Origin of the sequence: Gilliamella sp. ESL0443, from assembly GCF_019469165.1 — a bacterium.
In the GTDB taxonomy this organism is placed as follows: domain Bacteria; phylum Pseudomonadota; class Gammaproteobacteria; order Enterobacterales; family Orbaceae; genus Gilliamella; species Gilliamella apicola_E.
The window spans coordinates 346,029-576,714 of sequence record NZ_CP048263.1; the positions used below are offsets into that span (position 1 = coordinate 346,029).

The 230,686-nt window shown below is 36.0% G+C and carries 210 protein-coding genes, 1 tRNA gene, 1 other RNA gene, 2 pseudogenes and 1 riboswitch (1 of these 215 running past the window's edge); of the genes and pseudogenes, 100 read left to right on the forward strand and 114 right to left on the reverse strand.

From position 1 onward, the window contains the following. From GYM76_RS01605 to GYM76_RS01625, 5 genes are all read left to right on the forward strand, one after another. Nucleotides 1-767 carry the 3' portion of an MFS transporter gene (locus GYM76_RS01605; protein ID WP_220225666.1) on the forward strand. Its footprint begins 748 nt before the window's first position, so 767 of the gene's 1,515 nt are visible here — the last part of the coding sequence; its start codon lies beyond the left edge, outside the window; its stop codon occupies nt 765-767. 99 nt (nt 768-866) lie between these two features. Next, nucleotides 867-2,189 carry a glycoside hydrolase family 28 protein gene (locus tag GYM76_RS01610; RefSeq protein WP_220225667.1) on the forward strand — a complete coding sequence of 441 codons (1,323 nt, stop codon included), beginning with the start codon at nt 867-869 and terminating at the stop codon, nt 2,187-2,189. A 323-nt stretch (nt 2,190-2,512) separates the two neighbouring features. Continuing rightward, nucleotides 2,513-3,757, forward strand: a complete 1,245-nt coding sequence (locus GYM76_RS01615) for an oligosaccharide MFS transporter (protein ID WP_065563662.1) — start codon at nt 2,513-2,515, stop codon at nt 3,755-3,757. Nucleotides 3,758-3,815: 58 nt separating this feature from the next. Then, nucleotides 3,816-4,934 (forward strand): glycoside hydrolase family 172 protein, encoded by a 1,119-nt coding sequence (locus GYM76_RS01620; RefSeq protein ID WP_065563661.1) that lies wholly within the window; start codon nt 3,816-3,818, stop codon nt 4,932-4,934. Between the two features lie 14 nt (nt 4,935-4,948). Beyond that, the gene (locus GYM76_RS01625) at nt 4,949-5,947 is read left to right on the forward strand and encodes a LacI family DNA-binding transcriptional regulator (RefSeq protein WP_220225668.1); all 999 of its coding nucleotides are present in this window, start codon (nt 4,949-4,951) and stop codon (nt 5,945-5,947) included. Nucleotides 5,948-5,961: 14 nt separating this feature from the next. Here GYM76_RS01625 and smpB read toward each other — a convergent pair whose 3' ends face one another. Next, on the reverse strand, nt 5,962-6,444 hold the full coding sequence (gene smpB, locus GYM76_RS01630; protein ID WP_220225669.1) for an SsrA-binding protein SmpB: 483 nt from the start codon (nt 6,442-6,444) through the stop codon (nt 5,962-5,964). 68 nt (nt 6,445-6,512) lie between these two features. Here smpB and GYM76_RS01635 point away from each other — a divergent pair, with 68 nt between their 5' ends. From GYM76_RS01635 to GYM76_RS01655, 5 genes are read left to right on the forward strand one after another with little or no spacing between them, the layout of a single operon-like run. Further along, entirely contained in the window at nt 6,513-6,941 is a 429-nt protein-coding gene (locus GYM76_RS01635; protein ID WP_065563658.1) for a type II toxin-antitoxin system RatA family toxin, read from the forward strand. A gap of 1 nt (nt 6,942) precedes the next feature. Continuing rightward, nucleotides 6,943-7,215: an RnfH family protein gene (locus tag GYM76_RS01640; RefSeq protein ID WP_065563657.1), complete on the forward strand. Its 273-nt coding sequence runs from the start codon at nt 6,943-6,945 to the stop codon at nt 7,213-7,215. Between the two features lie 27 nt (nt 7,216-7,242). Next, nucleotides 7,243-7,677 carry a zinc uptake transcriptional repressor Zur gene (gene zur, locus GYM76_RS01645; RefSeq protein ID WP_065734711.1) on the forward strand — a complete coding sequence of 145 codons (435 nt, stop codon included), beginning with the start codon at nt 7,243-7,245 and terminating at the stop codon, nt 7,675-7,677. Beyond that, nucleotides 7,665-8,021: an EamA family transporter gene (locus tag GYM76_RS01650; RefSeq protein WP_220225670.1), complete on the forward strand. Its 357-nt coding sequence runs from the start codon at nt 7,665-7,667 to the stop codon at nt 8,019-8,021. The genes zur and GYM76_RS01650 overlap by 13 nt, the downstream gene beginning before the upstream one ends. Beyond that, nucleotides 8,021-8,410 (forward strand): multidrug efflux SMR transporter, encoded by a 390-nt coding sequence (locus tag GYM76_RS01655; RefSeq protein WP_220225671.1) that lies wholly within the window; start codon nt 8,021-8,023, stop codon nt 8,408-8,410. The genes GYM76_RS01650 and GYM76_RS01655 overlap by 1 nt, the downstream gene beginning before the upstream one ends. 79 nt (nt 8,411-8,489) lie before the next feature. On the opposite strand, the gene GYM76_RS01660 is transcribed toward GYM76_RS01655, so the two are convergent. The 6 genes from GYM76_RS01660 to GYM76_RS01685 all read right to left on the reverse strand — a co-directional run bounded on the left by GYM76_RS01660 (nt 8,490) and on the right by GYM76_RS01685 (nt 14,603). Then, nucleotides 8,490-8,714 (reverse strand): DUF4177 domain-containing protein, encoded by a 225-nt coding sequence (locus GYM76_RS01660; RefSeq protein ID WP_065563653.1) that lies wholly within the window; start codon nt 8,712-8,714, stop codon nt 8,490-8,492. A gap of 41 nt (nt 8,715-8,755) precedes the next feature. Next, nucleotides 8,756-9,160 carry an 8-oxo-dGTP diphosphatase MutT gene (mutT, locus tag GYM76_RS01665; protein WP_065563652.1) on the reverse strand — a complete coding sequence of 135 codons (405 nt, stop codon included), beginning with the start codon at nt 9,158-9,160 and terminating at the stop codon, nt 8,756-8,758. Nucleotides 9,161-9,272: 112 nt separating this feature from the next. Then, nucleotides 9,273-11,996: a preprotein translocase subunit SecA gene (secA, locus tag GYM76_RS01670; RefSeq protein WP_220225673.1), complete on the reverse strand. Its 2,724-nt coding sequence runs from the start codon at nt 11,994-11,996 to the stop codon at nt 9,273-9,275. Between the two features lie 85 nt (nt 11,997-12,081). After that, nucleotides 12,082-12,426 carry a hypothetical protein gene (locus GYM76_RS01675; RefSeq protein WP_065563650.1) on the reverse strand — a complete coding sequence of 115 codons (345 nt, stop codon included), beginning with the start codon at nt 12,424-12,426 and terminating at the stop codon, nt 12,082-12,084. 132 nt (nt 12,427-12,558) lie between these two features. Then, a complete protein-coding gene (locus tag GYM76_RS01680; protein ID WP_220225674.1) occupies nt 12,559-14,115 on the reverse strand; it encodes a multicopper oxidase family protein in 1,557 nt (518 codons plus the stop codon). Nucleotides 14,116-14,234: 119 nt separating this feature from the next. Next, nucleotides 14,235-14,603 carry a hypothetical protein gene (locus GYM76_RS01685; RefSeq protein ID WP_220225675.1) on the reverse strand — a complete coding sequence of 123 codons (369 nt, stop codon included), beginning with the start codon at nt 14,601-14,603 and terminating at the stop codon, nt 14,235-14,237. Nucleotides 14,604-14,841: 238 nt separating this feature from the next. Here GYM76_RS01685 and GYM76_RS01690 point away from each other — a divergent pair, with 238 nt between their 5' ends. Together GYM76_RS01690 and folA are read left to right on the forward strand one after the other, a co-directional pair. Beyond that, on the forward strand, nt 14,842-15,906 hold the full coding sequence (locus tag GYM76_RS01690; protein WP_220225676.1) for an MJ1255/VC2487 family glycosyltransferase: 1,065 nt from the start codon (nt 14,842-14,844) through the stop codon (nt 15,904-15,906). A gap of 10 nt (nt 15,907-15,916) precedes the next feature. Further along, on the forward strand, nt 15,917-16,429 hold the full coding sequence (folA, locus tag GYM76_RS01695; RefSeq protein WP_220225677.1) for a type 3 dihydrofolate reductase: 513 nt from the start codon (nt 15,917-15,919) through the stop codon (nt 16,427-16,429). A gap of 40 nt (nt 16,430-16,469) precedes the next feature. Here folA and relA read toward each other — a convergent pair whose 3' ends face one another. The 11 genes from relA to trmB form a co-directional block, all read right to left on the reverse strand. Continuing rightward, a complete protein-coding gene (gene relA / locus GYM76_RS01700; RefSeq protein ID WP_065563647.1) occupies nt 16,470-18,728 on the reverse strand; it encodes a GTP diphosphokinase in 2,259 nt (752 codons plus the stop codon). Between the two features lie 5 nt (nt 18,729-18,733). Further along, nucleotides 18,734-20,059, reverse strand: coding sequence for a 23S rRNA (uracil(1939)-C(5))-methyltransferase RlmD (gene rlmD / locus GYM76_RS01705; protein WP_220225678.1), 1,326 nt, complete (start codon nt 20,057-20,059; stop codon nt 18,734-18,736). A gap of 15 nt (nt 20,060-20,074) precedes the next feature. Beyond that, complete coding sequence (gene coaD, locus GYM76_RS01710; RefSeq protein ID WP_065734703.1) at nt 20,075-20,563, reverse strand: pantetheine-phosphate adenylyltransferase; 489 nt, start codon at nt 20,561-20,563, stop codon at nt 20,075-20,077. A gap of 214 nt (nt 20,564-20,777) precedes the next feature. Beyond that, nucleotides 20,778-21,773: a galactose-1-epimerase gene (gene galM / locus GYM76_RS01715; RefSeq protein WP_220225679.1), complete on the reverse strand. Its 996-nt coding sequence runs from the start codon at nt 21,771-21,773 to the stop codon at nt 20,778-20,780. Beyond that, on the reverse strand, nt 21,764-22,921 hold the full coding sequence (galK, locus tag GYM76_RS01720) for a galactokinase (protein WP_220225680.1): 1,158 nt from the start codon (nt 22,919-22,921) through the stop codon (nt 21,764-21,766). Before galK ends, galM begins: the two co-directional genes overlap by 10 nt. Further along, the gene (galT, locus tag GYM76_RS01725) at nt 22,922-23,971 is read right to left on the reverse strand and encodes a galactose-1-phosphate uridylyltransferase (protein WP_220225681.1); all 1,050 of its coding nucleotides are present in this window, start codon (nt 23,969-23,971) and stop codon (nt 22,922-22,924) included. Nucleotides 23,972-24,021: 50 nt separating this feature from the next. Further along, on the reverse strand, nt 24,022-25,038 hold the full coding sequence (gene galE, locus GYM76_RS01730) for a UDP-glucose 4-epimerase GalE (protein ID WP_065563641.1): 1,017 nt from the start codon (nt 25,036-25,038) through the stop codon (nt 24,022-24,024). A gap of 36 nt (nt 25,039-25,074) precedes the next feature. After that, a complete protein-coding gene (locus tag GYM76_RS01735; RefSeq protein ID WP_255561366.1) occupies nt 25,075-26,349 on the reverse strand; it encodes an MFS transporter in 1,275 nt (424 codons plus the stop codon). 433 nt (nt 26,350-26,782) lie between these two features. Then, complete coding sequence (locus GYM76_RS01740; RefSeq protein WP_065734699.1) at nt 26,783-27,943, reverse strand: histidine-type phosphatase; 1,161 nt, start codon at nt 27,941-27,943, stop codon at nt 26,783-26,785. Then, complete coding sequence (gene nfsA, locus GYM76_RS01745) at nt 27,940-28,665, reverse strand: oxygen-insensitive NADPH nitroreductase (RefSeq protein ID WP_220225682.1); 726 nt, start codon at nt 28,663-28,665, stop codon at nt 27,940-27,942. Before nfsA ends, GYM76_RS01740 begins: the two co-directional genes overlap by 4 nt. An 18-nt stretch (nt 28,666-28,683) precedes the next feature. Beyond that, nucleotides 28,684-29,385 carry a tRNA (guanosine(46)-N7)-methyltransferase TrmB gene (trmB, locus tag GYM76_RS01750; protein ID WP_220225683.1) on the reverse strand — a complete coding sequence of 234 codons (702 nt, stop codon included), beginning with the start codon at nt 29,383-29,385 and terminating at the stop codon, nt 28,684-28,686. A 260-nt stretch (nt 29,386-29,645) separates the two neighbouring features. Here trmB and GYM76_RS01755 point away from each other — a divergent pair, with 260 nt between their 5' ends. Both GYM76_RS01755 and pth read left to right on the forward strand, forming a co-directional pair. Then, a complete protein-coding gene (locus GYM76_RS01755) occupies nt 29,646-30,593 on the forward strand; it encodes a ribose-phosphate pyrophosphokinase (RefSeq protein ID WP_086319756.1) in 948 nt (315 codons plus the stop codon). Nucleotides 30,594-30,665: 72 nt separating this feature from the next. After that, nucleotides 30,666-31,250, forward strand: a complete 585-nt coding sequence (pth, locus tag GYM76_RS01760) for an aminoacyl-tRNA hydrolase (protein WP_065563637.1) — start codon at nt 30,666-30,668, stop codon at nt 31,248-31,250. Nucleotides 31,251-31,342: 92 nt separating this feature from the next. On the opposite strand, the gene GYM76_RS01765 is transcribed toward pth, so the two are convergent. The 3 genes from GYM76_RS01765 to GYM76_RS01775 form a co-directional block, all read right to left on the reverse strand. Further along, nucleotides 31,343-31,792: a DUF3597 domain-containing protein gene (locus GYM76_RS01765; protein ID WP_220225684.1), complete on the reverse strand. Its 450-nt coding sequence runs from the start codon at nt 31,790-31,792 to the stop codon at nt 31,343-31,345. Nucleotides 31,793-32,375: 583 nt separating this feature from the next. Beyond that, nucleotides 32,376-33,557 (reverse strand): mannonate dehydratase, encoded by a 1,182-nt coding sequence (uxuA, locus tag GYM76_RS01770; protein WP_220225685.1) that lies wholly within the window; start codon nt 33,555-33,557, stop codon nt 32,376-32,378. Nucleotides 33,558-33,632: 75 nt separating this feature from the next. Continuing rightward, the gene (locus GYM76_RS01775) at nt 33,633-34,394 is read right to left on the reverse strand and encodes an FCD domain-containing protein (RefSeq protein WP_220225686.1); all 762 of its coding nucleotides are present in this window, start codon (nt 34,392-34,394) and stop codon (nt 33,633-33,635) included. A gap of 278 nt (nt 34,395-34,672) precedes the next feature. Between GYM76_RS01775 and GYM76_RS01780 the strand changes: the two genes are divergently transcribed. The 8 genes from GYM76_RS01780 to rpmE all read left to right on the forward strand — a co-directional run bounded on the left by GYM76_RS01780 (nt 34,673) and on the right by rpmE (nt 43,021). Continuing rightward, nucleotides 34,673-36,142, forward strand: coding sequence for a mannitol dehydrogenase family protein (locus GYM76_RS01780; RefSeq protein ID WP_220225687.1), 1,470 nt, complete (start codon nt 34,673-34,675; stop codon nt 36,140-36,142). A 16-nt stretch (nt 36,143-36,158) separates the two neighbouring features. After that, on the forward strand, nt 36,159-37,565 hold the full coding sequence (uxaC, locus tag GYM76_RS01785; protein ID WP_220225688.1) for a glucuronate isomerase: 1,407 nt from the start codon (nt 36,159-36,161) through the stop codon (nt 37,563-37,565). A gap of 35 nt (nt 37,566-37,600) precedes the next feature. Next, nucleotides 37,601-38,866 (forward strand): MFS transporter, encoded by a 1,266-nt coding sequence (locus GYM76_RS01790; protein ID WP_065563631.1) that lies wholly within the window; start codon nt 37,601-37,603, stop codon nt 38,864-38,866. 265 nt (nt 38,867-39,131) lie between these two features. Beyond that, on the forward strand, nt 39,132-39,593 hold the full coding sequence (locus GYM76_RS01795; RefSeq protein WP_065734691.1) for a DUF721 domain-containing protein: 462 nt from the start codon (nt 39,132-39,134) through the stop codon (nt 39,591-39,593). Nucleotides 39,594-39,641: 48 nt separating this feature from the next. Then, nucleotides 39,642-40,049, forward strand: coding sequence for a YhcB family protein (locus GYM76_RS01800; RefSeq protein ID WP_220225689.1), 408 nt, complete (start codon nt 39,642-39,644; stop codon nt 40,047-40,049). Nucleotides 40,050-40,127: 78 nt separating this feature from the next. Further along, nucleotides 40,128-41,501, forward strand: a complete 1,374-nt coding sequence (locus tag GYM76_RS01805; protein WP_065563750.1) for a Do family serine endopeptidase — start codon at nt 40,128-40,130, stop codon at nt 41,499-41,501. A 110-nt stretch (nt 41,502-41,611) separates the two neighbouring features. Next, on the forward strand, nt 41,612-42,664 hold the full coding sequence (degS, locus tag GYM76_RS01810) for an outer membrane-stress sensor serine endopeptidase DegS (RefSeq protein WP_065563628.1): 1,053 nt from the start codon (nt 41,612-41,614) through the stop codon (nt 42,662-42,664). A gap of 141 nt (nt 42,665-42,805) precedes the next feature. Continuing rightward, nucleotides 42,806-43,021 carry a 50S ribosomal protein L31 gene (rpmE, locus tag GYM76_RS01815; protein WP_065563627.1) on the forward strand — a complete coding sequence of 72 codons (216 nt, stop codon included), beginning with the start codon at nt 42,806-42,808 and terminating at the stop codon, nt 43,019-43,021. Between the two features lie 73 nt (nt 43,022-43,094). Here the strand turns inward: rpmE and metJ are convergent, their stop codons facing one another. Beyond that, nucleotides 43,095-43,412, reverse strand: coding sequence for a met regulon transcriptional regulator MetJ (gene metJ, locus GYM76_RS01820; RefSeq protein ID WP_065563626.1), 318 nt, complete (start codon nt 43,410-43,412; stop codon nt 43,095-43,097). 171 nt (nt 43,413-43,583) lie between these two features. On the opposite strand from metJ, the gene metB reads away from it, so the two are divergent. Continuing rightward, nucleotides 43,584-44,768, forward strand: a complete 1,185-nt coding sequence (metB, locus tag GYM76_RS01825) for a cystathionine gamma-synthase (protein WP_220225690.1) — start codon at nt 43,584-43,586, stop codon at nt 44,766-44,768. A 342-nt stretch (nt 44,769-45,110) separates the two neighbouring features. Here metB and GYM76_RS01830 read toward each other — a convergent pair whose 3' ends face one another. Beyond that, nucleotides 45,111-46,514, reverse strand: coding sequence for a glycoside hydrolase family 1 protein (locus GYM76_RS01830; RefSeq protein WP_220225691.1), 1,404 nt, complete (start codon nt 46,512-46,514; stop codon nt 45,111-45,113). Nucleotides 46,515-46,524: 10 nt separating this feature from the next. Continuing rightward, nucleotides 46,525-48,369 carry a beta-glucoside-specific PTS transporter subunit IIABC gene (locus GYM76_RS01835; protein WP_220225692.1) on the reverse strand — a complete coding sequence of 615 codons (1,845 nt, stop codon included), beginning with the start codon at nt 48,367-48,369 and terminating at the stop codon, nt 46,525-46,527. Nucleotides 48,370-48,625: 256 nt separating this feature from the next. Here GYM76_RS01835 and GYM76_RS01840 point away from each other — a divergent pair, with 256 nt between their 5' ends. Continuing rightward, nucleotides 48,626-49,789 (forward strand): MFS transporter, encoded by a 1,164-nt coding sequence (locus GYM76_RS01840; protein WP_220225693.1) that lies wholly within the window; start codon nt 48,626-48,628, stop codon nt 49,787-49,789. Nucleotides 49,790-49,847: 58 nt separating this feature from the next. On the opposite strand, the gene GYM76_RS11060 is transcribed toward GYM76_RS01840, so the two are convergent. From GYM76_RS11060 to GYM76_RS01915, 15 genes are all read right to left on the reverse strand, one after another. Beyond that, nucleotides 49,848-52,733: a DNA translocase FtsK 4TM domain-containing protein gene (locus GYM76_RS11060; protein ID WP_065563621.1), complete on the reverse strand. Its 2,886-nt coding sequence runs from the start codon at nt 52,731-52,733 to the stop codon at nt 49,848-49,850. 105 nt (nt 52,734-52,838) lie between these two features. After that, on the reverse strand, nt 52,839-53,360 hold the full coding sequence (locus GYM76_RS01850; RefSeq protein WP_220225694.1) for a gamma carbonic anhydrase family protein: 522 nt from the start codon (nt 53,358-53,360) through the stop codon (nt 52,839-52,841). Between the two features lie 2 nt (nt 53,361-53,362). After that, on the reverse strand, nt 53,363-54,604 hold the full coding sequence (locus GYM76_RS01855) for a Bcr/CflA family multidrug efflux MFS transporter (RefSeq protein ID WP_220225695.1): 1,242 nt from the start codon (nt 54,602-54,604) through the stop codon (nt 53,363-53,365). A gap of 82 nt (nt 54,605-54,686) precedes the next feature. Then, entirely contained in the window at nt 54,687-55,376 is a 690-nt protein-coding gene (gene rsuA / locus GYM76_RS01860) for a 16S rRNA pseudouridine(516) synthase RsuA (RefSeq protein ID WP_220225696.1), read from the reverse strand. Between the two features lie 15 nt (nt 55,377-55,391). Then, nucleotides 55,392-56,123 carry a class I SAM-dependent methyltransferase gene (locus GYM76_RS01865; RefSeq protein ID WP_220225697.1) on the reverse strand — a complete coding sequence of 244 codons (732 nt, stop codon included), beginning with the start codon at nt 56,121-56,123 and terminating at the stop codon, nt 55,392-55,394. Then, entirely contained in the window at nt 56,110-58,137 is a 2,028-nt protein-coding gene (gene prlC, locus GYM76_RS01870; protein WP_220225698.1) for an oligopeptidase A, read from the reverse strand. Before prlC ends, GYM76_RS01865 begins: the two co-directional genes overlap by 14 nt. Nucleotides 58,138-58,226: 89 nt before the next feature. Further along, entirely contained in the window at nt 58,227-58,484 is a 258-nt protein-coding gene (locus GYM76_RS01875; protein WP_220225699.1) for a BolA family protein, read from the reverse strand. Nucleotides 58,485-58,561: 77 nt separating this feature from the next. After that, nucleotides 58,562-58,834 carry an STAS domain-containing protein gene (locus GYM76_RS01880; RefSeq protein WP_220225700.1) on the reverse strand — a complete coding sequence of 91 codons (273 nt, stop codon included), beginning with the start codon at nt 58,832-58,834 and terminating at the stop codon, nt 58,562-58,564. Between the two features lie 6 nt (nt 58,835-58,840). Further along, complete coding sequence (gene mlaC, locus GYM76_RS01885) at nt 58,841-59,482, reverse strand: phospholipid-binding protein MlaC (protein WP_065563614.1); 642 nt, start codon at nt 59,480-59,482, stop codon at nt 58,841-58,843. A 2-nt stretch (nt 59,483-59,484) separates the two neighbouring features. Further along, nucleotides 59,485-60,057 carry an outer membrane lipid asymmetry maintenance protein MlaD gene (mlaD, locus tag GYM76_RS01890; protein WP_065563613.1) on the reverse strand — a complete coding sequence of 191 codons (573 nt, stop codon included), beginning with the start codon at nt 60,055-60,057 and terminating at the stop codon, nt 59,485-59,487. An 11-nt stretch (nt 60,058-60,068) separates the two neighbouring features. Further along, nucleotides 60,069-60,848 carry a lipid asymmetry maintenance ABC transporter permease subunit MlaE gene (gene mlaE, locus GYM76_RS01895; RefSeq protein WP_220225701.1) on the reverse strand — a complete coding sequence of 260 codons (780 nt, stop codon included), beginning with the start codon at nt 60,846-60,848 and terminating at the stop codon, nt 60,069-60,071. Continuing rightward, nucleotides 60,848-61,666 (reverse strand): phospholipid ABC transporter ATP-binding protein MlaF, encoded by an 819-nt coding sequence (gene mlaF, locus GYM76_RS01900; protein ID WP_081299570.1) that lies wholly within the window; start codon nt 61,664-61,666, stop codon nt 60,848-60,850. Before mlaF ends, mlaE begins: the two co-directional genes overlap by 1 nt. Nucleotides 61,667-61,930: 264 nt before the next feature. Then, on the reverse strand, nt 61,931-62,530 hold the full coding sequence (locus GYM76_RS01905; protein ID WP_370632596.1) for a methionine ABC transporter permease: 600 nt from the start codon (nt 62,528-62,530) through the stop codon (nt 61,931-61,933). A gap of 98 nt (nt 62,531-62,628) precedes the next feature. Then, nucleotides 62,629-63,672, reverse strand: coding sequence for a methionine ABC transporter ATP-binding protein (locus GYM76_RS01910; RefSeq protein ID WP_220225703.1), 1,044 nt, complete (start codon nt 63,670-63,672; stop codon nt 62,629-62,631). Between the two features lie 13 nt (nt 63,673-63,685). Continuing rightward, nucleotides 63,686-64,822 (reverse strand): amidohydrolase, encoded by a 1,137-nt coding sequence (locus GYM76_RS01915; protein ID WP_220225704.1) that lies wholly within the window; start codon nt 64,820-64,822, stop codon nt 63,686-63,688. Nucleotides 64,823-65,004: 182 nt separating this feature from the next. Between GYM76_RS01915 and GYM76_RS01920 the strand changes: the two genes are divergently transcribed. Further along, on the forward strand, nt 65,005-65,853 hold the full coding sequence (locus GYM76_RS01920; RefSeq protein WP_220225705.1) for a MetQ/NlpA family ABC transporter substrate-binding protein: 849 nt from the start codon (nt 65,005-65,007) through the stop codon (nt 65,851-65,853). A 31-nt stretch (nt 65,854-65,884) separates the two neighbouring features. On the opposite strand, the gene GYM76_RS01925 is transcribed toward GYM76_RS01920, so the two are convergent. Further along, on the reverse strand, nt 65,885-66,217 hold the full coding sequence (locus tag GYM76_RS01925) for a rhodanese-like domain-containing protein (protein WP_220225706.1): 333 nt from the start codon (nt 66,215-66,217) through the stop codon (nt 65,885-65,887). A 113-nt stretch (nt 66,218-66,330) separates the two neighbouring features. Next, the gene (gene pepN / locus GYM76_RS01930) at nt 66,331-68,958 is read right to left on the reverse strand and encodes an aminopeptidase N (RefSeq protein WP_220225707.1); all 2,628 of its coding nucleotides are present in this window, start codon (nt 68,956-68,958) and stop codon (nt 66,331-66,333) included. Between the two features lie 273 nt (nt 68,959-69,231). Between pepN and pncB the strand changes: the two genes are divergently transcribed. The 6 genes from pncB (at nt 69,232) to mdtH (ending at nt 76,727) form a co-directional block, all read left to right on the forward strand. Continuing rightward, nucleotides 69,232-70,419, forward strand: coding sequence for a nicotinate phosphoribosyltransferase (gene pncB / locus GYM76_RS01935; RefSeq protein ID WP_220225708.1), 1,188 nt, complete (start codon nt 69,232-69,234; stop codon nt 70,417-70,419). Between the two features lie 161 nt (nt 70,420-70,580). Next, nucleotides 70,581-71,984 (forward strand): asparagine--tRNA ligase, encoded by a 1,404-nt coding sequence (gene asnS, locus GYM76_RS01940; RefSeq protein WP_220225709.1) that lies wholly within the window; start codon nt 70,581-70,583, stop codon nt 71,982-71,984. 306 nt (nt 71,985-72,290) lie between these two features. After that, the gene (locus GYM76_RS01945) at nt 72,291-73,469 is read left to right on the forward strand and encodes a porin (protein ID WP_220225710.1); all 1,179 of its coding nucleotides are present in this window, start codon (nt 72,291-72,293) and stop codon (nt 73,467-73,469) included. Between the two features lie 309 nt (nt 73,470-73,778). Beyond that, entirely contained in the window at nt 73,779-74,924 is a 1,146-nt protein-coding gene (locus tag GYM76_RS01950) for a porin (RefSeq protein WP_220225711.1), read from the forward strand. Nucleotides 74,925-75,056: 132 nt separating this feature from the next. Then, on the forward strand, nt 75,057-75,515 hold the full coding sequence (locus GYM76_RS01955) for a methylglyoxal synthase (protein WP_065734666.1): 459 nt from the start codon (nt 75,057-75,059) through the stop codon (nt 75,513-75,515). Next, on the forward strand, nt 75,516-76,727 hold the full coding sequence (gene mdtH / locus GYM76_RS01960) for a multidrug efflux MFS transporter MdtH (protein ID WP_220225712.1): 1,212 nt from the start codon (nt 75,516-75,518) through the stop codon (nt 76,725-76,727). On the opposite strand, the gene GYM76_RS01965 is transcribed toward mdtH, so the two are convergent. Both GYM76_RS01965 and lpcA read right to left on the reverse strand, forming a co-directional pair. Next, nucleotides 76,705-77,484, reverse strand: a complete 780-nt coding sequence (locus GYM76_RS01965; RefSeq protein ID WP_065563601.1) for a class II glutamine amidotransferase — start codon at nt 77,482-77,484, stop codon at nt 76,705-76,707. The two genes, mdtH and GYM76_RS01965, sit on opposite strands and share 23 nt — an antisense overlap. A gap of 1 nt (nt 77,485) precedes the next feature. Then, nucleotides 77,486-78,061: a D-sedoheptulose 7-phosphate isomerase gene (lpcA, locus tag GYM76_RS01970; RefSeq protein ID WP_220225713.1), complete on the reverse strand. Its 576-nt coding sequence runs from the start codon at nt 78,059-78,061 to the stop codon at nt 77,486-77,488. Nucleotides 78,062-78,421: 360 nt separating this feature from the next. Here lpcA and ribE point away from each other — a divergent pair, with 360 nt between their 5' ends. From ribE to gorA, 11 genes and pseudogenes are all read left to right on the forward strand, one after another. After that, nucleotides 78,422-78,892 carry a 6,7-dimethyl-8-ribityllumazine synthase gene (gene ribE, locus GYM76_RS01975; RefSeq protein WP_370632583.1) on the forward strand — a complete coding sequence of 157 codons (471 nt, stop codon included), beginning with the start codon at nt 78,422-78,424 and terminating at the stop codon, nt 78,890-78,892. 4 nt (nt 78,893-78,896) lie between these two features. Then, entirely contained in the window at nt 78,897-79,316 is a 420-nt protein-coding gene (nusB, locus tag GYM76_RS01980) for a transcription antitermination factor NusB (RefSeq protein ID WP_218058472.1), read from the forward strand. Between the two features lie 21 nt (nt 79,317-79,337). Further along, a complete protein-coding gene (locus GYM76_RS01985; RefSeq protein WP_220225714.1) occupies nt 79,338-80,375 on the forward strand; it encodes a TrmH family RNA methyltransferase in 1,038 nt (345 codons plus the stop codon). Nucleotides 80,376-80,519: 144 nt separating this feature from the next. After that, nucleotides 80,520-81,455 carry a multifunctional transcriptional regulator/nicotinamide-nucleotide adenylyltransferase/ribosylnicotinamide kinase NadR gene (gene nadR / locus GYM76_RS01990; RefSeq protein ID WP_220225715.1) on the forward strand — a complete coding sequence of 312 codons (936 nt, stop codon included), beginning with the start codon at nt 80,520-80,522 and terminating at the stop codon, nt 81,453-81,455. Nucleotides 81,456-81,517: 62 nt separating this feature from the next. Continuing rightward, nucleotides 81,518-82,288, forward strand: coding sequence for a bifunctional demethylmenaquinone methyltransferase/2-methoxy-6-polyprenyl-1,4-benzoquinol methylase UbiE (gene ubiE / locus GYM76_RS01995; protein ID WP_065563595.1), 771 nt, complete (start codon nt 81,518-81,520; stop codon nt 82,286-82,288). Between the two features lie 15 nt (nt 82,289-82,303). After that, the gene (ubiB, locus tag GYM76_RS02000; RefSeq protein WP_081299568.1) at nt 82,304-83,845 is read left to right on the forward strand and encodes a ubiquinone biosynthesis regulatory protein kinase UbiB; all 1,542 of its coding nucleotides are present in this window, start codon (nt 82,304-82,306) and stop codon (nt 83,843-83,845) included. 72 nt (nt 83,846-83,917) lie between these two features. Further along, nucleotides 83,918-84,130 (forward strand): twin-arginine translocase TatA/TatE family subunit, encoded by a 213-nt coding sequence (tatA, locus tag GYM76_RS02005; protein WP_065563594.1) that lies wholly within the window; start codon nt 83,918-83,920, stop codon nt 84,128-84,130. Between the two features lie 3 nt (nt 84,131-84,133). Next, nucleotides 84,134-84,457, forward strand: a pseudogene (gene tatB / locus GYM76_RS02010) (Sec-independent protein translocase protein TatB); the annotation flags it as partial. Between the two features lie 14 nt (nt 84,458-84,471). Beyond that, complete coding sequence (gene tatC, locus GYM76_RS02015; protein WP_065563592.1) at nt 84,472-85,233, forward strand: twin-arginine translocase subunit TatC; 762 nt, start codon at nt 84,472-84,474, stop codon at nt 85,231-85,233. 44 nt (nt 85,234-85,277) lie between these two features. Then, nucleotides 85,278-86,702: a bifunctional D-glycero-beta-D-manno-heptose-7-phosphate kinase/D-glycero-beta-D-manno-heptose 1-phosphate adenylyltransferase HldE gene (gene hldE, locus GYM76_RS02020; protein WP_220225716.1), complete on the forward strand. Its 1,425-nt coding sequence runs from the start codon at nt 85,278-85,280 to the stop codon at nt 86,700-86,702. Between the two features lie 192 nt (nt 86,703-86,894). Continuing rightward, complete coding sequence (gene gorA / locus GYM76_RS02025; RefSeq protein WP_220225717.1) at nt 86,895-88,247, forward strand: glutathione-disulfide reductase; 1,353 nt, start codon at nt 86,895-86,897, stop codon at nt 88,245-88,247. 73 nt (nt 88,248-88,320) lie between these two features. Here the strand turns inward: gorA and GYM76_RS02030 are convergent, their stop codons facing one another. After that, nucleotides 88,321-89,670 carry an MFS transporter gene (locus GYM76_RS02030; protein ID WP_065734657.1) on the reverse strand — a complete coding sequence of 450 codons (1,350 nt, stop codon included), beginning with the start codon at nt 89,668-89,670 and terminating at the stop codon, nt 88,321-88,323. Between the two features lie 243 nt (nt 89,671-89,913). Here GYM76_RS02030 and GYM76_RS02035 point away from each other — a divergent pair, with 243 nt between their 5' ends. The 3 genes from GYM76_RS02035 (at nt 89,914) to mnmE (ending at nt 92,535) form a co-directional block, all read left to right on the forward strand. Beyond that, complete coding sequence (locus GYM76_RS02035) at nt 89,914-90,465, forward strand: DNA-3-methyladenine glycosylase I (RefSeq protein WP_255561367.1); 552 nt, start codon at nt 89,914-89,916, stop codon at nt 90,463-90,465. A gap of 10 nt (nt 90,466-90,475) precedes the next feature. Beyond that, nucleotides 90,476-91,078, forward strand: a complete 603-nt coding sequence (locus tag GYM76_RS02040) for a YdcF family protein (protein ID WP_081303381.1) — start codon at nt 90,476-90,478, stop codon at nt 91,076-91,078. Nucleotides 91,079-91,173: 95 nt separating this feature from the next. Continuing rightward, nucleotides 91,174-92,535 (forward strand): tRNA uridine-5-carboxymethylaminomethyl(34) synthesis GTPase MnmE, encoded by a 1,362-nt coding sequence (gene mnmE, locus GYM76_RS02045; protein WP_220225718.1) that lies wholly within the window; start codon nt 91,174-91,176, stop codon nt 92,533-92,535. Between the two features lie 89 nt (nt 92,536-92,624). Here mnmE and GYM76_RS02050 read toward each other — a convergent pair whose 3' ends face one another. After that, a complete protein-coding gene (locus GYM76_RS02050) occupies nt 92,625-94,049 on the reverse strand; it encodes an MFS transporter (RefSeq protein ID WP_255561368.1) in 1,425 nt (474 codons plus the stop codon). A gap of 15 nt (nt 94,050-94,064) precedes the next feature. Beyond that, a complete protein-coding gene (locus GYM76_RS02055; RefSeq protein WP_220225719.1) occupies nt 94,065-95,237 on the reverse strand; it encodes a M20 aminoacylase family protein in 1,173 nt (390 codons plus the stop codon). A 430-nt stretch (nt 95,238-95,667) separates the two neighbouring features. Here GYM76_RS02055 and GYM76_RS02060 point away from each other — a divergent pair, with 430 nt between their 5' ends. Continuing rightward, nucleotides 95,668-95,874 (forward strand): heavy-metal-associated domain-containing protein, encoded by a 207-nt coding sequence (locus tag GYM76_RS02060; protein WP_065563584.1) that lies wholly within the window; start codon nt 95,668-95,670, stop codon nt 95,872-95,874. A gap of 196 nt (nt 95,875-96,070) precedes the next feature. Here the strand turns inward: GYM76_RS02060 and thiD are convergent, their stop codons facing one another. The 13 genes from thiD to GYM76_RS02125 form a co-directional block, all read right to left on the reverse strand. Further along, the gene (gene thiD / locus GYM76_RS02065) at nt 96,071-96,883 is read right to left on the reverse strand and encodes a bifunctional hydroxymethylpyrimidine kinase/phosphomethylpyrimidine kinase (RefSeq protein WP_220225720.1); all 813 of its coding nucleotides are present in this window, start codon (nt 96,881-96,883) and stop codon (nt 96,071-96,073) included. Nucleotides 96,884-96,894: 11 nt separating this feature from the next. Further along, nucleotides 96,895-97,536 carry a thiamine phosphate synthase gene (thiE, locus tag GYM76_RS02070; protein WP_220225721.1) on the reverse strand — a complete coding sequence of 214 codons (642 nt, stop codon included), beginning with the start codon at nt 97,534-97,536 and terminating at the stop codon, nt 96,895-96,897. Next, nucleotides 97,536-98,321 carry a hydroxyethylthiazole kinase gene (gene thiM, locus GYM76_RS02075; RefSeq protein WP_220225722.1) on the reverse strand — a complete coding sequence of 262 codons (786 nt, stop codon included), beginning with the start codon at nt 98,319-98,321 and terminating at the stop codon, nt 97,536-97,538. The genes thiE and thiM overlap by 1 nt, the downstream gene beginning before the upstream one ends. A 51-nt stretch (nt 98,322-98,372) precedes the next feature. Further along, nucleotides 98,373-98,474, reverse strand: a riboswitch (TPP riboswitch). 54 nt (nt 98,475-98,528) lie between these two features. Beyond that, nucleotides 98,529-99,890 carry a Trk system potassium transporter TrkA gene (trkA, locus tag GYM76_RS02080; RefSeq protein WP_065563580.1) on the reverse strand — a complete coding sequence of 454 codons (1,362 nt, stop codon included), beginning with the start codon at nt 99,888-99,890 and terminating at the stop codon, nt 98,529-98,531. 114 nt (nt 99,891-100,004) lie between these two features. Then, on the reverse strand, nt 100,005-101,000 hold the full coding sequence (gene trpS, locus GYM76_RS02085) for a tryptophan--tRNA ligase (protein WP_220225723.1): 996 nt from the start codon (nt 100,998-101,000) through the stop codon (nt 100,005-100,007). A 23-nt stretch (nt 101,001-101,023) separates the two neighbouring features. Beyond that, on the reverse strand, nt 101,024-101,719 hold the full coding sequence (locus GYM76_RS02090; RefSeq protein ID WP_065563578.1) for a phosphoglycolate phosphatase: 696 nt from the start codon (nt 101,717-101,719) through the stop codon (nt 101,024-101,026). Beyond that, a complete protein-coding gene (rpe, locus tag GYM76_RS02095; protein WP_065734647.1) occupies nt 101,712-102,389 on the reverse strand; it encodes a ribulose-phosphate 3-epimerase in 678 nt (225 codons plus the stop codon). The genes GYM76_RS02090 and rpe overlap by 8 nt, the downstream gene beginning before the upstream one ends. 39 nt (nt 102,390-102,428) lie before the next feature. After that, a complete protein-coding gene (locus GYM76_RS02100) occupies nt 102,429-103,247 on the reverse strand; it encodes a Dam family site-specific DNA-(adenine-N6)-methyltransferase (RefSeq protein ID WP_065563576.1) in 819 nt (272 codons plus the stop codon). 9 nt (nt 103,248-103,256) lie between these two features. After that, nucleotides 103,257-104,066, reverse strand: a complete 810-nt coding sequence (locus tag GYM76_RS02105) for an SPOR domain-containing protein (protein ID WP_065563575.1) — start codon at nt 104,064-104,066, stop codon at nt 103,257-103,259. 60 nt (nt 104,067-104,126) lie between these two features. Beyond that, nucleotides 104,127-104,648: a shikimate kinase AroK gene (aroK, locus tag GYM76_RS02110; RefSeq protein WP_065563574.1), complete on the reverse strand. Its 522-nt coding sequence runs from the start codon at nt 104,646-104,648 to the stop codon at nt 104,127-104,129. Between the two features lie 188 nt (nt 104,649-104,836). Then, entirely contained in the window at nt 104,837-105,799 is a 963-nt protein-coding gene (gutQ, locus tag GYM76_RS02115) for an arabinose-5-phosphate isomerase GutQ (protein WP_065563573.1), read from the reverse strand. 170 nt (nt 105,800-105,969) lie between these two features. Beyond that, nucleotides 105,970-106,593: a LysE family transporter gene (locus GYM76_RS02120; protein ID WP_220225724.1), complete on the reverse strand. Its 624-nt coding sequence runs from the start codon at nt 106,591-106,593 to the stop codon at nt 105,970-105,972. After that, nucleotides 106,590-108,032 (reverse strand): LTA synthase family protein, encoded by a 1,443-nt coding sequence (locus tag GYM76_RS02125; RefSeq protein ID WP_220225725.1) that lies wholly within the window; start codon nt 108,030-108,032, stop codon nt 106,590-106,592. The genes GYM76_RS02120 and GYM76_RS02125 overlap by 4 nt, the downstream gene beginning before the upstream one ends. Nucleotides 108,033-108,255: 223 nt before the next feature. Here GYM76_RS02125 and GYM76_RS02130 point away from each other — a divergent pair, with 223 nt between their 5' ends. The 10 genes from GYM76_RS02130 (at nt 108,256) to GYM76_RS02175 (ending at nt 117,628) form a co-directional block, all read left to right on the forward strand. Beyond that, nucleotides 108,256-108,882: a nitroreductase family protein gene (locus GYM76_RS02130; RefSeq protein ID WP_220225726.1), complete on the forward strand. Its 627-nt coding sequence runs from the start codon at nt 108,256-108,258 to the stop codon at nt 108,880-108,882. An 11-nt stretch (nt 108,883-108,893) separates the two neighbouring features. Next, nucleotides 108,894-110,081: an FTR1 family protein gene (locus tag GYM76_RS02135; protein WP_220225727.1), complete on the forward strand. Its 1,188-nt coding sequence runs from the start codon at nt 108,894-108,896 to the stop codon at nt 110,079-110,081. 132 nt (nt 110,082-110,213) lie between these two features. After that, nucleotides 110,214-110,777 carry an iron transporter gene (locus GYM76_RS02140; protein WP_065563568.1) on the forward strand — a complete coding sequence of 188 codons (564 nt, stop codon included), beginning with the start codon at nt 110,214-110,216 and terminating at the stop codon, nt 110,775-110,777. Nucleotides 110,778-110,874: 97 nt separating this feature from the next. Continuing rightward, nucleotides 110,875-112,089: a Fe-S-containing protein gene (locus tag GYM76_RS02145; protein ID WP_065563567.1), complete on the forward strand. Its 1,215-nt coding sequence runs from the start codon at nt 110,875-110,877 to the stop codon at nt 112,087-112,089. A gap of 21 nt (nt 112,090-112,110) precedes the next feature. Continuing rightward, nucleotides 112,111-113,379 (forward strand): ABC transporter permease, encoded by a 1,269-nt coding sequence (locus tag GYM76_RS02150; protein WP_220225728.1) that lies wholly within the window; start codon nt 112,111-112,113, stop codon nt 113,377-113,379. Nucleotides 113,380-113,392: 13 nt separating this feature from the next. Next, a complete protein-coding gene (locus GYM76_RS02155) occupies nt 113,393-114,535 on the forward strand; it encodes an FtsX-like permease family protein (RefSeq protein ID WP_220225729.1) in 1,143 nt (380 codons plus the stop codon). A gap of 11 nt (nt 114,536-114,546) precedes the next feature. Then, on the forward strand, nt 114,547-115,206 hold the full coding sequence (locus tag GYM76_RS02160) for an ABC transporter ATP-binding protein (protein ID WP_065563564.1): 660 nt from the start codon (nt 114,547-114,549) through the stop codon (nt 115,204-115,206). Between the two features lie 20 nt (nt 115,207-115,226). Further along, nucleotides 115,227-115,694, forward strand: a complete 468-nt coding sequence (locus GYM76_RS02165) for a DUF4418 family protein (RefSeq protein WP_220225730.1) — start codon at nt 115,227-115,229, stop codon at nt 115,692-115,694. A gap of 63 nt (nt 115,695-115,757) precedes the next feature. Further along, complete coding sequence (locus GYM76_RS02170) at nt 115,758-116,963, forward strand: ABC transporter permease (protein ID WP_220225731.1); 1,206 nt, start codon at nt 115,758-115,760, stop codon at nt 116,961-116,963. Further along, nucleotides 116,963-117,628: an ABC transporter ATP-binding protein gene (locus tag GYM76_RS02175; RefSeq protein ID WP_220225732.1), complete on the forward strand. Its 666-nt coding sequence runs from the start codon at nt 116,963-116,965 to the stop codon at nt 117,626-117,628. Before GYM76_RS02170 ends, GYM76_RS02175 begins: the two co-directional genes overlap by 1 nt. Before the next feature lie 24 nt (nt 117,629-117,652). Here GYM76_RS02175 and GYM76_RS02180 read toward each other — a convergent pair whose 3' ends face one another. Then, nucleotides 117,653-118,234, reverse strand: a complete 582-nt coding sequence (locus GYM76_RS02180) for a nucleoside triphosphate pyrophosphatase (protein WP_220225733.1) — start codon at nt 118,232-118,234, stop codon at nt 117,653-117,655. Then, nucleotides 118,231-118,641: a GNAT family N-acetyltransferase gene (locus tag GYM76_RS02185; RefSeq protein ID WP_065563559.1), complete on the reverse strand. Its 411-nt coding sequence runs from the start codon at nt 118,639-118,641 to the stop codon at nt 118,231-118,233. Before GYM76_RS02185 ends, GYM76_RS02180 begins: the two co-directional genes overlap by 4 nt. 138 nt (nt 118,642-118,779) lie before the next feature. Here GYM76_RS02185 and GYM76_RS02190 point away from each other — a divergent pair, with 138 nt between their 5' ends. After that, nucleotides 118,780-119,208: a universal stress protein gene (locus tag GYM76_RS02190; protein ID WP_065563558.1), complete on the forward strand. Its 429-nt coding sequence runs from the start codon at nt 118,780-118,782 to the stop codon at nt 119,206-119,208. A 329-nt stretch (nt 119,209-119,537) separates the two neighbouring features. Here GYM76_RS02190 and rlmKL read toward each other — a convergent pair whose 3' ends face one another. The 5 genes from rlmKL to GYM76_RS02215 form a co-directional block, all read right to left on the reverse strand. Beyond that, nucleotides 119,538-121,658 (reverse strand): bifunctional 23S rRNA (guanine(2069)-N(7))-methyltransferase RlmK/23S rRNA (guanine(2445)-N(2))-methyltransferase RlmL, encoded by a 2,121-nt coding sequence (rlmKL, locus tag GYM76_RS02195; protein ID WP_220225734.1) that lies wholly within the window; start codon nt 121,656-121,658, stop codon nt 119,538-119,540. A 212-nt stretch (nt 121,659-121,870) separates the two neighbouring features. After that, nucleotides 121,871-122,413 (reverse strand): MltR family transcriptional regulator, encoded by a 543-nt coding sequence (locus GYM76_RS02200; protein ID WP_220225735.1) that lies wholly within the window; start codon nt 122,411-122,413, stop codon nt 121,871-121,873. 6 nt (nt 122,414-122,419) lie between these two features. Then, nucleotides 122,420-123,580, reverse strand: a complete 1,161-nt coding sequence (locus GYM76_RS02205; RefSeq protein WP_220225736.1) for a mannitol-1-phosphate 5-dehydrogenase — start codon at nt 123,578-123,580, stop codon at nt 122,420-122,422. Between the two features lie 70 nt (nt 123,581-123,650). Continuing rightward, on the reverse strand, nt 123,651-125,534 hold the full coding sequence (locus GYM76_RS02210) for a PTS mannitol transporter subunit IICBA (RefSeq protein WP_220225737.1): 1,884 nt from the start codon (nt 125,532-125,534) through the stop codon (nt 123,651-123,653). A gap of 308 nt (nt 125,535-125,842) precedes the next feature. Next, the gene (locus GYM76_RS02215) at nt 125,843-126,373 is read right to left on the reverse strand and encodes a hypothetical protein (RefSeq protein ID WP_065734633.1); all 531 of its coding nucleotides are present in this window, start codon (nt 126,371-126,373) and stop codon (nt 125,843-125,845) included. A gap of 470 nt (nt 126,374-126,843) precedes the next feature. On the opposite strand from GYM76_RS02215, the gene GYM76_RS02220 reads away from it, so the two are divergent. Then, entirely contained in the window at nt 126,844-127,161 is a 318-nt protein-coding gene (locus tag GYM76_RS02220; RefSeq protein ID WP_065563552.1) for a hypothetical protein, read from the forward strand. A gap of 138 nt (nt 127,162-127,299) precedes the next feature. Here GYM76_RS02220 and glmS read toward each other — a convergent pair whose 3' ends face one another. Beyond that, nucleotides 127,300-129,132 (reverse strand): glutamine--fructose-6-phosphate transaminase (isomerizing), encoded by a 1,833-nt coding sequence (gene glmS / locus GYM76_RS02225; RefSeq protein ID WP_220225738.1) that lies wholly within the window; start codon nt 129,130-129,132, stop codon nt 127,300-127,302. A gap of 3 nt (nt 129,133-129,135) precedes the next feature. Then, a complete protein-coding gene (gene glmU / locus GYM76_RS02230; protein WP_370632598.1) occupies nt 129,136-130,512 on the reverse strand; it encodes a bifunctional UDP-N-acetylglucosamine diphosphorylase/glucosamine-1-phosphate N-acetyltransferase GlmU in 1,377 nt (458 codons plus the stop codon). Nucleotides 130,513-130,665: 153 nt separating this feature from the next. On the opposite strand from glmU, the gene hemG reads away from it, so the two are divergent. Both hemG and typA read left to right on the forward strand, forming a co-directional pair. Next, nucleotides 130,666-131,202, forward strand: coding sequence for a menaquinone-dependent protoporphyrinogen IX dehydrogenase (hemG, locus tag GYM76_RS02235; protein ID WP_370632600.1), 537 nt, complete (start codon nt 130,666-130,668; stop codon nt 131,200-131,202). A gap of 154 nt (nt 131,203-131,356) precedes the next feature. After that, nucleotides 131,357-133,180, forward strand: coding sequence for a ribosome-dependent GTPase TypA (gene typA / locus GYM76_RS02240; RefSeq protein WP_065563548.1), 1,824 nt, complete (start codon nt 131,357-131,359; stop codon nt 133,178-133,180). Between the two features lie 39 nt (nt 133,181-133,219). Here typA and GYM76_RS02245 read toward each other — a convergent pair whose 3' ends face one another. Both GYM76_RS02245 and GYM76_RS02250 read right to left on the reverse strand, forming a co-directional pair. Further along, nucleotides 133,220-133,606, reverse strand: a complete 387-nt coding sequence (locus GYM76_RS02245) for an RnfABCDGE type electron transport complex subunit B (RefSeq protein ID WP_220225741.1) — start codon at nt 133,604-133,606, stop codon at nt 133,220-133,222. 13 nt (nt 133,607-133,619) lie between these two features. Next, a complete protein-coding gene (locus GYM76_RS02250) occupies nt 133,620-135,320 on the reverse strand; it encodes a formate--tetrahydrofolate ligase (RefSeq protein WP_220225742.1) in 1,701 nt (566 codons plus the stop codon). A 151-nt stretch (nt 135,321-135,471) separates the two neighbouring features. On the opposite strand from GYM76_RS02250, the gene sohB reads away from it, so the two are divergent. The 13 genes from sohB (at nt 135,472) to GYM76_RS02315 (ending at nt 151,076) form a co-directional block, all read left to right on the forward strand. Next, nucleotides 135,472-136,515, forward strand: a complete 1,044-nt coding sequence (sohB, locus tag GYM76_RS02255; protein WP_220225743.1) for a protease SohB — start codon at nt 135,472-135,474, stop codon at nt 136,513-136,515. 589 nt (nt 136,516-137,104) lie between these two features. Next, nucleotides 137,105-138,439 carry a hypothetical protein gene (locus GYM76_RS02260; protein ID WP_220225744.1) on the forward strand — a complete coding sequence of 445 codons (1,335 nt, stop codon included), beginning with the start codon at nt 137,105-137,107 and terminating at the stop codon, nt 138,437-138,439. Nucleotides 138,440-139,272: 833 nt separating this feature from the next. After that, on the forward strand, nt 139,273-140,622 hold the full coding sequence (locus GYM76_RS02265; protein ID WP_220225745.1) for a hypothetical protein: 1,350 nt from the start codon (nt 139,273-139,275) through the stop codon (nt 140,620-140,622). A gap of 352 nt (nt 140,623-140,974) precedes the next feature. Beyond that, on the forward strand, nt 140,975-143,377 hold the full coding sequence (gene rnr, locus GYM76_RS02270; RefSeq protein WP_220225746.1) for a ribonuclease R: 2,403 nt from the start codon (nt 140,975-140,977) through the stop codon (nt 143,375-143,377). Next, nucleotides 143,378-144,124 carry a 23S rRNA (guanosine(2251)-2'-O)-methyltransferase RlmB gene (rlmB, locus tag GYM76_RS02275; protein ID WP_065733738.1) on the forward strand — a complete coding sequence of 249 codons (747 nt, stop codon included), beginning with the start codon at nt 143,378-143,380 and terminating at the stop codon, nt 144,122-144,124. Between the two features lie 13 nt (nt 144,125-144,137). Beyond that, complete coding sequence (locus GYM76_RS02280; protein WP_220225747.1) at nt 144,138-144,755, forward strand: hypothetical protein; 618 nt, start codon at nt 144,138-144,140, stop codon at nt 144,753-144,755. 192 nt (nt 144,756-144,947) lie between these two features. Then, the gene (locus GYM76_RS02285) at nt 144,948-147,020 is read left to right on the forward strand and encodes a PTS sugar transporter subunit IIA (RefSeq protein ID WP_220225748.1); all 2,073 of its coding nucleotides are present in this window, start codon (nt 144,948-144,950) and stop codon (nt 147,018-147,020) included. Nucleotides 147,021-147,062: 42 nt separating this feature from the next. Continuing rightward, the gene (locus tag GYM76_RS02290; protein ID WP_065563343.1) at nt 147,063-147,365 is read left to right on the forward strand and encodes a PTS sugar transporter subunit IIB; all 303 of its coding nucleotides are present in this window, start codon (nt 147,063-147,065) and stop codon (nt 147,363-147,365) included. A 21-nt stretch (nt 147,366-147,386) separates the two neighbouring features. Then, nucleotides 147,387-148,676, forward strand: a complete 1,290-nt coding sequence (locus GYM76_RS02295; protein WP_065563344.1) for a PTS sugar transporter subunit IIC — start codon at nt 147,387-147,389, stop codon at nt 148,674-148,676. A gap of 14 nt (nt 148,677-148,690) precedes the next feature. Further along, a complete protein-coding gene (locus tag GYM76_RS02300) occupies nt 148,691-149,098 on the forward strand; it encodes a hypothetical protein (RefSeq protein WP_065563345.1) in 408 nt (135 codons plus the stop codon). An 11-nt stretch (nt 149,099-149,109) separates the two neighbouring features. After that, nucleotides 149,110-149,967, forward strand: coding sequence for a class II fructose-bisphosphate aldolase (locus tag GYM76_RS02305; RefSeq protein WP_065563346.1), 858 nt, complete (start codon nt 149,110-149,112; stop codon nt 149,965-149,967). Between the two features lie 16 nt (nt 149,968-149,983). After that, nucleotides 149,984-150,592, forward strand: a complete 609-nt coding sequence (locus GYM76_RS02310) for an AAA family ATPase (protein WP_065563347.1) — start codon at nt 149,984-149,986, stop codon at nt 150,590-150,592. Between the two features lie 238 nt (nt 150,593-150,830). Continuing rightward, the gene (locus tag GYM76_RS02315; RefSeq protein ID WP_220225749.1) at nt 150,831-151,076 is read left to right on the forward strand and encodes a hypothetical protein; all 246 of its coding nucleotides are present in this window, start codon (nt 150,831-150,833) and stop codon (nt 151,074-151,076) included. 239 nt (nt 151,077-151,315) lie between these two features. On the opposite strand, the gene GYM76_RS02320 is transcribed toward GYM76_RS02315, so the two are convergent. The 14 genes from GYM76_RS02320 to GYM76_RS02385 all read right to left on the reverse strand — a co-directional run bounded on the left by GYM76_RS02320 (nt 151,316) and on the right by GYM76_RS02385 (nt 166,711). Further along, on the reverse strand, nt 151,316-152,776 hold the full coding sequence (locus GYM76_RS02320) for a catalase (RefSeq protein WP_220225750.1): 1,461 nt from the start codon (nt 152,774-152,776) through the stop codon (nt 151,316-151,318). Nucleotides 152,777-153,003: 227 nt separating this feature from the next. After that, complete coding sequence (locus tag GYM76_RS02325) at nt 153,004-153,543, reverse strand: 5-formyltetrahydrofolate cyclo-ligase (protein WP_220225751.1); 540 nt, start codon at nt 153,541-153,543, stop codon at nt 153,004-153,006. 28 nt (nt 153,544-153,571) lie between these two features. After that, nucleotides 153,572-153,754, reverse strand: a non-coding RNA gene (ssrS, locus tag GYM76_RS02330) — 6S RNA. 65 nt (nt 153,755-153,819) lie between these two features. Then, nucleotides 153,820-154,104, reverse strand: a complete 285-nt coding sequence (gene zapA, locus GYM76_RS02335; protein WP_065563351.1) for a cell division protein ZapA — start codon at nt 154,102-154,104, stop codon at nt 153,820-153,822. 7 nt (nt 154,105-154,111) lie between these two features. Next, the gene (gene dxs, locus GYM76_RS02340; protein WP_370632601.1) at nt 154,112-155,974 is read right to left on the reverse strand and encodes a 1-deoxy-D-xylulose-5-phosphate synthase; all 1,863 of its coding nucleotides are present in this window, start codon (nt 155,972-155,974) and stop codon (nt 154,112-154,114) included. Between the two features lie 15 nt (nt 155,975-155,989). Continuing rightward, nucleotides 155,990-156,859, reverse strand: a complete 870-nt coding sequence (gene ispA, locus GYM76_RS02345) for a (2E,6E)-farnesyl diphosphate synthase (RefSeq protein WP_220225753.1) — start codon at nt 156,857-156,859, stop codon at nt 155,990-155,992. Continuing rightward, a complete protein-coding gene (gene xseB, locus GYM76_RS02350; protein ID WP_065563353.1) occupies nt 156,852-157,091 on the reverse strand; it encodes an exodeoxyribonuclease VII small subunit in 240 nt (79 codons plus the stop codon). The genes ispA and xseB overlap by 8 nt, the downstream gene beginning before the upstream one ends. A gap of 76 nt (nt 157,092-157,167) precedes the next feature. Next, nucleotides 157,168-158,517, reverse strand: coding sequence for a DNA recombination protein RmuC (gene rmuC, locus GYM76_RS02355; protein ID WP_220225754.1), 1,350 nt, complete (start codon nt 158,515-158,517; stop codon nt 157,168-157,170). A 2-nt stretch (nt 158,518-158,519) separates the two neighbouring features. Next, entirely contained in the window at nt 158,520-159,494 is a 975-nt protein-coding gene (gene epmA / locus GYM76_RS02360; RefSeq protein WP_065563355.1) for an elongation factor P--(R)-beta-lysine ligase, read from the reverse strand. Between the two features lie 63 nt (nt 159,495-159,557). After that, a complete protein-coding gene (gene mdoH, locus GYM76_RS02365) occupies nt 159,558-161,912 on the reverse strand; it encodes a glucans biosynthesis glucosyltransferase MdoH (protein ID WP_220225755.1) in 2,355 nt (784 codons plus the stop codon). A 21-nt stretch (nt 161,913-161,933) separates the two neighbouring features. Continuing rightward, nucleotides 161,934-163,493, reverse strand: coding sequence for a glucan biosynthesis protein G (locus GYM76_RS02370; RefSeq protein WP_065563357.1), 1,560 nt, complete (start codon nt 163,491-163,493; stop codon nt 161,934-161,936). 19 nt (nt 163,494-163,512) lie between these two features. Next, on the reverse strand, nt 163,513-164,169 hold the full coding sequence (locus tag GYM76_RS02375) for a hypothetical protein (protein WP_220225756.1): 657 nt from the start codon (nt 164,167-164,169) through the stop codon (nt 163,513-163,515). Nucleotides 164,170-164,335: 166 nt separating this feature from the next. After that, nucleotides 164,336-164,575, reverse strand: coding sequence for a YecH family metal-binding protein (locus GYM76_RS02380; RefSeq protein WP_065563359.1), 240 nt, complete (start codon nt 164,573-164,575; stop codon nt 164,336-164,338). A gap of 192 nt (nt 164,576-164,767) precedes the next feature. Beyond that, on the reverse strand, nt 164,768-166,711 hold the full coding sequence (locus tag GYM76_RS02385; RefSeq protein ID WP_220225757.1) for an exoribonuclease II: 1,944 nt from the start codon (nt 166,709-166,711) through the stop codon (nt 164,768-164,770). 123 nt (nt 166,712-166,834) lie between these two features. On the opposite strand from GYM76_RS02385, the gene GYM76_RS02390 reads away from it, so the two are divergent. Further along, nucleotides 166,835-167,572 carry an alpha/beta fold hydrolase gene (locus GYM76_RS02390; protein ID WP_220225758.1) on the forward strand — a complete coding sequence of 246 codons (738 nt, stop codon included), beginning with the start codon at nt 166,835-166,837 and terminating at the stop codon, nt 167,570-167,572. Here GYM76_RS02390 and GYM76_RS02395 read toward each other — a convergent pair. Then, entirely contained in the window at nt 167,569-168,270 is a 702-nt protein-coding gene (locus GYM76_RS02395) for an HAD family phosphatase (protein WP_220225759.1), read from the reverse strand. The genes GYM76_RS02390 and GYM76_RS02395 overlap by 4 nt on opposite strands. Nucleotides 168,271-168,473: 203 nt before the next feature. Between GYM76_RS02395 and GYM76_RS02400 the strand changes: the two genes are divergently transcribed. Next, nucleotides 168,474-169,361 (forward strand): LysR family transcriptional regulator, encoded by an 888-nt coding sequence (locus GYM76_RS02400; RefSeq protein WP_220225760.1) that lies wholly within the window; start codon nt 168,474-168,476, stop codon nt 169,359-169,361. Here GYM76_RS02400 and GYM76_RS02405 read toward each other — a convergent pair. From GYM76_RS02405 to GYM76_RS02420, 4 genes are read right to left on the reverse strand one after another with little or no spacing between them, the layout of a single operon-like run. Beyond that, complete coding sequence (locus GYM76_RS02405; protein ID WP_220225761.1) at nt 169,333-169,671, reverse strand: prepilin-type N-terminal cleavage/methylation domain-containing protein; 339 nt, start codon at nt 169,669-169,671, stop codon at nt 169,333-169,335. The genes GYM76_RS02400 and GYM76_RS02405 overlap by 29 nt on opposite strands. Then, nucleotides 169,664-170,104: a DUF2509 family protein gene (locus GYM76_RS02410; protein WP_220225762.1), complete on the reverse strand. Its 441-nt coding sequence runs from the start codon at nt 170,102-170,104 to the stop codon at nt 169,664-169,666. The genes GYM76_RS02405 and GYM76_RS02410 overlap by 8 nt, the downstream gene beginning before the upstream one ends. Continuing rightward, complete coding sequence (locus tag GYM76_RS02415) at nt 170,088-170,651, reverse strand: prepilin peptidase-dependent protein (RefSeq protein WP_220225763.1); 564 nt, start codon at nt 170,649-170,651, stop codon at nt 170,088-170,090. Before GYM76_RS02415 ends, GYM76_RS02410 begins: the two co-directional genes overlap by 17 nt. Then, entirely contained in the window at nt 170,645-171,121 is a 477-nt protein-coding gene (locus GYM76_RS02420; protein ID WP_220225764.1) for a prepilin-type N-terminal cleavage/methylation domain-containing protein, read from the reverse strand. Before GYM76_RS02420 ends, GYM76_RS02415 begins: the two co-directional genes overlap by 7 nt. 218 nt (nt 171,122-171,339) lie before the next feature. Here GYM76_RS02420 and dapD point away from each other — a divergent pair, with 218 nt between their 5' ends. The 3 genes from dapD (at nt 171,340) to bglX (ending at nt 175,277) form a co-directional block, all read left to right on the forward strand. Further along, a complete protein-coding gene (dapD, locus tag GYM76_RS02425; protein WP_065563367.1) occupies nt 171,340-172,164 on the forward strand; it encodes a 2,3,4,5-tetrahydropyridine-2,6-dicarboxylate N-succinyltransferase in 825 nt (274 codons plus the stop codon). Between the two features lie 93 nt (nt 172,165-172,257). Further along, a complete protein-coding gene (locus tag GYM76_RS02430) occupies nt 172,258-172,749 on the forward strand; it encodes a YajQ family cyclic di-GMP-binding protein (RefSeq protein WP_220225765.1) in 492 nt (163 codons plus the stop codon). Nucleotides 172,750-173,015: 266 nt separating this feature from the next. Next, on the forward strand, nt 173,016-175,277 hold the full coding sequence (bglX, locus tag GYM76_RS02435) for a beta-glucosidase BglX (protein WP_220225766.1): 2,262 nt from the start codon (nt 173,016-173,018) through the stop codon (nt 175,275-175,277). A 157-nt stretch (nt 175,278-175,434) separates the two neighbouring features. Here bglX and GYM76_RS02440 read toward each other — a convergent pair whose 3' ends face one another. Both GYM76_RS02440 and GYM76_RS02445 read right to left on the reverse strand, forming a co-directional pair. Next, on the reverse strand, nt 175,435-175,899 hold the full coding sequence (locus GYM76_RS02440; protein ID WP_065563370.1) for an NfeD family protein: 465 nt from the start codon (nt 175,897-175,899) through the stop codon (nt 175,435-175,437). Nucleotides 175,900-175,972: 73 nt separating this feature from the next. Beyond that, nucleotides 175,973-176,881, reverse strand: coding sequence for an SPFH domain-containing protein (locus tag GYM76_RS02445; protein WP_065563371.1), 909 nt, complete (start codon nt 176,879-176,881; stop codon nt 175,973-175,975). Between the two features lie 565 nt (nt 176,882-177,446). Between GYM76_RS02445 and GYM76_RS02450 the strand changes: the two genes are divergently transcribed. From GYM76_RS02450 to truB, 11 genes are all read left to right on the forward strand, one after another. Continuing rightward, complete coding sequence (locus GYM76_RS02450; protein WP_220225767.1) at nt 177,447-179,009, forward strand: anthranilate synthase component 1; 1,563 nt, start codon at nt 177,447-177,449, stop codon at nt 179,007-179,009. Then, nucleotides 179,009-180,640: a bifunctional anthranilate synthase glutamate amidotransferase component TrpG/anthranilate phosphoribosyltransferase TrpD gene (trpD, locus tag GYM76_RS02455; protein ID WP_065563373.1), complete on the forward strand. Its 1,632-nt coding sequence runs from the start codon at nt 179,009-179,011 to the stop codon at nt 180,638-180,640. The genes GYM76_RS02450 and trpD overlap by 1 nt, the downstream gene beginning before the upstream one ends. Before the next feature lie 15 nt (nt 180,641-180,655). Beyond that, nucleotides 180,656-182,038, forward strand: a complete 1,383-nt coding sequence (gene trpCF, locus GYM76_RS02460; protein ID WP_220225768.1) for a bifunctional indole-3-glycerol-phosphate synthase TrpC/phosphoribosylanthranilate isomerase TrpF — start codon at nt 180,656-180,658, stop codon at nt 182,036-182,038. Between the two features lie 23 nt (nt 182,039-182,061). Further along, a complete protein-coding gene (gene trpB / locus GYM76_RS02465; protein WP_065563375.1) occupies nt 182,062-183,255 on the forward strand; it encodes a tryptophan synthase subunit beta in 1,194 nt (397 codons plus the stop codon). After that, entirely contained in the window at nt 183,252-184,058 is an 807-nt protein-coding gene (gene trpA / locus GYM76_RS02470; protein ID WP_220225769.1) for a tryptophan synthase subunit alpha, read from the forward strand. The genes trpB and trpA overlap by 4 nt, the downstream gene beginning before the upstream one ends. A 218-nt stretch (nt 184,059-184,276) precedes the next feature. Continuing rightward, nucleotides 184,277-184,353: transfer RNA gene (locus tag GYM76_RS02475), tRNA-Met, on the forward strand. Between the two features lie 185 nt (nt 184,354-184,538). Beyond that, nucleotides 184,539-185,000 (forward strand): ribosome maturation factor RimP, encoded by a 462-nt coding sequence (gene rimP, locus GYM76_RS02480; protein ID WP_065563377.1) that lies wholly within the window; start codon nt 184,539-184,541, stop codon nt 184,998-185,000. Between the two features lie 16 nt (nt 185,001-185,016). Then, the gene (gene nusA / locus GYM76_RS02485) at nt 185,017-186,492 is read left to right on the forward strand and encodes a transcription termination factor NusA (protein ID WP_065563378.1); all 1,476 of its coding nucleotides are present in this window, start codon (nt 185,017-185,019) and stop codon (nt 186,490-186,492) included. Between the two features lie 17 nt (nt 186,493-186,509). After that, nucleotides 186,510-189,158 (forward strand): translation initiation factor IF-2, encoded by a 2,649-nt coding sequence (gene infB / locus GYM76_RS02490; protein ID WP_220225770.1) that lies wholly within the window; start codon nt 186,510-186,512, stop codon nt 189,156-189,158. A gap of 64 nt (nt 189,159-189,222) precedes the next feature. Beyond that, entirely contained in the window at nt 189,223-189,600 is a 378-nt protein-coding gene (gene rbfA, locus GYM76_RS02495) for a 30S ribosome-binding factor RbfA (protein ID WP_065559531.1), read from the forward strand. Nucleotides 189,601-189,664: 64 nt separating this feature from the next. Beyond that, the gene (truB, locus tag GYM76_RS02500; RefSeq protein WP_220225771.1) at nt 189,665-190,555 is read left to right on the forward strand and encodes a tRNA pseudouridine(55) synthase TruB; all 891 of its coding nucleotides are present in this window, start codon (nt 189,665-189,667) and stop codon (nt 190,553-190,555) included. A 25-nt stretch (nt 190,556-190,580) separates the two neighbouring features. On the opposite strand, the gene GYM76_RS02505 is transcribed toward truB, so the two are convergent. Then, nucleotides 190,581-191,627 (reverse strand): LacI family DNA-binding transcriptional regulator, encoded by a 1,047-nt coding sequence (locus tag GYM76_RS02505; protein ID WP_081299551.1) that lies wholly within the window; start codon nt 191,625-191,627, stop codon nt 190,581-190,583. A 174-nt stretch (nt 191,628-191,801) separates the two neighbouring features. Here GYM76_RS02505 and GYM76_RS02510 point away from each other — a divergent pair, with 174 nt between their 5' ends. The 3 genes from GYM76_RS02510 to dnaB are packed head-to-tail and all read left to right on the forward strand — an operon-like array spanning nt 191,802 to nt 195,048. Then, entirely contained in the window at nt 191,802-192,809 is a 1,008-nt protein-coding gene (locus tag GYM76_RS02510; RefSeq protein WP_220225772.1) for an aspartate-semialdehyde dehydrogenase, read from the forward strand. Then, nucleotides 192,796-193,587 carry a tRNA pseudouridine(38-40) synthase TruA gene (gene truA / locus GYM76_RS02515; RefSeq protein ID WP_065733761.1) on the forward strand — a complete coding sequence of 264 codons (792 nt, stop codon included), beginning with the start codon at nt 192,796-192,798 and terminating at the stop codon, nt 193,585-193,587. Before GYM76_RS02510 ends, truA begins: the two co-directional genes overlap by 14 nt. A gap of 33 nt (nt 193,588-193,620) precedes the next feature. Continuing rightward, nucleotides 193,621-195,048 carry a replicative DNA helicase gene (gene dnaB, locus GYM76_RS02520; protein WP_267362479.1) on the forward strand — a complete coding sequence of 476 codons (1,428 nt, stop codon included), beginning with the start codon at nt 193,621-193,623 and terminating at the stop codon, nt 195,046-195,048. Between the two features lie 35 nt (nt 195,049-195,083). On the opposite strand, the gene GYM76_RS02525 is transcribed toward dnaB, so the two are convergent. From GYM76_RS02525 to GYM76_RS02540, 4 genes are read right to left on the reverse strand one after another with little or no spacing between them, the layout of a single operon-like run. After that, entirely contained in the window at nt 195,084-195,914 is an 831-nt protein-coding gene (locus GYM76_RS02525; RefSeq protein ID WP_220225773.1) for a metal ABC transporter permease, read from the reverse strand. Then, nucleotides 195,911-196,765, reverse strand: coding sequence for a metal ABC transporter permease (locus GYM76_RS02530; protein ID WP_220225774.1), 855 nt, complete (start codon nt 196,763-196,765; stop codon nt 195,911-195,913). The genes GYM76_RS02525 and GYM76_RS02530 overlap by 4 nt, the downstream gene beginning before the upstream one ends. Beyond that, nucleotides 196,766-197,662, reverse strand: a complete 897-nt coding sequence (locus GYM76_RS02535; RefSeq protein WP_081303320.1) for a manganese/iron ABC transporter ATP-binding protein — start codon at nt 197,660-197,662, stop codon at nt 196,766-196,768. Continuing rightward, nucleotides 197,662-198,582 (reverse strand): metal ABC transporter substrate-binding protein, encoded by a 921-nt coding sequence (locus GYM76_RS02540; protein ID WP_220225775.1) that lies wholly within the window; start codon nt 198,580-198,582, stop codon nt 197,662-197,664. Before GYM76_RS02540 ends, GYM76_RS02535 begins: the two co-directional genes overlap by 1 nt. A 331-nt stretch (nt 198,583-198,913) precedes the next feature. Here GYM76_RS02540 and GYM76_RS02545 point away from each other — a divergent pair, with 331 nt between their 5' ends. After that, nucleotides 198,914-199,834: an L-lactate dehydrogenase gene (locus GYM76_RS02545; RefSeq protein ID WP_220225776.1), complete on the forward strand. Its 921-nt coding sequence runs from the start codon at nt 198,914-198,916 to the stop codon at nt 199,832-199,834. Nucleotides 199,835-199,904: 70 nt separating this feature from the next. Here the strand turns inward: GYM76_RS02545 and GYM76_RS11065 are convergent. From GYM76_RS11065 to GYM76_RS02555, 3 genes and pseudogenes are all read right to left on the reverse strand, one after another. After that, nucleotides 199,905-200,072: pseudogene (locus GYM76_RS11065) on the reverse strand (hypothetical protein); the annotation flags it as partial. Nucleotides 200,073-200,083: 11 nt separating this feature from the next. Continuing rightward, entirely contained in the window at nt 200,084-200,944 is an 861-nt protein-coding gene (locus tag GYM76_RS02550; protein ID WP_220225777.1) for a hypothetical protein, read from the reverse strand. Nucleotides 200,945-201,343: 399 nt separating this feature from the next. Then, the gene (locus tag GYM76_RS02555; protein ID WP_065563390.1) at nt 201,344-203,707 is read right to left on the reverse strand and encodes a membrane-bound PQQ-dependent dehydrogenase, glucose/quinate/shikimate family; all 2,364 of its coding nucleotides are present in this window, start codon (nt 203,705-203,707) and stop codon (nt 201,344-201,346) included. 946 nt (nt 203,708-204,653) lie between these two features. Between GYM76_RS02555 and GYM76_RS02560 the strand changes: the two genes are divergently transcribed. Continuing rightward, nucleotides 204,654-206,069 (forward strand): hypothetical protein, encoded by a 1,416-nt coding sequence (locus GYM76_RS02560; protein WP_220225778.1) that lies wholly within the window; start codon nt 204,654-204,656, stop codon nt 206,067-206,069. A gap of 299 nt (nt 206,070-206,368) precedes the next feature. Here GYM76_RS02560 and ilvA read toward each other — a convergent pair whose 3' ends face one another. The 5 genes from ilvA to ilvG form a co-directional block, all read right to left on the reverse strand. Then, complete coding sequence (ilvA, locus tag GYM76_RS02565) at nt 206,369-207,901, reverse strand: threonine ammonia-lyase, biosynthetic (protein WP_255561373.1); 1,533 nt, start codon at nt 207,899-207,901, stop codon at nt 206,369-206,371. 1 nt (nt 207,902) lies between these two features. After that, the gene (ilvD, locus tag GYM76_RS02570; protein WP_220225780.1) at nt 207,903-209,753 is read right to left on the reverse strand and encodes a dihydroxy-acid dehydratase; all 1,851 of its coding nucleotides are present in this window, start codon (nt 209,751-209,753) and stop codon (nt 207,903-207,905) included. Between the two features lie 122 nt (nt 209,754-209,875). Further along, nucleotides 209,876-210,805: a branched-chain amino acid transaminase gene (locus GYM76_RS02575; RefSeq protein WP_065733775.1), complete on the reverse strand. Its 930-nt coding sequence runs from the start codon at nt 210,803-210,805 to the stop codon at nt 209,876-209,878. Nucleotides 210,806-210,946: 141 nt separating this feature from the next. After that, a complete protein-coding gene (gene ilvM / locus GYM76_RS02580) occupies nt 210,947-211,177 on the reverse strand; it encodes an acetolactate synthase 2 small subunit (protein ID WP_065563395.1) in 231 nt (76 codons plus the stop codon). A gap of 3 nt (nt 211,178-211,180) precedes the next feature. After that, nucleotides 211,181-212,857: an acetolactate synthase 2 catalytic subunit gene (gene ilvG / locus GYM76_RS02585; protein ID WP_220225781.1), complete on the reverse strand. Its 1,677-nt coding sequence runs from the start codon at nt 212,855-212,857 to the stop codon at nt 211,181-211,183. 452 nt (nt 212,858-213,309) lie between these two features. Here ilvG and GYM76_RS02590 point away from each other — a divergent pair, with 452 nt between their 5' ends. The 3 genes from GYM76_RS02590 to GYM76_RS02600 all read left to right on the forward strand — a co-directional run bounded on the left by GYM76_RS02590 (nt 213,310) and on the right by GYM76_RS02600 (nt 215,460). After that, nucleotides 213,310-213,753: a hypothetical protein gene (locus GYM76_RS02590; protein ID WP_220225782.1), complete on the forward strand. Its 444-nt coding sequence runs from the start codon at nt 213,310-213,312 to the stop codon at nt 213,751-213,753. A 28-nt stretch (nt 213,754-213,781) separates the two neighbouring features. Continuing rightward, complete coding sequence (locus tag GYM76_RS02595; protein ID WP_220225783.1) at nt 213,782-214,288, forward strand: hypothetical protein; 507 nt, start codon at nt 213,782-213,784, stop codon at nt 214,286-214,288. A gap of 296 nt (nt 214,289-214,584) precedes the next feature. Next, complete coding sequence (locus tag GYM76_RS02600; RefSeq protein ID WP_220225784.1) at nt 214,585-215,460, forward strand: SDR family oxidoreductase; 876 nt, start codon at nt 214,585-214,587, stop codon at nt 215,458-215,460. A 54-nt stretch (nt 215,461-215,514) separates the two neighbouring features. Here GYM76_RS02600 and GYM76_RS02605 read toward each other — a convergent pair whose 3' ends face one another. From GYM76_RS02605 to GYM76_RS02630, 6 genes are all read right to left on the reverse strand, one after another. Next, a complete protein-coding gene (locus tag GYM76_RS02605) occupies nt 215,515-216,750 on the reverse strand; it encodes an MFS transporter (protein ID WP_065563400.1) in 1,236 nt (411 codons plus the stop codon). A gap of 265 nt (nt 216,751-217,015) precedes the next feature. Beyond that, complete coding sequence (locus tag GYM76_RS02610; protein WP_220225785.1) at nt 217,016-218,128, reverse strand: cupin domain-containing protein; 1,113 nt, start codon at nt 218,126-218,128, stop codon at nt 217,016-217,018. Further along, the gene (locus tag GYM76_RS02615; RefSeq protein ID WP_065733782.1) at nt 218,121-218,903 is read right to left on the reverse strand and encodes a YchF/TatD family DNA exonuclease; all 783 of its coding nucleotides are present in this window, start codon (nt 218,901-218,903) and stop codon (nt 218,121-218,123) included. The genes GYM76_RS02610 and GYM76_RS02615 overlap by 8 nt, the downstream gene beginning before the upstream one ends. A gap of 12 nt (nt 218,904-218,915) precedes the next feature. Beyond that, nucleotides 218,916-220,094: a lipopolysaccharide assembly protein LapB gene (gene lapB / locus GYM76_RS02620; protein ID WP_220225786.1), complete on the reverse strand. Its 1,179-nt coding sequence runs from the start codon at nt 220,092-220,094 to the stop codon at nt 218,916-218,918. A 6-nt stretch (nt 220,095-220,100) separates the two neighbouring features. Further along, nucleotides 220,101-220,397, reverse strand: a complete 297-nt coding sequence (locus tag GYM76_RS02625) for a LapA family protein (protein WP_065563404.1) — start codon at nt 220,395-220,397, stop codon at nt 220,101-220,103. A 74-nt stretch (nt 220,398-220,471) separates the two neighbouring features. Then, the gene (locus GYM76_RS02630) at nt 220,472-221,185 is read right to left on the reverse strand and encodes a phosphatase PAP2 family protein (RefSeq protein WP_065563405.1); all 714 of its coding nucleotides are present in this window, start codon (nt 221,183-221,185) and stop codon (nt 220,472-220,474) included. A gap of 102 nt (nt 221,186-221,287) precedes the next feature. On the opposite strand from GYM76_RS02630, the gene ribA reads away from it, so the two are divergent. Beyond that, the gene (gene ribA, locus GYM76_RS02635; protein ID WP_220225787.1) at nt 221,288-221,887 is read left to right on the forward strand and encodes a GTP cyclohydrolase II; all 600 of its coding nucleotides are present in this window, start codon (nt 221,288-221,290) and stop codon (nt 221,885-221,887) included. Between the two features lie 74 nt (nt 221,888-221,961). Here ribA and GYM76_RS02640 read toward each other — a convergent pair whose 3' ends face one another. The 4 genes from GYM76_RS02640 to zipA form a co-directional block, all read right to left on the reverse strand. Beyond that, nucleotides 221,962-222,150 carry a 2-hydroxymuconate tautomerase gene (locus tag GYM76_RS02640; protein WP_091347325.1) on the reverse strand — a complete coding sequence of 63 codons (189 nt, stop codon included), beginning with the start codon at nt 222,148-222,150 and terminating at the stop codon, nt 221,962-221,964. 9 nt (nt 222,151-222,159) lie between these two features. Continuing rightward, a complete protein-coding gene (gene luxS, locus GYM76_RS02645) occupies nt 222,160-222,675 on the reverse strand; it encodes an S-ribosylhomocysteine lyase (RefSeq protein WP_065563407.1) in 516 nt (171 codons plus the stop codon). 67 nt (nt 222,676-222,742) lie between these two features. Next, nucleotides 222,743-224,809 carry an NAD-dependent DNA ligase LigA gene (gene ligA / locus GYM76_RS02650; protein ID WP_220225788.1) on the reverse strand — a complete coding sequence of 689 codons (2,067 nt, stop codon included), beginning with the start codon at nt 224,807-224,809 and terminating at the stop codon, nt 222,743-222,745. 168 nt (nt 224,810-224,977) lie between these two features. Beyond that, nucleotides 224,978-225,874 carry a cell division protein ZipA gene (gene zipA / locus GYM76_RS02655; RefSeq protein WP_220225789.1) on the reverse strand — a complete coding sequence of 299 codons (897 nt, stop codon included), beginning with the start codon at nt 225,872-225,874 and terminating at the stop codon, nt 224,978-224,980. A gap of 379 nt (nt 225,875-226,253) precedes the next feature. Between zipA and GYM76_RS02660 the strand changes: the two genes are divergently transcribed. Beyond that, on the forward strand, nt 226,254-227,444 hold the full coding sequence (locus GYM76_RS02660) for an efflux RND transporter periplasmic adaptor subunit (RefSeq protein WP_220225790.1): 1,191 nt from the start codon (nt 226,254-226,256) through the stop codon (nt 227,442-227,444). A gap of 13 nt (nt 227,445-227,457) precedes the next feature. Continuing rightward, the gene (locus GYM76_RS02665; protein WP_220225791.1) at nt 227,458-230,670 is read left to right on the forward strand and encodes an efflux RND transporter permease subunit; all 3,213 of its coding nucleotides are present in this window, start codon (nt 227,458-227,460) and stop codon (nt 230,668-230,670) included. Nucleotides 230,671-230,686 lie beyond the last annotated feature (16 nt).

Here is a 230,686-nt window from a genome sequence, read left to right on the forward strand (position 1 = left end):
TCGGATTTGGTGCTGAGTGGTTATTTACTGCGGTATTTACCTATTTCATCGTATTTAGTTTAGGTGAACCTCGTTCTTTTGTTGCTTCAATGAATTCATTAAGTAGTATTTGTCAGCTGGTTTCAACCGCATTTTTTATGATGTATTGTGCTAAGAAAGGCTTCAAAAAACCATTTATTATCGCATTACTCATTGTTATTTCATCGATGATTGGTTATGTCGGTATTTATTACTTTAATCTGCCTCATATCACTTGGATTGTAGTGGGTATTACAATTTGGTTTGGTTTGGGTACTGGTGGTGTTTACTATATTCCTTGGAGTGTATATGTATTCTTAGCTGATGTAGATGAGGTTGTAACTAATCGACGTCGTGAAGGGGTATATGCAGGAGCAATGACCATGGCAGGTAAACTAGTTCGTGCTTCAATTGTCTTTGTGCTTGGTATGATATTAAGTGCTTATGGCTTTGAATCGAAGTCACATGTACAGCCACAAAGTGCGATTGATGCTATTAATGGTATTATTTTATACGGCGTAGTAGGAATGGCATTAATTGGGGCATTCTTTGCTTGGAGAATGAAGCTCGATCACTCTACTCATTCCATCATTATCAATGAAGTTGCTCGTATTCGACAAGGTGGCAAAATGGAAGATGTTACGCCTGAAACACGAAAAGTGGTTGAAGAATTATCTGGCATCGCTTACGAAAAATGTTTCGGTAATAATAACATTGGATTTAAGCAAAAAGAGACCACAACTAATTAAAGCAAAATATTTATCAGGATCAGTATGCTGATCCTATAACCTAAAGCTGCAGACATTAGAGTAAATTAAAATGTTTGTAAAAATATAAAGGATAAACTCATGACGACTATATCTGTAAAAGATTTTGGCGCTATTGGTGACGGAAAATCAATAAATACTCAAGCTTTTGAAAAAGCAATTCAACATATTGATCAATTAGGTGGTGGAACGCTAATTGTTCCTGTTGGTACCTATTTTACTGGGGCAATTAAACTTTGTAGCAACATAACGTTTGTTATTGAGCAAGGAGCGACTTTATTATTTTCTGATGATGCTAAAGATTATCCTGTTGTTAATTCTCGTTGGGAAGGCGTTAAACAGGATGTGTATATGCCTTGTATATATGGCCAACATATTGAAAATGTGGTTATAACTGGAAATGGTAAAATTGATGGTAATGGTCAAAAATGGTGGCATACATTCCGTCATGATCGAAGCAATCTTCAGTATCCAAGACCTTACTTAATTGGTTTTGATTATTGTGAACGAGTTACAATTGAAAAAGTTTTTCTAACTCAATCTCCTAGCTGGACTGTTCATCCGATGGAATCAAATAATGTCGTTGTCGATAATATTTCAATTCTTAATCCAGCTGATTCACCGAATACCGATGGTATTAACCCTGAATCTTGTCGTAATGTAAGAATTTCAAATTGTTATATTGATGTTGGCGATGATTGTATTGCAATAAAAGCAGGCACTGAAGAAACAGCCGAAAAAAGTCCATGTGAGAATATTTTAATTACTAATTGTAATATGATTCATGGTCATGGTGCAGTTGTACTTGGTAGTGAGATGAGTGGTTGCATCCGTAATGTAACTATTACAAATTGTGTATTCCAAAAAACCGATCGAGGTGTAAGATTCAAAACTCGTCGAGGTCGAGGAGGAACTATTTCTGATATCACATTTAGTAATATTGTAATGGATGAAGTTTTATCGGCATTTGTTATGAACTACTATTATTATTGTGGTCCAAAAGGAAATGATCCAATTGTTTGGAATAAAGATGCTCTACCCGTTAATGAGTTTACACCAGCATGCCACAATATTAGCTTTTCAAACATTATTGCTAAAAATGTTCGTGCTTATGCTGGCTTTTTATATGGTATTCCAGAATCTCCTATTTCTAATATCTCTTTTGATAATATCCGTGTTTCAATGCAACAAAATGCTCAAGCAGGCGAGGTTGATATGTTTAAAGATGTCAAACCGGAGGCTGGTAAAGGGTTCTTTATTGAGAATGCACAAAGTGTTTTATTTAATAATGTCATTATTGATAATATTGTGACTGATCCACTATGTGTAAAAAATAGTCAAGACGTACATATTAATCAGTCTTTTGTTAAGCAAGACGGTAAGTTAATAAGCTTGAAAAGTTAAATATGATATTTAAAATAACCGTTGCCGTATTGGTAACGGTTATTTTTTAAATTTTTATTAGCTTTACCATTATATCTTGCTATTAATATTCTTGAATGTAAAAATTTTTTGTTTTAATTAAGTATGATTTCTTCATTCAATTTTTTATCTTCAATCTTTTAATACTGTTTATTCTTATTATTTGCATTCCTGACAATTTTCTTTTCTCTTTCTCGAAAACAAAATAATTTTGATGTAGATCACATTTATCTAATAAAGCCGTTAAAGCTAAATTTTTAGCTATTCATACTCAAAACAGTGCTTAACTCTTTATAGGATAAATTATGACAAGTGCATTTTATAAAAAACCAACTTATTGGTTTGCTTCGTTTTATAGCATTATGTATTACGCGGCGGGTAGTTTTGTTTTTTCTTTTTATGCAATATGGCTTAGTAAAGAGATTGGTTTAACAGCAAAACAGACTGGTATTATCTATTCTTTTAACTATTTTATTTCGTTAATTATCATGATTATTTATGGTGTTTATCAAGATAAATTAGTCTTAAAAAAACATCTAATTTGGTTTCAAAGTGTCATCATAACATGTGCTGCACCTGCATTAATCTATGTTTACGAGCCACTTTTAAGACATAATTTTTATGTTGGTGTTATCTTTGGCAGTTTCTTCTTAGGTTTTGGTTGGGTTGCCGGTATGGGCTTGATCGATTCTTACTGTGAAAAAATCAGCCGTGCTTTCGATTTTGAATTTGGACAATGCCGGACTTGGGGTTGTATTGCTTACGCAGTGGGTACCTTTATCGCTGGTATTTTAATTAGTATCAATCCTCATCTTAACTTTTGGGCTGCTTCAGTGGTCGGTATCTGTTTTATGATACTCAATTTGAATTTCAAACCAGATTTAAGTAAATCATCGGCAGCAGTATTTCAGAAGAAAGATAAACTAAGTTTTAATGAAATTGTTTCAGTCTTTGGACTGAAAAAGTTTTGGATATTTGTTGTTTATGTACTTGGTACTTATAGCTTGTACAACATTTATGACCAACAATTATTCCCTGTCTTTTTTACTCAGCAGTTTACCGATGTAAATGATGGTTATCGCTTATATGGTATTTTGAATTCATTTCAAGTCTTTTTAGAAGCAGCTGTTATGTTTTGTGTGCCATTTGTGGTTAACAAAGTTGGTGCAAAAAATGCATTAATCTTTGCTGCATTTATCTCTGCAACTCGAATATTTTTAACAGGTCATGTTGAAAGTATTGCAATTATTTCCGTAATCAAACTTATGCACTGTTTAGAGATCTCAACTATTTTAGTCTCAGTGTTTAAATATATTGATAACAATTTCAATGCACGCTTGTCAGCTACAGTGTTTTTGATCGGTTATCAAGTAGCCGGTTCAGTAGGCGTAATATTATTTTCTACCTTTGTCGGTAATTTTTATGACACTGAAGGTGCTGCTACTACGTTTAATTATTTAGGCTTAGTTGTTTTAGGCTTCATGATATTTGCTATGGCCTTCTTAAGTCGTGATAGAAAGTCAGACAAAATTGAAAATGAAAGTAATTAAGCAAACGAAATTTATATTTTAATTAATAATATTTGTTAAAACTTATTAAGGACGCAAAATGAATATATTTGATTCAGTAACACAGTTTCACTTCGAACAAACAAGAACTATTTCACCTGAAAATTTGACTGGTGAAAAGGGTAAATCGTGTATGAAAGCTAGTGCTTTAGGTCCATGTAGGAAAGGACAAGGTTTTATATCCATTCCTGCTGGTGAAAAAGTGACTATTGCTGAAATTACTGGCCCAGGGGAAATTCGTCATATGTGGTTTACTTTAACTGATAAAACACATCGTGGAAGCTTTGTATTACGTGATGTTGTGATTCGAATTTATTGGGATGATGAAACTGTTCCTTCAGTGGAAAGTCCTATTGGTGACTTTTTCTGTAATGGTTTTGGTGCGAGATGTGATATTAATTCTATGCCAATAGTGGTTAATCCAACAGGTGGTTTTAATAGTTATTTTAGAATGCCATTTAATAAAAAAGCTAGAGTTGAAATTCACAATGAACATGAAGCTGATTTGCAACATTTCTTCTTTGCTATTAATTATGCGTTGATGCCAAAACCATTTGAAAATCCACTTTACTTTCATGCTCAATGGCGTCGTCAACGTGTGACTAATCATGCACAAGATTATGTCATATTAGATAATGTTCAAGGTTATGGTTATTATGTAGGTACTTACTTAGCTCTTACGGCTTTAGAGCGTTATTGGTGGGGAGAAGGGGAGTTTAAATTCTATCTTGATGATGATAGCGATTATCCAACACAACATTCAACTGGTTCAGAAGATTACTTTGGTGGAGCTTGGGCATTCCATAACCGTGATAGCCAAGGTCGTCCAAAAGCGAAATGTTTCCAAACAATGTTTATGGGATATCCATATCAAACAAACCGTGATGCAACTCGTGACTTTTTCCAAACTGGAGATTCTAATCCAGTACATGGTTTTGGTGATGATGGTTTGCCTTCACATGGTTTATATCGTTGGCATCTTCCAGATCCAATTGCATTTCACAAAAATATCAAATTAGCGTTTCAACAAATCGGTAATGATGATATAAGACTATATGAACGTTGTGATGATATTGCGAGTGTTGCTTATTGGTATCAAAGTCCATCGGTGAACCACAATCCAGTGTTCCCGAATAAACAACAACGTACTCCACGTTAGTATTAAGGTGATCTATGGCGAGTAATAAACTAAAAATTAATGATATTGCTCGTTTGGCTGGCGTGTCGGCAACGACCGTCAGTCATATATTTAACAAACGAGATAAAAAATATCGTATTTCTCCACAAACTCGGCAAAGAGTCTTATCGATCGCGGAGAAATATAGCGATCAACCCCATATTCGTCAATATTTGGTGAAGGCTAATAGCACCAATACGATTGGTGTTATTGTCCCCGATATGTCAAATTCATTTTTTTCTATGTTTTTGCATCATCTTGAATCATCTTTTCGGCAAAAAAATATCCAATTATTAATTACTTGTAGTCACTATAATAAAGAGGTTGAAATCAAAGTAGCTCAAAACTTAGTAGAGCGAAAAGTTGATGCGATGATTGTTGTAACCTCATTAGACAGTGATAAATTGTATGTAGATATTAATCAAAATACACCAGTACTACTTTTTGACCGTTATCTCAAAGATACCGTGTTACCCTTTATTACAAGTGAATCATTACAGTCTGTAAGTGATTTAATTAAGCCTTATGCAAAGAATTTAGACGAATTTTATTTTATTGGTTGTGATATTCAGTTAACTTCGATATGTGCAAGACTTGAGGGTTTTAGGCGTGGCTTAGAAAGTGTGGGATTAACTGTAAAACCAGAATGGATTGTGAGTGATGATTATTCTCCTAATAAAGGTTTTGAATTACTTAAAGGTGTTCATGAAAGGTTAGGCCGAATGCCAAAAGCTATTTTTACACCATCAGGTAATTTATTGGAAGAGGTCTTAGGTTATTTGGTTACAGCTAGAATTGATCCAGAGCAGGTGTATTTGTGTTCTTATGATTACAATAACTATCTTGGCTATACGTATTATCCGATAGATGCTATTGTGCAAGATATCGAAAATATGGCGCTAACTTGTGTAGATGTGGTTGATGATTTGCTAAATTTTAAAGAATTAAAACATCTAGAATTTTTTATTGAGCCACAAATTATACGCCATCGTTAATTTAAACGTTATGATCAGCGATTCGCATTTTTCATTATACGTGCTTTGTCAACTTGCCATTGGCGTTCTTTAATATCAGTACGTTTGTCGTATTCTTTTTTACCTTTTGCAAGGCCAATTTTTACTTTTGCCCATGCATTTTTCCAATACAATGAAAGTGCAACAACAGTGTAACCTTGACGATTTATTTGTCCAAAAAGCGAGTTTAATTCTCGTTCATTTAGCAGTAATTTTCGAGTGCGTATAGGGTCACACACTACATGGGTTGAAGCAACACTCAATGGAGTTATAGTTGCACCAAATAGCCATGCTTCGCCATTTTTAAGTAACACATAACTGTCACTGATATTCGCTTTGCCAGCTCGCAGTGATTTAACTTCCCAACCTTGTAGGGATAAACCTGCTTCAATTTCCTCTTCAATAAAGTACTCATGACGCGCACGTTTATTTAATGCAATGGTAGCCGAACCGGGCTTATGTGATTTTTTCTTAGTCATAATGTGCGTTATTATAGAGTTACATGATACTATATGCCACTAATTTTAACTTTTAATTTTTTATTATTATGGCACATGTTTTTCACGAAGTGATCGAGCCTTATTCAATCCAACAAATGTTTGCGTTGGTAAATGATATAGCTAGATACCCTGAGTTTGTTCCTGATTGTATCGCAACTGGGATTATTAGCAAACAAGATAACCTTTTAACTGCATTTATTGAGGTTGAAAAATTGGGATTTAAAAAATCTTTTACCACCATAAATCAGATTAACGAGCCTAATTCAATTGATATGGCATTGATAGATGGTCCATTTAAACATTTAAAGGGGCGATGGGAATTTACTGAAATTGATGAGCAAAAAAGTAAAATCAGCTTAAATTTAAACTTTGAGTTTAATAATAAATTAATGAGTGCTGTTTTTACGCCAATATTTAAGGAGGTGATGACCAACATGGTTAATGCATTTTCTCAAAGAGCAAGGCAGATATATTAATATGATAAATATTCAAGTTGTCTATGCGCTACCTAATCAACCTACGATTATTGATTGCGCAGTTGATGAGCAAACTAATGTCTTGCAAGCCATTACAAAATCCAATATCTTATCAATATGTAAAATTCGATTAGATGAACATCTTGTTGGAATTTATGGAAAACGTTGTGAACTGAATGAACAAGTAAAAGACGGCGATCGTATAGAAATATATCGAGCTTTAATCAATGACCCAAAAGAAATTAGAAGAAAAAAAGCGGCATTGAAAAAGTAACAAATAAAGTGAAGGGAACTTAACTGAATGCATAATATGCTGATTGAGAAAATTGAAACTTTATGCAAAAAACGTGGCATTAAGCTGACAACTCAGCGTAAAACCGTTTTAGATATCATGCTTAAAGCGAATAAAGCTATGAGCGCATATGATCTTTTAGATCTCTTAAAAGTTAGTGAGCCACAAGCAAAACCGCCAACGATTTATCGAGCTCTTGAGTTTCTACTTGAGCAAGGTTTTATTCATAAAGTTGAGTCAACCAATTGCTATATCATTTGCCCTCATTTTCAGGATCCTCAGCATATATCAATCTTATTTATTTGTGATAATTGTCAGCAAATTATCGAAAAACATTCTGAGAATATCGAGTCGCAACTTAAACAACTTGCTAGCCAAAGTCAATTCTTAATAAAGCATAGTGTGCTTGAAATTCATGGAATTTGTCACTCATGTCAACCTTAATCTTTTTTTTATGGTTAATTAATATTGCTTGTGACACGGTAGGGCAGATTGCATTCAAATATGCTGCTATTACTTCTAATGATGAGAAGGGTTTAAATTATTGGCAGAAATTATTTAGTAACATGTGGTTATGGTTAGGTTTTGGAGCTTACTTCATCGGTTTTGTATTTTGGTTGGCTTTTTTGAGTGAAGTTTCTTTGTCTAAAAGCATACTATTAGGCTCTTTTAATATTATTACAGTAATGATTGCTGGGCGTGTTTTATTTAAAGAACATTTAACGCCATTTCGTTTAATTGGTATTTTTTTTATAACTCTTGGCGTAGTACTAGTAGGATTAACTTAATGAAAAAGTTCTATATTATTGGTTTTATTTTACTACTTTTTTTTGATACTTTTGGGCAAACCAGCTTTAAACTTACTGCTATTTCAGCGTTGCCATTTGAACCAGATATTGCTTGGTTGTTAAGAGTTTTTAGTCATGGTTGGGCATATTTAGTTATGATTGGGTATGCAGGTGCATTTATAACATGGATGGTATTATTGCAAAAAGCACCAGTTGGTCCAGCTTTTGCTGCTTCTCACCTACAAGTGGTAACAGTAATGATAGTGTCGGTCATTGCTTTTAACGAACAAATTACCATTTCACGATTATTAGGTGCTTTGTCTATTATAGTTGGGATTATCTTTCTTGCGTTGGCTGAACAAAGAATACACAATAACTCTTCGAGTTAAATTATTTTAATGATTTTATAAAATCATTAAATAGCTATTTACGAAGTAATTATTAATTCTAAAATAGAAAACGTGGTTTTTATTTCACCTGTCCTCTATCTCGCTCCATCACAATTAGATAGGCTTCACGTTGCCAGAATAAAAATAAGCGACGGATATCTTTTTGCATTGTAATTACGCGCCAGCCTTCTTGGGCAATATTATTTAAAAAAGCGGAAAATTTGTCAGCATTTGAATTAGCTGTACCGAAAACTAATGAAGACAAAGCCCCTTCTTGATAAATGACAACTTTATATTCTTTCATTGTTTTTATAGAGTCTAATTAAAATTAAATAAGGAAATAACTTAGATCTGTTTGTCTAGGTTCTTAAGCATTTCGATAATCGGTCTGTTAGCATCTGGAAATTCATCTGCATTTAGATCTTCCTGATCTATCCAACGGCTTGGTTGTCCTTCTTTTGCAAAAGGAACACCATCCCACTCTTCTACTAAGTAAGCATGAATAGTGATATCACGATCATCATAACTATGTTCAAAAGTTTTTAAAAATTGTGATTGATGAATATGAATATCAACTTCTTCTGCTATTTCACGCTCTAAAGTTTGATAAGGTGTTTCGCCGGCTTCGATTTTTCCCCCAGGAAATTCCCAAAAACCAGCAAGATGAGAGTCTTCACCGCGTTGGGTGATAAAGATTTGGCAATCTTGCGAACGAATGATACCTACAGCAATTTCAGTATGTTTTCTCATGATCCAATTTGTATGTGATTAAAGTTTGGGAAAGCAACTGCTTTCCCATTTGTTTTTTACCTTAATTGGTTATTTAAACATCAATAATTATTTATCATACTAAATTTTTGATTTAATTAACAGCACCATGACAATGTTTATATTTTTTGCCTGATCCACAAGGACAAGGATCGTTACGGCCAACTTTTGCCTGAGCACGAACAACAGGTTGTTGTGAGTTTGCTGATTGTTCATCATTGCCCATGCCACCGATTGATTCATGATTAGCTTGCTGCTTAGCCATTAATTTTTCGACTTCAGCTTGGCGTTGGCGTTCAGCTTCTTCAACTTCCTCTTGTGAACGAATTTGTACTCGGCTTAATATACCAATTACATCATATTTTAATGCATCTAGCATATTTGCAAACATGTTGAAAGATTCACGTTTATATTCTTGCTTAGGATCTTTCTGTGCATAGCCTCGTAAGTGAATACCTTGGCGTAAGTAATCCATTGCTGCTAAATGTTCTTTCCACAATGTATCAAGTGTTTGCAACATAACACTTTTTTCAAACTGTCTGAAGGCTTCAGAACCCGCAATATTTTCTTTCTCAAGATATTTATTTTGTGCAAGTTGTATAATACGTTCACGTAAGGTTTCTTCATGAAGATTTTGTTCTTCATCAAGCCATTTTGCAATTGGTAAATCTAAATCAAAGTCACTTTTTAATGCTGCTTCAAGTCCAGGAATATCCCACATTTCTTCAATAGATTGTGGTGGAATATATTGATCAATAACAGTGGTAAATACATCTCCATGTATAGAATCAATAGTTTCTTTGATATCTGCGTTATCTAATAAATCATTACGTTGGCTATATATAGCTTTACGTTGATCATTTGCAACATCATCATATTCAAGTAATTGTTTACGAATATCGAAATTGCGGCTTTCAACTTTTTTCTGAGCATTAGCAATAGCCTTAGTGATCCATGGGTGTTCGATTGCTTCACCTTCTTTCATACCCAATTTACGCATCATGTTACCAACACGCTCTGATGCAAAAATGCGCATAAGTGGATCTTCTAATGATAAGTAAAAACGTGAAACACCTGGATCACCTTGACGGCCAGCACGTCCACGTAATTGGTTATCAATACGACGAGATTCATGACGTTCAGTACCTAAAATATAAAGCCCACCAAGTTGAATGACTTCTTCATGTTTAACTTGCCATGCTTGTTTAGCTTTCTGGATATCGTCATCAGTTGGATTTTCTAATTTCGAAACTTCACTTTGCCAATTACCACCAAGCATAATATCGGTACCACGACCTGCCATATTTGTTGCAATAGTTACAGCGCCTTTACTACCTGCATCAGCAATAATTTCAGCTTCTTGAGCATGGAATTTAGCATTAAGTACATTATGTTTAATCCCTGCTTTTTTAAATGCATGAGAGACAAGTTCGGATTTCTCAATTGAAGCAGTACCTACTAAGACTGGCTGCCCTCGTTTGACACAATCTTGCACATCAGCAACGATAGCATTAATTTTCTCTTTTTCTGTCATATAGACAAGATCAGGTAAATCTTTCCTAACCATTGGGCGGTTGGTTGGAATAACAATGGTATCTAAGCCATAGATTTGATTAAATTCGAAGGCTTCAGTATCAGCTGTACCGGTCATACCAGCTAATTTTTCGTATAAACGGAAATAATTCTGGAAGGTAATAGAAGCTAACGTTTGATTTTCATTTTGAATTTTTACGTGTTCTTTAGCTTCTACTGCTTGATGTAAACCATCCGACCAACGGCGACCATCCATTGTACGGCCTGTATGTTCATCGACGATAATGATTTCATTATCTCTAACAATATAATCTACGTCACGGTGGAATAAATGATGAGCTCGAAGAGCTGCATTTACATGGTGCATCAACACAATATTACTTGGTGCATAAAGTGATTCATCACCTTTCATAATCCCTTGTTTTATTAATAGTTCTTCAACTTTAATTAAACCTCGTTCAGTAAGATTTACTTGGCGTGATTTTTCATCAATTGAGAAGTCTCCATCTCCTTGAAATTGCTCTGAATCTTCTTTTTCTTGTTTAATAAGATGAGGGATGATTTTATCAATACTGATATATTTATCTGAACTATCTTCAGCCTGACCTGAGATGATTAATGGAGTCCTTGCTTCATCTATTAAAATTGAGTCAACCTCATCGACTAAAGCATAGTGTAACGGTCGTTGAACACGTGATTCTTTGTTAAACACCATATTATCGCGTAGATAATCAAATCCATATTCATTATTCGTACCATAAGTGATATCAGCATTATAAGCATCACGTTTTATTTCTGGAGGCATGTTAGGTAAATTGATACCGACTGTTAAGCCCAAAAATTCAAATAGAGGGCGGTTATTTTCTGCATCACGCTGAGCTAAATAATCATTAACAGTTACAACATGTACACCTTTACCGGTTAATGCATTTAAATAGGCAGGTAATGTAGCTGTTAATGTTTTACCTTCACCGGTACGCATCTCGGCAATACAGCGTTCATTAAGCACCATCCCCCCAATAAGTTGGACATCAAAATGGCGCATACCAAATACACGCTTACTTGCTTCACGAACTACTGCAAAAGCTTCTTCTAATATGTCATCTAACTTAGTGCCATTTGCAATCTTCTGCTTAAATTCATTGGTTTTTGCTTTAAGTTCATCATCGGTTAGCACTTCCATAGATGGTTCAAGAGCATTAATATTTTCAACACGTTTACGCATAGATCTTAAAACGCGTTCATTACGGCTACCGAATACTTTTGTTAATAATTTTAATAACATAACTGTTCTCTTATTCTTTTTTTATAATGGGATCAATAAGGAATAAACCTTATTTAATAAATTAATTTAATGATATAAAAACACGTTAAGCGGTAGCTTGAGGACCAGCTCTTATTCCATTATATGGTGATAATCGAATAACGGTATTTGGAGTAACTTCATCATAATTGAGTGAGATAATTTGCTTATCGTAATGCTCTTCTTTTAACAAAGATGAAGTTTGAGATTTTGTTCTTATTGGTGCTTGGTGATCTTGTACTATTGCTGTTATAGCAATAATACCAACCTGTGTGGAAGATGATTGAACTGGTAATGCATTTTCTTCATATAAACCGAACCCAGCAGCGATTACACCTAATAATAAGTGCGATAGGGCTGTTTTGATGATGAGGCGTTTACTAATTTGTTGCCAGTAGTTAATCAAGGTCATAACTATAATATCTTAGCATTTTTTGCCAAAATGAAAAACTATTATTATTTATTAGTAAATGTATTAAATTTTATTTTGTTATTTATTAAAAAATACCCACGATCTTTTTTTGAAAGTGGGTAATTTATTTCATTATTCTTTAACCATTAATTGCCCCATCATACCCAGCGTTTCATGCTCTACAATATGACAGTGATACATACGTAGTCCCGGCATATTTTGTTGAATTTTAATAACAAGCGTTTCGTGCGGGCGTAAGTTAGTGGTATCTTTCAAAGCAACAAACTCGGGTGTAGTTTTAGTGCCATTTAATTCACGAGATTGCACAATAAATTGCGCTCCATGTATATGGAAATTGTGATCCATATGTGAGTTATTAACAATTGTCCACTCTTCAACATCGTGAAGTTTACTTTCCAAGTCGATACGTGACATATCATGCCGTTTGCCATTAATTAAAAATAGCATACCACCTCGAGGCTCACTTTTATCCATTACTTCAGTATATTCAAGTGATTTTTTGGCGACGGCTTTGCCTAAAATGGGTACTTGTTTTAGATGCGTTGGTAGAACTGTACTGGCCGTTTGAGTTAACTGGAGCTGTGAAAGAATGATGTTTGGTTCCGGCGGTACATTTCCCATTTTGCCACGATCGTAGCCGATGTTTTGCAGATAAAGACTGGCGGTTTTTTTCGGAACGATAACCACTTCAGCCCGTTCTGCCGGAGTAAGTAATAACGGTTTATTGAGTTGATGCGGCTCGGTAATGAAACCGCCGTCGGTAGCAACTAAAAAGACATCACAATCCGGTATTGATAGATTTAAATATCGGCCTGAACACGCATTCCAGATTCTGACTCGTGTTGCACCTTCTACTTTTATATTGGGTTGGTAAGCGCCATTGATCAACACAAATTGTCCTTCCCGACCATTCATCCAGTCGGTCATGGAATTTTCGGCGATTTCGCCGTTTTCAGTTAATTTTAAGTCAGAAAAGAACCAATGTTGCTCCGGTAGCGAAGCAAGTGGATCATTTTTACTGCGCACAATAAAGGTACCGGCTAAACCACGAAATACTTGCTCTGCAACGGTATTATGTCCATGTGGGTGATACCAATAGGTTCCGGCAGTGCCTTCCGGTATGGTAAATTCATAAACTCTGCTGCCACCTGCCGGAATAGCATCTTGCGGGTTGCCGTCTTGATCTGAAGGAATCAGCAAACCATGCCAATGAACGGTTGTTGGCTGTGAGAGATCATTTTTAACGGTTATTTTAACATGATCGCCTTCAAATACTTCGATTTTCGGACCAGGAATCATGCCATTATATGCCCAAAATTCGGTGGTAATTTCCGGTGTTAAGGCTATTTTAACCGGTTTTAAATGTAGCGTTGCTTCAAATACGCCAGCTTGGGTGCTGGTATTTTTTAAATTAGTTAACTCGGGTAAGTTTTTACCGTGTGGTAGCGCTGTAGTCGATAACAGTTTTTGTGGCATGTTGTTATTCATTTTCATATTCATATTCATATTCATATGATCGTGCATGTTGTCCCCCTTATCACAATTATCAGATTTAACATCACAAACCATGTCAGACATTGGTGAATTATCCAATTTGGCTATGGCTTTAGTTGCAATTAAACCACCGACAGCAGCGGTAATATTCATTATAAAATTTCGGCGTTTCATAGTATTCCTATAATTATTTATTACGTTAAACAATAACCTGCATACAACCGTCAAGACTATAAAAAGTGAGATTGTGTTATTGATTTCCAGTACTTATTACTAATATTTAACTGCGTAAATTAGATAAATTTTGGTGGCTTTAACTCAGGAATAAATTCTTTATATTCAGGAATAAATTTAGTAAGTAGATATTGTTCACTATGAATCGGATAATCAAAATTAACAATATAATTAGTTATAATTGTACTGCAAGTGGCACAATGATTAACCGATTTACCAATAAAAGATTTTGTTGATTTAGAAGTCGGCAAATCTGTATTTGCATAATTAAGATTTGCGTTCACCTGAGATGATATTAAATTTGGTGAATGATGATCTGAACAAGGTTTAGATATAATTAGAGAAAAATGCCCAATAGAAGAAAAAAGCAAAAATATTGCCAATATAATTAAAATATAAAATTGCTTCTTGTTAACGATTTGCGACATTATTCATCACACAATTAATCTCCTCGAATCCATTTTACTAAAAATAGCAGCAAATTTATACAGTTTTAACTCTTGATATAAAAATTTGATTTTAATACCAAGGAATTAAAGCTGTTCAAACGTTTAATGATAAATATCACTTACTCATTTATTTGTTATAATCATAAAATAAATAAGCCAAATATAAATGGTTCTGGTATCATATTTGCATAAAAATAATATTCTGATTAAAAACGATATGAAAATTCTTTACGGAGTTCAAGGAACAGGAAATGGCCACATCAGTCGTAGTAGAACTTTAGCGAAAGCTCTAAAAAAGGCTGGTGCTGATGTTGATTACATTTTCAGTGGTCGTGATCCTAAAGATTATTTTGATATGCAGGCCTTTGGCAATTATCGAACATTTAGCGGTCTATCTTTTGCAACACATAATGGAAAAATTAATTATCGAAAAACTATCCAAAAAATTCGCGCCTTTAGGTTAATTAAAGATGTTCGTGATCTCGATTTATCAAAATATGATTGCATTATTAGTGATTTTGAGCCAGTAAGTGCATGGGCTGCACATTATCAAAATCGAGAATGTTTAGGGATTAGTAACCAATCTGTCTGCCATTACCTTAAGCCAAAAGAATACGGCATGATAGCCAATGTTATTATGAAATATTATGCACCTGTTACAAAACCAATTGGCTTACATTGGTTTCACTTTGGCCATAAACTAATTCCACCAATGATTGATTCATTTGAAACTGTACCAACTGAAGATGGTAAAATTGTTGTGTATTTACCTTTTGAAGATTTAAATGAAATTGCAGAATTAGTTACTCAATTTCCACAATATCAATTTTGTTGTTTCCATCCCGATGTAAAACAAGTTACAGAGCGTAAGAATTTATTATTACAACCGTTAAGCCGAGATAATTTTACGCAAGCTTTGCTTAGTTGTTCTGGGATTATTTCAAATACTGGATTTGCATTAATATCTGAAGCGTTATCTTTAGGGAAGAAGATTCTAACTAAGCCAGTAGCAGGTCAATTTGAACAAGTTTATAATGCTCAATGTTTGCAATCTTTGGATATGGCAACTGTGATGGAAAATCTAAATAGCATGAAGCTTAAATATTGGGTTAGCTTGCCTTCTCCCAAACCAGTTGTTTATCCAGATGTGGCGACCGAGTTAGCTAATTGGATTGTTTCAGGTCAAAAAGAATCATTACTATCTTTAAGTCAAAGACTTTGGCAGCAGACTATATTCCCTGACAATGTGAATGAGCGTATAAAATCCTTAGGGTATGTGTAAAGGAACTAATATGATATTAAGTATTATTGTTGCCATGGCGGATAATCAAGTTATTGGATTAAATAATCAAATGCCGTGGCATATGCCAGCAGATTTAGCATGGTTTAAAAAAAACACATTAAATAAGCCAGTTATTATGGGGCGAAAAACGTTTGAGTCTATTGGTAGACCATTGCCTAATCGCCATAACATTGTAATTAGTCGTCAAGCTGATAACAAAGCTTCAATAAACTCTGATGTTAGCTGGGTTCAATCGGTTGATGAAGCAATATCGTTGCTCAATGAACAGTCGGTTGAAGAGGCATTTTTTATAGGTGGGGGTAATATATATAGTCAGGTATTACCTTTAGTTAATCGTCTTTACTTAACTCATATTGATGCTCAATTACAAGGTGATACTTATTTTCCGGATTATTCTCAAATAGCATGGCGACAAATTCACTCAGAACAACATAAAGCTGATGAAAAAAATCAATATGATTATCAATTTGAGATTCTAGAAAAAACGAATCAATCAAAATAAATGAGTTGCCACCTAGAATTAGTGGCAACTTAATCAATAGCTACCCTTGAAACCGTTTTGCCTCAATTACATCTGGAAGCTGTTTAATTTTGTTTAATACTCTTTCTAGTGAATCTTGATCAAAAATTTGCATATCCATATCAATAGTCGCAATTTGTTGTTTCATTTCAATTCGGCTTGAGACACCTAAAACATTTACTTTCTCGTTAGCCAATATAGTGGTGATATCTCGCAATAAACCACTCCTGTCGTTAGCTATGATTCTAACAACCATTGTATAACTTGAATTGTGATTGCCACTCCATATAGCGCTAGTAATGCGCTCTGGAGCATGATTTTTTAACTCTTGCAATTGTTCACAGTCAGCTCGATGAATAGAAATACCTCGTCCTTGTGTTACAAAGCCAACAATCGGATCGCCAGGAATAGGTCGACAGCAATTAGCAATGGTGTAAAGTAAATTGTCGACACCTTCAATAATAATTTCACCACCTTTTATAGCGGTCGATTTTCCTGTATTTTTAGCTTGAGATGTTGATTTTTGGGTAATTTGTTTTAGAACAGCTTCATCTTCTTCTTCAGCTGTCGGTTTATTAAATTGGGCATTAATGAAGTTAACTAGTTGATTAATCCTAACATCACCACTACCTATCCCAGCAAGTACCTCATCAAAAGAGTGGGCATTGTATTTACTAATAAGAATTTTTTCGACACTTTTTAAGCTAATATTTAATGGCTCTAGCTCGTTTTCTAAAATTTGTTGTCCGGCAGCAATATTTTTATCTCTATCTTGCTTTTTGAACCAAGCTTGTATTTTTGCTCGAGCGCGACTGCTATTAACAAACCCCGTATTAGGATTTAACCAGTCACGACTTGGATTTGGTTGTTTCTGAGTAATAATTTCAACTTGATCACCAGTTTTCAAAATATAAGTGAACGGAACTATACGACCACCCACTTTGGCGCCAATACAACGATGTCCAACATCACTATGAATATGATATGCAAAATCTAAAGGGGTTGAACCAGTTGGTAAATCGACTACATCACCTTTAGGCGTAAATACATAAACCCTGTCATCAAAAATTTGGCTACGGACGGTTTCTTGAATTTCGCCACTTTCGGACATTTCTTGTTGCCATGTTAATAACTTACGCAACCAAGAAATTCGTTGATCGTAAGCCGTCATCTTATCCGTACTGCCTTCTTTATATTTCCAGTGTGCAGCTACACCTAATTCAGCATCATTGTGCATTTGTTCAGTACGGATTTGAATTTCAATAGTTTTATCTTGTGGACCATAAACAACCGTATGGATCGATTGATAACCATTGGGTTTGGGGTTAGCCACATAGTCATCAAATTCTTTAGCTATATGTTTATAATGGCTATGCACAATCCCTAATGCATTGTAGCAATCTTCAATTCGGTCACAAATTATACGCACAGCTCGAATATCATATAATTCTTCAAATTGTAGATGTTTGCGTTCCATTTTTCGCCATATACTATAGATATGTTTTGGACGACCGTAAACTTCAGCACGAATATGATCTTTATTCATCATATCCTGTAAATTCTTAACAAATTGATTAATGTATGATTCACGATCCAATCGTTTTTCATGTAACTTATGAGCAATGAAGCGATATTGATCTGGATGTAAATAACGGAAACAAAAATCTTCAAGTTCCCATTTTAATTGCCCAATTCCTAATCGATTGGCTAGAGGAGCATAGATATTAAAGCACTCTTTAGCTGCAAGGACTTGATCTTCTTTTGGGGCATTCATTAGATTACGTAAATAAGTAATACGCTCTGCTAATTTTATTACTACACTACGGAAATCATTTACCATAGCCAATAACATACGACGAATACTGTCAATTTGCTCAGTAGTTGCATGTCCATTACGGATGGCTCGTAGTTGCCTGATATCCTTCATTTTGATAACACTGGAAAGGATGTGAATAATGTCGCGATCGAAATTTTCAGGCAGATCTTCACGGCGGATAATTTTAGTATCAAGGAATGGCAGTAAAAGGGCTGTACATAAACTGTTAATGTCCATGTTCAAGGTTGATAAAATCTCAACCATTTCAATTGCATTTTGGAAGCAGTAGGTTTGTTCAGGCGCACCAGCACTGTGTTCAAAACAAAAATCCCAGATATCCTTAAACTTTTGATAGGATTCAAAATTGGTTAATAAAAGTTCATGTTTAGCCCATTGTTCAACATCAAACTGTGTTAGAGTATAATGCTCGTCATTTTGTTGATGGGCGCCTCTAATTGATACCATAATTATTACCCTGATCTGGTTAACATCAACATTGATTCAATATGCTTAGTTTGTGGAAACATATCCAAAATAGCAATCTTTGCAATATTGTATCCTTCCTCAATAAAAAGTTTACAGTCCCTAGCTAATGTAGCAGGATTACATGAAATATAAACTATTTTTGATGGTGATAATTTAACAATTTCTGCTGTAGCATTATAAGCGCCTGCTCTTGCAGGATCTAATAATACTTTGTCAAATACTGTTTGATTCCATATCGAAAATTGTTGTTTATCTTCTAAATTACAGGTAAAAAATTGGGTTTTAGCCTGAATTTTATCTTGATTTAAGTTGGCATTAAGCTTAGCTTTTTCGACTAATTCCTCTACGCCTTCAACACCGGTAATAGATTGGCAATATTTTGCTATAGGTAATGAAAAGTTGCCCATGCCGCAAAATAGGTCAAGTATTTTGTCATTTGATGATATATCTAACCATTCAAGTGCTTTATTTACCATCTTTTGATTAATCTGGTTATTTACCTGAATAAAATCGAGTGGGCTAAAGGTTAGTTTTAATTGATCGATAAGGTAGTAATGTTCTTTATTGCCAAAAACATGAACCAGATTATCACCATGTAAATAGAGTGATATGTTATGAATTTCAGCAAACTGTTTTAATAAATGACTATCTTGCTCAGTCAATAGCTCAGTATGCCTTAACACTATAATTATTCCACTATCAACTGCAATTAATTCAATATGGCCAAGTGCTTTTTTCTGTTTGATTTGTCTTAAGCAAGATTGTAATGGAATGAGTAAATCATCTAGCTGTTCAACTAATACTGGGCAGTGGTCAATATTTATAATTTTGTTCGATTCGGATTGTCTGAAACCAATAAGTAATTCACCTTTGAAGAAATTAATTGATAACCGAGCACGTCTACGATAATGATAGGGTTGATCAGCAATGATATTAGGTGTGTTATCTTCCAACAAAGCCCCAGTTTCTTTTTGTATTAGCTTAATTAGTGCTTCATATTTTGCTTGTTGTTGTAGATCTGGCGAAATATGTTGTAATTCACAGCCACCGCATTGGGTAAAATACTTACATTGTGGTTTAACCCGATATTGACTGTAATTATGGTACTTTATTACTTTGGCTTTAGCGTAATTTTTTTTATCTTCGGTTAATTGAATATCGACGGTCTCGTCCGGCAAGGCTGATTTAATAAAGATTGTTTTACCTTTATGATTTGCTACCCCTTGTCCAAAGGCATCTAATTTTGTAACTGTAACTGTCAGTTTTTGAGAGGCTAGTTTTTTTTTCGGAGGAGTATAAAAATTGACCATATTAATAAATCGATATTATGTTAATCGTTTCAATAACTCTGTTTTAACATGCAAGGGTACTAAATTGGATATATCACCACCATGGTAAGCAACGTCTTTAACGATGGTAGATGAAATAAATCCCATTGCAATTGAAGGCATTAAAAAGATGGTGTCTAAATCTGGTTTTAATGCTCGATTCATTTCTGCAAGTTGTCTTTCATATTCAAAATCATGAGTTGTTCTCACACCTCTAACAATAACTGTTGCTCCGTGTTTCTGGGCAAAGTCAGCCATAAGATTATCAAAGCCAATCACTTCAACATTCAGTAAATGTTCCACTGGTGTTGAGGCTAAGTTAACTCTTTCTTCTAAAGTAAATAGCGTTTTTTTATTAGGGCTTTCCGCTATTGCGACAATCAAACGAGGAAAAAGTTGGGATGCACGGGTAATCAGATCAATGTGACCATTAGTAATTGGATCGAATGTTCCCGGAAAAATAGCCGTGAGATTTTTACTTTTCATTTATCTTATCCATTAGCGAATAGGAGAATATGATACCTAATTTTGACTTGGATTGTTAGTTTAACCGTACAAAATCTTCGTTTTTTATGTTCAAAAACCCCGTTCCTCAACTTTTTTTATTATCATAAATCTATTTGAGGTATGGTTAAACTTGTAGAATTTTTATTATTGATGAAGTTATTTATTTTTCATCAATAATAAAAAGAGAAATTTATCAGCTTATAAAAAACTGATAGGTAATTTGGTGATGGTAAGTTTGTCCCGGTTCTAAGAAGCAGCTTGGTTGTGGCCATGTCAAATGATGAGGGCTATCGGGTAAAAACTGTGCTTCTAATGCTACTCCTGCAAAATTAGCATATTTACCATTGTGACGATTTGGTGTGTTGGCTAAAAAGTTACCAGTATAGACTTGTAGGGCAGGATAAGACGTTGTTACGTCCATTGTTACTTTTTTGTCTGACGATACAAGTTGAGCTGCAACTGGTTTTGATTTATCTAATAAGTAAGCGTGGTCATAACCGCCTGTGATTTTTCGTGCTGGGCTAGTTAGCAAATTATCGGATAGAACTCGTGACTGTCTTAAATCCATATCGTCTTGAGTAACATCAAGCAAATCATTGCATGGAATACCATTGGCATCGACAGGTAAATAATAGTTAGCATTTACTTTTAAACTGTGTGCAAGTATATCACTAGTTTCACCATCTAAATTAAAATAGGCATGGTTAGTTAAGTTAACTGGCGTACATTTGGTTGTGCTCGCATTATATTCGACGATGACTTGATTATCGTCAGTTAATGTATAACTAGCGGTAACTTTAAGTTCGCCAGGAAAGCCTTGGTCACCATCTGGAGAAATTAATCCAAATGTAACTTGTTTTTCCGATTGTGATTCAATTTTCCATATTTTTTTATCAAAGCCTGATTTGCCACCATGTAACTGATTAACGCCTTGATTGGCAATAAGCTGATAATGTTTTCCTGCTATATCTATTTCAGCATTTGCAATGCGATTGGCATATCGTCCAACAGTAGCGCCTAAATATGCATCTTGTTGTTCGTATTGTTCGAATGATTGGCAACCAAGTATTAGTTCTCGGTTTTCTCCTTCAACTTGCATAGTACAAGAAAGCCAAGTTGCGCCCCAATTGGACAATTTAATTTTCATGCCTTGGCTATTTTTAAGGGTGATAATTTGTTTTACAGACATAATTTATGAGCCCCTTCACTTGGCTGACAGATATAAAAATCTTCCTTAATATTAAATTTCTTATGATAGTTTTGGTTAACCACATCTTTTACCTCATCAACTTTGTTCTTAGGAACTAAGGCAACAACACAACCACCAAAACCACCACCAGTCATCCGTACACCACCTTCATTTCCAATAACGTCTTGTATAATTTTAACCAGGTAGTCTATTGCAGGTACTGTGATTTCAAAATCATCGCGCATCGAATTGTGGCTTTCAGCCATTAATTTTGAGAGTAATGGATAATCTTCATTAGCAAGCGCATAAGCGGCTTTAAGTGTACGTTCATTTTCGGTAATGACATGATGAGCACGTTTAAATACTAGCGGATCGAGTGAGGATTTGATCTGTAGTAAATCAACCAATGATGCATCACGAAGGGCATTTACACCTAGCGCTTTGGCTGCGGCTTCGCATTGCTTACGACGAGTATTATATTCGCTATCAACTAATCCGCGTTTAATATTGGAATTAATGATTACAACGGCTAGATCTTTGGGGATAGAAATAGGTAATGCTTCTAATGATCGGCAATCAATTAATAAAGCATGTTGTGCTTGGCCAAGCGCGGATATTAATTGATCCATTATGCCACAGTTGCAACCAACATATTTGTTTTCTGCCTCTTGACCGATTAAGGCTATTTTTTTGCCATCAAAAGGTAGATCGTAAAGCACCTGAAACATTTTACCAATTGCAACTTCAAGTGAAGCGGATGAACTTAATCCTGCACCTTGTGGCACGTTACCACTGATAGCTAAATCAACACCTCTAATATCTTCTGAATATTTTACGATATATTGAATTACACCCCGGACATAATTCGCCCATTGGTAATTTGGATGTTTTTCAATTGAAGGATTAAGTAAAAATTGATCCTGTTCATTATTATAATCAACCGCTATTACCCTAATTAAGTTGTCAGAACGTTTGTGACAGCTAATTACAGTTTCATAATTGATGGCACAAGGTAATACAAAACCATCATTGTAATCTGTGTGCTCGCCTATCAAGTTTACTCTGCCCGGTGCTTGTACAATGGTATCGGGTTTATAACCAAATTGATCCTCAAATGCTTGCGCGGTTTTATTGATTAATGCTTTCATTTATTTATCCTTCTTATCTTTATAATGCACATCACTAACGTTGCGCAGTCTTTCGGCTGCTTGCTCTGGCGTTAAATCTCTTTGTACTTCAGCTAACATTTCATAACCTACCATGAATTTTTTTACGGTAGCTGAACGTAATAGCGGAGGATAAAAATGGGCGTGTACTTGCCAATAATCAGTATTTCCTTCCACAAACGGTGCACCATGCCATCCCATAGAGTAGGGGAAAGAGCAATTGAATAAATTATCATAATGACAGGTCAGTTTTTTTAATGCTAAGGCCAAATCTTTTTGCTCAGATTGGTTAAGCATTGTTAATCTAGCAATATGTTTCTTTGGCAATAGTAGGGTTTCAAATGGCCAAATAGCCCAAAAAGGAACGACGGCTAACCAATCTTCTGTTTCTACCACAATGCGTTCCTTATTGGTCAACTCTTTTTCTACATAGTCTACTAATAAATTTCGTCCATTTTTTTGAAAATAGTTGCGCATATTGAGATCTTCTCGCGCTATTTCATTAGGGATAAAACTATTAGCCCAAACTTGTCCGTGCGGATGAGGGTTTGAACAGCCCATTGCTGCCCCTTTGTTTTCAAAAACTTGTACCCAAGGGTATTTTTTTCCTAGCTCTTGTTGCTGGGTGATCCAAGTTTTTATCACCGTTTCAATTGCAGGTAAATCAAGTTCAGGTAGAGTTTTACTGTGATCTGGTGAAAAACAGATAACTCGGCTTGTTCCTCTGGCACTTTGGATTTGAAATAGAGGATCGTTACTATCGGGTGAATTAGGCGTATCTTCCATTAATGCAGCAAAATCATTCGTGAAAACGTACGTTCCAGTGTAGTTAGGATTTATATCGCCAGTGACACGTTTATTGCCCGGACATAAATAACAATTAGGATCATAATGGGGTTTCTGTTCTTCATTTAAGGTTTCTTGTTGACCTTGCCAAGGGCGTTTTGCTCTGTGGGGCGAAACTAACACCCATTGTGCGGTCAATGGGTTATATCGGCGATGAGGATGATCAACTGGGTTAAAAATATCCATATTTGCCTCTTTAATTATAGTTTTACTGCAATTTTGATGTAAACATTTCTCTAATCAGGATAACCTTGCGGATTCTTTGATTGCCAATTCCATGAATCTTTTACCATATCATCAAGGGTTAACTTTGTTTTCCAACCTAATTGTTGTTCAGCTTTTTTCGCGTCAGCCCAAAATGCAGGTAGATCACCGGCTCGCCTTGGTGCGAAATGCCAATTAAGTGATTTTCCTGATGCCTTTTCAAAGGCTTTAATCACTTGCAGTACACTGAAGCCTACACCAGAACCTAAATTATAGATATGAACTCCAGCTTTATTTCTATCAGTTTTAAGTGCTGCAATATGACCATCTGCTAAATCCACAACGTGAATAAAGTCACGCACACATGTGCCATCAACTGTTGGGTAATCATTACCAAATACTGATAGCGATTCTCGTTTGCCTATTGCAACTTGGGTAATGAAAGGCATCAGATTATTGGGCACGCCAAGCGGATCTTCTCCCATTAAACCGCTAGGATGAGCACCTACAGGATTGAAATATCGCAGTAAAGTTAAGGACCAATCAGGTTCAGCAATAGCTAAATCCATCATACATTGTTCAACCATAAGCTTACTTTTTCCATACGGACTAGTTGGTAAACCTTGTGGTAATGTTTCGACGTAAGGAACTGGCGCTAGCTCACCATATACGGTAGCTGAAGAACTAAAGACTAATTGTTTAACGCCAGCATCACGCATTGCTTTCATTAAAACAATACTGCCATAAACATTATTTTCATAGTATTCAAGTGGTTTATATACTGATTCACCAACGGCTTTCAATCCTGCAAAATGAATAACAGCTTTAATATCGTGTTCTTTAAAAATTCTTGCAAGCAAATTTCCATCACAAACATCACCATGATAGAAATCGACTGATTTTCCTGTGATGGTTTTTATTCTTTCTAATACTGAGGCTTTACTATTAAATAAATTATCAATAATAATAGGTGTATAGCCAGCAAGAATTAATTGAACACAAGTGTGACTGCCTATATACCCACAACCACCTGTTACTAATATTTTCATTTTGATACCTTAATTTTTTGAATTGTTATTATTTAACTATTCTTCAATTCCAACGTTGCTTTTCTTTTTGAAAAGATCCAAAGGTCCACGTCCTGATAAGGTGAAAGCAGAAATAAGTGTAAAACTTAATGCAATTAAGCCAAGCACTAAATATGCCCCTTCAAATCCAATTTTAACATACATTAAACCAGCAAAGGTGGACATAAACATTATAGATAATTGTTTTGCAAAACAAAAAGCAATTAAGTAAACAGTTGCTGATAATCGAATTGGGAAATGTTTTGTAATATACTTAAATGCACCAACTAACAATAAAGGTGCTTCGAACATATGTAAGGTTTTTAAAATAATAACTTCAACTGCGCTACTAGCAAATGCTGAACCTGTAATACGAATTGACATAATTGCACCAGCAACGAGTAAAGTATTTTTACTTCCGATTTTCATGACAATAATTGGAGCAAAAAACATTACAGTCGCATTTAAAAATTCACCCAGTGTTGTGACGTAGCCAAATGCTTCACGACCAACTTGTTCACTTGAGAAAAATGAGGTGAAGAAGTTAGCAAATTGCTGATCAAATACATCATAAGTACAAGCCACACCAATAATGTAGAGCATAAAATACCAAGTTTTAGGCATTTTTAGTAAATTAACCGCAAGTTTTAAATTAAATGGTTCAGGTTTATTTAGTCCCATTTGGTCGACAACATCTGTGGTTGCTGTTTTAGCTGGATCGGCTATTTTGACTAAAATAAGTAACACTAAGGCAAAGCCAGAACATAACCAAAAAACAGCATTAATATCCTTAGAAATCATGATTCCAACAAATGAAGCACAAATCGCCCAGCCGAAGCAACCAAACATACGGCAACGACCAAATTCAAATCCACTACGTCTACTGATTTTTTCAACCAATGCTTCAATTGCAGGAGCACCACCACTAAAGACCATACCAAGATATAAGCCGCCTGCAGTAGCCCCTAGAGTAACATTTAGTTTAAGTAAAGGACCTAATATAAATATAAAGAATGGTCCAAATAAAACTAAAAGGAAGGTGATAATCCAAAGAAGGTGTTTTCTTAAACCTAACTTATCGGATATCAACCCAAATAACGGCTGAAAGAATAGTGCAAATAATGAGATAAATGAGAAAACATATCCAGTATCCGCTTGATCTAAACCTATCATTTTTAACCAAACTGGGAAAAATGGAAAGTAAGCTCCCATAATGAAAAAATAAAGAAAAAAGTAGAGGCTAAAGACCCAATAATTTTTGTTATGCATTGCAGATTTAATTTTCTGATTCATAGTGAATTTCCTTTGCTAAGCTTTAAATGATTACCTAATCATTCAGAAATCGTTTATGTAAGAAATAAACTAAAAGCTATAAATTGCTCAGGATAATAACATTAAAAAAATGCAAAAAAAGTGATCTAGTTAACATTTTGTGAAATCGATTACATTTTTATTGAATTATTTTGGATTAGTTAAATAACATTCAAATAAGTTATATCAAAATTCAATATGTGCCTAATTGAAATAGTAATTCATAGTATTTTAATTAAGTTTTAAGTAACAAATTTTATACAAAGAATAGATACTTATGAAAATTATTATCTATTTTTGTGGTATCGATTACATTTTGAGGCGAAATTAAAATAACAATTTTAAATGTGACTGATATTTATAGATTGCCTAATGATTTGAAACTTAAAGTCATATCGGCAATCTAATCTGAATTTTATTGAAACTCTTTTAGCCTATTTTCAAAATGTTGCCATCGGTAGAATCCATCACTGTTTTGTTCTGCATTAAGCAACTTAAGTTGATAATGTTGTGGTGGATTATTAATATCAATAGCTTCACCAGTAAATAGCTGATCAAAACTTTGGTAGACATATTCAGCTTTGAAGAAGTATTCACCTGATGGTAGATGGCGGTAACGTTGAAATATAACCATTCCGCCAATTGGTGTATTTTCAAATTGATTAGGCAGTTGATATTCAGCAAAATCCAAAGCACCGAGCAGTGCAGCAATAGTACTATCATGACCAACCAATAAATTGACTTTATGAGATTGACTGTGTATTAAATCATCTATCTTATTGATTAATAATTTACTAATACTTCGTGCAATCGTTTTAGAGTGAAAAACTAAATTAATATAGTGGTTACGAATTTGTATTATTTGTTGCCATTGTTCTTGGCTGGTTATTCTTCCCCAAGCAATTTGTTCTTTAGGAAATGCAGAGTAATACTGTAATAAAAAAGCATCAACGGCACAAATTCCAATTGCTAATGGTCCATGTAATTCGGGTTCTTCATTTTTCACAAAATGAAGCTCATAAGGAATATCAGCAAAATCACATTTAAGTTCAGAATATAATTGCGAATTTTTATAATCTAATATATCCGACACGATTTGATAAGCCGGCGCTAAATTTTTGAAAATTGATGCTGCTTTGTCTGCATCATTAATATCTTTTAATACTTTTTGTTTAATTTCTGGGGAGTCATCTTGTACACTTGGATCAAAAATAGGATCCATTTTTTCGATGGTATATTTGTGATGAACAGGTATGTCATAACCAGCATAAGCACCGCCAACTAAGAATTGAGCCGTAGCTACTGTTCTTTGAAGGCTATTTGCATAAACATATATATCAGGATTCTCTGGTGAGAGCTTAATATTTCGTTGCTCTAGCCATTGTGATAGATAATGTCCAAAGAACGTTTCTAAAACGGCCCCTCGTGTTGTTAGATAACCATAAGCATGATCCCAAATTGGCCATTTAAAAGGGCTTGATTTTTCTAAGAACGCTATCGTGTTTTCTAATGGAGTACGTATGCCATGGCGACTTAGTATAACGACTTTGTCTAACTGATATTGAGTGTTGTTCATTTAGTTATCCATCCTTGTTCATGCAAATAAGTTAAAATGAAATCTCTTTGCCCTTTGATAATTGTTTCAGCAATTTTATCACTCCAACCACTTGCTTTTTGATTTGTCTGTCGATGACTATAGTATTCACTCATTTGAGTATCGTATTTTGCTAATAGTTGATCATCTATTGGTTGATAGTAATTTTCAAAAAACACTAATTCTTTCGGTAATCTTGGTTTTATTTCTGGATTTTGATCAGGATAACCGATACAAAGCCCAAATAAAGGAAGGACATATTTAGGTAATGCTAGTAATTCGGTAACTTTCGAAATATTATTGCGTAATCCACCAATGAAAACAGTTCCTAAACCTAATGACTGTGCTGCAATAACGGCGTTTTGCGCCATAAGTGCTGTATCGATACAGCCAACTAAAAGCTGCTCAGCTTTTTCAAGTGGAATAGTTGAATCAATTTGAAAGTGGCGATTAAAATCGGCACAGAATACCCAAAATTCAGAAGCTTGATTAATATAACTTTGCTCTCCTGAATAATGTGCTAGCTTTGAACGATTATCGCTGTCTGTAATTCGGATAATTGTGGTGCATTGTAGAAAATTAGAGCTCGGAGCCGATTGTGCCGCTTGAAAAATTGATTCCAACTGTTCATTAGTCAGTGGTGTTGATTTATAAGACCGAATTGAGCGGCGCTGACAAATTAAATCGATTGTTTCATTTTGCATATTGGCTCCTAGGCACCATTATTTTTTTATAAATTGCAAATCCCAAACACCATGCCCTAGATTTTGCCCACGTTTTTCAAATTTGGTAATAGGTCTGTCATCAGGTCTCGGGATATAGTCATTTGTTGTAGATAAATTTTTAAACCCATCAGCTTGACTTAATACTTCAAGCATATGCTCAGCATAATGTTGCCAGTCAGTAGCTAAATGTAATACACCATTAACTTTTAATTTTTCATGAATTAATTTAACAAATTCAGGTTGAATAATTCTGCGTTTATTGTGCCTTGCTTTATGCCAAGGGTCAGGGAAGAAAATTTGAACTTTATCTAATGATTCATTAGGTATCATATTTTCTAATACTTCAACTGCATCATGACACATTACTTTTAAATTGGTTAATTTATTTTCTTCGATTGCCATTAAGCAAGCGCCTACGCCAGGTCGATGGACTTCAATACCTATAAAATTTTTGTCTGGTGAGGATTTTGCCATCTCAATCAATGATGCACCCATACCGAAACCGATTTCTAGAACCAGCGGTTTGTCATTTTCGAAAGTGATTTGTGAGTGTGCATTATATTCAATGCCATATATAGGCCATAAATGAGTTAAAGCCTGTTGCTGCCCTTTAGTTAAGCGGCCTTGTCTCAATACAAAACTACGTATTGTTCGTTTAGATTCTGTCTCTTGATTATTCGTTTTTAATTGTTCACTCATTGTGTGTCTGCTGTTAGTATTAAATGATTTATCAAGGTAATTATTCACCTTTGTGGTACAGTATTTTAACCGATTTTTAATCTACTTCAAAAAACATCATTTTAACTTATATTTCTATATATTATTGTGATAGATATAAAATATTTGTAATAATTTTTTATAATGTAGTTGAGGATGATCTGTAAATGATTATATAATTATCACTCCGATTTAACCGATTACGTTTTATGTAATCATGATTACATGCTTGAGGATTTCTCGTGCCTGATATGAAGCTTTTTGCTGGTAACGCCACACCCGAACTAGCAAAACGTATAGCTAATCGTCTTTATACTTCTCTTGGTGATATTATTGTTAGCCGTTTTAGTGATGGTGAAGTCAATGTCCAAATTAATGAAAATGTCCGTGGTGAAGATGTTTTTATTATCCAATCAACTTGTGCGCCTACAAATGACAATTTAATGGAATTATTAGTAATGATTGATGCGATGCGTCGAGCATCTGCCGGTCGTATTACTGCTGTTATTCCTTATTTTGGTTATGCAAGACAAGATCGTCGAGTGCGTTCAGCCCGTGTACCTATTACAGCTAAAGTTGTTGCAGACTTTTTATCAACTGTTGGTGTAGATAGGGTTTTAACGGTTGATCTTCATGCTGAACAAATTCAAGGCTTTTTTGATGTACCTGTTGATAACGTATTTGGTAGCCCTGTAATTTTAGAAGATATGCTACAACGTGATTTTGAACGCCCAATCGTGGTATCACCAGATATTGGTGGTGTTGTTCGTGCACGTGCAATTGCAAAACTTTTAAATGATACTGACATGGCCATTATTGATAAACGTCGTCAACGTGCAAATGAAGCAGAAGTGATGAATATTATTGGTGATGTAGCCGACAGAGATTGTATTTTAGTTGATGATATGATTGATACTGCCGGAACACTTTGTAAAGCGGCTGATGCATTGAAAGCTCGTGGTGCAAAACGTGTTTTCGCTTATGCAACTCACCCTATTTTCTCAGGAAAAGCGGTAAGTAACATTAAAGATTCTGCCATTGATGAAATTGTAGTTTGTGACACAATTCCATTAACAGCAGAAGTGAAAGCATTGAAAAATGTACGCCAACTTACATTATCAGGTATGCTTGCTGAAGCAATTCGACGTATTAGTAACGAAGAATCAATTTCAGCAATGTTCCATCAATAATCTTTTTTTCTGAATTAGATAAATGCCCCTTCTAGGGGCTTTTTTGCTAATAATAATTGACGACAGACTATTATGACAACAATTAAACTTATTGTAGGTTTAGCTAATCCAGGTAACGAATATGCTGCAACTCGCCATAATGCAGGAGCTTGGTATGTAGATCTTCTTGCTGAACGTTATAACCAACCGCTAAAAATTGATCCTAAATTTTTTGGATATAGCTCACGGATTAATATTCATGGTCATGATGTCCGTTTGTTAGTACCAACTACCTTTATGAATTTAAGTGGTAAAGCTGTTCAAGCAATGGCTTCTTTTTATCAAATTCAGCCCGATGAGATATTAGTTGCTCATGATGAGTTAGATCTTAATCCAGGTATTGCTAAATTAAAATTTGGTGGTAGTCATGGCGGTCATAATGGATTGAAAGATATTGCAAATAAACTTGGCAATAATTTGAATTTTTATCGGTTAAGAATTGGTATTGGACACCCTGGTGATAAGAATAAAGTAGTTGGTTATGTATTAAATAAACCATCTAAACCAGAACAAGATTTAATTGATAAAGCAATCGATGAATCAGTATATTGCACAGATATCTTACTGAAAGATGGAGTAGAAAGTGCAATGAATCGTTTGCATTCATTCAAAGCTTAAATTTGCTAAGATTAATATTTTCTGTATTCAACTAAATTAAAAAAAATCCACCTGATTAACAGGTGGATGACAAATCACGTATTCATTCCAGACTAAGAAAATAAGTGAGTAACGTTACCACCTTTTTCAGCAATTTTCTTCATAACTTCTTTAATCAACCATGTATTCATTGCTGCTGTATCGTCTGTACTACCGGTATAATTAAGTTCAGTTGCTAATTTTTTACGTGCATCTAAACTGTTATCAATACCTAATAATTTCAATAAATCAACAATTGATGTCTTCCAGTTAAGTTTTTCAGGAAATTTTTTAGCTAAATTATCTAAAATTGACATCACATCGATTTCAGAAATTGGGTTTTTATTTTCTGATGTATTTTGTTGATTTTGTTCAGTATTACTATTTTTGTTGTTACTTGATGTGTTGCCTTTAACGGTGTCAGTGATTTTATCAACTTGCTCTTTCACTGCATCTTTTGCATGACCTACAGCGGCTTGTGCGCTTGGAAATATTTTAGAAAAAATATTATTTAAGATACCCATTTTACACCCCTTATGTTTAAACTGCTTATTAAAAAACTGCTTAACGATATAGATGTAGAAAATATCCCCTAAAGTATAGCTGTTAAATATAAATTGTGTCAAAGCAACAATGAACCAATAGCATTTTTTGTAATAATGCTATTAAAGTTTTAGAAATATATTTTTATTCAATAGCTCATATTTTCAAATTAATTAAAGCTATCGACAATCAAAAAACTTATTATACCAATTTGAGAAAGTATTGTGATATACATCACAAATTCAATAAATAACTCAATACAGCGACTAAAAATAATAGTAGTATTTGGTTCACCAATTATTGGTTATATTTTATTTGAATAAATAATTGGATAGACAGTAAAATTTCTTTCTTTAATATGATGTTTTTTAAGCAGTGCTTATTCGGCTATCTTTTTGGTGTTGCTTTAAATAAAAAATATCGATAATAAATATTTAAAATCATGATTTTAAATAAAGACATTCTAACTATATAAGAACAATAGCGTGTATATCACGCTATTTTTATGTTCAAATTAAAAAAAGCCCAATATTATGGGCTTTTCTAGTCAAAGGCGATTAGTCTTTATTCAAAAAATGCACGTCTAATCGCATATTCAACGCCGCGAATTTCTGCCAAACCTTTTAAGCGTCCTATTGCAGAATAACCTGGATTGGTTTTCTTTTTAAGATCGTCAAGCATTTGGTGACCATGATCAGGACGAACTGGTATTAAACGTTTGATTCCAGCTTTTTTACGTCGTTCTTCTTCAGCAATAAGCACTTTAATTACGCCATACATATCAACATCACCTGCTAAGTGATCACCTTCGTGGAAAGATAATGGATTATCTTCACGAACTGTTGCGCGCAAATGAATAAAGTGAACTCTATCAGCAAATTTTTCAGCCATTGTAACTAAATCATTATCGCTACGAACGCCATAAGAACCAGTACAGAAGCAGAATCCGTTATGAATGCTATCAACTGTTTCTTTTATCCACTGCATATCTTCAATAGTTGAAACAATGCGTGGTAAACCTAAAATAGGTCTAGGAGGATCATCAGGATGAACGGTCAGAACAACGCCAACTTCTTCGGCAACTGGAACGATAGCTTTCAAGAAATAAGCATAATTCTCACGTAATTTAGCTTTATCAATACCGTCATATGTTGCAAGATGCGCTCGAAATTGATCTAGTGAGTAACCTTCTTCGGCACCTGGTAACCCAGCAATAATATTTCCAACAAGTTTATCTTTATCGGCTTGCGTCATATTTTCAAAATATTTTTTTGCTGAAATCTGATCTTCTTGTGAATAATCTTTTTCGGCATTAGGTCGTTTTAAAATATGAATATCAAATGCTGCAAAAGCAATTTGATCGAAACGTAGAGCTCTTGAACCGTCTGATAATTCATAACCTAGATCGGTGCGAGTCCAGTCTAATACTGGCATAAAATTGTAACAAACAGTATCAATACCACAAGCGGCTAAATTACGAATTGATTGTTGATAATTGGCAATATGTTGTTCAACGTTGCCAGAATGGGTTTTAATTTCTTCGTGAACAGGAATACTTTCAACAACTGACCAAGTTAGACCTTTGTCTTCAATCATTTTTTTTCGTTTTTTAATTTCGTCGATTGTCCAGATTTCACCATTGGGAATATGATGTAAAGCTGTAACAATTCCTGTTGCCCCTGATTGTCTAATATCGTCCAATGATACAGGGTCGTTAGGTCCAAACCAACGCATTGTTTGTTCCATTTAAATTCTCCTCAAAGATACTTCATTTACAAAATTATTCTAAAATGAAGATCCATAAACAATGCATATTTGTTTCTATTGGTTAACGATAGTGACCGGTATAGAGTCAAATAAATAACCATCAAAATTTGGATCTTCACTGTCAGAAACAGTCATTAATGTTTGTTTAACATTTTCTAAGTGCTGCCACATAGCATGGCGTGCAGCCATTGCATCTTTCAACTGTAATGCCTGTAGAATTTTTTCATGATCATATAACCATTTTTTTCGATAACTATGATCGGTTATTCTACTTTGTAGTTGGTCCCACATTTTACTTGATGAACGTTTTGTCCATAGATCTTCTAATAACCGCTCAAGTATTGAGTTCTTTGTGGCTCGAGCTATTGCAATATGAAACATTTCATCAGCACTATAGTCATCAAGTACATCTTGTTCTAAAATTTGACGTTCTTGTTCTAATATAGCTCTTAACTCTACAATATCAGCTTTTACAATTTGTGAGGCAGCAAAAGCGGCAATATTACTTTCAATTAATTGTCTCGCTTGTAATAATTCAAAAGGACCAAAATCCTCTTCTTCTATTTCCCTGTCTTTTTCAGACAAGAACTCGCTTGGTAAACCAATTACATAAACACCAGAGCCTTTTTTTACTTCAACTAATTTTTCAAGCTCTAACATAATTAATGCTTCTCGAACTACCGTTCTGCTAACATCAAAGGTCTCAGCAATATCTCTTTCTGGTGGTAGACGGTCACCAATTTTAAAAGTTCCACTTTTTAATAACAATTTTAACTTATTACCAATTTCTTGATAGAGTCGTTTGCCTCTTGGCATAATCTATAATCCTCAGAATACTATTAAGTTTATTGAAGATAATTATACGCTAATTATTAAACTCCTCTAAGTTAATAATAAAAGAAATCCATTACATCTTTAAATTGGTTTACCAATATTGTCGGCCATTATAAAGATTTTAGCAAACATCCCTATAAAATAAACCAAAAAATGTGACGCGAATCACAAAAATTGAAAAATAAAGATGAAAATTTTGTCAACAAATGAAAATATGTCTAACCAATAAATATTGCAGTTAGTTAATTACGGTGTATAAAATGTTGAATTTATTAGAAATACCACAATCAATCAAAAATAAACCTTTATACAATAGGGAGAAAATGACCGCTCGTATTGTACATATAGGTTTTGGTGCATTTCACAGAGCACATCAGGCACTATTTACTGATCGTTTATTGAATAAAGGTAATAGTGATTGGGCTATCTGCGAGGTAAATATTGTTGGTGGTGAAGAGTTAATCAATGATATTAGAAAACAAGATCATCTATATACAGTGCTTGAAAAAGGCGCGACATCTAAACAAGCCTATATTATTGGAAGTGTAAAAGAATCATTATTAGCACCAACAGACGGTATTGAAACAATTTTAGAAAAAATGGCTGATCCTATTGTCGAAATTGTTTCATTAACGGTAACTGAAAAAGGTTACTGTATGTTGCCTGGTGGGACTGGTTTGGATTTGAATAATGAATTAATCAAAGCAGATTTAGCTTCTCCAAGTAAACCTATGTCAGCGCCAGGTGTTATTGTTGAAGCTTTATATAGAAGAATGCAAAGAGGATTGAAATCGTTTACGGCTTTATCATGTGACAACATGCCAGAAAATGGTTTAGTTTTGAGGAAAGCTATTTTAGATTTAGCGAATGCACGCGATCTTGAGCTGGCTAAATGGATTGAAAATAATACAACTTTCCCTTGTACGATGGTTGACCGTATTGTTCCTGCTGCAACATCTGAAACCTTAGAAGAAATTCAAGATGTTTTAGGTGGAATGTATGATCCGTGTGGTATTGCTTGTGAGCCATTTATTCAATGGGTTATTGAAGATAATTTTGTCACTTCACGACCTAATTGGAACGAAGCTGGTGCTGAATTTGTTGATAATGTAGTGCCATATGAAGAAATGAAACTTCGAATGCTAAATGGTAGCCATTCATTTTTAGCCTATTTAGGTTATTTAGCTGGTTATGAGCATATCAATGATTGTATGAATGACGAAAATTATAAAAAAGCGACTTTATCGTTAATGATGCAACAGCAAGCACCAACCTTAAATGTTCCTTCGCACGTTAATTTACAACAATATGCTGAAAAACTTATTGAAAGATTTAGTAACCCATCACTAAAACATAGAACATGGCAAATCGCTATGGATGGTACACAAAAACTACCGCAACGCATACTTGATTCTATCCGTTGGCATATTAAACATAATTCTGATTTTTCATTACTAGCTTTAGGGGTAGCTGGTTGGATGCGATATGTTGGTGGTATTGATGACCATAAACAAGTAATCGATATTCGAGATCCAATGGTTGATGAGTTGAAAAAACTTGTTGCTGAGAGTGATGAAGGGGTAGAAAGAGTTAACTCGTTATTAAGTTTAGAAGCTGTTTTTGGATCAGATTTACCCGCCAATTCATTATTCAGAGAAAAAATAACAGAACATTATCTTTCTTTAATGAAAAAAGGTGCTAAACAGACTATTAAGGATTTAGCTTTATAAATTGGAAAGAAAAACAATGAAAAAATTCTTAGATGATAACTTTTTGTTACAAACTGATGCGGCACAAAAGCTTTATTTTGATTACGCTGAAGATCAACCCATATACGATTATCATTGCCATTTACCACCAAAAGATATTGCTGAAAATAAAAATTTCCGTAATTTAGCTGAAATTTGGTTAGCAGGTGATCATTACAAATGGCGAGTGTTACGGACAGCTGGAATTGATGAAAAATATATCACAGGTGATGCATCTGACTATGAAAAATATCTTACTTGGGCAAAAGTTGTTCCTTTAACGCTTGGAAACCCGATTTACCATTGGACTCATCTGGAGTTAAAAAGACCATTTGGTATAAAAAATATTCTTCTTAACGAAAAAACAGCTGATAAAATTTGGTCTGAGGCTAATGATAAATTAGCGACTGCTGAATTCTCAACCAGAGGTATTTTGACACAAATGAATGTCAAAGCAGTAGGAACAACTGATGACCCTATTGATTCACTTGAATATCACAAACAAATCGCTTTAGATGCTTCATTTAATACTAAAGTAAGACCAAGTTGGCGACCAGACAGAGTTTTTAAAATAGAACTAACAGGCTTTGTTGATTATATTGTTGAATTAGGAAAAGTAACTGATATTGAAATTAATAGTTTTGAAAAATTACTTTGTGCGTTAACCAAACGATTAGATCATTTTGAACAACATGGTTGTGAAGCTGCAGATCATGGCATCGAAATTCTCCGTTATGCTGATATTCCTTCGGAAAAACAGCTTGATCAAATAATAGTAAAACGTCTTGCTAATCAGTCCCTTTCTGAACTGGAAATTGCACAATTTAGTACAGCAGTACTTGTTTGGTTAGGTAAGCAATATCATAAACGTAATTGGGTTATGCAATTACATTTAGGAGCTTTGCGTAATAATAATCAACGAATGTTTAAAATACTTGGTCCTGATGCTGGGTTTGACTCGATTGGCGATAGACCCATTGCTGAACCACTTTCTTCATTATTAGGTATTTTGGACTTAACTGATGAACTTCCTAAAACTATTTTGTATTGTCTAAACCCTCGTGATAATGAGGTCTTAGCGACTATGGCTGGTAACTTTCAAGGTTCAAATATTGCAGGAAAAATTCAATTTGGTTCGGGCTGGTGGTTCAATGACCAAAAAGATGGAATGGAACGTCAGATAATGCAACTTTCTCAAATGGGATTATTAAGTCAATTTGTCGGTATGTTAACTGATTCCCGTAGTTTTTTATCATTTACAAGACATGAATATTTTAGGCGAATTCTTTGTAATATGGTGGGGAATTGGATGGAAAATGGAGAAATTCCTGAAGATTTTGACTTAGTTGGCAACATGATTAGAAATATTTGTTTTAACAATGCAAATCATTATTTTTCTAAATAACACGAATTAACAATAAATAAGATGAAGGAAATAAAATGAGAACAATTCCAAAATTTCGGTGGTACATGATTTTACTTGTCTGTGCTATTACAATAATCAATTATCTTGATCGAACGGCATTAGGAGTTGCCGCGCCGACAATTTTAGAAACCACAGGTATTACTAAAGAGCAATATTCTTGGATTGTTAGCGCATTCCAGTTAGCGTATACAATAGGTCAACCTATCATGGGCTTTTTTATTGATACTATAGGTCTAAGACTTGGGTTTGCTATCTGTGCGGTAATTTGGGGATTAGCAACCATGGGTCATGCATTGACAGGTACATGGCAAGGTTTAGCTTTCATGCGCGGTGTAATGGGCTTTAGTGAAGCATCAGCTATCCCAGCAGGAATAAAAACTGCCTCTATATGGTTCCCTGCAAAAGAAAGAGGGATCGCATCAGGTGTGTTTAATATGGGGACATCTTTTGGTGCTATGTTAGCTCCCCCTCTAATCGCTTGGTGTATTTTATTCCAAGGTTGGGAATTTGCTTTCGTTGTTTCTGGTTCGTTAGCATTAATTGCTGCTCTTGCTTGGTTTATTTTTTATCGTGACCCTAAAGATTCAAAAATATTGTCTCCTGAAGAAAGAGAATATATTGAAGCAGGTCAAGAAAAATATTTAGACAATGATAAAGAAAAAGTATCTTTAAAAACGATCCTTACTCAGCGTAATTTCTGGGGTATTGGTATTGCACGTTTTCTTGCAGATCCAGCTTGGGGGACAATCAATTTTTGGGTGCCAATTTTCTTCGTTGAAACATTACACTTTAGTTTAAAAGAAATTGCTATGTTTGTTTGGCTACCGTTTTTGATGGCTGATCTAGGCTGTTTAGCAAGTGGTTTTGTTGCGAAGTTTTTTAATGACCGTGGAATATCATTAATCAATTCAAGATTGATCACCTTTACCATCGGCGCTGTGTTAATGATGACCATTGGTTTTGTTAGTATTGTTGAAAACCCATACTTAGCGGTATTTTTAATCAGCCTTGGTGGTTTTTCACATCAATTATTATCTACTGTAGCATCAACTTTAGGCGGCGATTTATTTAAGAAAAATCAGGTTGCTACAGCAGTTGGGATGGCCGGTGCTTGTGCTTGGACAGGTCAATTAATATTTAACCTTTTCATTGGTGCATTTGTAGGCATAATTGGTTTTGGTCCTTTCTTTATTGCATTAGCTTTCTTTGATGTAATCGGTGCAATTGTGCTTTGGACATTTATTCGCGAGAACCAAGTTAATCAAAGTACCACTAATTAATCATAACTAGATAACTAACAAATAATTAATAATAACTAACATAGGTAGGATCAAAATTTTTGATTCTACCTATTTTTTTGAAATTGAATAATTATTTTAATTAGCCTTATTATTTATTTCATTTTTAATAGTTCAAATAATGTGTAAATATTATTTTTTTACACGACTTTTTTGAATAGATCAGGTAAATTATTGAGTATTGAGTTATTTATATTAAAAATAGATTTGTTTTAATTTTAGCAAGAACTAAGGATGAGCCTAATTCATGCGTGATAATGAGCCAAAAATGTTGACCAGCCTTTTGTCACAAGGGGCTTTATTATCCCAAATAAAAGAAAGGACATTAGCACTGAGTCAATTAACGAAGGTTATTGATGAATTGCTTCCAGCACCGTTGAATCAGCAATATAGAGTCGCAAATTATCGTCAAGGTATTCTTATTCTTGAAGTTAGTTCAGCTAACTGGTTAACAAGAATAAAATACGAACAAAGTAATTTGATTTCAGGTATACGTCAAAAAATCTTACCTTCGTTATCCTCTATTCAATATAAGATTAATCCCACTATTGCGACAAATAACTCACAATTAGTTAATTTTTCAAATAAGAATGCTAAAATTAATAATGTGATTACGATTCAAACAGCAATATATTTAAATGCTTTGGCTGAGCAAGCACCTGAAAAACTAAAAAAACAATTGATAAAACTTGCTAACCATGCAAAATAAGCTAAACAATATTTAGAAATAATAAATGAGAAGATACAGGAGTGAAATATGGATAAAAGTATGATGACCTATATTATCATCGGCCTAATAATTGGTTTTATTGTGGGTATAATTTTCACCAATTTTGTTTCTCAAAAAGGACGTAAATATGCCAAAGTTAAACGCGAATTGGAACAAGCCCAAGAAGAATTAGCATCTCAAAAACAGATGATGGTTAAACATTTTTCTCATAGTGCTGAAATATTGGATAATATGGCCAAAGATTTTCGTCGCTTATATCAACATATTGCTGAAACTTCTGGGCAATTTGTAACTTCTGATGATATGCCTATGATTGATTTAGAAGCTGTCAATAATGATATCAGTGTCAAAAATGAATTAACACTTGAAAAGCAGCCTAAAGACTATTCAGATAATCCTTCAGGATTATTCAAAAATGATGAAGTGAAATCTTAATTAATTTTCAACATTTCTTAGTTTTATTAGGCTATTTATGTTTTAAATATCAAATTTCTTAAATAAGAGAGTTTTATGATGAGTCATTCTTTACGAAAACCAAAAAAATTATTAAGTATAATTGCATTAAGTTTAGGTTTAAGTTTAGCTACATTATCTAATGCCAATGCGGCATTCCCATTTTTACCAACGGATAATAACCAACAACAACCATCGTTGGCACCAATGTTGGAAACCGTTTTACCTTCGGTAGTAAGTATTAAAGTTGAAGGTACTGCTCAAATGCAAAATAATATGCCGGAAGAATTTAGACGATTTTTCGGCTATCCGGATAGTCAATCTAGGCCTTTTTCGGGATTAGGTTCTGGTGTCATTATTGATGCTGAAAAAGGTTATATTGTTACCAATAATCATGTAATTGATAGTGCCGATAAAATTACGGTAGTAATAAATGACGGTCATGAATATCAAGCAAAACTAATTGGTAAAGATCCACAAAGTGATATTGCTTTATTAAAAGTGGATAATGCAAAAAAATTAACCTCAATCAAACTTGCTGACTCAGATAAAACGCGAGTTGGTGATTACGTTGTTGCGATTGGTAATCCATTCGGTATCGGTCAAACTGTTACTTCAGGTATCATTTCTGCGTTAGCTCGTAGTGGGTTAAGTATGGATGGCTTTGAAAATTTCATTCAAACTGACGCGTCAATTAACCAAGGTAACTCCGGTGGTGCTTTAGTTAACTTAAATGGTGAACTAGTTGGGATAAACACTGCTATTATTGCGCCAAGTGGGGGTAATGTAGGAATTGGTTTCGCTATACCTAGTAATATGGTTAGAAGTTTGACGTCTCAACTTATTGAGTATGGTGAAGTTAAACGAGGTGTTTTAGGTATAAAAGGTAATGAATTAACATCAGATATTGCTAAAGCTTTTGACCTTGAAGTACAAAAAGGTGCTTTTGTTAGTGAAGTTATAGATGATTCTGCTGCAAAAGAGGCAGGAATTAAATCTGGTGATGTCATCATTTCTATGGACGGTAAACCGGTTGATAGTTTTGCAGAGTTACGCGCAAAAATCGCGACAACTGGAGCTGGTCGTACAGTTAAATTAGGTTTGATTCGAGATGGCAAAGAGATTTCTGTTGAGGTTAAATTGAAAAACGGTGATGCATCCAGTACCGAAGCAAAATCTTTACATCCAGCACTTGAAGGTGCAACACTTGTTAATGGTGATATAAAAGGACAAAAAGGTGTATTAATTGAGAGTATTGTTAAAAACTCTCCTGCTTCACGTTTAAGTTTACAAGAAGGTGATCTTATCACTGGGGTCAATAAGTCTAGAGTTAATAGTATTTCTGAACTACGTAAAGTGATTGATAGCAATCCTTCTGCAATCGCTTTAAATATTGTCCGAGGAGATAGCCGTCTATATCTTATCTTACGCTAAGTAATTATATAGCTAAAAATCGTCGATGCTTTGCATCGACGAAAACTTCATTTTAACCATCAGTTAGATATGATAGAATCTTATCAACTATTCTCATCTATATAATAATTATGCTTAAAAAGTTTCTTTGGCCAATATTAATTGGTGGTGTGTTAGCGATAGTATTACTCATTATTTTCCCTTCTTTAAGAAATGGAACACAATCAGATTTTTCCAGATCTATTTTTAATGAAGAACCTATGAGTTATTCTGACGCGGTTAAGATTGCTGCTCCAGCAGTAGTAAATATCTACAGTCGATCGATTAATTCTGTTCCAAAACAATCACAAGATGGCCCAATTACACCGCTAGGTTCTGGTGTAATTATGAGTGAGTATGGCTATATCATTACCAATTATCATGTTGTTGATGGAGCTGAACAAATTATTGTTGCCTTGCAAGATGGTCGAATTTTTGAAGCATTACCTGTAGGTTCCGATAAGTTGGTTGATATTGCAGTGCTTAAAATAGAGGCAACTAATATCCCGGTCATACCTATTAATTCTAAACGAGACCCAAAAATTGGTGATGTTGTTTTAGCTATTGGTAATCCATACAACATCGGTCAAACGATTACCCAAGGTATTATTAGTGCGACAGGGCGTGACGGATTAAGCCCATATCGTCGACAAAACTTTATTCAAACTGATGCATCGATTAATCATGGTAATTCAGGTGGAGCTTTAGTAAATACTAAAGGTGAGTTGGTAGGCATTAATACATTGACATTTGCTAAAAATCTCGGTAATGATGTTCCTGAAGGAATTGGTTTTGCCATCCCAACAGCATTAGCCGTTAAAATAATGGATAAATTAATTCAAGATGGGAAAGTGATTCGAGGCTATATTGGCATTGATGGGTTAGAATTCGCCCCAACGCAAAATCCTAGTGATTTACCGAAGGTATTAGGTATATTAGTTACCAATGCTGAAGGACCTTCATTACAGGCTGGCGTTGAAGCAAATGATATATTAATTATGGTTGATAATAAACCAGTAAAATCCATAGTAGAAACTATGGATCAAATTGCAGAGTTGAAACCAGGAACAATCGTCCCCATATTAGTTTTACGAAATGGAGAAAAGATTGAACTTCAAGTAACTATCGGGCAATTACCGGTTTAGATTGGTCGATTATTACTTGATTATCTTTCATATAGGACGTATAATTCGCACCCTTATCATGTTATTTAACACTCGTATGGTGTATAGATTTTGCGATTAAGCCGTTTATATAGCGATACGAACAAACTTTAGAGGTTTATTATGAAAGAAGGTATCCATCCAGAATACACTGCAATTACAGCAACTTGTTCTTGTGGTAACACAATTAAAACTCATTCAACTATTGGTCATGATATTCATCTTGACGTATGTGGTGAATGTCACCCGTTTTATACTGGTAAACAACGTGATGTTGCAACTGGCGGACGTGTTGATAAATTCAAACAACGTTTTGCAATGGTTGGTGGTAAAAAATAGTTTTACTAAACTAACGTTGTCAAAAAGGCGCTTTAAGCGCCTTTTTTGTATCTACTATTTTATTTTAATTCAATCATTCGTCGATTAAATCCGGATCGATGCCTAAATCTCTCATCATTTTTTGTGCTTGTTGTGGAATTCCATCATCACGATCTTTCTGAAGATCTTCATCACAAGGGAGTGGTTGACCAGTATAAGCGTGTAAAAAGGCTTCACATAATAATTCACTATTCGTTGCATGACGTAAGTTATTGACTTGTCGCCTTGTTCGCTCATCAGTTAATATTTTAAGTACTTTCAACGGAATTGAGACTGTAATTTTTTTTACTTGTTCACTTTTTTTACCATGTTCAGCATAAGGGCTGATATAATCGCCGTTCCATTCCATCATATTTTTCACCAAATCACATCACAAATAATGTGGGTAATTTTAGCGTTTTTTTTATTTAGCTGCAATCTATACACCAAGATAGTTAGACGTCTAGACATGTTGACGTCTTTTTTTATTGTGCTATTCTTATACAATTATTAGATATATAAAATGCTTGGTAGGAAGGTTGTTATGGCTAGTGATTCTAAAAATCTAAGACAAGGTGCTAATTTTAGCCAAGGCACGATAGCTGTTCGTGGTGGAATTAATACAGATGATCAATTTGGTAGCGTAGTTCCTGTTATTACGCCTTCAACATGTTATCGTTATGAAGAGTTTGCAACACCGAGGAAGTTTGATTATGGTCGCAAATCCAATCCAAGTAGACGATTAGTCGAAGAAACCGTTGCTAAATTAGAAGGTGGGGCGGATGCTATTTTAACTAATTGCGGTATGTCAGCAATACATCTAATTAGCGTTGCCTTACTTAGTCCAAATGATGTTGTTGTTGCGCCTCATGACTGTTATGGCGGTAGTTATCGATTATTTAATAGTTTGAGTCAAAAAGGCTATTTTAAAACAAAATTTGTTGACCAATCAGATTCTGTTGCTTTGAAAGAAGCACTTAGCTTAAAACCTAAATTAGTCTTAATTGAATCACCAAGTAACCCTTTGTTACGAGTTGTCGATATAGAAGCGATCACTCGACAAGCTCATGCGGTTGGTGCTTTGGTTTTAGTCGATAACACCTTTATGACGCCAATTTTACAAAAACCATTAGAGCTTGGTGCTGATATTGTTAGCCATTCTTGTACTAAGTTTTTAAATGGCCATTCAGATTTACTCGCTGGAATATTGGTGTTTAAAGATCAACAATTAGCAACGGATGTACTATGGTGGGCCAATAATATCGGAACATCTACCTCGTCATTTGATAGTTATTTGTTATTACGTGGTTTAAGAACGCTAGCAGCAAGAGTTAAATTACAGCAAGAAAATGCGCAAAAAGTGGTAGAATTTTTAGCAAATCACCCTAAAATTGCAAAAGTTTTTCATCCATCATTACCTTCAAATCTTGGACATGATATTGCGAAAAGACAACAAAAAGGTTTTGGTTCACTGCTAAGTTTTGAATTAGTAGGTGATGCTAATGTTATGCCGAAATTTTTAAATGCACTCAATATATTTACATTAGCCCAATCACTTGGTGGCGTGGAAAGTTTAATCTGTCATCCTGCAACTATGACTCATTCAGGAATTAGTGCTGAAGCACGTAAAACCGCAGGTATATCCGATCAATTATTACGTATTTCGGTTGGTCTTGAAGATATCAGTGATCTTCTTAATGATTTAGAACAAGCACTAGCTCAAATCTAAATTTTATCTGCTAATCAATAGGATTGAGAAATAATTGATTTTATCAATCCTATTTTCCTTTACTTTCATAATAATGCACTATTTTACTTTTTGACTAACTAAAGTGGTTAAATTAGTGTTTATATTTGCCTCAAAAACCCCGTTCCTCAACTCAAAAATTCAATATCACTCCATATCTATAAATCATCTAATTTACATTAAAACTTAATTATTATCAGGCTAATACAGTGATGTAGTTCATATTTGAAGTTATGACAAGAGATTAGGCAAACAATCATTTCCAGTATAGCTGTTTGTTTCAACAACTATCATGATGGGCTTTTTTAAAGCCCATCCCTGTTTTTAATCTTTAATACCATTATCTTTGATGACTTGCTGATACCAATAAAAACTATCTTTTTTAATTCGATTAAGTGTTTTTAAGTCATGATCATCTCGATCAACATAAACAAAGCCATAACGTTTTTTGAAACCTTGATGAGAACTTAGTAAATCAATTACTGACCATGGACAATATCCAAATAGTTTAACCCCATCTTCAATTGCATCATGACAAGCTAATATGTGCGATTTGATATAATCAATTCGATAATCATCATGTACTTTATTGTCAGCAGTTAATGTATCTGGAGTACCTAATCCATTTTCAGTAATAATTAATGGTAAACGATATTGGCGATAATATTCATTTAATACTAGTCTCAACCCCATCGGGTCAATTTGTGCGCCATAAGTAGAAGCGGTTAAATTTGGGTTTTTCTCGATCTTGAAATAGCCATATAGATCGAAATCAATATCTTTTTCTTTAGTGCCAAATGGATGAGCATCATCTTCCGGTAAATAGCTTGCGACTAATGTTCGGTAGTAATTTACGGCAATAAAATCCGGTTTAGCTTGTTTTAATATTTCGGCATCTTCTGGTTGTGTGATAGGGTAGATACCACAACGTTGCAAATAATGTTTATAGTATCCCGGATAATCACCAAAACAGTACATATCTAGGGCATAATTAGTTTTAAAATTATCATTCATTTTAGCTGCCCAAACATCCATTGGTTTATTACTTGCAGGATAGGTCATGGTGGATGATACCGCTGGTCCTACTTTGCTTCCAGCAATTAGTTCATGACAATCATTTGTTGCCATCGCATGAGCAACAAACATGTGATAATCCATTTGAGCTCTCACTTTTTCTGTGTCGGCTGGTGCGACTTTGTACATGTTCATTCGTTCATTAACACGAATCATCAAATTTTGTTCATTATTGATTTGCCAGTTTTTTACCCGATCACCAAATGCTTTATAGCAGACCTGAGCATAGCGTCTAAACGCATCGACACAACGGCGGCCTTGCCAACCATTATATTTATCAACTAAGGCAAATGGTAAATCAAAGTGATAAAGGGTAATAAATGGAATGATATCATTTTTGATTAATTCGTTAATTACTCGATTATAAAAATCAATCCCAGCTTGATTTATTTCACCGTCCCCATCAGGAATAATACGTGCCCATGATATTGAAAAACGATAAGTCTTTAATCCCAATTCTTTAAACAAAGCAATATCACTCTCTACATGATGATAGAAATCACTGGCAACTTTGCTATCGGCTTGCACTGCAGAGCGTTGAAATGAGTTATAATCAGCAACGGTCATCCCTTTTCCATCAGCATCCCATCCACCTTCAATTTGAAAAGCAGAAGATGATGCTCCCCACCAAAAATCCTTAGCAAAAGCTTTCATATATTAACCTCTAAACTTGAATAAATAATAAATTGTCTTTTTTACTGACGTGACCTTTTTGACAATATTCTATATTTTTATATTGATCTGAATTAGCAACAATAATCGAAGTCGTTAAATCGAATTCTTTTATTTTATCAATATCAAATGAAACTATTTTGGTTCCTTTTGTAATGTGTTGACCTGCTTGTACATAGGATTGAAAATATTTACCTTGTAATTTAACGGTATCAATTCCAATGTGAATCAACAGTTCAATACCATTATCTAATGTTAGACCAATAGCATGTAAAGTAGGGTAGAGTACTGATACTGTACAATCCGCTGGTGCAACTATTTCTCCTACCTTAGGATAAACCGCGATCCCTTTGCCCATCGCTCCTGAAGCAAATACTTCATCTTTGACTTGATTTAAGGCAATGACCTCACCCTCAACAGGCGATAGAATAGTTGTATCAGTGGTTAATGGAGTTTGAATTGTTTTTGATTCTTTTTCGTTTGGTATGTCATTAAATCCAACAATCATTGTCATAATGCATGAACCAAAAAATGCAAAGCCTATACCAATTAAATAGCATAAGAACGCTTTTGTACCTGCTTCCGCATAAACAGGTATTGTTAATACCCCTTGGTTGGCAAAGGCTGTACCATAAGATCCTCCCCAACCCATTAATCCTCCAGCAAGTGCACCACACACAACCGCACAAATCATTGGTTTTTTCAATCTTAAGTTAGCGCCATAAATCGCGGGTTCGGTAATGCCGAACAAGGCTGTGATTGTTGCCGATGCGGCAACGGTTTTTAAATTTTTATTTTTGGTTTTGAAAAATACACCTAATGCGGCTCCAGCTTGTGAAAAGTTCGCCGCTCCAGCGAAAGCAAGTAAGTTTTGGCGTCCAGTTTGAGCTACGTCATTAATGCCGATTGGTACAATAGCACGATGTGCGCCAAAGATGACTAAAATACACCATACACCACCAATAAATGCTCCTAATAATATAGGGCTAACGCCCATAATGTAGTAATAGATCCAGTTTATAAATTCGCCAATATAGATGCCAATAGGACCGAAAATAAGTAAAGTAGCTGGTATCATGATAAGTAATGAAAAAGTTGGCACCATGATAATTTTTAATACTTCAGGGATAATATATTCCAAAAATCTTTGTACATAACTTAAAATAAATACCGCTAATATAATTGGGATAACGCTAGACGTGTAACTTGCTTTGGTTAATTCAATGGTAAACAGAGTGACTTCAGTTTTACTAGCCATTAAATTGACAATTGATGGATAACATAATGTTGCACCAATTATCATCGATATAAATTCATGTGCTTTAAATACTTTAGCAGCGGTATAGCCAAGTATTATTGGCATGAAGTAGAAAACTGCATCTGATGCAGCATGTAAAATCGTGTAGGTGTTATAAGTTTTGATATCAGTTTGATAGTAATAATTACCTATCATAACCGCTATAGCTAAAATTCCCTTTAACATACCTGATGCTGCAATAGCTGGGATGATTGGTGTAAAAATAGCTGCAAAAGCATTAAGTATTTTTACCCCTAATGAAACTTTAGGTTCCGTTTGATTACTTTGTTCTAACTCGCCAATTAGAGGGAGGAGTTGCTCATAAATTTTGGTGACTTTATTGCCTAATACTACTTGGTATTGTCCACTACTTTCAACAACGGAAATCACACCTTCTGTCTGTAATAATTTTTCGCGATTAGCTTTTTTACTGTCATTTAATTGAAACCGTAAGCGAGTAAAGCAGTGTGTTAAGTTGATAATATTCTCTTTACCGCCTACTAATTCAAGTATTTGCTGTGCAATTTTTTGATAGTCCATTATTTTCTCCATTACTTAAAGAATGGTTATTCATTGATAAAAAAGCTTAATACACTAAAAATTATCATTATTATATAAATCATAAAGTTAAGATGTTTTTATTATGAATTTAGTAAGTTCAATTTTTATCACTTTTTAATTCACTTCAAGCTAGCATAGTTTAAAAAATTAGACAAGTTTGTCATAATTATTGCTAAATAATTTATTTAGATATATTTTTAGAGCAAAAAATTATCAGTATTAAAATTGTGGATAAATGAAGTCAGCCAAGAAGAAGTCTTATTTATTGTTGTGTATTGTGTTTTTTTTCTGGTATGCGCAATATATCTATATTCCTTATCAAACCCCTTATCTTGCGGCGATGAATATATCGACTACTATGATCGGAATGGTGGTTAGTGCTTATGGATTTTCGCAATTATTCTTAAGATTGCCGGTTGGTTTATTAGCCAATGTAAAAGAGAAACATAAAATTTTTATTGTATTAGGCACCTTTTTTGCTGGAATTGCATCAGTGATTCGTATTATTGAACCGAATGGAACTGGTTTTCTCGTTGGTAATATAATTTCAGGTTTCGCCAGTGCAATGTGGATCTCTTTTATGGTGCTTTTTTTAGGTTTTTATCCCAAATCTAAAAAAGGGTATGCAACTAGTTTAATTATAATGGTTAATAATCTAGGTGTGTTTTTAGCCTTTTTAACAAGTACATTATTGTATGATTATATTCATATGGTAGGAATTTGTGTGCTTAGTTGCTTTAGCGGGTTATTGGCTTTTATTTTAGCAATAAAGCTAAAATATCCGGAAAAGATCCATCATGATTTTAACTATCATCTTTTGTTTAGCGCATTATGTAATCGAAAATTATTGTTTTTCTCATTTCTTGCTCTAATTCAGCAAGGGATTCAAATGTCTACCACAATGTCTTTTACTAATCAGATATTGAGTGATTTAGGTGGAAGTGCTTCTTCAATTGGCATTTCTTCAATTGTCTATATGTTATCTTCAGTTCTATTTGCTAAATTGGGGGCGACTAAGTGGATTAATCTGATGAGAATTTCAAGCTGGGTAATTTTATCTTTTCTATTACTAGCACTTTATTGTATTTTAGTACCTCAGGTCTCTTCTGTTTATAATATTCTTCTATTGCAAATTATCCCTGGTATAGGGACGGGTATACTATTTTCGTTTTTAAATTTTGAAGCGATGATAGATGTGCCATCATATGCTCGTTCTGCTGCCATGGGATTATTTCAAGCTATTTATGCACTAGGTATGACGCTATTTCCAATTATTGTTGGAATAATTAGTTTGAAATGGTCGATGATAATCGCCTATTTTGCCTTAGCCGGTATAGCAATAATAGGCGCAATTTTATCAATGATTTACTGGTTAAAATTTAGAAAGCAGACCACTTAAAATTTTATATAGTGACACACTATCTTATTAGTTAAATGGTTTACTATTGAAATTTAGCCTAATAATCATTAGGTGATGCTTGTGCAAGTACTTCGCGATTACCATTATGGCTTGGCGCACTTATAATCCCTTCAACTTCCATTTGTTCTACTATTCGAGCAGCGCGATTGTAACCAATTCTAAATTTGCGTTGGACGCTTGATATTGATGCTCGACGGGTTTCAACCACAAATGCTACTACTTGATCGAAAAGTGGATCGAGTTCTTCGTCGGTCATATCGAAGCTATTACCTTCATTATCATCAGTTGAAACTGTTACATTCTCGATATATTTAGGTGTGCCACGCGCTTTCCAATCTTGTACAACTGCATGAACTTCTTCATCACGTACAAATGCGCCATGAACACGAATAGGAATTGAGCTATTTGGTGCTAAATAGAGCATGTCACCCATACCTAGAAGTGATTCTGCCCCCATTTGATCTAGGATTGTACGTGAATCAATCTTGCTTGAAACAGTAAATGCTATTCGAGTTGGTATGTTGGCTTTAATTAAACCAGTAATTACATCAACTGATGGGCGTTGGGTTGCAAGCACTAAGTGGATGCCAGCCGCTCGAGCTTTTTGTGCAAGTCGTGCAATGAGCTCTTCGACTTTTTTTCCAACGGCCATAATTAAGTCGGCGAATTCATCCACCATAACCACAATATATGGAAGTTTTTCAAGCGTTGGCATTTCAAGATCCATACTATCAGTGGGTTTCCAAAGAGGATCTGGAATTGGTCGTCCCATTTCTTCGGCAAGTTTGATTTTTTCGTTAAAACCAGCAATGTTACGAACGCCCAATGCTGACATCAATCGATAGCGACGCTCCATTTCATTAACACACCAGTTAAGAGCATTAGCCGCATCTTTCATATCAGTTACTACTTGAGTCAATAGATGAGGAATCCCTTCATAGATAGATAGTTCTAACATTTTAGGATCAATCATTATAAACCTAACATCTTCAGGTTGTGATTTGTATAAAATGCTTAATATCATGGCATTAACACCTACTGATTTACCTGAACCGGTCGTTCCTGCAACCAATAAATGTGGCATTTTAGCTAAATCTGCAACCACTGATTGTCCTGCGATATCTTTTCCTAATACAATTGTTAAAGGAGATTGTGCATTTTTAAATTGTGGACTATCTAATACTTCTCTGAAATAAACAGTTTGTCGATTTTTATTTGGTAATTCAATTCCGACATACGGTTTACCTGGAATAACCTCGACCACCCGTACTGAAGGCATTGATAATGAGCGAGCTAAATCTCGGTCAAGTGTCGAAATTCTTGCTGCCTTAATGCCTGGTGCAAGTTCAATTTCGAAGCGAGTAATAACGGGGCCAGGTAAATAATCGACAACTCTAGCTTTTACTCGATAATCAGAGAGGCTTTTTTCGATTTGCTCTGACATTGCATTTAATGCCGCGTGATCAACTTCAATTCGAGTTGTTGGTGGTGGCGTTAATAAATTTAACGAAGGTAACGGTGTTGTTGGTTTAGGTAAAGGCTTATCATTGCGTTTTAGCAAAGGATGAATAAGGCTTTCTTCCTCATCCTCATCCTCGTCCGTAACTTCTTTTATTTCATTTTTAGTTTGTTGTTCATTTGATTCGTTTACTACCTCATTTTGATATATGTCATCAATGAGAGGGTTTTCTTCTTTAAGAAGTGATATATCAACATCTTCGGGTATCTCAAATTCGGCTGGAATATCATTAGTATTATGATATTCAGGTGTAATACTTGGTGATGTTTCCGCTAAAGGTTCGATTACAATTGGATCAACTGAATCTTGAGATGCAATATGATTTAGATTAATTTTTGGCTCATTATGCTCCATAGTGAATAAAGGTTTACTTGGTGCATCGGCAATAGCGTATTTATCTTCTTCAAAAGGTTCTAAGGCCTCACGACTATTAATTTCTCCATCAGATTCTGTTGAACTCATATCACTCGTGGTGCTTTCATTCATATTTTTCAAAATAGTTTCCATTCGCGCTAAAATCGCGTCAGGATCCATTTCTTTTTTAGATATATCTTTAGTCGGTTGGTTAGTTTCGTTAGGAGATGTATTTGCCTCAATAGATTGCAATAATTGAGCAGCTGTTTTTATAAATACTTCATCATCTTTTAATGAAATAGGTTTAGTTGTACTAATATCTGATTCTGTCGCCAATTTGGTTGAGTCAATATTATCACTACTATCAACATCAATAGGTAGATCAAATTGAGGCTGTTTTTCTGTTGTTAATTTGTCTTCTTGCTTCGAATCAGCTGGTTGTGAAACTTTATCCGGAGTAAATAACCATTTTATTGGTGACAGGATGAACATAACTAAAGCACCAATTTTTTCAAACAGATAAAGCCAAGAGAAACCAGTTAAAAGCGTAATACATGCTAGTGTTGTTGCAAGCAAAGCTAGAGAGGTAGCTAAGCTACTCATAACAGGTAGAAGGCTTTCAATTACTATCGAACCTAAATAACCACCTGCTTGGAATTGTTCTGGATCGCGAATATTAAGAGCAAAAAAACCACAACAACTAAGTACAAAAGCTAAAATGCCGATAATTCGGAAAGAAACACTAAAATAGTTAATAGGATCACTGGCATGGCGGTAAAAGTAACCCATTAATTGTAAACAAAAAAAGATAATAATAACCGGTAAACTATAGGCGATTAATCCAAAAAACTGAAATAAGATATCAGAAATATATGCACCAATATAACCGCCTAAGTTGCTAATAGGATAGTGCCAAGCTGTACGTGACCAGCCAGGATCTGATGGGTTGTAAGTAAACAGTGATAAAAATAAGTAAACAGACAGGCCTATTAATGATAATAGAATTAATTGTGCAACAATCTGTCTTCTTGTAATTTTAGATTTTTTCAAACACGTACCTAAAAACTATCTTAATTAAAAATTTTGAGTATTTTATCATAAATTGAACCTACTCATAGCGTGAAAGGTGTATAAAAACTAATTTATTAGCAACTATTAATTCGATAGCGTTAAGGTTTGATTAAATCTTTTTGCATTCAACACGTAATGTTGAGCATTTTTAATATTTGCTTGAATTTCTTCATCTGTGAGTTTACGAATAATTTTAGCTGGAGATCCCATAATCATACAACCTTCCTCATAAGGTAGACTATGTGTAACTAGTGAGTTTGCACCTACTAGGCAGTTTTTGGCAATTCTAGCATTGTTTAAAATAGTACTTCCCATACCAATTAAACTATTATCCTCAATATTACAACTATGCAAAATAACATTATGGCCAACGGTGACATTCTCACCAACAATACAGGGAAAGTCAGTTTCTGTATGAATAGTACTGTTATCTTGAACATTACTATTTTTACCAATATGAATAGTTGCGATATCACCTCGCAAAACTGCGTTAAACCATATAGATACGCCTTCTTCTAAAATAACATCACCAATGATGTCTGCTGATTTAGCAATAAAACACTTAGAATTAATTTGTGGTTTTAGATTTTCTAATTGATAAATCATGGTTAATTCCTTTTTATATTTTTGACACTCAAAAACAATCCAGCCGCAAAAAAGTTACAGATAACCATTGAGCCAACCATTAGCCATTCTGTTAAATTATTCGTAACAGTTGCTGTATTATGAGTTGAAACGAGTGTTGAAAGTAAGACTCCGATAGCGCCAGCGACGGCAAAGCGGATGGTGCCTGCAAGCGAGGAGGCTGTGCCTGCTATATGAGAATAATAATCGAGTATTACAGCCATGCAATTACCACCTATGGTTGAAATACAACCGATATAACCAGCAATACATGCCACTAAAAAGACAAAACCTAAGTCAAATATACTCACTGTAGCCATACCTATGGCTGTAATAAATTGGAGGAGTAAGCCTAACTGAATCATCTTAATAGAACCAACCCGTTTTACAATACGGCTATTGAGTGTATTCATTGAAACCATGACCATAACATTAATAGCAAAGTAATAGCCGAAATTGGTTGATGCAACACCATGTAAGTTCATATAGACAAATGGTCCTAAACTTAGAAATGAAAATAATCCGGCTCCGGAAAATGCACCAATCATCATGTAAGTAAACACTTGTCTGTGTCTAAATAGGGCAATGAAGTTGCTTAAAATTCGAATTATACTGAATTTATCACGTTTGGATTTGGCTAATGTCTCAGGGATATTGATTGTTACTAATGCAAAACAAATAATCGCCATTAAGCAAAGTGCATAGAAGTTAGCTTGCCAATCAAACCAATAAAGAATAAAACCACCAATAATCGGTGCGAGTAATGGGGCAACATTCGATATCAATGTTACAAAAGACATCATTTTAGAAAAATCATCACGATCGCGATAGATATCTTTCATTAGTGCATTAATAACAATAGTGGTTGCTGATGCTGCTATTCCATGAAAAAATCGGGCTGTGATTAACTGATTTATATTAGCAGCAAGACCACAACATAATGCTGCAATTATGAAAATAATTAGTCCAGCAGTTAAAACTTTTCTTCGTCCGTAACTATCGGTGAGTGGACCAAACAAAAGCTGACCTAATGAAAATCCTAATAAATAGAAACTGATTGTCAACTGCACAGTTGAATCGGCGACATTAAATTTGTTCGCAATAGTTGGCATACTTGGTAAATACATATCAATAGATAATGGCATTAACATTGAAATGAAACCAAGAATAAAGATAAGTGCTTGTTTAGAAACTTTAATTTCTACTTGTGGTTCTTGTGTTTGCACGTTGTCATTCCTTTGGATACAAAGTTACTAAGTTTTAACAATAAAACCTAGTAAAAGAAAACATTAGTTAAGAATCAAACGGCTAATTAAACGAATTGATCTCATCTTGAGTAAGAGGGCGGTATTCGCCCTCAGGTATATCAAGAATAATATTGCCAATCTGTTTACGATGCAACTGGGTGACATGGTTATTTACAGCTGCAAACATTCGTTTCACTTGGTGATATCGGCCTTCACTTATTGTAAGTTCTGCATGGTAATCATCAAGGATAACTAATTTAGCTGGTTGAGTAAGTGTTTTTTCACTTTTTAGCTGAATACCTTGTTTAAATATCTCAATAAGATCATTATTAAGAGGTTGCTCAACGGTTACTTGATAAACTTTTTCACAATGATGTTTAGGAGAAGTAATGCGATGTGACCACTTACCATCATCGGTTAATAAAACTAGCCCAGTGGTGTCTAAATCCAGTCGACCTGCTGAATGCAGCTTTTCAGACATAGGTTCATCAATAAAATAGAGGATAGTTGGGTGATCAGGATCATCAGTAGAACAAACATAACCTTGTGGTTTATTGAGCATGAAGTAACGATTTTCGGTAATAGGTATAATTTCGAAACCATCATATTCTACAATTTGATCATCTGAGATATGGTAAGCACCTGATTTTACAACAGCTCCATTAACAGTTACCTTTTGGGCTTTCAGTTCTTTATTGACTATTGTTCGGCTTACCCCTAGATGGTGAGCTAGAAATTTATCCAGTCGCATTTTCAAATACTATTCCTATAAACATGGTGTGTAAATATCAAAACGATGATTTTTAGTTTTAATTTCCGCCGTTGGTTTTTGATTGGCTAAAAATGGTGCATAATCAGGTCGTTTAACCACAACGCGTTTTTTAGCTAATCGTCTTGCGGGTTCAAGTAGGCTTTCTGCATCGAGATCGTTACCAACTAATTGTTGAAAAATGCGCATCTCTTTTTTCACTAATGCACTTTTTTGTCGATGCGGAAACATCGGATCAAGATAAACAACGTCAGGTTTTTCTTGATGTGAATTGAGCCCAAGTAAACTTGAATTATAAATTAAATGTAACAGTTTTTGTAATTGCTGACCAATGATTGGATCTTGATAAGCACGATTAAGCCCATCTTCTAACAAGGCAGCAACTACAGGATGTCGCTCAAACATAGTAACATGGCAACCAATGGAAGCTAATACGAATGCATCTCGTCCTAATCCAGCTGTTGCATCAATAATAGTGGGTAAATAATTACCTTTAACGCCAACAGCTTTAGCTATCGCTTCACCACGACCACCACCAAATTGACGACGATGAGCCATCGCACCAGACACAAAATTAACCGCGATTGCGCCTAATTTAGGTTCATCAGTTTTTTGTAACTCAAGTTGATTGTTTTGATTAACGAGAGTAAATGGAAGATCAGGATGCTCGAATAGCCACTGCTCAGCTAAGTTTTTGAGCTGAGCAGTGTTAACTTTAGTGGATACCATAGTGACGAAGTAATGCCTCAAGTTGCGGTTCACGACCACGGAAATTTTTGAATAATGTCATTGGTTCATCACTGCCACCTTGAGATAATATATTATCCAGGAAAGCATTACCTGTATTTGCATTGAAGATACCTTCTTCTTCAAAGCGAGAAAACGCATCAGCAGATAAAACTTCAGCCCATAGATAACTGTAATAACCCGCGGCATAACCTCCTGCAAAAATATGACTAAATGCATGAGGGAATCGTCCCCAATCTACGGTTGGTACTACTGCAACTTGTTCTCTGACTTGTTTTAAAGTTTCTAAAATATCAGGTGTTTTTTCGCTATGTAATTTAAAATCAAATAAACCAAATTCTAACTGACGCAGAATAAATAATGCAGCTTGGAAGTTTTTGCTATCAAGCATTTTTTCTAGCATTTCTTGAGGTAATGGTTCGCCAGTTTGATAATGACCTGAAATAAATTCTAAAGCTTCAGGCTGCCAGCACCAATTTTCTAAGAATTGACTCGGTAATTCAACGGCATCCCATGGAACACCATTAATACCAGCCACTGATGACACATCAATTTCAGTTAACATATGATGTAGTCCATGACCAAATTCATGGAATAATGTGGTTACCTCATTATGAGTAAATAATGCTGGTTTATCACCGATTGGTCGATTGAAATTACAAGTTAAATAGGCAACAGGTTTTTGGATATGGCCATCAGCAAAACGCATTTTACCAATACAATCATCCATCCAAGCACCACCGCGTTTATGTTCACGAGCATATAAATCAAGATAAAAGCTACCTTTTAATTCACCATTGGCATTATATAAATCGTAAAATTTTACCTCAGGTGCCCAAACTTCAACATCATGACGCTGTTTTGCAGTAATGCCAAAAATACGACGAACGACTTCAAATAATCCACTAATAACTCGATCCTCTGGAAAATATGGACGAAGCTCTTCATCATTGATGGTATAAAGATGTTGCTTTTGTTTTTCGCTGTAATAAGCGATATCCCATGGTTTGATATCACTTGCACCAAAATATTCATAAGCATATCTTTTAAGTTCGGTTAATTCTTTTTCACCTTGTGGTTTAGCTTTGGTTGCTAAATCGGTTAAAAATGCGGTAACTTGCGTTACAGTTTCAGCCATTTTAGTTGCTAATGACTTATCGGCATATGTGTCAAAACCAAGTAACTGAGCAAGTTCAGCTCGAAGCGATATAATTTGTTTAATGATTTCTGTATTATCCCACTTACCGGCATTAGGTCCTTGGTCAGACGCTCGAGTATTGTATGCTTGATAGAGTTCAAATCGTAAATCTCGATTATCGCAATAAGTCATTACCGGTAAATAACTTGGAATATCGAGCGTTAATAACCAACCATCTTGCTCTTTTGCCTTAGCTTGCTCTTTAGCTGCGGCTAAGGCACTTTCAGGCATTCCGGATAAATCTTCAATATTCGTGATTAATTTTGACCAGCCCATAGTGGCATCTAATACATTATTACTATATTGAGATGATAATTCTGAAAGTTTGGCAACAATTTCACCATAACGTTTTTGCTCATCATCCGCCAATCCAATACCCGATAATTCAAAATCCCGCAATGCATTGTTGATTACTTTTTTTTGTGCTTTGCTTAAATTTTCGAAGTGTTTGCTATCTTTAAGTTGTTTATAGGCATTATATAGTGGTTTATGTTGTCCTACCCAAGTACTGTATTGAGATAGCAAAGGTAAGCAAGCTTCATATGCTTCACGTAGTTCTGGGCTGTTTTTCACTGAATTAAGATGACTAACCGGTGACCATGCTCGGCTAAATTTTTCATCCATTTCATCAATGGGTTGAACAAGATTATCCCAAGTGTATTCACTATTTTGTTCAAGCACAGATTCAATCGTTTTACGACAATTGTTTAATGTCTCTTTAATCGCTGGTAAAACATGCTCAGGTTTGATTTGTGAAAATAGGGGTAATGATGAATTACTTAATAGTGGGTTAGTCATTCTGGAATACCTTATGCAATGATTATGTTTATTTATAAAACATGTGGCTAAAAAAACTTTATTCAAGTTTTTATGTTCATGGAGGGTAATTATAAACCCATTAATTTTCGCTCACGTTGCCATTCAGTCGGTGTATAGGTTTTGATTGATAATGCATGGATTCGATTATCATTAATAAATTCCGCTAATGGTGCATAAATAGCTTGTTGTTTTTTTACACGACTTAATTCAGCAAACATTTCACCAACGGCAATAACTTGAAAATGGCTGCCGTCGTTTGTCAGTACATGCACATCGTCGAGGTTAAGTGAATTTTTTAATTTAGCTATAATTTCTTGTTTATCCATTATTTAAACTCAGTATTAACTATTTTATAAAAAAAAGTTGAGGAACGGGGTTTTTAAGCTCTCAAATTGCATCAATTTTAATGATTAATCACTGTTTGCAAATCATAAAGCTCAATTAGTGTTTGTAATTGTGGGCTGATCCCAATCAATTTTACATTATATTGATTACAAAAATAGACAAGTGTCGCGAGTCCAGAAGAGTCAACCCGTGTTACTCTAGATACATCAATATGGCTTACATTGCTTAATAGTGTATCTTGAGCAATCCATAAATCATTTAAAGAGTGAAAATCAAGTTCACCGATTAAATTAAGTGCATTTTGTTGTTTTTCTGCTTGGATTCGCGACATAATGAACTAACCTTTTTGTTTAGCGTTTGGATCAATTTTGCGATTGGATAGATCATTTAATTGTTTGGTTAATGCATCTATTCCATTTTGGCGAAGAATAGCTGCCCATTCGTTTTGTTTAGTTGTAACCATGCTTACTCCTTCAGCTGTTAAGTCATAAGCTTTCCATTCACCTGTTACTGTATTTTTTCGCCATTGGAAATCGATACGAATAGGTTGTTGATTTTTATCTGGCTGATTTAAAAGCACGCGAATTGAAATAAGTGATTTGTTAGTTAAATCTTTTGGTGCTTCAACTTGGTAAGTTTGACCGTTGTACATAGAAAGTGCTTGAGCAAAAGCTTGAACTAAATAGTTTTCAAAAGCTTTGAAATAAGCTGTTCGTTGTGCGTCAGTTGCTGATTTATAAGCATCACCTAAAATTAATGCGCCTGCATATTTAACTTGGACATAAGGCAATAAATCCGCTCTTACAATATCTTTAAGTTTATTTGGATTTGACTTAATTGATGCTGATTGAGCTTTCATCGTACTAAATATTTTGTCAGCAGCAACTTGCATATCGTTATAAGGATCGTTTGCAAATGCTGAAGAACTTATTACTAATGCAAGTACTAAAAAAAGGGCTTGTTTAAATTTGGTTAACATAGTTACTCCTTACTATCATTGGTATCTTGTTTTTTATCTGATGATCCGCCTGTGCTATATAAAAATTGTCCAATCAAGTCTTCGATCACCATGGCTGGTTTTGTATTGTTAATGACATAACCATCTATAAGATAAGCTGGTTTATTATTACTATTACTCGTTGTTGTAGTGGTATCAGAATCTAATGAATCAAGCTCATGTTCAATGCTTTGATCTAATCCAAAATTGATATCAATAAATTGTTCACCTAATAGGCCAGAAGTTTTGATTGAAAGTGAGCTAGAACTTGGAATTCTATTGTATTGAGCATCTAAATCCATAGTGACATAAGGTTTATACGTTGCACCTTTTTCTGATTTAAGACTAATATTACTTACACGACCAATCACTACACCGCCAATTTTAATTGGTGATCTTACTTTTAATCCACCAATGTTATCAAATACTGCATAAACACGGTAGGAGTTATGACGAGCGAAAGACGTTGGATCGGTAACTCTAAAACATAAAAATAGTACTGAGCAAATAACCAGCACCATAAATAACCCTACTGTAATTTCAACTTTACGACTCATGTTTAATGACCTCAATTACTAAACATTAATGCGGTTAAAATAAAATCTAACCCCAAAATAACTAATGATGAATAGACAACGGTGTTCGTTGTTGCCCGACTGATTCCTTCTGATGTTGGCACACAATCATAGCCATTAAATAGAGCAATCCAAGTACTAGCGATTGCAAATGCAAAGCTTTTAACAAAACAATTGCCTAAATCGTGCCACCAATCGACATTACTTTGAATGGATGACCAAAAAAATCCTGCATCAATACCTTTCCAATCAACACCTACTAATACACCACCTAAAATGCCAACAGCGACAAAAATTGCTGTTAGAAACGGCATACAAAAAAATCCAGCCCAAAATCTTGGTGCGATAATTCGTCTTAATGGGTCGATTGCCATCATTTCCATGCTTGATAATTGTTCGGTGGCCTTCATTAGACCAATTTCAGCAGTTAACGCTGAGCCGGCACGGCCTGCAAATAGTAATCCTGCTACTACAGGCCCAAGTTCTCTCAACAGCGCAAGTGCGACTAGCATTCCTAAACTGGCTTCAGCACCAAAGGTGGTTAAAATAAAGTAACCTTGTAGTGCTAGTACCATTCCTATGAAAAGACCTGATACAATAATAATTGAAAGCGATTGTACACCGACAAAGTAAAATTGTTTAACAAGTAATGGGAATTGTTTGCCAAATTGAGGTTTACCGATAAGTGCACCAAATAGCATTACGCCTGAGCGACCTAGCATCGCGATAATATTGATTATTGATTGCCCAAGTTTTGCAATTAAGTTTAACATTAGTTTGCACCTCTACTTAGGTCTAATTTGTAATCATCCGCAGGATAATGAAATGGTACTGGGCCATCGGCTAATCCTTCAAGGAATTGTTTTACTCGTAAATCATCATTATTGCGTAATTCTTCAGATGTACCGCCAGCAATAATATGTTGTTCAGCAACAATATAGGCATAATCGGCAATACTTAATACTTCACTAACATCATGGCTAACAACAATACAGGTTAATCCAAGTGATTGGTTAATTTCAGATATAAGTTTGACAATTACGCCCATGGATATAGGATCTTGCCCAGCAAAAGGTTCATCAAACATGATTAAATCAGGATCGAGTGCTATTGCTCTGGCTAATGCTGCCCGCCGTGCCATTCCTCCAGATAGTTCTGAAGGCATCATGTTAGCTGCACCACGAAGTCCTACTGATTGTAATTTCATTAATACCAAATTATGTAAAATAGGTTTTGGTAAATTAAAATGTTCTCTTAATGGATAAGCAACATTATCAAATACTGATAAATCAGTAAATAGAGCCCCAGATTGGAATAACATACTCATTCTTTTACGGACTTCATATAACCTTGAACGAGTCATACTAGGTATATCTTCACCATCAAATAGGATTTGACCTGATTGTGGCTTAAGTTGCCCGCCAATCAGTCTTAATAGTGTAGTTTTACCTATTCCCGATGGCCCCATAATTGCGGTAACTTTGCCTTTGGGAACCGTCAAGTTCATATTTTTATAAATTGGACGAGTCCCACGATAAAAAGACATATCGTGTATTTCGACCAGATTTTGTTGTAATGTGTTGGTCACAATGAGTTCCTACACTACCATAATTAAATGTCGGTTATTTTACTTGATTATTACAAATAAACAAATGTATTAACCAAGTAGCTGATTTAGTGATGGTAATCATAAAATATGCTGAATTTATTTGTTCGTCATTTTATGCTAAAACTTTTTTAATATTTTAACTATATGAGAATATTGAATTATATTTATAGATTTTTTGTAGTAAATAATGGCGTTTTGAAATAAACGCCATTATAAAGTGTTGCAATAGGGTTTTATTATTTGGGATCATTCGTGTCTTGCCTTGCGTGCCAAATAATTACCAATGCTTTGTACAATTTGTATTGCAATAACTAAGATCACAACACAGATATAAATGACGGTATCATCAAAACGTTGATAACCTTGCGAATAGGCGACATCTCCAATCCCACCTGCGCCAATAGCCCCTGCCATTGCTGTTGCCCCAAGCAAACCAATTGTGGCGGTAGTGAAAGTTAAAATCAATGAACTAAATGCTTCTGGTAGCATAAAGTGCCAAATAATTTGTACTGGCGTTGCGCCCATCGATTCAGCTGCTTCAATAATACCACTTTTTACCTCTAATAATGAGTTTTCAACAAGCCGAGCAATATAAGGAGCAACATAAAAAGTTAAGGGCACAATTGCTGCTGTCGTACCGATTGATGTGCGAACTATAAAGTAAGTAAATGAATGAAGTGAAAAGAGTAAAATAATAAAAGGTAATGAGCGAACAAAATTAATAATTGGGTTGATAATCTGATAAACCCGTTTATTTTCGAGTAAACCGGATGGTCGAGTGGTGACTAAGCAGATTGCTAATGGAACACCGATTAGTGCGCCTAATATTAATGAAAAAACAACCATATATAATGTGTCTAATGATGCTTGTGCATATTGCTCAACGGTCACTCTGGTTAGAAAATTAGTATTTATATAATTGATAAAATCGTTGACTATTTCCATTAGTTGTTCTCCCAATGTTTGATTTCTGTAACGTTAACCCCATTTTCGCGAAGAAATTGCACTGATTGTTCGATATTATTATTACTTCCTTTTAATTGAACAAACATACTGCCTAATACCGTTTTTTCGATTTCAGACATATGGGCAAATAAAATATTCACTACTACTTTCTGCTGTAAGATCAATGCATTCATAACCGGCTCTGAGGCCGAACGACCTAAAAATTCAAGCTTAAACAACTTAATATTATGTTTATCACCCTCAATTTTTAGCAGATTTTCAACAACACCTTCAGGGATTTGGTCATTAATAACTGAACTAACAAATTTTTGTGTGGTTTTATGCGTTGGATGACCAAAGACATCAAGTACATTGCCATGTTCGATAATTTTACCTTTTTCCATAACTGCTACTTTGTGACATATTTGCTGTATTACATGCATTTCATGGGTAATTAGAACGACAGTTATTTTATATTTATCATTAATTTTTTTTATTAATTCCAAAATAGCTTGAGTAGTTTGTGGATCGAGTGCCGATGTGGCTTCATCACAAAGCAAAATATCGGGATCGTTCGCCAAGGCCCGAGCAATTCCAATACGTTGTTTTTGTCCACCTGATAGCTCTTTAGGATAGCTATTAGCTTTATCGCTTAATCCAACAAATTCGAGCAGTTCATGAACTTTCTGTTTAATTGTTTGTTTATCTTTTTTGATGAGAACTAGAGGGATCGCAACATTTTCATATACGGTTTTGGATTCAAGTAAATTGAAATGTTGAAAAATCATGCCTATTTTACGGCGAACTTGGCGTAATTGAGAGTTTGATAACTGATTCAATGGTTGGTTTTGAATAACAACATTGCCTTGAGTTGGTTTTTCAAGAAAGTTTATCAGACGAACTAGCGTACTTTTTCCTGCACCACTATAACCAATAATGCCGTAGATATCGCCTTTTTGGATAGTTAAGTTGATGTTTTGTAATGCTTGGGTGGTAACTCCATTTCGTTCGTATTGTTTCGATACATTTTCAAATTTTATCATTATGTGATACCTATCAATGTTGTGCTACTACAATTAATCCTTGCTTAGCGAGATTGGCTAAATAGTTGGCTGCTGGCATTATCATGTCAGTATTAACTAAAAATTTTGGATGATGTAAAGCATAAGGGCTTTGTGAACCAAGATTGATAAATGCGCCAGGTACATGATGCAAATAGTGGGCAAAATCTTCACCACCAAGTTGCGGTTGAAAATCAACAACTTCATAACCTTGTTGTTTGGCAATCTTTTGACAAAAATCGACCCACTTAGCAACATTTATGATTGATGGCGGGCCATCAAACCATCTCAACTCTGCTTTGGCTCCCATGCTAAGTGCAATATTTTCAACAATGCTTTTTAATTGTTGTTTGACTTTTAACCTTATATCAGGGGTTAGCGTTCTTACAGTGCCTTCCATCTCAACAATTTCAGGAATGACATTCCATGTGTTCCCTCCTAAGAATTTTGTAATGCTGACAACCACAGCATCAAGCCCACTTATTGTACGACTTGATATTGTTTGGATAGCACTAATAATTTGTGAACCAATAACAATTGGATCAATTCCTGACTCAGGTCTTGCCGCATGGGCTCCAACCCCTTTTATTGTGATTTCAATTCGGTCAACGTTTGCTGAAAAGGGGCCTGCTCGAGAAGCCATTTGGTTAATGGTTAAATTAGGATTATTGTGCATTCCTAAAATAACATCAACGCCATTAAGCGCACCAATTTCTATGAAATGTAATGCACCACTAAAATTTTCTTCAGCGGGTTGAAAAAGTAATCGAATCGTTCCTTTCAAATGCTCTTCATTGGCTTTCAATAAGTAAGCTGCTCCCATTAAAACAGAAGTATGCAGATCATGACCGCAAGCATGCATTACTCCTTTTTGGGTTGAACGGTATTGGCAATCTGATTGTTCAAAAATGGGTAGGGCGTCAATATCGGCTCTTAAGGCTAAGACTGGTGAGCCTGAACCAATTTCAGCAATAACACCAGTTTTTGCGCCTAGCTCTAATATGCGAATATTCGCTTTTTCTAAGTAATACCTTAATTTTTTGGTTGTTTCAAACTCCTGATTTGAAAGCTCTGGATTTTGATGTAAGTCGAGAAAAAGCTGCTCGATAATAGGTGCAATAGCTTTTGTCATGGTAAGTCCAATTGATAAAAATATTGATATTTTTACAGTAGCACAGCTGATATTTTGGATCTAATAATCGTTTTTTATAACTTATTCCAAAAAGTTATAAGATAGAATTACATGGAATAAATGAATTATTTTTTATGTGTTAGAGTAGTTTTAAAATTTACACTTCACTGAGGATAGTTCAAATGAAAATGAGGTTCATCAAGCAAAAATTAGTTAATAATGTTGTGGTGTTAGCTTTATTTAGTTCTCTTTTTTTTATTACAGCATGTGATAACTCATCATCGAAAACCGATAATCAAACTAAAAAAGAGATCAGTATGGGCGTTTCACCAGGACCGTACAATGATCTGTTTAATGATGCGGTTAAACCAATACTAGAATCAGAAGGCTATAAAGTTAAGTTAGTTAATTTTCCACATTTATTAGAATCAGATGTGGCATTAAGTGAAGGCAGTATTGATTTAACGGTAGCTCAACATACTGCATATATGGATGTGTTTAATAGTCAACGCAAAGCTCATTTAAAACCAGTGGTGCATGTACCTTCGGTTCCAGCTGCAATATTTTCGAATAAGTATACGTCGATAAAAAATGTTTTTCCGGGTGCTAAAATTGGTATTCCTCAAGATGCATCAAATGCAGCACGTTCTTACAACTTGTTGGAAAAAGCTGGTTGGATTAAGTTAAAACCAAATAGTAATCCAATTATTGTCGGCAAAAATGATATTGCCGAAAATATTGCGGGTGTTGATATTGTTGAAATGGATTCTGCCAATATTCCAAGAGTTTTAAATGAGTTAGATTTCGCCGTCATTCCAGGCAGTATCGTTTATTCCGCTAATATTGACTCGAAAAAAGCACTTTTGTCTGAAACAATTATTCCTGATTTAGAAATTATGGTTGTAGTTAATGAAGGGAATGAAAATAGTCAATGGGCAAAAGATATAAAGCGTATTTACCAATCACAACAATTTAAAGATTACATGCAAACACATAATCAAAATGGTTATTGGGTTATGCCACAAGAATAGTGATCATTTAGCCCATTTAAATGCGGGCTTTTTAATATTTAGGCATACTGGTATCAACAGTTCTAGCCCAAGCGTCAATGCCACCAGTTAGATTGTAGAGAAAATCACAATCAAATCCATTTTCAACCAAGTAACTTGCAACGTTAAGACTCCTTACACCATGATGGCAATAAATAATAACATCAATTTCATCTGGGATTTTATCTAAATAAAGTGGTATGAGATTCATAGGAATATGTATTGCTCCTGCTATTGCACAAATTTCTACTTCATTAGGTTCGCGTACATCAAGTAAAAAAAGCGGTACGTTATTATCGATCTGTTGTTTTAGTTGTAAAGGTGTTATTTCTTTTATAATTGACATTATTCAAACTCATTCTATCTAAAAAAAGTTGAGGAACGGGGTTTTTGAACGCAATTTTATGTGTTTTTTATTAAAAATCCCATCTTGCTAACGAGTAACAAGATGGGATTTTATTATGCAGCTAAAGCCTTACTAATTTTTTCGTAAAGATCTTTAGATAAATTATTCAACTTCAATAAACTTTCTAAAGCGAATCTCATTTTTTTCTGACGATCTTTATTATAACGTTTTAGACGGATAAGTGGATCAATGAGTCTTGATGCCACTTGTGGATTTTTTTGGTTTAACTCTGTTAATATTTCTACTAAGAAATGATAACCACTACTGTCTTCTGCATGGAAAGCGACAGGATTATTATTTACAAAAGCACCAATTAGGCTTCTAATCCGATTTGGATTATTCAGTGAAAATGAGCGGTGATTGAGTAGTTTTTTTACTGTTGATAATACATTTTGCTCAGGGCTTGTTGCATTCAAGGCTAACCATTTATCCATAACCAAACCATCTTGATGCCATTTATTATCAAAATCGACAAGTAAAGTATGACGGCAATCAAGCTGTGCTTTTACCGCTGCGGTAAGTGCAGCTAATGAATCTGTCATATTATTCGCTTGTTCATATTGTTTTTTGACTAAGGCATCTACTTGTGGTTTATCATTAGCATATGCCAATAATGACAAACAGCAGTTTTTCAGCATACGTTTGCCGATATCTGAATGTTCAATATGATATTGAGCTGTTTGATTATGATGATAGACCGCTGTTAACTCATCATAAAGTTCATTAGCAAACACACCTAATAAGAATTGGCGTACTTGATAAATAGCAATCGGATCAACAACATCAAACAGATTTGCTAATTCATTCTCTGAAGGTAATGTTAATATTTGTGCAATAAGTGCAGGCTCAACAGAATCTGATAATAGTATTCCTCTAAAAGCATCCAAAACAAGTTCAGAGAAAGTCATAGGTAAATTATGTTGATAATTACTGACATTTAAACGGACGTATTTTGCTAATAACATTTGCGCAGCATCGTAACGACTAAAAGCATTACTAGCATGTTGCATCAAGAATATAAGATCACCATCTTGGTAATCGTAATTGAGTTTTACCGGTGCTGAAAAATCACGCAATAAAGATATAATTGGTCTTTCATTAATATTATCAAATACAAATTGTTGTTTTGCTTGTGTTATATTTAATACATGATGTATAGATTTGTTTTGATATTGCAATCCAATCACTTCGCCATCATGTTGATAAAGTTCAATATCTAATGGAATATGTAGTGCTTGTTTTTGGCTTTGATCTTGCGTTGCTGGCGTATGTTGCTCAACAGTTAGGGTATATTGATGATTTTGTGGATCGTAACTGTCAGTTACTGTTAAAACTGGTGTGCCCGATTGGCTGTACCATAATTTGAATTGTGTTAAGTCAATGCCTGATGCATCTTGCATAGCTGCAACAAAATCATCACAGGTTGCAGCACTTCCATCATGTCGTTTGAAATAGAGTTTCATCCCTGCTTGAAAGTTTTCTTCACCTAATAATGTGTGCATCATACGTATAACTTCTGCACCTTTTTCATATACGGTAACAGTATAGAAATTATTCATTTCAATTACTTGTTCAGGGCGAATAGGATGAGACATAGGGCTGGCATCTTCAGCAAATTGTACGGTTCGTAGTAGTTTGACATCATTAATACGTTTTACTGATCTAAGTCCTTGGTCAGAAGTAAATTCTTGATCTCTAAATACAGTTAGCCCTTCTTTTAAACTGAGTTGGAACCAGTCTCGACAAGTAACGCGATTACCAGTCCAATTATGAAAGTATTCATGACCAATTACGGATTCAATTCCGATATAATCGTCATCTGTCGCGGTTTCAGGTTTAGCCAAGACATATTTAGAATTGAAAATATTTAGTCCTTTATTTTCCATTGCGCCCATATTGAAGAAATCAACAGCCACAATCATGAAAATATCTAAGTCATATTCTAAATCGAAACGATTTTCATCCCAGCGCATGGCATTTTTTAAACTAGTCATAGCCCATTGAGAACGCTCTAAATTCCCTTTATCTACATAAATTTCTAGATCAATTTTTCGATTAGAACGGGTTATAAAGTGATCTTTTAATATATCAAAATCACCAGCTACTAATGCAAATAAATAGGCTGGTTTAGGAAATGGATCTTGCCATTGAACCCAATGTCTACCGTCGGCTAGTTCGCCTTGTGAAATGCGGTTTCCATTAGATAATAGAAAAGGATATTGTTTTTTATTGGCAGTAATTCGAGTTGAAAAACGAGCTAATACATCTGGTCTATCAAGGTAGTAAGTGATATGACGGAAACCTTCTGCTTCACATTGTGTACAAAGTGCATCACCTGAAACATATAGTCCTTCAAGTGCGGTATTATCAATTGGTTTGATTTCGTTGACGATGGTTAAAGTAAATTCAGATGGAACATTTTTGATGATTAATCCGGTTTTTGTGATTTGATAATCACTCCAAGGTTGCTCATCAATATTTATTGAAACTAATTTAAGTTCTTCACCGTCTAAAATTAAATCGTCAGCTTGAGGATTTTTATTAATAACATGACTACGAGCGATAACTGTAGTTGTTTCTGCAGCTAAATCAAAATCGAGGTCAATATCAGTAATCGTGAAGTCGGGTGTTTTATAGTCATGACGAAATTTAGCAATTGGTTGGATATCAGTTGTACTCATTTTTCTTTGCCTTCTAAAGTGATACGCTGATCATGTATTTGAATTCATCAAAATAGGTCTTAATTACTTTCACTTTCATTTATTAATCAGATAAAAGTAAATGAATTATCAATATTAATCATTTTGGAATAGATATGGATTAATTTATCAAAATATCTTTATTGGCTATTATAGCGTATTAAAAATAATCTTATTAGATAATTAATCTATATCTTAATTATTATTCTGCTATAATCTCCAGAATTTTCTTGAAAGAACTGATAATAGATAGACATGTTACCCGCAATAATTACATCAATATTAGATACTGATGCTTATAAATTGCATATGCAGCAAGCTGTTTTTCATCATTATCCTGATGTGACTGTGAATGCACAGTTCCGGTGTCGTAGTGATGATTTACTAGGTCAGTATGCTGATGAAATTGCTCATCAAGTTAAATTAATGGAGTCTCTAGCTCTTACTGAAGATGAGTTCGCCTATTTGTCGCATATTTCTTTTTTTAAAGCAGATTATTTAAATTGGCTAAAAAATTGGCATTTTAATAGTCAATTGTTAACGATTAAAAATGAAGATGGTCAGCTAGTTATTCAAATTGAAGGTAAATGGGTTGATGTGATTTTGTGGGAAGTACCATTGCTTGCAGTAATTAGTGAGATTGTTCATAAAGATCGTTCTCCTAATATTGGTGTTGATCAAGCACTGGTAAGACTTAAAGATAAATTAGCAATATTTGATACTAATGATATTGATATATCTGGTTTTAATTTGATGGATTTTGGCACACGAAGACGTTACTCTTTTGCTGTACAAGAAGCCGTTGTTAGTTATTTGCAAAACCATTTTACCAATTTTAATAGTACTAGTAATTATTTATTGGCATATCGTTTAGGATTGACACCGGTTGGTACTCAAGCACATGAATGGTTTCAAGCTCATCAGCGTTTAAGTACCAATTTACAAGACTGCCAGAAGACGGCACTACAAGTTTGGTTAGATGAGTATCCACATGATTTGGGTGTTGCATTAACTGATTGTATTACGATGGATGCATTTTTACGGGATTTTGATTATTATTTAGCCTCTCATTATCAAGGATTACGCCATGATTCAGGCGATCCGATAGAGTGGGGCGAAAAAGCGATTCGTCATTATCAGCAATTAGGAATTGATCCTAAAACAAAATTACTGGTTTTTTCTGATAGCCTAAACTTTGATAAAGCGCTTAAAATCTATCAATACTTCAATAACCGAGTAAAATTATCTTTTGGTATAGGCGGTTTTTTAGCTTGTGACATTCCGTCTACAGAGTTTAATACCAAGTCCTTGAATATTGTGTTAAAACTCACTGAATGTAATAATCAACCTGTGGCTAAATTATCAGATAGTCCTGGAAAAACGATTTCGAAAGATTTGGCCTTTATTGACGAATTGAAAAGAACGTTCAAAGTCAATCATTAATAATAAAAGTAGATTATTAATGCTAAAAATTAAATAAGTAATATATCATTAACCGGTATTATTAATCATAAAGAAAATTTTTTATGGTTAGTCATTTTAAATTTATATTGCTTTTAATAATATTAACTATATAGATAATAAAATAGAGATGGATAATTAAAATGAATTCAGTTGCTCCTATTGTTGACGTGTTACAAGGCAAAATTGCTGTTGGTAGCACTATTTCTGTTCAGGGCTGGGTACGAACGCGCCGTGATTCGAAAGCCGGTATTTCATTTCTGGCTGTTTATGATGGCTCATGCTTTGATCCTATTCAAGCTGTTATAGAAAAAGAACTACCAAATTATGAACAGGATATTTTACGTTTAACTGCTGGCTGTTCAGTAAAAGTAACAGGAAAAGTAGTTGAATCTCCTGGTCAAGGTCAAAAATATGAGTTGCAAGCAACGAATGTTGAAGTTTATGGTTTTGTTGATGATCCTGAAACTTATCCTATGGCCGCTAAACGTCACTCAATTGAATATCTTCGTGAAGTTGCCCATTTACGAGCTAGAACCAATATTGTTGGAGCAATCACTCGTGTGCGACATACATTAGCCCAAGCAATTCACCAATTTTTTGATGAACGTGGATTCTTCTGGTTATCAACACCAATTATCACTGCATCAGATACTGAAGGTGCGGGGGAAATGTTTCGAGTTTCAACTCTTGATATGTTAAATCTACCTAAAACAGATAATGGTAAAATTGACTTTGATAAAGACTTTTTTGGTAAAGAAGCCTTTTTAACCGTTTCGGGTCAACTCAATGCAGAAACTTATGCTTGTGCACTTTCTAAAGTTTATACTTTTGGTCCAACATTTAGAGCTGAAAATTCAAACACTACTCGTCATTTAGCCGAATTTTGGATGATGGAGCCGGAAGTTGCTTTTGCTGATCTTAACGATAATGCCAAACTAGCCGAAGATATGTTGAAATATGTTTTCAAGACGGTACTAGAGAAACGTGCTGATGATATGCAGTTTTTTGCTCAACATATTGATAAAGAAGCAATCAATCGTTTAGAAAACTTTATTAATGCTGATTTTGCTCAAGTTGATTACACCGATGCCATTTCTATTTTACAAAATTGTGATGCAAAATTTGAAAATCCTGTCAGTTGGGGAATTGATTTAGCCTCAGAACATGAACGGTATTTGGCTGAACAACATTTTAAAGCGCCTGTTGTTGTTAAAAATTATCCTAAGGATATAAAAGCATTCTATATGCGTATGAATGATGATGGTAAAACTGTTGCAGCAATGGATGTATTAGCGCCAGGAATCGGCGAGATCATTGGTGGTTCGCAACGTGAAGAACGCTTAGATATGTTAGATAAACGTATGGATGAGTTAGGTCTTAAAAAAGAAGACTACTGGTGGTATCGTGATTTGCGTCGTTATGGAACTGTACCACATTCAGGTTTTGGACTTGGTTTTGAACGCTTGATAGTTTATGTCACTGGTGTACAAAATGTTCGTGATGTGATCCCATTTCCAAGAACACCGCGTAATGCAAATTTCTAAAATTTGCTCAAATTATCAACTGACTTTTTGTCAGTTGATATAAAAATTAATATAAATAAAATACAAAAATTGTATAAAAATTAATCAAACGGATGCAATTTTAAGCTTAGACACGAAATTTTAGGAAAAGTTCACTTGATTTTAATAAATTTTTATACATAATTTACAGTACTGTGAAAATTGAGATAAAAATAATAGTTATAAACATTAGTTAAAAACATTATTTTTGGATGAATAATCATTGTAACAAAATTGACACAACCCAAAAGACGTGTCTTTTAAGAAAAATAACCATGAGGGTAAGAAATGAAACGTAATCTATTAGCAATCGCTATCCCTGCTCTTTTAGTAGCAACAGGTGCAAATGCTTCTATCGAAGTATGGAATAAAGATGGTAACAAAGTAGACTTTTACGGACGAGTAAAAGCAGCTAACAACATCACTGACCGTGGACAAAAAGATGAAGGAGATGATACTTCAGCTCGTTTAGGTATGTCTGGTCAAACACAAATCACTGACGGCATCACTGGTTATGGTCGTTGGGAATATGAAGCTAAAGCAGGAAAAAATTCTGACAATGAAGTGCGTTATGCATTCGCTGGTTTAAACTTTGGTGATTTTGGTTCATTCGATTATGGTCGTAATGACGGTGTGTTAAAAGCAATCACTGCATATACTGACGTATTACCACAATTTGGTGGTGATGCAGCAAACAACAAATGGCATGTATTAACTGAACGTACAAAAGCTGTTGCTACTTACCGTAATAATAACTTCTTTGGTTTAACTGATGACTTGAGCTTTGCATTACAATATGCTGATAATGGTGATGCAACTAAAGAGTATCGTTTAACAAATAGTCATTTAGATAAGTACAATAAACAATCAAAAGAAGCTTGGGGTGCAAATGCACAATGGCGTATTTTTGATACTGGTTTAACTCTTGGTGGTGGTTATGCACAAGATGCTGGTAGTGATAATCGTCATAGCACTTGGGCAACAGGTATCAAATATGACAACTATAACCTATATTTAGGTGCTAACTACTTCCAAAGTAAACACAAAAATGGTGTTGCTACCCATGGTGAAGTAGCTGGTGATGATGTTTTTGTAAGAAATACTGATTTCAAAGTTAGAGGTTTTGAATTAGTAGCTCAATATGGTATTGATCTTGAGGTTGGTCGTTTAACTCCGTCAATTGCTTACGTTCAACACAAAGTTAAATCTTCTGATTATAACAATTTCCACAGATATGGTTATATTTGGAAATACAAAGGATTTAATTCACCAGAAGTTAAGTATGTATCTGTAGGTGCAACTTATGATCTAAATAAAAACTTTAGTGCAATTGTTGAATACAAATTTAACTTACTTGATCGTAAAGATATCGGTGCAGCAAGTAATACCGAAACTCAACGTGGTAAACATGCGAACAAACCAGGTACTAAAGACGTGTTAGGTGTTGGTTTAATTTACCAATTCTAATCTCTTAATATCCTTAAATATCTTAAAAAGGCACTTAAGTGCCTTTTTTTTCGTCTATTAAGTGTTAAACCATACAAAAAAACATTTTATGCTTAAAAAAAATTAATTTTAAGTCATAAAATAGTCCTAATTCGCAGAATTACATGTGATAAACATTGTTAATCTACAGTGTTTCAATAAAAATCTAGTATTCAATAGTAGATATCCCAGTAATAATTTAGTTGCTATTTGAAAGCAACTATTTATTAAACCAAGAACAAATATTTTTGTATCTTTTTTAAATAATAAAATACCTAAGAGGGTAATTAAATGAAACGTAATCTATTAGCAATTGCTATTCCTGTACTATTAATTGCCGGAACAGCTAGCGCTTCTATTGAAGTGTGGAACAAAGATGGCAATAAAGTTGACTTTTATGGTCGAGTCTATGCTTTAAATTATCTTACTGATCGAAATAATCAAACTGGTGAAGGTGACAAAACGACAGCTCGTTTAGGTATGTCAGGTGAAACACAAATTTCAGATAGTTTGAGCGGCTATGGTCGTTGGGAATATGAAGCAAAAACTGGATCAGATGCTGATAACGAAACTCGTTATGCATATGCTGGTTTAAATTTCGGTGATTTTGGTTCATTTGACTACGGTCGTAATGACGGCGTATTAAAAACTTTAACTTCTTATACTGACGTTCTACCTGAATTTGGTGGTGATGCTTCAAATAATGATATTTATGCATTAACGGCTAGAACAAAAGCAGTAGCGACTTATCGTAATTCAAACTTTTTTGGATTAGTTGACGGTTTGCGTTTTGCAGTACAGTATGCAGATAACGGAGATAATAGTTCAACTCAATATCTAAATAAACACGATCGTACTGACCATGATAGTGCAGAAGCATGGGGTTCTGTAATTGATTGGGATGTGCTTGATAGTGGTTTATCTATTGGTGCAGGTTATGCGCAAACTGGCGGACATAAAGATGCTAAAGCATGGTCAGCAGGTGCTAAATATAATAACGACAATCTTTATTTAGCTGCACTTTATATTCAAGGTAAACAAAAATATGGTTGGGAAAAAGCGTCAAGTACAAGTAATACTGATGATTTGAAAACCAAAGGTTTTGAATTAGTTGCACAATATGGTATTGACTTTGAAGTTGGCCGTTTAACACCTTCTGTTGCATATATTCAACATAAAGTACAAGATGCTTCAAGCTTCTCAAGAAGTGGTGATGCAGGCCTTAAAGGTAATGATTTAGTTAAATATGTTGATGTTGGCTTAACTTACGATTTCAATAAAAATTTATCAGCCATTGTTGATTATAAAATCAACTTGTTAGATAAAAATGATATTGGCGCACGTCGTGCTTTATATGAAGACGGTACATTTAGTAAATCTCAAATTAAAGCAACAGCTAAGGATACTGTTGCATTAGGATTAATTTATCAATTCTAATTATTTTATCTTTTGATTTGATAAAGGCACTTCGGTGCCTTTTTTCTTGTCTTTCTGGATCAAATACTGCTTGCACTTTAATAGATAGTTTGTTAAAAAATACAAAAAATAATAAGGAATTAGGATTATTTGATGCTTTATATTACTCGAAAGCTACCTGCAAAGAAAAGCATTGCATTGGTTGCACATGATCATTTGAAAGAAGCATTATTAAATTGGTGCAAAACAAATCGCGAAGAACTCTCTCATCATAATTTATGTGGAACAGGTACAACAGGTACATTAATTAAGAAAGAAACCGGATTAAATATTACGCCAATGCTTAGTGGTCCAATGGGGGGCGATCAGCAGATCGGCGCTTTAATCGCAGAAGGTAAAATTGATATTCTTATCTTTTTCTGGGATCCTCTAAATGCCGTTCCTCATGATCCAGATGTAAAAGCACTATTACGCTTATCAACGGTTTGGAACATTCCTGTTGCAACTAATCAAGCAACAGCTAACGCATTAATACAGTCCTCAATATTTACTCAAGAAGTGGAGATAGAGATCCCTGATTATCAAGGCTATTTAAATGAAAGAGTAAAATAGATGCCAATTCCTTCACAAGTTCGCAAAACAGGTAGATACATCTTATTATTTGATAATCTGTTTATTGTATTGGGATTTTATGTCGTATTTCCGCTCGTTTCTACGCACTTTGTTAGCCAAGTAGGTTGGAGTGCACTATTTGTTGGTTTTGCTTTAGGATTTCGTCAATTTGTTCAACAAGGATTTGGCTTAATTGGTGGTGCTATAGCTGATCGATTTGGTGCAAAACCTATGATCATAACAGGTATGTTTTTGCGGTCGATTGGCTTTATTTCAATGGCTTTAGCAACTGAACACTGGTTATTACTTGTATCTTGCTTATTGTCTGCATTGGGTGGACTGTTATTTGATCCACCTCGAATGGGATTAACCATAAAATTTACTAGGCCTCACGAACGAGGCAAATTTATATCTTTATTAATGATACAAGATAATGCAGGTGCAGTTATTGGTGCTCTTATTGGTGGTATCTTAATAGATTATGATTTCCAATTAGTTTGTTGGTGCGGCGCTTTTATCTTTTTCTTATGTGGCATTTTTAATCTGTTTTTTTTACCCTCTTATCATATTGCAATTGGTAAAGCTTCAATTATTAATGGTATGAAAATCGTTTTGAAAGATAAAAAGTTTACTCATTATGTGCTTACTTTAACTGGTTATTATGTGCTTGGGGTACAAGTCATGTTGATGCTACCTCTAACTATTACCAATATTTCAGGAAGTTCAAGCTATGTGAAATGGATGTACGTGATTGAAGCAATTATCTCACTAACTCTACTTTATCCTATTGCTCGGTTTAGTGAAAAACATTTTAGATTAGATCAACGCCTTAAATTTGGATTACTATTGATGTCGTTTGCCTTTATAATAATCGGATTTACATCCCAATTATCTATTTTGTTATCACTCATAGCGCTTTTTTATCTTGGGGCAATTGTAGCAGAGCCGGCTAGAGAAACTTTAGCAACCGTTTTAACTAATCCAAAAGCCAAAGGTAGTTACATGGGATTTAGTCGATTAGGGCTTGCTTTAGGTGGGTTTGTTGGTTATACCGGTGCTGGTTGGCTTTATGAAATTGCAATCAAGATGGGTTTTTTGCATTTACCGTGGATTATTTTAACTTTAGTTGGTTTATTAACGTTAGGTTATTTACAATATTTATTTAAGGATGAACCACCTTTTAATTTAGTCAAGATGAAAAAAATTGATTAATTTCACCATATTTAAATAAAATTGCTTCACCAGTGTTTAATTTATGCCAAGTTTCATTTGAGGTTAACGGCATAGTTGAAATAATAGTGACAATATCATTTGGTGTAGTATGCTTTTGAAAATCGATTTCAACATCTTCATCAATTAATTTTGCTTTACCAAATGGCGCTTTTCGGGTAATCCAATGAAGATTAGTCGAGCAATAGGCAAATACATATTCACCATCTGAAAGTAACATATTAAAAATACCAAGTTCGGTTAATTTAATCGCACACTCTCGAATATAATCAAAAAGTTCAATATCATCGGTAGGTTGTTTGGGATATTTTTTATGTAACTGATTAATTAAGTAACAAAAAGCATATTCACTGTCGGTTAATCCAACTGGTTGAAAAATTCCCATATGCAGCTTTTCGTAATCAGTTAATTGCCCATTGTGGGCAAAAGTCCAATTTTTTCCCCATAATTCGCGAGTAAAAGGATGGGTATTTTCTAGAGCTACTCCTCCTCGATTAGCTTGACGAATATGAGCAATTACTGCCGTTGATTTTATTGGGTATTGTTGAACTAATTTAGCTATAGGTGAAAAACTACAAGGTTCAGGATCTTTGAATGTACGACATCCTTTACCTTCATAAAATGTTATTCCCCAACCATCTTTATGTGGACCTTTATCACCACCACGTTTGATTAAACTGGTAAAACTAAAACAGATATCAGTCGGCACATTGGCACTCATACCCAATAATTCGCACATATTAAGCCATCTCTTTTTCAATGAGTAAAATCAAAATATGAATCACTTTTATATGGATTTCTTGAACTCTATCAGCATAACCAAAATGAGGTACACGAATGTCTACATCAGCCAAACCATTCATTTTTCCACCATCTTTACCTGTAAGAGTAATAATTTTCATACCTTTTTGTTTTGCTGCTTCAATCGCTTTAATGACATTAGTTGAGTTTCCTGAAGTTGAAATACCTAGTAGTACATCACCTTTTTGACCAACACCTTCTACATAGCGAGAAAAAATAGAATCGAAACCATAATCATTACCAACACAGGATATATGACTTACATCTGAAATTGCAATGGCTGGATAGGATGGTCGATTATCGCGAAAACGGCCTGTTAACTCTTCAGCAAAATGCATAGCGTCACAATGAGAACCTCCATTACCACATGAAAGTACTTTACCACCTTGTTTAAATGAGTTTGCGATTAAAATGGCCGCCTGTTGGATTTGTTTAAGATTTTCATCATTTGAAATGAAATTGGCTAAAACTTCAATTGCTTGATTTAGCTCATCTCGAATAGTGTTAATGTACATCAATTTTACCTCTTTTGTAGAAAGCTTTTTTCTTACCATTGTAATTCGTTAATAACAGCTTGCAAGTAATAAAAATGAAATTTCTTATAGTAAGAAAAAACTTTGATGCAATTATTAAAAATTTATAAATCTTTGTTGAAGGAATGATAATTTATAAATGTAAAAATTACACTTTATAAACAGTAAATTTACAAACAATAACTTTCAAATAATCATACTTACTTATGCTTGTTATAAACATGTTAATTCCCCATTTTTGCTAATAGGATAACCCTTTAATCTGTGCTATAATTGGCCTATAAATTTTTCACTAAAAGTGATTATAAAATTGCATCTAGAATCTATCGATAAGGAATAAATATGCAAATAGTTAAAGGTAAAGTTGCTGGACCAAAAGCTAAAGTAGCCATTATCGTGGCACGTTTTAACCAATTTATTAACGAAAGTTTAGTTAATGGAGCAGTAGATGCATTAACTCGTATTGGTCAAGTTGAAGATAAAAACATTTCAGTTATTTGGGTACCAGGCGCTTACGAAATTCCTTTAGCAGCAAAAGTTGCTGCGCAATCAAAAAAATATGATGCCATTGTAGCATTAGGTACGGTAATTCGTGGCAGTACGGCTCATTTTGATTTCGTTGCTGGAGAATCAAGTTCAGGTTTATTGAATGCTAGTTTAGAGTATTCAATACCAGTTGGTTTTGGAATTTTAACCACCGAAAGTATTGAGCAGGCGATCGAACGAGCTGGAACTAAAGCTGGTAATAAAGGTGCTGAAGCAGCATTAACCGCACTTGAAATGTTAAATGTTATCAAAACAATTAAGGGGTAATTTAGTGGCGTTAGTTAATCCTCGTCGTCGAGCAAGAGAGTGTGCCGTTCAAGCCATTTACTCTTGGCAAATTTCTAAAAATGATCTTGCTGATGTTGAGAGCAGTTTTATAGCTGAACAAGATATGAAAGGTGTTGATAGTAAATATTTTAGAGAATTACTTCATGGTGTTGCCAAAAACACAGCAGAATTAGATGAAAAAATGGCACCTTACCTAACAGAAAGAACTGTTGATGAGTTAGGACAAATTGAATTAGCGGTACTACGAATTGCAACTTATGAATTAATGAAGAGACATGATGTCCCTTATAAAGTGGTTATCAATGAAGCAATTGATCTGGCGAAAACTTTTGGCGCAGAAGAAAGCCACAAATTTATAAATGGTGTATTGGATAAAGTTGCTCCAACTATTCGTACACGATAACTGTCTTAAATTGGGAATATTATGAACGACACGATCGAAAAAAGCAGGCCTTCAATTTTTTATGCCAAAAATAGTCAATCAAGTGTGAAATCTGTAAAAAACAAAGGCAATGATCATCGAAGTAAGCGTAAAAATGATAGTTTTCAGTCTAATTCAAATGCAAAAAATGATCGAATTGAAACATTTAAAGTAAAATCATCAAATAAAACTATAAAGTCATCTAAAGTAAACTTAAATTTATCAGATGAACATGATTCTCCTTGGCAAAAAAAAGTTAAAGATAACGATCAAACTCCAACATTTGGTTACGATGAGTATCGACAAAAAAAAGAAGAGACTTTAGTTTATAGTGAAAACAGTTGTAGAGCTGTATTTAAGCATCGACGCTTTGCTATAGTGAAATTATTTATTACTCAAGAAATGACTTACCAGTTTAAAGATTTAATTAATTGGTTAGTCAAACAACGACTAGGTTATAACGTTGTATCAACAGAACAAATTACTAAAATAACTCAAAACCTACATCATGGTGGAGTCTGTTTAATTGTTAAAAAACGGATACCACTCTCTTTACTTGATTACTTACATGAACATGATGATAGAGTTCGTGATTGTATTCTTGCGATTGATGATGTTAATAACCCTCATAATTTAGGTGGATTAGTTCGTAGCGCTGCTTTTTTTGGAGTTAATGGTATCATTTTGCGTCAAACTAATTTGCTTGATAGTGGATCAGCAATGCGAGTCGCTGAAGGTGGTATTGAAGCGATTGAACCAATTAAAAGTGATGATTTTATTGTATCCATAGATATATTAAAAAAGAATGGTTATCAAATAATTGCCTTATTACCATGTCAGTCAAAATCCATTAAATCAACCGAATTATCACAACTTCAATTTAAAAAGAAAGTTGTATTAATTATATTTCAACAAATTAACACAAAGTTAATTAATTGTGCTGATAATGTTGTGCATTTGAGTGGTAATGATAATATGTCGGCATTAAATATTTCTGTTGCAGCAGGGATTGTTTTATCTACTATTAAATATCAATCTTAATTGATATTGCTCTAGTTATTTTTGAATACTTTGATGAAGTTAACACTTTTATCTTCTCATTATATTAAATAGCATCAATTGGTTAGAAAATGGTTGTTTTTTCTGTACATTGGTATCGAGTTTTTTAATGTATTGGTAATTATTATGTCATCTAAACATCGAGTTGGTTTAATTTTTGGTAAGTTCTATCCATTACACAGTGGCCACATTTATCTTATTGAAAAAGCGTTAACGCAAGTTGATGAATTACATGTAATGCTTGGTTGTGAAGCAACTCGCGATAAACAACTATTTGAGAAAAGTCGTTTACCTAGACAGCCGCAAGTTAGTGATCGTTTTTCATGGTTAAAAGATACCTTCAAAGATAGACATAATATTCATATTTATATTTCTGATGAAACTGGAATTAACTATTATCCTAATGGTTGGAAAGAGTGGAGTGATAGTATTAAACATATATTATCAGAAAATAAAATTGAACCATCTGTTGTGTTTACTAGTGAACCACAAGATGTAACGGAGCATGAGCGCTATTTTGGTTGCCCTGTAGTTGTTATTGATGCTAATCGTGAATTCGTTAATATCAGTGCAACCAAAATTCGAGAAAATCCTTATCAAAATTGGTCTTTTATTGCCCAAGCAGCTAGACCTTTTTTTGTTAAAAAAGTCGCCATCATAGGACATGATAAATTTAATGAATTGCCCGTAAAATTAGCTAATATTTATAATACACAATATGTTTCAAATGGGTATATAAATTATATTCAACGAGAAATTTCCACTCTAGAAAATAAACGTTACTTAAGTGAAAATGATTATCTAAGAATTGCAATGTTACATGTAGAGAGAATGAGTAAATCATTAGAAAATACTAATAAGCTTCTCTTTACTTCGATCGATTTTGGGACATTATCTAACTACTACGAGCAAATTTTTGGCAAATCTAATGAAGTCTTAATTGGACTAAAAAGTAGTTACCAATTTGATTTAATTATTCATGAAAACGAATTACCGGCGAATTCCACTCCATTACAGCATTTTGAAATTGTTTCTAAAATGGTTGAATCGTTATTGATTTAGCTCATCACATTTAGGTTAGCTTATGTTAAAATAAGCTAACTTTTTGTGATAGGTGAATTTTTATGTCTCAATCTTCTCAACCAAATGAAAATCAGGATAAAATTGATTTTGGTTACACCCAAGTTCCAAAACAAGATAAAGTAAAACGCGTAGCAGAGGTGTTTCATTCTGTTGCAGATAAATACGATATCATGAACGATCTAATGTCATTTGGTATTCACCGAATCTGGAAAAAAATAACTATTGAGTATAGTAGTGTTAGGAAAGGACAAAAAGTCCTTGATCTGGCTGGTGGTACAGGTGATTTAACAGCTAAATTCTCACAAATAGTTGGAGATGATGGCTTAGTTGTATTAGCAGATATCAATGAGTCGATGCTTAAGGTTGGTAGAGATAAACTACGAGATAAAGGCTTATTTAAAAATATTGAATATGTACAAGCAAATGCAGAGGAGTTACCATTTGCAGATAACTATTTTGATTGTATCACTATCTCATTTGGTCTACGAAATGTGACTGATAAGCAAAAAGCGCTAGAATCTATGTGGCGAGTTTTAAAGCCAGGAGGGCGTTTATTGATTCTAGAATTCTCTAAACCACAATACCAAATTTTAAATAAAGCCTACGATCTTTACTCATTTACTATGTTGCCATTAATGGGAAAAATCGTAGCGAATGATTCAGATAGTTATCGATATTTAGCTGAATCTATCAGAATGCACCCAGATCAAAAAACACTGAAAAAAATGATGGAAGATGCTGGGTTTGTCGATGTTAAATATCACAATATGACAGGCGGTATTGTAGCCTTACATACTGGTTTTAAATTTTAATGTGATAAACAAATAATGACATTTTTTCGACTTTATAAAATATTAACCATATTTCGAGCTTATCGATTAGAAGAGCTATTACCAAAACACCGTGTCTCAAGGTGGTTACGAGTATTATTGTTTTGTTTGTTTTGGGTTAGACCTAAATCAAATCAACAAGAGATTGGTGAAAGGTTGCGTCAAGCCTTACAAGAGCTAGGCCCGGTATGGATAAAATTTGGGCAAATGGTTTCAACAAGACGCGATGTGTTGCCAAAACATCTTGTCGATGCTCTAGCCAAATTACAAGACCAAGTTACCCCTTTCGATGGAAAAATTGCAAAACAAATTATTGAAACTGCTCTAGGGTGTCCTATAGATTTTTATTTTTCAGATTTTAATGATCAACCATTAGCATCAGCATCCATCGCACAAGTTCATACAGCAACTTTAAAAAGTAGCCAAGCTGAAGTGGTAATCAAAGTTTTGCGACCAAATATTTTACCTATAATTAAATCTGACATTCGCTTAATGTATTGGATTGCTAACCAATTTACTAAACGGATAAAATTTGGTGAAAAGTTACGGGCTGTAGAAATTGTCAGTGATTATGAAAACACGCTTCTAAAAGAATTGGATCTTCAGAAAGAAGCCTATAACACAGCTCGTTTGCGCGACAATTTCATTAATAGTGAGATCCTTTATATTCCCTATGTGTACCAAGATTTGTGCCGAAAAAATGTTTTAGTTGAAGAGCGAATTTACGGTACTCCGATAGCTAATGTTGATGAATTAAAAAGAAATAATGTCAATATGAAGTTATTAGCAGAGCGTGGTGTTCAAGCTTTCTTTACCCAAGTATTTAGGGATAATTTTTTTCATGCAGATATGCACCCGGGCAATATCTTTGTGGATATAAGCGAACCCCAAAATCCTCGTTACATTGGGATAGATTGTGCAATTGTAGGTATTTTGACTGAAGATGATCAACGCTATTTGGCTGAAAATTTTCTTGCATTTTTTAACCAAGATTATCGAAAAATTGCACAAATTTATATCAAATCAGGTTGGGTTCCTGAAACAACGGATGTTGCCGCATTAGAAATGGCTATGCGCAATGTTTGCGAACCTGCATTTGCTAAACCACTTGGTGAGCTCTCCTTTTCACAAATTTTATTATCACTATTTCAAGTTGCACGTCAATTTGAGATGGATATTCAACCTCAATTAACCTTACTTGAAAAAACGTTATTTTATATAGAAGGGTTAGGGCGTCAACTCTATCCAGAACTTGACTTGTGGCAAACGGCTAAACCATTTTTAGAAAATTGGTATGAAGATAAATACAGTGCTAAAAAGTTATTACATCAAGTTTGGACTTCCTTACCAGAATGGAAAAACCTTGTTGTTGAGCTACCGGAAAAGTTGAATGATCAGGCTCGGATGACTAAGCTGATGCATGTTCAGTTAAAACAGATTAATCAACAACTTCAACGTAGTAAAAGAAACCAACAAAGATTAATGTTTGCAATTAGTATTCTTAGTCTTTTATGTATTGCTTTACTTGTCGGGCATTAAGCGAGTTATTTTTTGGAATCTTACCATTTAAGTGTATAATTTTACTATTTTAAGCTATTGGAGACTTATCATATGCCAAGTTTGCCCAAATTACTCATATTTGTAGCGGTTATCGTTCTATTATTTGGAACAAAAAAATTGCGTTCATTGGGCTCTGATCTTGGGGCTTCCATTAAAGGTTTTAAGAAAGCTATGAATGACGACGATGATCAAAAAGAGACAGATGATTCACAAAAAGTGGAACGTCTTAACTCATCTGATGATAACCACACCAATAAAGAGTAACTTGTGTTTGATATTAGCTTTGGTCAGCTACTATTAGTCTTAATTATCGGGTTGGTCGTATTAGGGCCAGAGCGTCTACCTATTGCAATTAAAACTGTTGCAAGCTGGATAAAAGTACTCCGCCGTATGTCTGCAACTGTTCAGTTAGAATTGAATAAAGAGCTTAAATTACAAGAGTTACAAGATAGTTTAAAAAAAGCAGAACAAAGTGGGCTAAATACTCTAACACCGGAAATTCAAGAATCCATTGATGAATTAAAACGCGTAACCGAAACACTACAAAAAGAGATCGATTCCGCCTCTCAAATAGATACAACAATTCATTCAGACAAAGATAAATTATGACAGACGACGCAACGCAACCACTTATTGGTCATCTAGTAGAACTAAGAACACGGCTTTTACGATGTATCATCTGTATATTAATTGTATTAACGTGTTTACTCTATTTCTCGAATGATATTTACCATATTGTTGCTAATCCGCTTATTAGTCAATTGCCAAAAGGTAGTAGCATGATTGCAACTGACATTGCGGCACCATTTTTTACTCCTATTAAACTGACTGCTGTTGTTTCGATATTTATTTCGATTCCTTATATTTTGTATCAAGTATGGGGATTTATTGCACCTGCATTATATCAACATGAAAAACGTCTAATTATGCCATTGATAATTTCAAGTACGGTACTTTTTTATATTGGTATTGCGTTTGCTTATTTTGCAGTATTTCCTCTCGCTTTTTACTTCTTTATTCATACTGCTCCAGTTGATGTTGCGATAAATACCGATATAACTAAATATCTTGATTTTGTCATGACATTATTTATAGTCTTTGGTTTTGCATTTGAAGTCCCTGTTGCAATAATATTGCTGTGCTGGACAGGAGTAACAACCCCTAAAAATCTACGTAAAAAAAGACCTTATATTATTGTAGCAGTATTTGCTGTAGCTATGTTTGTTACACCACCAGACGTATTTTCACAAATTTTATTAGCTGTACCTATCTGTTTATTATTTGAAGTTGGGACATTCTTTGCCCGGTTTTATCAACCAAGAAAAAAAATCATACAAGATGATGATAAAAATATAGACGATGAATAATAGATTGATAATTGATCCAATGAATACGAGTAAAGGATAACTAAATGAAAACATCTCTTCCTGAGTTTAATCTGGCAAATGTTCTTGTTGTTGGCGATATTATGTTAGATCGCTATTGGTATGGCGGTACCAATCGCATATCACCAGAAGCGCCTGTACCAATTGTTAAAATTGATTCTCTTGAAGAACGTCCTGGCGGTGCAGCTAATGTTGCACTCAATATTACCTCCCTCGGAGGTAAAGCGCGTTTAATTGGTCTTACAGGAATGGATGAACCTGCTAAGGTGCTTGATGAGCAACTTACTAATCGACATGTTCATTGCGATTTTGTATCTGTCTCAACACATCCAACTATTACTAAATTAAGAGTGTTATCAAGAAATCAACAATTAATAAGGATTGATTTTGAGGAAGGTTTTAATAATGTGGATCATACTCCTATTTTAGAGCGTATTGATACCGCACTTACAACTTCTAAAGTAATGGTTCTATCGGATTATGCCAAAGGTGCATTAACTGCTGTACAAGAAATGATAAAACAAGCACGAAAAGTTAATGTACCAATATTGGTTGATCCTAAAGGTACTGATTTTGAGCGTTATCGTGGTGTAACATTACTGACACCAAATATGTCTGAATTTGAAGCTGTAGTTGGAACATGTAAAACAGAAGAAGAGATCATTGAAAAAGGTTCTCAACTTATTAAGCAATATGATCTTAAAGCCTTGCTTGTTACTCGTAGTGAAAAAGGCATGACGTTAATACAATTAGATAAACCTGTTTACCATCTACCAACTCAAGCTAAAGAGGTATTTGATGTTACCGGTGCGGGTGATACTGTAATCGCAACTTTAGCAGCTTCATTAGCTGCAGGGCAATCACTTGAAGAAAGCTGTTATTTAGCAAACGCTGCAGCCGGTGTAGTTGTCGGTAAATTGGGAACATCAACTGTTTCGCAAGTTGAATTAAGTAATGCTATTCGGGCTCGCGCAGATGATGGTTTTGGGGTGATGACTGAAGATGAATTAAAAGAAGAAATTCGTAAAGCACGATTACGTGGTGAAAAAATTGTCATGACTAATGGCTGTTTTGACATTTTACACGCTGGGCATGTTTCATATCTTGCTAATGCTCGCAAGCTTGGTGACCGTTTGATTGTAGCAGTAAATAGTGATACCTCAGTAAAACAATTGAAAGGGGAATCCCGACCAATAAATCCATTAATGCAAAGAATGATAGTATTAGGTGCACTTGATTCAGTTGACTGGGTTGTTCCTTTTGAAGAAGAGACTCCACAAAGGTTGATTGCCGGTATTTTACCTGATGTATTAGTAAAAGGTGGTGACTATAAACCTGAAGATATCGCTGGTGGAAAAGAAGTTATAGAAGCAGGTGGAGTAGTTAAAGTCCTTAATTTTGAAGATGGTTGTTCGACCACAAACATCATTGATAAGATTAAACGGAAATAAATAATATAATAATTAGCTATTTATTTAAGTAGCTAATTAGTCAATTATCGAATAATTTAGGTTTGGGTATATTTTAAAATCAATCAATAGGTATTAACTATCGTTAAATTTCATAATTAATACTTTTTTTATTATCTGCTTTATGCAAACCTATCAACTACCAAATGCTAATTTATTTAAAGGATTTCTTTTATGACTAAACACTATGACTATATTGCTATCGGTGGTGGTAGTGGGGGTATTGCTTCAATTAATCGAGCGGCATCTTACGGTAAAAAGTGCGCTATTATTGAAGCTAAATTATTAGGCGGAACTTGTGTCAATGTTGGGTGTGTTCCCAAAAAAATTATGTGGTATGGTGCACAAATTGCTGAGGCGATTAATCATTATGGCCCTGATTATGGTTTTGATACGACAATTAATCATTTTGATTGGGATAAACTAATCGCTAGCCGAACAGCTTATATTGATCGTGTTCATCAATCTTATGATCGAGTATTAAACAATAATAATGTCGATGTTATTCATGGATATGCTAAATTTATTGATAGCAAAACGCTTGATGTCAATGGTGTGCATTATAGTGCCGATCATATTCTTATTGCTGTCGGTGGTAAGCCAAGTATACCCAATATTCCCGGAGCGCAATATGGAATTACTTCTGATGGATTCTTTGAATTAAAAGCATTACCAAAAAGAGTGGCCGTTGTTGGTGCAGGCTATATAGCTTGTGAAATTGCCAGTGTTTTACACTCGCTAGGTGCTGAAACTCATCAATTTGTTCGGCAAGGCACACCTTTACGTGCTTTCGATCCATTGATTGTTGAAACATTAATGGAAGTTATAACTAATGATGGTCAGCATTTGCATACTTTTGCAATTCCATCTTCTGTCACTAAAAACGTTGATGAATCATTAACGTTAACATTAGAAGATGGTAAAAATTATACTGTTGATTGTTTAATTTGGGCAATAGGACGAGAACCTGCAACTAAAGAAATGAATTTATCTGCAGCTGGCATTAAAGTTGACAGTAATGGGTTTATTATTGTTGATGAGTATCAAAATACTAATGTAGCAGGAATTTATTCTGTTGGCGATGATACTGGAGCAGCGGCATTAACACCAGTTGCAGTTGCTGCTGGTCGACGCTTATCTGAACGACTTTTCAACAATAAACCAAATGAACATCTAGATTATACTAATATTCCAACGGTGGTATTTACCCATCCACCGATCGGGACAGTTGGGTTAACAGAACCACAAGCAATGTTACAATATGGCCCTGAAAACGTGAAGGTCTATAAATCTACGTTTACTGCTATGTATACTGCCGTAACTTCTCATCGCCAACCGTGTAAAATGAAATTAGTTTGTATTGGTGAACAAGAAAAAATAGTCGGCATTCATGGTATAGGCTATGGTATGGACGAAATTTTACAAGGTTTTGCTGTCGCATTAAAAATGGGTGCAACAAAAAAAGACTTTGATAACACCATCGCCATTCATCCGACAGCCGCTGAAGAGTTTGTTACAATGCGCTAGTATATAGAAAATTTATTATATCTTGATTAAAAAAAACAGGGCTTTAGCCCTGTTTTTATATGGTGTTAAGTGATTAATTATCTAATCTATTTTGCCAACCCTTTTGAGCTAATGATGAAAAACCAACTAAAACAGCAAGTAAAGCCACTGCTGAGATGTAAATACCTGCTCCCAGATAACTGTATTCACCTAATATATGATCGGGACTTAATAAGTAGATAGTTAAAGTCGGCGTTATTGCACTAAACAATGCATAGGCTAAATTGTAAGATAATGATAGACCAGAATAGCGAATGGCTGGTGGAAAGGTTCTAGTTCCTATAATTGGTGTCATAGCGATTGATCCGATAAATAAGCCAAATATCGCCCAAATCGAATATAGTTTAGCTAATGACATATCTGGCGTTAGTGAACTATAGAAATAGATGCTTACCACAGCCAATCCACCCCAAGTTATGACGACTGTTTTTGCTGTGCCTAATTTATCATCTAACCAACCAGAAATAACACAGCCAATAGATAATGTTAAGGCAGCAATACATCCACCTATACGCCAATCCAGATTAGCAAAATGATACATACCGCCAACGATACGGCCAGGAGTAATTAAAATACCAACCATAATTGCTGTTGATAATGACCAAGTTAACAAAGCGACTATCAAACAAGCTGTCTTATGTTTTTTTAGTACGGTAACAACAGGGATGCTTTTTTCTAATGCTTTACGTGCAGCTAATTCCTTGAAGATTGGCGTTTCAGATAAAAATTTTCGTAAGTAGACTGAAATCACACCAAAAATTCCACCAATAATAAACGGTATACGCCAAGCATAATCTAAAATATTTTGGCTAGTAAAATAGAGATCAACAATAATTGTAACGAAAAATCCAAGTAAAATTCCGCCTGTAATACCTGATGTTAACGTACCAACGCCCAAACCATAGCGTTGTTTTGGTGTATGTTCTGCGATAAATACCCATGCACCAGGCATTTCTCCACCAATAGCTGCGCCTTGTAACATACGCATCAACAATAATAACAATGGTGCCACAATACCAATTGCTTCATAGGTCGGTAAAATACCGATAATAAAAGTAGGTAAAGCCATCATTGCTACACTTAAGGTAAACATCCGTTTTCGGCCAACTTTATCTCCAAAGTGGGCCATAATAATTCCGCCAACAGGACGAACTAAATAACCAGCAGCAAAAATCCCCCATGCAAATAAATCTAAGGTTAATGGTGACAAGGTATGTGGTAAAAATAGTGGCTTGACAATGGTATCAATATATAGCGCATAGATAACAAAGTCATAAAATTCAAGCGTTCCGCCTAAAGATGACAATATTAATGTTTTAAAATCCTTACTATTCAATGGTCGGGCGACCGGTTGCCATTCAGCGTTAATTTCAGATTGACTCATGAAAAAACCTTATTTTTATTATTAAATGAATATAGCCAGTAAAGAAAATGACTATTCTTTGGTAAATTTTAATGTTGAAAAGGCATTCTGCCATAAAAAATAGTCTTTTGTTTAATCATAAAAAAATTTAATCAACGATAACGATATGTTTGTTTGATTTATAATATGTATAAAAAATGATATTAAACTAAAATTCTATCTATATATCGCATATAATAATTTTAAAATATTTGGATAAAAACAATGGCAAAACGATGCAGTTGGGTTACAAATGACCCGTTATATATAAATTATCATGATAATGAATGGGGTTATCCACAGTATGATAGCCTTAAACTATTTGAAAAAATTTGTCTTGAAGGACAACAAGCTGGATTATCTTGGATTACCGTACTAAAAAAAAGAGAAGAATATCGTCGATGTTTTTTTAATTTTGACCCAGAAAAAATTATTCAATTAAACGCTATTGATATAGAGTCATTAATTAAAAATAAAGGTTTAATACGAAATCGTTTAAAACTTAATAGCATTATAAAAAATGCTCATGCCTATTTAGCTATGCAAAATAATAATGAGGATTTCTCGCAATTTATTTGGTCATTCGTTGATGGTAAGCCAATAGTCAACCACTACAAAGATAAAAGTGAGGTTCCAGTTAATACAGAAATATCCGATAGAATGTCAAAAGCACTGAAAAAGAAGGGATTTTCATTTGTAGGATCAACAATTTGTTATGCATTTATGCAATCGATGGGCTTAGTTAACGACCATTTCGAAGATTGCTTTAAAAAATGAGGGGGAATTGATGACAATCATGAAATTAATAAAATATTGCCTAATATTAATATTAGTTTATTTCATCGTTTGTAATATCATTATTTTTATTTACGCTAATCAAAAGCCATCAACTAATGCTGATACTTTAGTCGTATTAGGATCACAAGTGGTTGGAACACCAGCTGAAGCGCCACTTACCTTACAAAATCGTTTAGATACAGCATTTAATTATTTGCAGAGTAATCCAAATACTAAAGTAATTGTTTGTGGTGGGCAAGGAAGCGATGAATCTGCAACTGAAGCGAGTGTAATGGCTGATTACCTAATTAAAAAAGGTATTGATTCTTCAAGAGTATATCTTGAAGACAGATCAAGGCGAACGGCTCAACAGTTTGTTTATGCTAATCAAATTTTACCACTAGGCAAAACAGTTGTTGTGACCAATGATTTTCATATTCTTCGTTCAATTATGCTAGCTAAACGCTCGGGTATTAGTGATATTACTGGTTTACCTGCACCGTTAGCTTATACCAATATTGATAAATATATAGCAATGATAAGAGAGCCATTGGCTTTACTTAATTCATGGCTGTTTGACCATCCATTAGATTATGTTGAAAATAATAATTAGCCATTCTAATTAAGTTAGATAGCTTGCCTTTACAGATTTTTAATGATAGTCATGGTATGATTAATCATTGCTATTTTTAATTATAATTAATAAATATGAATTCAGACACAATTGTTGCACAGGCAACACCACCTGGTCGTGGTGGTGTTGGCATATTGCGTATTTCTGGTCCTAAAGCACAAGAGGTTGCCAAAGCAGTTTTAGGTATCTTACCTAAACCGCGATATGCTCATTATCTACCGTTTTTAGCCACTGATGGAACAACGTTAGATGAGGGCATTGCTTTATTCTTTCCCAATCCAAACTCGTTCACAGGTGAAGATGTGCTTGAACTACAGGGCCATGGTGGACCCGTTATTTTAGATCTACTGCTAAAACGTATATTAGAAATATCTGGTGTGCGTATAGCAAGACCAGGTGAATTTTCAGAGCGAGCTTTCTTAAATGATAAATTAGATCTTGCGCAAGCTGAAGCCATTGCAGATTTGATTGATGCAAGTTCAGAGCAAGCGGCTAAATCTGCTTTGTCCTCTTTACAAGGTGTATTTTCCAAAAAGATTAATGAATTAGTAGAATCGCTTATTCATTTGCGTATATTCACAGAAGCAGCTATTGATTTTCCTGAAGAAGAAATAGACTTTTTATCTGACGGAAAAATAGAAGCAGAGCTTGACCAAGTTATTCAACGATTAAATGAAGTTCGTCATGAAGCCAAACAAGGTTCATTACTGCGTGAAGGTATGAAAGTTGTCATTGCTGGTCGACCTAATGCGGGTAAATCAAGTTTACTTAACGCATTAGCAGGTCGAGAAGCGGCTATTGTTACTGACATAGCAGGGACAACACGTGACGTTTTGCGTGAACATATTCATATCGATGGTATGCCTTTGCATATCATTGACACTGCCGGACTACGCGAAGCCAGCGATGAAGTAGAACGAATCGGTATTGAACGGGCATGGCAAGAAATTGACCAAGCGGATCGGGTGTTATTTATGGTTGACAGCACAACAACCAATGAGGCCAATCCAGAAAAACTTTGGCCAGAATTTATTGAACGCTTGCCTAAAAATATGCCAGTAACCGTTATTCGAAACAAAGCAGACTTAACTGGTGAACCATTAGGCTATAGTGAACAAAATGGTTATTGCCTTATCCAACTATCAGCACGAACTGGAGAAGGTATTACCTTATTACGTGATCATCTTAAACAGGTAATGGGCTTTACTAGTAGTACAGAAGGGGGCTTTTTAGCTCGTCGACGACACTTACAAGCACTTGAAAAAGCTGCAGAGCATTTAAATAATGGTAAATACCAGCTCACAACATTTCATGCTGGCGAATTATTAGCGGAAGAACTTCGGATTGCGCAAGAGTCATTGAGTGAAATCACTGGCGAATTTACCTCCAATGATCTACTAGGGCGCATATTCAGCTCATTTTGCATTGGTAAATAAGCTAAACATACTGTCGGTTAGAAATATAGGGATAGAAATAAAAAGTCATATCCCTATGAAGTGTTTTAAGAATTAAAAATTAACTTAAGCTATTTATTTTTGCCGGCATTATTTGGAACTAAAAATAAAATTGAAATAAAACATAACAGACAAAATCCGACATTAATCCATAATCCAATTGCTGCGCCAGTTGCTATACTTTGACCACTGGCAATAACTGCAGCATAAATTGATGCTGAAATGGCGACACCAAAAGCACCGCCTAATGAACTTGCCATTTTATATATTCCTGATGCAATACCAACTTTATCTTCAGGGGCGCTAGAAATTGCTGTGTCGATCGAAGGTGTCGCATAAAAACCTAAACCAAGACCAAATAAAATATAGCCACCTAATACTGAAATGATATAAAGCATATCTGGTAAAAATGTCAGCGTCATCAATGCAATTCCGGAACCAGTAATTAACGGTCCCATTAACATTGGTTTTTTCGCACCTACCTTTTGTAAGATTTTTTCACCAACACGAATCATACATAAAACCGAAACTAAATAACCAATAGTTAATAATCCATTTTGGAAAGAGGTAAACCCTCGCCCCTGTTGGGTATAAGTGCTGGCCACAATTAACGTGCCTGCAACAGCATTTAGCATAAAGTTGGATAAGGTAGCACCACGGTAAGGGATATTTTTAAATAATGCAAAATCAATGAAAGCGCCACTCGCTTTACTTTTTTCAATAACAAAAAATAAAATCATAAAAACAAAACAAACGGTAGCCAACGATAATGTTGCTACACTAGTCCATCCAAAAGTAGAACCTTTGGTTATCACAAGATTTAATGAAACTAACGTAATAACAAAAACAAATAGCCCTACATAATCAAATTTTGGCAGACTCGAAGGATCTTCAATTTTGGTTTCAGGAGTTCCTTTCAACAAAAGCATACCTAATACAGCACAGATAATAGAGATTATAAAGATCCATTGCCAACCTAAATAAGTCGCTATTGCACCGCCAGCAAGCACACAAGTGCCCGAGCCGCCCCAAGATCCAATCGACCAAAAACTCAATGCACGCTGACGATCTTTGCCTTGATAATAGGTTTTCACTAATGCTAAAGTCGATGGCATAATACAGGCTGCAGATAAGCCTTGAATAATGCGTCCAAAGGTAAATAATATTTCTCCTTGGGCGAAAATCAAACAAAGACAACCAATAATACTTAAAATAAAACCAAAGTAAGTAAAACGAACTCGTCCAAAGCGATCAGCTAAACCACCAGCAACCACAATAAAGCAGCCAGAGAAAAGTGCAGTCAAACTTACTGCTAAATTAAAAGAGGCTGGAGTGATACCAACTGTATGCTGAACAGCCGGTCCAACATTGACTATTGATTGAGCAAACAGCCAAAAAGTAATAACTCCTAATACAATACCTAATGTTAACCGGTTATAACTTTTAACTTGCTTGGTGCTAGAATTCTTTGAAGTTGACATATTTAAACCAGACATAGAAGCGATTTATCCTTATTTACTTAAATATGTTTCAGTTAATGCAACCCAATATGACGCAGCAGGAACAATACATTTATCATTAAAATCATAACCAGGATTATGAACACTACAAAATCCTGGTTCGTCTCCATTGCCGATAATCATGTAACAACCATTTGGATTGCTATCTAACATAAAAGCAAAATCTTCACTGCCCATAAAAGGATGGCAATTATCATGAACACGATCTTTACCGACTAATTTCTGAGCAACTTCTAATGCAAATTTTGTTGCATTAGCACCATTATGTAAAACAGGGCTACCATTGATATGTTCGATTTTAACTGAGGCGCCAAAACTTTCCGCCTGCGAAGTGGCAATTTCGGTAATACGCTTGAGCAATAAAGTCCGGGTATTATTATCTAATGCTCTGACGGTTAGCTTCATCAATGCATCGCTATTGACCACATTGGGGGCTTCGCCAGATTGAATACAACCAATCGTGATAACAGCTTTCTCAAAGGGTGAAACATTGCGGGAAACAATACTTTGTAAAGCAATGCCAATATAACAAGCAACAAGCGTCGCATCAATTCCTCGCTCAGGCATGGCTCCATGAGCACCTTTCCCTTTGATGGTGATATGAATCGTATCGGATGAAGCCATAAGAGCACCGCTTTTAAAATAAAAATGGCCTTCCTTAAATCCCGGCATATTGTGAATACCGAAAATCACATCACAAGGAAATTGTTTAAATAAACCCTCATCGACCATCACTTTCCCACCATATAACAACTCTTCAGCTGGTTGAAAAATGACATGTAAAGTCCCATCAAAGTTGCGTGTTTCGGCAAGATATTTAGCTGCACATAGCAAAATAGTGGTATGCCCATCATGACCACAACCGTGGAATTTACCATGGCTAACACTGCTCCAAGGTTTACCCGAAGCTTCAACAATAGGTAATGCATCCATGTCAGCTCTAATACCTATTTTCTTATTACTAGCGCCATTTTTCAAAACACCAACGACGCCAGTTTTTGCTAGACCTCGATGAACCTCATAGCCCCATTCAGATAGCTTATTTGCAACTAAATCACTGGTTTTTTTCTCTTCAAAACCTAACTCAGGATGTTTATGAATCTGATGTCGAATATCAACAAATTCTTGTTCTGTTTTTCTAATCGTTTCCATAATATGCTGCATTTTAGGCTCCTAATTAACCTGAATATCGTTTATGAGAAAAAAATAAAAATGGAACTATACATCTAAGTTAAAATTATATTTAAAAACAAAAACTAACTTTATTATCAAAACCACATAGATGAATAAATATACAATCTAATTTTGTATAAGTCGATTATTTCTGTTATTCAATTTATATTCTTGAAGAATAACCTTGCTTATTTTTCTTGGCACCATGGTTTATTTGAGTATAAAGGAGCAGAAACGCTCAATCATTACGATTTATTAATAACAGATATAAACCTTATAAATTTTCATTATTCTGAGGTATTTTTTTTGTAGGCTTATAGGCATAATATAAGTACTATAATTTATATGGCAGGCAAATTTATTTTAATTATAGATGTTCCAACGTTGCACTAGATGAATTATTAGATAACAAAAGGGGATAATGATGAAATTAATCGTCGATAATATGAGTTGTCAACATTGTGTTAAAACCATTACTAAAGCAATTAATGATATTGATCCTAAAGCTAAAGTGACCGTTGATTTAGCGAAGCATGAGGTTGATATAGAAGGTGGTACTATCTCACAAGAAGCTGCAATTCAAGCCGTTAATCAAGCGGGGTTTGAGTTTGTGGGTATTTCGTATTAAGGCAATACTATTTACAATTTCTCATTTTAAACGATTAAGACAATCGCTTAAATACTAGATAATACAAATATCCAATAGCCTCTATTTGATTAGATAATGCACTAAAAAAGTTTTCATATACTTCATTGGCACGGATTGTCGATGAAGTATATAGCTGTTGAAAATAGCGTTTGCCGAAAATACCACATTTAGCTTTCTAGCTTTTTCCTGCGGTGTCCCACCATTGATAAAAATGGTGAGTAGGTCCAATTCCTTTACCAATTTTCAAATTATCTGCATTTTCAATGGCACCTTGTAGGTATTTTTTTGCTTGTTTAACGGCTTCTTCTAACTCATATTTTGGTAGTAGTGCTGCAATAGCTGCCGATAATGTGCAACCTGTACCATGAGTGTTTTTAGTTTGGATACGTGGTGATGCCATTCTGATGATCTTTGTTGGCGTGATTAAATAATCCGGACTTTCTTGACTTGGCAAATGTCCCCCTTTCATTAATACTGCCTGACAGCCTAATTTGAGTAGCTCATAACCCTGTTGTTGCATTTCATCTTCGTTTTGTGCCTCATGACAATCAAGTAATGCTGCTGCTTCTGGAAGGTTAGGGGTGATGATGGTGGCTAATGGTAATAGCAATTCTCGAATAGCGGTAATGGCATCATTTCTCAATAAAGGATGCCCCCCTTTGGCTATCATTACCGTATCAAGAACAATATTGGCAATAGGATTATTGCTTAATAGATGATTAACCGTGGTTACGATCTCTTTATTCATCAGCATACCGATTTTAACGCTATCAATATGGATATCTTGATAAAGTGTGTTAAATTGAGCCTTAACAAATTCGGGTGGCACTTGGTATATGCTATTAACACCTTGTGTACTTTGTGCGGTTAAAGCAGTAATGACTGACATCCCATAAGCGCCAAGCGCTGAAAAGGCTTTTAAATCGGCCTGAATACCTGCACCGCCACTAGGATCGCTACCAGCTATAGTTAATGAAACTGTTGTCATGGTTTAATTTCCTATCTTGCTTGTCTTATTTTTCTAATCAAATCAGATGTGGCCTTAGCAATATCTCCTTGCCCGCAAATTGCGGATACAACGGCAATACCTTCAATGCCAGTTTGAATCACTTCAGTTAAATTGTTTACACCGATACCACCGATCGCAACGGCAGGGCATTGTTTTGCTTTAACAAGTTCAGTCAATTGGGCGATGCCTATTGCTTTTGCTGCATCTTTTTTGGTGGGGGTTGGATAGATAGGGCCAATACCTAGATAATCGACTAGTTGCCAAGGAACGCACTCAAGTTGCGAATAATTAGAGACTGAAAGCCCTATCCATTTATCTTCTCCAATTAATCGTCGTGCAACTTCGACAGATAGATCGCTTTGTCCAACATGAACACCATCGGCATCGACAGCTAAAGCTATATCAATATGATCATTAATCAATAGTGGAACTTGAGTGTCGATTAATACTTCTTTTAAAGCTTGGGCGGCTTTATACCAATTTCTACCTGAATATTCTTGTTCTGAACGTAATTGAACGGCAGTAACACCATTTTCAACTGCAAACTTAGTGGTATTAACCATACCATTTATGCCATCACAAAGTACTGGGTCAAGTACTAAATAGAGTGTTAAATCAAGTTGCTTCTTCATCAAAAATCCTTATTTGTGGTGAAAAGAGAAAGTTGGTCAATAATTGACATAGCAAAAGTACCTAGCCCTTGCTGTTTATTAGCGAGTTCACCCGCTTTTTTCATCATAAAGCAGGCTGAAGCAGTAGCCTTTAAATGATCTTCAGAACTTGCAATCAATGCTGCCACAATCGCAGATAATGAACAACCAGTACCAGTTACTTGTGTTAGCGCGATATCACCCCCAACAATGCTATAAACCTGCTCACCATCTGTGACATAATCGGTCTCACCTGTTATTGCAACAATGGTTTGATATTTCTTGGCTAATAGCATTGCCGCATTTAATGCAGAATCAGTAGAATCCAGTCCATCAGGCCCTTTTGATGATGATTGTTGACCACTTAATGCTAGAATTTCTGAAGCATTTCCTCGAATAACTGTCGGTTTAAATGTTAATAATTGCTTAGCAATTTCAGTACGATATTTCAATGCTGCTCCAACTGCGACAGGATCTAATACCCAAGGAGTTTGATTAGCTTTTGCGGCGGCTAGTAACATGCTTTTAGCGCTGTGACTATTGATCGTACCAATATTAATTAACAAACCATTTGCAATGGCAACAAAGTCCTCAACTTCTTGCTCAGCTACCACCATCGCTGGTGAAGCCCCAATCGCCAAAAGAACGTTAGCGGTGTAATTTTGTACCACATCATTGGTAATACAATGGATTAAAGGTCGCTTCTGATGAACTTGCTCAATAAAAGGAATGGCATCTTGATTTGAAAATAATTTAATGACCGACATATTCTTTCCTTATCTAATAAATAATATTAAGGGAAGAATGTGTCAAAGCGGTAATTAAGACAGAGACTTCCCTACGCTGGCATGATCCAGATCAGGTTCAACGGGTAAATTCTCAGTTTTTTGCTCTAACAAAAAACACCCCGAGTCTAAATAACAAATTTGGATAAAATTGAATCTATTATGAACTGAGTTTAAAAATTAAACAAGTTATTGTAATAATCTTTCTATATCACTAATGGCGCGTCTATCCGGTAAGAAAATTATTAAATGATCGCCATCTTCAATCATTAAATCCGTATTTACTATAATTACATCTTCACCACGAACCACGGCACCAATCGTAGCACCTGAAGGTAATTTTAAACTGTTGATATTTTTACCGACTAATTTTGAATTTTCGGCTTCACCACGAGCAACTACTTCGACAATTTCTGATTCACCTTGGCGTAATGAGACAACTTTAACTACACCTGTTTGCCTAACATGGCTTAGTAGTTCTGAAATAGTGGCATGTTGTGGTGAAATCGCGATATCAATAACACTATCGTTAATCAATTCTAAGTAGGCTTGTCGCTGGATGAGAACGATGACTTTTTTTGCCCCCATTCTTTTTGCCAGCATAGATGACATAATATTGGCTTCATCATCGCTAGTGACCGCCACAAACAGATCGGTTAACTCGACTTGCTCTTGTGATAATAATTCTTGGTCTGATGATTCACCATGTAACACGGTGGTATTCACTAACTGTTCAGCTATTAATTCAGCTTTTTCTGCATTACGTTCAATCAACTTAACTTGATAATCATTCTCTAAACGTTTAGCTAAAGCAATGGCAACGCCACCACCACCGCTAATAATAATACGTTTATAAGGTTTTTCTAGCCGTTGTAGTTCACTGGTTACAGCTTTAATGTTAAGAGGAGGGGTAATAAAATAAACCATGTCTCCAGCTTCAATTAAAGTCGAACCTATTGGGCGAATAAAACGATTTTGACGATAAATAGCAACAACACGCGCTTCGACATGTGGTAAATGCTCTTTAAGTTCGGATAGTTCGCTCCCCACTAACGCACCACCGTAATAAGCGGTTACAGCAACCAAACAGACACGATTATCATAAAACGAAGCAAACTGTAGAGCACCAGGATATTGAACTAATTGGCTAATATGATTTGTAATTAAGTTTTCAGGAGCAATAATATGATCGATGTTGATACAATCTTTATTGAAGAATGGGTATCTTTCATCGTTATATTCAGGAGCACGGATTCTAGCAACTTTTTGTGGAATATTAAACATCACATGCCCAATCTGACAAGCCATCATATTTACTTCATCAGAATTGGTAACGGCAACTAACATATCGGCTGATTCCGCGCCAGCACTCTCTAATACTTGTGGGTAAGATGATTTACCGCAAATGACTTGTAAATCAAAACGCTCTTGCAAAGATTGCAATTTATCATGATCTTCATCAACGACAGTCACATCGTTCTGCTTTTCAGTTACTAGATATTCAGCAAGTGCACTACCAGTTTGGCCTGCACCAAGAATGATAATTTTCATAATAAACCTATTATAATCAAAAGGCCTCAAGCTAACTCATTATTAGAACAATAGAGCTCATATCAATTAAAGCCGTTTGATATTGTTTAGTAATAATCGCAATCTTATTTTAGATTATACAAAACCGATTGCGTCATAAACCTTCTTCAACGTAGGCTCTGCTTTAGCGCGAGCTTTTTGTGCTCCTTCTTGCATAATTGAAAGAAGATAATTTTCATCATCTCGATATTGATGATATTTTGCTTGTAAACCGGTTAACATCTCGATAACTTGATTTGCCACCTCGGTTTTTAGATGACCATACATTTTGCCTTCAAACTCTTTTTCAAGTTCAGCAATCGGCTTACCTGTAATACCTGTCAAAATATCTAACAGATTTGAAACACCGGCTTTGTTTTTTGAATCATAACGTACAACAGGTGGTTCGTCTGAATCGGTCATTGCCCGTTTAATCTTCTTCTCGACATCTTTCGGATTCTCAAGTAAACCAATAACATTGTTACGATTATCATCTGATTTAGACATCTTTTTGGTTGGATCTTGTAAAGACATCACACGAGCACCTACTTTAGAAATAAACGGTTCAGGAACAGTAAAAATATCGCCATAAAGTGCATTAAAACGCATAGCGATATCACGTGATAACTCGAGATGTTGTTTCTGGTCATCACCTACAGGAACTAAATTAGCTTGATATAACAAAATATCAGCAGCCATTAATACTGGATAATCAAATAGCCCGGCGTTAATATTTTCAGAGTGACGAGATGACTTATCTTTAAACTGCGTCATACGGCTCAGTTCACCAAAATAAGTATAACAGTTCAACGCCCAACCTAATTCAGCGTGAGCTGGTACTTGTGATTGAACAAAAATAGTACTTTTTTGTGGATCGATACCACAGGCCAAATAAAGCGCTAACGTATCAAGTGTTGCTTTTCGCAACTTATTAGGATCTTGACGGACCGTGATCGCATGTTGATTGACAATACAATAAACGCAATCATATTCATTTTGCAAAGACACCCAATTCTTCAAAGCCCCTAAATAGTTGCCTAATGTTAGTTCTCCTGATGGCTGAGCGCCACTAAATACAATTGGTTTACTCATAATTTATTCCTAATTTATACTCATTATTTTTTTGCATCAGCCTTTGGCTGAGGTAATAAGGTTAATATATCTTTAAAATCATCAAATAAAAAATCAGGCTTGCTAGATGCAATCGACACCCCATAATTATAACCATAACTTAATGCTACAGTCGGGCAATTAGCATTTTTAGCAGCAGTAATATCATTCTTTGAATCACCAACAAACAGCAACTGATCACTAAACAATCCAAAGGTTGCCATGACTTGATAAAGTGGGGCAGGGTGTGGTTTCAACTTAATCACATCACCACCACCAAGTACCAATGAAAAGTATTCTTTAATACCTAATGACGTCAATAAAGCAGGTAAAAATTGCGCAGGTTTATTGGTAACTAAAGCTAAGGGATAATGATTTTCATAAAGCGTTTTTAAGGTTTCTTTAACATGCGGGAATAGCGTTGTTTGCTCATCCATAACCTTATCATAATGATGATTAAACAACTGTTTCGCTTTGTTGAAATCCTCTTTAGACGGATTGCGACCAATCACGTTGAACACGCGCTCGAGCATGACATCAATGCCATTACCGACCATGTTTTTTACTTGTTCATTAGTAACGGTGGGTAACTCCAAATCTGCTAACATCTTTTGTGCAGCTAAGGCAAGGCCAGGCACACTATCGACTAAAGTTCCATCTAAATCGAAAGCAATAGCTTGAATATCATTTAACTTAGCCATGGTTAACACCTTCTAATTCTTTACGCATTGCATCAATTACAGCTTTATAATCCGGTTGACCAAATATTGCTGAACCAGCAACAAACATATCAGCACCCGCTCTGGCAATTTCAGCGATATTATCAACTTTAACACCACCATCAATTTCTAAACGAATCTTTCTGCCAGACTCAATAATGCGCTGTTTAACTTGTTGTAATTTTTTTAGTGTACTTGGTATAAATGATTGTCCACCAAAACCTGGATTAACGCTCATTAATAAAATAATGTCGACTTTATCCATCACATAATCTAAATAATCTAACGGCGTTGCAGGATTAAGTACAATTCCCGCACTGCAACCATGATCTTTAATTAATTGCAAAGAACGGTCAAGGTGAATAGTTGCTTCAGGGTGAATAGAGATATTAGTTGCGCCAGCTTTGGCAAATGAGGTAATTAAATCTTCAACAGGCGAAACCATCAAATGAACATCAATCGGAGCCTTAATACCATAATCACGAAGAGCCTTACAAAACATACTACCCATCGTCAAATTTGGTACAAAATGGTTATCCATTACATCAAAATGGACAACATCGGCACCAGCGTCTAATACTTTCTGCGTATCTTCTCCAAGACGAGCAAAATCAGCGGATAATATTGATGGTGCAATAATAAACTCTTTCATAACATACCTCTACTAATAAAACCTTATACATAAAATAGGTTATTTTTGGTACAAGGCTAATATTTCATCAATTTTTTTGCGTCCTTCGCCAGCACAGCTAATTGAGCGTCGCATTTCTGCACGGTAAAGATGGCGCGCTTTACTATATAACGTTCTGGTATACTCTGTATCGTGATTTGATAGTAGTACAGGAATATTTTTTTTATAAGCAATTTTTTCAGCTAATTGTGACAATCGCTTATGTTCTTCAAAACCAAAATTATTGGAATAATAAGCCGTAAAACCGATAGATTCATTTGGAGAAAGATAAGGCGGATCACAATAAATGACAGAATTGCGTTTTGCCATTTTCATTGCTTCATGATAAGGAGTACAGATAAACTCAGCTTTTTGTGCTTTTTGAGCAAAATAGTAGAGCTCCTTCTCAGGAAAATAGATAGTTTTGTAACGTCCAAAAGGTACATTAAAAAGCCCGCTATTATTATAGCGACATAAACCGTTATAACAGTGGCGATTCAAATAGACAAACAAAAGCGATCGTAGATATTGATCTTTACTATAATTAAAGACATCTCGTAGCTGATAAAAAGCCTCAGCTTGATTATTCTGATGATTAAATAATAGCTTAAGATCATTAATAAACTTATCAGGATTGGATTGTAATAACCTAAATAACGCAATTAGATCATGATTGATATCAGCTAAAATATAACTTTTAAAGTTTGTGTTTAAAAAAACAGAACCAGCGCCTACAAAGGGCTCAATGAGTTGGTCCCCTTCTGGTAGATATTGTTTAATTGTGTCCACAAGCTCATATTTTCCTCCAGCCCATTTTAAAAAGGCTCGTTGCTTCTTCAACGGAAACTCCTATTTTGCTGATTTTTCTTTATTAATTGTTTCACCAGATTTAATCCAAGGCTTATCTTTTTGTAGTGCACTTGGTAAAGATTTGATCGCTTTTCTGGCTTCGTCAGCAGAATCATATGTACCTTTAACTAATATATACCATTTAACATTATTTCGTTTGGTTTCATAAATTTGGTAATTAGTGAGATTATGTTCTTTAACCAATCTTTTCAAACCATCAACTGAACTAGAAGAACTAAGTTGAATTGAAAACTGATCATTCTTAATTTTGGCAATCGAAGTTGAATTATTACCTGTTATTACACTATTATTTGAGTTAGAAACAGTAGGATTGCCTCTATCTGGATTTATTGGTTTATTTAAATTAGTTGATGAACCACTAGTATTTTGAGTTGTACTGTTACCCGTTGGTTGCAGCTCTGGTCTAGAACCCGATGTTGACTGTGTTGATGCTGGAGGTTGACTAACCCCATTATCGTGCTCATTAACATTACTATTAATTGGGGCTGGTGGCACAGGTGCAGAATTTTGTTGACCTTGCGCTAACGCCCCACTATCGCCACTGATTGTTGAATCAGGCGTTTGCGTCGACGAAACACCATTGACTTCAGGAGGAGTCAGTATGGTTGTTTTTTTTGAAGGACGAGATATCACAAAGCAAACCAACAAGACAATAATAGCTAAAGCTAATCCCATAATAATCAATTTTTTCTTCGAATAATGCTGAAAAAAAGTTGATATACTAAAAGAAGGCGTAGAAGACTTACTTGATTGTTCTGGTATATAACGATCATCTTTATCTACACGCATATTAACTCCTTTCAAATGGTTTATTGCCTCATGGCCAGCCGAATTTAAAAAATTGAAATTTTAAATTTGTTCTATTTTTTCAATAATATATCCAGCAACACCTTTGGCACTTTGCTCATCAGTTTTAATCGTAATATCAGCGATCTCTTCGTAAAGTGGATCACGCTCTTCGGCTAATTCTTCGTAAAGTTCACGGGGAGTATTGCCACCTTGTAATAAAGGACGACGCTTATCTTTCTGGGTTCTTGCCATCTGTTTTTCTATTGTAGTTTCTAAATAAACTACAATACCGCGAGCTGATAAACGGTTACGTGTCTCTTTAGATAAAATCGAACCACCACCAGTAGCAAGAACTATACCTTGTTTTTCAGTCAACTCATTAATGACTTTCTCTTCTCTGGCTCGGAATCCGTCTTCACCTTCTAAGTCAAAAATCCATGCAATATCAGCACCTGTACGTTTCTCGATCTCTTGGTCAGAATCAAAAAATTCCATACCTAACTGTTGTGCAATTTGTCGGCCTATTGTGCTTTTTCCTGCCCCCATAGGGCCAATTAGAAAGATATTTCGCTTTTCTGCCATTGTAGTTTCATCATCTATTAATTTTGGTTAAAATTTACAACACAATATCAATTTATAATGATTTAAATAACTCATCATTTCGGTATTGAATTGTGTAACTTACTTGGATCTCCGTCTAACGACAAAAATTTAGGTCGGTAATTATCTCAATAGATAGCCCCATTTTGCAACAGGTATTTATTAATCGATTAACTAATACCTGCTTGATGCAGATCATGAATATTCAGCGCACCAACCAATTCGCCGTGATTATTTACCACAGGTGCAGCAGTAATATTATGATCATTAAATGATTTTAAAGCTTCGACCGCTTTCCAAGTTTCAGGTATTTGATGTCCTGGACTTGTCATTACATCGACAATATTATCTTGTAATGTACCATGTTTTAGTAGCAAACGGCGTAAATCGCCATCTGTAAAAACGCCAACTATTTTATTATCATCTTGGCATATTGCAACTAACCCCACACCAGTACGACTTAATTCTAACATGGCATCAAGTACTGTTGCTGATTGTGGTACTCTAGGAATTAAATCACCCTTACGCATAATATCTTTTACATGATTTAATAGTTTAGCGCCTAAACTGCCAGCTGGATGTGAACGAGCAAAATCTTCTTCCTTAAATCCACGAGCTCGCATAACGGCAATTGCCAGCGCATCGCCCATCATTAACGTATTAGTTGAGCTTGAGGTTGGAGCTAATCCCATTGGACACGCTTCCTTTTCGATTGAAATGTCCAGCACTGCTTGCGCAGCTAATGCTAATGGGGAATCAAGTCCACCTGTTATGGCAATAACTGGAATATTCATTGCTGCAAGAATGGGTAAAATAAATTGAAATTCCTTAGCTCGTCCTGAATAAGAAATCAAAATCACGACATCATTCTCGGTCACCATTCCTAAATCACCGTGTAATGCTTCAGATGGATGCATAAAAAATGCTGGGCTACCAGTACTGGCTAATGATGCTGCGATCTTTTTACCAATATGACCAGATTTACCAATGCCTGACACTACAACTTTGCCTTTTGTTGACAAAATTAACTGACAAGCCTTAACAAAACTCTCACCAAGCCGAGCTGGCAGCTTCTGTGCCTCATGAAGCTCAAGTTCAAGTAATTCTCGACCATATTGTAATAATTTGTCCATTTTTAGCCACTCATCAAATTAAAACTAAAAAATATATATTGATTAAATTATTAATAGTCTAGCAATTAACTATTCAATATTCAAAAGCCTTTTAGAATAAAAAGATAAGAAATAATTGAGGAGCGCACTTTTTGGAATAAAAAATGTTGAGGAACGGGGTTTTTAAAGCTTTAGAATCCTAATCCAACTTTAACTCCAAGCACGATTAATATCACGCCTAACAACTTATCAATAATCACCTGTAACTTAAAATAACGACGTTGGACAATTTGGGTTTGGAAGACGAATACTACCATCGGCCACCAAATTGCAGCTTCAAGCCAGATTATAAAAGCAACTACCAGTTTATCTACCATCGTTGAGCTGGCATTAAGTAGTTGAGTAAAGATAGCTAGAAAAAACAGCGTGGCTTTTGGATTAAGTAAATTACATAATAGCCCTTGCATAAACGCAGATTTGGCTGTGACATCCAGTTCCTGCGTTTGTTTGGAAACATAGGCGGTGCCACTGCTTTTGGCTAGTAACGCTTTAACGCCAATCCATAACAAATAAGCGGCACCGGCATAACGTAATGCATTATAGAGCCAAGGGGTGGCGGTGATTAATACAGCAATGCCTGCCACACAGTAACTCATATGAATGGCGATAGCACTAATTACTCCTAAGCAGGTCATTAATGCTATTTTTCGGTTATAGCTTAAACTATTTTTTAAGACCAGAAAAAAATCTGGCCCGGGTGATATCATGCCTAAACAACTAATGGTTATGACCAAAATTAAGGTATCGACTGTCATTTTTGCTCTTGTGCTGCATTGTTTAACGTGGCGATGTTTGATTTATGTTGTTCGATAAATTGCTTTTTATCGAAATTTTCACCAATTAAGTAATCAGTTAAGAATTTTGCATTCGTTTTAATTTGTGCACCATTCAAAATCATTCTTGGTAAGTCGATTTGGTAAATGGTTTGGTTGGATGATTTTTGTAAATCATCACTATTCGCATTGGTTAATAAGTACAATTTGCGTTCTTTTTCCGACAATTTTTTAACGGTTTCGGTACCCGCACCCATCATTAAATGGTCAGGGAAGATATAAAATACGGTATTGTCTAGTAAACCTTGCTCTTTTAGGTGGTTAATAAATTGCCCTAAATTGTAATCGAGAGATGCGGCTACAAAAGACATGTTGTCATGCTTTGGGCTAATAACAGAGGTCATGCGTTCATCGTTAAAGCCATTTGGTGCATGGGTTGAGACGGTCGAAACAAATAGCGCAAATGGTTTGTCATTATTTTTCATCTCTTGTATTTGCTGTTCGGCGATGTCTAATATATCTTTATCATATAACCCAAATGGCGCATTTGGGTATTTGCCTGGATAGTTTTTTTCAGATACCACTTGCATTCCAACTACTTCTGCTGTGTGGCCAATGCTCGCAAATTCAGGACCAGCCATAACGTAACGAGTTTGGTAGCCCGCTTGTTTTAATACATCACCTAAAGTGACTAATTTAGTCGAGTTAGCGTTTTTTAAAGGGGATGTTGAATGCTCACCAATTAAAAATGGTACACCGGTCATATAAGTGTACATTGAGGCGGTTGTCCAGGTACTACCTGCACTCATTGGCATATTTGGATAAAAGGTATATTGTTGCTTTAGCTGTCTTAAATTAGGCGTAATATCAGCAAAATCTAAAAATCCTTGCTCGAAAGATTCTAACGATAACACAATAATATTTTTGCCTTTTTGGCTGTTTAACTGTGATTTTGCAACATAATCATTCATATTGAGCGTTTGTAATGCTTGCTCGAAGGTTGCTTTTGGCGCACAGGTGACTTGATAGATTTCATAGAGGCGACTAACTGGACCATTATGATAACTAATTGAAGCAATTGCGATGACAGCAAACGATAAGCGCCATAACAATCGGCATTTATTACGAAATAAGTTGGCTAATTTACTGATTATAAAAACTAATCCTAAAAAGATCACAATCACTAATACAGCCTGTAACTTGAAGATAAATAATCCTTCAATAATATCATTCACATTTAAATTCACGTAAAACTGATAATCAATAAATCCACCACTAAAATAGATAGAGGTGAGTTCCATAACAATGATGACGGTCATTAAGACAATGGCGAGCAGTTGCCATTTTTTTTGTTTAAAAAAAGAAGCTAAGGTAATAGTTAAGATAAAAAGTGGTAATACGATTAAAGTCGAAAACGGCATAGTTAATGATACTCAGATTTTCTTAAAACGGGAATATTGCATCAGTATATACGTTTTAATCAGAAAAATAAAAATCGTAGATTGCAAGGTAATATTAATGCGTTGATTTTATTATATGTAACAAGCTTAATGATAATTATTATTGTTTGTTGTTGATAATTGAAAGCATTAGCAATAAGATAGCAACAATTATTTTATTTCCTAAAGCTGAAAGGTTTATGCTATGTTGTTACGTAGATTTGCCATTGTTTTGCTATTATCTTGTTTTTCCTATAGCTATGCTGATGTCACTTTACCGGCCCCACAAAAGAAAGAGGGTATGGGATTATTTGATAGTCTTAAAAAGCGTGCTTCAACGCCGGGTGGAGGATTTCCAACAGGTATGGTGTCTGACGATGAGCTTTCAAGTGTACTTTGGGCAGCCAGTGGCTTAAATCGAGGTAAAAACGGTTGGACAGTACCAATGGCAAGTGGTAAACCGCCTTATGTTCGCCTGTATGTTGCAAGTGAAAAGGGAACCTTTATATACGAGTGGGAAGGGCACTATCTTCGTGAGATCAATAATCAAGATATTCGTGGCGACATCGGTAAACAAAGTTTTACTAAACGTGCACCTTATATTTTTATTTTTGTGTCTGATGGTGACAATCTTAAAGATTATGATACCCAACAAGCCAATGATTTTAGTCAAATTGCTGTTGGCGCAATGAGCCAAAATGTTTATTTGTCGGCGACAGCATTAAAACTCGGCACACGTTATATCCATTCAATCAATCCTGAATTTATTAGTCAATCATTACAATTGCCAGAAAACAGCAAACCAATAGGGATTATGTTGTTAGGAAAATAAAGGAGTAGGAAGTGAAAAGGTATTTAACTTTAGTTGTTCTACTAATTGCAAGTTTAGCTGTTTTTAGTTCCCCTTCTTATGCAGCCGAAAAGAAATATGAAAGCTGGAATGCAATTATTGATGAGATGGATATCATTTTGAATGATGCCTACAACATCTATTTTATGAAAGACGTCGAAGGTGCTAAAGCCCGTGTTAACAATGCTTACTTTGGATTTTACGAAAAGCATGGCGTTGAGCGCGCAGTGATGTCTTATATTTCAGGTAAGCGCGGTACTGACACTGAATACCAGTTTGCAAAAATTAAACGATTAATGACACAAAATGCGCCGAATAAAACGGTGCGAGCAGAAATTGACGTTATTTTAAAAATGCTCCATGAAGATGCCAACGAGTTAGATGGTAAAAAAGAGAGTGGTTGGAGTGTATTTTTGGCGTCGTTTATCATCATTTTCCGAGAAGGGTTAGAAGCGATATTGGTTATCGCGGCTATCTCTGCCTATCTTGTTCGCTCAAATAATAAACCGATGCTTAAAGTCGTTTATCTTAGCAGTTTGTTTGCGGTGTTCGCTAGTATTTTAGCGGCGATAGCGTTACATACAATTGTAGGATTAAGCGGTGCCAACCAAGAAATTATGGAAGGTTGCGCCATGTTATTGGCAACGGTAATGCTGTTCTTTATTAGTAATTGGATGCTGTCCAAGTCAGAATCCATAGCATGGAAAAACTATGTGGAAGGTAAGGTCCAAAATGCGGTTTCTACAGGCAGTAGTTTTGCTTTAGGATTTGCTGCCTTTTTAGCAGTATTTCGTGAAGGCGCAGAAACTATCATCTTCTATCAAGCCATGTTAGCAGATGCTAATGAGCATATGGATATGGTGTGGTATGGTTTGGGCGTGGGAATGTTTGTATTAGCGTTTGTGTTTGTTATTATTCGCTTTGGTACGGTTAAATTGCCACTTAAACCGTTCTTTATTGGTACCAGTGCCTTGATGTATCTGATGGCGATTGCGTTTGCTGGAGGCGGTGTGAAAGAGTTGCAAGAAGCTGATATTATTCCGGTTACATCTGTCGACTTTGTTCATTCGGTTGAAATATTGGGTATTTACCCAACAGTTGAAACATTATTACCACAGTTGTTCATGGTAGTGGCAGTGATAGGATCGATTATCTATTCCACAAAATATAAAAAGAAATAATTAATATAAAACATTAAAAACGATTAATGATTAGTGATAAATCGTAAATACATTGGTAGTAAATTGTTATTGACTAGTCATGATTTTATTGATTAGTGATTAAAAGTGAAAAACAAAATTAAGGAGTTTTCAATGAAAAAACTATTAGTCTCTGCTGGTATTTCATCAATACTTGCACTTTCTTCAATGGCTTATGCTGCTGCACCTGCACCAGGTGAAGAAAAAGGCTTCGAAGAGTTTCCAATTGGTGATGAAGTAACTGTTGGTCCTTTACACATCGGTGCAGTTTATTTCCAACCTGTTGATATGGAACCAGCTGGTATGGGTGGTTTACCTGCTTCAAAATCTGATATGCATATTGAAGCTGATATTTCAGCGGCTGAAGGTAATAACTTAGGTTTTGGTACTGGTGATTTCGTGCCTTACTTAACTGTAAAATATAAAATCCAAAAAGAAGGCAGTGATAAAGCTATCGAAGGTACTTTTATGCCTATGAATGCTTCAGATGGTCCTCACTATGGTAACAATATTAAGTTAGATGGTGCAGGCAAATATAAAGTAACCTTTACTATCGAAAACCCTGAAAAACAAGGTTATTTATTACATGTTGATAAAGAAACTGGTGTTGAAGGTCGTTTCTGGACTAAACCAATTGAAGTTTCATGGGACTTTAACTTCATCCCACGTGCATGGTAATTATTATTTTTAATTAAATTTAATTTTCAATAATTAGTTGTACTATCGGCGAGTGTCAAAACTCGCCTATATACGTTGTAATTTTTAGGCAATCATTATGCTCCAATACCTTATCAATGTTACTGATAATACTTTTGTACCTGTGATTATGTTGGCACTACTTAGTGCTGTATTTGTTCAATCAAGTAAAAAATACCTTATCACGGGATTTGTATTGGGGATGTTGTCGGCTCTTATTTATGCAATATTAAAACGAAATACGGGTTTTGCTGTTCGTGAGTTTTATGATCTTGGTGTGATTGTTACTTGGTGCATTATTGTTGTTCCATTGCTGATCTGCTTATCTTTTAGAAATTTTCTAGTTTTCATCATAGTATCTATTGCAATTGGACTTATTACAGCACAATGTTTACCGAATATTTTACTTTATCCATTTGAATTTGATGTTGGCATGGAGTCAATTTTCAATAATGATTATCTGTTTAAATGGATTGGTTACAGTTTCGCTTTATTAGTTTGTATTTTAATTGGATTGTTTATCTATCGGCTTTGCCAAAGGTTTTCAACTCGATTTATTACTGTTATTACTTCATTAGCGATTATTATTTTTACTACACAGAATATAATTAATTTTCTACAAATTTTGATTGTGCGGCGGTTTATCTCACCACAAGAATGGATGATGGAATTAGTTATTTTTGTTTTAGCTCATGTCAATTTATTTACTTTCATCTTTATGGCATTGGTGTTACTACTTACTATTTTATTATACACCAAATCCAAAACTACCTCATTAGTAGGTAGTAATCCTGCCCAAGTGCGTAAACTCAAAGCAAGTTTACGACGTGATCGCCGTACCTCATTATTATTAATGGCAGGTATTGCCATAACGGCTTATACCGTTACTCGCGCACGCTATATTCTCCAAAAAGGTGTGGAGTTATCACCCGCTGAGCCAGTTAAACCTAATGCGGATGGTTTGATTGTGATTCCATTAGATAAAATAAATGACGGCAATTTACACCGTTATGGTTATCAAGCAGTAGATGGCACCTTAATTAGATTTATTGTCATTAAGAAAAGCGAAAATGCATATGGTGTAGGTTTTGACGCTTGTGATATCTGTGGTGCAAGTGGTTATTATCAACGAGGTAATCAAGTTGTCTGTATTTTGTGTGATGTGGTAATGAATATTGCAACAATTGGTTTTTCAGGCGGTTGTAATCCAGTACCGCTTAAATATGAAATTTTAGATGGCAATATGATTATTCGTCCAGCTCATCTTGAAGCTGAAAAAAGTCGCTTTAAGTAAAGGTGTGAAAAGGAAGAAAATATGTTTCGAAGAATGTTACTTAGTGTGTTAGTTCGCCAAAAAAAGAAGCTATTTTTAATTGCCTTAACCGTTGCTTTAGGGGTTTCGCTAGCGACAGCCATGTTAAATGTGATGTTTGATGTTGGTGATAAAGTTAATCAAGAATTAAAAGCCTATGGCGCTAACTTAAATATTGTGCCCAAAGGTGCAGCGATGGTAAATGAGTTATATCAACTCGATGACAAACAAAACGCAACTCAATATATTAAGCAAGATGATTTAGTCAAGATTAAAATGATTTTCTGGGCATATAACATTGTTGATTTTGCCCCCTATTTAACGACCCAAGTGACCGTTAATGATAGACCTATTACACTAGTGGGAACATGGTTTAATAAGCATCTGACTATTCCAACTGGTGATGAAGTTGACACAGGAATGTTAGCCATGAAGTCGTGGTGGTCGATAGAAGGCAAGCCAATGAAAGATGATAACTTGCAAGGTGCCATGGTGGGTGAAACACTTGCCAAGCAATTAAATCTTAAATTAGGCGATAGTATTGAGCTAACTTCCCCAAAAATGACGCTAATTGTAAATAATATCTTTCATAGTGGTGGTCTTGAAGATAACGAGCTTTATGTATCGCTACCAGTTGCTCAAATGTTAGCGAATAAACAAGGTCTAGTTGAACGGGTTGAAGTGAGCGCTCTTACCACACCTGAAAACGATTTAGCTCGCAAAGCGGCGCAAGATCCCAATAGTTTATCGCGTGCCGAATGGGATCGATGGTACTGCACCGCTTATATCAGTTCGATTGCCTATCAGTTGGAAGAATTAATGCCCGATGTTCGGGTTAAAGCGATAATGCAAGTTGCCGACTCAGAAGGCTCTATTTTACAAAAAACACAATTATTGATGTTATTACTGACAGTGTTATCTTTGATCTGTTCGGCTTTGGCGATATCTAACTTAGTTACTGCTAACGTGATTGAACGTAGTACTGAAATTGGTTTATTAAAAGCACTAGGGGCAACTAATACCTCGGTAGCGATGTTAATTCTTAGTGAAATACTAATCATTGCTTTATTCGGTGGTATGGTCGGCTATTTTATTGGTCTTGGCTTTGCCCAAATTATTGGACAGACGGTATTTGGTTCATTTGTTGAGCCTAAAATGATTATTATCCCAATGGTATTAATTATGGTGAGTCTCATTACCTTATTAGGAAGCTTGCCGGCATTACGTATTATGATGTTCTTACGTCCGACGGATGTATTACATGGTCGGTAAGCGAGGTTAAGTGATGATAAATAAAAACCAACGCTTTATTTTAAAAACGATATTTAGCTCATTAATTCGTCGTCGTTCTCGAATTGCAATTGCCTTACTTGGTGTTGCGATTGGGGCGACGGTGTTATTAGGTATGGTGACGCTTTGTTATGATATTCCAAGACAAATGGGACAAGAGTTTCGTTCTTATGGAGCTAACTTATTGTTAATGCCAGCTAATAATCAACCGACTATATCAATGGTTGAGGTAGAAAAAGCTATTAGCGTATTACCGAAAGACAAAGTATTAGGCGTTACACCATTTCGTTATAATTCTATCCGCAGTAACCAACAGCCTTATACCATCGTTGGCACGCAATTTGATCAGGTTATTAAAACTAGTCCATATTGGAAGATAGAAGGTGAACTACCAAAAAATCCGAACGAAATTATAATTGGTACGGATATTGCCCAGTTTGCTAAACTTAGTATTGGAAGTACCATGCCAATTTCAGGAAAATCTAAAGAAAATTCTCGCTTTGATGAGGACTTAACTGTTACTGGCATCGTCAAGACAGGTCGTGCAGAAGATAATTTTATATTTATCGATCTGAACGATCTTGAAAACCTACTTGAAGAAAGCAATCAGGCCGAAGTGGTCGAAATTAGTATCACTGCAACCAAAGATGAATTGCAACACTATATTCAAACCATTAAAGATCACTCAACCACAATCGAACCGCATCTTATAAAATGGGTGACACAGTCCGAAGCATCAGTGCTCGGTAAACTGTCATCTTTACTCTACTTAGTAACCTTAGTCGTGTTAATTTTGACTATGATTTGTGTGGCCACAACCATGATGACGGTAGTAATGGAGCGTCGCAAAGAGATAGGGCTGAAAAAAGCTATTGGTGCAACCAATAAAAGTATTGCCAAAGAATTTTTAGCCGAAGGGATGATTTTAGGTATTATTGGTGGGGTGATTGGGGTTATTTGTGGTTTAATTTTTGCTCAAGTAATCAGCGCCAATGTATTTGGGCGCTCAATTGTCATTGAATTTTATTTGATACCAACAACGATTGTTATTTCGGCTGTGGTAACCATCATTGCGTGTTTGATTCCGGTAAAACGTGCACTTGAAGTTGAACCAGCATTAGTTTTACGTGGCGAATAGGATAGTAAAGTATGAATATGCTAGAAGTTAATAATGTTTCAAAGATCTATGGCTCTTTACATGCCTTGTCAGAAGTTAACTTAACCGTTGAAGAAGGTAAATGGCTATCCATTATGGGACCTTCAGGCAGTGGTAAAACCACGTTAATGAATATTATTGGTTGTATGGATAAACCGTCGCTGGGTTCAGTAATTCTAGATGGACAAGATATTACCCAACTTTCATTACCCCAACTAACGGAAATTCGGCGTGATAAAATTGGTTTAATCTTTCAACAGTTCCATCTTGTCTCTTATCTAACCGCATTAGAAAACGTAATGGTGGCGCAATATTATCACAGTATGGTAGATGAAAAGGAAGCCTTACAAGCATTAGAACGTGTGGGGCTTGCAGCGCGGGCCAAACATTTACCTCGTCAATTATCGGGTGGGGAACAGCAACGCGTTTGTATTGCTAGGGCATTAATTAATTACCCAAAACTGATTTTAGCTGACGAGCCAACTGGTAATTTAGATGAAAGCAATGAAGCAATGGTCATGAACTTACTACATCAACTTCACGAAGAAGGAAGCACAATTATCGTTGTTACGCATTCGCCCGAAGTATCAAAACATGCGCAAACAACGGTAGTTCTTGAACATGGTAAAGTAGCAAGTATTATCAATAATTAATGATTAAAAGGTCTATATTTATGAAAAATCGCATTGTTTCATCTGTACTATTTATCTTAATCGGAGCGTTACTTATTCTGTTCCCGCTCTATATTTTACCTGTCTGCCCACTACCGGATGTGCAATCTATGCCAGCCGATGCTATGCATTCTGCGCCAATGGATGGGCACATGCACAATGCTGGTGGCAAAATCATGAAATGTTTTTGGACATCAAGGGCGGAAATAGGTATTGGTAGTTTAGTGATAGTCCTCGGTGCCTTAGTATTACTTAGCCGTTCGTTATTTGTACGTATGGGATTAAGTATGGCTATAGCTTGTACTGCGGTCTTAGCAGCAGCGATTCCAACTATTTTAATAGGTGTATGTGGTAATGAAATGATGCGATGCAATATGGGAGCTAAGCCAGCATTGATATTATTGTCAATAGTATTAGCAATTGTTGCTATTATCAATGTGATATATTTAAATAAACAAGCTAATCGCTAGTAACGGTTAGCAACTGATAAAAAGCATTAGTCAGCCTTAACACCAATTATAGAGAAATCCAACATGCAAGAAATAACTATAGCGAATTTAGCATGGCGAAATATCCAACGACGACCTTTTCGAAGTTGTTGCTTGATTATCATCATTATGCTTTTTTCCGCTACGCTATTTGGCGGTAGTGTATTGATGAAAAACCTAAGCTTAGGCATTTCAGGCATGGCTAATCGGTTAGGTGCGGACATTCTTATAGTACCTTATGGTTATGAAAAAAATCTTGAAGTCGCCTTATTACGAGGCGAACCAAGTAGCTTTTATCTAAAAGCTGAATTAATTGATAAAATCAAAGAAATCAAAGGAATCGAAGCGGTCTCACCACAACTATTTATTGCTTCGTTAAGTGCTGGTTGTTGTACTTCTAAAGTTCAATTAATTGGTTTTGATCAGCAAAGTGATTTTGTAATTAAACCTTGGCTACAAACACAATTAGAACAACCATTGCAAGACAATCAGGTAGTGGTAGGCAGTAAAATTACCTCAAATGTCGGTGATGAAATTAAATTTTTTAATCATCCCTTTAAAATTGCCGCTAAAATGGATAGCACAGGAATGGGTTTTGACACCTCAGTTTTTATGACCATTCCTGCTGCACAATCGCTTATGAAAGAAACCAATTTAATTGAAGGCGATACTGACCACTTTGCTAACTATGTGTCATCGATTTTTGTTAAAGTCGACCCTGACTATCAGTCTAAAGATATTGTTAATCAAATCATGCCCAAATATGCTATCGATTACAATATTGATTTTGTGATGACCAAAGGCATGTTAAGTAATATATCCAAATGGTTAAATAGTTTTTCAACTATTGTCTATAGTTTATCGGCGATATTTTGGGTGTTAGCGATTATTGTGATCTTTGTAATATTTTCCTCATCCCTTAATGAACGAAAACGCGAAATCAGCTTATTACGTATTCTAGGTGCATCGCGCAGTGATCTGGTTAAAATGTTACTGCGAGAATCCCTTATCATTAGTGCTTTAGGTGGTCTTGCTGGTATAGTGGTTGCTGGCGTATTAATTTATGCTTTCAGCTTATTGATATGCCAAACGATAGGTTTGCCATGTATGAATATTTCAATTACAGATGGATTAATTTATGCATTCATCGTATTTTTGCTGACATTAATTATTGGTCCGCTGTCTAGTATTTATTCAGCATTATCATTAACTAAGTTTGATACTTATCAAACATTAAGAGAGGGTGAATAATGTTATTAGATGTCAAGAACCTTCGTAAAGATTATAAACGCGGATCTCAACACTTTTCAGCAGTGAATAATGTTAGTTTTTCAATGGCACAAAGTGACTTTATCAGCATTATGGGTAAATCAGGTAGTGGTAAAACGACGTTGCTTAATATGATTGCTGGGTTACTAACGCCAACTCAAGGTAAAATCACGATTAACGGCACCAATTTATTCGATCTTGATGACAAACAAGTATCGGCGTTTCGTAATCAAAATATTGGTTACATTCCACAAGGCAGTAGTTTGTTACCTAATCTAACTGCTCTGGAAAATATTCGCTTACCGTTTTCTTTAACGAAACGTGAAAACCAATCGAGCTTAAATTCTGCAATGGAACTGTTAGAAAAAGCCCAAATTAGCTATTTAAAAGATGCTTATCCAGCCAACATGTCAGGTGGTGAAATGCGTCGAATAGCTATTTTACGTGCACTAATTTGCCAGCCACAAATAGTCATTGCCGACGAACCCACCAGCGATCTTGACGATGAAAGTTCAACACAAATTATGGCATTATTAGCCGATATTCATCAACAAGGCACAGGACTATTGATTGTTACTCATGATAATGATGTAGCAAGTTACAGCCAAAAAACACTGAAAATGTCAGCAGGGCGGTTAATCGATTAAATTAGGGCATGTCATTATCAGCAATTATAAAAACAGCGGATTACAGCCCATATCAATCATAATTTTATTTAACTTTATTAGCGGTAATCCGACTAAAGAATTAATATCATCGCCTTCAAGCTTATCGAAAAGAGTAATCCCTAACTCATCACATTTAAAACTGCCAGCACATTGTAGTGGCATCTCTTTAGCGATATAAGCATCGATTTCTTCATCAGTTAACTGACGAAAGGTGACTTTAAACGGTTCACAAATCGTTTGCGATTGGCCTGTGTGAGTATTAATGACCGTCATTCCTGTATAAAAGTAAAACGCTTTGCCACTGCTATTTTTTAATTGTTGCTGGGCGTTTTCAATAGTGAGGGGTTTACATACAATCTTTCCATCTAAAACACCTACTTGGTCGGAACCAATAATTAAACTATCAGGATTGCTTGCCACCAATGACTGCGCTTTAGCATTAGCCAATCGTACCACCAGCTGCTGTGCACTTTCATTTGGTAGAGGTGTTTCATCACAAATCGGTGGCACACAATCGAAAGGAATAGCTAATTTTTCAAGTACTTTTTTACGTGAAAGTGATGTTGATGCTAGGATAATTTTCATTTTAACTGTTCTTGTAAAATCCATGCGGAAGGATGAGCATTAAAACCAATATGACCATAATAATCGACTGCTTGAGGTGCTGCAAGCAAAGTAATTGCACATTGATTATCGGTATGAATTTGAATCTCTTTTATCAACTGTTTACCAATACCTGATTTTTGATAAGCTTCATCAACGGCTAAATCAGCTAAATAAGTTATGTAGACAAAGTCTGTTAAACAGCGGGCAATACCGACAAGTTTCTGATCATGCCATGCGGTAATGACTAAATTAGCATTATCTAACATTGCTTGAAAACGAGGTTTATCACTTATTGGTCGACGTTCCGCCAATGAGCAGCGAGAATATAATAATGTCGCTTGTTCTATACTGGGTTTGATATCATGGCGATAAATAATATTATCCATAGTTGATCTCCATCATGATTTTGCAAAAAAGTTATTTCAATATTTTAAATTAGCGTTAGGATAACAATATTAGATTTAATTTAAAATTAGTACCATCTTAAATTAATTAAAAAAGATAAGTTTAAATGAGGAGGCGGTATGTACAAAAAAATATTAGTTCCGATTGATGTCCTTGAAGATGAACTCACTCAAAAAGTGATCCCCCATGTTGAGTGTTTAGCGAAGTTATCCAATGCGCAAGTTATCTTTTTTCATACCTTACCGGTTGCATCGGCTATTGTAAATGCTTACTCATTTGGTTTTGATGAGTTTAAAGATCAAGCAACAGTACAAACAGAGCAATGGCTACATCGCTTGATTGACTCAATTAATTTACCAAGAGAAAATTTATCTTTTTCAATTGCGTTTGGTAATCCACGAGATGAGATCTTACATCTAGCAGAAGAGATCGAGCCCGATCTAATCATCATAGGATCTAGACGCCCAAATATCTCAACACATCTACTTGGATCAAATGCTTCTGGTGTAGTGAGAGGTGCACAAACATCAGTGCTAGTAGTACGTTAATTTTTATTTTTCTGATGTCCTCCAAAAGGACATCAGTTTTTGCTCAAAATCTTCAACCTTTTTTGATTTTAAAAAAGATTTTAAGCTCCAATATATTCACAAAAAGTAAGTGCTGGAAACGATAATAAAGAATTTATTTACTCCAAATAAGATTGTTGTGCAAAAGGTTGTCTTTTTATAAATTAGAGATAATTAATGGCATAATCTAGTGTACGCGAAGATGGAATGATGGAGTAGGGGGTATGCCGACATGATTTCTCGTGGGGCTTTCCTAAAGAATTGAACATCATAGCTAAGCTAAGATTATACCGCCTTTCGGCGGTATTTTATTATTGATGTTTAACAAGAAAACAGCAGTGGATCTGTTTATTGCGTCTGAAATCGAGCGATAAGGTTTTGTCGGTGATGTCTTGAAACGTCAGATTTAATTTTTGCATACCGTCGGCATCCATTTTGAAGCCTCGTTTGTTATTAGAAAAGACAATTACACCGTTTGGTCTTAATAATCGTTTTAAATCACTCATTAATTTAAGATGATCGCGCTGAACATCAAAAGTATCGTTCATCCGTTTAGAGTTGGAAAATGTTGGAGGATCGATAAAAATTAAATCAAACTGCTCATCAGCTTGAGATAAATAGAGCAAGCAGTCAGCCTGTATTAATCGATGATTTTTACCGGTTAAGCCATTTTGTTTTAGATTACGATCGGCCCACTCTAAATAGGTGCGTGACATATCAACTGTCGTGGTCGATTTTGCTCCACCAAGACCTGCGTAGACGGTTGCACTACCCGTGTAGGCAAATAGATTTAGAAAGTCTTTGCCTGCACTCATTTGTCCGATCATTTTTCTGGCTAAGCGGTGATCTAAAAATAAACCAGTATCCAAATAATCCACCACATTAACCCAAAACTGCGTTTTTTTGTGATTAATTGGATATTCATGGACTAAAAAATAATCCTGTTTTTGCCCAAGTTTTTGATATTGTTGTTTTCCCTTTTGCTTTTCACGGGTTTTTAGTACCAATTGATCGGCGGTTAATTTCAATACCGACATAGTAGCATTAATAATATCAAACAGTCGTTGTCGCGTTTTTTGTGGATCAATATTTTTAGGTGCAGCGTATTCTTGTACCACAATTTTATCTTTGTAACGATCGATAGCCACATTATATTCCGGCAAATCAGCATCATAAAGACGGTAACATTCAAGTTGTTCTTGGCTGGCCCATTTTTCCAATTTTTGACAATTTTTACGTAAACGATTGGCAAAGTCGGCAGCTGGTAAATTTGTTGATATGACCGCCTGATCCACTTGACGATCCGCAATCGAATAATTTTTTTGTAGACAATTTAAAGGGCCATTTTTAGCTTTAAATTGTTTGTCAGCACGCATTTGTAAACAATCTAAAAGTTGTGGCGCGCCACTAAATAACGATAATCTCCACCCACCAAATTGTTGTTTAATTTGGCGACCGAGTGCTGAGTGTAAGGCAACTAATGCTGGCTCACTTTCTAATCGTTCTCCGTAAGGCGGGTTACTGATGATCATGCCATGTATATGGTGATCAAGAGGATTGGTTAATTGTGTCACATCCTGCAATGCAAAAGTAATTAAATCACCAACCCCTGCTTGGATCGCATTTTGTTTGGCTCGCTCCAGTACTGTTGGGTTATTATCATAACCGATAAAAATGGTGTTAGTTTTTTTTACATTATGCTTAGCGCTGAACAGTAAGTCATTCCAAAGTGTTGGGTTAAATTCTTTCCAAGCAAAAAATCCCCATTGTTTGCGTAGCAGTCCAGGCGGGATATGAGACGCCATCATCGCAGCTTCAATCAGTAACGTTCCTGAACCACACATTGGATCGATAAGTGGTTCATCAAACCGCCAGCCAGAACGGAGAATAATAGCCGCGGCTAGACTCTCTTTTAACGGTGCTTGCCCTGTTTGTTGGCGATAACCACGTTGATGTAAGCTTTCACCGCTAAGATCTAATGATAGTGTAACTCGATTTTTGCTAAGATAAGCATGTAAACGAACATCAGGATTTTGCTTTGCAACATTTGGGCGCTGATTGGTTTGTCGCATAAAGTGATCAACAATGGCATCTTTGATCTTTAGCGCGCCATATTGACTGTTACGAATAAAGTCATTAACACCAACAAAGTTGATAACAAATGAGTTATCTACCGCGAAGATATCGGTCCATTTGATATTCATCACACATGAATAAAGATCTAAATCACTATAGATGTCAAACTCGGCAATTGGCAATAAAATACGAGAGGCTAAACGAGACCACAATAACGATTGGTACATAGTTGACTCATTAGCATCAAAATAGACACCCCCCTGCGCCACCCGACAATTATTCGCCCCAATATTTTCTAACTCTTTTTTTAATAACTCTTCAAGCCCGCGTGATGTGCTGGCAAATAGCGTTTTCATGCATAATCCACTTAACAATAAAATTGCAGGCATTATACCGACTAATTACCAGAGTGGGAAATGATTGCCCTAAACAATAGCCAATCTAACCAAAAAGCAATCAAAAAAAGTTGAGGAGCGGGGTTTTTGAGCTTAAAAATCGCCCAATTTTTGACTATCTACTTAACATCCTTTTTATATTAATACTTAAAATTCATCTCTATAAATTAATATTACTCAGGGAAATAATCAATTTTCTGTTTATTTACGATACGTAAGGTTAAATCTGTAATGGCGATGATCAACGCTGAGCGAATCATTTGTTGATAACGGTTTTGGTAAATGGATGATTTTAAGGTATCGACAATACCGTTCTCTTGCGGGTTATTTAATGGAGAGTTAGGGGGAAGGATCATGTCGTGCAGTAAACTGATTGGACCTAGGATTTCGTCATCCAGATAGGTGTAATTTTTATCGTCTTGTTCTAGCTCATCTAAAATTGCCATTAACAATTCAATATCTTCATAATCTTCACGCGTGATGATGCCTAGTGCATAAAGTAATTTCAAACAGACAGAGGTATCATTAAGTGGCCCATTCTTGCCCACCAATGATGGAATAACAAACTTGATAGCATGAGGCTCTTTACGAAAAACCTTTAGAATCAATTGATTGACACTGTCATTAATCAAATTGATCGCAACTTTCAGCAAGCTGTGTATATCCGCTTGCTGGTTGAGTTTTTCAAGTATGGTGTCTTCTGCTAATGTTTGCATTGTCACTTAAAATTGATGATTTTGCATAGCAGTATAAAGTTGTTCGATTTGGCTAACAACTGGATTATCACTTTCAATACCAGAAATATCGCAAAATGCTTGTTTTAAACCCTTGTTAGCAATTTGATTTGCCAGTTCGATTGCTTGTTCGTCGTCATCATTACGATAGTTAAGTGCAGCTGCAATACCGATAAGCAGATTTTGATTGCTAAGTTTATATTCAAATGTGCCAAGTAATGGTTTGATCAAACGATCGCCAAAACCTAGTTTGCGTATTGGTTGACGTCCTACTCGTGCGGTATCATCATGTAGATAAGGATTCTCAAATCGAGTTAGGATTTTTTCAATATAGGCTTGATGTTTGGCTGGATCAAAATCATAGCGTTTGATCAGTACTTGTCCACTTTCTTCCATGGCTCCACGTACAATTTTACGAATTTTATCGTTTAAAATCGCATCCCGAATGGTCGCAATATTGTTATAAAAACCGAGATAGGCTGTAATAGCATGTCCGGTATTTAAGGTAAATAGTTTACGCTCCACAAAGGCCATTAAGTTATCAACGGGCTCCATACCTTTGATTTGAGGGATTGTGCCAATAAATTGAGTTTTATCGACAATCCATTCAGAGAATGTTTCAACCGTCACCTCTAAAATATCACCTGTTTTAGAAGTTGCAGGTGGCACAATGCGGTCAACCGCAGAATCAACAAAACCAATATGCTCATTAACCCATTGGTGAAGATTTTCTGGTAGATACTTTACGATTTCCTGTTTGAACTGGCTCGTGCCACGTACCATGTTTTCACAAGCAATAATATTGAGTGGAGCGTTATTACCTTGAGCATGTCGAGCAATAATGCCTTGTGCCACACTTTGCGCAATGCGCGCTAAAATTTGAGGACCGACCGCTGTGGTAACTAGATCAACTTTCGCGATGTAATCAGCGACTTTAGTTGAAGTACTGTTGATGGCATCAACATTCTTCACCGTTTCGGTAACCGACTGCTCACCAACCACATTGACTGGATATTGATGACGGCTAGCAAGTTCATCAATAACTTGTTGATTAACATCTGCAAAAGTGACGTGGACACCGGCATCAGATAATAATTTACCAATAAAACCACGACCAATATTGCCGGCGCCAAAATGTAATGCTTGCATAATAATAACCCTTAATTTTGAATCTTTTAGTATATTAGGACACTTCCTACTTCTGTAGGAAGTGGTTAAGTTAGCTTAATATTGCTAGAACTTCTTCAATATCATTAGTGGTAGTCAGTTTTGCAATAATCTTTTCGTCATCAAGTGCATTGGTTAACTTGGCGATAACATCAAGATGTTCATTGTTACGAGCAGCAATTCCAATTACGATTTTTGCTTTATCTTGCTCTTCTTCGCCAAACTGTACACCTGCTGGATATTGGCAAAATACGATACCTGTATTAATCACATCATCTTTAGATTCAATTGTGCCGTGAGGTACAGCAATCGATTCGCCTAAATAGGTGGATGTTAATCGTTCACGTTCTAACATGGCATCAATATAAGCTGTTTTTACGTAACCATTTTCGACTAGTTTTTGGCCAGCAAAACGGATGGCTTCTTCCTTAGTTTGCGCCGTTAAACCTAAGAAGACATTTTTTGCATTCAACTTAAACAGCGGTTGGTGGGTAGGTGTTGGTTGTACAACTTGATGACCGCCTTTTGCTTTGACTAAATCATTCACTAACTGAGTATATAAATCACTATCTAAAAAGTTAGTTAATGAAATATGATAAGCGTTTGGTGCATATTGTTTTGCTCGTGCGGTTAAATCTTTATGTGTGATGATAATATCAGCATCAGTTGGCAAGTTATTAATTGCTAAATTGGTAACACTGATATCTAAATGAGCATCTTCTGCTTTTTTACGTAAAACACCCGCACCCATAGCACTTGAGCCCATACCTGCATCACAAGCAACGATGATTTTTTTCACTTTAGCAAGATCAAGTTCACTATTTTCGCTTACTCCTTTGGCTTCGCTTTTCATTGCAGTGACATCAGACATGGCTTCGTCTAAACTTTTGCCATTATCTTTTGTTGTTTTTAATAAAATAGCCGACACAATAAATGATACTGTAGTTGCTGCAAGCACAGATAACGTTACACCTAAATATGAACCTTTTGCCATACTCATTACCGCAAAAATAGATCCTGGTGATGCTGGTGCTGTTAAACCTGCATTAAATAAAGTTAAAGTAAATACACCTGTCATGCCACCTAAAATCACCGCAATTATTAGTCGAGGATTCATTAAAACATAAGGGAAATAAATTTCATGGATACCACCAAAGAAGTGAATAATTGCCGCACCACTTGCTGATCCTTTTGCCGCACCTTTACCAAAGAACATATAAGCAAGTAATAAACCTAAACCTGGACCTGGGTTTGCTTCAATCAAGAAGAAGATTGACTTACCTGTTTCTGCTACTTGTGTTACACCTAGTGAAGTAAATACACCATGATTGATAGCATTATTAAGAAATAGTATTTTTGCAGGTTCAACCAGAATAGAAGTAAGTGGTAATAAACCATGATCAACCATGAATTGTACTGCAACAATAAGTACATTAGTTAACGAAGCAACAGCAGGACCGATTCCAAAATAAGCGATAAGCGCAAGAATCATACCAATAATGCCAGCTGAAAAGTTATTAACTAACATTTCAAAGCCACTTTTGATTTTACCATCAATGAATTTATCGAACTGTTTAATGCACCATCCACCTAAAGGTCCAGATATCATTGCGCCTAAAAACATTGGAATCGATACGCCAACAATTACCCCAATTGTGGTGACCGCACCAACTACGCCACCACGATCACCGTAAACTAATTTACCACCAGTATAACCAATTAATAATGGAAGTAGATAAGTGATCATTGGTCCGATAAAAGCCGTTGATACGCCTTCATTTGGAAACCATCCTCCAGCAGATGGATCGTTAGCGTTATATAAAAAAATTGCAGTAATAAAGCCCCAAGCAATAAATGCGCCGATATTGGGCATCACCATATTACTCAGAAATCGCCCAAAATTTTGGACTTTAAGTTTAATGTTTGATGTAGTCATACAAATCTTTCCTTATTGATTGATATAATCATTATGCTGTTATTGTAGAAGCATTTAGTTACTCGATTCATCCAAAATAATCAAAAAATGTGACATATATCACACTGTTAAAAGTGGGGTATTTTTAGGTTTTGTGATCTAGATCACATTAATGCAGTGATAGAACGCTTTTAAGCTAAATTTTTCTAAATTTATTTGGTGGTTTTGAGTATTGGTGAGGTAATTTTTTGTCAGAAAATGATTAAATCGTAAATTTTAAGATAGGGATAATTTAAGCTCTTATGAGCTTAAATTATTTTATCACTGAATTATAGAATTTTATTTCTTCTTGCTTCTAATAAGAAATGAGTAAAAGAAGAAGACATTGCAGCTTTAATTGCTTCGCTGTCAGAAGTCATAGTTTTTGGCGCTAATTGATGTTCTTGTGTTGAAAATCTCATAATTTCTACGCCATTTTTAGTAATAGTGTAAGTAATATCGAGATAAAAATCGACTTCTACAAAGCCTATCCAGTCATATAAAAACTTATCAATAGTGAGGTTAATTTGTAGATTAGGTAAATTATTAAGATCGTATCCAGCGGCGATTAGTTCTTTTTTGAAAGATTCTCTAACTAATGTATCAACGTTTACTGATGTGTAAACTGTTCCAATAGCTCCTTTTGCTTTTTGAATTTCATTCGCCTTTACTTTTCCATTTATGAAAGGTTGATATTTAACTTCATTAATAGATACTTTTTCAGTACCTTTAATTGAAGGGGCAGGAATATAATTAACCGGTAGGCTAGTTGAACATCCAAATAAGCTAAATGCTAGTAATGCGAAAATAATTTTTTTCATCATAATCCTTTACAGTTTTGAATTGTTGAAATTGATATATTAAATAGTTTTGTTTTTAAAATCAGATTGATATGCTACATCTTCATACCTTTTTTGGCAATATAGTAAATTAAATACTTAAATTCACGAGAATTAGCGAAATGGCTGGAAAACATAGAGTATTACATAATGCGCTAGTTCGGAAATTTTTGATAATTTAATCAAAATGGCATTATTTATTAACCACACAAATGTTATTAGAATTTATAAATAACCACATATGTTTTTTAAGTTTTTGATAAGAACGGTTAGTTAATTTAAAGAGGTGGCTCGTCAATATGCTTAATACCATGATTTTTCAATTATATTTAATTTACTTTTATTAGCAATTTGATATCATACTGGTGCTTATGGAAAATAATTATTTAAGTAAGTAAATAAATATTTAAAACGGATTCAATGAAGGATCATTATTTTACATTGAGGTAAAAATGAAAGCTCTATCTATTATAGCGTTAATTTTCGCTATCATTTCTATTTTTGTACCGGTTGTTGGATTATTTATTGCTATGGGTTGTAGTGTTTTAGCTTTAATTAGTTTTCGTGGACAACCTACCATTTCTGGCATTACTTTTGGTGTTAATATCATCAGTACTGCATTTTTATCACCATCGTTGGTAATAGCATCTAGTGCTCAAGGTGCAAACGGTGTTGGTACTTATGGTTTTTATGTTGGTTTTCATGTTGTTGCAATGTTAATTGCATTTATTTATTTTATTATCATGAAAAAAAGACAAAAAGCTGCATAAAAAGCTAAAAAATAGAAATTATAATAACCCAATGAATCTAATCAGTTCATTGGGTTATTTTATATTGTTAATTAATGACTAATTTTTCATATATTTGATGATTTGACCTGTCAAGTGATAAGCCAAATGTTCAGTTTTCTACTCCACAGTCACAGATTTTGCCAAATTACGAGGCTGATCGACGTCTGTACCTTTGATTAAAGCTACATGGTAAGCAAGCAATTGGGTTGGTACCGTGTAGTAGATTGGCGCTGTAAGTTCTTCAATATGAGGTAAGTTGATGATATGCATTGTGTCATCACTCACAAAGCCTGCATCTTGCTCTGCAAATACATAAAGTTGTCCACCACGGGCACGAACTTCTTCGATATTAGCTTTAAGTTTTTCGAGTAGGTCATTGGTCGGAGCCATAACAATAACTGGCATATCTGCATCGATAAGCGCTAAAGGACCATGTTTTAATTCACCTGCGGCATACGCTTCTGCATGAATGTAGGAGATCTCTTTTAGTTTTAATGACGCTTCCATTGCGATTGGATATTCATCGCCACGGCCTAAAAATAGGGCGTGATGTTTATCGACAAAGTGTCCAGCAAGTTTTTTGATTTCTGGCTCGGCCATTAACACTTGCTCAATGCGATTTGGCAAAGTTTGTAAGGCATGGACGATCGCTTGTTCAGTGATTTCAGCCATGTCATTAAGTCGGCCTAATTTGGCAACTAAAAGCAATAATACGGTTAATTGTGTGGTAAAGGCTTTAGTTGAAGCAACGCCAATTTCAACGCCAGCTTTGGTTAGTAACACCAAATCAGCTTCACGAACTAAGGTAGAGGCAGCCACATTACAAACGGCAAGAGTGCTTAAGTAATTATTCTCTTTTGCTAAGCGTAATGCTGCAAGCGTATCTGCCGTTTCACCTGATTGTGATAGGGTGATGAATAAACTGTTTTTACGGCGAGCGGGTTTTCGATAGCGAAATTCCGAAGCGATCTCCACATCACAAGGAATACCAGCTAATGCCTCAAACCAATAGCGAGCAACCATTCCGGCATTATAGGCGGTACCACAAGCAACAATTTGCACATGTTCAACTTGCTTAAGAATATTTTCCGCATCATCGCCAAGTTCAGATAAATCCACTTTGCCATGAGCCATTCGTCCTTCAAGGGTATTTTTTATAGCATTAGGTTGTTCGTAAATCTCTTTTTGCATGTAGTGATTAAAGCCAGCTTTACTGCCTGCGTCATATTTCGCATCAGATTCGATGCATGGACGGTTAACTTCTTGATGGTTTTTATCAAAAATATTCACAGTGCGATGGGTGATTAGTGCAATATCACCCTCTTCTAAGAAGATAAATTGACGAGTAACCGGTAATAAAGCTAATTGATCTGAAGCAATAAAGTTTTCACCAACGCCACAACCAATCACTAGTGGACTACCTGAACGTGCCGCGACGAGAATATCGGGATTACGCGTATCCATTACAACGGTGCCATAAGCACCTCGTAATTGTGGGATTGCTTTTTGTACTGCTTCAAAAAGTGAGCAATCTTCGGTTGAGATAATATCGTGAATTAAGTGGGCAATAACTTCGGTATCGGTTTCTGAACGGAATTGATATCCTCTTGCGATGAGTGTTTCACGCAGAGGCTCAAAATTTTCAATAATACCATTGTGCACAACGGCAATAAAACCCGATACATGAGGGTGTGCATTGTGTTCTACCGGTTCGCCGTGCGTCGCCCAACGAGTGTGAGCAATCCCAGTTGAACCTTTGATTGGATGCTCATCTACCGCATCTTTAAGCGCTTTTACTTTTCCGACACGTCTTACTCGCTGTAATTCACCTGTTGGAGAGATAATAGCAAGCCCAGCAGAATCATAACCACGATATTCTAATCGTTTTAAACCTTCTAATAATATTTCTGCCACATCACGTTTGGCGATCGCGCCCACAATACCACACATTGTTTATTCCTCTTTCAATTTAGTTGGTCTTTTCCAACCTGCAAGTTGTTTCTGTTTTACCCGGCTAACCACAAGCTCATTGTCATTGACATCATTGGTTACCGTTGTTCCAGCTGCAATGGTTGCACCTTTGCCAATTTTGACTGGTGCAATTAGTTGAGTATCGGAACCCACAAATACATCATCTTCGATCACGGTTTTAAATTTGTTCGCACCATCATAGTTACAAGTAATTGTGCCAGCACCAATGTTGACGTTACAGCCAATTTCGCTATCACCTAAATAACTTAAATGTCCTGCTTTGGTGGCATGACCAAGATGAGCTTTTTTCAATTCGACAAAGTTACCAACATGGGCATGATCATCCAGTTGGCTACCAGGTCTTATTCGAGCAAAAGGTCCGATAGTACAGTGTTTGGCAATGATTGAATCTTCAATTACTGAGAAAGGGCTAATTACGCTATCATCAGCGATGGTGCAGTTTTTTAAAATACAACCTGAACCGATAATGACATTGTTTCCCAATGTAACATCACCTTGAATAATTACATTTGTATCAATAGTGACATCCTTGCCATGAGTCAATTTACCACGTAAATCAAAACGCGCAGGGTCAAGCAACGTGACACCGGCAAGTAAAAGTTGCTCAGCTTGATGCTGTTGATAATGCCGTTCTAAAGTTGCAAGTTGCAAGCGATTATTGACGCCTTCAACTTCGAATTTTTTAACTGGGTGAGACGTTAAAATGTCGTAACCATCTTGGTGGGCAAAGGCGATAATATCGGTCAAATAATACTCTTTTTGCGCATTATTATTGGTTAAACGAGATAGCCACTTTTTAAGTAACTTGCCGGTAACCAGCATAATACCGGTATTAATTTCGTTAATTTTTTGTTGTTCAACATTGGCATCTTTTTGTTCAACGATCGCTACCACTTTACCGTCTTTGCGTTCGATTCGCCCATAGCCAGTAGGATCATCTAAAATCACTGTCAATAAGGCAATGCCTTCTTGTGGTTTACTGGCAATTAGATTCTGTAAGGTTTCAATTGAGATAAGAGGTGTATCACCATATAAAATCAAGATATCTTCATCATCTTCAATAAAGGGAATAGCTTGTTGAACAGCATGTCCTGTACCCAACTGCTCTGCTTGATAAACAAGTTGCACAGGTTGATCTTGTAACGATTTTTCTAACTCGCTTTTGCCATGACCATAAACAATATTGATGCGATCAGTATTAAGTTGTTGAACTGTATCAATAACATGTTGTAACATCGGCTTACCGCCGATTTTATGTAAAACTTTAGGTAGGTTGGAATACATCCGTGTGCCTTTTCCTGCCGCCAAAATAATTGCACTACGTTTTGGAGGTGAAATTGCCATAATCAGTTCCGGTCTGGTTAAATAAGGCTAATACTATAATCAAAGTTTTCCACGAAATCATCCCGTAATTGTTAATTTTTATCCTAAAAAAAGAATTATTGAAATTTACCAAGTGTTTTAATAAAAGGAAGCATTGTTATGAATAGCATTACCAAGGTCTTATTGCTTTACACCACTCACGAAAAGCAAACCCTTAAAATTATGCAACGAATAAAAACACATCTTGAGGGTAAATGTGATTGTGATTTGATTGAGTTATTGCCCGATACCAAGATTGATCTTGGTAACTACAAAGCCGTATTAATTGGTTGTTCAATTCGATATGGTTTTTACAGTAAAACCATGAAGAAGTTTATTGATGCCAATTATCAGCAATTAAATGCGTTAAAAACTGGTTTTTTTGGGGTAAATGTGGTGGCTAGAAAACCAAATAAAAATACACCTGAAACTAACTTATATACTAAAAAATTCCTTGTCAAAATTGCCTGGCAACCGACTATCAAAGCGGTATTTGCTGGTGCGCTTTATTATCCTAAATATAACTGGTTTGATCGTAATATGATTCGATTTATTATGTGGTTAGGTAAGGGTGATACAGATGTGACAAAAGAAGTAATAGAGTACACAAATTGGACAAAAGTGGATGAATTTGCCGAGCAATTTGTGGAACTTATTGATAATTAGTCTTAGTTATCTTGATAAAATAAGTCACTATTTTCGTTAAATATCAAGTCTTAAAGTTGTTTTGAAGAAACTTTGTGATATAGATCAACTTTTTTACTAAAAAGGTGTACAATATTGCGCCTAAAGAATCTGTCTCCTAACTGGGATTTTAATTGTGATTGAAAATTTAAGAAATATAGCCATTATTGCTCACGTTGACCATGGTAAAACAACCTTGGTTGATAAACTATTAAAACAATCAGGCACGCTTGATAATTTGCGTGGTGATGACAATGAAAGAATAATGGACTCAAATGCGCTTGAAAAAGAGCGTGGTATTACTATTTTAGCTAAAAATACGGCTATCGATTGGAATGGTTACCGAATTAATATCGTTGATACTCCAGGCCATGCCGATTTTGGTGGTGAAGTTGAACGTGTAATGTCAATGGTTGACTCAGTACTACTGCTTGTTGATGCAATGGACGGACCAATGCCACAAACACGTTTTGTGACTCAAAAAGCATTCGCTCATGGTTTAAAACCAATTGTGGTTATTAATAAAGTTGACCGTCCGGGTGCGCGCCCAGATTGGGTTGTGGATCAAGTATTCGACTTATTCGTTAACCTTGGTGCAACTGATGAACAACTTGATTTCCCAATCGTTTATGCATCAGCTTTAATGGGGATTGCAGGTCTTGATCATGAAGATATGGCACAAGACATGACACCACTATTTGAAGCAATTGTTGAACATGTAGAACCACCTAAAGTTGATTTAGATGGTCCATTCCAAATGCAAATTTCTCAACTTGATTACAACAACTATGTTGGTGTTATTGGGATTGGTCGTATTAAACGCGGTCGCGTTAAACCAAATCAACAAGTTACTATTGTCGATAGCGAAGGTAACAAACGTACTGGCAAAGTCGGACAAGTATTAGGTCACTTAGGCTTACAACGTTATGAAGCTGAAGTTGCAGAAGCAGGGGATATCATTGCTATCACTGGATTAGGTGAACTTGGTATTTCTGACACAATTTGTGATAACAGCTGTGTTGAAGCTCTGCCAGCACTAAGTGTTGATGAACCAACAGTTACCATGTTCTTTAATGTAAATAGTTCACCATTTGCAGGTAAAGAAGGTAAATATGTAACTTCTCGTCAAATTCTTGAACGTCTAAATAAAGAACTTGTACACAACGTGGCTCTTCGTGTTGAAGAAACCCCAGATCCAGATGCATTCAAAGTTTCTGGTCGTGGTGAATTGCACTTATCTGTTCTTATTGAAAATATGCGTCGTGAAGGTTATGAACTTGGGGTATCTCGTCCTAAAGTTATCTACAGAGAAATCGATGGCAAAAAACAAGAGCCTTTCGAACAAGTTACCTTAGATATCGAAGAACAACACCAAGGTTCAGTGATGGAAGCCTTAGGTTTACGTAAAGGTGATTTGACCAATATGTTACCTGATGGTAAAGGACGTGTACGTCTAGATTATGTGATTCCTAGCCGTGGTCTTATTGGATTTAGAACTGAATTTATGACCATGACATCAGGTACTGGTTTACTTTACTCAACATTTAGCCATTACGATGATGTGCGTCCGGGTGAAATCGGCCAACGTAATAATGGGGTAATGATTTCAAACGGTACTGGTAAAGCTTTGGCTTATGCGCTTTATAGCCTGCAAGATCGTGGTAAATTATTCCTTGGTCATGGTGCTGAAGTTTATGAAGGGCAAATTATTGGTATCCATACTCGCTCAAATGATTTAACCGTTAACTGCTTAACGGGTAAAAAATTAACTAACATGCGAGCATCAGGTACTGATGAAGCGACTACCTTATCACCACCAGTAAAAATGTCGTTAGAACAAGCGTTAGAATTTATTGATGATGATGAATTAGTTGAAGTAACACCATTATCTGTTCGTCTACGTAAACGTCATCTAACTGAAAATGATCGTAAGCGTGCATTTAGAAGTAATAAAGAATAATGTGAATTATGATTTTGATAATCAAATTACAAAACCTCGCTAATTAGCGAGGTTTTTTTTAGCTCTAACGCGAGCAATAGCATCGGCAATCGATTGTTTACGATCTTTCTGAGTCATTGCATTGCTTGCTGACATCGACTTAGGAAATAAAATAGTCGGCGGAACCAATTGATTACGATTTAAGCGTTGTTGTTTCTTCTCAGTTAACAGCAACTCTTCTTGCTCACTTAATTCAGCGCCAAGAGTGCTTAAGGTAATACAATCAGTTGGACAGGTATTAATACAATTACTACACACAGTGCAAAATTGCGGTAATACCGTATGTAACACCTGTTTACTACCAACAATAGCATCAGTAGGGCAAACACGAATACATTTGCCACAACCAATACAATTTTCTTCATCAATAAAGGCTTTATATTGCATAATAAAATTTAAATTAACTTAAACCAACAATATTACCATCTTTGTCAATATCAATATGTCGATAAGCTGGATTCGTGCCAAGCCCCGGCATGGTCATCACATTACCAGCATAAACTCGAATAAAACCAGCACCGGCTGAAATGGCTAAATGGCTGATATCAACATCAAAGTCAGTTGGTACATTCTTTAAATTAGCATCAGCGCTAATCGACATCGGCGTCTTGGCAATACAAAGTGGTAAGTGATCAAGTTTTAACGCTTCAATCTCTTTAATATTTTTAAGCGCGGTTTCAGACAAGTTCGCTTTATTGGCGCCGTACTTTTTAACCATGGTTTGGATCTTATCCATCAATGACATACTGTCAGGATAAGGTAATTTGATTTCGCTTGGCATATCACATGCCTCAATAACATGTTTAGCAAGTTTTTCAGCACCTTTACCACCTTGAGTGAACACTTCGCTTACTTCGCAAGCAAAAGCACCATGTTCAACGGCATATTTTTGTAAAAACGCCAACTCTTCTTCACTATCATGTGGGAATCGATTGATCGCAACAATCACTTGTAAACCATAGCTCTTGGCATTCTTAATATGCCAAGCTAAATTGGCCGCACCAATTTCAAGTAACTCCACATTTGATTCTGAAATCTCTTTAGGGATAGCTTGTCCTGGTTTGATATTATATTTACCACTATTGGATTTTAAGCTACGAACCGTTGCCACTAAAACCACGCAAGAAGCCTTAATACCAGCTTGACGATATTTAATATTAAAGAATTTCTCCATACCCATGTCAGAACCAAAACCTGCTTCGGTTATCACATAATCGGCTAAATTCATTGCAATGCGATCAGCGATAACTGATGAATTACCATGAGCAATATTAGCAAATGGTCCAGCATGGATTAGTACAGGCGTATTCTCAACAGTTTGCATCAAGTTAGGATTAATCGCATTTTTAAGAAGTACTGTCATCGCGCCTGCAACTTCGAGCTGTTCAGCTGTGATTGGCTCGCCTTGCGTATTATAGGCCAAAATAATACGACCAATACGCGCACGCATATCATGTAAATCAGAAGCCAAAGCCAAAATTGCCATTAGCTCAGACGCTGCCGTAATCTCAAATCCGTCACGGCGTTCAACACCATTCACACCGCCACCAACACCGACAGTGATATTACGCAGAGCGCGATCATTGTGATCGATAACCCGTTTCCATACAATGCGATTAACATCAATATTTAAACGAGGTAAACCGGTTTGAGCGGTAAACTCATCGCCAAGACGATCTTCATGATAAAGACGAGAATCCAACGCGGCAGATGCTAAATCATGTGCTGCAGTTATTGCATGAATATCACCAGTAAGATGAAGATTTAGCGTCTCCATCGGCAAAACTTCTGCTTGCCCACCACCGGCTGCACCGCCTTTTACGCCAAAAACAGGTCCTAAGCTTGGTTGACGAATACAAGCGATAGCTGATTTACCTAAATAATTAAGGCCTTCACTTAGACCAATGGTATTGACGGTTTTACCCTCACCTAATGGTGTTGGTGTAATAGCGGTAACTAAAACTAATTTACCATTAGCGCGATTTTCCTTCGCATTAAGGATTGATAAATCAATTTTGGCAACATATTTACCGTAAGGAAGCACGTATTGTTCAGGGATCTGACATTGTTTAGCGATTTCAGTTATTGGGCGTAGTGGCATTTTCATTCTCGTATAACAATAAATTAGGCTGTCAGTATAAAGAATTTAAAATGCCGAATAAAGCAACAATTTAATCTTTATTGATTTTCGGCACAATCTCTAATTATCTTGTTATAATAGCGAAAATTTTCAACTAAAGGATAATGATTAAATGAACTGGTTTTCGCAGTATTCTCTCTTCTTGGCTGAAACAACAACGGTGGTTATTGCTATTTTAGCGGTATTAATTTTTATTTTAAGTCAACGCCGAAAATCATCAACAATTGCTGGACGTTTATCTGTCAAAGATATTAGCGAAGAATATGAACAAGTCAAAGATGACATGTTAACGTCGAGCATGGATGAAATCGAAGCTAAACAGTTTACAAAAGATCTCAAAAAACAAAAAAAACTTGAAAAGAAACAAGCTAAACAAGCGGCTAAAAAGAAAGATGATAATGCTAAATCATCAGATGCAAAGCCTAAATTATTTGTCTTATCGTTTAACGGCAGTATGGATGCACATGAAGTTGAAGAACTGCGTCAAGAAATTACCGCAGTCCTAGCTGTCATCAAACCTGAAGATCAAGTGGTCGTAAAACTTGAAAGCCCTGGTGGAGTAGTGCATGGATATGGCCTTGCTGCCTCCCAACTATTACGCTTTAGAACGCGTAACATTCCATTTACTGCTGTAGTTGACAAAGTTGCAGCCAGTGGCGGTTATATGATGGCTTGTACTGCTAGCAAAATTGTCGCAGCGCCATTTGCAATTGTGGGTTCAATTGGTGTTGTTGCCCAAATTCCTAACTTCAACCGATTACTAAAAAAACATGATGTCGATATTGAATTACAAACAGCAGGAGAATACAAACGAACCCTAACCATGTTTGGTGAAAACACGGATGAAGGTCGCCAAAAATTCAAACAAGAACTTGAACAAACGCATCTATTATTTAAAGACTTTGTAAAAGAATATCGACCAAATATCGATATAGATCAGGTTGCAACAGGCGAACACTGGTTTGCTACTCAAGCCAAAGAAATGGGACTGGTTGACGAAATTAGCACCAGTGATGATTTTATCTTATCACACCTAGAAACGCATAAAATCATTGCTGTTAACTATCAACGCAAACAAAAACTGTCCGAAAAACTCTCCAAAAATGTCGTGAAAGGCATGGAAAAGTTATTTTTTAGACAAGGAAACGGACTGTAAAAGGTTTAATCTAAAATCACTTTATTTGCATCTTTAAAACCCCGATTCCTCAAAAAAAGTTGAGGAGCGGGGTTTTTTAACCCTAAAATTTTGTCTGAAAATCTTAAATTTACTAAAACGTCTAATTTCTAACACCAAACGATTTATCTTAAAAATGTGATCCTTAAAGAATTGTAAATGAACTGTTTTTTAATTAAACCGCATCTGCTCGGTTATTTTTGTTTTTTTAGATGTTTTTCTTTACAAAGATTAACGATCTAAAGTGAAAAATTGTTGCATCGTATTTTTTCAGTCACTATACTTTTACATCGTTTTATATAAGCGTTCCAAATTTAAGTAAAAACATAAAGAGTAAATAAATCATAAATTTAGTTGACAGGATTATGTAATATGCACTATAATTTTCAACAGGCAACAGGCAACATGGCCAACCTATAAGTTAAATTCGTCAAAGTTAAGCTCTTATTTTTCATTTTTCACTAAAGTCTTTTTTTTCACCAAGATCTATAAAATTACGCAAAATTTTGCGCGATCCTCACATAGATCAATATCATCCCGACAGATCCTATTACCTTTAGTACCTAGTATATTGTTAGCGTTTTCATTTACTAGTACAGCGTTAACATCCACAACATCCAATTTTATTCACGGTGAAGTGCCTTATTTTACGTTCGACGGTGGTAATACACGAGTAACGGATACCGAAGGTTTGCTCGGGATCCATCTTTCTAATGGTCAACAATACTCGCCATCAAATAATAATTCTAGTGCAACCAATCCTATCGAATTACCAACTATTGATGAAAGTTTTGCTGATATTAGCATGTTGGTGCCAGTTGATAGTAATACCGTTGATTTAAACACCATTGTCGCTGCACCTTATAATTATTGGGGCGATGATGATGGAGATAGTGAAGTCACTGCTACTGGCAGTATAAGCTTGTCTATTGTTGATAAAAACAATCAAACTGTATCACGAAATACCGTACCTATGTATTGTAAAGCGCCTTATAAAGCGACATTAACTAATACTGAAGGCACATTGACCACTCGTTATGGCGTTCCTAATAGCATTAAGTTCGGAGCAGGTAGTGTTAACTATTATTTTAAACCTAAAGAATCACCTGCGATTTGTTTTGCTAAACCAAATAATCTAGCGTATACCGCACCTCCCTATGTAGGTCCCGAAACTATCTGGAATTATGGTAAAGGCTTTCTAACTCAAACCGCGACGCCATCATCTTATGGTTTAAATTTCCCGACTACTGGCGCTAATGGTTTGTACTTTGATTTAGATATTAGCAATAATGATCAGGCATTAACGTGGGATCCGGTTTCTCATAGTGGAATTACTGCGACGATGACCAATTCAACAAATACTAGTGTCCGCGTTACATTAACGGGCCCTGCTGCAACCTTAGAACAATGGAATTCTAGTAATCCGGAAAAAGTAGCTAAACCATCTTTACCCCAGACATTCGAGTTAGTCGGTCGTGACAGTAATGGTAAGGCTGTCGTTAAATATGGATTTGAACTAAAGCAGTGGTTTGTCAATCGTGGAAACGTTATCGGAAATCACGACAACCAATTATCTTGGTGTACAAATATAGGTTATCACCTTCCTAATGTAAGGGATTTAACCAATGCGGTTTATCCATCAAATGACCAATTGATTACCGCTACACCTCCATCACCGGGTAATCATTACCAACGTACCATTGGGGCAGGTCTTATTACCGAGTGGGGCTTTCTGTTATATTACGCGAATACTAACTTTAATTTGTATTATTGGACTAATGACTCGTACTCCCATGATGGTGGTTACACGTATTACTTTTACGCACACGCCGACCACGGACTTATTCATTGGGTAGATCCTGCAACCTTCTACAACGGGGTTTGTGTTTCAGATCTCAACCCTTAATTCTTATTTTTTGAGGGAGAGATAGTAAAATAGCTTATATTTTTCTAGTAAGTTATGGTGTCGAAACTTAAACCATCCGCCTCAATTGGGGCGGTTTTTTTGAGTTTTTTATCGCAAAAAAAGTTGAGGAGCGGGGTTTTTGGGGTTCAAAATTCTGCTTTGCAATATTGCCTCAAATAAATAATTGCGCTCAAACTGTGGCACTTTTTAGAAATCCTTTTTTCATCAAAAAAAGTTGAGGAACGGGGTTTTTGAGGTTTTAAATCTAATCTAAAAATTATTAAATGATCCAAATCACTAAATTTCTAATCCAGAGCCCAAAAATAAAATTTTTAAGGATCAATTGCTCTAATTTTAAAGATTTGTAATTACGATATATTTAATTAAAACAATGATTAATCGGTTGTAACTTAGATCCTTTTTAGATCATATTTACAAAAATTAACGTAAATGAGCGAAAAAAAGTGTTGCATCGTGTTTTTCCAATCACTATACTTTTTACACGGTTTTAGCTACTAGGCTAAAATTTAGCAGAAATAAAATTGTAAATTAATCAAAAAATTACTTGACAGGATTGTCGCATATGTTCTATAATTTTCAACAGGCAACAGGCAACTTGGTCAACCTATGTTTTAAATTCGTCTAAGTCCAGCACCCAGTTTAAATTTTTCACTGAAGCTTATTTTTCTACTCAATCAAGTGAAATTCTGCGAATTTTCGCGCGGTCGCTTCCGCGATCCTCTTCTCGATCCTTTTTCCGATCGTTTTCCGGATCCTCTTTCAGATCCTGTTTTCGATCTTTTTCCCAATTATCCCGTCAGATTGTTTTTTTCGTGGCTATTTTCCTTTCTTTTTCCAGTCATGCATTGACATCACAGACAACTAGGAATGCGATACAGGGTAGTGTACCTTATCTGACTTTCGACGGTGGTCGTACTCGTGCAGTTGATGCTAACGGTCTGCTTGGGATTACACTATCTAACGGAACTAATTACACGCCTTCTACCAATTTATCATCTACAACCCCAATCGTCTTGCCGGTTGAGGGGCAGAGTTTTGCTGATATTCGTATGTTCGTTCCTACTGATACTAATTCAGTCGATTTAAGTACTCTTATCGGTCCTCCTAATAATTATTGGGGGGATGATGATGGTGATTCAGACGTTACTGCTACAGGTTCTTTAAGTTTATCTATCGTCGATAAAAACGGTCAAACGGTATCACGTAATTCCGTGTTAACAATTTGTAACGCACCTTATAGGATTAAGTTATCCAGTACTAACGGTACATTATCAACTCGTTATGGCGTTCCTAATCGTAGTGATTTCAGTGCCCGTAGTGAGACTTATTACGTCAATCCAAAGGCTTCGCCTGTGGTTTGTTTCGTCAGACCTAATTTAATGTATGGTAAGCTTGGTGATGATCCTTATGACCCATCTTGGGATTTTGCTGGCCCAGCTTCGATGTGGGACCCTGATAGGGGGTTTCTCACTCAAAAAACAGACCCTCTCTATTACGGTCAAAACTTTCCTACTACAGGTCTTAATGGATTGTACTTTGATTTAGATATTAGTGGTAGTAGTCAGCCATTGTCTTGGTCTCCTGTTTCTCTGGGTGGTATCACAGTCACAATGTCTAATTCTACTGCTACAAGCGTTCGCGTTACTTTAACTGGTCCTTATGCTACCATATCCCAGCATTGGTCAAACAATCCTGGTCCTATTTCTAAACCTACTTTGCCTCAGACCTTCGAGTTGGTCGGTCGTGATACTAATGGTACTCCTGTTGTTAAATATGGTTTTACTTTGAAGCAGTGGTTCGTCAACCGAGGTACTATATCTGACACTTATCCTAATACATTATCTTGGTGTAATCGTATTGGTTATCGAATGCCTAGCGTAAGGGATTTAACCAACGCGGTTCGTACAGAATCTCCTGCTATCTCTGGCGCCACCCCTTCCTCACGGGATAATCATTATATGCGTCATATAGGTTCTGGTTTTTTCGCTGAGTGGGGTCGTATGTTTGATTATACAACCATTGGCCTCACCAGCTATTGGCTCTGGACTAGTGACCGGAATGGTAGTACCCAGTTTATCGTGTACACATACAACGGTATCGTGGGTTGGGCCTACAACGACAACGACTACGACTACAGCTACGGCTTTTGCTCCCATCCTTAGTTTTTATTTCTTCGTCCTTAATCCTTAGGCTGGGGGTGGGAGTGATAAAAAATAGTATTAGGTGATTAAAAGTAAGCTGACTCAAGGAGTCAACGTCGTTTAGCCATAAAAAGCGATTTTGCGGCTAAGCGACGCTTCAATTACCCGCATCGGCGGGTTTATTTTTGAGTTTTTTATCTCAAAAAAAGTTGAGGAGCGGGGTTTTTGTAACGATACAAAGCCGAATACCCCACTTTTCATCCCCTAAAACATTAAGTAACCCTTTTTTTAAAGTTCCAAAAAGCAATCTCCATTTTAAGTTATACAACTCTATGTTATCCTTAACGCAACATTCGATCACAGGACGTTCTATATGATAAAAGATCCATTTTATGATCGTGAGGCGAAAAAGTATGAATCGCCGATCGCCAGTCGTGAACTGATTTTGGATTATCTTACCAAAGAAGCAAAACCAGCAAGTTTAGAAAAAATAGCTAAAGCCGTATCAATCAAATCTGACGAGCAAAAAGAGGCTTTACATCGCCGATTGCGAGCGATGGAACGTGATGGTCAGGTGGTTTACACGCGTCGTAAATGTTATGCCTTACCTGAAAAATTCGATATGGTTAAGGGCAGTGTTATTGCACATCGTGATGGTTATGGCTTTTTACGGGTTGAAGGTAAGCCGGAAGACTATTTTTTGTCACACGAGCAGATGAAAAAGGTTTTACAAGGCGATGTTATTTTGGCTCAGCCAATCGGTAGTCAATACCGTGGTAAGACTGAAGCGCGAGTGGTGCGGATTTTAGAGCCACGTACTAATCTGATTGTTGGTCGTTATTTTATTGAGCAAGGTGTTGGTTTTGTGGTGCCGGATGATAGCCGTTTGAATTTTGATATTTTAATCGCTGGCAAGCCAAATCGTACGGTTAGAATGGGCTCAGTTGTTGTGGTTGAATTGCAGCAAAGACCTGAACGACGCCAAAAAGCGGTCGGAGTGATTAAGGAAGTGCTTGGCGAAATAATGGGCACGAATTTAGCCATCGATATTTCATTACGTAATCATGAGATCCCTTATGAATTTCCAAAAGCGGTTGAAAACGCGGCTAACAAGTTTAGTGAGCAAGTGCCTGAAAGCGCTAAAAAAGGCCGTAAGGATCTACGTGATTTGCCGTTAGTAACCATTGATGGTGAAGATGCACGAGATTTTGATGATGCGGTCTATTGTCAAAAGAATCGTGGTGGTGGTTATCGTTTGTGGGTGGCGATTGCTGATGTGAGCTATTATGTGCGAACCGGTAAGGCGCTTGATAAAGAAGCTTGTTTGCGTGGGACTTCAGTCTATTTTCCGTCGCGCGTGGTTCCGATGTTGCCGGAAGTTTTATCCAATGGCCTTTGTTCGCTCAATCCACAAGTTGATCGCTTGTGTTTAGTGTGCGAAATGACCGTGTCGAATAAGGGGCGTTTGACCGGTTATCAATTTTATGAAGCGGTGATGAATTCACACGCGCGTTTAACTTATACCAAGGTAGCTAAGATTTTGGAAGGTGATAAGGATTTGCGTGAGCATTATCGTGAGTTGGTTCCTCACCTTGAGAATCTTTATGGTCTTTATAAGGTGCTTAATAGTGCTCGAATTGCCCGTGGCGCAATCGGGTTTGAGTCGGAAGAGCCTAAATTCATCTTCAATGCTGATAAACGTATTGAGAGCATTGAGTTAGTTCAGCGAAATGAAGCGCATAAGATCATTGAGGAGTGTATGATTTTGGCCAATGTTGCCGCAGCAAAATTGGTGATTGATGCTGAGATTCCGTCGCTATTTCGTGTGCATGATAAACCGGATGAAGATCGCATAAATAATTTACGCAGTATTTTAAGTGAACTTGGTTTGTCTCTCGGCAAGGGTACCAGTCCAAAAGATATCGCTAAGTTGATGGTTGAGGTTGAAGCAAGACCTGATCATGAGATGTTGCAAACGGTCATTTTGCGCTCAATGAAGCAAGCAATTTACGATCCTGAAAATCGTGGGCACTTTGGGTTAGCACTTGAGGAGTATGCGCACTTTACTTCGCCAATTCGTCGTTATCCTGATCTGTTATTGCATCGTGCGATTAAATGGGTTATTGCTGATCAGCAACATAGTAAACAACATGATAAAACCGGTGGACACCGTTATACGACTAGCGAGATGCTCTATTTTGGTGAACACTGTTCAATGACTGAGCGCCGAGCGGACGAAGCGGTTCGTGATGTCGTTGATTGGTTGAAATGTGATTATATGCAAGATCATGTCGGCGAGGTATTCAATGGCACTATTTCGAGTGTTGTTAATTTCGGCTTTTTTGTGCGATTAGATGATCTATTTATTGATGGTTTAGTGCACGTTTCATCACTCGAAAATGATTATTATATTTTTGATGCATCACGTAATCGTTTAATTGGTGAAAATACCCGTTTTATTTATCGTTTAGGTGACAAAGTTCAAGTAACAGTCGTTAATGTTAATCCTGACGAGCGTAAAATTGATTTTTCATTGGTTGGCAGTAATAATAAGCCACAACGCCAAGGTAAGACAGCCAAAGATAAGGCGAAGAAAGTCGATAGTGATGCTGAACAGCCAGTTAAGCGCAAAAATAAAAGCCAAGCTAATAGTAAAAAAACGAGCGCAAAGGTTGTCGCAAAGAGTAAAAAACGCAGTAAGCCAAAAACAGCTGCTAAAAAAACGTCTAAATCAGCATCGACCTCAAGCAATCAGAGAAAAAAGAGTAAAAAATAGATGAGTGAAACAGTTTACGGCATCCACGCGATTGAAGCTTTGTTAGCGCGTGCACCAGAAAGAATTATTGAAGTTTTTATCGTTAAAGGCCGAGAAGATAAGCGCCTTAATGCCCTTGTTCGTGAGTTGGAGCAGTTGGGTTTAGCAGTAAAAGTGACCAATAGGCAGTATTTAGATGAAAAAACGAAAAATGGCGTTCATCAAGGTATTTTGGCGATGGTTAAACCAAGCCGTGGTTATCAGGAAAATGATATTCCATTATTAATGGAGCAAAATTCCAATCCGATTATTTTAATTTTAGATGGTGTGACTGATCCACATAATTTAGGTGCTTGTATTCGTACTGCTGATGCCGCTGGTGTGAGCTTTATTGTTGTACCTAAAGATCGTTCTGCACCACTTAATTCAACCGCTCAGAAAGTTGCATGTGGCGCGGCTGAAAGCGTGCCAGTGGTTAGAGTCACTAATCTGGCGCGTACTATGCGTATGTTACAAGATGAATATCAAGTTTGGATAGTGGGTACCGCCGGTGAAGCAACCAGCACACTTTACCAAACAGACTTTTATAAAAATTCAACAGCATTGGCTTTAGTGATGGGGGCAGAAGGTGAGGGGATGCGTCGATTAACCAAAGAGCATTGTGATGAGTTAGTCAGTATACCGATGGCTGGTATTGTTTCTTCGCTTAATGTGTCTGTTGCTACCGGCGTTTGCTTATTTGAGATTGTTAGACAAAAAAATAAATAGTTAGAGTTATAGTATGTTAGGATTTTTGAAAAAGCTTTTATCAGGGAATAAAGAAAAAAATGCTCCGGCGCTGTCTGAGCGAGATTTGAATGGTCGTAATCGTGTCGGATATCCGACAATGCAATTATCGCGTGAGATTGATAATTTAGTTAAATTGAAATACCGTCCTCTTAAACGTGTAATTAAGGTGTATAGAGACACGCTGTTTTTTAAATGGGGTCCTGCAGTTATCAATAATACTTTATCAGATGAGCAGTTGGCTAATTTGTCCGGACGGAATGTTCAGATGGTTTATTTATTGCTGTTTCGTGATATGTTAAGACATATTTCAGGTTTAGCTAAATTTAAGCATTTTGCCGAAGATTGGCCGGAACAATTTGCGAATGAGTTATTAGATAATTGCAAAATGTTAGGCGATAGTGATGATGTTGATGTCGCTAAAAAAGAAGCGTTATTTGCTAACACTGAGCTTTATAATGTTGATAATCCCATCGATCCTAAACACCCAGAAAATACGCAAATCCCTGATTGGACAGCGCCATTAGCGGAATTAATTATGCTGCCACCGGATATGATTTATAAGTGTCATCGTCCTTTAATGGCTGCAATTGACCGTCGCAAAAAGCGCTAACTTTAACGATTGATTGAGTTGAAGCTGTAATATCGATTCACTCAATCAATTTTGTTAACTAATTTACTTCCTTCCTTAAATAGCACTATTTATTACCAACAATTTTGCAATTTATCTTTGCAAAAATACCCACTAGGTAAGCAAATTCATCTCACTTATACTTAAATTAAGAAGTAAATAGGTGAGAAGTTTATGCGAAGTAGAACCATTGAATTATGTAAAAAATTCATTTCAGTCGACTATCCATTAACTATTGAAATGCTTACAGAAGAGTTTCAAATTAGTGCTCGAACTATTCGTAATGAAATTCAAGAAATTAATGAGTTTTTATCTAAAAGACATTTCACTTTAATTACTACTGTGCGTAGTAAAGGGTTTATCATCAATGCTGATCAAGAGCAGAAACAGCTGATTCACGATGCGTTACTGGGTGTGCCATCCTCTACCGTTTTAAGCAAAGATGAGCGACAGTTTGATTTGTTATTGTCGATTGCTTTTGCTAAAACGCCTGTTATTTTAAGCCATAAAGAAGCGGTCTATTTCGTTTCAAAAAGTGTATTAGATGAAGATATTCGTAAAATCAAAGTACGATTAAAAAAATATGATATTGAATTAATTAGCCAACCGAAGCAAGGGATGCAATTTGTTGGATTAGAGCGCTCGATTCGCTTAATGATGTATGAAGCTATTAACCAATTTGCCGGCAATTTAGAACTAGATAAGCCTTTACCTGAATTAAGCTCAATACAGCAACATTTGTTTAATTATATTCCTCAATCACTGATTGATAACTTATTGCAGTTAGCGCATCAAACTATCAGTCAGATACATGATGAAATTTATGTCCAACAAATTGTGATTTTTACTGCTATTTGGCTTGTTCGTAATCAGCATCAACATCATCTGACAATGGTCAGGACTGACTTTAACAATAATGAACAAGGACAAATAGCGAACTTTATTCAGTTGGTGTGCCAGCACTTTGCGTTGCAGGTAAATTGGCAAGAACGCCAATATATCATTTACATGCTAGAGGCATTTAATACTAAGGATATCAATAATTATGTCGAATGGCTTAATGCGCAGTTATTAGCCATTAAATTAGTTAATTATGTGGAAGAAAAAACGCTAATCCCGTTTTCAACTAAACAAGAACAGTTATATGAAAACCTTTGTAAGCACTTAGCCGGGCTGATTGCCAGAGTGAGTAATAATATTCATATTATTAATCCATTGCTCGATAGTATTAAACAAAATTACGGTGAAATTCATGCTGCGATTACCACTTTTATGCATGAACTTGAAACAAAACTTAGCCATAAGATTTCCGATGATGAAATTGCTTTTTTGACAATTCATTTTTCAACCTTTGCCAGTGCCATTAACCAAGATCGTAGTTACTATTTTAAAGCAGTGGTGTTGTGTTGTCATGGTATAGCAACTTCTAATCTGCTGGCACAGACACTTAAAGAGTTTTTTAGTATAGATGTATTAGCAATCTTAGGGCGTAACGATTTGAATTTGTTGGAGCAACTTGATTTTGATTTAATATTTTCTACCTTTCCTTTGCAACATTTTGCTCATCCAGTATTAGTTTTAGAACCCATATTAAAAGAAAAAAATCATCCTATCATTAAAGATTTTTTAACTAAACATCGTGCTAATCAACGTATCAATTACCTAACGGATGCAACGGATCTGTTCTATTCACTTGTTAATTTAATTAAAGAAAGTGGCGGTATTGTGTCCGAGCCTATCTATAACCAACTTGAAAAGTGTTTAGCTCTCAATAATCTTAAAATCAATAAAAGGAAAATCCAGCCTATGTTGAAAGATATTCTTACTGATGATGACATTTTATTACATCAAGACTGCCATGATTGGCGAAAGGCTATCCAAATTGCTGCTGAACCATTATTAAAAAAACAGTTTATTTTACCTTCTTACGTCGATGCCATGATCACATCGGTTGAACAATATGGTCCTTATATTGTGATTGGTAAAAATTTAGCTTTAGCGCATGCTCGACCTGAAGACGGAGTAAATCAATTAGGTTTGAGCGTAGTGACGATGGGCCGCCCAGTAGATTTTGGTAATGATGAAATGGGGCCAGTGAAAATTATATTTTGTTTAGCCGCTATCGATTCGTTTTCTCATCTCAACATTATGCGCAGTTTGATTGAATTAATTAATGATGAACAAAAACTGGAGCGTTTAACCAACTGTCATAGTGTAGCGCAATTTAAGTCAATTTTATTTAATTAGGCAAAATCGGATTAAATACCTAAATCTGAAGGAGAATAGAACATGAGTAATTTAACCATTATATTTGTTTGTGGTGCAGGGTTAGGCAGTAGTTTTGCTGCACAAATGGCAACCGAAGATGTTTTAAAAGCTAAAGGTATTGACGCTAAATTAGATCATACCGATATTTCATCAGCAGCCTCAACTAAAGCCGATATCATCATTACAGCCGAAAATTTCCGCCCTCAGTTTGCTAAATTCAATATCAGTGAACAAACCGCAGTGGTCTATCTTAAAAATATAGTATCTAAAGCGGAAATTGATGAGAAGTTAAGTCCAATATTGCAACAAAAGGGATTGCTTTAAATCCATTAGAAGGAGAATACCATGAATGTGATTAACTTTATTATCGACAATATTTTAACTCAAGCTTCGATAACCATTAGCTTAATTGCTATGTTTGGGTTGATTTTACAACGTAAATCTGTTGGACAAATTATTTCAGGCTCACTGAAAACCTTATTGGGTTTTCAAGTGCTCAATGCCGGGTCAAGTATTATTGTGGGAAGTTTAACCTATTTCGGTCATATTTTTACCGCTGGATTTGATATGCAAGGCATTATTCCTTCTATTGAAGCGATTAACGGGCAAGCAATGAATCAGTTAGGATTAGGCCGTGATATTGCACTAACATTTTTGATGATCTTTATTTTTAACATCCTTATTGCTCGTTTTACCCGTTGGAAATATATTTTTCTAACAGGGCAGGCCATTTTATGGATGGCAACAATGACAACGGTATTTGGTAGTTTTGCCGGATTGTCTGGGGTAACACTAATTTTGGTTGGCGGTTTTATTGGTGCACTTTTTGCTGTATTTATGCCGGCCATTGCCCAACCCATTATTCGTAAAGTGACAGGATCAAATGACATTGCATTAGGACACTTTTGTACAATCGGTTATTTATTCGAGGCTGGTGTAGCTTATCTGGTAGGGGAGCGAGGTGAAAACAAGCGCTCAATTGAAGATATGAAGTTGCCTAAGTCATTTGAATTTTTGCAAGATACTTATTTATCCGTCATGGTGGTTATGATCCCACTTTATATTATTACCGCTCTTTTCGCCGGTGAAGCGTATGCTTCAACCTTATCCGGCAGTCAAAATTACGTCATTTACGCCTTTACCCAAGCGATAATTTTTGTCGTCGGAATCTATGTATTACTTGCCGGTGTGAGGTTATTACTCGGTGAAATTGTGCCGGCATTTAGAGGAATTGCCATGAAAGTTGTTCCGAATGCAATTCCGGCGCTTGATTGTCCAGTATTTTTCCCATATAGCCCTAATGCAGTTATCTTAGGTTTTATTACGACATCTATAGGTACAGTGATTGCAATGTTGACTTTACCGGCATTCGGATTGGCGATGATTTTACCGGGAATGTTAACCAACTTTTTTGCTGGTGGAACGGCAGGTATCTTTGGTAATGCAGTTGGTGGTCGCCGTGGGGCGCTTATCGGCGGTATTGCTCATGGGATATTCATTACGCTGTTGCCAGCATTACTTGTCACCATTTTTAATCAAATGGGGTTTATCAATGCAACAGCAACTGATGTTGATACTGTCACAGTGGCACTGCTTTATGCGTGGATATTAAGCCCAATATTGAAGCACTTTTAGTTGAGGAGTATGACATGTTTAACTTTTTTAAAAAAAAGGCGCCTAAAACAAATTTAGCCCCCGACTCAGAGGTTAAAAGCAGTCTGACAGCACAGCAAATGGAACAGATTGAGCAAAAAATTAACCAATTATTACAGCAGCTCGAAAAGAACGAAGACTTACTGATGTTAGCCTCATCATGTGAACAAATCGGCCTGCTTTATCATCAATTAAATCATATTGATTTGGCTATTGAGTATTTAGAAAAGAGCCAACAGCATAAGAAATCAATTGGCGACGGTTATAAAACATTAATGAATTTGTATAACTCTAAGCGAGCTCAAGCCGCTCAGCATGGCTCATTGGCTGATATCGATATTTGGATGAACAAAATGGATGCTATGCGTAATATTGCTAAACAGATGACTATTCAACGAGATTAAAGGAAATAATTATGTACACCACACTTAAAGATGTAACTTTATTAGCCCAAAAATTAAATTTCACTGTTGGTGCGTTTAATACGCATAATTTAGAAATGTTACCTGCGATGTTACAGGCTGCAAAAGAGGTTGGCGCACCAATTATCATCCAAACAAGCGTTGATACTGCAAGGTATATTGGCTTTAAAGTTTTAGTTAATGCAGTAAAAGCTATTGTAGATGAAGAGATAGTGGATGCGGTATTACACCTCGATCATGCTAAAAATTTTGATGATATAAAACAAGCAATTGATAGTGGATTCACTTCGGTTATGTTTGATGGCTCTTCACTACCATTTAAAGAAAATATATTAAAAACCCGTGCAGTGGTTGAATATGCTCATGCTCATGGTGTATCAGTTGAAGGAGAATTAGGAACAATCGGGGGGACCGAAGAGGGAATTCATGTTGATGTTAACGATAAAGTTTATACCAAACCGGAAGATGCACTGGCATTTGTAAAAGCAACGGGAATTGATGCTTTAGCCATTGCTATAGGTACTAATCATGGACAATTTAAGTCAAAAACAGAGGTAAATATACCGTTATTGAAAGAAATTCATGCTATGGTTGATATTCCTTTGGTCATTCACGGTGGAACAGGGGTCAAAGAGGAGGACTATCCGGAACTGATTAATAACGGTATTCGTAAATTTAATGTTGGCACGGAGTTATTAGTTAACTGGACACAAGTTGCAAAAGATAAATTTGCCCAAACTGAAATTAATCGATCATTACGTCATAATATTATTCCAGCTAATGAGGCCGTGAAAGAAATAGTGAAGCATAAAATGCGTTTATTTCTTAACAGTAATAAATGTCTAAACTAAGAGGAGGCGAGTTGATATGCGTAAATATCTAATTTTACTCGCTGGTTGCCCCTGTACAGGAAAGACTTATCTGGTTAATAAATTGCAACAACAATTTACAGACAGTTTTGTGATAACACCCGATGAGGCTAAAGTTTTATATGCTGACTCTGTCGGTTTCAATTCGAAAGCTGAAAAGCAGGCGCTTGAGCACAAAGTTTGGCATTTTTATTATGGTGTTTTACAACTGTATATGGATGCTGGTAAACACGTTATTATTTCTGAGTATCCCTTTAGTGATAAGCAGAAACACCGGTTGAGTGAGTTGGCGCAAAAGTATCATTATCAAGTGATCACAATTCGCTTAATTGCTGATTTTGAGGTGTTATGGCAACGTCGTTATCAACGAGACCGCTCACCGGAACGGCATTTGAGTCATATTATGCAGCACTATCACTATGGAGATAAACTTGAAGATCGTAGTTTGGCCGACGATTTAGTCACTAAATCACAATTTTATCAAATCTGTCAAACTAGAAAGTACGACGAGTTTGCTTTGGGGCAATTGCTCGAAGTGGATGTTACCCATTTTAATCAAGTTGATTATTCGGGTTTATTGGAAAAATTGAAGCAAATCGTTAAATAGTAATTTTATTAGATCATCAATGCCGATTAACGTTAATCGGCATTATATTTAGGGTGATAAGCAAATAAATCAGATTTGATTGTAGGAATAGGCAGTTACGGATCAATAGTGAAATAGGTTAGTTTTATATCTTCGTTTATCTTCTCAATAACATTTTAAATACAAAAAATTCTTTTAATTTAGCAATCAAAGATTATGATAAGCCATTTCTAATCAGTCAAGTTGAATGAGCTAAACAATGAAAAGACTGCTATTTATTTTTATTGTTTTTATGTTTGTAGTAAATGCTAAGCCTCATTTGGATCATGAAAATTATGGCAAGTGGGAGATGTTGACCGAGTTAAATAATAAAAATGTGATTTATGAGCCTTGTTATTGCGGTAATCGTTTTATAAATTATCAAAAAGGTAAACTGGATGATTATACCGGGCAAGAAATGATTTCATGTGAGATAAAATCGAGCTACTTTAAAGACGGCAAATAATTTATCGATTTAGAATCAAAATGTAGCTACTCTGATAGCATAAGTTATGAAGTTAAGGATGAAAATACCTTAATTTGGCATTTATACAATTCAATTTCTTTAGTAATGACTAATCAGCCCGATAAGTTTGACAAGGTCTTTGAAACATGTGATGAGAGACAGTAAAGCTATTAACATTTATCTCTATCAAGTCAAAGGTCAATACCGACACAATGGTGTCGGCACGATTATTTTACTTTTTAGCTTTTGATTAGATCAACTTCAATACCTAACCCTTTTGCTACACCTGAACCATAATCGGGATGGACTTTATAGAAGTGTTTAAGCTGTCTAATTTGAATATCACGATCGACGTTTTTCATCGAAGTGACAATATTATCAAGAAGCAGTTGTTTTTGATCTGGACGCATTAAATTAAATAATGCACGTGGGTGCGAATAGTAATCACCATCAACACGATGATCGTGTTTATCCATTGTGCCGGCAGGGACATGCATCGGTGGCTCAGCATACTGCGGTTGTTGTTTAGGTGCACTATCAACACTATTTGGTTCATAGTTTGGTGCATTATCTGGCGTATAAAAGCGCATAGCTCCGTCACGTTGATAATTGTGTACCGGACATTTAGGTGCATTGATTGGTAATTGTTGGTAGTTTGTACCGATACGATAACGGTGCGCATCAGCATAAGCAAATATTCGCCCTTGTAACATTTTATCCGGTGATAAGCCAATACCAGGTACAATATTACTTGGTTCAAATGCAGATTGTTCTACTTCAGCAAAATAGTTTTCCGGATTACGGTTAAGCTCCATAACACCGACTTCAATAAGCGGAAACTGTTTTTGCGACCAAACTTTTGTGACATCAAATGGGTTTTCTGGGTGGTTATTGGCTTGTTCTTCACTCATCACTTGTATATAAAGTCGCCATTTAGGGTAGTTACCTTGTTCAATGGCATTAAAGAGATCTTCTTGCGCTGAATCAGGGTTGCTACCGTCGAGTTCTGCGGCTTTTTTAGGATGAATATTTTTAATGCCTTGTTCCGTTCTAAAATGCCATTTTACCCAAGTTCGTACATTATCTTTGTTGATTAAACTATAAGTATGGCTACCAAAACCATGCATATGTCGAAATCCGTCTGGAATGCCTCGGTCAGAAAATAGAATTGTTACTTGATGAAGTGATTCTGGCGATAAAGAGAAAAAGTCCCACATCATTTGCGGATCTTTTAAGTTGGTCTTAGGATCGCGTTTTTGGGTGTGAATAAAGTCTGGGAATTTGAGTGCATCACGAATAAAAAATACTGGTGTGTTATTACCGACGATATCCCAGTTACCTTGATCTGTGTAAAATTTTACTGAAAATCCACGTGGATCACGTGCCGTGTCAGATGAACCACGTTCACCGCCAACAGTTGAAAATCGAGCAAAAACGGGAGTTTGTTTGCCAACTTCGGCAAAAATGCTGGCATAGCTATATTGAGTAATGTCATTGGTGACGGTAAATGTTCCGTGTGCGCCAGAGCCTTTGGCATGGACTCGTCTTTCCGGAATATTTTCACGGTTAAACTGAGCGAGTTTTTCGATTAATTGATAGTCGTCAATCAATACCGGTCCACGAGGGCCAGCAGTGCGAGAGTTTTGATTGTCGGCAATAGGGGCACCATTATTGGTGGTGAGTTCTTTTTTTTCTGACATTGCAATACTCCTTATTAGATTGTAACTTTATAGTTAAAGAGTTGTGATTGATTTTATTGAAAAACTAACTTACTAAGGAATAAGATAAAGACGGTGATGCGTGTAAAAAAAGATATTGCTCGATTTATTATATAACTAAATTGGCTGTTAATTGTAGAAAAACAAATTAATTATTTTTTAATCTAGTAATGAGCGATAGTGAATATAAAAATGGGTCCTTAACCAGATTAAGCATAAATGATTTCCGGTAATTTAACATCCCAATGCTGATTATCAACATGATCAACTTTTTGGCAGGCAAATGCTAGCCCAATAGGATAAATTTGCTGTTGTTGGTAGTTTTCAAGTAAGCGATCATAATAGCCACCGCCCATACCGATACGAAATCCTCGGTCATCAAAAGCCACAAGTGGCGTAAAGATGATATCAAGTTGTTCAATATCTATGATTTTAGTTTTATCGATCACTGGTTCTAAGATACCAAAGCTATTTTTTACTAGTGGTGTATTTGGGGTGTAATTTAAGAAGATTAGTTTATGCTCAGCAACTGGGACAGGTAAATAGACCGATTTATTTTGTTGCCATAGATATTCAATAATCGGTTTAGTGTCGACTTCTCCATCAAATGATAAGAATATTGCAATATGTTGTGCTTGGCTGACGGCAGGATGGTTTTTTATTTGTTGGTAGATTATGGCCTGTGCGCTGTCGCGTTGTGCCTGAGATAATTCACGTCTTTTTTGACGTATAGTTTGCCGAATGTCCATAAGTTTTTATTTGAAAGAGAGAAGGAATAAAGACTCCAAGATGCCGTTAGGGGCGTAACCCTTGAACCCGAGGTTCAAGGTGAATAGCATGTTTTAATTTTTAGGTTTCCTAAGTTAATTAGGCATACACACCAATTAAAAATCACACCATTCTAAATTAAAGATTATCGGCTCAGGGGACTAACCCATATCGCGAACATCTCAGAGATGTTTACTATGATACAAAATTTAGAAAATCATACAATAGTCTTTGTGGTTTATTTACATTTCATCTAACTAATTGTTAGTATTTAATGCGGAATCAAGTAATTGCTGTAGCATTTTTAGTCGATTTGCAAATTCATCGCTTTTTTCTTTTTCTTTCGTTAGTTCGTAAGAGATATTTAATGCAGCAGTCATGATAAGTTGATCGCTTCCAACTTGGGGGGATTTTTCTCGTAAATTTGTTAATCGCGCATCTAAATCTTTAGCTGCATTTGTAAGTGCGTCAACTTCATCGACTGGACAATTAAATTTTAACGTTCGCCCAAAAATCTGAACGGTGACAGCTTGATTTTCCATATTTAACCTATAGTTTGATAAATTTATTAATTTTGTCGATTATATGTTTAGCGTTTAATCCGACTTCATCTCGCATTTCTTGCTGTGAGCCTTGCGGGATAAAAATATCAGGCAATCCGATATTTAAAATATCACATTTTATTTTTTTCGATAACAAAAATTCATTAACAGCGCTTCCTGCTCCACCTTTGATGCTGTTTTCTTCGATGGTGACCAGTATATTATGGCTTTGGCTAATGTGCAAAAGGACTTTTTCATCAAGTGGTTTTACAAAACGCATATCTATCACTGTAGCATTTATTTGTTCGGCTACTTGTAAAACTTCAGGTAATAGTGTGCCAAAATTGAGTAAAGCGATCTCTTCGCCCTGCCGGCAGCATTTTGATTGCCCTAATGGTATTGTTTTTAGTGGCTCTAAATGTGCGCCAGTGCCTTCGCCTCGAGGGTAGCGTACTAATGCTGGTCCATCATGTAAATAGCCTGTGTAGAGCATTTGTCGGCATTCGTTTTCGTCACTTGGGGTCATGATGACTAAGTTTGGAATACAGCGTAAAAAGCTTAGATCAAACGCACCTTGGTGGGTTTCACCATCAGCCCCCACAATGCCCGCGCGGTCTATCGCAAATAAAACCGGTAAGTTTTGGATGGCAATATCATGAATGACTTGATCGTAAGCTCGTTGCAAGAAGGTTGAGTAGATAGCAACCACTGGTTTTAATTCGCTAATAGCAAAGCCGGCAGCTAATGTGACTGCATGTTGTTCAGCAATGGCGACATCAAAGAATTGATCTGGAAATCGTTTAGCAAATTCAGTCATGCCAGAACCTTCGCTCATGGCTGGCGTGATTGCCATTAGGCGTTTGTCTTGCTCTGCTATTTCACATAGCCAGTCACCAAAGATTTTGGAATAAGTTGGGGTAATTTTATTTGTGCTTGGTAATATTCCTTCATTTGGATTAAATTTAGGAACGCCGTGCCATAAGGTTGGGTTTTGCTCGGCTGGAGCATAACCTTTTCCTTTCTGGGTGATAATATGCAGTAATTGTGGGCCTTTTAGTTGTCTGACTTTTTGTAAGGTGGCAACTAATGTTTCAATATCATGTCCATCAACAGGACCAATATAGTTAAAACCTAATTCCTCAAATAAAATAGCCGGAGTGACTAAGCCTTTTAGGTGCTCTTCCGTTTTTTTGAATAGTTCTTTTAATGGTGGAATATTGGAAAGCACTTTTTTGCCACTTTCACGAAGTGAGGTGTAGGCTTTGCTTGATAATATTTGTGCCAAGTGTTGATTAAGTGCACCTGTGTTTTCTGAAATGGACATATCGTTGTCATTAACGATAACTAGCATATCTGGTTTTATGTGCCCAGCATGGTTCATCGCTTCAAATGCCATACCAGCAGTTAAGGCCCCATCACCAATAATAGCGGCGACTTTTTTACCTGACTGTTTTTTTTGCTCTGCGATCGCAATACCCAGCGCTGCACTTATTGAGGTTGATGAATGTCCTGTTGTTAATACATCATATTCACTTTCATTTCGGTGAGGAAACGGGTGTAATCCCCCTTTTTGGCGAATAGTTAGCATCTGATCGCGTCGACCCGTTAGAATTTTATGTGGATAAGCTTGATGACCTACGTCCCATATAATTTTGTCAAATGGTGTTTGATAGACGTAATGCAACGCGACTGTTAATTCGACCACACCAAGACCTGAAGCTAAATGACCACTAGATTGGCTGACACTGTCTAATAAAAATTGTCGCAGTTCCTGACTAATTGCTGGCAATTGTGCGAGCGGATATCGCCTAAGATCCGCAGGTGAATTGATTTGCTTTAATAGAGGATATTTGTCTAAATTCATTTTTATCATCTAGTTATTTAGTTAACTATTTCGATTAATAATAAAACCAGCAAGGTCTTGTAATGGTTGGCTATTATAAGGTATTTGCGTCAGACTATCGATAGCTTGTTGATATAACTTGTGTGTCATTTCGATGGCATTTTGTAAACCCATCAATGCTGGATAAGTGCTTTTTTCTAGCTTAAGATCAGAGCCTTGTGGTTTACCCATCAGCTCTTGTTCACCAATGACGTCTAATATGTCATCTTGTATCTGGAATGCTAGTCCAATTGCTTTAGCATAGTTGTCTAACATTGGGTAATAGGGTTGAGCTACCTCATCGCATGAATAAGCACCGAGCCTTACTGCCGCTTGAATCAAGGCGCCAGTTTTATAGTTATGGATAGTTTGTAAGTGTTCCAACGTGACTGTTTGGTGTTCTGCTTGTAAATCCAGTGATTGACCTAAACACATTCCAGCAAGGCCACTTGCACTTGCTAGTTCAGCAATCATTTTTATTTTACTTTGGTTGCTGATTTGTTGGTTTTCGGATAATAGGCTGAATGCTAGTGATTGTAGTGCATCACCAGCGAGGATGGCTTGTGCTTGGCCAAATTTTATGTGGCAGGTTGGTTTTCCTCGCCTTAGATTATCATCATCCATTGCGGGTAAGTCATCATGAATTAATGAGTAGGTATGCATCGATTCAATGGCTGCAGCAACTGAATCGAGTTTGGTTAGCGGACAATTAAACATTTGTCCGGTTAAATAGACCAGAATAGGGCGTATTCGCTTGCCACCAGCAAGCAGGCTGTAACTCATCGCTTGTTGCAAATTAGATGGTGCAAACTGCGAAATATATGTTGTTAGATAGTTATCAATACGTTCTTGTAATGGTTTTAGGCTATTCATTATTATCAATGGAAAATTCAGATAATTGTGCATCACTATTTTCAGATAATAAAATTTGGATGCGTTGCTCAGCTTCATTAAGTTGTTTTTGACCAGAACGAGCTAGTTTGATGCCTTTTTCGAATTCATTTAGTGCTTCATCTAATGGTAAATCACCATTTTCAAGTTGAGTGACAATTGCTTCAAGTTGCTTGATGGTTTCTTCGAAACTGACTTCATTATTGTTTGACATATCGTACTCCTTCTTATACCAAATGAGTATACACGTATTTTTTATGATGGTGAATTAAGATGTTTTAGTTAACAATTTAACTAAGCTGTTCTTTTTCATTTTCAAGTTCATCAACTGATAGTTGAGCAATATCCGGATTAATTGGTTTTTTTACTTCAATCCCTAATTCCCTAAATCGTTCTATTTGACCAATCACGTTACCACGTCCTTTCGAGAGTTTGTTCATTGAGTTTTGATAGGTTTGTTGGGCTTTATCCAAACAGTTGCCTAGATTTTCCATATCTTCGATAAATCCACGTACTTTGTCATATAGTTTGCTGGCTCTATCAGCAATAAGCTCGGCATTACGATTTTGGTATTCAAAACGCCATAAATTATGAATAGTTCGCAAGGCAACCAATAGGGTAGTTGGGCTAACAATCATGATGTTACTTTTTAATGCATCATTGATTAATGATGGATCTTGATCGATGGCGGATAAAAATGCCGGTTCGACAGGAATGAACATTAGAATGTAGTCTAATGATTGAATGCCATTTAGTTTATGGTAATCTTTTTGACTAAGTTGTTTTAAGTGATTACGCACAGCAATTAAATGATCAGCAATGGCTCTAGTTTTTGTCTCTTCGTCATCACTATTAAAATAACGTTCATAGGCAACTAAGGTGACTTTGGAATCGATGACTACATCACCGCCTTGGGGTAAGTGAACAATTACATCTGGTTGTAGACGTCGGTTATCTTCATTAGTTAGATTAACTTGAGTGTGATATTCGTAACCTTGACGCAATCCGGAATTATCCAATATTTGACTAAGAATAAATTCACCCCAATTACCTTGGGTTTTGTTATTGCCTTTTAACGCATTGGTTAAATTGGTGGCTTCTTTCGTCATGAGTTCGTTGAGCTGTTGCAAGTTGCGAATTTCGTGAGTTAGGGTATGGCGTTCTTTGGCTTCTTGACCAAAGCTATCTTGAACTTGCTTTTTAAAGCCCTCTAATTGTTGTTTAAGAGGTGAGAGTAAAAACTCTAAGCTTTGTTTATTTTGTTGCTCAATTTTTTTGCCACTGTGCTCAAAAATTCGATTTGCTAAGTTTTCAAATTGCGTGGTTAATCGTTGCTCGCTTTGTTCTAAAACTGTCTGTTTTTCATGTGCGGCATTGATAATCTCTTCTAAGCGCGTTTTTAATTCACTAATTTTGATATTTTGAGCAACATTTTGTTGTTGGTATTGGCTCAACTCTTGTTCTAATTGAGTGATATTTGCCATTAATGACTGATTTTCTTTATTTCTTTGATTAAGTTGTAAATCATATATGGCATGTAGGTTATTCGCTTTAAATTGCGCTTTTAGCATGGCAATTAGTAAGGCGATAATGGCAATAATTATAACTGCCCATTCACTTAAGCCTAAACTTCCTAACATGATTAAGCCCTTTCAAACGTGAATGAAATCACATCATCTAAATTCATTGCATCAAGTGCCAACATAATTAAGCGGTCAAGCCCAACGGCAACACCTGCACAATCTGGTAAACCCGCTTCCATAGCCGCGATTAATTCAATATCGATGTTTTGTGGTGGTAAGTTTTGATTTGCTCGATCAATATTATTTTGTTCAAAACGCATCTTTTGTTCTTGCGGATTGGTGAGTTCTTTAAATCCATTAGCTAGTTCAACCCCTTTGTAATAAAACTCAAAACGGCTTGCTACACGATGATCTTCTGAACTGATCGCTGCTAAAGCTGCCTGTGAGGCAGGGAAGTTATAAACAGCGATAGGTTTTTCTTGTCCAATATGCGGTTCAACGCCAAAACTAAATAAACATTGTAATAAGGTGTCGCGATCATAATCATCAGTATTGAGTTCAATATTTAGTTGTTTGATAGCTTCAACTAAAGTTGCGTGATCAGCTTCCAGTGGGTCAATATTAAGATGACGTTGGAATGCCTTTTGGTAAGAGATTCGTTCCGCAGGTTCACAATCTAGGATGCTTTGCAGTAGATCATCGACTTCGTTGATCATTTGCATCATATCAAATTGAATACGATACCATTCGAGCATTGTAAATTCAGGGTTATGATAACGGCTTACTTCTTCATGATTGCGAAAACATTTACAGATTTGATAAATCGGTCCACTGCCAGCAGCTAATAACCGTTTCATATGATATTCAGGGCTGGTGATTAATGACATTTTTCGCCCTTGTTGTTCATCGTTTTCACCAGGTTTTAAAAATAAGGTATGAAATGAACTAAGATGTACATCGGTTACCGCATATTGACTTAGGGTCGGGGTTTCCACTTCCAAAATACAGCGGTCAGCAAAAAACTGTCTTACTTTAGATACAATTTTAGCGCGCTTAAGTAAATTATTAATAGATGCAGTAGGTTGCCAAGTCATAAAAAATATCCATGCATATTGATTAATTTCTAAAAGACGAAATAGGGCATTAAGCCCTATTTCTTATTGCTGGCATTCATTTTGCCACAATGTGAACAAATTGTCGTATTTTTCTTGTTGATGCCAGATATGGCGATGAAGTGCAGAAAGAATAATTGGATCTTCTAAGATCGCTAATTGTTGTTCTTTACTAATTTTTTCTAAATCCACTTGTTGATAATGCTCAATAAGTTGTTTTCGCAACTGCTGATTTTTTGAGTTAGGTAAATGACGAGAAGTCGATAATGCACAGGCTAACGCATTATAAATAGGATCGACAAGCGCCATAATAAAGCCATGTTCAATAAAAGCAGCTTCGGTTTGGACTAAATAGTCACCAGTTAGTTTTACTGCTCGGGACGGATGGGTTTCTTCCGGTGTTAAGAATAACCCTGCTTTTTTGGCTTTCATACCAATACTTGATAAGCCAGAAATACGAACAACTAATGGTGAAATGGTTAATGGAATTAATATCGCTATATACCAATAAGTAAATTGAGGATTTAACCAAATAATCACACATAACCAAACTATGCCTAGTAGCGATAATGGCCAACAGAAGTAGAATGATTCGCCCCAAGTTAAGGCATCATCGTTTCTTGCTGGTGATTTCCATTGAATTTTGCTACCCAGCCATGCTTTAACCACAAACTTGCTGTGGAAGATCATGCGGATTGGTGCAAGGATCATCGACCATACCATTTCAATTAAAATCGATAATGATAATTTGAATATTCCACCCACATCTTTTGCACCTGTTCGAGCAATAATAATGCCATAACTAAACAGTTTAGGTGCAAATAGCAATACCATTGTGGTTGAAAGTAATTGAATAGCTAATTGTTCATCCCACTTTGGCCACGTTGGATAAAATTGGTTAGGTTGGAAGAAGTATTGTGGTTCAGATATATTGAACACTAATAATAAGAGAGTAGAGAAGATCAAGAAGATTAACCACAATAGTGACGAGATGTAAGCCATACCACTGGTTAAAAACATTACACGGTGAGTTAAAGTAATTCCACTTTTGAAGATTAATCGCAAATTAATCAAATTACCCATGCACCAGCGATTATCGCGTTTGAGATCTTCTATCATGTTTCCTGGTAGCTCTTCATAACTACCATTCATATCATACGCAATCCATACGCCATAACCTGCACGACGCATTAACGTCGCTTCAACTAAATCGTGCGATAAGATATGAATAGGGCCTTTACGTTTTTGTAATGGCGATAAAATACAGTGCTCAATAAATGGTTTTAGGCGAATCATAGCATTGTGACCCCAATATTGGGCTTCACTTAATTGCCAGAAGTGAGTACCTGAGCAAAAAATATCACTGTATATTTGATTGGCAAATTGTTGAATACGACCATATAAGGTTGTCATTCTGACCGATTTAGGCGGAGACTGTAAAATACCTGCTTTTGGATTCATTTCCATCATTGCGATCATTTTTAAGATACAATCACCGGTCATAATACTATCGGCATCAAGAATCATCATGTATTCATATTGGTGCCCCCAACGACGGCAGAAGTCATCGATGTTACCACTTTTACGTTTTACGCGACGCTTACGGTGGCGATAAAAGATATTACAACCATTGTCAGCTTTTTTAGCGTTAAATTCAGCCCATGCTTTTAATTCATTGACATAGAGATCGGGATCATTGGTGTCGCTTAGAATATAAAAATCACAACACTGCGCATGTCCGGTTTCAACTAGCGATTCATAAGTTGCTTCTAGCCCTGCAAATACCCGTGAAACATCTTCATTACAAATTGGCATGACTAATGCAGTACGATGTTTGGCGTCAATGTGGTTAGCGGGATCATTGGGGATGGCAATAGTGTAGCGATCTTTTTTGATCACCGCCAAAATAAGCCCCATGATGCTAGTCCAAAATCCAATTGAAATCCAACAAAATAGGATAGCAAATAAGGCAATGATAAAACCTTGTATGATATAAGGAATGATGCTGTAAATGGCAAGTTCTGGGTTGATATCCCAATTTGCCATAAAATTGATTTGTTGCCAGCTTTGATAAGGTAATAAGGTTGATAAGTAAGTTGTGCCGTAATAAGTTTGTATGGCAATAAGCACAAACATAATTAAACGACGAATAAGTGCGATGATATTCAGACCAGGTTTGGATTGAGGACTATAACGTTCATTCCAAATTTGTGGTTGAACCGAAACACGCTCAACTTTTGGATAAGTTGGTTGTTGTTTTCTTTCATCATTAAAATGATCAGTATTGCCAACTTGATTGAGTCGATATTTTAGAAATTCGAGTTTATCGTTTGGCAAGTCTTCCGATTTCTGACGCCAATATTCGGCGTCAGATAGGTTTTCGAAATAATCTTTTTTCATGTTATGTGCTTATTATTAAGATCATTGAGCCGGAAATTGTCCGCTCCAAGTTTCGGACACGATCGTATGTGATTTTTTCGACGATAATTGAAGGCGAATGTCAGTTGGTTTTTTGTTATCTTCAACGTTGAATCGCACTAGTACTCGCCAACCTTTTGTTACAGAGTTGTATTGTGTATCACAGCTAACTATTGAACCATTATTAATACTTGAAATAACGTCAACTGGGTCTTGCTCTGATAAGTTTGGACCAACAAAATCCACAACATAAGCATTAGAACCATCAAGTTTACGTATTAAGTTTGCTTGTTTTATATCACCTAATGATAAGCGCGTACTTTCTGCTCTAGCTTCATTTTTTGGATAACGTTGTTGTTCGTTGAGTGAATAATGTAATCGATATTTAACATCTAACACATCACCAGCTTTATATTGTTTTTCGGGTACCCAGTAGGTAACGATGTTGTCGTTGGTTTCATCTGCGGTAGGGATTTCAACCAATTCAACTCGACCTTTATGCCAATCATTCAATATTTCAACCCATACACTTGGACGAAGTTCGTAATGGTCGTCGAGATCTTGATAGTCATCAAAACCTTTGTCACGTTGAATTAAACCAAATGCTTTAGGGCTTTCTAAACTATATGATGAAAAAGATAAGCGTTTAGGATTATTTAATGGACGCCAAATCCACTCATTTTTGGCCTGAATTGAAAGTCCATTAGAATCGTGCATTGCTGGACGATAGTTTAATAGTGGTGATGGTTGGTTAGGGCCAAATAAGAACATACTAGTCAGTGGTGCCACACCAAGTTTTTTAACTGAATCACGGAAGAATACTTTGGCTTCTACAGTAATAGTAGTATCAACACTTGGGATTAAGGTAATTTTGTAAGCCCCTGTTACACTTTTAGAATCAAGTAGGGCATAAATGACTAAATGTTTTTGATTTGGTTCTGGGCGTTCAATCCAATACTCTTTAAAACGTGGAAACTCTTCGCCAGACATTTCGCCTGTATCAATCGCAAGTCCACGCGCTGAAAGACCATAATGCTGATTTTTACCAACAGCACGGAAATAGCTACCACCTAGTGCGGTAAATATTTCATCGTCGGTTTTTGCTGGGTTATTGATTGGATAGTGCACTTTAAATCCAGCAAAGCCTAGTTTTTTAGTATCTAACTTATCTAAATTAATAGGACTTAAATCGAAGTAATCTGGGCTAAATTTAATTTCATTAACTTGATTGTTTACAATCTCATTAATTTTGACAGGTACATCAAAATACATGCCTTCATGATAAAATTCGAGTTTGAAACGACTTTTGCGATCGCTCCAATATGCTTTATCATGCTTAAAATAAATCTTTTGATAATCGGCAAATTGTAGTGACGATAATTCACTAGGAATATTTTTAGATGGTTGGACATAAGCTTTTTTTGATAGTTTTTCTGCTTGTGTCACAACATCGTTAAATGTAAAAGCCCATGAAGAAAAACTTAAACAAGATAAAGATGCGATACAAACTATCTTGCAAGTTAATGTTTTACTAAATCGACTAATAGGTAATAAATTGTACATAAAAAGACTCACTTGAGTATTATCTAAAAATATTGTTGTAATTGATAATATTGTCTTTAGGGCTACTTAAGCATTTTTCCATAAAGTCGCTTCTCATCTCTTGAAGAATACTTGGGTTTTCATCAATCAAAAAGTGAGAGTAGTTATCTTTGAGAATTTTAGCTTTTAAAGCGGCCAAATCTTGCACTGACATCTTAAATAAAGTTTGATAACTTTGGATTATATTATTGGTATCATTAGTATAAACTGCTTCAATAAAATCTGCTGACCATTGACAGTAATTTTTAACATTACTATCAGTTGGTGTGATTTTTTTCAACTCAAGATTATGTTCAGCTTGGTTTTCCTCGACGACTCTTTTAAGTTGAATGTCATATTTTAGCTTGTAGAATTCTTTGAGATAAAAATTTAGCACACAGGCAGATTGGTTGCTGTCACCTTTACAGTTTAAAATACCGTGTTTGGTTATATAGCTGTCAAAGTGTTTGTCTCCAACGAGTTGAAGTAATTGTTTTTTTGCGTCCACAACAAACGAATTATTTTGTTCAGATTGTTGCTTTAAAATCGCTAACTGATCAACTTTAGTTTTACCATCGGTTGAAGACGTATTGTTTTTTACACAGCCTGCGGCAAGAATAGAGACAATGGCGCATGTAAGGATATTACTTATTTTCATATATCAAATTCCACGAATATATTCTTGAGTTGTAATTTCAGGATGAGCAACTTACACTTTTTAGTGGAGCCGTAGCGCGAAATTATATACTCTTATTCTTTTAAAAACACTAGATGATTACATTAAATTTATAAAAACGCATTTATTATTCTTTTGTAAGTTTTTATTAATGTCGACATATTTTTCGAACATCGACGGTAAATTGTGAATCATCAATTGAAGCCGGCTTAAATTTTCCTTTTGCTTTTAAAAAGGCAATAAGTTGCTCGGCATTCATATCGGAGTTGGAACAGGTATGAAATTTAGCCTCGGTACCGAATTTTTTGTGTATGGCTTCAAGTAAAGATGATTCAGTATAATCATTCCCATCCATCATTTGTAACACTTCGTGGCCGTGAATTGACATCTTTTTTCCTCTCCATATAGCAGTTTAAACTAGCTTTATTTTTTATTTTTTTGAGCGGTGAAAGATAGCAGATATTATTATTAAAAAAAAGAGGATAAATGTTAAAAATATTATTAATATTTTTTAGCTTAACCCTGATAATTATCAGGGTTATTAATCATAGTTTGTAACTGATTAAATTGACTAGGGAATTTAAGAGTTAGATTCATTCAGTTTCACAATAACCGATAGATTTTCCATTTTAATTTCATGAATTTTAACAGTGATCAAATCAGCAATTTTGTATGCAGTTTCGCCTTTAATTTTAATTAGCCCTTCATCCGGACTAGTTGATATTTCATCGCGCACGGCATGAATCATTGACAGTGGTAAAAATGCTAATGCGCCAATATCATTTAAACGAACTCTCGCACCGCCACGGTTGATATCTAATATTTCCGCTGCGAACTCTTGTCCTATTTTGTTAGATAAATATTGGCAATAAAGGTTTTCGGCAATATCGCGCTCAGCTAAACGTAATTTTTTACGTCTATCAGCCATGCTCTCTAATTGTTCGTTGGATGGAGCTGTTAAGGCTTCTGCTTTAAGCGAGGCTTTAAGTATACGATGGTTTATCATATCACCATATTTTCGAATTGGTGAAGTCCATGTTGCATAAGCATCAAATCCTAAACCAAAGTGAGGTTCTGGTTTTATAGAGAAATCAGCAGGTGTTTGGAACTTTCTTAATCGTGTTGATAAGAAGTCATTATCATCACTTAATCGGCGGAATTTAACATAGCCTTCAAATGAAGTAAGTGATTCTTTATCAAAATCTGTAATGCCATTGTCTGCTAATATTTTTAATATTTGTTCAATGTATTTGGTATCAAAGCCTGAATGAGTGTTAAATACGCCAGTACCTACGTTTTCTTTCAAATACATGGTGAGCGCTAAATTAGCGATAATCATCACTTCTTCAACAATATTATTGCCGATGCCACGTGATTCTTTGATGATTGTTTTTACTTGACGATTATTATCAAGGATAAATCGATAATCATTGTTCACTTTGAAAACTAACGCATTTTGTTGGCGCCAATTTATCCGTGTTTTTGCCAATTCTGATAATAATTTTAGTTGGTTTTTTATTGCCGCGTCATCGATATTTAAATCACCACGATTCTCTAAAAATTCAGACACATTGTGGTAAGAAAGCTTAGCTTTCGATTCAATCCATGCGGGTAAAAAACTGATATCATCATTCGTAAATTCGCCATTTTTATCAATTTTAATTTTACAAACCATAGCTGGACGTTTTTGATTAGCTTTTAATGAACAAAGATCGTCCGCTAACTGTTTTGGTAACATTGGAATATTAAAGTCGGGCAGATAGGTGGTAAAGTTTCGGTTTTTTGCGATATTGTCGATTTCACTATCTTGCTCAATATATGCGGTTGGATCCGCGATGGCGATCATCAGGTTATAATTACCCATATCATCTTGTGAAATGGTAATCGCATCGTCCATATCTTCGGTATTTTCACTGTCAATTGTAAAAAATTGAATATCCGTTAAATCTTGACGATTTTCTTTTTCAGTCTCTGAAATTGTTAAAGATTCAGCTTGTGGAGCTTTGTCTTCTAAATTATAACGAGCTAAAGTTTTAAGCCATAGTTGATAAATTGAATCAGCACTGGCAATAAATTTTGTTATTTCAGCAAGAAAATGATTTTTATTTTTTTCTAATGGATGAGATTGTAAGGTGGCAACAACCCAATCACCTTCTTTTAATTTTTGCTTTACTTCAGGATTAACTTTACAGCGAATAGCAAAATTGACAGGTATATTTTCGGGATAAATGACCATCGCATTATCTAAAAAACCAATTTTGCCAATAAATTTTTGTAAACTACTTTCAATTAATACTTCAGGTTCAAATGATGTTTTATCGTTAATGGTGGAAATAGTGCCAGAAACTTTATCACCATGACAAACCATTTTCATTTTCGAAACAGCAATAAAGTAGTCAGTTTTGTTGTCAACATTTAGAAAGCCAAAACCTTTTTCATGCGCTCGGACGATACCTTCAACACGAGGTTTTTGTTCATATAATTCTTTTTTTAGTTGGGCTAGTAAAGGGTTATTTTGAAACATAGTTTTTAATATTAATTGAAAAATTTGAACTAAATTCTATCATAGTTATGCTTTTGGGGTTATTGAATTGTTTATTAGTGATGACGAAACAGTCTTAATTACAATAAATTGTAGAGTGGCATAATGAAATTAAACTATAAAATACAGGGTGATAATCAACCAATTTTATTGATGCATGGTTTATTTGGAAGCCTAGATAATTTAAATATGTTAGCTAAAGATCTGTCTAGTCATTACCAAACTATTCAGGTTGATTTGCGCAATCATGGTCAATCTCCATGGTCAAATGTCATGAATTATGAAGTGATGGCTGAAGATGTTGCTGAGTTATGTCATGATTTGCAGTTACAAAATATTATATTAATCGGCCATTCAATGGGAGGAAAAGTTGCCATGCAATTAAGCCAACTTATTCCTGTTTCTAAAATCTGTGTCATTGATATTGCGCCAGTTAAATATACTCAAACGGCAAATGCACCTGTTCTTAACGCTTTAGAAAAATGTATTAATCAACAATTAACTGATAAAAAGCAGATTATTGAACTTATGCATGATTTAAGTGCCCCGACAATTTCATTTTTACTTAAATCTTTTAAACATCAGCATTGGTTGTTTAATGCTCAAGTCATTATTGATCAATATGACAATATATGCGATTGGCACACAATTTCACCTTGTAACGTACCGACATTATTCATCCGAGGTGGAAATTCAAACTATATTACTGATAAGGATTATCCAGCAATATTTAGCCAATTTCCAAATGCTCAAATTGAAATAGTAGAAGGTGCTGGTCATAATGTTCATGCAGAAAAAACTCAGCAAGTTTTACAACTTTTACATACAAAAAGCTTCATCTAATCGATTGTGGTTGGTGCATTGTTTAAAATGAGCTTATGGTCGTCATCCAACACAATAATGCTATCATTTATCACTTTAACTTTTGAAAAGTCTGGGATCGCAGTTTGTGCTCCGTGTTTGATAAGCTCAGCATCGCCTATTCCAACACAATAGGCGCCAGCTTCAACTGCTGAAGTCACGCCACTTATTGAGTCTTCAAATACTAACGTTTCAGCGGGTGGTAGCATAAGGCGTTTAGCGCCAAGAAGATAAGGATCGGGGTAGGGTTTTCCACGAGCCACATCGTTTCGTTCCACTATCACAGAAATACATTCCTGTATATTCAGAATTGCCATTATTCGATCTATTTTTTCGCGCCAACCACTGGTTACAATCCCCACCCTAATTTTAGCTTTCGCTAAGGCATGTATTAATTGTGCAACACCTGGTATTGGATCATAATCAGCAGTATTTTCAGCGTGCATGATATAGTCTTGAACACATTTTTGCGCTTTAGTTGATAGATGCCCAAACAGTGCTTTAATCGTATGTGGCCCGGGTTGGCCATGAATATGTTTAATAATATCGTCATCCTTGACGGTTATTCCATATAACTTGCCAGCCTCAATCCATGCATTTTCAATAACGGTATTTGAATCAATTAGAACCCCATCCATATCAAATAAAACCGCAGAAATTTTTTTTATTGCCTTACTCATAAGTTTTTTACCCCGTACGTTAACCTTAACCGAGAATTTAACTATTTACATTGAATCTTTGGACTTATAGAAGAGCGTCCATTTAACAATAAATATCTTAATTTTATTCATAACTAATTGTACTTATTGAAATTAATATAAATAGTAAAAGTAATTATGTATAATGAAAAAAATGACTGATTTGATAACAATTAGGAATGGATATGGACATTGAAATGAAGTTGCTACGAGCTTTCGTCGCACTTGTAGAGGTAGGGAATTACCGTGTCGCTTCTGAGCAATTATTTATAACACAACCCGCGTTAACTAAACAAATTCAAGCATTTGAACGAGCAATTGATCGAAGACTGTTTATTCGTGGTCGAAATGGCGCAAAATTAACTGAAGTCGGGAAGGCGCTATATCCTGAAGTAAAAAAGCTATTACAACAGAATAAGAAATTTTTACTTTTTGCTAATAATATTAAAAAAAACATGAATGGAATTCTTTCAATCGGTTTTGGCATATCTTGTTTTCAACATGTTCCTAAATGGATTCGAACTTTTTCTGAAAGAAATCCGCAATGCCATGTTTCAGCAAAACAACTTCCTTCAAACGAGCAAATTACTCTGCTAATGCAGGGGGAATTAGATATTGGTTTTGTCCGTATGCCTGTGCCAGAGTCATTGAGTTCAATTATGTTATTTAAAGAGTATATCGTGCTAGCAGTTCCAAATAATCTAAAAGTCAGTAGGAACAATCTTAAAGGTGTATTAGAAACGCATCCCTTATTACATATAAACCCCTACTTGGCGCCTTGTTTGACCGAGCAAACAAAATTATTACTTGAGGCTATAAACGCTATACCAAAACAGGGTGGGGCGACGAATGATCTTCCCTCTCTTTTGGCTTTAATTGCTGCCAAAAATGGCATTGCTTTTGTGCCCGCTAGTGTTTGTCATTTTCTACCTAAAGGTGTAAAACTTGTTACGCTTGAATTAGCTCAAACGGGATGGAATATTGCGGTTGCATGGAATGAAAAAATTGAAAATAAACAGCGTAATTTATTTTTAGAAATGAACATCAATCACATAACAAACGTTGTTGTTTAATCGTTTTATGATTCGGTGGGGTGATATCAATAAAAACCATTTTACAAGGTGCAATATAAGGTTGGCTGTAAACTTGATATTGCCACTCTTTTGGTATGATTTTATCTACCGTATGAGGGTAACTATCAAGTAAAGCAAACGCCATTTGCTGTGCTTTGAAATATTGATGAAAATAGTGGTGTTGATTAATAATTGAGGTTAAATAACGAATAAAACCCAGCATGATGATGGCAAACATTAAACATGACAACATAACTTCAATTAAACTAAAGCCAGCTGTTTTTTTATTACTTATATTTTTACTATTCACAATCAATCATCTTCTTTTCAGGGCAATAATCTAACCAATGACCTTTTTCAACAATAAGTTGGTTATCTTCAAAATGCGTTAACATATAAAGGAAATAATCATCATTAGCTTGTCCACGTACTAGGGTGTAGTTATCCACTTTTAATCGCGATTTTTTTATACATGCTTTTAATTGATATTGAGTATCACATAAGCATTGCCACTCTTCAGTTGGCGGTTGCCAAATTTGTTTGGTTGCCCAATTTAAACTGGAACTAGCTTGATTAAACTGACGATAATATTTGGTTTCAATCAAATAGCTCCTTTTTATCGAATCAATGGTAATTTGAAACCCCGTTAGCAAAAGAAGTCCAACAATGGTTAATATGATCACCATCAAAAGCGTGCTAAAGCCATCATATTGAGTTACTGAACGATTAAAAGGGATTTTCATTTTTAATAATGGTTGTTGTTTGATATTTAATTTTTTTGTTTTTCTTCAATTGAGCACTAATATCTATCTCAAAATGATTATTTTGTTTTTTGATTGAAAATTGAGTGATTTTAATGTCGTGAGGATCGAAAATTTTCTCCCAATTGACACCTTCGCAATTGATTGTTCCAACTTTATATTCCAAATTATTATTATAAAGCCGATACGCAAAGATATCTGATTTGGTTGGAATAGTCGTATTATGAACCCAATCATTGCGGATCTCGCTATCGTAACGGAAGATATAGCAATTTTTTGCTGGGTTGATTTCAATTGGTTGCTGACTTATCTTTTCTGGTTTATTGGCGATAAATCCAGCACGTTTCAAATCTTTGGAAATACTAACAATACCTTGATGAATATTCCTTTGTAGATGGGTATTAAGATTTTGCTGAAGTATAATCGATTGTAATTTACTATAAAAAGCTGTGATGCCAATGAAAATTAAGCTAGAAAAGGTGATGCTTAACATCATTTCAAATAACGAAAATCCATCTTGCTTTAACATCGCGGCAGCCCTGGTAAATAACTATTTTTCTTACAAAACCGAATCCGCCCGCGATATGAAATAATAATTTGTGTGGTGCCAATGGCATTATGCAATTCGAATGTACCGGTTTGAGCCATATTTTTTCGCCCCCAAAAAGAGATGGTTTTTTTATCGGCTAAATCATTTAATTCAACAGAATTGTTGGGTTTAATAAAATAGCTAGAGCCTTCTTGGCAAGTCGCTGGTTTTTCGCCTTTGCTGATGCTTAAGCACCAAGGCGTCAAAAAATAATAGATGTGGACATTTTCGTTAGCGTTATAAGCTTTAGCTTGGATTTCCTCAAGAAAATAGGCTAACTGTTTTGTGGTAGTAGTAAGTTCGTTACGGAGCTGTAATTCCTTCCAATGTTGCACGCCTATTGAAGCCAAAATAGCACCAATACAGATAACAAATAAAAGTTCTACTAAAGAAAATCCATCGTTTTGCATTATTTTTTGTTACAAGATTTTATGAGGATTCAACTTTATATTCAAAGAAAACAACTGTATTAAATATTGTTCAGATTTTGTGAAGGGTATTCCAAATAATTTATCCTTTTTGAGAAATCTCAATGATACGATAAACCACTTAAAAATAACTTTATATTATATTATACTGTTTGCCCAATTAAATTTGCTAACGGACTTAAAGTTAAAGGAAACGAGAAATGCAACAATTACAAACTATTATTGAGGCAGCATTTGAACGTCGTGCTGAAATTACGCCTTCGAATGTTGATACTGTAACACGTGATGCAATTAATCAATGTATCGCTCTATTAGACAGCGGTAAAATGCGTGTCGCGGAAAAGATTAATGGCGATTGGGTGACTCATCAATGGTTAAAAAAAGCGGTATTGCTCTCTTTCCGTATTAATGAAAATCAACTTATTGATGGTGGCGCAACAAATTATTATGACAAAGTGCCATTAAAATTTGCTGATTATGATGAAGCTCGCTTCCAACAAGAAGGCTTCCGTGTAGTTCCATCAGCAATTGCGCGTAAAGGTGCTTATGTTGCTCGTAATACCGTATTAATGCCATCTTACGTAAATATCGGTGCTTATGTTGATGAAGGCACGATGGTTGATACTTGGGTAACTGTTGGTTCATGTGCACAAATTGGTAAAAATGTTCACTTATCTGGTGGTGTTGGTATTGGTGGTGTGTTAGAACCATTACAAGCAAACCCAACTATTATCGAAGATAACTGTTTCATTGGTGCTCGTAGTGAAATCGTTGAAGGTGTGATTGTTGAAGAAGGCAGTGTGATCTCAATGGGCGTATTTATTGGTCAAAGTACTAAAATTTATGATCGAGCAACTGGTGAAGTTCATTACGGACGTGTTCCAGCTGGTTCGGTTGTGGTATCAGGTAACTTACCAACTAAAGATGGCAAATATAGCCTTTATTGTGCAGTTATTGTGAAAAAAGTCGATGCTAAAACTTTAGGTAAAGTTGGTATTAACGAATTACTTCGTACTATCGATTAATCTTAATAATAATGCCGCCGTAAATATTGTGGCGGCAATTAAAAGAGTTGTTTAAAATAAGTAATACTTATAACGATTAGAAGAGGAAAATTTATGCCTTCTTTTGATATTGTGTCAGAAATTCAAATGCCAGAAGTTAAAAACGGTGTCGACAATGCGACTCGTGAACTGACTACTCGTTGGGATTTCAAAAATGTCGAAGCATCTTTTGAGCTCAATGAAAAAAATGAAACCATCAAAGCAACTAGCCAATCCGATTTCCAAGTTCAACAGCTATTGGATATTTTACGTGATAAATTGGCCAAACGTGGTATTGATGGCGGAGCGCTAGAAATTCCGGAAGAGCTGGAACATAGCGGAAAATTTTATAGTATTACGGTCAAACTAAAACAAGGTATCGATAAAGAGTTAGCTAAAAAAATAGTTAAGCTGATTAAAGACAGTAAACTTAAAGTGCAAGCTCAAGTACAAGGTGAGCAGGTTCGCGTTACAGGTAAGTCTCGTGATGATTTACAAGCTGCCATGGCATTAGTCAAAAATGGTGAATTAGGGCAACCTTTCCAATTTACTAATTTCCGCGATTAATAGATCTTCATTCATGATTATTGCCGACTTGATGACTCCTTTTTAAAGCATTTTTCGGCAATATTTTTTTATCTATTTTCTTAATAAATCTTAAAAAAAGTTGAGGAACGCACTTTTTGAAGCTTATATTTTTAAGAATAAATGCTTTTATCTTTATTTTTAGGGATGTTATTTCTAAATAACGAGATTTTTTTAGTTAAATACGTTATGCTATCCGCTAGTCTATCCTCTAAAATTTAAAAATACTTATTATTATGAAAAAATTCGTGTTATTTTTCGTTTTTTTTATTTTTTCATCCCCTTTATTTGCTCAAAATCCTAATAGTGAAGAAAAGAAAGCGTTTATTGATGACTTGATGTCAAAGATGACGATTAAAGAAAAAGTAGGGCAACTGCGATTAATCAGTGTGGGTGGTGATCTTACACTAGACAAAGTCCTTGACCAAATTGAAGCGGGTGAAATTGGTGGTATTTTTAATACTGTAGTTGAGCCTGATCTATCTCGAATGCAAGAAAGAGCATTAAAATCGCCGAATAAAATCCCTGTTTATTTTGGTTTTGATATTATTCACGGTCATCGTACGGTATTTCCTATTAATTTAGGGATTGCTGCAACTTGGGATCGTGATGCGATAGGTAAAGTTGCTGAAGTATCATCTGATGAAGCAACTTCTGATGGACTTAATGTAACTTGGGCGCCAATGGTTGATATTACGCGAGATCCAAGGTGGGGCCGAGTGTCAGAAGGATTTGGTGAAGATCCTTATTTAGCGTCGGAAGCAGGACGTATTTTTGTCGAAAAAATGCAAAAACAGTCTCTTGAGGATAAAAAATCATTAGTGACAACCGTTAAGCATTTTGCGCTATATGGTGCGGTTGAAGCTGGTCGTGAATATAATAGTACGGATATGAGTGAACGAAAAATGTTCCAAGAATATCTTGTACCATATAAAGCGGCTGTAGATGCAGGCAGCCGAGCGGTTATGGTTGCACTTGTTAGTGTAAACGGTATTCCTGCTACCTCTAATCATTGGTTATTAACCGAGGTACTGCGTGAACAATGGCATTTTGATGGTGTAGTGGTTAGTGATCATGGTGCTATTCGTGAATTAATTAATCACGGTGTGGCAAAAGACGCTAAAGATGCAGTTAGAATTGCGATCCTAGCTGGTATTGATATCAGTATGAATGATGAGTATTTTTTACAGTTTATACCAGAACTAGTTAATGAAGGTGCAATCTCTCAAGAGCAGATTAACCAAGCGTGTCGTCATGTATTAGAACTGAAATATGATATGGGATTATTTAAAAACCCTCATCGAAATTTAGATCCTAATTTTGATATTGAAACCATGTTCGCCAACGATCGTTTACATCGTGCAGAAGCAAGGGATGTTGCGCGTCGTAGTATTGTATTGTTAAAAAATGAAAACAATGTTTTACCTTTGAGCAAAAATAAAAAAATTGCGGTGATTGGACCGTTAGCAGATTCAAAACGCGATATTTTGGGTAGTTGGTCTGGTGCTGGGCGAGCTAATTTAGCCGTAACCCCTTTGGAAGGGATTAAGAATGCTGTTGTTAATCCAAAATTAGTGAGTTATGCATGGGGTGCCAATATTTCGGATGATCCAAATCTTTATAAGTTCTTAAATTTATATGAAGAGATCACTAAATTTGATAAAAGACCTGCTGATAAAATGATTGCCGAAGCGGTTGCTCAAGCTAAAAGATCTGATGCTGTTGTTTTATTTGTTGGCGAAGCCGAAGGGATGGCGCATGAATCATCAAGCCGAACTGACCTCAATTTGCAAGCAAGCCAAAAACGTTTAATCACAGCATTAAAAGCAACAGGTAAACCACTAATTATTGCATTGATGAATGGGCGCCCACTTACCGTGAAAGAAGAATATGAACAAGCCGATGCGATGCTTGAAACTTGGTTTTTAGGTACTGAAGGTGGTAATGCTGTAGCTGATGTTCTCTTTGGTGATTATAACCCATCAGGTAAATTACCGATGTCTTTCCCAGATAATGTTGGTCAAATTCCTGTTTATTATGGTCAATTAAATACTGGTCGACCTCATGGTACGGTCAATATGGGTAAATACACCACTTCTTATTTTGATAGTCCAAACGAACCGTTATTTCCATTTGGTTATGGTTTGAGTTATACCAATTTTACGATTGATTTTTCACTATCAAAAACTGAAATGTCGCCAAATGGTGAAATCGAAGTGATAGCCAATGTAGAAAATACTGGTGATAGAGAGGGGACGCAAGTTGTCCAATTATACTTGCAAGATGTGACTGCTTCAGTTAGCCGTCCTGTCAAAGAGTTAGTTGGATTTGAGAAAATAGCACTTAAACCTCACGAAAAAGGCCAAGTAAAATTTGTTATCAAATATGACATGTTAAAATTCTGGAATGACAAAATGCAATATGTTGCAGAACCAGGTAAATTTAATGTGTTTGTAGGCTCAGATTCGACAACCAAACAAAAGCAAACATTCACTTTACTTGATAAGTAAATACAAAAACCGTCGGTTTTAATCGACGGTTTAGTTCTTTTATTCAATCTTTCAACCTTTAAGACTAATATATAAGATTATTTACTGATATCGTTTACGTTTTTAAGGTAAAAAAATACGAGTCAATGACTCGTATTTAATCCATTTATTATTACAATTATCTATTGAGTGCTTTTACTTTCAGAACTAATCCATCAACAGCAATCACTTCAACAGGTTGTCCAACTTCTAGATCTTGGTTACATTTTGCTGACCATGTGCCATCTTTTATTTTTACCCGACCCGAACCATTAATTATAGCCTCGGTAACGATGGTTTTGATTCCGATTAATTCTTGTTGGGGTTGATTTATTTCACTTTTACCAGATTTATCTTTACCATGTTTTTTTAACCACACCCACCAAAGATAAGCCGATACCAAAGTAAAAATAGCAAATAAAATCCATAGAATTGGCCAAGATAAAGGGACAACCCAAGCTATTAAACCAACAACAATGGCTGCAATTCCACTCCAAAGCCCATATCCGGAAGTTCCCAATAGCTCAAGGATCAGTAAAATACCACCTAAAGCAATAAATACCCAGTGAGGATAATCATAAATAACCGTTAAAAAATCAGTCATTGATTGTTACCTAATTTATTGAAATATAATATCTTCCTAATTAGATTAGGAAGAATTGTTTCACTAAAGCAAATTATTTAGAGTTTTTAATTAATTCTGCAATACCGCCAATGCTACCCATTAAGCTAGAAGCATCTAGTGGCATCATCACTACTTTACTGTTATCTGAAGCACCGATTTGTTGTAAAGCTTCAGTATATTTTTGAGCAACGAAGTAGTTGATCGCATTAATGTTACCAGCAGCAATCGCTTCTGAAACCATTTGTGTAGCTTTTGCTTCGGCTTCGGCAGCACGTTCACGCGCTTCTGCTTGTAAAAATGCAGCTTGTTTTTCACCTTCTGCTTTTAATATTTCTGACTGTTTTTCACCTTCAGAGCGTAAAATAGCCGCTTGGCGGATACCTTCTGCTTCAAGGATCTCAGCACGTTTGTTACGTTCAGCTTTCATTTGCGCGTTCATGGCTGCAATAAGTTCTGCTGGTGGGCGAACGTCACGAATTTCGATACGGGTAATTTTAATTCCCCAAGGGCTAGTTGCATCATCAACAATGCTAAGAAGTTTTGAGTTGATGTGATCACGTTGTGATAACATTTCATCAAGTTCCATACTACCAAGTACGGTACGAATGTTTGTCATCATCAGATTAATAACCGCACGCTCAAGTTGATTAACTTGGTAAGCAGCTCTTGCAGCTTCTTGTACTTGAATAAAGCAAACCGCATCAATTTGTACATTCGCATTATCTTTAGAAATAACTTCTTGAGATGGGATATCAAGAACTTGTTCCATCATATTAATTTTGCGACCCACACCATCCATAAATGGGATAATGATGTTTAAGCCAGGCTCAAGCGTATGAGTGTATTTACCAAAACGCTCGATGGTATATTGGTATCCTTGTGGAACAATGGTAATAGCTTTAAAAACGGTTACGATAGCTAATAAAACTATTATCGCAATAAGAATATAAAATATTGGCATATATCAAAATCTCTAAATTTTATTAATGTATTGATTATTCTAATTGGTATTAGGATATTTGACAAACTATTAGTTTTTAACCATGTGAAATCAAAATAGCCTAATAGATCATTTGTTAAATACGGCAACGTGGAAAATTATCTTGAAAAGATCAACCTAGCTCCTCGATTTTAATTTCATCATAAGTTATTGAGCACTGCTTTATTCGCTGGTCTGAAATCATATAGGTTAAAATCGTTCAATCATCAATGTCATTAATTTAAAAAATGAGTCTAAATAAACCTATTTTTTATAAAGGCTAATTTTATTTATTGAATATAAAATATTCGCTTGACAACACACTAATGAACTAGTTTAATAGTACAACATCTTTTTTAAGCAGATATAATAATGATAAATCATCAAAATCCTTTAACTCACTATAAAAAAACTACTGTTTTGAGTTGGTGGCGCATCACTTTCTGCGGGTGATGTGATGATGTCCTTTTTTCACAAGACCCGCTAAATGCGGGTTTTTTAGTTTAAAAAAAAGATAAAAAATAATTTTATATAAAGAGAGTCAACAATGAATAAGCCTACATTAACACAAATAATCAAAACCATTGGTTATTATCAGGATCCGACTCAGGTATTTTATCAACTTTGTGATAATAAACCGGCAACATTGTTGCTTGAATCTGCCGAAATTGATAATAAACAGGGGATTAAAAGCGTAATGATCATTAATAGCGCTTTAACTATTTCGGCCCTAAACAACGAAGTGACTTTTCAAGCTTTAACCAGCAACGGACAAAAATTATTACCTTTGTTAGAGCAAGCATTTCCTGATAACGTCACTAAAACAAAAATAGATGAACATAATCTTAAGTTAGTGTTTCCACCTATTGATGGTTTGCAAGATGAAGATTCTCGCTTGAAGTCATTATCGATTTTTGATGCATTAAGAACATTATTAAATATCGTTAATATTCCCGAAAAAGCGAGTTCAGATGCCGTTTTTGTCGGTGGATTATTTGCGTATGATTTAGTGACAAATTTTGAACATTTACCAATATTACCAACTGAACAACGTTGTCAGGATTTTCGTTTTTATTTAGCTGAAACTTTATTGGAAATTAATCACAAAGATCGCGTTTCATTATTAAAAGCAACGGCCTTTACTTCTTGCACTGATGAGATTGCACGCTTAAATCAACGATTAGATGAATTTCAAAATAAACTCAATCAACCAATGAGCACAATTAAAAGGCAATCGTTGGCTGAAATGGATGTTGCTTGTAATAAGAGTGATGATGATTTCAATACCATTGTTAAGAAAATGCAAGATGCGATTCAACAAGGTGAAATCTTCCAAGCTGTTCCATCTAGACGTTTTTCATTACCTTGTCCTCAACCATTATCTGCATATCAAGTCTTAAAAAATAATAATCCAAGCCCTTATATGTTTTATATGCAAGACGAGGATTTTGTTTTATTTGGTGCCTCACCTGAAAGTGCACTCAAATATAATAAAGCCAATAATCAAGTTGAAATTTATCCAATTGCTGGTACTCGCCCACGTGGTTTAAACACTAATGGCGAGATTGATTACGATTTGGATAGTCGATTAGAGTTGGAAATGCGCACCGATAAAAAAGAGTTAGCTGAACATTTAATGTTGGTCGATTTAGCACGAAATGATTTAGCTCGAATTTGCCAGCCAGGGACGCGATATACCAAAGAGTTATTAAAAGTTGATCGTTATTCTTACGTTATGCATTTAGTTTCAAGAATTGTTGGTCAACTACGTCAAGATCTTGATGCACTACATGCTTATCAAGCTACCATGAACATGGGAACATTAACTGGAGCGCCAAAAGTTAGGGCAATGCAGTTAATTGCCGAATCGGAAAAAATAAAACGGGGTAGTTATGGTGGGGCAGTTGGATATTTTACTGCCAATGGTGATCTTGATACTTGTATCGTTATTCGCAGTGCTTATGTGGAAGATGGTGTTGCAACCGTACAAGCTGGATGTGGCGTGGTTTTAGATTCAGAACCACAAGCAGAATCGGATGAATCACGTAACAAAGCACGTGCTGTTGTTCGCGCGATTATGGCAGCACATAATGTAGAAGGTGTATTCTAATGGCTAATATCTTATTTCTTGATAACGTTGATTCGTTTACTTATAACTTAGTCGATCAGTTACGTCACAATCAACATAACGTGACAATTTATCGCAACACAATTCCAGCTGATGTGATCATCGAAAAATTATCACAAATGCAAAATCCTATCCTAATGTTATCACCAGGACCTGGAGCACCGAGTGAAGCAGGTTCAATGCCTGAATTACTTAAACGTTTAAAAGGTAAATTACCGATCATTGGTATCTGTCTTGGACATCAAGCGATTGTTGAATCTTATGGTGGTATGATTGTCCCTGCGGGCGATATTTTACATGGAAAAGCTTCATTAATTGAACATGATGGGCAAGCGATGTTTAAAGACTTACCCAATCCATTACCGGTCGCGCGCTATCACTCATTAAAAGGTGAAAACATACCGAAAACATTAACCGTCAATGCCATGTGTAATAATATCGTTATGGCAGTACGTAATGATCAAGATCGGGTTTGCGGTTTTCAATTTCATCCTGAATCAATTTTAACGATTCAAGGGGTAAAATTATTAGAACAAACCATTGAATGGGCACTGAATCCACCACAAAAACAGCCAGAAGCAAAACAAGAAGCCATTGTTGATAAGCAAGAATACAATATTCAACCGATTTTAAATAAATTGTACTTAGGGCAAGTATTGTCTCAAGAAGAGAGTAAAATACTGTTTAATTTAATTATTCAAGGTAAAATAGAACCAACGGTACTAGCAACCGCTATCATTAGTATGAAAGTTCGGGGTGAAAAACCTGATGAAATTGCCGGAGCAGCTCAGGCCTTACTTGAAAATGCTGATCCATTTGAAGTGCCTGATTATGATTTTACCGACATCGTTGGGACTGGTGGAGATGGAACTAACAGCATCAATATCTCCACAGCCAGTGCTTTTGTTACTGCGGCATTAGGGTATAAAGTTGCTAAGCATGGTAACCGTGGTGTGTCGAGCAAATCAGGATCATCAGATGTTTTATCCGCTTTAGGTATTAAACTAAACATGTCAGCGGAAGCATCTCGAAAAGCGCTTGATGAATTAGGTGTGTGTTTCTTGTTTGCTCAGCAATATCACTCAGGATTCCGCCATGCTGCACCAGTACGTCAGCAACTTAAAACACGAACAATTTTTAATGTTCTTGGGCCGTTGATTAATCCATCACGACCAAAACGTATTTTACTTGGTGTTTATCATCCTGACTTGATAAAACCGATTGCAGAAACATTAAAAATGTTAAACTATACCCATGCTTATGTGGTACATGGCTCAGGGATGGATGAAGTCGCTATTCATGGCGAAACTCAAGTTGCCGAAGTAAAAAATGGTGAAATTCGCTATTTTACTTTGACACCAGAAGATTTTGGTCTACAGCAATATACTTTGAAAGATATTGAAGGTGGAACACCAGAAATGAATCGTGATTTATTGTTAGCGATTTTACAAGGACATGGTAAACCCGCGCATGAAGCAGCTATTGCTGCAAATGTGGCGATGTTAATTAGCCTATTTGGTGAACCAGACTTAAAACAAAATGCTAAGCGTGCAATAGAATTAATGCGTAGCGGTAAAGCTTATGAGCTATTACAAAAGTTAGCAGCAAGATAATGAGTGGAGAATAAGATGGCAATTGCAGCATTAACTGAAAATGTTGAAATGGCAACGGTCTTAAAAAAGATCATTGAAGATAAACAGCTATGGCTTGCCGAGCAACAAATTAAAAATCCACTGGCTAATTTTAAAAATAAAGTTGTACCTAGTGATCGTGATTTTTACCAAGCGTTAAATCAACCGAAAACGGTATTTATTTTAGAATGTAAAAAAGCATCGCCATCCAAGGGATTAATTCGAGATGATTTTGACCCAGCAAGTATAGCCAAAGTTTACAAAGATTATGCTTTGGCAATCTCAGTTTTAACTGACGAAAAATACTTTCAAGGTCGTTTTGAGTTTTTACCAATAGTACGTAATGAAGTCACCCAACCCGTACTTTGCAAAGACTTTATTATCGATGAATATCAGATTTACTTAGCACGTTATTATCAGGCTGATGCCATCTTGTTAATGTTATCGGTAGTCAATGATGATGAATATCGCCACTTAAGCCAAGTTGCTCACCAACTTAATATGGGGGTACTGACGGAAGCTAGTACCGAACAAGAAGTTGAACGAGCTATCAAACTTGGCGCTAAAGTGATTGGTATTAATAACCGTAATTTACGCGATCTGTCGGTTGATCTCAATCGGGTAAAAACTTTATCAAAAACAATCCCTGATGATCGAATCATTATTAGTGAATCAGGTATTTATACGCACAATCAAGTTAAAGATCTTAGCCATTATGCTAACGGTTTTTTAATTGGTAGTGCACTTATGTCTGAGCCAAACTTAACCTTAGCTATCCGTAAAGTAATGCTAGGTGAAAATAAAGTTTGTGGCTTAACCCAACCACAAGATGCAATAACCGTCTACCAAGCTGGTGCGGTTTATGGTGGATTAATTTTTGTGCCTAAATCACCAAGATATATAACACCGACTAAAGCGCGTAGTGTTATCGCATCGGCACCCTTGAATTGGGTTGGTGTTTTTAAAGATAGTGATATAGATGAAGTATGCGAAATAGCTAAACAACTATCACTTTATGCAGTGCAATTGCATGGTCATGAGGATGATAACTATATCAAAACACTTCGCCAAAAATTACCCTCAACCTGTCAGATCTGGAAAGCGTTAAGTATTAGCGATAACATCCCAAATCATGATAACCCACTAGTATCACGTTACATATTTGATAATGGTGCCGGTGGAACAGGTAAAAGTTTTGATTGGTCACTTTTGCGTGACAAAGATTTAAGTAATGTCATTTTGGCTGGAGGTATTAATCCGCAAAATGTGAGTGAGGCGCTCACTACCGATGTTATTGGTGTTGACCTTAATTCGGGCGTTGAAGTTTCACCAGGAATTAAAGATAAACAAAAAATCAAATTAGTATTTGAACAAATTTAACTGATTACATTAAAGGAATGGTTATGTCTAAATTAAATCCTTATTTTGGCAAATTTGGTGGTCAATATGTGCCACAAATATTGATGCCTGTGCTTGAACAACTTGAGGATGCTTTTATATCGGCGATACACGATCCAAGTTTTCAAAAAGAATTTAACGATCTTTTGGTTAACTACGCTGGTCGCCCGACAGCATTAACACTGTGTAAAAATCTTACCGCAGGGACCAAAACAAAACTATATCTAAAACGTGAAGATTTAGTTCACGGTGGTGCACATAAAACTAATCAAGTATTAGGCCAAGCATTACTCGCTAAAAGAATGGGTAAAACTGAAATTATTGCCGAAACTGGCGCAGGTCAGCATGGCGTTGCTTCAGCATTGGCGTGTGCATTATTGGGTTTAAAATGCCGAATATATATGGGGGCTAAAGATGTTAAACGCCAAGCTCCGAACGTATTTAGAATGCGACTCATGGGGGCAACAGTTATTCCGGTTGAAACCGGCTCTGCAACCTTGAAAGACGCTTGTAATGAAGCATTGCGAGATTGGTCTGGTAGTTATGAAACCGCTCACTATATGTTAGGTACAGCTGCTGGACCGCACCCATTCCCGACTATAGTGCGTGAATTCCAACAAATAATTAGCCGTGAAGCGAAACAACAAATTTTGGAAAAAGAGGGTCGATTACCTGATGCTGTCATCGCTTGTGTTGGTGGCGGTTCAAACGCAATTGGGATGTTTGCTAATTTTATTGATGATAAGTCAGTAAAATTAATTGGGGTTGAACCAGGAGGTCATGGCATCGAAAGTGGCGAACATGGTGCATCACTTAAACATGGTAAACTCGGTATTTACTTCGGTATGAAAGCCCCAATGATGCAAACCGAAGAAGGCCAAATTGAAGAGTCTTATTCGATTTCTGCAGGCCTTGATTTTCCAGCTGTTGGACCTCAACACGCTTATTTAGATAGTATTGGTCGGGCAGATTATGTTTCTATCACTGATGATGAAGCGCTTGAAGCGTTTCAGGCCTTATCACGCAATGAAGGAATTATTCCGGCTTTAGAGTCATCTCATGCCTTAGCCTATGCACTTAAGATGATTAAAGAAAATCCAAACAAAGAACAACTATTAATTGTCAATTTATCAGGTCGTGGCGATAAAGATATTTTTACGGTTTACGATGTATTAAAAGCAAAAGGAGAAATAGAATGAGCCGTTATCAAAAACTGTTTGACCGCTTAACAGTCGAAAAACGAGGTGCATTTGTTCCTTTTGTTCCAGTTGGTGACCCTAATCCACAGCTTTCCTATCAAATTATTCAAACAATGATTGATGCAGGGGCTGATGCGTTAGAACTAGGCATTCCTTTTTCTGACCCAATGGCAGATGGTCCAACTATACAAAATGCTAATATTCGTGCTTTTAATGGTGGCATAACCGTTGCCAAATGCTTCGAAATCTTAACCAAAATCCGCGAAAACAATCCTGATATTCCAGTTGGATTATTAATCTATGCCAATTTAGTATTTAAAAATGGTATTGATAACTTCTATGCGAAGTGTGCTAAAGCAGGGGTGGATTCAGTATTAATTGCTGATTTACCTGTAGAGTATGCCGAAGAGTTTACGGGAGCTGCTGAAAAACATGGCATCGCACCAATATTTATCTGTCCACCTAATGCGGACGATGAAGTGATTGAAAATATTGCTAAACGAGGCAAAGGTTATACTTACTTAGTATCACGAGCAGGAGTAACCGGTACAGAAAACCGTGCTAATAAACCACTCACTCATTTACTCGAAAAACTAACTGAATTTAAAGCACCACCAGCAATTCAAGGTTTTGGTATTTCAGAACCCGCTCAAGTTAGTGAAGCAATTAAATCGGGTACAGCGGGAGCTATTGCTGGATCGGCAACGGTTAAAATCATTGAAAACAATCTTAATAATCCAGACAAAATGCTGAGTGAATTATCAACTTTCGTTAAAACCATGAAAGCAGCAACGCAAAAGTAACATTAACCAATGATTAATCCGCTGAATATTAGGCGGATTAATTCACTTGAAAAACGAATAATTATACATATATAAAACCTAACTATAGATTAATCATAATTGTTCACCAGTTAAAAATCATAGCCCCTTAGTTTCAATAACTTTAAGCTTTTTGTGAATTCTGATATGATTTTGGGTTGCAATTTTTACAAAATACAGTATAATCTTCAGCCATCTATCGCGGGGTGGAGCAGCTTGGTAGCTCGTCGGGCTCATAACCCGAAGGTCGTTGGTTCAAATCCAGCCCCCGCAACCACTTAAATTTTCATTCATATTAATCTATCCTATTTTTATTGTCTGAAAGTTCGAATCAAGTGGCTTCATTATATTATGTTTTATATGTAGCCTCGCTTGTCGGGGTTTTTTTATATGATTTAAACGTTAGTTTAAAAGGAATGTTGGGCTTTATGCCCTTTTTTATTTTCTGCAGTGGAGGTTTGTTTGGCTAATTTAGAACAGCAATTGACCGAAATCATCCAAGAGCCTGTTAATGCACTTGGCTTTGAGCTAGTTGGGGTTGAATACATTCGTGGTCGTTACCCAGTTTTGCGCGTATATATTGATAGTGAAAATGGTATTACCGTTGATGATTGTGCTGATGTTAGTCGACAAATTAGTGCGGTACTTGATGTAGAAGACCCAATTAAAGATGCTTACAATCTTGAGGTCTCCTCACCAGGTATGGATCGACCTTTGTTTACGCTTGAACATTACCAACGTTTTATTGGTGAAGAAGTCACAATAAGTTTGCGTATTCCTGTTGCCAATCGCCGCAAGTGGAAAGGAAAGATTAAATCCATTGATAATGAAATGATTACATTAATCGTGGATGAAAATGATGAAGTGTTTGCTTTTAGTAATATACAAAAAGCGAACATTGTACCTAATTTTAACCTTAAATAGAGTACGGGTGTAAAGGATGAATAAAGAAATTTTAGCTGTTGTTGAAGCGGTATCTAATGAAAAGGCACTTACACGTGACAAAATTTTCGAAGCGCTAGAAACCGCGTTAGCAACGGCCACTAAAAAGAAACATACTGTTGATATAGATGTTGTCGTAAAAATTGACCACAAAACGGGTGATTATGATACGTTCCGCCGTTGGTTAGTGGTTAATGAAGTGACTCAACCTACTAAAGAAATCACATTGGAAGCAGCTCAATTTGAAGATCCTAATGTAAAAGTAGGTGACTATGTTGAAGAACAAATTGAATCAGTCGCATTCGACCGCATTACAACACAAACAGCTAAACAAGTCATCGTTCAAAAAGTACGCGAAGCTGAGCGTGCTATGGTTATTGACATGTTTAGAAACCGAATTGGTGATATCGTAACGGGTATTGTTAAAAAGACCAACCGTGATAGTGTTATCCTTGATTTAGGTAATAACGCTGATGCAATGATGTCTCGCCATGATATGTTACCACGTGAAAACTTCCGAATTGGTGACCGTGTTCGAGGTATTTTATATCTTGTAGAACAAGATAATAAACCAGCACAACTCTGTGTTAGTCGTTCAAATCCTGAAATGATGGAAGAACTATTCCGTATAGAAGTACCTGAAATCGGCGAAGAGATGATCGACATCAAAGGTGTTGCTCGTGATCCAGGTTCTCGCGCTAAAATTGCTGTTAGCAGTAATGACCGCCGTATTGACCCTGTTGGTGCATGTGTCGGTATGCGAGGTGCTCGCGTTCAAGCTGTTTCGAATGAATTTGGTGGTGAACGTATTGATATTGTTTTATGGGATGATAACCCAGCTCAATATGTTATTAATGCTATGGCACCAGCCGATGTAGTATCTATCGTAGTTGATGAAGACAAACACACTATGGATGTTGCCGTTAATGCAGATACCTTACCGCAAGCTATCGGCCGTAATGGACAAAATATCCGTTTAGCATCACAACTTACTGGTTGGACGTTAAACGTCATGAGTACTGAAGATCTTCAAGAAAAACACCAAGCAGAATCTTTCGCAGCAATCAATAACCTAATGAAACATTTGGATATTGAAGAAGATCTTGCGCAACTTTTAGTTGAAGAAGGATTTACTTCACTTGAAGAGCTTGCTTATGTACCAGTAGATGAGTTACTTGAAATTGAAGAACTTGATGAAGAACTGGTTGATGCATTAAGAAATCGAGCAAAAGATGCCTTAACGACTATCGCACTTGCTCACAGTGGTGATAAACGACCTGCACAAGATCTATTAGATCTACCAGGTATGACACAAGAATTAGCCTATCAATTAGCACAACAAGATATTGTGACTCTAGAAGATTTAGCTGAACAAGGTACAGATGATCTTACAGACATTGAAGGTTTAACAAGCAAACAAGCTGGCGATTTTATTATGGCTGCCCGTAATATTTGTTGGTTTGCAAATGAATAATTGAGGGAAAGTTATACATGACCAAAGTATCAATCGAAACACTGGCTCAAGAAATAAATACACCAGTGCAAACACTTTTGCAACAGTTTGCTGATGCCGGAATGAAAAAGACTGCATCAGATACTGTTACTCAAAAGGAAAAAGAAGCTTTGCTTGCGCATTTAAAACCTCAGCAAGGCCCAACAAAATTAACTTTACAACGTAAAACACATTCAACACTAAATGTGTCAAGCGGTGGTGGCAAAAGTAAAGAAATCAAAGTCGAAGTTCGTAAAAAACGCACTATCGTGAAACAAGATCCTGCTGAATTAGAAAAAGCGCGTCTTGAAGCGGAACAAAAAGCGAAACAAGAAGCTGAATTGAAAGCACGTAAAGAGGCTGAAGAAAAAGCTAAACAAGAGGCTCAAGAGCAGAAGAAACGCGAAGAAGTCGAAGCTAAAAAACGCAATCAAGAAGAAAAAGCGAAAGTTGCTCAAGAACAAGCAGCTGATCCAAAAGTGAAAAAAGCGCAAGAAGAAAAAGCTCGCTTAGAAGCCGAAGCAAACGAAATCAAGCGTAAAGCGGAAGAAGAAAACCGTCGTAAACTTGAAGAAGAAGCCAAACGTATGGCGGAAGAAGCGCGCAAACTTGCTGAACAATATAGCGATAGTGATGAAACAGATAACAGTGATGATGATGACTATCATGTCACTACATCTAAATATGCTCGTGCAGCTGAAGATGATACCGACCGTGAAGTTGAAGGTGGTCGTGGTCGTGGACGCGGTAGCAAACAGACTAAACAGAAAAAATCGAGCAAATTATCAGAAGGTAAAGCAGAACGTGAAGAAGCGCGTGCTGTAACGCGTAGTAGCCACAAGAAGAAAGGCAAAAGTACGTTACAACAAAGCTTTACTAAACCGGTTCAAGCGATTAACCGCGATGTGGTTATTGGTGAAACCATCACTGTTGCCGAACTTGCTAACAAAATGGCAGTAAAAGGTTCAGAAGTGATCAAAACCATGATGAAAATGGGTGCAATGGCAACCATCAATCAGGTTATCGACCAAGAAACCGCTCAACTTGTTGCTGAAGAAATGGGACACAAAGTGGTACTTCGTCGTGAAAACGAACTTGAAGAATCACTAATGAGCGACCGTGATACTGGTGCAGAAAAAGTTTCTCGCGCACCTGTTGTGACTATCATGGGCCATGTTGACCATGGTAAAACCTCACTACTTGACTATATTCGTAAAGCAAAAGTTGCTTCAGGCGAAGCTGGTGGTATTACTCAGCACATCGGTGCTTACCATGTTAAAACCTCAAGCGGAGAAATCACATTCTTAGATACTCCAGGCCATGCTGCATTTACATCAATGCGTGCTCGTGGTGCTAAAGCAACCGACATCGTGGTATTAGTTGTTGCAGCTGATGATGGTGTGATGCCACAAACTATTGAGGCGATTCAACATGCGAAAGCGGCAAATGTACCAATTGTTGTTGCAGTAAACAAAATTGATAAGCCAGAAGCCGATCCGGAACGTGTCAAAGGTGAACTTGCTCAATATGGCGTGATGTCAGAAGATTGGGGCGGTGATACTCAGTTCGTTCATGTTTCAGCAAAAGCTGGTACAGGAATTGACCAACTACTTGAAGCGATTTTATTACAAGCAGAAGTACTTGAACTTACTGCTTATGAATCAGGTATGGCTAGCGGTGTCGTTATCGAATCATTCCTTGATAAAGGTCGTGGTTCCGTTGCTACAGTACTTGTTCAATCAGGTACCTTACGTAAAGGTGATATCGTATTATGTGGATTTGAATATGGTCGTATTCGTGCAATGCGCAACGAATTAGGTAAAGAAGTTACCGAAGCGGGCCCATCAATTCCGGTTGAGATTTTAGGTCTTTCAGGTGTACCGTCAGCAGGTGATGAAGCAACAGTTGTACGTGATGAAAAGAAAGCACGTGAAGTTGCCTTATATCGTCAAGGTAAATTCCGTGATGTTAAACTTGCACGTCAACAAAAAGCGAAACTTGAAAACATGTTTACTAACATGACTGAAGGTGACGTATCTGAACTTAATATCGTCCTTAAAGCTGACGTACAAGGTTCGGTTGAAGCAATTTCTGATTCATTACTTAAACTATCAACAGATGAAGTTAAAGTTAAAATCATTGGTTCAGGCGTAGGTGGTATTACCGAAACTGATGCATCACTTGCAGCAGCATCTAATGCTATCATCCTTGGTTTTAATGTTCGTGCCGATGCTTCAGCGCGTAAAGTTGTTGAAGCTGAAAACTTAGATTTACGTTACTATTCAGTTATTTATGACTTAATTGATGAAGTTAAACAAGCCATGAGCGGTATGCTTGCTCCAGAATACAAGCAAGAAATTATTGGTCTTGCTGAAGTGCGTGATGTATTTAAATCACCTAAATTTGGTGCAATCGCTGGTTGTATGGTAACTGAAGGCGTAGTTAAACGTCATAACCCAATCCGTGTATTACGTGATAACGTGGTTATCTATGAAGGCGAACTTGAATCATTACGTCGCTTCAAAGATGACGTTAACGAAGTTCGTAACGGCATGGAGTGTGGTATTGGTGTTCGTAACTACAATGATGTTCGCGTTGGCGATACTATCGAAGTCTTTGAAACTGTCGAGATCCAGCGTACTATTTAGTTAATACGCTAAATAAGCAAGGTTTTTATAAACCTTGCTTATTCACATTTTAAGGAAAATAGATATGGCAAAAGCATTTAATCGATCATCTCGGGTCGGACACGAATTACAAAAAGAGATTGCGATTATTTTACAGCGTGAAATCAAAGATCCACGTTTAGGCATGGTAACGGTTTCGGGTGTAGATATTTCACGTGATCTCTCTTATGCAAAAGTGTTTGTAACGTTTTTAAATGATGATGATCCACAAGTTATCGAGCAAGGATTGACTGTCTTAAATGATGCTAAAGGGTATATTCGAACACTCATTGGTAAAGCAATGCGTTTACGAATTATTCCTGAAATTAAATTCTTTTATGATGAATCACTTGTTAAAGGTATGCAGATGTCTAGTCTAGTATCTGATGTTATTAAACAAGATAACGAACGTCATAAAGATTAATAATAAAATTGCTCAATATTGTAAAAAATATTGAGGAGTGTGATCCGTTTCAAATAAAATATCGATGATGAATATAAAAAAAACTCGCCGTGATGTTCACGGCGTTTTGTTATTAGACAAACCACAAGGCATGACATCAAATGATGCCTTACAAAAAGTGAAAAGATTATTCAACGCAAAAAAAGCAGGGCATACTGGCGCGCTAGATCCATTAGCCACTGGAATGTTACCTATCTGTTTTGGTGAAGCGACGAAATTTTCACAATACTTATTAGATTCTGACAAACGCTATCGCGTGATCGCCAAATTGGGTGAACGTACCGATACGTCTGATGCGGATGGTCAAATAATTTCTACTAGATCGGTTAATATCACTCAATCACAAATCGACGAAGCATTAACTCATTTTCGCGGCGATATTTTACAAGTTCCAACCATGTTTTCGGCTTTAAAATATCAAGGCAAACCACTTTATGAATATGCTCGTCAAGGTATTGTTATAGAGCGAGAAGCTAGACCCATTACAATTTATGAAAACCAGTTTATCCAATACGATTCAACTAAGCACGAATTAACCTTAGAAATCCATTGTTCAAAAGGGACTTATATTCGTACCATTATTGATGATTTAGGTGAATTACTTGGCTGTGGGGCACATGTAATTTATTTAAGACGTCTACAAGTATCAAATTATCCTATCGATAATATGATCACCCTAGATGAATTGCAAAATGAACCAATGCTTATGCCAGTCGATAGCCCATTACAAGACTGCCCTAAAGTGGTATTAAGTGAAAGCCAAGGTAAAGACATTTTATTAGGTAGAACCGTAATTGTTGAAAACAGTGTAAGTGTTGAAACATTAGTCAGAATTTATCAAGGCCAACAATTTATTGGTGCAGGAACTCAAATCCTTAATAAATTGTCACCTAAAAGATTAATTTCAACATCCTAATTAAATCGTTAATCAATTTAAAATATTAGCAATTAGTAAAAAACATTTCGGTATCAATAGTATGGCATTGTGATAATGATGTCATATTATGTTCAAGAAGATCACATAACAATTGTGCTGATTTACATCCCATTTTGTATAAAGGCTTATTGACTCTACTCAATTGATCTAATTCATTATATTGAAGATCATTGGTATGGCTAATATAAGTAATTGCAAGCGGATGTAGTAATTGTGATTGGCTCTTTTTGACTTGGTGTAATGCGCCAAAAAGTGAACGATAATTCGATAAATAATTTTGCGTATGATAGCAATCATAACAAGAAAGACTACTCAAATCCTCAAAAATAACGGCTGTCGGCGGCTTATTGCTTTGAAGTAGTGTCTTAATGGCATCTCGCCCATGTTCATACGTAAGGCAACCTTGAATGACATAATCACTATCAATCGGCATATTGATTCGTTGAAAAGCCTGTTGGTAGCCTTGCAAGAAAAATGAGGAGTTAGTATTTTTATCGCTATTAATAAAAATTGCGATCTTATTATGCCCCTGCTCAATTAAATGCTGAGTGGTTTGATATCCAATTGTCAGATGATCGAAATGAACACAGGTAAAATTCTTCTTAAAATGATTAACAAATACAATTGGTGGTAATGAATTTTTATAACTATATAGCTGGGTAAGGTATGGAGCTTGATTTATAATGATAATGCCAATAAAACAATTTTGCTTAATATATTGAATTAAATAATAGAGATCATTTTTAACCTTATAAGGAAATTGTAAATAAAACAGTTGAAACCCAGCTTCATGTAAAACTTGCTCAATACCAAAATTGATTAAGCTTTTAGAGATAAGCTGATTATCAACAACTAAAATTTTATTGCTTTCATGAACGGGTTGATAATCTTTTAAATTTTTTGATAGATCAACATTTAAAGCCTTCATCGCCTGATAAACCAGAAATTGAGTTTGTGGAGATGTTAGGTTGGGTGTTCTTAATACTCTTGATACAGATGCGATTGAAACCTTTGCTTCTTTCGCTATCATCGATAATGAGATCTTCGCCATAATTATAAATTTAGTTAAATATAAAATTACTTTAACGAGGATTATTAAAATTGTAATCAACTAAAATTCAATTTTTCGAGCAAGATTCCAAAATTTAGAAAATATCTTTTTTCCAAAATCTTTAACAATAAAGTGGTATAATTGCCATTAAATACTTTAATTCGGGTTTATCATATGTCTGCATGGAATATCGCCATTGTTGGTGCGACAGGACAAGTAGGTTCTGCGCTAATTGAGTTATTAAATGACTCAAAAACTATTGAAATTGAAAATCTCTATTTAGTCGGTAGCGATAACAGCGCTGGCGAAGTAGTTCGTTTTGCCGGTAAAAATTTAACCGTCATTGATAGCGAGCAAATGGATTGGAGTCAATGCCATTTTGCCTTTTTTGTTGCAGGTACTAAAACTAGCGAAAAATATGCTCAAACAGCTGCTCAAGCAGGCTGTATCGTTATTGATGCGAGCGGATTTTTTGCTGATCAAGACCATATCCCATTAATTGTACCTAAAGTAAATAACAGCGTATTAACCGAATATCGCAATGAAAATATCATTGCTGTTGCAAGCCCAACCGTATCTCAATTATTACGTTGCGTTGCATCACTAACCGATATTCAATTACTGACTAATCTTCATTTAACCAGCTTTATTCCTTCATCATTATATGGCAAGCCAGGTGTGGATGAACTAGCAGGACAAAGCGCTAGATTACTCAATGGAATGCCAGTTGATAACGAGCTATTTGACAATCAACTTGCCTTTAACTTATTACCGCTTTCGCATGAGTCTGACCACCAAAGTTTAGGTGAACACACTCAAATTAACCAAATTCGTAAAGTGATAAGTAATTATGATTTACCTATTTCAATTGAATCCGTAATTGTGCCGGTCTTTTATGGACTAGCTCAAGCGGTGAATGTTTCCAGTAGCTTACCCATTGAATTAGACATGGCTCGTTTTAGTGAATTTGGCGTTGAAGTAAAAAGTGAAGATTTACCAACCCCAGTAACTGAAGTCAATACCGAAGGTGAAAAGAACTTAACCATTAAACTCGCTAATTTACGACACAGCTATGGAAATTATGAACAAATTCAATTTTGGTCAGTAGCAGATAATATCCGTTACTTAGGTGGACTAATGTTAATCGAGACACTTGAGATCCTGATTAATGACTACCTCTAAAATTGCATTAGGTATCGAATATGATGGTAGTGGCTATTTTGGTTGGCAACGACAACAGCACGTTGACTCTATCCAAGAAAGGTTAGAATCGGCTTTGTCTGTCATAGCTAACGAGCCAATAGCCGTATTTTGTGCAGGACGAACCGACGCTGGTGTACATGCCACAGGGCAAGTAATTCATTTTGAAACTAACGCTCAGCGCGGTGAAGGAGCATGGACAATGGGCGTAAACTCTCATCTTCCTGACAATATCGCTGTACGGTGGTCAAAAAGTGTGGATGACAGTTTTCATGCTAGATTTAGCGCAACTGCTCGGCGTTACCGATATGTGATTTATAATCATCGTTATCGTCCAGCAATTTTGGCCAAAGGCGTGACGCATTATTATCTGCCATTAAATGAAGAACTGATGCATCAAGCGGGGCAATATTTATTAGGTGAAAATGATTTCTCATCATTTAGAGCTGCGCAGTGTCAATCGCGAACGCCCTGGCGTAATATTCATCATATTCAAGTTACAAGACAGGGTGAATATGTTATTGTCGATATCAAAGCAAATGCCTTTGTACATCATATGGTACGCAATATTGTCGGAAGTTTGTTAGAGGTTGGTGCAGGTAATCAACCACCGCAGTGGATTGATGAGCTATTAAAAGCGAAAGATCGTACTCAAGCTGCAGCAACCGCGAAACCTGAAGGTTTATATTTGGTTCAGGTAGATTATCCATTAGAATATCAAATTCCTGATTGCGCTTTAGGGCCATTATTTATAAAGTAAGCAAATTAGCTATAGATTAAATTAAATAAAAAGATGAATGCAATGAATACTGATGATTCAAATAAAGAACTCAAAAATCAAGACGCAAAAAAATCAAAAGTACAAAATATAAAATTACCACCTCACTCAATTGAGGCAGAACAAGCCGTGCTTGGTAGCCTAATGCTGGATAATCAGCGTTGGGATGTTGTTGCTGAAATGATTACCGACCGTGATTTTTATTCTCGTCATCACCAACTTATATTTTCAGAAATGCATACCTTAGTCAGTCGTGGTACCCCGATTGATTTAATCACCTTATCTGAAAGCTTAGAAAGTAAAGACTTACTTGTTGATGTAGGGGGATTTGCTTATTTAGCTGAGTTATCGAAAAACACACCAAGTGCCATTAACGTAGTGGCCTATACCGATATTATCCGCCAGCAAGCGATATTGCGGGAACTGATTAGTGCTTCAAATGAAATTGCTGATAACTGTTACTCAACTGAAGGCCGAGACAGTACCGAAATTTTAGACTTAGCTGAAAGCAAAATCTTCCAAATTGCCGAAAGCCGTACTAAGCAGGGTGAAGGACCGAAAAATATTACCGATGTGCTAGAAGCTACCGTCGCAAAAATTGAAGAGTTATTCCAGCGCCCACATGATGGCGTGACAGGGGTCTCAACCGGCTTCCTTGATTTAGATAAAAAAACCGCAGGATTACAGCGTTCAGACTTAATTATTATTGCAGCTCGTCCATCAATGGGTAAAACCACATTTGCGATGAACCTTTGTGAAAACGCCGCTATGATGCAAGATAAGCCGGTACTAATCTTTAGTTTAGAAATGCCATCAGAACAGATTATGATGCGTATGCTGGCCTCGTTATCACGTGTTGATCAGACTCGTATTCGTACAGGCCAACTACAAGATGATGATTGGGCAAGAATATCGAGCACCATGGGATTACTGCTGGAAAAGAAAAACATCTACATTGATGACTCATCAGGATTAACCCCTATGGAGCTACGCTCTCGAGCAAGACGAATTTACCGTGAACATAAAGGATTAAGTATGATCATGGTCGATTACTTACAGCTGATGCGAGTACCAAACATATCAGAAAACCGAACTCTTGAAATCGCCGAGATCTCACGCTCATTAAAAGCATTAGCCAAAGAGTTACAAATTCCGGTTGTTGCTCTTTCACAGCTAAACCGAAGCTTAGAACAACGCGCCGATAAACGACCAGTTAACTCCGACTTACGTGAATCAGGATCTATCGAACAAGATGCCGATGTAATTATGTTCATCTATCGTGACGAAGTATATAACGAAGCATCAGAACATAAAGGTATTGCAGAAATCATCTTAGGTAAACAGCGAAATGGTCCAATTGGTAAAGTACGCTTAACTTTCCAAGGTCAATTCTCAAGGTTTGATAATTACGCTGATGCGGGTAAATATTTGGATGACGAATAATTGAAGTATCGTAAATGTGAAAAACAATACTTCAATTAACGCCTTATTTTTTTATTAGCGTAGATCCGATAAAACTGGGCAAGAGTAAAAATCACTGCTTGTAAAATCACAATACAAGCACTGGTTGACGCATCTATATGAAAACTGATTAAAGTACCAGTTACCGTTGAAAATACCGATACAATTACTGCAATCACTAACATCTTTTCAAAACGTTTAGTCAATAAAAATGCAGTTATGCCAGGCGCAATTAACATCGCAATCACCAAAATAACACCTGCAGCTTTAAGTGATCCAACAATAGTCAATGCTAAAATACTTAATAAACCGTAATGTAATAATTTAACTGGCAAACCAACTACTCTTGCTTGCACGGCATCAAAACAATACAGCATTAAATCACGGCGTTTAATGATAACTAAAATCGAAACAATGCTTGCAATCGTAATAATTTGGATGAGTTCTTGATAGCTTGTTCCCAACACACTACCAAATAAAATATGATTCAAATGTTGCGACGTTTCCACTTTAGAAAACAGTACTAAACCAAAAGCAAACATTCCCGAAAAAACGATGCCCATTACAGTATCTTCCTTTATTCGACTGTTATCTTTAATGTAACCAGTAGCAACCGAACAAAATAGCCCCGACGCAAATGCACCTATTATTAAAGGGATCCCAGCTAAATAAGCAAGTACAATACCGGGTAATACCGCGTGAGAAATAGCATCGCCCATCAACGACCAGCCTTTTAACACTAAAAAGCATGACAGTAGGGCGCAAACAATACCAGTAGCTAGCGCAGCTAGAATGGCACGTTGAACAAAAGGAATTGTAAGAGGATGATAGATAAGTTCCCATATCATACTGAACCTCCTTGTCTTGCTTGGCTGATTCGGCGTGAAATCAACCCTTGTCTTGGTGCAAATAAAAATGCTGCCAAAAAGACTAAAGTTTGTAATGTCACAATCACACCACCTGTTTCACCATTAAGGAAATAACTGATCCAAGCGCCAATTGCACTCGTCAGCGCACCGATGATAACTGAAATAATTAACAACCGTGAAAATCTATCGGTAAGTAAGTAAGCCGTCGCGCCAGGAGTTACTACCATCGCTATGACCAAGATTGCACCGACCGTTTGCAGTGCAGCAACAGTACAGGCACTTAAAATAGTAAAAAAAAGAATCTTTAACTGTAATGGTTTTAAGCCAATTGAACGAGCATGAGTTTCATCAAAAAAGACCACTAACAGATCCTTCCAAAAAAACAGTAGCAAAATCAGTGAAACTAAAATAATAATTTGCACTTGCCACATATCACTATCATCAATTCCCAAAATATTACCAAAAATAATAGTTTGCACATTAACAGAAGTTGGATTTAGTGAAATGATTAAAAGACCAATAGCAAAAAAGGTCGAAAAGATAAAACCAATAATGGCATCTTCTTTTAAACGAGTGAAAGCACGTACAATTGTTATTGATAAAGCTGCTAACAAACCGGTAAAAAAAGCGCCCACTGAATAAGGTAAGCCAAGCGCATAAGCACCTGCCACACCGGGCACTACTGAATGCGAAAGGGCATCGCCCATTAAAGACCAGCCTTTTAACATCAAAAACGCCGACAAAAATGCGCAAGCTGCACCAACAATACTACTTACCCAAATGGCTTTTAACATAAAGCCATAAGTAAAAGGTTCAAGAAGCAGTTCCATTTAGTGTTGCCCTTTAGTTTCAATAACAGTTGGTTCGACTAGAAAATCTTTGTGAGCCGAGTCATCATTGCCTTCACCATAAAATATAGCTGCCCGCTCATCATCAGTTAAAATAGACATTTTACGAGGATCTTCATCTTGGTGTAATTGTTCACCAGACAAGCTTAAATAACGTAGTGCGCCACCAAATGTCATCATCAAATTTTGTGGGGTAAATGTTGTTTTAGTTTCACCAAAAGCCAACACGGTTTGATTAATCAACACTACCTGATCACAAAACTCTGGCACACTACCTAAATTGTGAGTAGAAACTAAAATCAAATGGCCTTCATCACGAAGATCTTTAAGCAGATCGATAATGGCATTTTCGGTTTTCACATCAACGCCCGTAAATGGCTCGTCTAACAATAACACCTTACCTTGTTGAGCCAAAGCTCTAGCTAAAAAGACACGTTTTTTTTGACCGCCAGAAAGTTGACCAATCTGGCGATGCTTAAAATCCAACATATTGACTCGTTCTAATGCCAGATCGACTTGTCTTTTATCTTCCTTACTTGGTATTCGTAAAAAAGACATATGACCATAACGCCCCATCATCACCACATCCGATACCAAAACCGGAAAATCCCAATCGACTTCTTCAGTTTGAGGAACATAGGCAATAATATTTTGCTTTAATGCTTGTTTTACCGAAATATCATTAAACGTCACTTGTCCTTTAGTGGGTTTTATCATCCCCATAATGCTTTTAAATAGTGTCGATTTCCCACTACCATTAACGCCGACAAGTGCACAGATAGTGCCACCATTCAAACGAAAACTCGCATCATGAATTGCTGTATGACCATTATTATAGGTCACGGTAATATCATCAACATTTAAGCAAATTTGAGTCATTATTTTTCGAATCCTTTAGCGATTGTTTCAACCGTCACTTTTAATAAATCGATATAAGTAGGAACAGGGCCATCTTTAGTAGAAAGTGAATCAACATACAACACACCACCATAAGTAGCGCCAGTTTCTTTACTTACCTGCTTAGCAGGTTTATCAGAAATCGTACTCTCACTAAATAAAACAGGTATATTATTAGCACGCACTAAATCAATAAGATGTTTAACTTGTTTAGGTGTACCTTGTTGCTCGGCATTAATTGGCCAGAGATACGCCTCTTTAAGATTATAATCACGTGCTAAATAACTAAAAGCGCCTTCACTGGTCACTAACCAACGCTGTGATTCAGGGATCTTAGCTAAACGCTCACGAAGTGGGGCATCAAGCGCCTTAATTTTTGCCACATATTCTGCGGCATTCTTATTATATATTTCGGCGTTTTTCGGATCATATTTAACCAAAGCCGCACGAATATTTTCGACATAAGTTAAAGCAAGTGTTGGTGACATCCAAGCATGAGGATTTGGATTACCTTTATAGCTACCTTCTTGAATCGGCATTGGCTCAATGCCTTCAGTTACGACAACTGAAGGCACATCTTTAATATCTTCAAAAAAGCGCTCAAACCAAAGTTCTAAGTTTAAACCATTCCACAACACCAAATCGGCAGACAGTGCTTTATTAATATCTTGTGGTGTAGGATCGTATTCATGAATTTCGGCGCCAACTTTAGTGATTGACTCCACAACCGCGGCATCACCAGCCACGTTTTGGGCAATATCTTGTATAACAGTAAATGTGGTAACAACTTTAAATTTTTTCTCATCAGCTGATGATGAATTGGTCAGACCCGTCAAAACCAGTAGCGATGCTAAAATCGCATTTAATAATGTCTTACGGTTTTTAAAAAAATTGAATTTCATTGATTAATCCTTATTGTATACTATCTGTTCGAACTCAATCAAGTACAGAAAATAAGCTGTAGATAAACGATCAGAAATGTATGAAATCCTTTTCTAGATCACTCCCTATTACTTTAAAAATGCAAAAATGATATTTTAAATGCTAATGAGAATTATTATCATTAATAAAAACAAAAGTCAAATTTTTTATTACTCAATATTAAACAAAAATACAAAAAAAGCGTAGCCAGCTACATCTATTAGAACGATAGATAATGTAGTGTTAAACTGGAGATGATATCGCACTCCATCAAAAAAGTAGAATGACAACTTATAAATAACGAGGCTAAATATGAAACTACGTAAAGTAATGATTATTGGTGTAGGAAATGTCGGTTCAACCACCGCTTATACATTAGTCAATCGTGGATTTTGTGAAGAGATCGCACTCGTCGACCTTAATAAAGACTTAGCCTACGGTCACGCACAAGATCTACTCGATGCCGCCGCTTATCGACAAAACATGATAAAAGTCAGTTTACGTGAATCGACGGACTGTGCTGATATCGATATAGCCATTATTACTGTTACCTCAGGACTGGCACAAAAAAGCAGGGCAGAAGAGCTGTCAGGCACATCTAAAATCATGGCTAATCTTATTCCCAACATGATGAAAAGCGGATTCAAAGGCATATTCCTAATTGCCACAAACCCGTGTGATGCAATTACTTATCAAGTCTGGAAACTATCTGGTTTACCTCGTCATCGCGTCATTGGTACGGGTGTTTGGCTCGATACAGTTCGCCTGCGACGATTACTCGGTGAACAAATGGATATCGGACCACAAAGTATTGATGCTTTTATTGTGGGAGAACATGGTGACTCACAATTTCCGGTATGGTCACACTCTTCAATTTATGGCATAAATCTTAATCAACTTGAAAAAAATAAAATTAATTTTGCTGACATTGGTACTAAAGCTAAAAATAAAGGCTTTGAAATCGTCAAATACAAACACTGCACCGAATACGGCATTGCCAGCACGATTGCTGAAATTTGCCAACACATTTTCACCAACAGCCATCGAGCATTAGCATTAAGTTGTATTTTAGATGGTGAATATGGGTATAAAGATGTCGCTATAGGGGTACCGGCAATTTTAGATCAGCATGGTATTAAAAAAGTGATACAACTTGATTTTAACGATCAGGAAAAACAGCTATTTGATACAAGTATTAATATTGTGAAAGGTTATATTCAACATATTAATTAATCTTATTAAAGTTAAAACTTATGTCATACTTTTATCAGCCAATAGCGATAAGCATTTTATCTGATTCTATTTAAAGCCGATTAATAAATCGGCTTCTTGTACAATTTGATTTTTGATGATTGGGTAAATTAACGTCATAAAAATGGTCTATAGTCATTTTGTTGCAATCAATATGCAATTTTATCTTATCACATTGAACACACTCAAAGAGATAACCAGTCAGTGAGCCATCTTTGGATAATGACGTTCTTACTCCTCAATAAGACGAATTGTTTCCTGCAATTTTTTCAATTCAGCAGTACTTAGAAAATAATTAATAGAATTTTTAATATAATCAGCTATTTGTTTATATGTTTGTAAATTATCGGATATAGGATAACAGTCAATATAATGACTAAATGACACGATATCATCAATATCGGCAAACTGTTGCTTGGTAAGTTTATTCAAATATTGTTTTAAATTTTTAGTTTGACAGTTTACCGGAGAGGCTTGTAACCAAAACTGATTGTCATGAAACTGATAAGTTAAATCAATAGCTTTTTTATATTGATAGATATCGTCTTTTACCTCCGCTACATAGCCGAGTTCATAAACAGCGTCTAGTTTAATATGAAATAGCTGATCTTTAATCGTGGATGAAAAGTAAAATATGTGATCTTCATGTCCAGTTTTTCCCGCTACCATTAATTCATCTAGATATTTTCCATTTTTGTCAAAAGCATTAATTAATTTGATATCTTCGTTGAAACCTTCGCCTATACCATCAAAAGTAAAATCATAGAGTATGAATTTGATATCACCCATTTCAAAGCGGCCAATAGCTTTTAGATTTTTTAGCGTAAAATAGTTGTCGGTTTCAAAAATAGGCTTATCATAATAGCTATAATCATCATCATCGAAATGGAAAAATTTGCTATCAACATATATTCCAGTGACGGTATTATAGCTATCAATAGGCATGGATAAAACAGGTAAACTTTGATAGAAGTCATCGAAGGAATCAAAATGCTTTCTATGATTATATGAGTTATCATTGGCAAACACTACATGAGTGTTAAACAGAGTAAAAAATATCGCTAAACATAAAGTAGAAACTATTTTTTTCATTTTCCTATAAAATCCTTTTTTATTACTAAATATTTACAATTTTTGCAGTCAGTATATTTCATGAAATAAGTTTTTCTTTCTGCAATGTTACATCTTCATAACTATTTAATTATGTAGATAAATTATGGCATTAGTTTTGACCAAAAATCCAGATTTATCTGATTGTTGAGATTAAAGCATTTAGTAATGGGATAATTATTGGAAATTATAGAAATAATGGAAAGTGGTGTTGTGATAGCAGCAATTTCGCCAATGAATTTAAGAAAGGTATCAGGTTTCGTTTAATAGAATAGTTAAATTAAACTGACTAGATTGTATTTTATTTGCCATTATATCGTTAAAACTAAACGATATAATGGCATTTCTAGATTAAGCTTATTTTATCTATTTTGCCAAAAACTATTTTTTATCTGGCAATGCATAAGCAATAACATAATCGCCACGCACAGGAGATTGTCTTGCGCCACTAGCTGAAATCACAATATATTGTTTACCTGTTTTTGGTGAGATATATGTTATTGGAGTACCTTGACTACCCACCGGTAATCTTGCTTTCCAAACTTCTTCACCGGTAACGGAATCAAAGGCTCTTAGGTAAAAATCTTGCGTAGCAGCAAAGAATAATAAACCGGATTTAGTCGCCATTGGTCCACCAATGGTCGGCATACCGATTGGAGCAGGTAAATGCATAGGTATACCTAAAATACCCGTATCCATAACAGTGCCTAAAGGTTTTTGCCAAACCACTTGACGTGATTTAAGATCAATAGCTGTCATTGTACCATACGGTGGTTTTTGGCATGGAACGCCAAGAGGTGAGGTAAATCTTAAACGCATTGCACCAAATGGTGTTCCTTTTTGTGGAACAATACCCATCTCAATCCCGCTTGAATTTTTCGGAATTTGATCTTGAGGAATCATCCAATTTTTCAAGCCAATACGCATATCATTAACAAACATTAAATTGTTTTGAGGATCAACTGCCACGCTACCCCAGTTCATACCACCCAACGATCCTGGATATTGTAACGTTTTAGTCATACCCGGCGGAGTGAACAGACCATGATATTCAGAACCAACAAAGTCAATACGACAAAGAAGCTGATCATATGGTGTTGCTCCCCACATATCGAACTCAGTTAAGGTTTCATTACCAATTGAAGGCATCCCCACTGAAAATGGTTGAGTCGGAGAATAATATTCACCCGGAACATTACCTTGCGGAACTGGTTTTTCTTGGACTTCTGCAACAGGTTTACCCGTTACGCGATCAAGCATAAAAATTTGACCTGATTTTGTGGTTTGCACAATGACTTTTGTCACGCCACCATTTTCATTTGGAATATCATAAAGTAATGGTTGGGAAGGTAAATCATAATCCCATAAATCATGATGAGCCGTTCTAAATGTCCAACGAATTTGTCCTGTTTTACGTTCTAAAGCCACAATAGACGAATTAAAATCATCATCATAATGAGTTCGACCACCACCAAAAAAGTCTGGGGTTGCATTACCGGTTGGAGCATAAACAAGATCGAGCTCTGGATCGTAAGCCGTTGTTGCCCAAACGTTAACGGTACCGCGAGTATAGGTTTCATTTGCAGGTGGTACATCGGTAATATTTGGATTACCCGGATCCCACGCCCAAACCAAATTACCGGTATGAACATCAAAAGCTCGAACTACCCCGCCAGGTTCATTGATTGAAAAGTTATCGGCAACCCGTCCACCAACAACAATAACATCTTTGGCTACTAACGGTGCAGCAGTCGGTTCATAATAGCCAGGCGGAATATCACCCATATTTTTCTTAAGATCCACAACGCCTTTATCACCAAAATCTTCACATAATTTACCGGTATTGGCATCGATTGCCATTAAACGGGCATCAATAGTGTTCATAATGATTCTAGCTGAACAAGTCGCATTACTATTGCTAACATTATCTAAACTATCTTCATAATAAGCTAAGCCTCGACAACGCTCCCAGTTTGGAGTTGATGCTTTAGGATCATAGCGCCATTTTTGTTGACCTGAATCTGCATCTAAAGCAATCACAATATTTGTTGGGGTGCAGAGATAAACATTTTGGCCAATTTGTAATGGCGTATTTTGATCTTCCGGACCTGAACCGCTGTTATAAGGCACATAACCGGTACGATAAGTCCATGCGACTTGAAGATCTTTTACATTCTCTTTGTTAATTTGATCCGCTCCGGAAAAACGCGTCCCTTTAGTGGTATTCGCATATTGTCTCCAATCAAGCAGATTGTCTGTAGGTTTCAATTGATTGTTGGCTAAAGGTACTGCATTTTTAATCACATTATGTTCCTGGAACATAAATCCGAGCGAAACACAAAGCGCAACAAAAATAAAAATACCGACAGCATACCCACCTTTGCCAGCTTTATTATCGCCTGTTTCATGTTTCTTTAATGTTGGATAAGCAAATGCAATAAGCATTGCAAAACCACCAAATACCATTAAACGAGAAAATAACGGCCAGAACTGCAAACCAACTTCATATAATGCCCAAACAATTGTTAAGGCATAAGCTAAAGCATAAAGCCATGCACCTTTAGTGTTTTGCTTAAATAAAAGAAATGAGGAAACGATTTGCACCAACCCCATTAATAAAAAATACCAACTACCACCAACGGCAACAAGTCGCACACCGTTAATGGTCAAAAACAGCCCGCTGATTAATAAAATTGTGGCAACAAGCCATAAATAAAATTTTTTAGCACCATTTATCTTTATCATGAATAATCCTTATACTTAATATTAATCTTACTATTGATTAAATTTCTCAGTTAATTTGACGATGTTTAATGAGTAATGGTAGAAAACGACGGGGGTAAAAGATGAACTCCTTAATTATTTATCATCATCCATCAACAAGGCAAAAACTTGTCTGATAAATATGCAATTAATATGCTCTCAATCATTGAGAAAAACAATAGGGGCATGAAAAATTTTTTTGACTTTTTTGCGATTAAAATTCACGTATTTTAATATCCCAAAATAATAAATTTTATGGTTAAAAATCAAATTATTAGCATAAAGTTAACGCATACTTTTATCATATAAAGCATATTAGTCTGATTGAATGTTTCGCCAGTTTAAACAAACTGAAAGGATTTCTTGATTTTTTTATAACTCAAAAAAGTTGAGGAGCAGGTTTTTTAGGTTATAAATTCTACTTTAAAAAGTTATTAAATGATCAAAACGACGATTTTAAACACTAAAATAAAATTTTTCAGGATCAACATACCAAATTTTAAAGATTTGTAATTGCAATATATTTAATTAAAACAGTAATTAACCAATTAATAGTCAGATCCTTTTTAGATCATATTTACGAAAGCTAACGTAATTGAGTGAAAAAAGTGTTGCATCGTGTTTTTCCAATCACTATACTTTTTACACGGTTTTAGTTAAGAAACTAAAATTTAATGTAAAAGTATAAAATTTCAAATAAATCATAAAATTACTTGACAGGATTGTCGCAAATGTTTTATAATTTCCAACAGGCAACAGGCAACAGGCAACATGGCTAACCTCTAATTTAAATTCGTCTAAGTTCAGCTTCCAACGTTCATTTTACACCGAGATTTATTTTTCCACGCAATTATGTGGAATTCTGCGAATTATCGCGCGATCCGCTTTTCGATCCTCTTATTCTTTTAAATTATCTTGGTGGATTCTTTTGGGTTCGGTTATTTTACATCCTTTTTCTAGCTTCGCATTAACTTCACAGACTACAAAAAATCCGATTCAAGGTAGCGCACCTTATTTAACCTTTGATGGTGGTCGTACTCGTGTGGTTGATACTGATGCTTTGCTTGGGATTACGTTATCTAATGGTGTTAAATACACGCCTTCAACTAATACTTCTTTTACAACGCCAATCGTATTGCCTGTTGCGGGTCAAAGTTTTGCTGATATTGGTATGTTGGTTCCTACTTATACTAATTCAGTCGCTTTAAGTTCGCTTATCGGTCCACCTTATAATTATTGGGGAGATGATGATGGCGATACTGACGTTACAGCTAATGGTAGTTTAAGTTTATCTATCGTTGATAAATATAATCAACCCGTCACGCGTCATGCTGTTCCAGATATTTGCAAGGCGCCTTATCAGGTTAAATTAGCTAGCACTGACGGCACATTAAGTACTCGTTATGGCGTTCCAAGTAGTCGTATTTTCAGCGCAAGTAATGTTACTTATTATATCAATCCACAAGCAGGGGCTGTGGTTTGTTTTGCTAGGCCTAACTTAAGATATTTAATTATTGAGAATGAATATCATTATTTTAATCACGTATCTGGTCCTGCTTCTATTTGGAACCCTGCTAAGGGCTTTTTACTTCAATCAATTACGCCGTCATCTTATGGTTTAAATTTTCCGACTACTGGCGCTAACAATTTGTATTTTGACTTAGACATTGCTGGTAGTAATCAGGCTTTATCTTGGGCTCCTGTCTCGCATGATGGCATCACTGCTACTATGACTAGTTCTACAGCGACAGGCGTACGCGTCACTTTAACTGGGCCGGTTTTAACTAAATTCGGACGGAATTCTAGCAATTTTGCTGTTGAGATTCCTGCAATTAAGCCGCCTACTTTGCCACAAACATTCGAGTTAGTCGGTCGCGATAACAGTGGTAAAGCTGCCATTAAATATGGTTTTGTATTAAAGCAGTGGTTTTATCCTTCTAACCAAGCTTATACTTATGATAAAGCATCATCTATCTGTAGTGATCAACGTTTACGTTTAGCTACGGTTAAAGATTTAACTAATGCTTCTTGTAATGGGATAAATTCTCGTAGTGAATGTAAAGGTGCCGTCGGCGCAATACCTTCATCACCTAATAATTACTTTCAGCGTATAATTGGTGCAGGATTGTTTAGTGAGTGGGGCTCAACGCACTCATATAATAACATCGGTTTTTTTGACCTCAGTTACTACTGGACTAGTGATGGAATAATGCCTCCTTTAAAAGGCCGTAAATCATCAATAACTCCTACTCAGAACCGTAAATTTGCCGTTAGTCCGAGAAATGGTTCGATAACACGTTTTTCCATTAAGAGTTCTAGTCCCATGCTCTGTGTCTCGCCTTAGCCTTTTTAATTTCTTGAAAGAGGGAATAGGGGAAGGAACTATAGCGTTAAAAAGTGTAGTTTAGTCATATGGTTAATGATGAAATGCGATTTTGTAGAGATGCTTGAACTACCTGATATGAGGATTAATTTCTTGACGTATTAAAGAAAAAAGTTGAGGAGCGGGGTTTTTGGGGCATTGATATGACTAAAATTAATCCAATCTTTTTATCAATAATAAAATAGCATGGTTAATAATTAGTTAATCGTTAATCTATAATGTGTTGAGACAAAATTCGCCCCTGATTGGGGGCGGTTGAATTATTTACCGGTTAAGAATAGTTTAAGTGAAGGATTTTCTGTTTCGTTATGGAATCCGTAATCCAATTCAGTTAAATGTTTTGTAAAGGTGCTATGGCTGGCGTTGTCTATTTCAAAGGCGGCTAGCACGCGACCATAATCGGTGCCGTGGCTACGGTAATGGAACATTGAGATATTCCAATTGGTACCCAAGGTTTGTAGGAATTTGAGTAGTGCGCCTTGTGATTCAGGGAATTCAAAGCTGTAGACTTGTTCATTAATCGGTTGGCACGGTTTGCCTCCAATCATGTAACGGACATGCAGTTTTGCCATTTCGTCATCGGTTAGATCAACAACTTGATAACCGGCTGCGGTCAGTTCTTGCATGATTTCGTCTTTTTCGTTGCTTTTGGCAATTTTAACCCCAACAAACACGCAAGCTGATTTGTCGTCATGATAGCGGTAGTTGAATTCGGTCACAGCACGACCACCGAGCAGTTGACAGAATTTGAGGAAGCTGCCTTTTTGTTCTGGAATCGTGACCGCTAACAGGACTTCGCGTTTTTCGCCTAGCTCGCAACGTTCTGATACATAGCGTAGGTTGTGGAAGTTTAAGTTAGCGCCGGATAGAATATGGGCTAAGTTTTCGCCACAGATGTTGTTTTGTTCAACATATTTTTTCATTCCCGCTAACGCCACCGCGCCAGACGGTTCGGCAATAGCGCGCACATCGTCAAATAGATCTTTAACGGCAGCACAAATTTCATCACTATCGACAGTAATTATGTCGTCGATATATTGCTGGCAAAGTCTAAATGTTTCGTCACCAATGCGTTTTACCGCGACGCCTTCAGCAAATAAGCCCACTCGATCAAGGTCAACGGGATGACCGGCAATGAGTGCTGCTTTTAGGCAGGCATCATCTTCAGGTTCAACCGCAATGACTTTAATTGATGGCATGATTTGTTTGATCAATACGGCAATACCGGCTGCAAGCCCTCCACCCCCAACGGGGACAAAGATGCGGTCAAGTTTGGCATTTTGTTGCAGTAGTTCCATGGCGATACTGCCTTGCCCTGCTATGACAAGGGGATGGTCGAAAGGGGGAATAAATATACGGTTTTGTTCTTTGGCTAATTCCATTGCTTTGGCTTTGGCTTCATCAAAGTTGGCTCCATAAAGTAGTACTTCTCCACCAAATCCTTTTACCGCTTCGACTTTAATATCTGCTGTGGTTAATGGCATGACAATGAGGGAATTGATGCCTAATTTTGTGGCTGAAAATGCGACACCTTGCGCATGATTGCCGGCTGATGCAGCAATCACGCCACATTTACGTTCTTCCGGTGTTAGGCTGGCAATCATGGCTTGCGCGCCCCGTATTTTGAAGCTGTGAACGAGTTGGCGATCTTCTCGCTTAACAAACACTTGGTTTTTTAGGCGAGAGGAGATTTTTTCCATATACTCTAGTGGTGTCACTTGAGCGACATCGTATACCGCACTACATAGCGTGGCTTTTAGATAATCAGCGCCGGTTAGTTTGTTATTATTCACGTTAACCACCTAGTTTACTTTTATCACGTACCGCACCTTTGTCAGCACTGGTTGCTAAGCTTGCATAAGCTTTTAGTGCGTATGAGACATAACGGTTACGGTTATGAGGTGTAAAGGCTTTATCACCGCGAGTGAGTTCAGCTACGCGACGACGTTCTAATTCATCTTCAGGTACGAGGATGTTTAATTTTCGATTTGGGATGTCGATATCAACAATATCCCCATCTCGAACTAAACCAATCACGCCACCGTTGGCAGCTTCTGGCGATATGTGACCAATGGATAACCCTGATGAACCACCAGAGAATCGACCATCGGTAATTAATGCACAAGCTTTGCCAAGACCCATTGATTTTAGGTAGCTGGTTGGGTAGAGCATCTCTTGCATCCCTGGTCCACCTTTTGGCCCTTCATAGATGATGACGACTACATCACCTTCAACGACTCGACCACCTAAGATTGCATCAACCGCATCTTCTTGGCTTTCATAGACTTTGGCTGGTCCACGGAAGACTAAGTTTTCAGCTGCAACACTTGCCGTTTTTACAATTGCGCCATCTATGGCGACGTTACCGTATAGGGTTGCTAGTCCGCCATCTTGGCTGTAGGCATGTGCTTTGTCGCGGATACAGCCGTTTTGGCGATCGTCATCAAGCGAATCCCAGTAACAATCTTGTGAGAAAGCTTTGGTGGTGCGAATACCAGCCGGACCACTGCGATACATTTTTTTTACTTCTTCGTCAGTGGTTTGGGTGATGTCGTATTTTGCAAACGTTTCTTGTAAGCTTAGACCAAGCACGTTGTGGACATTGCGGTTAAGTAATCCGGCTTTGTCTAACTCTGATAATATTGAGACAACCCCACCCGCGCGGTGTACATCTTCCATATGATAAATGGCGGTACTTGGCGCTACTTTACATAGGTGAGGGACTTTGCGAGATAGTCGGTCAATGTCTGACATGGTGAAGTCGATTTCACCTTCTTGTGCAGTGGCAAGTAAGTGCAATACGGTATTGGTTGAACCACCCATAGCAATATCGAGCGACATGGCATTTTCGTAGGCCGCTTTGGTGGCTATTGATCGCGGTAAGTACGAATCATCATCCTGTTCGTAATAACGTTTGGTGATTTCAACAATGCGTTTAGCGGCATTTAAGAAGAGTTTTTCACGTTGTTTGTGTGTCGCAACCAGTGAACCATTACCCGGTAATGATAAACCTAATGCTTCAGTTAAGCAGTTCATTGAGTTAGCAGTAAACATACCTGAGCATGATCCGCAAGTTGGGCAAGCCGACTGTTCAATTGCTTCACTATCGGCATCGCTAACATTTGGATTGGCACTTTGGATCATGGCATCAACTAGGTCGAGTTTGATGATTTTATCTGATAGTTTGGTTTTTCCCGCTTCCATTGGTCCGCCTGAAACAAAAACGGTTGGAATGTTTAAGCGCAGTGAAGCCATTAACATGCCGGGGGTGATTTTGTCACAGTTTGATATGCAGATCATGGCATCAGCACAATGGGCGTTAACCATGTATTCTACTGAATCGGCAATTAGTTCTCGTGAGGGTAGTGAGTAAAGCATACCGCCATGCCCCATGGCGATACCGTCATCGACAGCAATGGTGTTAAATTCTTTGGCAATGCCACCACATGCTTCAATTTCTTTTGCTACCAGTTGACCAATATCTTTTAAGTGAACATGGCCCGGTACAAATTGTGTGAATGAGTTAACCACTGCGATAATGGGTTTACCAAAGTCTTCATTTTTTACGCCTGTTGCACGCCATAAAGCGCGGGCGCCCGCCATGTTGCGACCTTCAATCGAGGTTGCTGAACGATATCTAGGCATTTGTTGCTCCCAATTTTTTTAATGCAAGCGACCGATTTCTTTCGGTACGTATTTGTGTTTTCAATCTATTTTAAATCGTTAAATAATGATGACATCGCGGTTTTTACAGCGGTGTACTGAGTTTATTTAATTGGATCTAACCAACCGTATTTGTCTTCAGTTTTGCCATTAAATAATCCGAAGAATGTTTGTTGGATTTTCTTGGTGATTGGGCCACAACGACCAATACCAACTTGGATTCGGTCAACACTACGCACTGGTGTGATTTCGGCAGCGGTACCAGTCATAAATACTTCATCAGCTAGATAGAGTGATTCACGTGATAGAGTTTGTTCACGTACTTCAATGCCTAGATCATGTGCAAGCTTGATGATTGCATCACGGGTAATGCCTGGTAGTGCTGATGATGATAGTAATGGGGTAAATAATATGCCATCTTTGACGATAAATAAGTTTTCGCCAGAACCTTCAGAAAGCTGACCGTTTACGTCTAATGCGATGCCTTCTTGGAAGCCATTAGCTCGCGCTTCTGATCCGATAAGAAGTGATGATAAGTAGTTACCACCCGCTTTAGCTGCTGCTGGGATAGTGTTTGGTGCAAAACGGTTCCATGATGATACCATTGCGTCAATACCTTGTTCTAACGCATCTTCACCAAGGTAGGCTCCCCATGGGAATGCTGCAATCATAACATCAGTTTTGTAGCCAGCAGGCGGAATAACGCCCATACCAACATCACCAATAAAGACTAATGGGCGAATGTAGGCACTTTTTAGGTTATTTTTTTTGATGACTTGGCGAGTGGCTTCCATGATCTCTTCAAGAGAATAAGGGACAGGAAAACGATAAATTTTGGCTGAGTTTAGTAAGCGTTGTGCGTGTTCTTTATGGCGAAAAATTGCTGGACCGTTGTGAGTTTCATAACAACGAACACCTTCAAATACTGAAGTTCCATAGTGTAGGGCGTGTGACATTACGTGTATTTTTGCATCAGCCCATGGAACCATTTCGCCATTTAGCCAAATATAATCAGATTTTGCTGTAGTACCCATTTTTTGTTTTCCTCTTAAATTTACTTTTATTAAGCATGTATTTTGCTTTTATTAATTTGTGCATTATACATAACTTTGTTTAACTGCTATAGTTTATTAATTTAATTTGTCTTTTTTACAAAAGAATCTATTTGTTCTTTACTACGCTACCGTTATCACATCCTCCAATTTGGTAATTTGGTTTTGCAGTGACGATAGCGTTCGTTCGGTTGTTAATGTCAGTGTCAAGGTGAATAATTGATTGTCAATTGATTGCATTTGCATCTGTTCGATATGGCCTCCACGGTGGCGAACAACGCGTAATATGCGTTCAAGTGAACCCAATTTATCATTGGCAGTTATGGTAAATTGATGTGTCGCTTTTTGATTCATCACTTACTCCTTGTTACTTTTATCTAACATGTTTTCGTTTGCCGCGCCCGGTGGTACCAGTGGCCATACGTTTTCTAGCTCATCGATACATACGTGCAGTAGATAAGCACCTTTCGAATTGAATAGGTTATCGAGTGCGCCTTCGATTTCCGATTTTTTGCTGATGGTTTGCCCTGGTATATCAAAGGCTTTGGCTAGCATTAAAAAGTCGGGGTTATCTGATAAGTTGGTTTCGCTATATCTTTCATTAAAAAATAGCTCTTGCCATTGCCTTACCATGCCTAGGCGTTGGTTATCAATAAGAACGATTTTGACGGGTAATTTTTTGCGTTTGATCGTTGTTAATTCTTGTACATTCATCATGAATGAGCCGTCACCCGATACGCAAATTACCATGTCGTTTGGTCTAGACATTTGTGCGCCAACTGCCGCTGGTAATCCAAAGCCCATAGTGCCAAGCCCACTTGAGGTAATAAAGTTTTGTGGGTGGGTAAAGGACATGTGTTGCGCTGTCCACATTTGGTGCTGACCTACGTCGGTGGTGATGACGGTGTTAGCTGGTTTGCGCTCAGAAATGCGTTTGAGCAGTGCTGGCGCATAAATGGCGTCACCCGGATGATCATAACGTGTTGGATGCTGGGCTTTCAGTTGTTTTATTTTGTTATGCCAGTCATCAATTGAGACCGTTTGGTTAAGCATCGGTAATACGTGTTTAATATCACCTTGTAAACCTAAATGGGTTTGGCGTAGTTTGTTGATTTCGGACTGATCAATATCGACATGGATCACTTTTGCATGTTTAGCAAATTCGTTAAGTTTGCCAGTAACGCGGTCGTCAAATCTAACGCCTAAAGCGATCAGTAAGTCACACTCTTGTACAGCTAAGTTAGCCGCTTTGGCGCCGTGCATCCCGATAAGCCCTAAGTAATAAGGATTGTTAAGGTCAGCAACGCCAAGTCCTTTTAAAGTCGATACGCTTGGGATTTGGGTTAGCGTCATAAATTCGCGTAGTTCATTGATAGCACCAGAAAGCCCAACACCGCCACCAATATAGAGCATCGGTTTTTTGGCTTGGCAGATCATTTGTTTGGCTTGTTTTATCTCGTCAGGTGAGATTGGGTAGAGTTGAGCATTATCAGAAGGCGTTTTTATGGATGTTGGCGTTAAATAGGTTTGGTAATCATGGTCGGCAAGCTGGATATCTTTCGGGATGTCAATTAATATTGGTCCCGGCCTGCCCGAATTGGCTAAGTTGAAGGCCTCTTGTAAGGTATTTGGCAACTGGGTGGCATCATCTATTAAATAACTATGTTTGGTGCACGCTAAAGATAATCCTAAAACGTCAACTTCTTGGAAGGCATCAGTGCCTATAAGTGTCGTTGGAACTTGGCCGGTTAGTGCGATAATTGGTACAGAATCAATTAATGCATCCGCAAGGCCGGTAATTATATTGGTTGCACCGGGGCCTGATGTGGCAATGCAAACGCCAATTTTGCCGGTGGCACGGGCATAACCAATGGCTGCCATGGCTGCGCCTTGTTCGTGACGGCAAAGTACGTGTTCAATTCCACCATCATAAAGCGCATCGTATAGAGGCATAATTTGACCACCAGGATATCCAAAAACGGTAGTAATGCCTTTTTCTTTTAAGGTTTTTACAATCCACTGTGTTCCTAACATTCATTCCTCACTTTTTGCTTAGCCATTTGTTCAAAAAAAAACCCCCGCTTTTTTGTGGCGGGGGTTTTGAAATATGATGACCATATATTTAACTCAAAAGACGCCCCCGCGTTGGAATAATGACCACGCTAATGTTAATGAGGACGACGACGATGAGTGAAAAGTTCATTTGTAATTATTTCGTTAATTTTTTAAAAATATTTATCCAAAATACTCGTTTTAAAAAAAAGTGCAACAATTTTTTTGTTGTTTTTTTTAAAAGCATCATCAATTCATTTATATGTTCGTTAAAAAAAGTTGAGGAGCGGGGTTTTTGATGATTTAAATAGGATTGTTTTGGCTTTTTAATGAAGGTTGGTGTATAACTATTCTTCATCTTCCCTAAATTGCTTTGAGCATTTTTTAACTCTTTATTCATAATTACTATTTATTACGTTATGTGAGATATCATTATGAAAATATTTAAATTTCTAGCGTTTTTTGTAGTGAGTTTTTTGCTGTTAAGTTGTGATAATGCTAAAAAAAATACCCCAGTTGAAAATGATTCCCTTGCAGCAATACAAAATTCGATGATTGAGCCTATGAAAAAAGCCTTACCCATTGAGGTTGATGAGTTAACGACTTTGGTTGGCGTTGAGAAGGATAAGGATCGTAATATCATCAATTATCAATATGATGTTAAAAATACGCCAGAGCATACGATGTTGTTACCCAGTACGCTCGATACGATTCGCCAAGCACTTTTTACTGCTTATTGTGAAAATACGGAGGATATGCAACAATTGAAAACGGCGTTCCCGGATGGGGCATACTATCATTATTTTATTGATAATAAAGAGATTGTTGTGGTTGAATTAACGCCAGCCGATTGTCAGACAAAAGGTAATCGGCAATAGCTTCTATTGGTTATGGATGAGTGGATGAATGATAAAAATTATTTTTTTATTGCTGCAATTAAGTTTTGAGTATTCACAGTATAGCAATGATGGGATTGATAAGCTTGTGGACACTATTGGTACTGAAAAAAAACAGAGATTAATACAACTCATCGATGAATATCCTGATAAAAAGGACCTAGATTTCGATAATAAGACTGATGAGTCCGATTATTATAGAGAGGCAGCCATCAGCGTAGTAAAAAAAATCTTACCCATCACTTTAGATGAATACACAACTTTATCCGATGTTAACGCTGAAGGTAATGTTATCGTTTATCAATATGAAATTAATGGGATCACTCCAGACGAATTTCTTTTACCCGATAATAGGGAATTGGTTAAAAAGGCAATTGTTGAAACTTATTGTTCCGATTCACCTCAAATACGTAAAATGAAGAAATATTTTAATGAGGGGGCTAAATATACGTATTACATTGATGGTAAAAGGATTCTTATTGTGGATGTTACGACTGATTGTTCTTTCAAAAAATAGCTATCATTAATTCTGCATTGCTAGCTTAATGTATATTTATTTGTTACACTGTGTTTGGTGTTTAATTTTTCACCCATAATGGTTTTAGCATTTGTTGTTTTTGTCCTCGCTAAACCATCCAAGTAAGTTATTTTTCTCGTTATCAATGATTTTTGTTTTTCACAGTATAATTAATTGAATTAATTAAGTATTTTAAAGATATAAAATATACTCGACAATAGGATTTTGTGATTATTAATTGATTCTATTATGTTAAATTTGAATTTAAATGCATGTTTAACTTAGGAGAATATTATATGAGTAAGCATAATCCAAAATATTTTCATGATAAATTTCCTAAACAAAAACAAAATCCTCCTGGTTTGCAATATGAGATGAAACCAGTTCCTGATTGTGGTGAGGAAAGTTATCAAGGTCATCAACGTTTAGAAGGTCTAAAAATGTTGGTGACCGGTGGTGATTCAGGTATTGGCCGCGCAGCAGCTATTGCGTATGCAAGAGAAGGTGCTGATGTTGCAATTAATTATTTACCAGCAGAACAAAAAGATGCCGAAGATGTGGCTAAAATCATTGAGTCTGCGGGTCGAAAGGCTGTGCTTATCCCTGGTGATTTAAGCGATGAGTCATTTTGTAAAAAATTAGTTGAAGAAGCGCATAAAAAATTAGGTGGACTTGATAATTTAACCTTGGTAGCTGGTAAGCAAACTGCGGTAGAAGATATTATGCATTTGTCTACTGAGCAAATCAAAAAAACGTTTGAAATTAATGTGTTTTCACTATTTTGGGTAACTAAAGCGGCATTAGGTTATTTAAAATCTGGCTCGACGATTATTACCACTTCTTCTGTGCAAGCTTATCAACCAAGTGGCAATTTGTTGGATTATGCTTCAACCAAGACAGCGATTATTGCATTTACTCGTGGCTTATCTGCTCAATTAGGTAGTAAAGGTATTCGAGTAAATAGTGTGGCGCCAGGTCCGGTTTGGACGCCATTACAAATTTGTGGTGGTCAGCCAAGCGAGGCGATTCCTGAATTTGGTAAACAGACTCCATTACAACGTGCAGGACAACCTGTTGAGCTTGCGGGTGTTTATGTGCATTTGGCATCGGAAGAGTCAAGCTATACCACTGGTGAAGTTTATGGTGTTACTGGCGGTATGCATATCAATTAATTTGAGGTAAACATGATTTAGAAAGGGCTTTTTAAGCCCTTTTTTTATATATCGCTATTCTAATGCTTTGCCTTTGGTTTCTGGTATTAAGAATATAAAGGCGGCAGCGGATAATAGGTAAGCGCCTGATAGTAGTGCTAATGCATAACTGATTGAGTAGATGGTTGCTAAGTAAGCAATCAGTACTTGCGATACGCCAGCAATCCCACGACCGACGTTAAAAATAATGTTTTCAGCACTTGAGCGCGCATCAGTCGTGTAGTGTTCAGCTAGTAATGCACCATATCCACCCATCATGCCGTTCACAAAAAAGCCAATCACTGAGCCAAATAGAATTAAAATGGCAACCTCTTTTTGTTGGAAGTAGAACCAGATTGATACGGCGGAAATCAATAAAAATACGATGTATGAAGGTCGGCGTCCAAATTTGTCACATAACCAACCAAAAATTAAGATCCCTAATGACATGCCGATAGTTGTTGAGATAGTCCAAAACATGGTGTTTTTGAAAGGTAAGTGATATTCAGAAGCGATCATGTTTGGCATCCAAACCATTATGCCATAAAAGCCAAAATTTTGTACTGCACAGGCAATGGTTAATCCGATAGTTGTTGCGGTGATTCTCGGGTTTTTAAATAGTTTGCCTATGGCAATTTTGTTTTTATTTTGGTCTTTTAGATTTTGCCAGATTTCAGGCTCTTTAAGTCCTTTACGCGTCCAAGCAACAAATAGCGCTGGTAATACTCCCATCGCAAATGCCCAGCGCCATCCGTGTGCTTCACCAATAAAATTGACAGTTAGTGTTGCAAGGATGATACCGGCTTGGAAGCCTAGTGCGACAATTGAGGTTGCCCTTGAGCGCTTGTGCTTTGGCCAGCTTTCCGAAACTAGCGTCATGCCGATACCAAATTCACCACCTAGACCCAGTCCACTTAGAAAACGAAAAATGAGGAAGCATTCATAATTAGGTGAGATAGCACAAAGACCGGTGAATAATGAGAAGATTAGGATTGTCCATGAAAATACTCTGACTCGTCCATATTTATCAGCAAGAATTCCAAAAAAGATTCCGCCTAATACGGCCCCTAATAATGTGCCTGACGTCAAGGTGCCAAGGTCAGCATTAGTTAGGTTGAAGGTGACGGCAATTAGGCTAAAACAGACACCTAAAATCATCATATCTAAGCCATCTAATGCATAACCTACTGTTGATGCAAATAGGGTTCGTTTTTGATAGGGGGTAGTTTGTTCACTTTCAGCGTGCTCGGCCTGGTTTACGTTAGTGTTCATGTTTACCTCAAGTTATTTATAATGGATAAGCATTTATTATTAAATGAAGGCGGGAATTCAAAACGGGGGCAAGTATATACTTAAAAATGATAAAAATCCAAATGAAAAGCCGAAATTCGTGGGTTTTATTCTGTTTATTTCTATTTTGGCGAAATTATTCGACTAATTCTGATAAATATCTAATTTTTGAGACAAATTAGCCGATAATTTCACCATTTTGTGGTTTTTTCGATGACTTTTTTAGTCAATAGTTTTTGAGCGAAATTTATTCTTCGTCAAAATACCAGTAACCAAGATTAACAAATTTCAACATGACATTTAGGGTTTGTTCATCTTGTAATTGTTCGTAGTAAAGTACATCGGTTTCACATAATAGGTCGATGGTTTCCATGGGTAGTGGTATTTTTTTACCGTTGATATAAGCCGTATCCTCTATTTTTACAATACGTATACTTGGTACACGATAGAGTTCAGCGCCAGATTTTAGGATTTCTTCAAATTCATCTAGCTCATATGAGGGATCAACTGGGATGATGTTGAGATCATGCATAGGAATAGTGATGTGTTTACCAAACCAGTCATTGAATAAGTCTGGGTTTTTGATAAGGTCGATCATTTGTCCTTTTAGTTTTTCTAATTCATATGGTTGGATTCGATAAGGATCATTTGGTAATTTTAAGTCTGGGTCTTGATAGAAGATGCCATTGGGTAAGTTATCAATCACATAATCAGCAAAACCACTGAGTAGTTCTTGTGATGTTTGAGTTCTAAATCCTACGGAGTAGCTGAGCGATTCTCCAATTGATACCCCATTATGTGGAAAGCCAATTGGAATATATAAAATATCACCCGCAGTGATTTCTTCATCAATAATTGGCTCATAATCTTCTACATGCAGTAGCGCTTTGTGAGCACTGAACTGTTTGTAATTAGGATTACGATCACCAACCTGCCAACGACGGCAACCTTTGCCTTGGATAATAAAGACATCATAATTATCAATATGAGGTCCAACACCTGCACCTTGTGTGGCGTAGGAGATCATTAGGTCTTCAAATTGCCATTGAGGAATACATTTGAATGGTTCAACTAATGTGGCTGCTTGTTCATGCCAATGGTCAACTGCTTGTACAAGGAGGCTCCAATGGTCTTGACCTAGGTGACTATAATCGATAAATGGACCGTAGGCGGCGTCCCATATGCCGTTTTTGTTGGTAACGATTCGGCTTTCAATTTCTTCTTCCATGGCAAGGCCAGCTAGTTCTTCTGGGGTGATTGGGTCGATAAAGTTGCTAAAAGCATCACGCAAGATGACCGGCTTTTTTTGCCAATAATTGGTTAAAAAATCATCCCAATCGATAGTTAATTTGTTACTCATTGAATGCCCCTTGTAAATTAAATAATTGACAAAAGTTAGTGGTTGTTTGTTTTGCAATTGTTTCTAGAGATACGCCTTTTAATGCCGCCAAGTAATTAGCCACTTCCCGAACATAAGCGGGTTGGTTTTCTTTCCCGCGATAAGGAACGGGGGCTAAATAAGGCGAATCAGTTTCAATCAATATGCGATCTAATGGAACATATCTTGCTACTTCTCGTAACGGTTCGGCATTTTTAAAGGTAATGATGCCAGAAAATGAGATATAAAAGCCAATATCTAATAAGGCTTTGGCCGTATCAATATCTTCAGTAAAGCAATGTAGTACACCGGAATAAGCTTGCTCTTCTTTTAGGAGTTTTAGGGTGTCTTGCTTGGCATTCCGAGTGTGAACAATGATCGGTTTTTTTAGTTGCTTGCCTAATTTTATATGTTCAATAAAGTTGGCTTGTTGCAATTCAATATTATCTTGTTGGTAGTAATAATCCAAACCTGTTTCACCTAAAGCGATAACATTGTCTTCTTGAGCAAGGCGAGCAAAACGTTCGGCATCGTAGGGCTCATCATCCAAATTGAGTGGGTGAATTCCACATGAAAATGAGCACTGTTTTTGGTATGGCATGAGCATTGTTTTCATCGATTCATAGCCTGAAAGTGTGGTTGCCACGCTTAGGCAATGTTTCACCTCGTTGTTTTGTGCTTCTTGCAATACGCTATCAATCGATTTGTTTGTATAGTCCAAACTGTCTAGATGACAGTGCGAATCAATTAGAAACATATTTTACTCTTTTTAATTATCTGAATGATGTTCGAAATCTCGAACTGGTTTTATGGTTGACCATGAGCGACAGCTCGGACATAGCCAATAGAGGGTGTTAACCGTAAATCCACATTTTTGGCAACGGTAATTGGGAACTGATTTTATTTGTTCACCAACCATGTTACGAAGTAGTAATAAGCTCTCTTTAGCTTTTCCTTGTTCAGCATCGGCAACATGGTAATCCATTAAGCGATAGAATCCTTTTAGATTTGGGTGTTTTAATAATTCACGATAAAGGTAATATTGCGCTGCATCGAGTCCATTGTCTTTTTCAACAATGTCGGCTAGCATCAATTCGGCAACATTGCCAGTATCTTGTTTGACACAAATTTCGAGGAATTGTTTAAATAGCTGAGGTTGATTAAGTTTTGCGTAACATGCTTTTAATAATGGTAACGCTTCACCGATTAATGCTTTATCTTGATTTAATATTTGTTGGAAAGACTCGATTGCTTGTTCAGCTTTATCTTGCGCCATAAATACTCGCCCAAGCATTAATGATGTTCGTGCACAATTAGTGTCCGCAGCCGCTGATTTTTTTAGTAAAGTGTAAGCTTGATCCAAATCATTATTAGCAATAGCGATGGCAGCAAGCTCACAATAAAATTGGGCTATTTCGATTTTGTATTTTACATTGCCAAGTTTGACCAGTCTGGTGGCAGCGTTAATTGCGTTATTCCATTCGCTAGTTGATTGATATATGATTAGCAGTTGTTGTAGGGCATGTTGTTGAAAGTCTTCTTCGTCGATTAGCTGTAAAAACATCTCTTCTGCGCGATCGTAAAAACCTGCCACCATGTAATCTCGACCAAGCTGTTGAATAGCTAATAGTCTTTGTTCAAAGGTTAATGAGGCGCTTTCCATTAATGCTTGGTGAATACGTATTGCACGGTCTACTTCGCCTCGTGAACGGAATAAGTTACCTAAGGTAAGATGGGCTTCAAGTGTACCTTCATCTTCTTTTAACATGTCAAGGAAGAGGTCAACAGCCTTATCTTTTTGGTTTGACAAAAGAAAGTTTAGACCATCTACATATTCTCGAGATAGTCGGTTAGATTCATTTAAATATTTTTGTTTGGCATTTCTATCTCCCATGTACCAGCCGTATCCGGCTGCTATGGGGAGTAATAGAAATAACAATTCAAACATAATTACCTATTTTTCTAATTTGGTTAAATTTTGATGCGTATTTTCATCATATTTTTTCTGTAATTTATTTAGTTTACGTTTTGTTGATGAGTGTTGGAATTTTGATTTTAGGAAGTAAATTCCAGTTAATATCCAACCAACTAAAAAGCCTGAACCAAATAAAATAGCAAGTAATACCGATAACCTAACTTCTGTTTTAGCAATTAAATAGTTGAAGGTGACTAATTGATTATTAGCTGAACCTATTGTTATCGATATGGCGAAAATAAGAATTATCAATAAAATTGATATCACTAATTTCATAATTTTAACCTTTTTATTTTATTAAAAATCTCTAAATAACTAAAATTTTTTTGTAAAATTTGTTGTTTATAAAATCATCTGACTACTATATTCCATTTTCTAGCATAAAAACAGCTTATTAATGCAATTAACCAAGCAAGAACAACGCCTAATATAAGGTCATAAGCCGAATGCATACCCAATAATAGCCGACTTGTTTCAATCAGTGTTGACCAGACTACGATGGCGGTCACAATTATAAAATGTCGTCTAAAACTAAGTAATGTTATTGCTAAAAAAGCCCATGTTGCTGCAAATAATGTATGTCCAGATGGAAAAGCATAGCCTGTTTCTTGTTGCCAATGTTTTGACAACCAAGATGGTATTGTAGTTGTATTAGTCAGTAGCTGTTCTATGTTGGCTTTTCGTTCAGCTCTTGTTTGGGAATAAAATTGTTTGTCGCTAAAATGATACTCTTTAGCTAACCATAGAACATATGGTCTTGATTCAGCTGTTTGTTGTTTGATTAAACTTTTAATGATTTGTCCACCCAACATTGCGCTGACTAAAATTAACAATATCACTAAGATATTTTTTTTATTGGCCAATAGTAGACAGAACAGTAGAAAAAATAGTCCTGATGTGATTATTGCCCAAGGATAACTTGCTGTTTCGGTTATCCAAAAAAAATATTCAGATGAATTATTAAGTGCTGACGGTTGCCAATGCCAATTTACGACTATTACAGATAACGGTATAATTAGAAATAAGACTAATGCCGCTATTGTTTTTTTTATTACTAACCCCATTTAAAAACTCAATTAAGCATAAAATTTGATTTATTTTAACATGGAAGAACGATTTGTTTTTAAAAAATCTTATCTATGTGTTTACTAAATTTGGAGATAATAATGCAATTAAAACATGTTGCACAAGCCAAACTGCCAACACCATGGGGATGTTTTACCATTGTTGGTTTTGAAGAGATTGCAACAGGTAAGGATCATGTGGCATTAGTGTTTGGTGATATCAATGATGAAACGTCAATTTTGACGCGTGTTCATTCAGAGTGTTTAACCGGTGATGCGTTATTTAGTTTGCGTTGTGATTGTGGTTTTCAGTTAGAAGCCGCGTTAAAACAAATCGCTAAAGAAGGTAAAGGGATTTTAATTTATCATCGCCAAGAAGGGCGTAATATTGGGTTATTAAATAAGATCAGAGCCTATGCCCTTCAAGATCAAGGTTTAGACACGGTTGAAGCAAATGAGCAATTAGGGTTTGCGGCAGATGAGCGTGATTTTACTTTATGTGCCGATATGTTGACGCTGTTAGGGGTGTCAAAAATTCGTCTGTTAACCAATAATCCTGAAAAGATTAAAGTGCTTGAACAAGCAGGAATTCAGGTTACCGAGCGCGTTCCTTTAGAAGTAGGGGAGAACCCGAATAATGAGCATTATTTAGCAACCAAAGCCAATAAGTTAGGGCATTTGTTGCATTTACATCGTCATTAGTTTTTAATATTTTAAATTGTTTAACCTCAATATTTAATATTGAGGTTGATTTTTTGGGGCGATTAATCGTTTAATTAATCTTTATCGCAACGAAGCACTCCACCGTTGGCAATTTGGTCTTTAGAGATTTCGTGCATGATAATTTGTACTGCTTCAGGTTTGCAGTTGAGTGTTTCGACAATTGCATTTGTTACTCGTTTAGCCATTTCACGTTTTTGTTCGATGGTGCGTCCTTCTAAGAAGTCGATAACGACATTCGGCATAAATATCTCCTAATGATTAATTGTGGCAAGTTGTGCATCAGTTAATGCGATGTCTTGATTATGGCAAATACCAATACCGGATTGTATGATTTTTTCAGCAATCGCTTTTGCTTCCTCTAATGAGTGCATTGTGTAGGTTCCACATTGATATTCGTTTAATTCTGGAATTTCTGATTGTGATTTTACATTTAGCACATCATGCATGGATTTTAACCAAGCATCAACTACCAACGATTCGTTAGGTTTACCAATTAAGCTCATATAAAAACCAGTACGGCATCCCATTGGGGATATGTCAATAATTTCGACATTATCACTGTTTAAATGGTCGCGCATAAAGCCAGCAAATAGGTGTTCTAATGTATGAATCCCTTTTTCAGGTAATAGTGCTTTATTAGGAATGGTAAAGCGAAGATCAAATACAGTTATGTCATCACCTTTAGGGGTTGCCATGGTTTTAGCTATTCGCACAAAAGGTGCTTTCATTTTAGTATGATCGACTTTAAAACTGTCTAATAAAGGCATAATGTTCTCCTTAGTTTATAATCAAGCTATTTTGATTAATTAGCTCGATTTATTCCACCTTTTTTATTCATTGATTTAATAAATCTAACATTTCTTGTTCATCAATGACTTTTATTCCTAGCTCTTCTGCTTTAGTAAGCTTTGAACCTGCTGATTCACCCGCAATCACTAAGTCGGTTTTTTTAGAAACACTACCAGTAACTTTAGCACCGAGTTTTTTTAGTTTGTCTTTTGCTTCGTCACGGGTTAATTGTGATAATGTTCCGGTTAATACAATGGTTTTGCCCGAGAATGGTGAGCCAATTGTTAATGGTTGTACTTCGACATCAGGCCAATGTATACCGATTTCCGGACTGGTTAGTTGGTCAATGACATCACGATTATGGGGTTCTTGAAAAAAGTCGATAATACTTTCAGCGATTACTTCACCAACATCACTTATAGTTTGTAGTTGCTCTAATGATGCATTTTCAATTGCTGGTAAGTTACCTAATTGGTTAACTAAATTTTCAGCTGTGACTTCACCAACATTTGGTATGCCTAGGGCGAATATAAATCGATTTAAAGTGGTGTCTTTAGATTGATTTAATGCGTTAATTAGGTTGTTGGCTAATTTTTGTCCGACTTTGTCTAATGAACAAAGAATTGGTAAGGTTAGCTTGTAAAGGTCAGCCGGTGTTTTGACATAATCTTTGTCTACTAATTGTTCGATTATTCTATCACCGAGTCCATCAACGTTCATTGCCCGGCGAGATACGAAGTGTTTTAGGGCTTCTTTGCGCTGTGCTGGGCAAATCAATCCACCTGCACAACGAGAGATTGCTTCACCTTCATCGCGAACAATAAGGGAGCCACAAATAGGGCAGTGGGTTGGGAAGATGATTTCTTTGGTGTCAGCTGGTCGCCGATCTTGGATGACTGAAACAATTTGTGGAATCACATCACCTGCACGGCGTACAGTGACATAATCACCTTCTCGAATACCTAAACGTTCAATTTCATCACTGTTGTGGAGTGTTGCATTACTGACGATAACCCCTGCTACCGATACCGGCTCTAGTCTTGCTACTGGTGTTATGGCACCGGTACGACCAACTTGGAAGTCGACTTTTTTAAGCTGTGTTACTTCTTCTTGCGCTGGAAATTTGAATGCTGTGGCCCAACGAGGTGCACGCGCAACAAAACCAAGCTCTTGTTGTTGTGCAATACTGTTGACTTTGATAACTACACCGTCAATATCAAAATCAAGTGACATTCTTTCCACACCAATTTCATGAAAGTAGGCAAGTGCTTCTTGGACACCTTGGCGAATCTGGACTTTGTCGCTAACAGGTAAACCCCAAGCTTTAAATTGCATTAGACGGTCATAATGGTTATCAGGTAGAGTTGCGCCCTCATTAATGCCAACACCATAACAGAAAAAAGAGAGCGGTCTTTTGGCGGTGATTTTAGGATCTAATTGCCTTAATGAACCTGCGGCGGCATTCCGAGGATTTGCGAATGTTCTTTCCTTGCGTTTTTCCGCATCTGCATTTAATTTGGCAAAACCTTTGTGTGTCATAAAGACTTCGCCACGTACCTCTAATCGAGTAGGTATGTTTTCACCTTTTAATACCAGTGGAATAGTTCTTATGGTTTTTACATTTGAAGTTATATCTTCACCAGTAGTGCCATCGCCACGCGTTGCTGCTCGAACGAATCGTCCATTTTCGTATAATAAACTTACCGCTAACCCGTCAAGTTTTAACTCACAGCAGTATTCAACTGATTGGCTACTAGTGAGATGTAAGCGATCTTTTACCCTTTTATTAAAGGCGTTAAAACTTAATTCATCAAATACATTATCAAGTGATAGCATCGGTAGTTCATGTTTTACCGAGTCAAATTGTGACAGAGGTGTGCCTCCTACACGTTGTGTTGGTGAGTCGGATGTGATGAGTTCAGGGTGATTGTGTTCTAGATTTTGGAGTTGTTTTATTAATTTATCATATTCTACGTCGGGAATTTCTGGTGCATCAAGCACATAATAACAATATTCATGATGTCTTATCAGATTGCGTAAAGCAGTTATCTGTTCTGTTACCTCGTGTAGAGATTCAGAATTATTTACTGAATTTTCAGTTATATTTGGCATGATTTTTAACTCTTAAATTAAAACTAAAGTTTTAGAATTAGCAATAAAATAGTACGTAACTAAATTTAGTACAATAGGTGTTGATAAATATAGTTTGTAAACCAACATAAACTAGCTATTCCACTAATTTTCATAAGTGGAATAGTTTTAAAAAAAGAGTTCTGATGATTAAATTTCGTTACAAGCTTTTTTAATGCGTTCTTTATAACTATCAATCTTTTGTGGTGTCATCATGTGATGTTCATCATCAAGTACTACACCATTGACATCGTCAGCGATACGTTGCGCAGTTTGTAACATAAGTTTGAAGTTTTGTTGATTGTTACCATGAGTTGGCGCAACCATAAATATTGATACACCCGGTGTGGTAAATTCGTGCATGGTTTCAGGATCTAAATAACCTGGGCTAATCATGTTAGCTAAACTAAATAAAATTGGGCCATTGCCGGCAGGGTCAACATGGCGATGGAAAATTTGCATATCACCAAATTGGAATCCTGATTGCATTATGCTAGCTAACAGTACATCACCTTGTAATGATTTGCCATTTATACCGGTTACGTTTAAGACAATAATTTCAGTTTGGTTGTCTTCACCCACATCTAGTTTTTGATTGCTTTGTTCTTCAGATACTGATTGAGCCGTTTTTTGGACTTCTTTAACCTTTGGTGTTTCAGGTTCTTCAGCAAAAATTTCTTGTTGAAAGTTGATTGTAGGCTCGTTATCAGCCTTATCGTCAATTTCTTCGTCATCATTATTTGAAAATAGATCTTCTTGAAGAGGTAAATGTTCTTCCTCTTCTTCTTTCACGTTCTCTTCTTCAACTACTACTGACTCAACTGGGTTATTACTTTCATCCTGTTTATTTTTAGGTGTGAGTAATATTACATCGTCTTCTTCGCCGTAGATGTCTTCAAATTGTTGAGTATTTGGTGTGAATTTATCTTTTTTGCCTGACTTAAATAAAGAAGAACGTTCTTTTTTATTGATCCAGAGCCCATGAATCAATAATGCAATAATGACTAAGGACGCAATAACAATTAGAACAGTACGTAAATTATCCATAATACCCATCTCAGAATTAAATTAAATATAGATTTAAATTATTCAATAATATAATTGAAAAAAAAGGATTAAAAAATACCACAATTAAATTTTTTTACTTTTTATTCGTAAGCTAAATCCATACTCACTTATTACAGCACTAAAAATCAATTCGCATATATTACTTTATTTCTCCAAATAATCATAATATCAATCATAATTTTTTTATTATTATTGTTTCGTTATGGTTAAATTTAGTAAATTTTTAGAACTCTGTGCTATTAAGGTGTTAAGATACTTACAATCAATGCATATTTTTTGTAAAATCACCGATCACTTTTGAATGATTTCATTGTTTTTTATTAAAAAATAATTATTAAGTTACCGAGGTCTTTTTTATATGAGATTTAATAAGCTATTACTTACGCTGGCATTATCTGGTCTATTGTTATTAACTGGTTGTGATAATAATCAATCCCAATCAGCTAATGGCCAATTACCCAAGGTAACTGTTTTTAAAGTCCAACCTTTAGATTATACCCTTAAAATTAGTTTACCTGGACGAGTTGTTGCATCGCAAATAGCTGAAATTCGCCCACAAGTTAGTGGAATTGTGTTAAATCGTGAATTTGAAGAAAGTTCGAATGTTAAAGCTGGGCAATCGCTTTATCAAATCGATCCCGCTATTTATCAAGCTAATTATGATAGTGCGGTGGCAAGTGTAGAAAGTGCAAAAGCTAATGCTAATATTGCGCAACTTACTTTAAAACGTTATGCAGGGCTATTAAATACTAAATCCATCAGCCAACAAGAATATGATAAAGCTGCTGCTGATGCTAAACAAGCTGAAGCAAGTGTTTTAGTTGCTCAAGCAGCAGAACACGCTGCTAAAGTTAATTTAGATTATACTAAAGTTTATTCGCCAATTGATGGTTATATTGGTAAATCAAGTGTGACTGAAGGTGCGCTAGTTTCTGCTGGACAAGCTGCTCCACTTGCACTAGTTCAACAACTTGATCCAATTTATGTTGATATGACTGAAGCGGCGACTCGCTATAATAAATATCTTCAAGATGAAAATATTGTTTATGAACCCGCTAAAGGCAATAACGTTGATCTGTTCTTTAATGATGGTTCTAAATACGCATTATCAGGTAGCATTAAATTTTCAGATATGACAGTTAATGAGACTACAGGTACTGTTACGTTGCGTTCACAATTTTCAAATAGTGAAGGTAAAATTTTACCAGGTATGTTTGTTAAACCACAAATGACATTAGGTACTATTAAAAATGCAGTGTTAGTGCCTCAACAAGGTATTACTAGTAACCAAAAAGGCCAATATACAGCTAAGATTTTAAAATCAGATGGTGCAGTTGAATATCGCCAAGATATTAAAATTTATACCGGTATAGGTGGTTATTGGGTGGTAACTAGTGGAATTAATATCGGTGAAGAAGTTATTACAACAGGCCTACTTAATTTAACTGGGGTTGAAACAGGAACAGCTATGAAAGCGGTTGCAGTTGGTAAGCCTGCTGAACTGACTCAAGAGCAGTTAGATAGTCTCATCAAAAACAGCGTGAAATAAGGTAGATTTAATTATGGCTAAGTTTTTTATTGATAGACCTGTTTTTGCATGGGTAATTGCTATCATGATGATGCTGGGCGGTGCTTTGTGTATTAAGTTACTTGCTGTTGAACAGTATCCTGATATTGCACCACCTGCTGTTACGGTTTCAGCGGTTTATCCAGGTGCTGATGCACAAACAATTGAAAATACAGTTACGCAGTTAATTGAGCAAAACTTAACTGGTTTGGATAATTTGATTTATATGAAATCAACCAGTAGTGCTCAAGGTGTGGTACAAACTACGTTAACTTTTGCACCAGGTACTAGCCCTGATTTTGCTCAGGTACAGGTATTAAACAAAGTAGAAAGTATTAAATCTCGTCTACCAGAAAGTGTTCAAAAAAATGGGGTTTCGGTTGCTAAAAATAACACTAACTTCTTAAAAGTTATCGGCTTCTACTCAACCAATCCTCAAAAAACACAAGCAGATATAGCTGACTTTATTTATTCAACTGTACAAGATCAGATTCGTCGTGTACAAGGGGTAGGTGATACACAGTTATTTGGTTCTGAATATGCAATGCGTATTTGGTTAGATCCAAATAAACTTAATTATTTTAATCTGTCGATTGAAGAAATTATTAGTGCTATCCAAGCGCAAAATGCTCAGGTTACTGCAGGGCAATTAGGTGCTTTACCAGCCACTGAAGGGCAAGAACTTAATGCCACCATTACTGCTCAATCACGTTTAAAAACACCAGAGCAATTTCAAAATATTTTACTTCGTGTTAATACAGATGGTTCAAATGTTTTATTAAAAGATGTAGCAAAAGTTGAAATTGGTGCAGCTGATTATAATTTCCTTTCTCGTTATGATGGTAAACCATCAGCTGGTTTAGGTATTTATTTAGCAACAGGTGCTAACCAACTTGATACATCTGAGAAAGTTGACAAAAAAATTGAAGAGTTATCTCATATTTTTCCTGAGGATATTAAATTTGCGTATCCTTATGATACAACACCATTTGTTAAATTATCGATCAACAACGTAGTACATACCTTAATCGAAGCAATCATTTTGGTTGTTATCGTTATGTATGTGTTTTTACAAAATCTGCGTTCTACACTTATTCCAACCATCACCGTACCGGTAGTATTGTTAGGTACGTTTGCGGTTCTATATATCTGTGGATTTACCATTAATACGTTATCCATGTTTGCTATGGTACTGGCCATCGGTCTTCTGGTCGATGATGCCATTGTGGTTATTGAGAACGTTGAACGTATTATGCATGATGAAGGGCTTTCGCCTTATGATGCAACCGTTAAATCGATGGAACAAATTACTTCTGCTTTAGTTGGTATTGCTGTGGTACTTTCAGCAGTATTCGTACCAATGGCATTTTATGGTGGTGCAGCAGGGGGGATTTATCGTCAATTTTCAATCACTATTGTAACGTCAATGTCATTATCAGTGGTGATGGCAATTGTGTTAACACCAGCACTTTGTGCTCAAATTTTAAAAGCGCCGTCAAAAAGCAAAATTAAGAAAGCTACGATTGGTGAAAAATTAGAAAGTGTGCCGCCATTTAGCTGGCTTTCAATTGGAACTAAATGGTTCTTCAGTAAGTTTAATAATATATATAACAAAAGTTTACATGCCTATGAAAAAGGTGTAATTAAATTTATTCGATATCCTCTCGTTTCATTTATTTGCTATGCGTTAATTGTTGTTGCTTTAATATTTGGCTTTAATCGCTTACCAACTGGCTTCTTACCGAATGAAGATCAGGGTGTATTAATTGTCATGGTTGAATTACCACCAGGTTCTACATTAGAACAAACCATGGGCGTTTTGAATAAAACCTCTAAATTCTATATGGAGAAAAAGGCTGACTCAGTGAAGGAAATCTTTACCGTTGCTGGTTTTAGTATGGTTGGTCGTGGTCAAAATATGGGGCTTGGCTTTATTCGATTAAAAGATTGGGATGAGCGTACTCGCCCAGACCAAAAAGTTGATGCCTTAGTTGGTAGTGGTTGGGGATTTGCTTCAACAATAACTGAAGGTCGTGTCATTATTACCAATGTACCAGCAGTACCGTCACTTGGTATGGCTAATGGTTTCTCATATATGTTAAAAGATACCTCTGGCTTAGGACATGATGCATTGATGGGCGCATTTTTCCAACTATTGAGACAAGCCTCTCAAAATCCTAACTTACAACAAGTTCGCCCTGGTAGTATGTTAGATGTTCCACAATATAAAATTAATGTGGATTTCGAAACGGCTCAAGCACTTGGTGTTGCGGTAAGTAGTGTTAATACCGTGCTTTCAACTGCATTAGGTTCAGCTTATATTGATGACTTTGTTTATAATAACCGTGTTAAAAAGGTTTATTTACAATCTGATGCGGCTTATCGAATGCTTCCTGATGATTTTAGTTTCTGGCATGTGAAAAATCAAAAAGGTGAAATGGTTCCTTATGATGCATTTGCAACCACAACGAAAAGTTATGGTTCACCATCACTTGTTCGTTATGATGGTGTAGCGGCAATGGGTATTAGTGGTTCGGCTGCCCCTGGGTTGAGTTCTGGTCAAGCTATGGCGACTATGGAAGAACTATCTAAAAACTTGCCTAAGGGCTTCTCGTTTGACTGGACAGATATTTCTTATCAAGAACGTCAAACAGGTTCTCAAACTACAACACTTTATTATATTTCAATCATTGTGGTGTTCTTGTCGTTAGCAGCTCTATATGAAAGCTGGACAGTACCTATTTCGATCCTATTTGTGATCCCACTAGGTATTATCGGTACCGTATATGCGACGATGTTTAGAGGTCTTGATAACGATATTTACTTTATTGTTGGTCTTTTAACTACGATGGGCTTATCGGCTAAGAATGCTATTTTGATTGTGGAATTTGCTAAAGATGCACTTGAAAAAGAAGGTAAATCATTAATCGATGCAACGTTAGAAGCTTGTCGTCTACGTTTACGTCCAATCTTAATGACTTCATTTGCTTTCATTCTTGGTGTGTATCCATTAGCAACAAGTAGTGGTGCTGGTTCTGTAAGCCAGAATGCGGTAGGTACAGGGGTAATCGGCGGTATGTTGACAGCAACATTCTTGGCGATATTCTATGTTCCGCTATTCTTCTTATTTGTAACTAAATTATTTACTAAACATAAGAATAAAGTCGTATTGCCAACTAACTTTACAGGCAACACTGAAAATAAATAACCAATAGGTTAGATTT

Excerpts from the sequence above, each read along its gene's own strand:
- GYM76_RS02595 (WP_220225783.1), top strand. The coding sequence starts at position 213,782 with ATGATAAAAATTATTTTTTTATTGCTGCAATTAAGTTTTGAGTATTCA.
- lapB (WP_220225786.1), bottom strand. The coding sequence starts at position 220,094 with ATGTTTGAATTGTTATTTCTATTACTCCCCATAGCAGCCGGATACGGC.
- mutT (WP_065563652.1), bottom strand. The coding sequence starts at position 9,160 with ATGAGAAAACATACTGAAATTGCTGTAGGTATCATTCGTTCGCAAGAT.
- xseB (WP_065563353.1), bottom strand. The coding sequence starts at position 157,091 with ATGTCAAACAATAATGAAGTCAGTTTCGAAGAAACCATCAAGCAACTT.
- pepN (WP_220225707.1), bottom strand. The coding sequence starts at position 68,958 with ATGAGTACAACTGATATCCAACCAATTGCTAAATTTCGTCATGACTAT.
- rlmB (WP_065733738.1), top strand. The coding sequence starts at position 143,378 with ATGAGTGAAACAGTTTACGGCATCCACGCGATTGAAGCTTTGTTAGCG.
- ilvM (WP_065563395.1), bottom strand. The coding sequence starts at position 211,177 with ATGAATCAAAAAGCGACACATCAATTTACCATAACTGCCAATGATAAA.
- GYM76_RS02665 (WP_220225791.1), top strand. The coding sequence starts at position 227,458 with ATGGCTAAGTTTTTTATTGATAGACCTGTTTTTGCATGGGTAATTGCT.
- GYM76_RS01875 (WP_220225699.1), bottom strand. The coding sequence starts at position 58,484 with ATGGATAAACAAGAAATTATAGCTAAATTAAAAAATTCACTTAACCTC.
- GYM76_RS02120 (WP_220225724.1), bottom strand. The coding sequence starts at position 106,593 with ATGACAGTCGATACCTTAATTTTGGTCATAACCATTAGTTGTTTAGGC.
- prlC (WP_220225698.1), bottom strand. The coding sequence starts at position 58,137 with ATGACTAACCCACTATTAAGTAATTCATCATTACCCCTATTTTCACAA.
- infB (WP_220225770.1), top strand. The coding sequence starts at position 186,510 with ATGACCAAAGTATCAATCGAAACACTGGCTCAAGAAATAAATACACCA.
- coaD (WP_065734703.1), bottom strand. The coding sequence starts at position 20,563 with ATGAAAAGTAAAAATCTCACGGCTATTTTTCCGGGAACATTCGATCCA.
- GYM76_RS02505 (WP_081299551.1), bottom strand. The coding sequence starts at position 191,627 with ATGGCGAAGATCTCATTATCGATGATAGCGAAAGAAGCAAAGGTTTCA.
- galM (WP_220225679.1), bottom strand. The coding sequence starts at position 21,773 with ATGTCTGTAAAACAAATTATCACCCTTAAAAATAGCCAAGGCATGAAA.
- GYM76_RS02310 (WP_065563347.1), top strand. The coding sequence starts at position 149,984 with ATGCGTAAATATCTAATTTTACTCGCTGGTTGCCCCTGTACAGGAAAG.
- GYM76_RS01740 (WP_065734699.1), bottom strand. The coding sequence starts at position 27,943 with ATGAACAACACTCAATATCAGTTAGACAAAGTCGTTATACTAAGTCGC.
- GYM76_RS01915 (WP_220225704.1), bottom strand. The coding sequence starts at position 64,822 with ATGACAAAAGCTATTGCACCTATTATCGAGCAGCTTTTTCTCGACTTA.
- GYM76_RS01635 (WP_065563658.1), top strand. The coding sequence starts at position 6,513 with ATGGCACATGTTTTTCACGAAGTGATCGAGCCTTATTCAATCCAACAA.
- GYM76_RS02640 (WP_091347325.1), bottom strand. The coding sequence starts at position 222,150 with ATGCCGAATGTCGTTATCGACTTCTTAGAAGGACGCACCATCGAACAA.
- GYM76_RS02205 (WP_220225736.1), bottom strand. The coding sequence starts at position 123,580 with ATGCAAGCATTACATTTTGGCGCCGGCAATATTGGTCGTGGTTTTATT.
- GYM76_RS01640 (WP_065563657.1), top strand. The coding sequence starts at position 6,943 with ATGATAAATATTCAAGTTGTCTATGCGCTACCTAATCAACCTACGATT.
- gutQ (WP_065563573.1), bottom strand. The coding sequence starts at position 105,799 with ATGGACAAATTATTACAATATGGTCGAGAATTACTTGAACTTGAGCTT.
- trpS (WP_220225723.1), bottom strand. The coding sequence starts at position 101,000 with ATGAGTAAACCAATTGTATTTAGTGGCGCTCAGCCATCAGGAGAACTA.
- GYM76_RS01955 (WP_065734666.1), top strand. The coding sequence starts at position 75,057 with ATGCTTTATATTACTCGAAAGCTACCTGCAAAGAAAAGCATTGCATTG.
- GYM76_RS01780 (WP_220225687.1), top strand. The coding sequence starts at position 34,673 with ATGTTGAATTTATTAGAAATACCACAATCAATCAAAAATAAACCTTTA.
- ilvD (WP_220225780.1), bottom strand. The coding sequence starts at position 209,753 with ATGCCTAGATATCGTTCAGCAACCTCGATTGAAGGTCGCAACATGGCG.
- GYM76_RS02180 (WP_220225733.1), bottom strand. The coding sequence starts at position 118,234 with ATGAAAATTATCCTAGCATCAACATCACTTTCACGTAAAAAAGTACTT.
- zur (WP_065734711.1), top strand. The coding sequence starts at position 7,243 with ATGCATAATATGCTGATTGAGAAAATTGAAACTTTATGCAAAAAACGT.
- relA (WP_065563647.1), bottom strand. The coding sequence starts at position 18,728 with ATGGTATCAATTAGAGGCGCCCATCAACAAAATGACGAGCATTATACT.
- truA (WP_065733761.1), top strand. The coding sequence starts at position 192,796 with ATGACTACCTCTAAAATTGCATTAGGTATCGAATATGATGGTAGTGGC.
- pncB (WP_220225708.1), top strand. The coding sequence starts at position 69,232 with ATGTTACCCGCAATAATTACATCAATATTAGATACTGATGCTTATAAA.
- aroK (WP_065563574.1), bottom strand. The coding sequence starts at position 104,648 with ATGGCAGAAAAGCGAAATATCTTTCTAATTGGCCCTATGGGGGCAGGA.
- GYM76_RS01680 (WP_220225674.1), bottom strand. The coding sequence starts at position 14,115 with ATGAAACGCCGAAATTTTATAATGAATATTACCGCTGCTGTCGGTGGT.
- GYM76_RS02175 (WP_220225732.1), top strand. The coding sequence starts at position 116,963 with ATGTTATTAGATGTCAAGAACCTTCGTAAAGATTATAAACGCGGATCT.
- GYM76_RS02660 (WP_220225790.1), top strand. The coding sequence starts at position 226,254 with ATGAGATTTAATAAGCTATTACTTACGCTGGCATTATCTGGTCTATTG.
- GYM76_RS02325 (WP_220225751.1), bottom strand. The coding sequence starts at position 153,543 with ATGGACATTCGGCAAACTATACGTCAAAAAAGACGTGAATTATCTCAG.
- glmS (WP_220225738.1), bottom strand. The coding sequence starts at position 129,132 with ATGTGTGGTATTGTGGGCGCGATCGCCAAACGTGATGTGGCAGAAATA.
- rlmKL (WP_220225734.1), bottom strand. The coding sequence starts at position 121,658 with ATGAAAACGCTATTTGCCAGCACATCACGCGGGCTTGAAGAGTTATTA.
- mlaC (WP_065563614.1), bottom strand. The coding sequence starts at position 59,482 with ATGTTAACCAAATTTAAACAAGCCCTTTTTTTAGTACTTGCATTAGTA.
- rsuA (WP_220225696.1), bottom strand. The coding sequence starts at position 55,376 with ATGCGACTGGATAAATTTCTAGCTCACCATCTAGGGGTAAGCCGAACA.
- GYM76_RS02190 (WP_065563558.1), top strand. The coding sequence starts at position 118,780 with ATGTACAAAAAAATATTAGTTCCGATTGATGTCCTTGAAGATGAACTC.
- GYM76_RS01835 (WP_220225692.1), bottom strand. The coding sequence starts at position 48,369 with ATGGACTATCAAAAAATTGCACAGCAAATACTTGAATTAGTAGGCGGT.
- GYM76_RS02140 (WP_065563568.1), top strand. The coding sequence starts at position 110,214 with ATGAAAAAACTATTAGTCTCTGCTGGTATTTCATCAATACTTGCACTT.
- GYM76_RS02450 (WP_220225767.1), top strand. The coding sequence starts at position 177,447 with ATGAATAAGCCTACATTAACACAAATAATCAAAACCATTGGTTATTAT.
- trpCF (WP_220225768.1), top strand. The coding sequence starts at position 180,656 with ATGGCAATTGCAGCATTAACTGAAAATGTTGAAATGGCAACGGTCTTA.
- rpe (WP_065734647.1), bottom strand. The coding sequence starts at position 102,389 with ATGAAAGAGTTTATTATTGCACCATCAATATTATCCGCTGATTTTGCT.
- GYM76_RS02550 (WP_220225777.1), bottom strand. The coding sequence starts at position 200,944 with ATGAAAAAAATAGTTTCTACTTTATGTTTAGCGATATTTTTTACTCTG.
- asnS (WP_220225709.1), top strand. The coding sequence starts at position 70,581 with ATGAATTCAGTTGCTCCTATTGTTGACGTGTTACAAGGCAAAATTGCT.
- GYM76_RS02445 (WP_065563371.1), bottom strand. The coding sequence starts at position 176,881 with ATGCCAATATTTTATATTCTTATTGCGATAATAGTTTTATTAGCTATC.
- trmB (WP_220225683.1), bottom strand. The coding sequence starts at position 29,385 with ATGAGTGAACAATTAAAAACGAATAATCAAGAGACAGAATCTAAACGA.
- dapD (WP_065563367.1), top strand. The coding sequence starts at position 171,340 with ATGCAACAATTACAAACTATTATTGAGGCAGCATTTGAACGTCGTGCT.
- smpB (WP_220225669.1), bottom strand. The coding sequence starts at position 6,444 with ATGACTAAGAAAAAATCACATAAGCCCGGTTCGGCTACCATTGCATTA.
- galT (WP_220225681.1), bottom strand. The coding sequence starts at position 23,971 with ATGGATATTTTTAACCCAGTTGATCATCCTCATCGCCGATATAACCCA.
- GYM76_RS02590 (WP_220225782.1), top strand. The coding sequence starts at position 213,310 with ATGAAAATATTTAAATTTCTAGCGTTTTTTGTAGTGAGTTTTTTGCTG.
- GYM76_RS02295 (WP_065563344.1), top strand. The coding sequence starts at position 147,387 with ATGAATGTGATTAACTTTATTATCGACAATATTTTAACTCAAGCTTCG.
- GYM76_RS02215 (WP_065734633.1), bottom strand. The coding sequence starts at position 126,373 with ATGAAAAAAATTATTTTCGCATTACTAGCATTTAGCTTATTTGGATGT.
- hldE (WP_220225716.1), top strand. The coding sequence starts at position 85,278 with ATGAAAACATCTCTTCCTGAGTTTAATCTGGCAAATGTTCTTGTTGTT.
- GYM76_RS02030 (WP_065734657.1), bottom strand. The coding sequence starts at position 89,670 with ATGAGTCAATCTGAAATTAACGCTGAATGGCAACCGGTCGCCCGACCA.
- GYM76_RS01615 (WP_065563662.1), top strand. The coding sequence starts at position 2,513 with ATGACAAGTGCATTTTATAAAAAACCAACTTATTGGTTTGCTTCGTTT.
- GYM76_RS02535 (WP_081303320.1), bottom strand. The coding sequence starts at position 197,662 with ATGACTCAAATTTGCTTAAATGTTGATGATATTACCGTGACCTATAAT.
- GYM76_RS01880 (WP_220225700.1), bottom strand. The coding sequence starts at position 58,834 with ATGTCGCGAATCCAAGCAGAAAAACAACAAAATGCACTTAATTTAATC.
- mlaE (WP_220225701.1), bottom strand. The coding sequence starts at position 60,848 with ATGTTAAACTTAATTGCAAAACTTGGGCAATCAATAATCAATATTATC.
- GYM76_RS02035 (WP_255561367.1), top strand. The coding sequence starts at position 89,914 with ATGGCAAAACGATGCAGTTGGGTTACAAATGACCCGTTATATATAAAT.
- thiM (WP_220225722.1), bottom strand. The coding sequence starts at position 98,321 with ATGTCGGTCATTAAATTATTTTCAAATCAAGATGCCATTCCTTTTATT.
- GYM76_RS02220 (WP_065563552.1), top strand. The coding sequence starts at position 126,844 with ATGAAAGCTCTATCTATTATAGCGTTAATTTTCGCTATCATTTCTATT.
- rnr (WP_220225746.1), top strand. The coding sequence starts at position 140,975 with ATGATAAAAGATCCATTTTATGATCGTGAGGCGAAAAAGTATGAATCG.
- zapA (WP_065563351.1), bottom strand. The coding sequence starts at position 154,104 with ATGGAAAATCAAGCTGTCACCGTTCAGATTTTTGGGCGAACGTTAAAA.
- GYM76_RS01675 (WP_065563650.1), bottom strand. The coding sequence starts at position 12,426 with ATGACCTTGATTAACTACTGGCAACAAATTAGTAAACGCCTCATCATC.
- GYM76_RS02055 (WP_220225719.1), bottom strand. The coding sequence starts at position 95,237 with ATGCAGCATATTATGGAAACGATTAGAAAAACAGAACAAGAATTTGTT.
- GYM76_RS02105 (WP_065563575.1), bottom strand. The coding sequence starts at position 104,066 with ATGCGTGTAGATAAAGATGATCGTTATATACCAGAACAATCAAGTAAG.
- GYM76_RS02165 (WP_220225730.1), top strand. The coding sequence starts at position 115,227 with ATGAAAAATCGCATTGTTTCATCTGTACTATTTATCTTAATCGGAGCG.
- GYM76_RS01650 (WP_220225670.1), top strand. The coding sequence starts at position 7,665 with ATGTCAACCTTAATCTTTTTTTTATGGTTAATTAATATTGCTTGTGAC.
- GYM76_RS02440 (WP_065563370.1), bottom strand. The coding sequence starts at position 175,899 with ATGACTGATTTTTTAACGGTTATTTATGATTATCCTCACTGGGTATTT.
- GYM76_RS01805 (WP_065563750.1), top strand. The coding sequence starts at position 40,128 with ATGAGTCATTCTTTACGAAAACCAAAAAAATTATTAAGTATAATTGCA.
- secA (WP_220225673.1), bottom strand. The coding sequence starts at position 11,996 with ATGTTATTAAAATTATTAACAAAAGTATTCGGTAGCCGTAATGAACGC.
- GYM76_RS02625 (WP_065563404.1), bottom strand. The coding sequence starts at position 220,397 with ATGAAATTAGTGATATCAATTTTATTGATAATTCTTATTTTCGCCATA.
- epmA (WP_065563355.1), bottom strand. The coding sequence starts at position 159,494 with ATGACTTGGCAACCTACTGCATCTATTAATAATTTACTTAAGCGCGCT.
- GYM76_RS02245 (WP_220225741.1), bottom strand. The coding sequence starts at position 133,606 with ATGCAATATAAAGCCTTTATTGATGAAGAAAATTGTATTGGTTGTGGC.
- GYM76_RS01655 (WP_220225671.1), top strand. The coding sequence starts at position 8,021 with ATGAAAAAGTTCTATATTATTGGTTTTATTTTACTACTTTTTTTTGAT.
- mnmE (WP_220225718.1), top strand. The coding sequence starts at position 91,174 with ATGAATTCAGACACAATTGTTGCACAGGCAACACCACCTGGTCGTGGT.
- GYM76_RS01685 (WP_220225675.1), bottom strand. The coding sequence starts at position 14,603 with ATGTCGCAAATCGTTAACAAGAAGCAATTTTATATTTTAATTATATTG.
- rbfA (WP_065559531.1), top strand. The coding sequence starts at position 189,223 with ATGGCAAAAGCATTTAATCGATCATCTCGGGTCGGACACGAATTACAA.
- GYM76_RS02525 (WP_220225773.1), bottom strand. The coding sequence starts at position 195,914 with ATGATATGGGAACTTATCTATCATCCTCTTACAATTCCTTTTGTTCAA.
- GYM76_RS01945 (WP_220225710.1), top strand. The coding sequence starts at position 72,291 with ATGAAACGTAATCTATTAGCAATCGCTATCCCTGCTCTTTTAGTAGCA.
- GYM76_RS02630 (WP_065563405.1), bottom strand. The coding sequence starts at position 221,185 with ATGGGGTTAGTAATAAAAAAAACAATAGCGGCATTAGTCTTATTTCTA.
- GYM76_RS01905 (WP_370632596.1), bottom strand. The coding sequence starts at position 62,530 with ATGGTTGTTTTTTCATTAATATTAGGCGCACTAATCGGTGTTCCATTA.
- GYM76_RS02370 (WP_065563357.1), bottom strand. The coding sequence starts at position 163,493 with ATGTACAATTTATTACCTATTAGTCGATTTAGTAAAACATTAACTTGC.
- trpD (WP_065563373.1), top strand. The coding sequence starts at position 179,009 with ATGGCTAATATCTTATTTCTTGATAACGTTGATTCGTTTACTTATAAC.
- GYM76_RS01660 (WP_065563653.1), bottom strand. The coding sequence starts at position 8,714 with ATGAAAGAATATAAAGTTGTCATTTATCAAGAAGGGGCTTTGTCTTCA.
- GYM76_RS01865 (WP_220225697.1), bottom strand. The coding sequence starts at position 56,123 with ATGGTATCCACTAAAGTTAACACTGCTCAGCTCAAAAACTTAGCTGAG.
- pth (WP_065563637.1), top strand. The coding sequence starts at position 30,666 with ATGACAACAATTAAACTTATTGTAGGTTTAGCTAATCCAGGTAACGAA.
- ribA (WP_220225787.1), top strand. The coding sequence starts at position 221,288 with ATGCAATTAAAACATGTTGCACAAGCCAAACTGCCAACACCATGGGGA.
- dnaB (WP_267362479.1), top strand. The coding sequence starts at position 193,621 with ATGAATGCAATGAATACTGATGATTCAAATAAAGAACTCAAAAATCAA.
- GYM76_RS02285 (WP_220225748.1), top strand. The coding sequence starts at position 144,948 with ATGCGAAGTAGAACCATTGAATTATGTAAAAAATTCATTTCAGTCGAC.
- GYM76_RS02540 (WP_220225775.1), bottom strand. The coding sequence starts at position 198,582 with ATGAAATTCAATTTTTTTAAAAACCGTAAGACATTATTAAATGCGATT.
- folA (WP_220225677.1), top strand. The coding sequence starts at position 15,917 with ATGATATTAAGTATTATTGTTGCCATGGCGGATAATCAAGTTATTGGA.
- trpB (WP_065563375.1), top strand. The coding sequence starts at position 182,062 with ATGTCTAAATTAAATCCTTATTTTGGCAAATTTGGTGGTCAATATGTG.
- nadR (WP_220225715.1), top strand. The coding sequence starts at position 80,520 with ATGTCATCTAAACATCGAGTTGGTTTAATTTTTGGTAAGTTCTATCCA.
- metB (WP_220225690.1), top strand. The coding sequence starts at position 43,584 with ATGGCTAGTGATTCTAAAAATCTAAGACAAGGTGCTAATTTTAGCCAA.
- GYM76_RS02040 (WP_081303381.1), top strand. The coding sequence starts at position 90,476 with ATGACAATCATGAAATTAATAAAATATTGCCTAATATTAATATTAGTT.
- GYM76_RS02090 (WP_065563578.1), bottom strand. The coding sequence starts at position 101,719 with ATGGCTAAGTTAAATGATATTCAAGCTATTGCTTTCGATTTAGATGGA.
- GYM76_RS02380 (WP_065563359.1), bottom strand. The coding sequence starts at position 164,575 with ATGTCAATTCACGGCCACGAAGTGTTACAAATGATGGATGGGAATGAT.
- GYM76_RS02575 (WP_065733775.1), bottom strand. The coding sequence starts at position 210,805 with ATGGGTACTACAGCAAAATCTGATTATATTTGGCTAAATGGCGAAATG.
- GYM76_RS02320 (WP_220225750.1), bottom strand. The coding sequence starts at position 152,776 with ATGTCAGAAAAAAAAGAACTCACCACCAATAATGGTGCCCCTATTGCC.
- GYM76_RS02315 (WP_220225749.1), top strand. The coding sequence starts at position 150,831 with ATGAAAAGACTGCTATTTATTTTTATTGTTTTTATGTTTGTAGTAAAT.
- truB (WP_220225771.1), top strand. The coding sequence starts at position 189,665 with ATGATGAATATAAAAAAAACTCGCCGTGATGTTCACGGCGTTTTGTTA.
- GYM76_RS02390 (WP_220225758.1), top strand. The coding sequence starts at position 166,835 with ATGAAATTAAACTATAAAATACAGGGTGATAATCAACCAATTTTATTG.
- GYM76_RS02375 (WP_220225756.1), bottom strand. The coding sequence starts at position 164,169 with ATGAAAATAAGTAATATCCTTACATGCGCCATTGTCTCTATTCTTGCC.
- GYM76_RS02615 (WP_065733782.1), bottom strand. The coding sequence starts at position 218,903 with ATGTTTCTAATTGATTCGCACTGTCATCTAGACAGTTTGGACTATACA.
- GYM76_RS02160 (WP_065563564.1), top strand. The coding sequence starts at position 114,547 with ATGAATATGCTAGAAGTTAATAATGTTTCAAAGATCTATGGCTCTTTA.
- ubiB (WP_081299568.1), top strand. The coding sequence starts at position 82,304 with ATGACATTTTTTCGACTTTATAAAATATTAACCATATTTCGAGCTTAT.
- GYM76_RS02605 (WP_065563400.1), bottom strand. The coding sequence starts at position 216,750 with ATGAACACTAACGTAAACCAGGCCGAGCACGCTGAAAGTGAACAAACT.
- GYM76_RS01920 (WP_220225705.1), top strand. The coding sequence starts at position 65,005 with ATGAAAATGAGGTTCATCAAGCAAAAATTAGTTAATAATGTTGTGGTG.
- GYM76_RS02410 (WP_220225762.1), bottom strand. The coding sequence starts at position 170,104 with ATGAAAATCCCTTTTAATCGTTCAGTAACTCAATATGATGGCTTTAGC.
- GYM76_RS01735 (WP_255561366.1), bottom strand. The coding sequence starts at position 26,349 with ATGAATCAGAAAATTAAATCTGCAATGCATAACAAAAATTATTGGGTC.
- GYM76_RS01925 (WP_220225706.1), bottom strand. The coding sequence starts at position 66,217 with ATGTCAATTATAAAAGAAATAACACCTTTACAACTAAAACAACAGATC.
- GYM76_RS02280 (WP_220225747.1), top strand. The coding sequence starts at position 144,138 with ATGTTAGGATTTTTGAAAAAGCTTTTATCAGGGAATAAAGAAAAAAAT.
- GYM76_RS02125 (WP_220225725.1), bottom strand. The coding sequence starts at position 108,032 with ATGCCGTTTTCGACTTTAATCGTATTACCACTTTTTATCTTAACTATT.
- gorA (WP_220225717.1), top strand. The coding sequence starts at position 86,895 with ATGACTAAACACTATGACTATATTGCTATCGGTGGTGGTAGTGGGGGT.
- GYM76_RS02210 (WP_220225737.1), bottom strand. The coding sequence starts at position 125,534 with ATGACTACATCAAACATTAAACTTAAAGTCCAAAATTTTGGGCGATTT.
- ubiE (WP_065563595.1), top strand. The coding sequence starts at position 81,518 with ATGTCTCAATCTTCTCAACCAAATGAAAATCAGGATAAAATTGATTTT.
- GYM76_RS02300 (WP_065563345.1), top strand. The coding sequence starts at position 148,691 with ATGTTTAACTTTTTTAAAAAAAAGGCGCCTAAAACAAATTTAGCCCCC.
- GYM76_RS02145 (WP_065563567.1), top strand. The coding sequence starts at position 110,875 with ATGCTCCAATACCTTATCAATGTTACTGATAATACTTTTGTACCTGTG.
- GYM76_RS02130 (WP_220225726.1), top strand. The coding sequence starts at position 108,256 with ATGTTGTTACGTAGATTTGCCATTGTTTTGCTATTATCTTGTTTTTCC.
- GYM76_RS02250 (WP_220225742.1), bottom strand. The coding sequence starts at position 135,320 with ATGCCACTACGCCCAATAACTGAAATCGCTAAACAATGTCAGATCCCT.
- rpmE (WP_065563627.1), top strand. The coding sequence starts at position 42,806 with ATGAAAGAAGGTATCCATCCAGAATACACTGCAATTACAGCAACTTGT.
- mlaD (WP_065563613.1), bottom strand. The coding sequence starts at position 60,057 with ATGAGTCGTAAAGTTGAAATTACAGTAGGGTTATTTATGGTGCTGGTT.
- GYM76_RS02305 (WP_065563346.1), top strand. The coding sequence starts at position 149,110 with ATGTACACCACACTTAAAGATGTAACTTTATTAGCCCAAAAATTAAAT.
- GYM76_RS02060 (WP_065563584.1), top strand. The coding sequence starts at position 95,668 with ATGATGAAATTAATCGTCGATAATATGAGTTGTCAACATTGTGTTAAA.
- GYM76_RS02555 (WP_065563390.1), bottom strand. The coding sequence starts at position 203,707 with ATGATAAAGATAAATGGTGCTAAAAAATTTTATTTATGGCTTGTTGCC.
- nusA (WP_065563378.1), top strand. The coding sequence starts at position 185,017 with ATGAATAAAGAAATTTTAGCTGTTGTTGAAGCGGTATCTAATGAAAAG.
- thiD (WP_220225720.1), bottom strand. The coding sequence starts at position 96,883 with ATGACAACAGTTTCATTAACTATAGCTGGTAGCGATCCTAGTGGCGGT.
- GYM76_RS02185 (WP_065563559.1), bottom strand. The coding sequence starts at position 118,641 with ATGGATAATATTATTTATCGCCATGATATCAAACCCAGTATAGAACAA.
- tatA (WP_065563594.1), top strand. The coding sequence starts at position 83,918 with ATGCCAAGTTTGCCCAAATTACTCATATTTGTAGCGGTTATCGTTCTA.
- GYM76_RS01910 (WP_220225703.1), bottom strand. The coding sequence starts at position 63,672 with ATGATAAAATTTGAAAATGTATCGAAACAATACGAACGAAATGGAGTT.
- sohB (WP_220225743.1), top strand. The coding sequence starts at position 135,472 with ATGAACTGGTTTTCGCAGTATTCTCTCTTCTTGGCTGAAACAACAACG.
- GYM76_RS01965 (WP_065563601.1), bottom strand. The coding sequence starts at position 77,484 with ATGTGCGAATTATTGGGTATGAGTGCCAATGTGCCGACTGATATCTGT.
- GYM76_RS02400 (WP_220225760.1), top strand. The coding sequence starts at position 168,474 with ATGGACATTGAAATGAAGTTGCTACGAGCTTTCGTCGCACTTGTAGAG.
- ispA (WP_220225753.1), bottom strand. The coding sequence starts at position 156,859 with ATGAATAGCCTAAAACCATTACAAGAACGTATTGATAACTATCTAACA.
- GYM76_RS02170 (WP_220225731.1), top strand. The coding sequence starts at position 115,758 with ATGCAAGAAATAACTATAGCGAATTTAGCATGGCGAAATATCCAACGA.
- thiE (WP_220225721.1), bottom strand. The coding sequence starts at position 97,536 with ATGAAGAAGCAACTTGATTTAACACTCTATTTAGTACTTGACCCAGTA.
- luxS (WP_065563407.1), bottom strand. The coding sequence starts at position 222,675 with ATGCCTTTATTAGACAGTTTTAAAGTCGATCATACTAAAATGAAAGCA.
- GYM76_RS02510 (WP_220225772.1), top strand. The coding sequence starts at position 191,802 with ATGTCTGCATGGAATATCGCCATTGTTGGTGCGACAGGACAAGTAGGT.
- GYM76_RS02610 (WP_220225785.1), bottom strand. The coding sequence starts at position 218,128 with ATGAGTAACAAATTAACTATCGATTGGGATGATTTTTTAACCAATTAT.
- GYM76_RS01690 (WP_220225676.1), top strand. The coding sequence starts at position 14,842 with ATGAAAATTCTTTACGGAGTTCAAGGAACAGGAAATGGCCACATCAGT.
- lpcA (WP_220225713.1), bottom strand. The coding sequence starts at position 78,061 with ATGTACATTAACACTATTCGAGATGAGCTAAATCAAGCAATTGAAGTT.
- GYM76_RS01985 (WP_220225714.1), top strand. The coding sequence starts at position 79,338 with ATGAACGACACGATCGAAAAAAGCAGGCCTTCAATTTTTTATGCCAAA.
- rlmD (WP_220225678.1), bottom strand. The coding sequence starts at position 20,059 with ATGGTCAATTTTTATACTCCTCCGAAAAAAAAACTAGCCTCTCAAAAA.
- trkA (WP_065563580.1), bottom strand. The coding sequence starts at position 99,890 with ATGAAAATTATCATTCTTGGTGCAGGCCAAACTGGTAGTGCACTTGCT.
- galE (WP_065563641.1), bottom strand. The coding sequence starts at position 25,038 with ATGAAAATATTAGTAACAGGTGGTTGTGGGTATATAGGCAGTCACACT.
- mdoH (WP_220225755.1), bottom strand. The coding sequence starts at position 161,912 with ATGAAAAAAGATTATTTCGAAAACCTATCTGACGCCGAATATTGGCGT.
- GYM76_RS01850 (WP_220225694.1), bottom strand. The coding sequence starts at position 53,360 with ATGATTTATCAATTAGAAAATCTAAAACCACAAATTAATTCTAAGTGT.
- GYM76_RS01840 (WP_220225693.1), top strand. The coding sequence starts at position 48,626 with ATGAAGTCAGCCAAGAAGAAGTCTTATTTATTGTTGTGTATTGTGTTT.
- GYM76_RS01795 (WP_065734691.1), top strand. The coding sequence starts at position 39,132 with ATGCGTGATAATGAGCCAAAAATGTTGACCAGCCTTTTGTCACAAGGG.
- GYM76_RS02545 (WP_220225776.1), top strand. The coding sequence starts at position 198,914 with ATGAAACTACGTAAAGTAATGATTATTGGTGTAGGAAATGTCGGTTCA.
- trpA (WP_220225769.1), top strand. The coding sequence starts at position 183,252 with ATGAGCCGTTATCAAAAACTGTTTGACCGCTTAACAGTCGAAAAACGA.
- uxaC (WP_220225688.1), top strand. The coding sequence starts at position 36,159 with ATGAAAAAATTCTTAGATGATAACTTTTTGTTACAAACTGATGCGGCA.
- GYM76_RS01765 (WP_220225684.1), bottom strand. The coding sequence starts at position 31,792 with ATGGGTATCTTAAATAATATTTTTTCTAAAATATTTCCAAGCGCACAA.
- nfsA (WP_220225682.1), bottom strand. The coding sequence starts at position 28,665 with ATGCAAAATGAAACAATCGATTTAATTTGTCAGCGCCGCTCAATTCGG.
- GYM76_RS01800 (WP_220225689.1), top strand. The coding sequence starts at position 39,642 with ATGGATAAAAGTATGATGACCTATATTATCATCGGCCTAATAATTGGT.
- GYM76_RS02415 (WP_220225763.1), bottom strand. The coding sequence starts at position 170,651 with ATGTTAAAGCAAGATGGATTTTCGTTATTTGAAATGATGTTAAGCATC.
- ligA (WP_220225788.1), bottom strand. The coding sequence starts at position 224,809 with ATGCCAAATATAACTGAAAATTCAGTAAATAATTCTGAATCTCTACAC.
- GYM76_RS02290 (WP_065563343.1), top strand. The coding sequence starts at position 147,063 with ATGAGTAATTTAACCATTATATTTGTTTGTGGTGCAGGGTTAGGCAGT.
- GYM76_RS02430 (WP_220225765.1), top strand. The coding sequence starts at position 172,258 with ATGCCTTCTTTTGATATTGTGTCAGAAATTCAAATGCCAGAAGTTAAA.
- GYM76_RS01830 (WP_220225691.1), bottom strand. The coding sequence starts at position 46,514 with ATGAAAGCTTTTGCTAAGGATTTTTGGTGGGGAGCATCATCTTCTGCT.
- GYM76_RS02385 (WP_220225757.1), bottom strand. The coding sequence starts at position 166,711 with ATGTTTCAAAATAACCCTTTACTAGCCCAACTAAAAAAAGAATTATAT.
- galK (WP_220225680.1), bottom strand. The coding sequence starts at position 22,921 with ATGAAAGCATTAATCAATAAAACCGCGCAAGCATTTGAGGATCAATTT.
- GYM76_RS02420 (WP_220225764.1), bottom strand. The coding sequence starts at position 171,121 with ATGCAAAACGATGGATTTTCTTTAGTAGAACTTTTATTTGTTATCTGT.
- GYM76_RS01620 (WP_065563661.1), top strand. The coding sequence starts at position 3,816 with ATGAATATATTTGATTCAGTAACACAGTTTCACTTCGAACAAACAAGA.
- tatC (WP_065563592.1), top strand. The coding sequence starts at position 84,472 with ATGACAGACGACGCAACGCAACCACTTATTGGTCATCTAGTAGAACTA.
- GYM76_RS01610 (WP_220225667.1), top strand. The coding sequence starts at position 867 with ATGACGACTATATCTGTAAAAGATTTTGGCGCTATTGGTGACGGAAAA.
- rmuC (WP_220225754.1), bottom strand. The coding sequence starts at position 158,517 with ATGTTAGGAAGTTTAGGCTTAAGTGAATGGGCAGTTATAATTATTGCC.
- GYM76_RS02150 (WP_220225728.1), top strand. The coding sequence starts at position 112,111 with ATGTTTCGAAGAATGTTACTTAGTGTGTTAGTTCGCCAAAAAAAGAAG.
- GYM76_RS02155 (WP_220225729.1), top strand. The coding sequence starts at position 113,393 with ATGATAAATAAAAACCAACGCTTTATTTTAAAAACGATATTTAGCTCA.
- GYM76_RS01625 (WP_220225668.1), top strand. The coding sequence starts at position 4,949 with ATGGCGAGTAATAAACTAAAAATTAATGATATTGCTCGTTTGGCTGGC.
- metJ (WP_065563626.1), bottom strand. The coding sequence starts at position 43,412 with ATGATGGAATGGAACGGCGATTATATCAGCCCTTATGCTGAACATGGT.
- GYM76_RS02050 (WP_255561368.1), bottom strand. The coding sequence starts at position 94,049 with ATGTCTGGTTTAAATATGTCAACTTCAAAGAATTCTAGCACCAAGCAA.
- GYM76_RS02395 (WP_220225759.1), bottom strand. The coding sequence starts at position 168,270 with ATGAGTAAGGCAATAAAAAAAATTTCTGCGGTTTTATTTGATATGGAT.
- GYM76_RS02600 (WP_220225784.1), top strand. The coding sequence starts at position 214,585 with ATGAGTAAGCATAATCCAAAATATTTTCATGATAAATTTCCTAAACAA.
- GYM76_RS02200 (WP_220225735.1), bottom strand. The coding sequence starts at position 122,413 with ATGCAAACATTAGCAGAAGACACCATACTTGAAAAACTCAACCAGCAA.
- uxuA (WP_220225685.1), bottom strand. The coding sequence starts at position 33,557 with ATGGAACAAACAATGCGTTGGTTTGGACCTAACGACCCTGTATCATTG.
- ribE (WP_370632583.1), top strand. The coding sequence starts at position 78,422 with ATGCAAATAGTTAAAGGTAAAGTTGCTGGACCAAAAGCTAAAGTAGCC.
- GYM76_RS01790 (WP_065563631.1), top strand. The coding sequence starts at position 37,601 with ATGAGAACAATTCCAAAATTTCGGTGGTACATGATTTTACTTGTCTGT.
- GYM76_RS01950 (WP_220225711.1), top strand. The coding sequence starts at position 73,779 with ATGAAACGTAATCTATTAGCAATTGCTATTCCTGTACTATTAATTGCC.
- ilvG (WP_220225781.1), bottom strand. The coding sequence starts at position 212,857 with ATGTTAGGAACACAGTGGATTGTAAAAACCTTAAAAGAAAAAGGCATT.
- degS (WP_065563628.1), top strand. The coding sequence starts at position 41,612 with ATGCTTAAAAAGTTTCTTTGGCCAATATTAATTGGTGGTGTGTTAGCG.
- zipA (WP_220225789.1), bottom strand. The coding sequence starts at position 225,874 with ATGGATAATTTACGTACTGTTCTAATTGTTATTGCGTCCTTAGTCATT.
- GYM76_RS02530 (WP_220225774.1), bottom strand. The coding sequence starts at position 196,765 with ATGGAACTGCTTCTTGAACCTTTTACTTATGGCTTTATGTTAAAAGCC.
- mdtH (WP_220225712.1), top strand. The coding sequence starts at position 75,516 with ATGCCAATTCCTTCACAAGTTCGCAAAACAGGTAGATACATCTTATTA.
- GYM76_RS01775 (WP_220225686.1), bottom strand. The coding sequence starts at position 34,394 with ATGCCAAGAGGCAAACGACTCTATCAAGAAATTGGTAATAAGTTAAAA.